Genomic DNA, 230686 nt, shown 5'->3' with positions numbered 1-230686 from the left:
CGATCCGCCCGGAATGTAGTCGGCATCGAACGGGTTGCGTGCCACGCCATAGGGCGAGCGGACGCCCACAAGCCCGGTGGCGAACTGATCCATATTGGTCTTGCCGATCAGGATCGCCCCGGCCGCCAGCAGCCGCGCAACCGCAGGATTATGCCGGGTGGGGACATAGGAATAGCCGGGGCACGCCGATGTCGTAGGAAGCCCGGCGACATCGATGCAGTCCTTCACGCTGAACGGCACACCCCAGAGCGATGCGGCCGCGCGATCGGAGGTCGACTGTCCTTCGAGCTCACGCGCACGGGCGAAAATCGCGTCGCGTCCGATATGCCAGATCCAGACGCCATCATCCCCGCGCGCTGTGATTGTGTCGAGGATCGACTCCACCACTCGCGAAGGTGTGAGTGATCCATCCGCATAGGCGGCCGAAAGCTTCGGCAGATCGAGTTCGATTTCAGATGCAGGGTAGCTCACGTGGGATCCTTCGGTGTTGCGAAAGGCCGCGCGATCTCGAATGCCCGCGCTGCGCGCAGTACCTTCGCATCATCAAATTTCGCACCGATCAGTTGCAGGCCGACCGGCAGACCCGCCGCGGTCAGTCCGGCCGGAATCGATGCCGCTGGCTGCTGCGTCAGATTGAACGGATAGGTGAAGGGCGAGCGAATGGGCCGCGCGGCAAGATCGGCCTGCGATGCATCGATGGCTGAAGCAGGAAATGCCGTGGACGGCGTGATCAACAGATCCCAGGACTGATGGAAGCGACTGAAGTGCCGACCCAGCGCCTCGCGCCGATCGATGGCCTTCACGTAGGACACGACGTCGATCGCGCGGCCCTGTTCGGCTGCGGCCAGCAGGCCGGCCTCGCTGAGATTGCGCCGTTCCGGGGCGAAGCTATCCACCAGTTTCGCGGCACCGGCCTGCCAGAAAGTCAGGAAGATGGGCAGCGGATCCTCGATGCCGGGATCGACGCGCTCGACGATGGCGCCGAGATCGACGAATACCTCGACTGCTTTCTCGACGATGGCTGCGACTTCGGGATCGACCGTCGCGTAGCCGAGGGCGGGGCTATAAGCGATACGCAAACCCTTGACGCCATCCTCGATCCCGCTTTGCCACGATCCATTCTGGGGCGGCAGCGCGTTCCAGTCGCGCAGGTCAGGCCGCGCGATGACGTCGAGCAGCAGCGCGGCATCACGCACCGACCGGGTGAGGGGGGTGACGTGAAACAGCGTGCCGTTCTGCGACGGCGGATAGACAGGTACACGGCCATAGGTCTGCTTGAATCCGAATGCGCCGCTATGCGCGGCGGGAAGCCGCGTCGAGCCACCGCCATCGGTCGCTACGTGCAGCGGGCCGAAGCCGATCGCCGCCGCTGCGCCCGAACCGCCGCTGCTGCCACCCGGCGTATGCGCCGTGTTCCAGGGATTGCGGGTGATGCCGGTCAGCGGGCTGTCACCGAGCCCCTTCCAGCCGAATTCGGAAGTGGTGGTCTTGCCGAGCACGACCGCGCCGTGCTCGCGCAGGCGCGCGGTCGCCGGTGAATCTTCGTTCCATTCCTGGTTCGGATCGACCGCACGGCTGCCGCGCAGCGTTGGCCACCCCTTCGCCAGGATCAGGTCTTTCAGCGCAATTGGAACGCCGTCGATCAGACCTGCGGGTTCACCGCGGTGCCAACGTTGTTCAGATTTTTCAGCGGATGCGAGTGCAGAGGCTGCGTCAAGCAACGCAAATGCATTGATTTTCGGCTCCAGCCGTTGAATGCGATCGAGAATTGCGCGCGTGACTTCGACAGGTGACAGTTTTCGCTGATGGTAAAGCTCAACAAGTTCGACAGCGGAAAGAAATGCGACGTCTGCGCCGCTCGTTGCGTCCGATACATTCGCCTGACCAGCAGTGCTCTGGATTGCCATGCCTCATCCCCTTGTGTGCTTGACAAGACAATGGGTAGGCGTCGCGACATCCCCCTTGCAGCAATTAATTGCCGAATAGAGCTGCGAAGCGATATTCGAACTGCGGCGCCTGTCGTGCGCAGTTTTCGAGAACAAAGATATTGCGAAAGCATTCTCTCAGAGAGCAGATCGACGCCTGCTCGCCAGATCGGCGGCGGTGAGGTGTGGGCGCGGAATGCCGCGGAAGCGGTGCATCCGCTTTATCCGGATGCAGAGTGGCTGTCGTCGCCTTCCTCCGCACGCTTTGACGCGCGCGCTGGTGGCCGTACTTCTTCTGGAATACGCCTGCCGGCGTTCGGTGCCGTCGTGGGCGATCAGCGCAGGCTGTCGGCGACGATCTTGCGCGCCAGCGCATTGTCATGAGGCAGACCGATCGATATCCGCAGCCAGGTCGGCATCGCGGGATAGGGTTGCTTGATCGCGATACCCCGTGCCGCAAGGGCTGCAGTTACATCACCGTGTCGCCGGCCGGCATCGAAGAACACGAAGCTGCCCTGTGCTGCGGAAAAGGAAACGCTGCTCGCGCGAAACAAAGCGTGCCAACTCTCGCGCTCGGCGGCAACCGCGGTGCGCACTGCGGTGATGTGTGCGCGATCGCCTAGACTTGCCTGAGCGGCGACGAGGCCGAGGCGGTTGAGGCCATGAAACGCGCCAATGCCGATCTGCCTGAGCGATCGGGCAAGTTCGGCGGGCGCCAGCACATAGCCGATGGCGAGACCGGCGAGGCCGTGGATCTTGGCGAAGGTCCTGAATACGACGACCTGACGGCCGTCACGCACGAGGCCAGCCACGGTGCGCCGTTCCGGATCGAGCGTGTAGTCGAGATAGGCTTCGTCGACGATCACCAGCGCGCGCTTCGATAGATCGTGGACGAATTTGATGAATTCCGCAGCTGGACTCACTGTGCCGCTCGGATTGTGCGGGTTGACGAGATAGACGGCGCGGGTTCGCTCATTCACTGAGCTGGCGATGGCCGTAAGGTCGTTTTCGAGCCCATCATTCAGCGGCATGGCGACGGCCTTGCAGCCAGCCGGCACAACGGCATCGACCAGCGCCGTATAGCCCGGCTCAGAATAAATGAACTCGCCGCCGGGGCCGCCCTGAGCGGACAGAAACATTCCGAGTACGTCGAGAATTTCGCCGAGTACGATCTGCTCCGGCGCGATACGTTCATGCGTGGCGATGGCGGTGGTGAGCTGGTCCAGCTCGTCGCCGACATAGCGGTCGAGATGGGCAAGGTTCTCCTCGATCGCACGAAGCGCGCGCAGCGAAGGGCCGAACGGGCTCTCATTGTGCGACAGGCGGATTATGGCGCGGAACTCGTCGGTCATGGCGACGGACTATACGCGCTTTGCGGCGATCCGGCATCAACGTGCGTCATGGACGATGTGCCCGTCGACAATTGTGAGCAGGCAGGAGAGATCCTTCAGCTCCGCCGGTGGCAGTGTCGTCGGGTCGTCGGACAGAACCGCGAGATCCGCAGCGAAGCCGGGTTTCAGGCGGCCCTTCCAGCCTTCGTCAAAAGTGAGCGCAGCGCCAGTGGCGGTGAAGAGTTCTAGCGCCGTATGGGCGTCGAGCCGCTGACCAGGCCCTATCACACGGCCGGTGGTGCGCTCCTCGCGGGCGCAGGTGGTCCACAGTGTAAAGAACGGATCGTAGGGAATGTTGTCGGTGGCGATGGCCAGGGGAATCCCGGCATCAAGGATGGCGCGATGCGGCACCACGCTATTTCCGCCATCGGCCTCGTCCAGATATTTGCTGCCGCCCTTCCAGAGATAATAAGTCGAGATCGTCGTCACATACACGCCGAGCTCCTTGAGCGCGCGGATGTCCTCAGGCTGTGTACGGCCGATATGTTCGATGACCCAGCGGCGCTTAGCGATCGGATGTCGCTCGTTCACGGCCCGCAGAACGGGGACGATCTCGTGCAGCTGGTCGCCGACGATTGTGTGCAGGCGCAAGTCGAATTCGGCGGCGAGAAAACAGGCCTCGCGGAAGTCGGATGGCGTCACCGCCTGTTCGACGAAGCCGGACCAGCCGGTGTCGGGCAGATGCGCGCGGGCGCAGCAGGCCACGACGGAATCGCCGCCATAGGCGATATGGATGCCGGAGACGCGCAGCCAACGGTCGCCGAGCCCGCTACCGCGTGCGGTGGCGAGCCAGTCGCGCATGATGCGACGGGCCTCCGTCAGGTCGTTCCAGCTCGGACTCAGCACGAGGCCCGCGCGGACGGTGAGTTCGTTCAGCTCCCAGAGCCGGCGATAGACCGAGATGGTTTCGGCGGCCGAGCCGTGGCCTTCGTAGATGCTGGTGGTGCCCTTGGCATTGTAGAGCCGCTGCGAACGCTTGACGCCTTCGAGGCGATCGGCGAAGCCGAAACGCGGCACCGCGGGCAGGATGTCGAATTCCACCGTGGGGCGGTTGTTGTGCTCGACGATGATGCCAGTCGGTCTGCCCTGCGCATCGCGTTCGATCTCGACGCCGTTGACGCGGGGGCGTGTGTCCGGCCCGATGCCGTTCAGTTCGAGCGCGCGCGTGTTGAGCGCCGAGTGGCCGGGCGGCTTGCCCCAATTGCCGAACACGCCCTGGATATAGACGGGATGATCCGGTGCGGCGACGTCGAGTTCGTGGCGGTTCGGCAGGCGTCGTTCCGCGAGCGAGGAGACACCATCGAAAAAGAAAGGCGGTGTGCCTGCCGGCATGGTGACGATCCATTCGCCCGGCGGTGTGATCGCAGCAGCCTCGCGAATGCGGGCGAGGATGTCGGCGACGGATTTGGCGCCGGCGAGCGAAGGGCGCAGCGTCTTCAGCCCCTCGCGCTCCATATGCGCATGGGTGTCGTTGAAGCCGGGGATGACGCAGGCGCCCTGCAGGTCGATCCGTTCTGCATCCGGAGCGGCAGTGCGCACCGTGTCGCGGTCACCGACCGCCACGATCACATTGCCGTCGATCGCGATAGCCTGCACGGTGGGCCGTTCGCGGTCGAACGTCCAGATCTTCGCATTCTCGAAGATCTGCTGCCGCGGTGCCGGCGCCGTCATGACGCCGCGTACCAGGGGAACAGCCAGCGCGCCAGCGCAACGAAAACGCGGTCGGCGAGAAAGCCGAAGGTGCCGAGCAGCGCGAGGCCGATGAACATGATGTCGACGCGGAACAGCTGGTGGCCCTGCGACATCATATAGGCGACGCCGGCTGATGCGCCGGACAGTTCGGCGGCGACCAGTACGATGAGCGATACCGCGATGGACTGGCGGATACCCGAGAGGATGAAGGGAAGCGCGGCCGGCAACACCACCAGCAGCAGCGTGTCGCGGCGGCTGGCGCCAAGACAGGCCGCAGAGCGCAGATAGATGAGATTGATGTCGCGCACGCCGATGAAAGTGGTGATCCAGATCGGGAAGAATGCGCCCCATGCCACCAGCACCACTTTCGACGGCTCGCCGATGCCGAACCACAGCACGCAGAGCGGCACCAGCGCGATGGTCGGAATGGCGCGAAAGCCGTGTAGCAGCGGCTCGGTGAGATATTGCAGCCAGCGGACGCGCGCGGTGACGAGGCCGAGGCTGATGCCGGCGGCGAGCGCGATGATGAAGCCGAGCCCGGCGCGCTGCAGGCTGATGGCGATATTGCGGCCGATCTCGCCCGAGGTCAGCATCGGGATGAAGGCCTGCAACACGGTGCTTGGCGGCGGGAACAGGACTTCGTTGACCCAATCCGAATAGCGCGGGATCGCCTCCCAGATCGCGATGAACAGTACGAGACCAAGCGCGTTCAGCGCCAGACGCGTGAGCTGGGCCTTCCGCCGCACGCGGTCATTGGCGGCACGGAACTGGGCCTCGAAGGAGGGCGACGCCGGATGCGCATCGTCGGCCAGATCGATATCTGAAATCGTCGTCATGCGGCCCTTCGCGTGCCATTGGTCAGTTCGCCCGAGATCGAGCCGTAGAGTTCGCCGAACGCTGCCGAGCCGCGGTCGCGGGGATAGTCGGCGTCGATGATGCGCTCCGAGACGATCGTGCCGGGATGCGGCGCCATCACGACGACACGCTGCGCGAGGAAGATCGCCTCGTCGATATTGTGGGTGACGAAGACGACCGAGACGCCGGTTTCCTTCCAAAGCCTCAGCAAATCGTCCTGCAGGGTCTGCCGCGTCATCGCATCGACGGCAGCGAACGGCTCGTCCATCAGCAGGACCTTCGGTTCGACCACGAGCGCACGTGCGACGGCAACGCGCTGGCGCATGCCGCCGGAGAGTTCGTGGGGATACTTGTCGGCGGCGGCGAGCAGGCCGACGCGGCCGAGCGCATCGAGAGCCAATTGCCTGCGCGCGCCGCGTGACAGCGGCTTGGCGCGCAGGCCGAATTCGACGTTCTGCCGCGCGGTCATCCAGGCGAACAGTGCATATTCCTGGAACACGACGCCACGGTCGGGGCCGGGGCCTGCGATCGGCTGCTGTTGAAATGTGACGCTGCCGCGGCTCGGCTGCAGGAAGCCAGCGATCAGATGCAGCAGCGTGGTCTTGCCGCAGCCGGACGGCCCGATCAGGCAGACGAATTCGCCATCGCCGATCTGCAGCGAAACGTCGCGCAGCGCCCAGGTGGGGGCGGCGTCGCGTCCGGCATAGACCTGCGAGACGCCGGTGACGTCGATCAGCGGCGCAACGCTGCGGCTCATGTCAGGGTTACGCGGCCCGGCTGCGCTGCCTTGACCGGTCCATCCGCAACGAGGCCGCGCAGCAGCGGACGCAGCTCGCCTTTCGGTGGCTTTGCAAGCCCGGCATCGATCGCCCACTGTGCCTGGCTGACGAGATCATCGACGAAGCGCTCGTCAAAGGTCAGCTTGAAGGTGAAGGTCGAGGTCGCCTCGGCGATGTCGCCGGCCGGTGTCTTGATCCGCTCGGCGATGGTCTGCGGCCAGTTCTTGTCGTTGGCGATGCGTGCTTCGGCTTCGAGAAACACCTTTACCGCGGTGTTGACGAGATCCGGCTTCTCCTTGAGCACGCGTTCCGTGGTGAGCAGCAATTGGTGGCTCTGAAAGTATTTCTCGATACCGTCGAGTGTCATTTCATCGACCTGACCGTTCGACTGCTTCTGCGCTACGCCGACGGTCTGGCTGGTCCAGGCAAAGCCGTCGATGTCGCCGCGCGCCAGCGCCGTCGTCATGTTGTTCGGCGCGAGATCGACGACGGTGACGTCCTGCAGCTTGAGGCCGGCGAGTTCGAGATATTTGGCGAGAAAGAACTGGCCCGACGTGCCGATGCGGGTGGCAATCTTGCGACCTTTCAGACTGGCGGGATTCTTCGGATCGACAGCGCCACCTTTGCGCACTGCAAGCTTCATATCGCGCGAGTAACGGCTGTAGTTGATCACCGCCACGGGCCGCAGCCCGGTCAGCGCGGCGAATACCAGCGGCGTATCCGTAGAGGCTGAGAAATCGGCGGATCCGGACAGCAGCGCCTGCATGGAGTCGCGGCCGGTCTCGAAGGACGACGTCGTGAGGTCGACATTGGCTTTTTCCCACAGGCCGGCTGCTTCGGCGACATAGGGGAGGGCCCAAGTGTAGCCGGTGCTGCCATAGGCGAGCACGGCTTTGCTACGTGCCTGCGCAATGGCCGGGGTGCCGAGGAGACCGGTAGCGGCGATGGCGCCTGCGCCGATTAGAAGATTGCGGCGGTTGAGCGAAGGAAGGCGAACGCCTCGGCGGGAAATTGTCACGTGTCGGATCCTGGGTTGGTTGGCCAATGTCGAAGTTGTAAATATCCGCGCGCGTCTGCGATGCATCCGCACGCACATCGCGAGGCGGCTTTCGCTGCTGTGCTGGAGGATTCGCGGAAACCGTTGCGCCTGCAATAGTGAGCGGGCCGCGTATACCCACGGAAGATACGTTGCGCAGATGGCCAGCGGCAATTTCGGATATCCTGCGCTTCTTGGACGAAGCTTCTGTCCGAACGGGTATCAGGAGAACAACGCGACTGCTCGCAGGGAAGCGCGCCGGTCGCCTTGCACTTCACCGCACGAGTTGGCCGTCCGCCCATTGACGGATCAGCGCCAGCACGCGTTGCTCAGCCTTGAGAGCGAATTGCAGTTGCTGACGATCCGGGCGCTGTGTCCGCAGCGTTCGTCGCAGCCGGACACAGCGGTCCAGCGAGCGCGAGGCCTGCGCGCGCGCCCGCGTCGCCAATGGAATAGCGTCGTAGTCGGCGAATGCCTCCCGCGTGTCCGCTTCGTCGATATCGACGGGATCACGCTCATAGCGTCGCTTGAGCGGGAGATCGCTCATCTCTTTCTCCCGCCCGGTACGACACATACAACCTGAACCGTTGCCTTATGCTTTTGGCGTTCCGTCGGCATGTCGCGGTGTCCAGAATTTTTCGAGCTTGAGACTGGCCAGCGCCTCTTTGATCGGCGCCGCAAGCACCCAGTCCTTCACATCGATATCGCTGCGGATCAGTTTCTCGGACTTGGAGAAGTCGACGACATCCTGGAACTGGGCCAGCAGGAATTCGTCGACGAGCGGATTGAACGCTTCCTTGAGTGACTGGCCGCGGAATTCCTCCTGCAGGGCCTCGTAGGGCGTGCCGGATTTCGACCAGATACGCAACGCCTCGTCGCGATTGGCTTCGTCGCCGATCCACGCGACCGCCTTGAGGAGGCCGGTGACGACGCGGCGGGTGGCGTCGGGATATTTCTCACGGAATTGATCGGTGACGAGAATGCCGCCGAATCCGGTGGCCTTCGGGCCGATGTCCTTCGAGGTGTAGAAGATATCGACGATGCCCTTCTCGCGCAGCGACAGCACCGAGCTCGAACCGATGCTGGCGTCGACGCTACCAGCCGCAAGTGCTGCGAGCTGGTCGGCGGTCTTGAGATCGACGATCGTGAGGTCCTTTGCCGACAGGCCGTTTGCCTGCAGGGCGCGCAGGAACGCCCAGTGCAGGATAGTGCCCTTCTGGAAGGTGACCTTACGTCCCTTGAGATCCTTGATCGAATGGATCGGCAGTCCCTTGCGTGCGGCGCCAAAGATCGTGGTGGGACCGTAATTCAAGAGCACGCGGGTGGGCAGACCGTTGGCGCGGCCGATGACGTTCGGCAGTGCGCCATATTGGGCGAAGTCGATCCGACCGTTGGCGATGCCTTCATTGACCGCAGGGCCTGTGCCCGCGAGATAGGTCCATTCCAGCTTGACCGGCGTGTCCTTGAATTCGTTGGCGATGAAGTCCTTGGCCTGGGCGACGCCGAAGGTGGCGACACCGTAGGGCTGGCCGAAGCCGGCACCGAAGGCGCCGAAGCGGATCGTATCGGGATTTTCGATGGCGGCGCGGGCAGTCGTGCCGGTTGCCAGCAGCGCGGCGGCGCCCGCGGTAAAACTGCGTCGGGTGATCTTGTGCATGATGGTTGCTCCTGGTTTCAATGTCGGAGATCGGCGAGAACGCGCTGCTTTAGCGCGACGAAATCGGGTGCTGCGCGGTCGCGTGCGGCCAGCTCGACAGGGATGATACTGCGGATGCGGCCGGGGCGCGGTTCCATCACCACGATGCGGGTCGAGAGATACACGGCTTCCTCGACGTCGTGGGTCACCATGATCACGGTGGTCCGCTGCGCCTGCCAGATGTCCAGCAGCGCGTCCTGAAGCCGCGTGCGGTTCAGCGAGTCGAGAGCCCCAAGAGGTTCGTCCAGCAACAAGATTGCCGGTCGCCGAACCAGCGCGCGCGCGATCGCCGCACGTTGCGCCATTCCGCCAGATAACTGCGCAGGGCGTGCCCGCTCGAAGCCGGATAGGCCGACCAGCGCAATGGCATCGCGAACGCGTTGTATCTTCTCTTCCACCGGCAGCGGGAATGCATCGAGCGCCAGCGCGACGTTCTCAGTCAGCGTCAGCCACGGAAACAGACGATGATCCTGGAACACGATGCCGCGATCGGCGCCGGGGCCGCTTACCTGCGTGCCGCCGAGCAGGATCTCGCCGCGATAGACGTCATCGAGCCCGACGATGAGACGCAACAACGTGGACTTGCCGCAACCGGAGGCGCCGACGATGCTGACAAATTCGCCGGGTAGTACGGACAGCGACACATCCTGCAGCACGGGCAGGGGCGTCTCGTCGACCACATAGGTCTTGGTGACGTGCCGGATCGCAAGTTCTGTGAATTCTGTCATGCGTTTTCCATCACGTCAGGCCGGAGGCGCGCATCAAGGCCAGCGACGACAGCCGGCGGCACAGGCGTGTCGCGAGATAGCCGGTGGCTGCGAGTGCTGCGACGCCGACGATCACGATGTCCATGCGAAACTGTTCGCGTCCTTCGGAGACGAAGGTGCCGATGCCGCGTCCGTTGCCGATCGCATATTCTGCGCCGACGGTGCCGATCCACGCGCTGATCAGTGCGATCTCGATGCCGATGATGATGACCGGAAGGGCGGCGGGAAGCAGCACGCGGCGGATTTCCTGCCGGCGCGACAGGCCGAGCACGCGCGACACTTCGCGATAGGATATCGGCACGTTGCGAAGGCCGCTGGCGGTGTTCAGCGCGACCGGGAAGAAGGCGGACAGAGCGATATAGACGATCTTGCTGGCCTCGCCGTTGCCGAACCAGGCGGTGAGCAGCGGAATCCATGCGAACAGCGTGATCTGGCGCAACGCATGGAAGGAGCCACCGCTCGCCCGCGCGACGGTGGAGGACAGACCCATCGCAGTGCCAAGTGCGAGACCCAGCACGATACCGATGCCGGTGCCGCCAGCATAACGCAGCACGCTAGCCCCAATGGACCGCCAGATCTCTCGGCCTGCCGCATCGTCGAACGGTGCGAGCAGGATCCGTTCGGGCTGGATGGCGAGCGGGCCCGACAGCCAGCCGGCATGTACCGACCATGCCCAGCCGAATGCAAGGGCGAGCGGCAATACCAGACCGCGCGACCACGGCAATGCACCGCTGCGCGTCGCTCGCAGAGCTTCGGAAGGCGTCGCGCCACTCATGGGCGCGACTCCCAGCGCTGCAATCGCTGCTCGATGCGCGCAAGGCCGGTGTCCATGGCGAGGCCGATCAGACCGATTACCACCATGCCGACGATGACGATGTCGATCTGAAACAGGGTGCGTCCCCATACCATCGTGTAGCCGACACCTTCAGTGGCGGCGAGCATCTCGACCACGATGAGCGCGATCCATGCATGGCTCAAGGCCGTGCGCAGGCCGCCGAAAATGCCGGGAACGGTTGCGGGCAAAACGAGGCGACGCAGATAGGATCGCGCCGGCAGCTGCAACACGCGTGCAACCTCGCGAAACGGAGCAGGGATCTGTTTGACGCTTTCGGACGTCGCGATGACGGTCGGGACAAAACTCGCCTTTGCGATGAGAGCGAATTTGAGCGTCTCATCGAGACCAAAGATCAGCAGCAGGATCGGCAGCCAGCCGAGCGACGGAATTTGCGCGAGCAGCCTGAAGGTCAGTCCGCAATAGGCCTCGACAGTGCGCGACAGGCCGAGCAGCGCACCGAAGACGAGGCCGCTACCGGCGCCGATGGCGAAGCCGATTCCGATCCGCCACAGGCTGATGCGAAGCCCGTCAACGATCTCGCCGCCGCGGATCAGGTCGATGGCGGTGGTCGCCACGAGCATCGGTGGCGGCAGGATCTGCACCGGCAGGAGCCGCAGCGATGCCGCGCATTGCCATGCGATGAGGACGACCAGCGGAATGGCAAGCGGCAGCAGCCGATGGCCGACCGCGCGCGCCTTCCAGATGCGGCGAACGGCGGGCAAGCGATCAACGACACGATCGACGGCCACGGATCTGACGTTCATGCGAAGCTCCGGGACGCGCGATGCGTCCGACACCGTCGGGTATTGTCAGGGGCCGAAGAGCCGATAGCTGCGATCGATGCCGCGTTGGTCCCGCGTTTCCTTGGTCCAGCCGACGGCGCGTCGATAACTGCCGAGTGCGTCGGACTGCTTGAGCTCCGCAGCTGCGAGGCTTACCGGCTCGTCCGCGAAGGGCGAGACGTAGAGCGAGTCTTCCGGACAGTAGAGTTCGCACATGAAGCAGGTCTGGCAGTCGTCCTGCCGGGCGATGACGGGTATACCATCGGTCTTGTCAAATACGTTGGTCGGGCAGACGCGGACGCAGATATTGCAGGAGGTGCAAGTCTCGGAATCGATGACCTCGATCATTCTGCAGCCTCCGCAAGAGATGCTTCGGCGTGCGGACGGGTAGCTGTCCAGACTTCGTCGAGGCCGCCGGTGGTGATGTAGTGGCGCTGCGACGGATCCTGCTCGGGGAAGTCGTCTCGCCGATGCATGCCACGGGTTTCCTTGCGCGCCAGCGCGCTGCGATACATCCAGCGTGCCGTCGCCAGCATCGCGGCGCTTTCGCGCGCACGGACCGCGTCAATGCCCGACACAGCGCCTGCCTTGGTGGCATCGTGCCAGAGTGTGTCGAGGCGCGCGAGCGATGCAGTCAGGCGCCCAGCTTCGCGGAAATAGTTGATCTCATACGGGAAGACCTCGTTCTGCACGGCTGTGGCAAGGGTCGCGCCGTTCAATGTCGAGCGCGTGCTTTCCTGCAGGCCCACGGTGCCGGCGCCCGTTGCATTCCGGCGGATACGACGCGTGCCCTTGACGTAACGTGCCGCGCCCTGGCCCGACCAGTAGCCCGATGACATCGCCCAGGCCGCATTGTGGCTGCCGCCTCCGGTAAAGCCGCCGCAAATGAGCTCGCGCGTCGCGGCATCGCCGGCGGCATAGAGGCCGGGCACGGTGGTGGCGCAGCTGTCATCGACGATCCGCAGGCCGCCGGTGCCGCGGATCGTGCCTTCGAGACGCAGCGTGACCGGAAAGCGCTGGGTGAAAGGATCGACGCCCGTGCGGTCATAAGGCAGGAAGAAGTTCGGCTGCGAGACGCGCATGGCCTCCTGAATGTCGGCATCGGCCTTGTCGAGCTGCGCGTAGACCGGACCTTTCAGCAATGCGCGCGCGATGGCCGAGCGGCCGCCCTTCGACGCAGCACCCGGCACCGGCGTCCCATCCTCATAGGTGAAGGTGCCCCAGCCGAAGAACAGTGTTTTGGTCACCGATCCGAACGCGCTCGATATCGCATAGGGATTGGAGAACTCCATGCTGGTCAGCTCGGCGCCGAGTTCGGCGGCCATCAGATATCCGTCACCGGTGAGAACGTTCGAGCCCAGCGTCTTGCTGAGGAAGGCGCATCCGCCCGTCGCGATGACGACGGCACCAGCGCGCACGCGCCATGGCTTTCCACTCTGGCGCTGCAGTCCTGCGGCGCCAGCGACGGCGCCGGCGTCATCGACCAATAATTCCAGCGCTGGACTATGATCCAGGATCGTGACACCCGCGGCCTTGGTGCGCTTGCGCATCAGCCGCATGTATTCCGGCCCCTGCAGCGAATTGCGCTGAGATCGGCCGCTGTCATCGGTCGGGTAGGGATAGCCCCATTCCGCCAGTCTGTTGCTCTGATCGTAGGTGCGGTCGAGGACGCGGGACATCCAGCGGCGATCCTGCAGATAGCCGCCCATCTTCTCGCGATTGGCCATGGCGGCCTCGCGCTTGTCAGGCGATGAATCGATATACCAAACGCCGGTGCCGGATGGTGCTGTGGCGCCGGAGGTTCCGCAAAAGCCTTTGTCAACGAGCACGACGCGCGTGCCTTCGCCGGCAGCGCTGATTGCCGCCCAGGTGCCGGCCGGGCCGCCGCCCAGCACCAGCACATCTGCATCGAGCTCGACGGCGTCCGCTATGCGTGCATCGACGCGAGGCGCGTTGTCGCTCATTTCATGTCTCCGCTGCAAATCGAGATGCGCCCGCAAGGCGTCAGAAGCTGCCGTGAATGTTTGCCCACAACATTCGCTCTGGCAATTTCAGATATTGCTCCAAGCGGAGGACAAACACGCCGCAATGGCGCGGGGTGAAGAAAGAACTATCGCGTCCTTGAGAGACCGACGTCGCGATCCGCGATTGAGTGCGGTCTTCGTTCAGCAAGAACAAGAATTTCATTTCGGCGAATGAACGTTATCGAAAACGATCGAGATGTTGCCGCCATCATTGAGAGGTTGAAACTAGCTTTGTGTCATTGATGCTCTGGAATGACGCTCTTGCGATCGCCAGCTCTGGGTCGATTGGCGTGCGATCAGCCGACTTTCTGCCGCGCCATCCATTGCGTCGGCGTAAGCCCGAGCTCGGCACGAAATGCTGCCCGCAATGCGTGTGCATCTGGAAATCCGCTGCGAAGGGCGACATCCTCGATGCCATGCACGCCGGATGTCAGCATTTCTTGGGCGCGCGACAGACGCACCTGCTTCAGCCATTGTCCGAGGCTGCCGCCGGTCCGCGAGCGGATATGACGCGACAGGCTTCGGCGGCTCATGCCGGCACGCTCCGCCAGTTCGTCGAGCGACGGTGTCCGGGTTGGATCTGCGCGCAGTCCTTCCAGAATCTCGGTGACACGCCGATCGGAGGACGATCCGAGCGCCGGGCGCTCAAGCACCTGCGGTTGCTGGCCCGAGCGTTGCGGCGCAAGGACGAGGTGACGGGCAACGCGGTTGGCTTCGCCCAGCCCGGACACGCGGGCGAGCAGATGCAGACAGCAGTCCAGCCCGGACGCGATGCCCGCCGAAGTCAATATTTGCCCTTCGTCGATAAAGAGTGCGCCGGCATCGACATCGACCGTGGGATAACGTAGCGCGAACGTCTTCGCTTGAGCCCAGTGCGTCGTCGCACGACGTCCATGGAGCAAGCCGGCTTCGGCGAGACCAAAGGCACCAAGGCAAAGACCGACGACGATCGCCCCGCGTTCGCCTGCCATTTGCACTTCCGCGATGATATCCGACGACAGCGGTTCGTCGACGTTCCGCCAGCCCGGCAGGATCACGACGTCGGCCTCGCGGGCCGCCTTCAACGGATAGCCCGCTTCGATCGTCAACCCGCCTGTCGTCTTTAAACGAGGCTCGTTTGAGCAGACGTCGATCCGATGACCGCTGGCCAGAAACGGTTCGCCGAACACCGCGAGCGGCGTGGACAGCATGAAAGGACTGATGTGATCGTAGGCGAGGACGGCGATTCGCATTGGCCCAATCTACACCAAAAATGTCCATCGGGCCACTGACAGACGCAGGTGCGCGCGGGTAAAGGTCGCTGAAACCTCAGGAGCCCCATTATGACCCGCACGCTTCTCGTGATCGACGTCCAGAACGAATATTTTGCCGGTGGCCTCCTTCCACTATGGAAGCCCGATGAAATCGAGGCCCGCATCGTGTCCGCCATCGCGCGGGCAAGAGCTTCAGGGGACAACGTTGTCCTCGTCCGACACGTGTCGAAGGCTGACGCCGGTCTGTTCGCGGCAGGCGGTTCAGGCAGTGCCATCCGACCAGCGATTCTTGCTGCCGCAGCCGATGCTCCGATCGTCACCAAACAGTTCGCCGACGCTTTCCAGGAGACGGAACTATCGTCTCATTTGGCTCAAACCGACGAGCTGCTGATCTGCGGAATGATGACGCAGAACTGTGTCGTCTTCACTGCCTTGTCGCGCGCGGCCGACGACCTGTCCGTCCGGGTCATCGGTGAACTCTGCAGTGCTCCGACTGAGACAGTTCACAATATCGCGTTAAATGCTCTGGGATCGAAGGGGCTTATCGCCAGCGTAACGGACCTATGGAGTTCCTGAACTATCGACAGATAGTTCTGTCGATCTGGCAGCATCATTTCGTGATCAACGAGAAATGGCAGCAATCACGGTTCAATCGACGTCGAAACGGTCAGTTGGATCCACTGTTCACTCCTGGCGAATGGGGAGCTGCGCATGGATGCGCTGAGCGGGCAGCAAATCGGGATGCGGCCATTGCCATACTGACAAAGAGAATTTCTATAATGATCTCAAGGGAGCAAAAAGCTGGGAAATATCAGAACAGCGCTTGAAAACGCTGCGAAATCCGGAGATTGCCAACCTGAATACACTCCGGCTGTTATCTCAAATGGCCACCAATCAGGCTGCCCTCCGATCGAAAACGGTGCTCCTACGGTAGCGGAGCATCTGACCTACGCCACCAATGCCGAGCGCTCACGCCATCATACTGAGGACAAACAGCGGTTCGTCGTGTCGGTGGTTGCGTGTGATTCCCTCCCTGGGCACCAAAGCTCCCGAGGCCAGCCGATGGTGCTGGCAAAGCCAGCGAGCAATGTAATTCCCGTAATCGCACGGCGCGCTTGCCGAGTTTGACCGTCTAGGCCCCTCTCCCGTCGGGCGGCGAGCGCTTTGATCGTTCTCGCTCAGATCGTCCATTTCGGATATTTGAGAAAAGCGAGTAGTGGGACGTCTGCTCCCCGCGGTACAACGTCTCGCTGTTGTGCTGGGAAATTCCTCATGCGGAAGACTATGGCGCTCGATCGACGAAGTGTTCTTGTGTTTGCTGCGATCTTGGCCCTTCCGCGCCTGGCCGTCGCGCAGGTGGCGCCCGAGCGGCGGCGCGTCTCATTCCTGCTGAGCACCGCCTATGACGAGCCTATGACCGTTGCACGCCTGGCAGCGATGAAGGCCCGACTTGGCGAGCTTGGATGGGTCGATGGGCGTGTGATCGAGTATGAAGCGCTGTCGTGTCTGAACGATCCGGTCCAACGCAAGGCGATGGCCAAGCAGATCGTGGCACGGACACCGGATCTGATCATCACGGGTGGCGTGCTCGATGCGCAGGCCATTCTGAGCGAGACCCAGACCATTCCGCTCGTCTTCTCAACGGCAGCGGATCCGGTCAGCAGCGGATTTGTGCAGAGCCTGGTGCGCCCGGGGGGGAATGCCACGGGCTTCACGACCAGCCATCCATCGATGGGGAGCAAATGGCTGGAAATTCTTCTGGAGCTTGCGCCTCGCGTCAAGCGCGTCGGTGTGATCTTCAATCCGCTCTCCGCGCCGCGCAATGGCGACTACTATCTCGATCCGTTGAGGGAGATGGCGTCATCTTTCGGCGTTGACATCATCCCGCTTCCGATTTCGGACCCAGACAACATATCCGCGCAGATTACCCGACTTGGCGGTGCGCCGGCTGGCGGGCTTGTCGTGACGCCGGATGCGTTCACCGTCCTCAACCGCAAGGCGATCGTATCCGCTGTCGCGGCAAATGCGGTCCCGGCGGTCTATTCCTATCACTTCTTCATGACCGAAGGTGGCCTGGTCTCCTACGGGTTCAAGTATGAATCGGCGGCGTCGGAGCGCTCGGAGCTGGTGGAGGCGATGGTCGAATATATCGACCTGATCTTGCGCGGCGCCAAGCCCGCGGAGCTGCCAGTGCGATCGCCGCGCACCTATCAGCTGATCATCAATCTCAAGACCGCGAGGTCACTGAACCTGACGGTGCCGCCGGTGCTGCTGGCCCGCGCCGACAAGATCATAGAATGAGTGTGATCGGCGCCGATCGCGATGCACGACCGCCGGTGCGCGGCGGTCTGTTCCGCAAGTACCTCGTGTCCTTTCTGGTGGTCGTTTCGGCGGCGCTGATCGCCAATAATGTGATCGACGCGATATTCTCCTATCGCGAGCAGCAGCGCCTGCTGATCGCTGTGCAGCGCGAGCAGGCCAGCGCCGCGGCGGACAAGATCGATCAGTTCCTCAAGGAGATCGAGCGGCAGCTCGTCTGGTTATCCCAGCTCTCGCTGCAGATGCTTCCGCCGGAGGAAATGCGCATAACCGGCATTCGCCTGCTGCGCCTGACGCCGGCGATCTCCGAAATCGCCCAACTCGATCCGCAAGGTCGCGAGCAATTGCGCGTGTCGCGCTATGTGCGTGACATGGTCCGCAGCAATACGGACCTTTCGCAGTCTCCCGCATTCGTCGATGCGAAGGCACGCGGCATCTATTACGGGCCGATCTTCTTCTTCCGCGAGACCGAGCCGTATATCACGGTTGCCGTGAGCGGCGCGGATGGCGGCGTGATCATCGCCGATGTCAATCTGCGCTTCATGTGGGATCTCGTCTCGCAGATCAAGGTCGGCAATGAGGGCAATGCCTTCGTCGTCGATACGAGGGGGCGTCTGATTGCCCATCCCGATCTCCGCCTCGTGCTCAAGAACACCGACCTGTCGGGGCTTTCGCAGGTTGCGTCCGCGCTCGCGGGAAGCGCAGGCAGCGATGCGGATTCCGTCGTCACCGATCTGGCGGGAAAACGCGTTCTTTCGGTTCACACATCCATCGCGCCGGTCGGCTGGAAGGTGCTCGTTGAACTGCCAACTCACGAAGCCTATGCGTCGCTCTACGCGTCGATGCTCAATTCGGCGCTGCTGCTGCTTGTCTCGCTGTTCTGTGCGTTTATCGCGGCGCTGTTGCTCAGCCGTCGTATGGCCGATCCGATCCGTGCGTTGACGGAAGGTGCAGAACGCATCGGAAGCGGCGATCTCGATCAGAAACTCGTCATTCGGACGGGCGATGAACTGCAGACTTTGGGTGAGCAGTTCAACCGGATGGCAGAGCGCCTGCGGGAGTCATATCTGACCCTTGAAGGACGGGTTGTGGCGCGGACGACCGAGCTCGCGCAGGCGCGCGATCAAGCGATCGAGGAACGGGCAGAAGCGCATCACGCGCGACAGGCGGCCGAACTGGCCAATGAAACCAAGTCGCGCTTCCTCGCGGTCGTCAGTCATGAACTGCGGACTCCACTCAACGGCGTGATAGGCGTGCTGCAATTGCTCGATAATAGCCGCCTGGACGAGCGTCAGATCCGCTTGCTCACGGCCGCCAAGGTCTCGGGCGATACCCTGCTCGCACTGATCGAATCGATTCTCGACTATGCCCGCCTCGAAGCAGGCGCCGACAAGCTCGAATTCCGCAGTTTTCGCCTGGATCAACTGATCGAAGCAGATCTGGATCTGTTGAGGGAGGAGGCGGAGGCGAAGGGATTGACGTTGAGCCTGTCGATGCGAGGCGATGTGGCCGCGGATGTCGCCGGCGACCCGATCAAGCTGAATCGATTGGTGCTCAATTTACTCGGCAACGCTGTCAAATTCACCGCGCAAGGTAGCGTCCAGGTCGATCTCGCATTCGATACACTGGATGCTCCCGGCATGCTCCATCTGTCGGTTACGGATACGGGTATCGGAATCGCGCCGGATATTCAGGAGCGCATCTTCGAAGACTTCGTGCAGGCTGACAGCGATATCGAGCGTCGGTTCGGCGGGACGGGGCTTGGCCTCGCCATTTCCCGCCGGTTGGCGCGGCTGATGGCCGGCAATCTCTCGGTCCGCAGCGAACTCGGCAAGGGAAGCACGTTTACTCTGTCCATTCCTCTCGATCGGGCGCAACTGGTGCCGGCCGTTGTCGAGACGAGACCTCCGGCGACGAAGCTGTCCGTGCTGCTCGTCGATGACGATCCGGTCAATCGCGACGTGGGGCATGCCCTCCTTGTTCGTCTCGGTCACGAGCCAGTCGTAGCATCGAGTGGGGCCATGGCTCTGGAGCTCGTTCGCTCAGGTGCCTTCGACGTCGTACTCATGGATGTGCATATGCCGGAGATGGACGGCATTGCCACGGCCAGGCTCATTCGGAAACTGCAGCTTGATCGATCGCCACGGATTATCGCACTGACAGCCGACTTGTCGGATCGCACACAGGGACGGCTCACTGCCAATGGCATCCGCGCGCGCGTCGGCAAGCCGATCACGCTACAGGCGCTGCAATCAGCCTTGCAGGCGGGTGTCGACGATCTGCCAGGCGCCCCGGTTGGTGCGTCCGAGCTAACCGCTGGTTCTCTCATCGATGACGATTTCTTTAACGATCAGGAAGAACTGCTAGGGGTGCCCCGGTTGCGTGGTCTGCGCACCATCTTCCTTGACACCTGCCTTCCGCTGACGCGGAGCATGGTGGAAGCGGCCAGCATGGGGGATCGGCATCACATGCAACGCCTGGCGCATCGGATCGGCAGTGCGGCCAGTGCGCTCGGTCTCGAACGTCTGTTCTTCCAATGCAACGGGATCGAGGCTGATGCGGCGCGATTGCCGGCAGATGCGCTTGAAGCTGTTGCCGTCCAGCTGGAGGCAACCTGCCGTGAATCTATCGCTGCGCTCAATGAACGTTTGCGAGAGTCCGAACAGGCCTAGCGCTTTGATTCGAGCATGAGTTTGTAACCTATGCCCGTCACGGTCGTGATCAGGGGCTGGTTGCTGCCGCTGGCGAGTTTGCGTCGGAGTCTGGCAACGAGGGCGTCGACGGTACGTATATCGACATCGGTCTGCCGATTGCTGACGACTTCGATCAGATACTCCCGGCTGAGCGGCCTGCCGTCGGCGCCGACCAGCGCTGCGAGCAGATCAAATTCGGCGCGCGTGAGATGCACCAGCTCGCCGCCGAGCGTGGACAGTTCGCGTCGCACGAGATCGATGATCCAGCGTCCGAAGACGATCGTGGTGCCGGCGGTCGCGGCGTCACGCTCGATCGCGCGGCGCCTGAGGACCGAGCGAGCGCGCGCGAGCAGGTCGCGCAGGTTAATCGGCTTCGTGACGTAGTGATCGCCAGCCACCTCGAGGCCAAGGATCCGATCAACTTCGGTATCGCGGCGCGTGACGAATATGATGCCGGCCTGGCTTACGCTCTGGATCTCTCTCGCGAGTTCGAACCCATCGCCGTCCGGAAGCTGAACGTCGATGAAAACGAGCTCGGCGCCGTTCTTCCTGATCTTCTGACGGCACTCAGCGCAATTTGCCGCTTCGGCGACGTCAAAGTTGTGATCGGTGAAGTAACCGGCCAGCATGGCCCGCGTCACGGGGTCGTCCTCGACGATCAGGAGCCGGTCGCGGCGCTGCGAATCTCGGTTAAATGAAGGGACCGGCGCCGACATCTTGTGCTCCTGCCGTATCAATGGAATGGCATCTGACCGAAAGCAAGTGATCTGTCCGTTGTTGCCATCTCTGGAGTCTAGTAGCGGATCGAGCCGCCGGCGAACACCATCCAGCCGTCGAGGCTGGAAGCGCTGGCGCGTCGTTCGCTCAGCTCCACGAAGCCGGACAGCGACGGGGCGTCGGGTGCCTGCGGCGCGAGCTGGAAGCGCATACCGCCACCATAGTTGTTCGCGCGAATGACGGGGATTTCCAATACGGTCGGCATTTCATAGCGGCGCTCGCCAGTAGCTGCAAAGACGTAAGCTACGATTGCATGCGGTTCGGCGATGAACGGGAGCTGGGTGCTCCAGCCGAACTCTCCGCGTCCCACCCAGCCTGTATCGCCGGCGAGCGTGCCGGCGGCGAAGCCGGACAGCATGTTGGTGCCAATGATCGGAAACTGCTCGGATGTGAGCATCGGGCGACCGAATGATGTCTGGCCTGCGAGTCCTGCCGAGAGAAACAGATTCTCGGGAAGCGTTTGCATGACGTCGATGCGACCGTCGAGCTTGCTGAATTCGGCGTCTGCGCCTTGCCGCGAAAGTGGGAGCAACGGCGTTGCATCGGCTATGGAGCGGGCCCCAAGCGCATTGATGCCGTGAGAATAGGTTGCCGTGTAGCTGAGGGTGGTTCCGCTTTCGCGTAGTCGCAGGATGCCGTCGAGGCCGACGCGTGGCACGCGCGTACGGTCAAGCGATAGCGGCGTGGCCGGTGTCGTAATCAGCGTGCTGACCTGTTCCTCTGTGAGATCAAATCGCGCATTGAAGCTCAGTTCGGTGTCGCGGCGTTTGACAATATCGTAGGCGAGTTTTGCGCGCCCTTGCCGGAAAACACCCTGTGATGCGAATATCGCATCAACCCGCGGGGTCGTGCGACCATCGGTGACGCCGAGTTCGAACCGCCAGCCGTCGATACCGAGTGGGACGGCGAGGTTTGCACCGAGATAGCGGCGCGTAGGATAGGGCGTCACGAAATCATTGTCGGGCAGTCCGGCGATGGAGATCGAGATCTGTTCGCCAAATCCCGTCAGATTGTTGAGCGAGAAATACGTTGCCGCCTGCCACTCGCCAAAGGATTTGGGCATGCCATTGTCGAGATAGAGGCTCGCCGAGACTGGCCTGTACCGGCCGCTAAGCACCAGAACAGAGCTGCCGACGGCCGAGCCGGAAGCAAAAGTGGCATTGAGAACGAGACCCGGTGTATCGCCCGCAATCAGCAATTGCCGTTCGAGTTCGCTCTGCGTGAGGCGTCGCTTGTTGAGCAACGGCGCCAGCACGGCTGCAACGCGAGCAGCCGATGTTCCGGACAGGGTGCTGGTATCGAATTTCTCGACATAGCCGTCAATGACGCGCAGCTTTACACGTGCGCGCCGATCAAGTTCCTGGGGCAGGATGACGACGCGCACGAGCGGGTAGCCTGCGCGCACATAGGCTTGCTGCAACTTGTCGGCAAGGCCGAACAGATCTGCGACCGTAACGGACCTTCCCAGCAGCGTCGCCGCGGCTTCTTTTCTCGCTATGGCGATCTCATCAAATTCGCCTTCGATGTCGATCCCGGTTAGGATGAAAGTCAGCTTTTTGGCAGCGTCCGGCACGGTTGAGCCGGCGGCGATTTGCGGCAAGGTAATACGCGTCGATGCGGGCGGCGTGGCAATCGTGGGTGGTTGTACGAGGCTTGGTGCGGGAGCGGGGGATTGAGCGAGCGCGCCGCTGCACGGCGATCCCAAGGCGATTGCGATCAACGCCAAGGATTTCTTTGTCGAACGAATAGACATCAAGACAGCCCCAGAACTTCCCACGTGCAGTGCGCATGCATCCGTCGGTCATGCGCAATCCGACGACTGGCATCGTCAGGCTGCAGCGACGCGGCGCATATATGCATGGATAGTTTGGGCATGCATCAACCATAACGGTCGTTGATGGCCGATGTGAACGAGCGTTCACACGGTGTTCGAAACTGATTGCATCCAGCCCCTAATAAGACGCTGGTATCATGGGCATCGGCCGCGTTTGCGCAGCCCGGGGCGGTTCTGCGCTCAACCGATGCAATTGATCGCTTAGGAGTTGAGCAGGTGAGAGATCGTTTCGGCACTTCCATTCGTTGTGATTCCGCTTCGCATGCGCTCAAGCGCGCGATGGCACGGTTGATCCTCGTTGCCGCGATTGTCGCGGGCGTGGTCGATGTTTTGCCGGCCCGGGCGCAGCAGGAAGCACCGAAATATGAAGTCACCGGATTCCGCGATGCCCGTTTCGGCATGACGGAGGCGGAGGTGCGGGCCATCGTGACGAAGGCATTCAATGTCAAGGGGACCGACATCGCGAGCAGCGTGAACAGCATCGAGGGCACGAATGTCCTGACCGTCGCTGTGCCGTCGCTCGATCCTGGTCCGGGCGCTGCACGGGTCGCCTACATCTTCGGCAACAAGTCGAAGAAGCTCATTCAGGTCAATGTCGTCTGGGGCGAGGTCGCCTCCACGCCGCCGGTCGATCCCAATGCGATGATCACTGCCGGCACGCGTCTTGAGCGCTATCTCGCAGGCTTTGTCTGGAAGAAGGACACGCTCCGCTCCGGCATTCCCGTTGGCGACAATACGATTGTGCTGTTCGCCGGCGAGGATGAGAAGAAGGGGGCGGTCCGGCTGATCGCCGATGGCGTCAAATACCAGATGCAGCGCGAAGGCAATCAGACCACGTCGCCGGACCCGAAGGGGCCGCCGAAGCTGATCATCAACTACATCGCTGAACGCGACGATCCCGACATTGCGCGGATCGAGCGCGGCAAATTCTAAACAGGGCAGACAAGACGACCTCGGGAGCGCCGGTCAACGGCGCCCGTGCAGGTGACAGGAGCTGGGCATGACACAGACATATGACGTGACGCCGATCCGCGGCAGCGTGAGGGCGGCTTTCGCACCGCTGGTGTTCGGCTGCGTGGTGTTCAGTGGCAGCATTGCACTGGCGCAGACGCTGCCGGGCGGAGGCACCGTGACCCATGGCACCGCGAGTATCGCCGCGCCGTCGAACGGGACGCTGAACGTCAACCAATCCTCGAACAGCGCCATCATCAACTGGAATTCGTTCTCGATCGGTGCCGGTGGCACCGTCAACTTCAACCAGCCGAGCGCGGCGGCTGCCACCCTCAACCGCGTTACGGGTACCACGCCCTCCAGCATCGCCGGCACGATCAACGCGCCCGGCACCGTGCTGCTGGTTAATCCGAACGGTATCGCGATCACTAATACGGGTGTCGTCAATACTGGCTCTTTCGCGGCCTCAACGCTCGACATCAGGAACGAGGACTTCCTATCGGGCAAATACAAGTTTACCGGTAACGGCTCCTCGGCTGTTGTCACCAATGCCGGCCGCATCAACGTGTCCGACGGCGGCTTCGCAGCGTTGCTCGGTGGCCGCGTCGCCAATGACGGCGTCATTTCGGCGCGGCTCGGCAAGGTCGGTCTCGGCTCCGGCGAGATGATTACGCTCGATCTGTCCGGCGACGGCTTCCTGTCGGTCGCTGTACCGTCCAACCAGCTTGGCAATCTCGTCGATGGCACCGGCAAGGCGCTGGTGACCAATAGCGGAAAGATCCGTGCCGATGGCGGACAGGTGTTCCTCAGCGCCGCCACGGCGAACAACATCCTGCGCGATGCGGTGAACGTCCCGGGCACGATCCGCGCCAATTCGGTCGGCACCCGCGCCGGGCGCATCGTGCTCGGTGGCGGCGAGGGTGGCCGCGTCAACGTGTCCGGCCGTGTGACGGCGACCGGCAAGTCGCGCAATCAGGTGGCTGCCAAAAAGACAGGCGGCCAGATCGACATCAGCGGCGCCGAGATCGCGCTGGCCGGTGCGCGCATCGACGCGTCGGGCGCGGCCGGCGGCGGCGGCGTTCGCATCGGTGGCGATGCCTATGGTCGCGGCGATTTCCAGCATGCCGTCAAGGTCACGGCGGATTCGGCGACGGTGATCCGCGCCGACGCGCTGGACAGCGGCAAGGGCGGCAAGATCGTGCTGTGGTCGGACGGTCTCACCAGCGTGCGCAGTACGTTGTCGGCGCGCGGCGGTGTCAATGGCGGCGACGGCGGCCTCATTGAGACCTCGGGCAAGCAGCTTGATTTCGCCGGCATCCGCGTCGATGCGTCAGCGCCGAAGGGCCGCACCGGCGACTGGCTGCTCGATCCGGTCACACTGACCATCGATTCCGCGGCGGCGGCGACCATCGGCGCTAATCTCGGCGCGGCCAATGTCACGCTGATCACCACGGCATCGTCCGCGAGCGGCCCGGGCAACCAGACGCAGGGCGCCGGCGATATCATCATCAATGCGCCGATCTCCTGGACATCGGCCAATACGCTGTATCTCAATGCCTATCGCGACATCCAGATCAACGGCACGATATCCGGCCGCAACGGGACGCTGTGGCTGACGTCGCCCGGCAGCATCTCGCAGACCGCGCCGATCATGGTGTCTAACCTGGTGCTCCCGATGACGTTCACGTCGGTATCACTGACCAGCGCCGGTAATGTCGTCGGCCGGCTGTCGAGCGATACAGCGAGTGTGGGCTGGGGGAACGAAGACCCGCAGCCGTTTACTCCCGGTTCGGTGGCCTTCACCAACAACGGCAATCTGGTAACCGGCGACCTCATTGGGCGCGATATATCGCTGGTGATCGGCGGCTCGCTCACTTTCGAAGGCAGCATTCGCGCAACAGGGACGGCGGCCTCGACCTCGACATCGATCGTGGCGTCGGGCGACGTCACTGCCGGAAGGATCGGCAGCATTGTCGGCGGCAATATATCGATCACGTCGGGTGGTGCGATCACCACCAACTCGCTGGGCTCGTTCGGCACGATCAATCTGCGGTCGGCCGGAAATATCCAGATCAACGATCACATTTCCAACTTCAACAGTGCGCTGACTTCGGTGACGCTCCGCTCCGACAACGGCCTCGTCAACTTCGCGTCCAATGCGCGGGTGAATACGGCCACGCCCGTCGAAATCTTTTACAATCCCTATGCGGCAACCGGCAGCTACGCCAATACGATCAACTATTCCAGCATCACGCAGAGCGGCTACGGCGCGACCGTGGCAGCGTATATGCTGGTGAATGATGTCTACCAATTGAAGGGAATCGAGATCCAATCTCGGCGGTACCTACGCGCTGGGCCGGGACATCGATGCCAGCGTGACGTCGACCTGGACCTGTCTGAGCGGCATCTGCCGCGGCTTCGATCCGATCGGTGCGTTTGGAGATGGTCGCCCCTATCAGGGCTTCACCGGTACGCTCGATGGCCGCGGCTATGCGATCCTGAACATGTACCAACGCCGCGGCGAAGGGCAGGTCGGCGGTGGCGATGTCGGCGTGTTCTACCAGAACAATGGCACGATCCGGAATGTCGGTATCATCGGCGGTTCGTTCAGTGGCAATGCCAGCTATGTCGGTTCGATCGCCGCAGAGAACAATGGCACGCTGACGAATGTTTATTCGACGGCGAGCGTGACCAACATCGCCAGTTCGCTGGGCGCGGGCGGTCTGGTGGCACGCAATAATGGCATCATCAATGGCGGCTCCTATTCGACCGGTGCCATCCGCGGCTATGTTGTTGGCGGCATCGCCGGCTACAATTACGGTACCATCCAGGACTCCTATTCGGCCGGCTCGGTCACCGGCGCGACGGCAGGTGGCATTGCCGGCATCAATGGCGAAGGCGCCATGGTCCGCTGGACTTATTCGCTTGCCAGCGTGAACGGCACGAGCTGGACCGGCGGTCTTGTTGGCGAAAATCAATGGAGCGTGATGGGCTTCGCGTCGCTTCAAGATTCGTATTTCGCGGGCGTGGTGTCCGGCACCAATGTGGGTGGCATCGTCGGGCGCAACCAGTTCCGCGACTGGGATACGATGGAAAGCTTCAATTCCCAGCACAGCCAGTCAGCACGCATCTGGCATGTTTACTGGGATCAGGCCACGTCCGGCACCAGCCGCGCCTTCGGTCGCTCCTATCACGACATGCCCGGCGGCTGGACGTCGGAGCAGATTCAATATGTTGCTGCGCTGAACACGAATTCCGACAACAGCCCATATTCGCTTAACTCCTACAGCAATTTCAACGACCCGAACTATCTCAATGGATACCAGGAAGGCAACTTTCACTCCCACTGGTACATGGTGGACGGCTATACGCGTCCGTTCCTGAAGGCCGAATATTCGACCAACATCCAGAACCTGCACCAGTTGCAACTGGTGAATATGAACGGTGCTGCCAGTTACAAGCTTGCGCGCGACATCAACGCGTCGGCAGAATTGTCCACCGGGATGTGGAAGGGCAACGCCTTCTCGCCGATCTCGCCGATCAGCTATAGCGGTTACACGACGAAGTACTTCATGCGCCTGCAATTTGGCGAGAATCGACCGTCCGATTCGTATGAGGTCTGGAACAATGGAGTGCGCGAGGTCTACACGACTGTTTATACGCTGGGGGAGACAGGATATTCGCAGTCGGGACAGTACGCCGACTACGCGAAAACGGCAGCCTCGTTCACCGGAACATTGGACGGCCAGGGTCACGCGATCAGAAACCTCTTCGTGAATATGACCGACGGCAATCATGCGGGCGTGTTTGCCTATCTGGCATCCGGCAGCGTGGTGAAGAATCTCGGCGTCGTCGATAGCAGGATCATAGCCGACTGGGGATCTGCCGGCTCGATCGCTGGCGTGAGCGACGGCACGATCTTCCGCTCATGGGCGTCGCGCAGCGATGACGCGAGCGGGGTCTATTCGAACTGGGCCGCCGGCGGCCTGGTCGGCTACAATCGCGGCACGATCGAAGAGTCCTACAGCACAGTCGCGGTCGAGGCTGTTGGCCAGCAGTCTGATTACGTCACCTTTGTCGGCCAAGGGGGCGGCCTCGTCGGCGTCAACGTGAACGAAAACGGCGGACCCGGGCGGATCGTCAATTCCTATGCGACGGGCCTCGTGCGCGGCAATGGCACGATCGGCGGTCTCGTCGGTACCAATGCGACCAATGACGGCACGGGCACCATCATTAATTCCTATACGACCGGGCGGCTCGACCGAGCCTGGAACTATGGGGTGCACTTTGTCGGCTCGGTCGTCGGGCGCAATGTAAGCGACAACGGGCGGACGGGAACGGTCACCAATACGTATTACGATTCCAGCGTCTCGAATCCGTCCTGGCTCAATCCCAATCGTGGCCAGACCTTCGTCGGCACCGGCCTGACCACGGCGCAGATGCAGGATCTCAACACGTTCCGCACCGTCTATACCGGCTGGGATTATCGCAACGTCTGGATCCCGTCGAACAGCGCGGGCCAGTCGGACGGCGTCGCGCGCTATCCGGAATTCTACTGGGCCAATCACGTCGCCGTCGTCGAGACATCGAATGCCACGCGCATGTATGGCGATGCCAATACGACGCTGGCGGCGATGATCTACGGCCTCAAAAACTACGATACGCCGAACAAGATTCCGCTTGCCCTGAGCACCACCGCCAATCAGTCGTCGGGCGTCGGTACCTATGCCGTGACGGCGGGGATGACCGTCCTGCCGCCGCAGGCTGTCGGCGCTGGTGCCCCGAGCCAGGGCGGGTTTGGACCGCAATATCTCGGCATGCGGATCAACAACGGGAACGACATCCTGTGGGATCGGAATTCGACCGCGCAGCAGATCGCGGATCGCATCAATCAGTTCACCTCGCAGAACGGCGTATCCGCCACGGTCAACGGCAATGGTGCGATCGTTCTCACCGGTACGTCGGACTTCTTCCTGGTTCCGATGGGCGTGACTATTGGCGATGGCGTGGCGTGGCTGCGCATGACGCCGTATGTGACCAACCGTCCTACCCAGCTCCAGCCCGTCAGCAATGACGGATCGACCTATCGCATCGTCAATCTGCCGAGCGGGCAACTGACGGTGACGCAGCGTGCGATCACGGTGGCGGCCGATGCCGGTCAGGGCAAGACCTATGGCGACACAGGTTCCGCCCTCACCTGGCAGGTGACCAGTGGATCGTTGGTGAATGGCGACAGTCTCACCGGCACGATCGGCCGCGCCGCGGGCGAGAATGCCGGCAACTATGCCATCAATCAGGGCTCGCTCGCCGCATCCTCGAACTATCGGGTGAGTTTCGTCGGGAACGATTACAGCATCGCCAAGCGCACCGTGACGCTGTCGCTCACCGGCACGGTGGAGAAGCAGTATGACGGCACCAACACCGCCGCGCTCGGCACCAACAATTTCACGCTGAGCAATGTGGTGGTGGGCGATTCCGGCCTGCTGTCGGTGACGAACCTGCCGACCTCGGGCGCCTATGACAATGCCAATGCTGGAAGCGGCAAGACCGTCTCGTTCAATCTCGGTTCCGGCGGCCTCACCGGCAGCGCGGCCGGCAACTACACGCTGGTCGTCAACAATAGCCGCAATATCGGTAACATCACCAAGGCGGCGCTGACCATCACGGCGAACGACCAGTCCAAGACCTATGGCGATACGCTCGCCCTCGGCAGCAGCGGTTACAGCATCGGCGGCACGCTTTATGGCACCGACCGCGTGACCGGCGTGACGCTGGCGAGCCTCGGCGCGGATGCATTGGCGAATGTGACGGGCGCGCCCTACGGGATCACGGCCAGCAATGCGCTCGGCAATGGCCTCGGCAATTACACAATCAGCTATGCCGGCGGTTTGCTGTCGGTCACTGCGGCGGACATCATCGTGTCGGCGAATGGTGGCAGCTCGGTCTATGGCCAGTCGCCGTCCAATCCGGGCCTCTCGGCGAATGGTTTGAAGAACGGTCAGGATGTCGATGCCCTGACCGGCCTGAGCAACTCGTTCGGCATCCTGCCGACGACGGGCGTGGCTGGCGGTCCGTATACGCTCAGCGTGGCGGGAACACTGACCAATGCGAATTATCGCGTGGCGGCGCGCAACGACGCCAGCTGGACCGTCACACCGGCGTCTATCGTGGTCTCGGCCAATGGCGGCACATCGGTCTATGGCAGCTCGCCGCTCAATCCTGGTCTGTCGGCCACCGGCTTGCAGAATAACGAGGGCGTCGACGTTCTTGCGGGCCTTCGCAACTCGTTCGGCATTACCGCGACCAGCGGCGTGGCACATGGGCCATATGCGCTCAGCGTGCTCGGCACGCTGGCCAATCCAAACTATCAGGTCTCCGCGTTCAATCCGGGTAGCTGGACCGTCACGCCAGCCTCCATTGTTGTCACGGCCAATGGCGGCACATCGGTCTATGGCAGTTCGCCGCTCAATCCCGGCCTGTCGGCCATCGGTTTGCAGAACGGTCAGGGGATTGAGGTTTTGACCGGGCTCGTCAATTCGTTCGGCATCACCGGCCGGACCGGCGTCGCGGGCAATCCCTATTTGCTCGACGTAGCCGGAACGCTGACCAATCCGAACTATGCGATCTCGGCCCGCAACAGTGGCGTCTGGATCGTGACGGCCGCGCCGCTGACAGTCACCGCAGATCCCCAGAGCAAGATGTTCGCAGAGCTTGATCCGGCGCTGACCTATCGTCTCACCGGCGGCACGCTGTTCAACGGCGACCGCTTCTCCGGCTCGCTGGAGCGCGCGCTGGGTGATGTGGTGGGCGACTATGCCATTCGGCTAGGCTCGCTCGGCGTTTCGCCGAACTATGCGCTGAGCTATGTCGGGGCGGTTTTCACAATCAAGTCGTTCGACGTCTCGCTCGCGCCAAGCCCCGGTCAGATCGCCGTGGTCAACCCGGCCGCGCCAACGGCCAATACGATGTCGCCGTCTCCTGTCGGCAGTGCGAGGTCCTCCTTCGATAGCCTCTTCCAGGAGCCGCCGAGATCGCCGGCTCCAACCGGAATCGTCGCCGGCAGTGCTGGCGGGAGAACCAACACCAACGGATCGTCCAATGATGACGTGACGAACTCCATCGGTGGTGAGCGACGCGACGAGAGAAAGCGGAGGAACGGTCGGTGAAACGACTCTCGCCGGCAGCTCCGCGTCCTCTGAATTGCTCCCAACTCGACCGGTAGTTGCGACGAGAGACGTCCGCTAAAAGAAGGGATTGGAAATCTTGGCGCCGCGCGATCGCTCTTAGCTCACGCCAAGCCTAAAAGCACTAGAGTTGCCTATGCGTGCGGATTCGACAGCATCGCAACATTCTTTCGCGTGTTCTGAAATGCGACGGCGATGGCGCCGAACGACTGGCATGCGATGCATCGCGAGATCTAACCCGCAGTTGCTCCAAGAACGATCATGCCATGGGATGACCTCTTCTGGCGCGAAGCCGTCATTCGATCCCTCTGCGATTCCATGAGGGAGTGTCGGGGATGCGCATATGACCGGCATTCTGCCGACCTAGTACGCGAGATGACGCCGTGTCTAATAGCACCGCTGCCAATTCGCGTCCTCAGCGGCTGTTGCAAGCCATCCAACGATGCAGCAGTGTGCTTGCGAGAAGCAAGCGCCAGCGGACAGGGTCTGGTCCCTTATGATGCAAAGCGAAGGATGCGCTCGGCCATTCTCACATTGGCGAGATCGAGCATCCGGCCGTCCAGTGTCACGGCGCCATGCCCGTCCCGTTCGGCGGCGCACATCGCTTCGATGACGCGTTTCGCCGAGGCGATGTCGCTGGCTGACGGGACGAATGCCGACCGCGTCGGCTCGATCTGGTCGGGATGGATCACCTGCTTGCCGTCATAGCCCATGCTTGCCGCCTTGACCGCAGAGCCGAGCGTGCCTTGGTTGTCTCGGAATGTGCCAAAAGGCCCGTCGATCGCCCTCAGCTGGAAGGCGCGCGCGGCGATCAGAATTCGCATCATTGGATAGGCGAACAGGTCGAGCGCTGTTTCCCGGTGCTCCTCCGCTGCGGAGGCAACGTGCCTGTAGTCGCGCGGGGACAATCCGATCTCGTCGCTGCGCGCGCCGATCGAGGCGCTGAAATCGCCGACACCGAAATGCAGCGCGGCGACCGTCGCATGCGCAGCGGCGAGGGCATCGACATTGACCACGCCGAGCGCCGTTTCGATCAGGAGCTCGAGCTCCAGCGGATGGTCCCGGCCGCCGCGATGCTGCGATAGCCGCTCGCCGATGCCGATCACATCGACCACGCGTTCCGCTTTCGGTAGCAAGACGGTATCCAGTCTTGCGAGGCCGGACAGTTTTTCGACTTCCTCCGCGATGGACGGGCTGTCGATCGCATTGATGCGAACCGTGACGGTCTTCTGCCCCCAGTCCAGACGGGTGATGGCATTGATCGCCGTCCGCAAGGCGGCGTTCTTTTCGCCGACGGGGACAGCGTCTTCGAGATCGAGAAACACGGCGTCCGCCGTAGATCCCGCGGCGCGCTCGACCATGCGTTCGCGATGCGCCGGTACGGCAAGATAGGTACGCGTCAGTCGAGGGGCGGTCATAAGCGGGCTCGTTCTCGGAGTTCGGACAGGATCGCGTCGGTGTGCTGCCCGACCGCGGGGACCGGACCCATCTGCGGCGTCAGGCCGGGGATCGTGATGGCCGGGAGATAGCTGGTGACAGCGCCATGCGGCGTACCGACATTGACGACGCGATGACGACTATGCAGTTGCGGGTGATCGAGAAATTCCTCAACGCTGTTGAGGCGCGCATTGGCGATCGAGGCCTCCTCTAACTGGGCCAGCAACTGGTCGCTGGTGGTGCCGGCAATGCGGCTTTCGATCAGACGTTCGAGCTCATCGCGGTTGGTCATGCGATCCGGATTGGTCACGAATCGCGGATCGCTGGCGAGATCGGCATCGCCGAGTACATTCGTACAGAGCGACAGCCATTCGCGTTCATTCTGGATTCCGAAGAACACGGTCTTGCCATCGCCGGCGCGAAATGGACCGTAGGGCGCGATCGTGGCGTGGCGCATGCCGGTCCGTTTCAGCGGCTTTCCTGCGCCCGCTGTATAGAGCGAGGGATAGCTCATCCATTCGGTCATCGCATCGAACAGCGACACCTCGAAGGCGGTGCCGCGCCCGGTGCGTTCGCGCGCATAGAGCGCCATCAGAACGCCGTTCAGCACATACATGCCCGTGGCGATATCCGCGATGGCGATGGCGCCCTTGGCGGGATGGTCTTCTGAACCGTTGATCGAGAGCAGGCCGGTCTCGCATTGCACCAGCAGGTCATAGGCCTTTTTGTCACTATACGGTCCGCCCGATCCGTAGCCGGAGATGTCGCAGGCGATCAGGCGCGGAAAGCGCTCAACCAGCGCCTTGGCATCCAGCCCGAGCCGCTGCGCTGCACCTGGTGCCAGGTTTTGCAGAAAGACGTCGGCGCCGGCGAGCAGGCTTTCCAGCGCGTCGCGGTCCTGCGGCTGCTTGATGTCGAGCGCCAGGCTTTCCTTCGACCGGTTGGTCCAGACGAACTGGCTGGACATGCCGTTTAGGACGAAGTCGTAATCCCTGCAGAAATCGCCGCGTCCCGGCCGCTCGATCTTGATAACGCGGGCGCCCCAATCCGCCAGATGTCGGCTGGCCAAGGGCGCAGCAATCGCCTGTTCGAGGGATACCACGGTGACACCCGACAGGGGCAAAGCGCGCTTTTCTTGGTCCATCTGCTGTCCCGACAGTTTTGCTCCGCGCACTCTTAACCGCGTCGGTGCACGCTGGGGGCATACTGGTTTGCCATCGCAGGTATAGGCTGAACCAATGGCGTGTCAGTCAGGGGCCTTGTCCCAGATCGCGGCATGTTCGCGCGCCAGTGTGCGGATGGTCTCTTCCGCAGCCAGTGCGGCCGCGGTCTGCGGAATGCCGGTGGGCAGGCAGAGACCCACGGTGCGATTGATGGCGGGGTTCACCAGCCGTCTCGACAGGATGGGTGTTTCTGCGACCCGGGCGACCCCGGAGGAGTTGATCGTCGCGGCGGTGCCGTTGCGTACGAGTTTCATCATAACCGGCAGGGAGTCGATGTCGGATATCACATTCAGTGGCACACCAGCTTCCGAGAACGCCTGCTCGACGAGAAGGCGCAGCCCGTTGGTTCTGTCCGGAAGAACCATCGGGACATCGGCCAGGGATGCGAGATCGCAGGTCGTCGCTTCGGGATCGCCTATGCCGGGGGCGCCAAATACGGACAATTGCTCAGTAAACAGCGGCCTGACGGTCATGCCCGGCGCGTCGGAGCCGCGAAACAGAATGGCCATGTCGAGGCGGCCATTGGCCAGCAACTCGTTGAGATAGCCGCTGAAGCTCTCGAAGAGCTGGAGCTTCACGCCGGGATGGTCGTGCCGCAGGCGCTCCACCAGCGGCACGGCGAGCACCGAGGCGATGCTGGTGGGAAGGCCGACAGCCACGGGTCCGACTGCGCCGGCGCCCTCGTCAGCAATGTCGGCCGTGAGCTCCTGCATCTGCCGCAATACGATGCGGGCATGACGATACAGTTTGGCACCCGCATCGGTCGGCTTCACGCCCGTCGCGCTACGCAGCAGAAGCGGCACGCCCAGGTCGTGCTCCATCGCGGCGATCTGCTGGCTCAGCGAGGGCTGCGACACTGCGAGCAGCACCGCGGCCTTCGACAGGCTGCCCATGTCGACCACGTTGACGAAGTAGCGAAGCTGTCTCAGTTCCAAGGCATCGATCCAGTGAAGATGCGGGCAAGCTCGTCTGCTTACACCGAACCGCACTTCGCTGGCCATTGCCAGCGGCGGCGGCGATGGGGCCGGTGCCCGATCTTATACCCCTCAGAGCAACAGCCTATGGGACGGAGCCCCGGCGAGTATGCCAGAAGGACAACAAAGGCGCGCGAAGCGTCGCATCGGCAAATATCAAGGGGAGGCTCTACGTGCGCCGTCTGTTCATTGCACTGCTCTGGATCGCAGCTTCGCTTACGTCGGCACGCGCGGACAACTATCCGGACCGCCCGATCACGCTGGTCGTGCCCTATGCGGCCGGCGGCACCACGGACGTGCTGGCTCGCATTCTCGCCAAGGCACTCGGCGCCGAACTCAAACAGACGGTGATCGTCGAGAATGTCGGCGGCGCTGGCGGCACGATCGGCACCCAGCGCGTGGTTCGGGCCAAACCCGATGGCTACACGCTCAATTTCGGCAATATGGGCTCGATGGCGGCGATCGTGCCACTGTACCCGAATCTGGGCTTCGATCCGCGCAAGGACCTGACCGGCATCGGCGTGTTCGCGAATGTCCCGATGATGCTTTCGGTCAGCAAAAAGAGCGGCATCGAGAATCTGAGTCAACTGGTCGAGCGTCTCAAGGTGCCGAACAACCGCATCACTTTCGGGCAATCCGGGGCGGGCTCGACCGCGCAGCTCGCCGCAGCGATGTTGCTCTATCTGACGCAGACCAACGCGATGCTGGTGCCCTATCGTGGCTCGGGGCCTGCCATCCAGGATTTGATCGCTGGCAATATCGAGGCGGTGATCGACCAAACCGTCACGATGATTCCGGCGCATCAGAACGGGCTGGTGCGGGCCATCGGCGTCACCGGGCCGCAGCGATTGGCGCAGGCACCCGACGTGCCGACCTTCGTCGAAAGCAATCTGCCGAAATTCGATCTGCAAGTGTGGAATGCGCTGGCGGCCCCTGCCGGCACGCCGCCCGAAGTGATCGCCAGATTGGAAGCGGCGCTCGCCAAGTCGCTTGAGAATGAAGACGTCAAGGCGCGCTTCGCCGAACTGGCGGCGCAGGCGCCATCTGCGCAAGGTCGCACGGCCCTGCAGCAACTCATCAACTCGGAGGTCGACCGCTGGTCGATCATCGTGAAGGAAGCGAAGCTCGAACCCTGACACGTGTGAGATGACTTTATCTCTTGCGAGATCGCTGCGTGGCTAGGCGGGATCGATGACTATCTCGAGATTAAATGTCTTTGCATGGGCGGGATCTGATTGGCGCCGTTGAGCCCGAATGCGCGCCCGCGAGCAACTTAACGTCACGCGTGGGCACTAAGTTCTTTTGAGTTGGACAGGCGCTTATGGCGCAGAGCGAATATCAAAAGCGTCGAACCGGTGTATTCGCGTTACGCTTCACCAGCAGATTAAGCGAGCTCAGTTAGTCTTGAGGTTGTAGAGCTTGCGCAATCTTTCTTGCGTGCCGTCAATCGCGCGGACTGTATTGAGCTCTGCGGTGAGCCTCAATTGCACGTCGGCTGCTCGGTGAAGTGAGAGAATGCCCCAGTTCGTCTCAAAGCGAGGGTCTGCGATCTCGTCAATGATCACGGCCGTGACGTCTTCGCACCCGTAGCAACTGCGGATTTGCAGCAATGCCGCATGTTCGAGGTCATGTCTGGAGAGTAGCGACTTCGCCATAGTGGGTATCCCTTGCGTCATCGCTTGATTCAATTCGAAGACGAGATTGTGCCTTTGCTTTTCGGAAACGGCAAGTATGGCAGACCACTCTTAAATCATCACCAGCTTGATCTCACCGTCGTTGGCTGCAACCAGTTCCATCTGCTCGCGCGCCAGTTTTTCGATCAGCGGCCTGTTGGCGTGGAAGTACCTTTTGGCCTGATCTTTGGTTGGAAACTTGGTCGTCAGGGTACACGCAATTCGGCGGTTGCCGTGCCTTATGTCGAACGCCACGCGCTGAAAGTCATCAGGCGCCTGAACCTGTGTCGAAATAGCAATCATGTTTGGATCCATAAAGCTCGGCGAAAGCCCGAACTCAACGAACATTACGACGTCTATGTGTTCAATGTATGTGGACGAGGGCGGCAAACAGCCTGAAGGCGATCTCGCTCTCGCTGCGGTTCCCCGTCGGTTAGCGCAGGATAGATTGGTATAGAGCCAAGTAGCGATCTGCCATTCTATCGACGGTAAAGTGCTCAGAAACCGCCGCCCGGCAGGCGCGTCTATCCAGTTCACCAATGCGCTCAACGGCTTGAACGGCTTCGAGGGCGCTATTGACCAGGAAACCTGTCACGCCATCTGTAATCAATTCGGGCATCGATCCGCGGTTACGCGCGATCACCGGTGTTCCACAGGCAAGCGCCTCAACAACTGATAGCCCGAATGGTTCGTCGAAATTGATCAGGTGAAGCAATGCCCGTGCAGATCCCAGAACGCGTGTCCGCTCCAGACCTCCGACCGGACCGAGATAAGTCGCGGACCTTCCCAGTGCTGGCAACACATGACGTCGATGATAGTCCGCATCCTGAACGATACCGGCCATGATGAGGTGGCGGCCTGCCGCTTCGGCAGTTGCTATCGCTTCGGCAGCGCCTTTATCGGGATGAATGCGACCGAAGAATAGAAGATCGTTGCTGCCACTCGGATCGAAGGGAAACTCGTCGATAGGAATGCCGTGATGGATCGTTGCCGCGTAGCGAAGGTCGGGATGGCGATTGGCATCGCTGATTGCGACATAATGGACATGATCCTCATATTCCTTGAAAACCGGAACAATGCGGGCTGATGAAAAGCCGTGAATGGTTGTGACGACTGGCGTGTTCACAAGGCGAGAGAAGCCCAGCGGTACAAAATCTGCCTGATTGTGGATGATGTCGAATTCGCCGGCCCGCTCAAAGACATTCGCAACATGCAGGAGTTCCCACGCCTTGGCATCGAGCGACGGGTCTTCAGAGTACGGCGCCGGGACGACACCGGCGAGATTTCCCGACGTCAAACTGTCCTTCGTGGCAAACAGTGTGACGTCAACTCCCCGCACAAGCAGCGCCTCCGTCAGCAAGCTTGTCACGAGTTCCCACGGGCCGTAGTGCCGGGGAGGAGTTCGCCAGGATATAGGCGCTAACATCGCGACGCGCATCGTGTTTAGCCTCGCAGGATGGATGGCGGATAATCGGCTACGTCAATCCGGGCACGGCGGATATATGGCCGACGGATTGGTGGAGGCCCGCTGTAAATTGGATTGACGCGACGACTCAGGAGCGCATGGTGAATGTCGTCGGTGGCTGGTTCGATGGTGTCATCATCGCTGCAGAATGAGAGGCGCTCCGCCTGTCATCTGTCAAGAGCAAGCGCACTGATCGCTGCAGAAGGGCGCGCGGCGCCTTCAGATAAACAGGCAGGAAGCGACCTTTTGTAAATGCTGTTTCGAAAGTGAGGCTCGATATGGTGGCTATGTATCGCCAACCAAACTTGGAAGTCACAGTCACTCCACATCCTTTGCTTTTCTGGGAATGGCAGGTGCAGGAGGATGGTGATCTGTTCGACAGTGGCTTCAGCAGCACGCGATGGAAGGCTCGGTATGATGGAAACGCAGCGCTTTTCGAGGTCCTGGCAGGCGGATTTTACTCTGAGCCTCTGTTTGACTGATTGTTAAAAGTGCCGCAACGCGGCCTTGCCCGCAAGGCAATCCGATCTTGCTGGGCTAGCGCGGTTCTTCAATAGGTGCCCAGTGCGTGGGATTGATCCGGGTGACGTTGACGCATCCTGCTTCAGCCAGGGTAATAATCCAGTCGCCGTCGTTCCACCATGCGCGGCAGGCGGTTCGCATTTTTTCTGCCTCGGATTCCATGGCATGATCCGAATTGTCATCGTATCCGCCAGCCAGGAATATTGGCGTTCCGTCTTGTGGTGCGGTGTCTATAGGTAGCCAATTCAACGGTTCATGTCCTTGCAGTGGTGGGGGAAATAAAGCTGATGTTGTCCGCGCGATGACTGCGTGCCGCGCACGCGTTTCACGTTGATTTTGCGACAATGTGGGGTGGACGTCGGTGTTTGAAGGTTGAGATGCAGAGGATTCCTTTTTCGGCTTCGTCGGCAAGAAGTATAAGCAGCCGGTACACCTCGGGACTGCTTTGGGCGGCTGCCAAACGTCTGTACCGAGCGGCACGCGTGCCGTTCATGGAAGGCCGTCGTCAGATGCTGGGTGTCTGCCAGCCTGATGGAGGTCATGTGGTCGTCCGAATGACTGGTTGCGAAGCGATAATGGCATCGAGTGCTGCTCTACCGAGTTGCCGCGCTTCATCTTCGTAAAGCGGTGATGGCATGTCGCCCATCGTATCCCAGGTCTTTCTGATTGCCTTCGCAGCGACCTCGACCGCTGCATCATATTCGGACTGCTCGTTACATCTGGCGTGCTGTGGCGTGTGTTGAAGATCATTCACGGAACTGAATTCCAGCTCTGACATTGAGAGCTCCCCTCAAGCTGAGATCGCGCAAGATCTGCTTCCGTTCAATCGAGGATTTGGCGTCACGCAGATTATGACGCGTTCTGACCGGAGGTGATTTAGCCCTGCTGAATAACGACGGCGCCAACAATTAAGAAGAGCCAAGAGAAGGGACAGTAGTACCAGAGGCAGAGGCCGATCCCGGATATTGATCGTCCAACGCTCTGATATGGCCCCCCCCTTGTTGAGGGGGAAACAGTGCTCATAGACGCCGGTAAAAGCCGAGGTTCTTGCGATGATCTTCAGATCTTACGCTTCCAGCTGGAAATTACGAATGGAAGATATTATTTTGGAAGCACGAATTGTGTCGCTGCCAAAGCGCCGATCGCGAGTTAGTAGCTGGATTACTGGATAGGTCTTCACACTTCCGGCTTCTGTAGCCGATGCTTCTTCGCATCTGCGATTAGTTGCAGTTGTCCGGCTTTTCGCATGGCAAGCGTTCGCTCGTCTCCGTGAGGGAGTTGAGCAGCTGCCGCAAGCGCGATCATGGCGGCGTGCTCAGCATCAAGGTGAGAAGCTTTCACCGTCCGGACCTGTATTGTTGCGATTCCAAAGTACATTCGGAGGTAGGCATGGCAGTCCCGAGACATTGGGCGGGAGCGCGACCGAACTCTCTGTCACCGGTGAATGCCTAAGGACGGGCGATGATGCGGTGCAGTAGATTCCCTTTATGTTCGGGAGTCGACCTAATTCGAAGGTTCAGATTTGCCGCCCGGAATCGCTGAGATCAATCCGCCGGACTGCCCGCGCCTTGGATGGCTGGTTCAGGAGAATAGGGGGGATACATACGGCTGCGGTATGATGGGGCTGAAGAAAGCCGGATGTCGTCGTGCGGGTCTGCGTCCGGCTCTAGGCTGAGCGGCGCAGACGATATTTTCTGTCAACGATAGGTGGCGTTGCAACGAGCTTTACAGTCCACTTTGCTGCCGATGCATCCATCACGACAGATCTCACCGATCCCGTGACTGTTTGCCCGTTCAGCTGAAGTGCGCGCGGCAGCCCGTGATATTGAGCCAGACGAGCGCGTCTTGCCTCGACGAGGTCCGTGATTTCGATGACCTGCATCTGCGACTCCAGAGTTGGCGCGGTGCGCTCGACAAGATCCGCGCTACAGGACGGGTAGCATCGTATGGTTAATGAAATGCGTCAGATCGTCTTCAGCAGTTCCGATGCTGAAGGCAAGTCAGCGGGCGGGATTGCCATCCAGACTTTGGGACCCCGTATGAGCGCTCGCGGCCCTTCATTGTCGCAAATGAGCCACTCGGTTTCGTCCCAGATGACGAGGCATGGAAATGCCTGAGGCAGCTTGTCCTTGTTTCCGCGTATCCATGTTCCACCCGCAACGATGATCCTTTCATCGTCCTTCGGTGCGGTGCTGATTGGTTGCCACCCGTCGCCCATTTGATCGCCCTTTGTCTACGCTTCAGTGCGACTCAAATGCGAGACCGCAACGTCCAGTTAAAGCGTGCAGACCTAGGCTGCCACATGAAACTTGCTTCCGATCGGCAGGCAGCTAGGCGGCTACGGAAGGGCTGTGCATCAAGTCGCATGGTGTCGCGACGAATTTGATTGACCGTCACGGGCATAGGCGCATGGTTCCACCATGCCCTTCAATTTCACCTCCGACGTTAAATCCAAGCAAAAAGATTGCTGGCTCATTTTGAACTTCAGCGGAGAGGAGATTTCCCTGTCGTTCGACGATGCAATCGAGCTTAAGATCCAGATCAATCACGTTCTGGAAACGGGAACTCCCAACGAACGGAAGATCGTGAGCGAAGCTGACAGCTGGTCGGCGCTGTGCGTGCCAAATGCGGGCGGTTTCGGGGTTGCCTTTGTCCTGTCGGCGACGTCGACGATAAAACTATGGCTGGATGCCAGGCAGGCTGAGCGCTTTTCTGCAGAGCTTCAGACATTTATCGACCTGGTTGGGAGTCGGAGTTGAAGGGTTTCTGGCATGGCTATGTCGAACTGGTATTGGCCGGCGTGACGTACGAAGCCAGTTACGACATCCTGGATGGCATGGTTCAATTGACCATTGGCCAGTTGATCGTGGTCGCAGAACCGCTGCCGGGTGCGACGTATGAGGAAAGTGCGCTCTACGCTTTGGAACAGTTCGCGACCGGAAAAATCGTCGCGCGGGGCTAGAGCCGCTCCCCGGGGGCTGGGTCAGCTCGCCGCCACTTCGCCCGCTTTTGTCGTCTCATAGGCAATGTCTGTCTTGTTCATGACGAGGGGCGATAGCCACCCGAGATCGACAAGGCGCTGGTATTTGCTGCGGTCGATATTGCCAGCCGTATATTTTGCGCCGCCGTGCAGGACGATCTCACGGATCAGTTCCAGGTCTTCACGTGTCATGATTGCTCCATCTGGCATGATCGCCGATGCGCGTCGGAGCGCCCCGGAAGGGGATTGGACATTTTGATTGAACTTGACGGTTCTCGGTTGCTGCGAACGCAATAGCGCGGTCGAGCACATGGCCATGCGCCGGGTGCCCGTGACCTCAGATGCCGCAGCTATGTTGACGATGCGCTCTGTTCGACTATTTCTTTCGGGGCTTTTCCGCCTCGGGGTGCATTAGGCCCTTCATGGTCGGAGCTGCCGCGATTGTCTTGGCCTTGTCCTTCTTGGGTTTCTTTACTTCACGATTGTTCCGTTGTTCGCCTTTGGCCATGGTTTCGTCCTCCGCCCGCACTGGGCTTCAGTGACATTAGCACGTCGGTTGGGATTCCCGGAGATTATGTTGCCTAAAGCCGCTGTCGCATCGCGGCATCGCGGGCGGACGACCGCCACCCGTCGTCCTGGCAGCGGACAGCCGCATCAATTCAGGAGATGGAAGTTTGCTTGATTGACTCCTCCCTGAATTCAGGGTTGCTATCGTTGAGAGACAACCGGGAGAACTGAAGTGACCACTGGCGTAGTAAAATGGTTCAATGCGACGAAGGGCTTCGGCTTTATCCAGCCGGACGATGGCAGCAAAGACGTCTTTGTTCACATCTCGGCCGTCGAGAAGGCGGGGCTGAGCACTTTGAATGAAGGGGCCAAGGTCAGCTTCGAGGAAGTGGCTAACCGTGGCAAGACGTCGGCAGAAAACCTGCGGGTTGGCTGATCGGGCCTCTTTTGCCCGGCGCCGCAAGTCTGGTGGCGTCCGGCTGTCGCCCAAATGACCACATAACTGGCAGCCCGTCGGACTTGTCCCGGCGGGCGTTTTGCGATGAGTTCAGCGGCTGGTTGGTGTCGCGTCGGCTTTCGCGAATGATGGTCAGGAAGGCTCGTTGGGGCTAAGTAAATTCAGGCGGCAGTGCAGCTATCCATATCGTTGTGCATGATTGTCTGGCTGGGGCGGCTATCCCATTTGACCGTGACGCTGCTCCAGTCCTTGGCGATCACGGTGCCAAAGTCATTCTTATCGTTCTTCCAAAAGACTGTCGTTCCGAGAACGAGCGCTCTTGATTTTTCACCGGTCACTGTGCGTCTCCCAAGAGTTCTATTTGCTGTTTGGTGAAAGGTGCCGACCACGGATGAGCTGGGCGTGCTGAGAAGCCACGTCCGATTGCATCTACGGGAAAACTAAGTCAGCTCTTATTTGTCCATCGCTGCGAGCAGGCTTCTTATATCGATCGTCGCGATGTTCGAGTAACTGTCCGAAATCGCATACGGGAAGATAATTTGATCGCCATGCCGCATTGCGCCGCATGTATAGACGACGTTCGGCACATATCCTTCGCGCTCGGACGGCGCAGGTCGAAGGAGCGGTTCGTCCAGGCGCCCCAGCACCTTCGTCGGGTCATTTTTGTCGAGCAGTGCTGCTCCTATCGAATATTTGCGGACCGGGCCGACACCGTGTGTCAGCAATAGCCAGCCCTCGTCTAATTCGATAGGTGAGCCGCAGTTGCCAATTTGAATGAACTCCCAAGGGGCGGCCGGCTTCAGGATCGGCGTGCCGCCATCCCATGTATAAAGATCATCCGAATAGATCAGGTAGAGGTTTTCATTGTCTTGCCGCGCGATCATCGCGAACCGCCCGTCGATTTTCCGGGGGAAAAGTGCCATGCCCTTGTTATGTGATGCGCTGCCTCTGAGGGCTGAAAAGCGAAACGTGACGAAGTCGGACGTCTCGATGATCTCCGAGCGGATCGCCCTGCCGCTATAGGCCGTGTAAGTCGCGTAATAGACCGTTCGCTCGGAATGCTCGAATTTCACGAAGCGCGCATCCTCGATGCCGTTCGATTGCGACTCCGTAATTGGAAAAATGACCCGCTCGCTGATATCCTCGCTGCTACGAAACGTGACGGCGACATCCTCCCCGCCAGGCCCAGACCCGAGGTGTTGAACTGCCGGATTTGATGCGAGGCGTGCGGTCGGGTCGATGCTGACGGTCCCGTCGGTATCTACAAGGCCTGTGCGAAATGTCAGGGATGACACATGGCCTTCACCGACTGCGCGCAGGCTGAGGATGAAGCGCAGGGCGCCAGCTGTCGTTCCCGACTGATCGGGGTGAGGCACGATGCTCGGATTGAAGAGGGCTGACGCTTCAAACGAGTATTCACTCAGGAAATAGGCGCCGACTAGCTGACGCTGAATCGTCGTGAACCGGCTATGGTCGTGGAACGCATCTTCCATTTCGTCAGCCCGGGCCTCGAATGTCTGAAGCAGATTCCGGTGGCGGCCCAGAAAGTTTTCAAGCACGTCGGCCAACTGATGTTCTGCCTGCTCGGGACTGAGCGCAAGAATCCGGTCGACGATATGATTGGCGCGCGTTTTATCTGTCGGATTGAGATCGCGTGGCTCCGTTGCTGGTTTAAACGGTCGTACGATGACTCGGGATGCATCGGGCCGGAGATAGAGCGCCTGGCGATTCAGTATCGGAGATGAGGGCAAAAGGAATCTCAATTGTCTGCTGAGAGGGGAGCGCGCCGTGATCAGGCTACGCGGGTCGCGGACTTGGATTGATCCTCGGCGATACGTGCCATGTGCCGAATTTCGGATAGTCCGAGCAGGTAGGATACGACTGACTCGCCACCGCGGTTCTCATTCGCACGGTCCGGATGCAATCCGTCACGGCAGCTTCCTGTCTCAAGATCGACGAGCGGGATAGAAAGGTCATTGCTGCCGAGGAACCACGCGAAGACCCGGGCGGCTTCGCTCTTCCATTCGATGTTTTGGTCGGCGCGCCACGCCGCAAGGCTGGCCGCGATGGTGGCAGCAGCCTCGACAGGCTGTTGGTCGAAGCTGCGCGGCTGGCGCCGGATGTCGTGAAATCCCTCCGTCCCCACCGGCCTGAACTGACCGCTGGCCGAGGTCTGCTGTGTCAACAGCCAGCGCAGGCTTCTCAGCCCGGCATTGAGATAGTCCGGCCGTTTCATTGCAGTGCCGGTGAGAATCAAAGCCTGGCAGAGTCTAGCGTTGTCATAGGAAAGTCCGTTTTCGAACCACACCCAATCGCTCGTCTCGACTTTCTCAAGAAGCGAGACGAGCCTGTCGGCCAGAATCGTCCGGATTGCATTGGCACGGCTATTGTCGGTGACGGTCGTGCAATACGCATCGAGTCCCAGCAACACGAACGCCCAGGCACGGGGCGAGAGGAAATCGCCGACCTTTGGTAAAGCCTCGGCAAAGAGTGCTGCGGCCCAGGTCCGCCGAGAGGGGTTTGCATCCGAAAGAGCGCAAACGCCCAGCGCCCAAAGCGTGCGCCCATGACTGTCTTCCGATCCGCTTTCTTCCAGCCAGCTGCGATCGAAAGCCATGAAATTTCGAAACCGGTGCGTCTCAGGATTCCACGCATGCTGGACGAAAGATGCAAAGCGAGAGGTCAGGACCTCCGACAGACGCAGTTCCCCCGGCGTGTTCAATGCGCATGCCAGCAGCAGCGCGCGGGCATTGTCGTCGATGCAATAGCCATGCAAGCGATCCGGAACACAGTGGACCGCATGCTGGAATAGCCCGGTATCGTCGCACATCGACAAGAAGTGACCAATGCGCATCTCGGGAGGTGCGCGACTATCTCGCAGGAGCGTACTCGTATCCGACTTTGCAATGGTCTTGAGCCGGTGGCGCCGAGCCGCGTTCTCGAAAACGGACATGTATCGATCGGCCGTCCGTTCCCAGGTCATGGAGCGGCTGCTGGCATAGGCGCGTTTGCGCATCGCTTGGCGCAGTGGCGCATTGATCAGAAGCTTTTCGATCTCGGTGCCGATCGCATCCGCATCCGCGAATGGGACGATGATGCCGCGGCCATCGGCAAGCAATTCACGGGCATGCCAATAGGGAGTCGATACCACGGCCTTTCCCAAGCCAAAACTATAGGCCAGGGTGCCTGACGTCATCTGAGATTCGTTCAGATAAGGCGTGACATAGACATCGCACATCGAGATGAAATCGAGCAGGGTCTCCTGATCAACGAAACGATCAAGGAAGACAACGTGATCCGCGACGCCAGCTTCGCGGGCCCTTGCAATGAGGGATTCTGCGATAGGTCTCACCTTCGTCATGTACCAGATTTGGATGGGTTGCACCCAATACGACATAGACCGCACCGGGACAGGTGCTCAGGATGGACGGCATCGCATCGATCATGAATTCGATGCCCTTATTGGGCGAAAGCAGGCCGAACGTCAGAATGACAGACCTGCCGGCAAAGCCGAGCCTCGTTTTTGCATCGTCGGGTTCCACAAAAGCGAATTCCGGAATTCCATGTGGAATGATCTCGATCTTCTCTTCGGCGACCTGATAGATGGTCCGAAGCAGTTCCCGACCTTTCTCCGCCATCACCACCACCTTCGACGACATCTCGACAACGCGTGTGAAGACATCTTTTTGTGCGGCGGTGGGCTCTGCAAGAACCGTATGGAGCGTCGTCACGATCGGCATCTTGAGCAGCGAGAGAAGCTGGATGATATCGCTCCCGGCTTCGCCGCCGAAGATACCGAATTCATGTTGAAGCGACACAACGTCGAAATGGCCGTTGTTCAGGAATTCCGCAGCACGTATGTAGTCGTTGATCAGCCCGTCATTGATCTGAATGCCAACGGTGGCTGGATAGTCATAGAAATGACCGTGATCGGTCATCGCCACGATGACGGTTTTGGAGTCTGCGCGGGCGGCTGCTACTGCACTTTGCAGATCGGTAGTGAACGTGGCGATCCCACATCGGCGTGGAAGTGAATTGCCAATGAATGCAATGCGGCTGAACACCGTCAATCTGCTGCCTCGCGATTTCAAAGTTGAAAGGGCAATCGCTCAAAATTGGCAATGCTGCGCCAGCCGCGGCATATCGGACAATTTCGTGACAAAAGCAGCGCGCTCGGCAGGGACCATCAGGGTCATCAAGGCGCGCGAGCGCAGGGTGCGCTCTTTCTTTGCGAATAGCCATCAGTATCTTCGAGGGCTGGGAGTTGGAACAAATCGGTGGGAGGTTGGCGAGAGAGCGGTGATAATAAATCGGTCTTTCAGTGCCAGCCGTGGTAACGCTCGGGCTCACATAGCGGGAGTACGATATGGCCAAGGGAAATCGCGAAACCAAGAAACCGAAGAAGGTGCCGGTCAAGACGATCGCTGCTGCAGAGAGCCTCAAAGGCGGCGGTCCCAAGATCATGCCCGCGCTGGGCGCGGTCAGAAAGAAGTAGTGTAGATTCTGTCGTGCTAGTACCGGACGTTCCAGCAGCTATCGAACTGCACGCCTGTTGACGCAGTGATGATGGATCAGAGTCACGAAATCGCAAGCTCACAGATCGAGGACAACATGTCGATCAAGACGGCTATTCGAGATGCGTACGGTACACCAGCGATGTTCGCCGGCTCCAAGACGGGGCAGGAAGATGCACCGTTTGTTTTCATCAATGTTGGCGGCGAGGAGCGCCGGATGAGATCTGCCGAGTGGGAGGCGCTGCCGCCATGGCTAGGGGAACGCCCGATCTGGGCAGGCAAAGGCTGATATTCGAGGTCCTTCCTCGTCTGCTGGAACGTAAATCCTTACGGCGACTTGTCGGGCGTGAATAACCTCAACCAGAGAATGCGAGGCCCCTGCATCAGCGGGGGCTTTTTATTGGAGAAACCCCATGGCTAAAAAGCCCAAGCTGCTCGCCGACCTTTTCCACGATACCCTCAAGGATGTGTATTTCGCCGAGAAGAAGATCTTCACAACCCTGCCGAAGATGGCGAAGGCCGCTCACGACAAGGGCCTGAAGGCGGCCTTCCTGAAACATCAGAAGGAAACCGCAGGTCAGATCAAGCGCCTAGAGAGCGTGTTCAAGATTGCCGGCAAGAAGCCCGTCGCGAAGACCTGTGCAGCCATCATGGGCATCACGAAGGAGGGTACCGAGATCATGACCGAGTACAAGGGCATGCCCGCGCTCGATGCCGGCCTCCTGGCAGTCGCTCAGGCGGTGGAGCATTACGAGATGTCTCGCTACGGCACGCTCCGTACATGGGCGCAAGAACTGGGCATGTCGGATGCGGCCTCGTTGCTCGACGCGACTCTGAAGGAAGAGAAGGCTACGGACGCTGCGCTGACCAGTCTGGCAAAGTCGGTCGTCAACGTCGAAGCTGAAGCCGAGATGTGACACAGATACCCGGCTGCTTCGGCGGCCGGGATCTGCCGGTGATTGAGAAAGTCTGGAACATTTGGCGCTGGCGAGCTTTACATTGGACAACCGCCGCACCGCGCGTCGGATACAGATGGCCTCTGCCATCATAAAGGCCAGCCATGAACATCCAGGTCGTCGATCGCGCCCTCGACATCTACGGGGCGCTCTCAGGTCATTCCGAGGCGCTCGGAGTTCGGCAAAAGCTTTCCATGCACCTCGACGAGCTGGTGGACAGCGGTGAGAAAGATCACCACCGTTTGACGGTGTACGGTCTGACATTCCTTCGCGAGTACGACCGACAGCGCAACAGCTAGCTTGTCTGAAAAGCTGCGGTGATCATAGCCGCTATCGTCGCGACGATGATCGCGGCGATGAAGCGGAAAGCTCGCGTTCTGCCTATTTCGTGCAGCGCGTTCCGGCCGACATAAAGCATTGGCTTCGCGGTGTCCGTACCTGATCCACTGCAAACTTAGAAATTAGAGACTGCTTCGCAGTATCGTCGGTTGGCTTGCTCGGGTCTTGAGCATCGACGGCTAGCCTAGCATTTGGGTGTCGCCGCAGATCGAAATAGCCTGGCCCGAGATCGTACGTCCGCGTGGGCTGGCCAGGAACAGGATCTGGTCGGCGATCTGCTCCGGAGTGACGTAGTCCTTGATTGACGTATAGGAGAACGCCGTTTTCTCCATCTCCGCAAAGGAAATGCCGCGCTGCTGCGCCTTGGCTTCCAGCACGCGGCGCTGGCGATCGCCGGCGACGAGGCCGGGCAGGATCGCGTTGACGCGGATGTTGTCGGGGCCGAGCTCGATGGAGAGCGATTTCGTGAAGCCGATGACGCCCCATTTTGCTGCGGCATAGGGCGAGCGCATCGCGAAGCCCACGCGGCCAGCTGCCGAGGACAGGTTGACGATGGAGCCATTGCTGCTCTGGCGTAGCAGCGGTACGGCGAGGCGCGTGCAGTTGAACTGGCCGGTCAGGCAGATGTTCAGGCAACGGTCCCAGTCATCGGGATGCATCTCCTCGACCTTGGCGGTCGGGCCTGCGACGCCGGCATTGTTGATGAGGACATCGAGGCCGCCGAGTTTAGCTGTTGCCTCATCGAACAGTCTTTGAACTGACGCACGATCAGCGACGTCGCAATGTGTCTGTGTGATTGCGGGATCACTCGCTGTGAGTGCGGCAAGAGCAGCCTGGTCCACATCGCAGACATGAACCTTGGCGCCTTCACCGGAAAAGGCGCGGGCGATGGCGAGGCCTATGCCATTGGCGCCCGCGGTAACGATGACGCGCAAACCCTTGATGTTGAGATCCATGGTGGCTCCGGGGACTTTGTGAGAACTAGGCGGCGAGGCCGCCGCGTGACAGGATGAAATTGGCCGCGCTGGTGATATCGGCAGCGATCCCGACTTTGGCAGCTTCGGCATCACCGATCTCGATCGCCTTGCGAACGTCCGCATGAAACCGAATGGCTTCACCTTTGGCCAGGCGATCGGGATTGCCGCGCAGATCGAGATTGATGACGGGGCCAGCCTTGAGCCAGAGCGCGCGGATGATCTCGACCAGGATCGGCGATTGCGCGGCCTCGTAAACGGCAAAGTGAAACGTCTTGTTGAGTTCGACGGCGCGCGGCAGGTCGGGTGCCTTCAATTCACTTTCTGCGCGCATGGCCGCTTCTGCGGTAGCGATGGAAGCGAGATTAGTGTCGCCACGTAGTCGCGCTGCCTCTGCTGCGGCATGACCCTCGATAGCGATACGCACCTTCGTCAGATCGCGAAACTGCGTGGCCGACATCACGGGCACGCGCACGGCACGGTTTGCCGCGACTTCCAATGCCTTGTCGGCCACAAGCCGCGACACCGCCTCGCGCACCGGCATTATGGACACGCCAAGCACCTCGGCGGCCGTACGCAATGACAGCTTTTCGCCAGGCGCGAGCCTGCCCGAGATGAGCAGATCCGCCAGTTGCGCATATGCGCGCTCGCCCAGCGTCTGGCGGTCGAGCGGCTCCACAAGGGTCAGTGCAGTCGGCAGGTTCAACGCGGTCTCCGGGTATCGTCGCGAAATTGCAGGGAGGGACTCGACAAAGTCCCCGTCTTTTGCAACTCTAACTGTGATCACAGATCACGGCAAGCGGACAAAGCCCTCTCAACAGAAGAGTGCGGCGCCTGCCGGAGGGGAAACAGCCGCGCCGCGCGGCCGTATCAGGGAGACGAATCTGATGTCGAACACCAATCAATTCACGCGCCGCAGTCTGCTGAAGACCGCAGGCGGTCTCGCACTTGCTTCCGGCCTCTCTGCACCATCGGTCCTGAGCGCGCAGACCTCCGAGGTCATCCGCATCGGCCATCTCACGCCGCGCACGGGCTTTCTCGGCCCGCTCGGCGAATATGGCGTCATGGCCATCGACCTCGCCATCGAAGAGATCAATGCCGCTGGCGGCATGATGGGGCGCAAGGTTGAGCTGCTCAAGGAGGACTCGATCAATCCTCAGACGGCTTCGACCAAGGCGGAGCGCATGATCGAGCGCGACAAGGTTGCCTGTATCATCGGCGAAATTTCTTCGGCATCGTGTCTGACCATCGCGCAGGTCGCCACGCGCAACAAGACGCTGTTCATCAACACCGGTGGAAATTCCGATGCGCTACGCGGCAAGGACTGCCAGCGCTACATGTTCCACGTCGAGTCGCAGAACTCGATGTATGTGAAGACGGTCGGCCGCTCGTTCCTGCGCGACGGTCTGGTGAAGGGCAAGAAGTGGTACTCGCTCACGGCGGACTATGCCTTCGGCCATGACCTGCTCAGCGTGTCGAAGCGCTTCATGCAGGCCAATGGCGGCAATTTCGCCGGCGACGACCTGGTGCCCACCGACGCCACGGACTTTTCTGCCTATCTCCTCAAGATACGCGAGGCCAAGCCTGATCTCGTGGTGATCAATCTTGCCGGCAACCAGATCACCAACTTCCTCAAGCAGTATGCCGAATTCGGTCTGACTTTCCCGGTCGGCGGTTTCGGCTTCGACACGGCTCTGGCCTGGGCTGCAGGCAAGGGCAATTTCGTCGGCACCTGGCCTGTGGTCTGGCATCATCTGCTGGACACGCCTGGCAGCAAGGCCTTCGTCTCGGCCTTCACCAAGAAGTACAACAAGCCGCCGGAGAACCAGGCCTGGGGCGACTACATCGCCACCAAGATCGTGGCACAGAGCATCAACGAGCTGAAATCGGCCGAGTCGCCGAAGATCATCGAGTATTTCGAGAAGGGCGCGAAGTTCGATTTGCTGAAGACACGTCCCGGCTACTTCCGCGCATCGGATCATCAGCTGATGCACGAAATGTATGCGGTGACGGCGCTGCCTGCCGACAAGATCAAGAACCAGTGGGACATCTTCTCATCGAGCCCGGCCGTCCCGGGGCCGGATGAACCGCTCGAAGTTATCGCGTCCACCGCGGAAGAGAACGTCTGCAAATTCCCGAGCTAGCAACAATGTCGGCGTTTCGCTTTCGGGCGAGACGCCGACATTCTGCTCGCGAGTTGCTTCGGTCTCGTCCTTCCGACCCCTGTCAGATGCGCGCCGGCGCGCGACTGCGGAGCCCATATCATGTCCGCCATGTTGCTCACCCAGCAGATCCTCAATGGGCTGCTTGATGGTGTCTATTATCTTCTGATTGCGCTCGGCTTGTCGCTGATCTTCTCGCTCGGCGGCATCGTGAATCTCGCGCATGGCGCGTTCTATGCGATCGGCGCCTATCTTACCCTTGTCATTTCGCCCTATCTCGGCTTCGGTGGCGCATTCGTCGTGGCCCCCGTTGTCGTTGCGCTGCTCGGTGTTGTCATCGAGCGGACGTTGTTCCGGCGCTTCTATCGGTCAGATCCCATTCTCTCGCTGTTGCTGACTTTCGGGCTCGCGATGGTCGCCGAGCAGGCCTTGCGCATGATCTTCGGCGCGCCGCCGTTGTCCTATTCGATCCCGCCAGCGCTGCGAGGTCAGGTCGCGATCGGAAGCTTCATCTATTCGTTTTATCGCGTGGTGTTGCTCGGCATTGCCGTGGCCTGTGTGGTCGGGCTCTGGGTGCTGCTGCAGAAGACCTCATTCGGCCGTGTGGTCCGGGCCGGCGTGCAAAATCCGGACATGGTCGGAGCGCTCGGTATCTCGCTGCAGCCCTATATGTCGGTCGTCGCAGCCCTGGGTATTGGTCTGGCGGGACTCGCGGGCGTGTTGCTGGCGCCGATCTATTCGATCCATCCGGCGATGGGGCAGGAGATCATCACGCCCGCCTTCGTGGTGGTAGTGATCGGCGGCCTCGGCTCGTTCTGGGGCGTGGTGATCGCTGCGCTGCTGGTCGGATTGGTCAAGGGCGTCATGGTCGGCATCGGCTATTCGGCGGCGTCCACGGCGGCGATCTATTTGTTGATGCTTCTGGTGTTGCTGTTCCGGCCGCGCGGCTTGTTCGGCGAACGCATCATGCGGTTCGAGTAAGGCGATGCCAATGTTGAATCGTCTTCCCGTTCCATTGCTGATCGCGGGCATCGGCTTGCTCATCCTGCCGCCGATCTTGCTGGCGCTCGGATTGACCGTGACGTCGGCGACGGAGATCGTCGTCTTTGCACTGGCCTGCATGGCTCTGAATATCCTGGTGGGGCACACCGGTCTCGTCTCGTTCGGTCATGGCGCCTGGTTCGGCCTCGCGGCTTATGCTGCAGCGCTGATCCAGCGCAACTGGATGCCGAATTCATTCGTCGGGCCGACGCTGCTTGCACTTGTCGTGGTGGCCATCACGGCGGCTGCCTTTGGCTACCTGATCCTGCGCCGCCGCGGCGTGTATTTCTCGCTGCTGACGTTGGCGCTCGCGGCCATGCTCTACAGCGTCTCGTTCCGCTGGACCGACGTCACCGGTGGCGAGAACGGTCTTGGCGGCATCACCCGGCCGGCACTGCTTGGCTTCGACCTCGATGCGGGTGCGACCTATTACTGGTTCGTGGCGCTGATCGCGTTTCTCGTGCTGGTCCTGCTGTGGTGCTTCCATAATTCCACGGTCGGTTCGGTGCTGGTGGCGATCCGCGAAAACGAACAGCGTGCACGCTTCCTCGGCTACCCCACCAATCGCTACAAGCTCGCCGCCTTCGTGCTGTCGGCTACCATCACCGGGCTGGCTGGCATTCTGCTGCTCTACAAAAACCGGATGACGTCGGCGGATCCCATTTCGGTGGCGTTCTCCGGCGAGTTGCTGGCCATGGTCGTGATCGGCGGCATGCGCAGTTTCCTCGGGCCGGCGTTGGGCGCGCTCTTCTTCATTCTGTTTCGTGAGTTTCTCGGCATCTATTCTGAGAACTGGTTGTTCTGGTTCGGTCTCGTTTTCGTTGGCTTCATCATCTTCTCGCCTACCGGCCTGATCGGCATGGGCGAGCGGCTGATCGCGCCATTCCGCAAGAAAGTGGAAGAAGACGCGGCGATGTCGGCGCGGCGCATCGAAGTATTGCCGTTGCCGGAATTCCTGAAGCCGAAATCGTCCGTCGATGGCGCTGTGCTTGCCGCCAGCCATATGGTGAAGAGCTTCGGTGGCATCAAGGCGGTGCAGGGCGTCGACATCGCCATCGCCGATCGCACGCTGCATGCGCTGATCGGTCCGAACGGTGCCGGCAAGACCACCGCGTTCAATCTGCTGTCGGGCATGTACAAGCCGGATCAGGGCAGTGTGTCGCTGATGGGCAGGCCTATCGCCGGCCATACGCCGGAAGATATTGCGAGGGCAGGTATTGGGCGTTCGTTCCAAATCACCAACCTGTTTCCCGCGCTCAGCGTTGGCGAAAATATCCGCCTCGCGGTGCAAGCACGGCATCCGCGGCGCTTCGATCCCGTGACCAACGCGCTATCGATTGGCGCAATCAACGCGGAGACCGATGCGGTGATCCGCTATCTCGGCCTCGCAGGAATCGAGAAGGCAGAGGCGGGCATGCTGTCTTACGGCGGTCAACGCCTGCTCGACATGGGCGTCGCGCTGGCCACGGCGCCGCGCGTCCTGTTGCTTGACGAACCGCTTGCAGGCCTCGCTGCTGCCGAACGTGAACGTATCGGTGCGATCATCAAGCGCATCTCGACCGATTTGCCGGTTCTGCTGGTCGAGCATGACATCGATCGGGTGTTCCAGCTGGCCGACCACGTCACCGTCATGAATGAGGGACGCGTATTGCTGGATGGCTCCGTCGAAGAGGCGCGGTCCAGCCCGAAGGTGCAGGAAGTCTATATCGGGTCGGGTACGACGGCTGTGGCTGCGCGCCCCCGTGAGACCGCGGCGGGGGCGAAGCCGCTGCTGTCGGTGAAGAATGTCGATACGTTCTATGGCAAGAGTCATATTCTCAACGACGTCAATTTTACCCTGCACGAGAACGAAATCATCGCATTGCTCGGGCGCAATGGCGCGGGTAAGTCGACCTTGCTCAAGTCGTTGATCGGGATCGCACCGGCTTCGAATGGCTCTATTCAACTGGCGGGCAGCGAGTTGATCGGCCTGTCGTCTGCGGAAGCCGCGCGGCTCGGCATCGGTTACGTACCGCAGGGACGCGCCTTGTTCGCAGGCATGACCGTCGAGCAGAATCTCGAACTTGGTGGTCTGAAGCGGCAGACTGGCAATGGCGTGCATTGGACCCGCGAGCGCATCTACGACTATTTCCCGCGCATTCGTGAGCGTCTCGACAGTCCCGCCGATTATCTGTCAGGCGGCGAGCAGCAGATGGTGGCCGTGGCGCGCGCACTGTCGGGCGACGTCCGCGTCTTGTTGCTTGATGAGCCATTCGAAGGATTGGCGCCCGCGGTCGTGGAGCAGTTGTTTGAAACCTTTGACCGGCTCCGCAAGGAAATTGCCATTATCATCGTCGATCATAATCTCGATCTCGCTTTGGCTTTGTCCGATTCGACGGTGGCGCTGGAACGGGGCAAGGTCATTCATCAGGGGCCGTCGAAGGCCCTGCGTGACGATCTCGATCTGCGCCGCAAGGTGCTGTGGCTGTGAGAACATCAATGACACTGAATAATCGACATGTAGCGATTGTTGGCGTTGGCTTGATTGGGCGGGCCTGGGCAACGATCTTCGCCCGCGCAGGTTGGACCGTGCGATTGACCGATCCGCATCGCCCGACGCTGGATGCTGCGCCCGGGCTTATTCGAGATGAACTGCATGCGCTCGCCCGCCACGGACTTGCCAATGATCCCGACGGCGCCGCCGCGCGCATCTCGATCGCGGAAAGTCTGGCCGATGCGGTGAAGAACGTTTCCTTCGTGCAGGAGAACGGCCCTGAAAATGTCGATCAGAAGATCGCCATCTTTTCCGAGCTGGATCGTCTTGCGCCTCCGGGCGCATTGCTCGCGTCATCCACCTCGGCCATCGTCGCCTCTCGCTTCACGGAAGCGCTTCCGGGGCGCGCGCGATGTCTTGTCGGTCATCCCGTCAACCCGCCGCATCTGGTGCCGTTGGTCGAACTATGCGGCGCATCCTGGACCTCGCAGGAGACCATCGACCGCGCGCGTGAGATCTATCGCGAGATTGGGCAGGTCCCCGTGACCGTCAACCGCGAGATCAACGGTTTTATTCTCAATCGCCTACAGGGCGCTTTGCTCGCCGAGGCGTTTCGTCTTGTCGGCGAAGGTTACGTCTCTGCGGAGGATCTCGATCACACCGTGAAGGACGGCCTGGGTCTGCGCTGGTCGTTCCTCGGGCCGCTGGAGACCATCGAGCTCAATGCGCCCGGCGGCATCCCCGATTACTGCGCGCGCTACACCGGTTTCTACAAAGAGCTGGCCGCTGCATCGGCAGGACCCGAAGTCTATCAAAGCCCGAATGTCGACCGGGTGATAGCAGCCTGGCCGCATCAGCCGTCGCCCGACCGGATTGCCGCGCTGACGCAGCAACGCAACGAACGCCTCGCAGCGCTGGCGGCTCACAAGGCCGCGCAGCGCCCCAAATCCTGAACCGTACGATTTCTCAACAGCAAGACGGAGACTGACATGAGCCGCAAAGTCATTATCACCTGTGCCGTAACGGGGGCGATCCATACGCCCTCGATGTCCAAGGCATTGCCGGTGACGCCGCAGGAAATCGCCGACGCCGCCGTGGATGCGGCGGAAGCGGGTGCCGCCATCGTGCATCTGCATGCGCGCAACCCGAAGACCGGGCAACCCGATCAAAGCCCTGAAGCATTCGCGCCGTTCCTGAAGATCATCAAGCAGCGCACCAATGCGGTGATCAATCTCACCACCGGCGGAGCGCCCACCATGACGGTGGATGAACGCGTACGGCCTGCTGCGGTCTACAAGCCGGAAGTCGCCTCGCTCAATATGGGCTCAATGAATTTCGGATTCTTCGGGATGCTGAACCGCTTCAAGAAGTTCGATCATGACTGGGAATTGAAGCACCTGCAGAACAAGGACATCGTGTTCCGCAACACGTTTCAGGACATTGAGTACGTCCTGAAGACGCTGGCCGAGACGGGCACGCGCTTCGAGTTCGAATGCTACGACACGGCGCATCTCTATAATCTCGCTTACTTCCTCGAACAGGGGCTGGTGAAGCCGCCGCTGTTCATCCAGACGGTGTTCGGTCTGCAGGGCGGTACAGGTGCACATCCCGAAGACGTGCTGCACATGAAGCGCACGGCGGATCGTCTGTTCGGCGACAAGTATGTCTGGTCGGTGCTCGGTGCCGGTCGCAATCAACTGCCGATCGCGGCGATGGCTGCGGCGATGGGCGCCAACATCCGTGTCGGTCTGGAAGATTCGCTGTGGGCGGCGCCAGGTCGCATGGCCTCCTCGAATGCCGAGCAGGTCACTCTCGCGCGCAAGATCGTCGAAGGCCTCGGCCTTGAAATTGCAACCCCGGATGAAGCGCGCGAGATGCTTGATCTGAAGGGTGGGGACAAGCTGGAGGTTTAAGCTATCTCTGGAGGAGGCGGACAGTGCAAGAGATGTCCGCCTCCTCCGCTTTAGGGGAACCCCGTTGGCAGATGCCCGCTTCTGACACAAAGTCGACGTTGTGGGTTACCGCTCTTGGCGGAAGGCGGACATTTGGCGTGCTGGACGTCGCGCAGATCGCATACTTTATCGTTCATGAATTTGGCATTTCTCAACCAAATCTCTCCGTATAGTTCTGTTCACCATCTGCTTTAGGGAAGTAGCGAGCCGCATAAGAGATGCTGTGTCATGCTCGAAGATCAACTTCGACAAGGAGGCGTCAATGGCCCTTATCATTATGCCGTTTTTGGTGACCGCAGCGGCTGTCGGTATGTTTGTCCTGGCGACCGAACGCGCCGATGACAAACAATGCAGTTAGGCGCGCGGCTGGTCAGATTTAGAAATCTCCGGCTGATTGGAGAGCAACTGAACAGCTTGCGAGATCAACAAGGCTACATCGCTTAGATCCAGGCGTTGGGCCCGGCCTCGCATGATGTGCAGATCGTTTTTCAACAGAATAAGTTGAGCGCGGCGAGAAACATCAGACATCTTAGGTTCCCTAGCGTGGGAACCGCCCAGCTTCATCATATGGAATATAAAGTTCGGCCGAATTACTGCAGATGAATGTTCAATACATCCCATATGACGTCAGATCTGTCATGCAACGCGCTCTTGTCTGATCACTCGCTTGTTATCGTTTGGGCGTAGTCGCTTCTGGATTTGGCCGAATTGATAAGGAACGTCGGGGGCGTTTGCCGGTATGCGAGTCCGCCCTTGTTCAAAGCGAAGGGGCGCAAACCAGAATCACGTTTGCTCAATTAATCAGATCCAACGCCGGCTTATCGCGAGATCCTTGGTGGCTGTGTCGAGCGGCGCACGACGAGCAGGGGCGCTGTGACGACATAAGGCGCATCGCCGCGGACGCCTTCGATCAGGTCGAGCAGGAGTTGGCCGGTCTGTTCACCCATCTCGCGGTGGCTGATGCGGATCGTGGATAGCGGCGGATCCACCAGATCCACCAGCGGCATGTCGTTGTGACCGATCACTGACAGATCTTCCGGACATCGCCGGCCCGTTTCGCGCAACGCTTCATAGATGCCGAGCGCGAGGAGATCGTTGGCTGCGACGATGGCGGTGGCCTCAGGCTGTCGTGCGAGCAGTCTGAGTGCGGCAGCGCGTCCTGCCTCGCGCGTGAATGCTTCAGCTTCTTCGATATCATTGTCGGCCGGCGCGAAACCCGCTTCGTGCATCGCCTCCACGAAACCGCGGCGGCGGAGCGATCCGGTCGATAGCATTTGCGGGCCGGCGAGATGGAGGATGTGGCGATGCCCAAGTTCGAGAAGATGCGCAACCGCGAGCCGCATGCCGGCCACATCGTCCGAGACCACCGAAGGCACACGCGCTTCAGCTTCCGCGCGATTGACAAGCACGACAGGGATTTTCCAACTCAGGCAACGCTCGATCGAATTATCCTTGAGCGCGACATTCGCCAGCACGAGGCCATCCACGCGGCGCGCCACGAGCCGTTGAACGATGTCGTCGGCGCCCGTCCGTTGCGGTTGCGGGTCGGCGACGATCAGCGCGTAGCCGCGCGCCGATAGCACGTCTTCGAGACCGCCGATGATGGGCGAGAAGACCGGGTTAGCGATGTCCGGGACGATGATGCCGACCATGTTCGAACGGCCGCTGCGCAGACTCGCGGCCACCGTGTCCGGGCGGTAACCCAGCCGCTCCGCTGCTTCCAGAATCCGGCGCACAACCGGCTCGCCGATCCGTCCGCGGCGGGCAGGGTCGAGCGCGCGCGAGACGGTGGACGGGTGCACCCCCACTTCGCGCGCCACATCTTTGATTGTCGTCATCACTGCCACGATCTCCAAACTATCTGGTGCGGTTGACTTGCGCAATCGATTGCACTATGTGTGCAATCGATTGCGCAGCGTGGATAGCCAAAAAATTGCAATGTGAGGGAGTGGTCGATGATCATTACGCGCCAGGAGGACGTGACCGACGTTGTGCTTGCCGCGATGAGCGCTGCACCCAATGAGCGGCTGCGCACGGTCATGACCTCCTTCGTTCGCCATCTGCACGACTTTGCCCGCGAGGTCCGGCTGACCGAGGCGGAGTTCGAATTCGCCATCGATTTCCTCAACCGGATCGGCCAGACCACCACTGACAGCCATAACGAGGGCGTGTTGTTCAGCGACGCGGTCGGGCTCTCGACATTGGTCTGCCTGTTGAACAACGGCCAGGACGGCGCGAGCGAGACCGCTGCAGCGTTGCTCGGGCCGTTCTGGCGGGCGAACGCTCCGCGCGTGGAGAATGGTGCCTCCATCTTGCGTTCGCCGACACCCGGCGCACCGCTGTTCGTCGATTGCCGCATCACCGACGCGCTGGGAGCGCCGCTCTCGGGTGTCAGCGTTGATGTCTGGCAGGCCTCGCCATCGGGAATGTACGAAAACCAGGACGCCGGTCAGGCTGACATGAATTTGCGCGGTGTGTTTGAGACCGATGCGAACGGCCGCTTCGCGTTCCGCTCGGTCAAGCCTGCAGGCTATCCGGTGCCGACCCATGGTCCGACCGGGGAGATGCTGGCTGCGCAGCGCCGGCATCCGTTCCGGCCGGCGCATCTGCATGTGCTTGCCTTCAAGCCGGGCTTCAAGACGCTGATCACGCAGATCTTCGTCGATGACGACGAGCATCTGGAAAGCGATGTCGTATTCGGCGTGACGCGCGCGCTGATTGGCGATTTCCGCAAGGGCGAAGGCGCGCCGCCAGCGCCGGACGTCGTTGGCGAATGGTTCAGCCTCAACTACACATTCGTCATGGAGCCCGGCGAGGCCGTGCTCCCGCATCCTCCCATCAAGTGAGCTGTCGATGTCGGATATTCTCGCGAACAAGGTAGCCGTGGTGATCGGCGGTTCGGGCGGCATCGGCGCCGCGGCCGCGCAAGCCTTGGCCGCCGAAGGTGCCCGTGTCGTCGTGACCTGGCGTTCCGGCGAGGCAGCCGCCAACGCGTTGCTGGCTGGCCTTCCGGGCGAGGGCCATCTCGCCAGACGCGCGGTAATTGAAGATAGCGCAACGCTGACGGCGCTTGCCGGCGAGGTGGATCGAGCGTTCGGCCGCTGCGATATTCTCGTCAATACCGCGGGCTACACGAAGCCCATTCCGATCGGCGATCTCGACGCGCTGACCGACGATTTCATCGACGACATGTTCAAGGTCAACTGGCGCGGCCAGTTTGCCGCCATCCGCGCTTTCGCGCCGCTGCTCAAGGCCGGAGGCGACGGGCTCGTCGTCAACGTCTCCTCGATCGCGGGGCTGAATGGCGTCGGCTCCAATCTGGCTTACGCGGCGATCAAGGCCGGGATCGACACCATGACCAAGTCGCTCGCGCGGGCATTGGCGCCGGCGGTACGCGTGATGGCAGTGTCGCCGGGCGTCGTGGCCACTGACTTCGTGCCGGGCCGCGATGCGGCCGCACTCGAAAAGGTCGCGGGGACCATTCCGCTCAAGCGTGTTGCGACGGCCGAGGACGTCGGCCGCGCGATCGCGGCCTGCGCCACCCACCTGACCTATTCCACCGGCTCGCTGATCGTCGTTGACGGCGGCCGAGCGTTATAAGGAGAGATTGATGCGCCCGATGCTCGACAAGATCGTCATCACTTGCGCCGTCACTGGCAACCTGACGCGGCCGGACCAGACCCCGCATCTGCCAATCACGCCGGAAGAAATCGCCGACGCCTGCCTCGGTGCCGCTGAAGCCGGCGCGGCAGTCGCGCACATCCATGTGCGAGAGCCCGGCACCGGCGCGCCGTCGATGAAGCTCGACTATTATCAGGACGTCGTGGCGCGCATCCGCGCGCGCAATCGCAACCTGATCCTGAACATCACCACCGGTCCCGGCGGTCGCTTCGTGCCTTCGCAGGACGATCCCAAGGTCGCCGCCGCCGGCACCACGCTGATGAACCCGGAAGAACGCGTCGCCCATATCACGGCGCTGAAGCCCGACATCTGCACGCTCGATCTCAACACCATGAATTCCGGCGGTCAGGTGGTGATCAACACGCCCGGCAATGTGCGCCGCATGGCCAAGGTCATCCGCGAGGCCGGCGTGAAACCCGAGATCGAACTGTTCGATTCCGGCGATATCGCGCTGCTGCACGATCTCCTCGCCGACGGTACACTCAGCGGCCCGGCGCTCACCTCCTTCGTGATGGGAGTGAAATACGGCTTCCAGCCGTCGCCGGAAACGGTGCTGTATGCGCGCGGTCTGCTGCCGCGGGATGCGCATTTCACGGCCATTGGCATCGGCCGCTCCACGTTTCCCATGGTGGCGCAATCGGTGCTCGCCGGCGGTCATGCCCGCACCGGTCTGGAAGATGCGGTGATGCTCGGCCGCGGCGTACTGGCGCCGTCGAACGCCGTGATGGTGGACAAGGCACGCCGCATCATCGAAGAACTCGGCGCGCAGATCGCGACGCCTGCTGAAGCACGCGCACTGTTCGATTTGCCGGGCGCCGCATAACACAGCATTCGAGGACTGAAATGACTGCAGCCGCCAAGACTTCCTCCAGCGTCACCGCAACATGCCTGCGGGTCGCCGCCAAGGCTGATCGCATCGAGAATGTGGCGCTCGGCATCGAGCAATGCACACTCGCCTGCGCCAGGCCAGGCGATGCGCTGGTTGAGATAAAGGCCGCCGCGATCAATCCGTCGGACGCCAAGGCGACGCTCGGTCTGATGCCGCATGCCGTATTTCCGCGTACGCCTGGTCGGGACTTCGCCGGCGTCGTGATCGACGGACCGGCCGACCTGATCGGCAAGGAAGTGTTCGGCTCGTCCGGCCAACTCGGGATCGGTCGCGATGGCACCCATGCGACGCATCTGGTGGTCGAAGCGTCTGCGCTGGTCGAGAAGCCGGCAAACATCAGCCTCGCGGAGGCGGCTGGCATCGGCGTGCCCTTTGTCACCGCGCAGGAAGGCTTTCGTCGCAGCGGCATGCCGAAACCCGGCGAGACGGTGTTGATCCTCGGTCTGAACGGCAAGGTCGGTCAGGCGGCGACGCAGATTGCGTCATGGCAGGGCGCTCGCGTGATCGGCGTCGTCCGCAAGGACGAGCTATATGCCGGCCATGCCCATGGCGAGGTGACCGTCGTCGATTCCAGCCGCAATGACGTCGCGGCGACCGTGCGCGAACTCACCGGCGGCAAGGGCGCGGACATCGTCTATAACACTGTCGGCGAACCCTATTACGAGGCCGGCACGAAATCGCTCGCGCATCTCGGTCGCCAGATCTTCATTGCCTCCACCAAGGCCACCGTGCCGTTCGATATCTTCGCCTTCTATCGCGGCAAGCACACCTTCTTCGGTGTCGACTCGCTGTCGCTGTCATCGCCGGAAGCCGGCGAGATCCTGCACGAATTGGTGCCGGGTTTCGCCAGCGGGGCATTGAAACCGTTTCCGATCAAGCCGGACGCGATCTACCCGCTGGAGCGCGCTGCAGAGGCTTATGTCGCCGTGCTCGGCTCCTCGCGCGATCGTCTTGTTTTTCAGCCGAATGGGTGAAGCCATGCATGTTGTCCGCCTGAACGATGCCCCACGCTACGAAGCCCCTGGCCACAATGACATGCGGATGTTCCGCCTGCAGGGCCGCGACGCCGGGCCCGCTGATGTGATGTGGCTCGGCATGAGCCAGATCCTGCCGGGCGGCAGCATTACGCCCTCGGCTTCGCCGGAAGAGAAGTTCTATGTCGTCCTCGAAGGCGAGGTGACCTTCGAGACGCCGGATGGCATCGTCACCCTCGGCATCTGGGATTCCTGCCGCATCGCGCCCAACGAGACGCGCGCGCTGCGCAACGAGACGAAACGACCGGCGGTGGTGTTGCTTGCAATGCCACTGCCCAACACCGCCAGAGGCTGAAAGCCCGGCACTTGGTTTTTTAAGGGAGATAATGATGGATCGCCGACACTTCATGATCGGCTCCGGCCTCGCCGCGACTGCGGCGCTGATGGGCAGCGGAGCCATTGCACAGACTTATCCGAACCAGCTCGTTCGTATTATCGTGCCGTTTTCCGGCGGCAGCATTACGGACATCCTTGCCCGTTCGGTGGCCGAGAAGCTGACCGCGAAATGGAAGCAGCAGGTCATCGTCGAGAACAGGCCCGGCATCGCTGGCGTCAGCAGCGTCGCCAAGGGAGCGACCGATGGCTCGCAGATCATGCTGACCTCAAACGGCCACAGCGTGGTCGGCGTGGTCAACAAGAACCTCAACTTCGATCCGATCAAGGATTTCGCTGCGATCAGTCGTGTCGGATCGACGCCGTCCATCCTGATCGTCCCGCCGGATGCACCGTTCAAGACGCTGGCCGAACTGATCACCGCGGCGAAGGCCAAGCCGGATTCGCTGAGCTACAGCTCGGCGGGCGTCGGCAGTGCCACTGGCATCGCGGCCGAACTGTTCAGGCATCTCACGCAGACCAAGATGGTACTGATCCCGCATCGCGGACTGCCGGAATCCCAGATCAGCATCATGCGCGGCGATACCTCGGTTGCCTTCACCTATTTCGGTGTCGGCGGTGATCTCATCCAGTCCGGCAAGCTGCGCGCACTGGCGGTCACCGGCAAGAGCCGCATGGCGCAACTGCCTGATGTGCCGACTTTCGCCGAGGCGGGGCTCCCCGAATTCAGCTATGATAGCTGGTTCGGCCTGCTCGCCGCCGCGGCAGTGCCCAAGTCGATCGTCGACCAGATCGCACGCGACGCCGCCGAGGCGCTCAGCGATCCGGCCCTGATCAAGCAATTCACCGGACAGGGCGTCGATCTTGCGAGCTCGACACCGGAAGCGTTCGAGGCCGAGTTGCGCAGCGATGCGGAGCGTTATGGCAAGCTCGTCGCGATGTCGACGGACGGGGCGGTCAAGTAAGAAGGAGGGCCTGCAGCACGCGACGCGACTGCAGGCCCGTTGGCGTTACTTCGTGATGTAGGCGTCGGGCGAGGGGCAGGTGCGATCCTTGTAGGGGACGAGCCACGGCGCGTAGTTCGCCTTGGTAATGATTGCGCCCGGAATCGTGACCTGCTTCGGCGCGCTCTGGCCGCGAATGGCGTTGAGGCCCACCGCGGTGGCGACGCAGCCGATCTTGAAGCCGTCGAATTCGGCGATCGCCAGCAGGTTGCCCGTCTTCACCGCCTCGACGGCCTCCGGTACGCCGTTGATCGACACCACGGCAACGTTCTTGCGGCCGGCGGCATTGAGCGCCTCGATGGCGCCGAGCGCGGACGCGTCGGCAGCGGCGATCACGCCGTCGATGGTGCTGAACTGCTGGATCAGGTTCTCCATCGTCTGCATGCCGAGCAGGCGCTGGAAGTTGGCGGGCTGTGAGGCCAGTATCTTGATGTTCGGATAGTCCTTGGCCGCGGCGTCGAAGCCGCGCTTACGCTCGTCGCCCGTGGTCGAGCCCTTGACGCCTTCGAGCATCACCACATTGCCCTTGCCGCCGAGGTGGTCGAACAGGGTTTTGGCGATGTCGTAGCCGAGCTTGTAATCGTCCTGGCCAACAAAGGAGAGATAAGGCGCGTCGCCGCCGCGGTCGTTGTAGTTGATAATCGGCAGGCCGGACTCGATCAGGCGCTTGATCGTTGGCAATTGCGCCTTGGCGTCGATTGGCATGAACAGCATCAGATTGGGCTTGGTCACGCCGACATCTTCGAGCTGCGACATGCCTTCGGTGATGTTGTTCGGCTTGGTCGGCGTGTAATATTTGACCGTCGCGCGCATCTTCTCGGCCATCTGCGCGACGCCAGCGCGCACACCCTCGAAATGCGGGTCCACCTGGTTCTTCGTGAAGGCTGCAATCACTTCGCCATCGGCGCGCGCTGCCGAATTGAACAGGGTGCCGCAAATGACGGCGGCAAGAACGCATCGGATAGATCTGGTGGTTCGCATGATGGCCCCTCTGGTTGTAATGACGAGACGTGTGGTGAGTTGGTGATGCCGGGTCTATTCGCTCCCTGATCGGCGTCGGCTGATGACGAGATCCGCAATGATGGCGACCAGGACGACGGCGCCGTTGACGAAGGGATGCCAGGTGGCGGCGACGTTGAGCAGATTGAGGCCGTTGACGATGATGGTGAGCAGGATGGCGCCAAGCACGGTGCCGACGATGTTGCCGTTGCCACCGAACAAGGATGTGCCGCCGACCAGAACTGCGGCGATAGCAGGAAGCAGCAACGGCTCGCCGATTCCGGGCTCGGCGGCATTGAGGCGTGCGAGATAGACGAGAGACGCGATGCCTGCCGTCAAGCCGCTGAGCACGTAGAGCAGCAGCCGACGACGCTCGACCGGGACGCCGGACAGCAGCGCGGCGGTCTGGTTGGCGCCCATGAAATACGCCTCGCGGCCGAAGGTCGTGCGGTGCAGGAGGATGCTGCAGGCGAGACAGACCACAAGCGTGATCCAGATCGGCAGCGGAACGCCGAGGAAGAAGCCGGTGCCGAAATAGCGAAACGACATCGGCATGCCGTAGATCGTCTGCCCGGCCATGAACCAGTAGGCGATGCCCTGCGCCACCCACAGCATGCCGAAAGTCGCAAGGAAAGGCGGCAGCTGCAGGCGGTTGATCATCAGCCCGTTAGCGTAGCCGATCAGCGTGCCGGCGCCGATCGCGACCGCGACGCCGTACCACGGGTTGCCGGTGGTCTTGATCGCGGCTGCGGCGAGACAGGCCGACAGCGTCAGATTGGCGCCGACCGACAGATCGAGCCCCCCGCCAATAATGACGAGTGTGAGGCCGGACGCCACGAGAAACAGCAGGCTCGCCTGTCGCAGCATGTTCAGGAGATTGCTCACCGACGCGAATCCCGGATCGACCGCGGTCAATGCGCCGGCAATCAGAGCGATCAGCACGAACCGGCCGAGCAGGGCCGCGGCGTCGGGCGACAGGGACGATGGGCGGATATCGAGCGTTGCCGGGACCGTCATGCCGTACGCCTCACGAATTGTTTGCGCGCCTGGTCGATCAGCAGCGCGAGGATGAGCAGGATGCCGATGCACACAACCTGCAGCGACGAGTCGATGGACAGAATGTTGAGTCCATTGCGCAGTACGGTGATGGCGAGCGCGCCAAGCACGGCGCCGAACAGCCAGCCTTGTCCTTTTTCGAAGGATGTGCCGCCGAGTACCACCGCGGCAATCGCTTCGAACTCCATGCCGATGCCGACGGTCGGATGCGCCGAATTGGTGCGTCCGATCAGCAGCACTGCCGAGAGGCCAATGATCGCGCTGCCGAGCACATAGACGGCGAGGTGGACGAGATTGGCGCGAATGCCGGCGAGACGCAGCGCGTCCTTGTTGCCGCCGATGGCGATCACGTAGTTGCCGAGCCGAGTGCGATAGAGCAGTAGCCACAGCGCGGCATAAAGGGCGGCTGCGATCGCGATCGGTGTCGGAATGAACCAAAGCTGGGAGCGATAGAAGGTTTCGATGGCAGGCGTGAAACCGCCGACCGGATCTCCATTGGTGAGCACCAGCGCAATCCCCTGCATCAGCCCCATGGTGCCGAGGGTGACGACAAAAGCAGGGAGCGACAGATAGGCGATCAGGATACCGTTGAGGGCCCCGAAGGCAATGCTCACCGCTAGCGTCGCCGCACAGGCGGCGAACACGCCCCATCCGGCAAGAAGCGCCTCGGCGACGATGACGCCGCTCAGCCCGAGCAGAGCTCCGGCCGACAGGTCGAGGCCCTCGGTCATAATGATGAGTGTCATCGGCAGGGCGAGCATCAGCAGTAGCGAGGTCTGCAAGCCGACATTGATCAGGTTGGTCTGGGACACGAATCTCGGATTGACGATCGTGAACAGCACCAGCATCAGGATCAGCAGGAGGCCGGCGCCGGGGATTGCGCTGAGGAACTGGCCCATGCCGGACCTGCGCTGCAGCTGGATCATCATGCTCATTGATGCACCGCCAGTTCGAGGATGGCCCGCTCGGTTAACTGGTCGCCGGCGAGATGCCCGACGATGCGATGGTCGCGCATGACATAGGCGCGGTCGCAGAGCTGGACGAGCTCCGGCAGTTCCGAGCTGATGACGACGACACCGGCCCCGCCATCGACCAGTTGATCGATCAGGCGATAGATCTCCGCCTTGGCGCCGACATCGACACCGCGCGTCGGTTCATCCAGCAGGAACAGCCTGGACCCTGCCGCCAGCCATTTGGCCAGCACGACTTTCTGCTGATTGCCGCCGCTGAGGGTGTGGACGCTCTGGCGCGTGCCATGCGCGGCGATGCCGAGCTGTGCGATCAGCCCGCGTGTGTCCTGCTCTGCTTTGGCCGGTGAGAACCAGCCGGAGGCGAAGCTGCGCCACAGCGAGGCGACTGTCGCATTGTCGCGGACATCGAGTGGCAGCGCCAATCCCTCCCGTTTGCGATCTTCCGGGAGCAGGGCCATGCCCGCACGCACCCGTCTGTCCAGTGTGGCCGGCGCGCGCGATCCCAACAGAGAGATCTCGCCGCTTGCGATCGGATCCGCGCCGAACAAGGCCCGGACCACTTCAGTCCGGCCGGACCCGACGAGGCCGGCAAGCCCCACCACCTCGCCGGCGAGAATTTCGATGGAGATGTCCGACAGTTTGGCCGTGTTCACATCCCTTGCGAACAGGACAGGCTCGCCGGGCGGGCGCGGCGTCCGTGCGAGTTGCGATCCCGACGGCCGTCCGATCATCGCGCCGACCATCTCGGCCTGGCTTTTCTGATCGCGTAGCACGCTGGTCACGACGGCGCCGTCGCGCAGGATGGTGATGCGATCACCGAGCATCTGCACCTCCTTCATACGATGGGAGATGTAGACGATGGCGACGCGCTTCTCCGTCAATCGCGCGATGGTTTGAAACAGGCGATCTGATTCACGCTCGGAGATCGCCGCCGTCGGCTCGTCCATCACGAGCACCCGCGCGTTCTGCGACAGCGCCTTGGCGATCTCCACCATCTGCTGCTGGGCCACGCCGAGATCGGCGGCATATGCGTGGGTGTCGTAGTCGAGCCCGAGATCGTCGAGGATGATGCGCGCGGCTGCATGCATGGCCGCGGAATCGACGAGACCGAAGCGACTGAATGCGGCTTCGCGACCGAGAAAGATGTTCTGCGCGATGTCCAGATACGGGATCAGCGAGAATTCCTGGAAGATGACGGCGATACCAAGCGCGCTGGCATCGGCCGGGCGGGCGACGGCGACCCGCCGGCCCTCGATCTCGATATAGCCGCGATCGGCCGCATAGGCGCCGTACAACGTCTTGATCAGCGTCGACTTTCCCGCGCCATTCTGACCGAGGATGACATGGACCTCGCCGGCATAGACGTCGAGCGATACGTTCTTGAGCGCATGCACACCGGGAAAGGATTTGTCGATGCCGACCAGACGCAGCAGCGGTGCATCGGCCTCACTTCCGGGCGCCCGCGGCGCAGACCCCTTTGGGGTGTGCAGCGAGCGGTCCCCTTGCTCATCTTGATTTTCAGTGCCGTGCATCATTGTCGGCCTCGTTCGGCCCGATGACCCGGGGCCGGCGGGAGGTCACATCCGGTCTATTTTTGCACGGGAATGGCGGCGATCATGTCCAGCTCGACACGGGCGCCCTGGGTCGAGAGCTGGTTGATGCAGATGGTGGTGCTGGCCGGCGTCCAGTCGCCGAAATATTCCTTCATCACCTTCACCATACCGTCCTGGTCCCGGATGTCGGTCAGGTACTTCGTCACCTTGACGATGTCGGTCCAGGTCAGCCCTTCGTGATCCAGGATCGACTGGATCGTCTGCATGGCGCGGTGGGTCTGGTCCTCGATCGAATTCGGATGATCGTGCTCCTCCAGAACGTGGGGATGCTTGTGATAGAGCGGCGAGGGCGTTGCTCCGGAAATGAACAACATCCCGCAGGGCACTTCGACACGGATCGCTGGCGCATAAGGCATGTCCGGCTTCCGCTCCGGCATCGTCTGGATTTCCTTGACGTGCGGATTGGTGGGCGAGGTCGCAAAGGCCGGCTTGGCTGTCATGATCATTTCCTCGATGGCGGGCGTTGGTAAACCTCGTGACCTTCTCGCGAGGTGGCATCCGGTCAACCCGTCACGAAGCGTGAGGTCAAACTATCTTTGAGTCAAGATAAAATATCTTGGCGCAAAGATAGATGAATTTGCATATATTCGGTGCCCCGTGCCTATATGCTGATCAGCATGACTACCGATTCGATTGATGAGATCATTGCCGGCTGGAGCCGGCGGCGGCCCGACCTCGACGCCGGTCACCTCGACGTCGTCGGCCGGATTGTCCGGCTGTCCGTGCATATGCGCAGCGCCATCGAGCCCGCACTCGAGGAGCAGGGCTTCAATTGGGAATTGTTCGACCTGCTCCTGACGATCTACCGCCGCGAGGCCGATAGCAGTATCGGTGTTCGACCGACTGACCTCTATGCGGAGTGCCTGCTGTCGTCGGGCGGGCTCACCGCGCGGCTGCGGCGTGCCGAGCAGGACGGCTTCATCGTCAGGCGCCAGGATCCTGAAGATGGCCGTGGTGCGCGGATCACGCTTACGGCCAAGGGGCGAAATTCCGTCGACAAGGCGATTGCCCAGCACTTCAAGTTGTCCCGTTCGGTCGACGAGGTACTGACGGCCAACGAACGTCAAACGCTCACGCGGCTGCTGCGGAAACTTCTGATTTCGGTCGAGAAGCCAGATCTGTAACGGATTGCTTTGAACGCCCCGCTGTCAGCAAATTCGGATCAGTCGCCGACACTTTTCCATGCCACCGCCGCAGCGTGCGTCAGGTTTGGCTTAGCTTTGTCGGTGCCGTATTCTGACTTCTCTTTTGGCGGTGTCAGAAAGATCTGATGAACGTGTCCTGGTCGGCAGCTTGATCGCGGCGACAGAATCGCGCGCAAGCAAAACCGGCTTCAGCACGATCCGATCGTTTTGAACCGGCGTTCCCTTGATCATCGCAATAAGGATGTGAGACGCCTGCGTTCCCAGCTCCGCAGTTGGCGTACTGATGGTCGTCAGTGCCGGTGCTATCGCATCCATGAACAACATGTCGTTCATGCCGACCAGCGAGATGCTGCCGGGACATGAAATGCCCCTGTTTCTCAGGTGCCGAAGGCAGCCTACGGCCAGCATGTCGTTGCCGGCCACAATTGCCGTAATATTGGGATTCTCCGCCAGCAAACGTTCGCAAGCGAACTCACCTTCCTCGACCGTAAAGGCCTCACCGAAGACGGCAGTGGGCGCAACTCCCTCTTGAGCCAGGGCTTTGCAAGCGCGCCGGAAGCCGCGATAGCGGTGGTAACCCGTCGACACGTTTTGCGGGCCGCCGACATGAGCAATCTGCCTGTGCCCGCGTTCGGCGAGATGATGAACCGCCAGTTCCATTGCCTTCGCGTCATCGACCCGGACGCTCGGTATGAATTCGCTTTCAGGATCGCGAAACACTGCGACCACGGGGATGTTGGCCTCGACGCAGGCCGCAATACCAGGATCGTTTCGCTCGAAGGTCGCGACGATCAGCCCCTCGACGCCTTGCTGGATGAAACGATCGATCAGCGCGGCCTGCCTGAGCGGATGGTTGTCGGTATTGCCGACGATGGTGACGTATCCAATCTCGGCGAACCGATCCTCAATCGCCCGCACTATGGGGGGATGGACGGGGTCACCAAGGTTCGAAACAATAACGCCGACGGTGCGAGATCGCTGGGTCCGAAGCGCCGATGCCATGGCGTTGGCCCGATATCCCAGCTTCTTTGCGCAGGCCTCGACGCGCTCGATCATTTCTGGGGAGATCAGGTGGCGCTTCTCGGGATTGAGCCCGCGCGACACCGTTGACCAATGGACACCAGCACACTTCGCGACATCAATGATTGTCTTGCGCGACGACCGCTCCTGAAGTGCGGGTGACGTCTTCTTGGTGTTCTTGGTTTTTTTGGGCATCGCCATCCAGCCTGCTCGTGCGCGTCGTCGTATCCGCTAACGATCACGTGAGAATGCCTCATCTTGCACAAATCGACAAACGTGTGCAGAGTTTCTTGACAAACGTGTGCACGGGAATGATGGTAGCGAAAATCCGCTGCATGCCTTGGTGCAATGCAGCAGAAGCGCCCTAACGGCGTCGACGATCAGGGATGGAATGATGGAGAGCTTCGTCTATCAGGCGGCGCCCATGCGGGTCGTCTTCGGCTCGGGACGGCTGGCAGATCTGGCCGCTGAGCTCGACCGACTCGGCGTTAAGCACGCACTCGTTCTGACGACAGCCCAGCAGAAATCTCACGGCGAGCAGATTGCCGCCCTGATCGGTGACAGAGCGGCGGGCGTCTATGCCGGTGCGGTGATGCATACGCCGGTTGATGTGACCGAACTTGCGATGCAGCAGGTCAAGGCTCTGCAGGCCGACGGCATTGTCGCGGTGGGCGGTGGTTCGACCATCGGGCTAGGCAAGGCGATCGCGCTACGGACCGACCTGCCGCAAATCGTCGTACCGACCAGCTATGCCGGATCCGAAATGACGCCGATCCTGGGTGAGACCCGCGAGGGACTGAAGACCACGCAATCGAGCCCGAAGATACTCCCCGAAACGGTCATCTACGACGTCGACCTGACGCGCACATTGCCGCCTGCGTTTGCCGTGACATCGGGCGTCAATGCAATCGCTCACGCTGTCGAAGCGCTCTATGCGCGCGATGCCAATCCGGTCGTGTCGTTGATGGCGGAAGAGGGCATTCGCCTGTTCGCCAGCGCGCTGCCGAAGCTTGCGGCTGGCGAGGACAACGCGGCGGCACGCGATGATGCCCTGCGCGCTGCCTGGTTGTGCGGCGCCTGTCTCGGCGCCATCGGCATGGGTCTGCATCACAAGCTCTGCCATACGCTGGGCGGCGCGTTCAATTTGCCACATGCCGAAACCCACACGGTGATCCTGCCGCATGCGATGGCCTATAATACTCCGGCTGTACCGGTCGCGGCGGCTCGCGTCGCGCGCGCACTTGGCGCCGGACAGGCAGCGCAGGGACTGTTTGATCTCACACGGGGCCTTGGCGCCAAAGTCGCGCTGCGTGACTTGGGAATGCCGAAGGATGGCATCGAACGTGCTGCCGACCTTGCCGTCAGCAATGCCTACTGGAATCCGCGGCCTCTGGAACGCGATGCTATCCGCGATCTGATCGCGCGGGCCTGGGCAGGCGATCCTCCGTTTATGGCGGAGCCGTTGCAATGACGGCGATGCGCACACTCATCAAATCCGCCACCATCCTGACGATGGACGACACGATCGGCGATCTCACGCAGGCCGACTTGCTGATTGATGGCGATCGCATTGTCGACATCCGGCCGGGACTCGATGCCGGTGATGCAGAGATCGTCGATGGTCGTGGCCGCATCGTCATTCCGGGCCTCGTCAACGCGCATATGCATACGTGGCAGACTGCCCTGCGCGGCTTCTCCGCGAACTGGACGCTTCCTGAATATTTCCGACGCATGCATGCGGGACTGGCCACGGTCTTCCGTCCCGAGGATATCCATATCGGCACGCTGATGGGCGCGCTGAACCAGATCAATTGTGGCACCACCACGCTGGTTGACTGGTGTCACAATAACCCAACGCCTGCGCACAGTGAGCGCGCTGTCGCGGCGCTGAAAGAGAGCGGCATCCGTGCCGCCTTCTTCCACGGCTCGCCGAAACCGGAGGCGGCGCCGGGGCAGCCGCATTTCTCCGAAGTTCCCCATCCGCGCCATGAGGTCGAGCGCTTGCTGGCAGGAGTACTGTCCAACCGCAGCGACCGCGTCACGCTCGGCCTTGCGATACTTGGCCCTCATTATTCCACCATGGATGTTGCCATCCATGATTTCGAACTGGCGCGTGAGTTCGATCTGATTGCCTCGATGCATCAGGGCGGCGGCCCGGCCAAGACGCCTGGTGGCTGGGCGAGGCTGATCGCAGCCGGTCTCGTCGGCCCCGGCGTCAACATCGTGCACGGCAACGATCTTCCCGACGATCTGTTGCGTCAGCTTGTCGATCTCGGCGTGTCGTTCTCGGTCACGCCGGAAAATGAAATGAATCAGGGCCACGGCTACCCGATCACCGGGCGGCTGTTGAAGCTGGGATCGCGGCCTTCGCTTGGGGTCGATCTGGAATCGGTGCTGCCGGGCGACATGTTCAATGTTGGCCGCATCGCACTGTCGATCCAGCGTGCGCTGGACAATGCCGAGAGCCGGCGGGCCACGGGCGCTATCCCGGCCGCCACGACGATCACGACGCGAGAGGCCTTGCGCTGGATCACCATCGAGGGCGCTCGCATGCTCGGGCGTGAAGACACCATCGGCTCGCTCACATCGGGCAAGAAGGCGGATCTGGTCGTCATCAGTGCCACCGACCTTAACCTCTGGCCGGTCCATGATCCGGTTTCTACGGTCCTGATGCAGTCCAGCATCGCCAATGTCGAGGCGGTCATGATCGACGGCATCTGGCGCAAGCGAGGCGGACGCCTGCTGGTGGAGAACCTCGACCACAAAAAGAATGAACTCGAGCGATCAGGCATGCGTATCGTCTCCGAGATCGAACGTCAGGAGAAAGCGGCATGACAACCCCGTCGAGAGATCGAGCACAGGCCGTCGCCTGGATCGGTGTTGGCAAGATGGGCTTGCCGATTGCGGGCCGTATGGTGGAGGCCGGTATTCGTGTCACCGGTTACGACCCGGGCCAGCAGCGCATGGTGTTGGCACAGCAGCTTGGGCTTCAGACCGCCAACTCAGCCGTAAACGCCGCTACAAACCACTCCATCATCTTCACGTCGCTGCCTGACGATGCAGCGCTGCGCTCCTTGGTGCTTGGGTCTGATGGCCTGCTGAACAAGCTGCCACGCGGTACGATCCTGATCGAAACCAGCACAGTAAGCGCCGAAATATCGGCTGAAGTCGGCGTCGCGGCGGAGGCAAGCGGCGTGGCCTATCTGCGCGCGCCGGTGTCCGGTAATGCAGCGATAGCGCATACCGGCGCGCTGACCTGCTTCGTGTCGGGACCGCGCGATGCGTTCGATGCGGTTCGGCCGGTGCTGGCGACGTTCACCCGCGCACAAACCTATCTCGGCGTGGCCGAGGAAGCGCGATTTGCCAAGCTCGCGGTCAATCTGATGATCGCGGTGTCCGCCGGAATGATGGCCGAAAGCCTCGCGCTGGCGCGCAAGGGCGGCATCTCCTGGCCGGATATTCTCAAGGTTCTGGACGACAGCGCGGTCGCCTCGCCGATGGTCAAATACAAAACGCCGCCGCTGGCCACACGCAACTTCGAATCCACTTTCTCGTGCCGGCAGATGGCCAAGGATCTCGACCTCATCATCGGCGCCGGTCATCACGTCGGCGTGCCGCTGCAACTCGCAGCGCAGGTGCGAGAAATCTACGGATCGCTTGTTGCACAGGGAGATGGCGAATCCGACTTCATCGCCACCGTACGCCACGTCGAGCGACTGTCGGGTCTCGGCGAGCCGAAGCTTGGGTGAGGAGAGGCCATGCGGAATTTCAACGAGAACACCATTACCGACGCCGTGCTGGATCGCATCACGGATGCTGGCCAGCCGCGGATCAGGCAGATCAGCGAGGCGCTGGTGCGTCATCTGCATGCCTTCGTCCGGGAGGTTCGGCCAACCCAGAGGGAATGGGAGCAAGGCATCGAATTCCTGACGCGCACCGGTCACATGTGCGACGATAAGCGCCAGGAGTTCATCCTGCTTTCGGATACGCTCGGGGTGTCGATGCTGGTCGATGCTATCAATCATGGTGCCGAGAAAGGCGTGACGGACACGACGGTGCTCGGGCCGTTCTTCGTCCAGGCAGCCCCGGAGAAAAGGCTTGGCGAAGACATCTCCGGAGGCATGGAGGGTGATCCGATGATCGTGACAGGCTCGGTCTCGACGCCGGACGGCAAGCCGATCGCAAATGCCACAATCGACGTCTGGCACTCCGACGACGACGGGTATTATGACGTCCAGCAGCTCGACAAGATCGGCGATCTTGCGATGCGCGCGCGGTTTCATGCCGACGCCGAGGGCCGTTTTCGCTTTTGGTCGATTAAGCCAGCGGCCTATCCGATCCCCCATGACGGGCCGGTCGGCGATATGCTCACGGCTCAGGGGCGTCATCCGTGGCGGCCTGCGCATGTTCACTTCATGATCTCGGCGCCTGGCTTCGAGCAACTGGTGACGCATGTGTTTGTCGCGGGCGACAAGTATCTCGACTCCGACGTCGTCTTCGGCGTCAAGGATACGCTCATTCGCGAATTCGCGCGGAAAGGTGCCGGCGAAGCTCCTGACGGGCGCATGCAGAACACGCCTTACTATCATTTGAATTACGATTTCGGTTTGAAGCCAGACGCCAATAAGGCGCATGCTGTCTAGCTAACAATGCGCATCACAGGCCGCAGAGCCTGAGCGCTGATATGGAAGGGGAGGATGCTATGGGAGCGCCAGTGAGCGCCGAGACGGCCGTGGTCCGTCTGAATGAGATCATTGGGGCGCGCGCGACGATTGCGCGCGGTGTGCTCGATGATCACGGCCGCAGCGAGGCCTATCATGCCAGTCGTTCACCGGATGTCGTGGTGTTTCCGGAGACCACGCAGGAAGTCGCTGAGATCGTGAAGCTCTGCGGCGAACTCGGCATGCCGGTCGTTCCATTCGGCGCGGGCACCTCGCTCGAAGGCAATGCGGCATCGGTGGCGGGCGGCGTCTGTATCGATTTTGCGCGGATGAACCGTGTGCTCCAGGTGCACGACAAGGACCTCGATATCGTCGTGCAGCCCGGCATTACGCGCAAGCAACTCAACGCGCATCTGCGTGATACCGGATTGTTCTTTCCGATCGATCCCGGCGCCGATGCGTCGATCGGCGGCATGACCTCGACGCGTGCGTCCGGAACCATGGCCGTCCGCTACGGCACCATGAAGGACAATGTGCTGGCGCTCGAAGTCGTGTTGCCGGATGGGCGGGTGATCCGCACCAGCCAGCGCGCCCGCAAGTCGTCAGCCGGTTACGATCTCACCCGGCTGTTCGTCGGTTCCGAGGGCACTCTCGGCGTGATCACCGAAATTACCCTGAAGCTGCATCCATGGCCGCAGGCGATCTCGTCCGCGGTCTGCAGTTTCGGGCGGCTCGATCAGGCGATCGATGCCGCGATTGAAGTGATCCAGTCAGGCATCCCGGTCGCGCGGATGGAGCTGCTGGATGAAGTCATGATGCGCGGCATCAACGGCTATTCCAAGCTCGGTTATCGAGAGGCGCCGACGCTGTTCTTCGAATTCCACGGCACCGAAGCGAGCGTCGCAGAGCAGGCCGAACTGGCGGAGGCGATCGCCGCCGAACATGACGGCCAGGGCTTCCAGTGGGCGCGGGCCGCTGAAGAGCGGACGAAGCTGTGGCATGCCCGCGACAACACGCTTTATGCGGGTCTCAGCCTGAAGCCGGGCGCCAAGGCCATGATTACGGATGTCTGCGTGCCGATCTCACGGCTGACGGAATGTCTCACCGAAACCCGCCGCGATATCGATGCCAACGGACTGATCGCGCCCGTGGTGGGCCATGTCGGCGACGGGAATTTCCATCTGCTCATCCTGATCGATCAGGACAATGCCGACGAAGTCGCGCGCGCCAAGGCGCTGCATGCGCGGTTGGTGGCGCGGGCGATCGCGATGGAGGGCACCTGCACCGGCGAGCACGGCATCGGCACCGGCAAGATCGGATTCCTCCAGGACGAGCTCGGCGCCGCCGTCGATCTCATGCGTGGCATCAAAGTCTCGATCGATCCGAAAGGCATGATGAACCCCGGCAAGATCTTCTTGCCCAATGCACCGGTGCTGGCATGACGCAGCTCGCTCAGTCCAAGGCTGCCGTGTCGATCGTTCAAGCGGCGCCGCCGCTGTTCGAACTGTGCGGCATCTCCAAGGAATTCCCTGGAGTGAAGGCACTCGACGATGTGTCGTTCTCGGTCTGGCCAGGCGAGGTGCATATGCTGCTCGGCGAGAACGGAGCAGGCAAATCGAGCCTGATGAAAGTGCTGTGCGGGGCCTATCGCGCCGATAGCGGCTCGTTCCACTACAACGGCGAGACAGTCGAGATCGCGTCGCCAGCCGATGCGCAGAAGCTCGGCATCGCCGTCATCTTCCAGGAATTCTCGCTCGTCCCCTATCTCGACATTGCCCAAAACATTTTTCTCGGGCGTGAGCCTGCTGGCCGTATTCCCGGCACCATCGACCGCAAGAAAATTCTGGCTGATGCCAGACGCGTGCTGGATTCGATTGGATTCGACATAGACCCGGCGATCCGGATCGAGAAGCTGGGCGTTGCCCAGCAGCAGATGGTGGAGATTGCGAAGGCCATCAGCCAGAACGCGCGAATTCTCGTGATGGATGAGCCGACGGCGGCGTTGTCCGATCGCGAGACGGAATTGCTGTTCGCACTGATCGCGCGGCTCAAGGCGGATGGCGTCGCCATCATCTACATTTCGCACCGCATGGCGGAGGTGTTCTCGCTCGGTGACCGCATCACGGTGCTGCGCGATGGGCGTCGTATCGATGAAGTGAAACCCGGTGCCGTGTCATCGGATGATCTGGTCCGGATGATGGTCGGTCGCAGCGTCGATATGAGCTATCCACGGACCTTCGCCCAGGCCCCCGGCAAGGTCATGCTTGAGGTGAAGGGTCTCTACTCGGCCTCAGGCATTGCGGGCATCGACCTGGTGGTGCGGCAAGGCGAGATCGTCGGGCTGTGCGGGCTGGTCGGCTCGGGACGCACTGAAGTGGTGCGGGCCATTTTCGGGGCCGACAGGGCGACCGCGGGACAGATCCTGTTCGACGGCCAGGAAAAATCTGGCGGTCCGGACGAAGCTGCCAGACTGGGGCTCGCGCTGATTCCGGAAAGCCGCAAGGCCGAAGGTCTGGCTCTGATCCGCTCCGTCGGAGACAACCTGATCGTTTCCGCGCTACGCAAGATCTTTCCGCGTGGCTTCTTCGATCAGGGGAAATCCAGGCAGGTTGCCAATGATCTGATCCGGCAGTTGAGGATCGTGACTCCATCGGACAAGCAGGCCGTCGGTCTTCTGTCCGGCGGCAACCAGCAGAAGGTCGTTATCGGCAAATGGCTGGCCGCCGGCGCCAAGCTGTTCATCTTCGACGAACCGACACGCGGCATCGATGTCGGAGCCAAAGCCGAGATCTTCGCGCTCATCGACCGGCTGGTCGCGGATGGTGCCGCTGCGCTGATGATCTCGTCGGAGCAGGCAGAAATCTGCCACGTCTGCGATCGCGCCTACGTCATGTGCGACGGGCGGATCGCGGGTGAACTGGCTCGCCACGAACTGAGTGAGGAAAACATCGTGAAGTTGGGGATGCATCATGCGTGAACAAGCGATGGTATTAAACACCAATCCGCTTCAGCGGATTCCCGGCGTTGCCGTCATGCTGGTGCTGCTATGTGTTGTCTTCAGCCTGATGACGCCCGGCTTCCTGACGGTGCCGAATATTTCCAACGTGCTCGTCCAATCGACGATCCTGCTGATGCTGGCGCTGCCGATGACGCTGATCATCATGACCGAAGGTCTCGACCTGTCGATGGGCGCAGTGTTGACGCTGACCTCGCTGATCGTCGCCATCGTCGCCTTGGCCACTGGCTCGTTGCTGCTTGGCCTGCTTGCGGCTCTGGCCGTCGGAATCGTGTTCGGGACGATCAACGGCTGGCTGGTGGCCGTTGTCGGCATTCCTCCCTTTGTTGCCACGCTGGGCACACTCGGGATGGCACAGGGGCTCTCGCTGATCGTCAGCGATGGCCAGAGCGTCGTCGGCATGCCGGCCGCTGTTCGTGGCGTCTATTCCGGAACGCTCGGCGGCGTTCCGCTTCCGATCGTACTGGGACTGGGAAGCTACCTTGCCTTCCACGGATTGCTCTACCACACGCGTTTCGGGACTTACATTTTCGCGCTCGGCGGCAACCGTGAAGCGCTGAAATTCGCCGGCATCTCGGCCCGACGCTTGCTGATCCTCGTCTACGCGCTCGGCGGCGCCATGGTCGGTCTGGCCGGTCTCCTGATGACCGCGCGGATGAACTCCGGGCATCCGACCGCTGGCCTCGGTCTTGAGTTCGATGCCATTGCAGCGGTTGCCGTCGGCGGCACGTCGTTCGAGCGCGGCAATGGCTGGCTGCTCGGCACCTTGCTCGGCGTGGTCACCGTCGGCGTGTTGCGCAACGGATTGAATCTGTTGGCGCTGCCGTCTTCGATTCAGGTGGCAAGCGTCGGCTTGCTGGTAATTGCAGCCTTGTTCGTCGATGGATTGCGGAGCCGATCATGACCGATATCTCAAAGCCGATCACAGGCGGGCGAATGTTGCTCTCCGACGAGATGATCCAGGTGTTCTATCGCCTGCTTGCCGCGTTTCTGATCTGTGCGGCGCTGACCATCCTGACCAACTCGTTCTTCAGTCTCGGCAACATTCTCAACGTCCTGCGTCAGGCGAGTCTGCTGTTCTTCATTGCGTCGGGCCTGACCCTGGTCGTGCTGACAGGTGGCCTCGACCTTTCGATTGGTGCCAATGTCGCTATTTCTGCCTGCATTGCCGGAACGGTGATCCACCAGACGGGTTCACCGACCTTGGGGGTGCTGACAGGTATCGGCGTCGGTGGCGCGGTGGGGATGCTGAACGGCGTGATGGTGACGGCGCTTCGGATCCCATCCTTCATTGCGACCTACGGGATGCTGTGGGTGCTGCACGGCATCACTTACTGGTACATGGGCGGAGAGACCATGCACGGCTTCCCGGCTGGCTTTCGCCAGATCGGCAGTGGCTATTTTCTCGGTCTTCCGATCCCGGTCTATCTGCTGCTGGTTTTCCTCGCCATCGGAACCATTTTCGCGCAGCGCACCACGTGGGGACAGGAAATCTATGCCATCGGTGCCAACCCGGTTGCCGCGCGGTTGTCAGGCATTCCCGTCGCTCGCCGCCTTCTGCTCGTCTACACAGTGTCGGGTGCAATGGCTGGGCTCGCCTCGATCATCTTTCTTGCGCGACTAAACTCTGCCGAGGCCGACATCGGCGAAAGTCTGACACTCCCGGCGATTGCCGCGGTTCTGATCGGGGGCACCTCGCTGTTCGGTGGTCTCGGAACGGTGTTCGGTACGTTCGTCGGCGCACTCATTTTGACCCTGGTCCTCAATGGCATGAACCTGTTGTCGGTTAACGCGAGTTGGCAGCCACTGGTAACCGGCGTCATCGTCATTCTGGCAGTATGGCTGGATATGAAAACACGGCGCCGTGCGGCGTAAGTGTTCGATCTTAAAAACAAAACGGAGGGAACGACTATGAAGAAAGCCTATGGCGCGCTTGCTGCACTGCTCCTGACGACATCACTCTCATCCCACGCGTTCGCCGACGGCGAGACGATCGCGGTGTTTACGAAAAACCAGACCAATCCGTACTTCCAGACAGTGCGGGTCGGGTCCGACGCAGCCGCCAAGGCGATGAAGGCAAAGACGCTGCATTATATCCCGACAAAGCCGGACAGCATTCCGGAGCAGCTCAGCCAGATTGAGGACGTTGTAGTGAAGAAGCCGTCGGCGATTGTCTTCATCCCGGTCGACTACAAGGCGATGGTCCCAGGCGTCGAGAAGATCAATGACGCGAAGATTCCGGTGGTCAATGTGACGGACCGCTCGGCCGGCGGCAAGTTCGTCGCCTTTGTCGGTGCCGACGATTACAGTCTGGGTCTTGAGACCGGGCGCTATCTGCTGAAGACGCTCGGCGGCAAGGGCAATTTCGTGATTATTGAGGGCGTCAAAGGATCCTTGACGAGCATCGACCGCGTCCGCGGCTTCAACGATGCCTTGAAGGAAAACCCGGGGGCCAAGCTGCTTGCGTCGCAGCCGGGCAACTATCAGCGGCTGCAGGCGCTTCAGGTCATGGAAAATCTCATGCAGTCGAATACTCAGATCGACGGTGTGTTAGCTGCCAATGATGCGATGGCGATCGGTGCGATCGAGGCGCTCGATGGTGCCAATCGCAAAGCCCAGGTCATTGGCGTCAATGGCACCAAGGAGGCGATCGACGCGATCAAGTCCGGGAAGTTGCTGGCGAGCGGCGACTACAATGGCTTCATGCAGGGATGCCTCGGCATGATGATCGCCATTCGTTCGCTGCGCAACGAGCCAGTGATCACCGAGATCGTTCTCAAGCCCACGGTCATCGGCAAGGAGAACTATCAGCCCTACGACGTGCCGCTGGAATCGCGAACCTGTCCGAGCTGGGACGAGGCTGCAAAGCTCGGCACCAAGTAATATCTTCGACACGTCAGGACGGTCGCCGCAGATCGGCGGCCGTCTTTCTGCCTTTCAGGAGCTACGTATGCTGTTTGCCATCCATGCCGTCGATCATGCCGGGTCGCTCGACAAGCGCTTGTCTCACTATGAGGCTCACAAGGCCTTTTTGTCCGACACCTCGGCCTATGACGTGACGATCGTCATGTCCGGTCCGCTGACAGCTGATGACGGCCAGACCATGATTGGCAGTCTGTTCCTCGTTGAGGCCGCTGACCGCGCGGCGGTCGAGAAATTTCATCATGCCGATCCGTTCTTTGCCGCCGGCATCTGGCAGACGGTCACGATCACCGGCTTCCTGCGCCGACAGGGATAAGCGTAAGAGAGGCCGGCGCCTCGCCTGTGGGCGAGGCAGTCGTTCGGCATTTGAGCCCGATAACGAAATCAGCCTGAGATCCGCTAGGACCTCAGGCTGATTTTACGATGAGCTGAACCGTAACGATTAGCCGAACTGGTTCATCGTGTTGTGCGCGCCGCCCGCCTTCAGGGCTGCCTCACCGGCGAAGTATTCCTTATGCTCGTCGCCGATGTCCGAACCAGCCATGTTCTGATGCTTCGCGCAGGCGATGCCTTGACGGATTTCCGCGCGCTGGACGTTCTTGACGTAGCCCAGCATGCCCTGTTCGCCAAAATACTCCTTGGCGAGGTTGTCGGTCGACAGCGCAGCCGTGTGGTAGGTCGGCAGCGTGATCAGGTGATGGAAGATGCCGGCACGCTTGGCTGAATCAGCCTGGAATGTCCGGATAAGCTCGTCGGCTTCGACCGCCAGCGGCGTGCTGTCGTACTCCACCTTCATCAGTTCGGCGCGGTTGTACTTGCTGACATCCTTGCCGGCTTCCTTCATCGCGTCATAGACCTGCCAACGGAAGTTGAGCGTCCAGTTGAACGACGGTGAGTTGTTGTAGGCCAGCTTGGCATTCGGGATCACCTCACGAACGCGATCGACCATCTTGGCGATCTGCTCGATATTCGGCTTCTCGGTTTCGATCCACAACAGGTCGGCGCCGTTCTGTAGCGAGGTGATGCAGTCGAGCACGCAGCGGTCCTGACCCGTGCCTTCGCGGAACTGGTACAGGTTGCTGGCCAGACGCTTCGGGCGCATGAGCTTGCCATTGCGCGTAATGACGACGTCGCCGTTGCCGATCTTCGAGGCGTCGATTTCCTCGCAATCAAGGAAGCTGTTGTACTGGTCGCCAATGTCACCCGGCTTGTGGCTGACAGCGATCTGCTGCGTCAGGCCAGCGCCGAGCGAGTCGGTGCGGGTGACGATGATGCCGTCTTCGACGCCCATTTCGAGGAAGGCGTGGCGACAGGCGCGGATCTTCGCGAGGAAGACCTCGTGCGGCACGGTAACCTTGCCATCCTGATGACCGCACTGCTTCTCGTCCGAGACCTGGTTCTCGATCTGCAGTGCGCAGGCGCCGGCCTCGATCATCTTCTTGGCGAGCAGATAGGTCGCTTCCGCATTGCCGAAGCCGGCATCGATATCGGCGATGACGGGAACGACGTGGGTCTGGAAGTTGTCGATCTTGTTGATCAGTTCTTCTTCCTTTGCCTTGTCGCCAGCCTTGCGGGCCGCGTCGAGGCTGCGGAATATGTCGTTGAGTTCGCGCGAGTCAGCCTGACGCAGGAAAGTGTAGAGCTCCTCGATCAGAGCCGGGACCGAAGTCTTCTCGTGCATTGACTGATCCGGCAGCGGGCCGAATTCCGAGCGCAGCGCCGCGATCATCCAACCCGAGAGGTACAGGTAGGTACGGTCGGTGGTGCCGAAATGCTTCTTCACCGAGATCAGCTTCTGCTGCGCGATAAAGCCATGCCAGCAGCCGAGCGACTGGGTGTACTTGGTGGTGTCCGCATCATAGGCGGCCATGTCGGCACGCATCAGCGATGCCGTGTAGCGTGCAACGTCGAGACCGGTCTTGAAGCGGTTCTGCAGGCGCATGCGTGCGACCGCTTCGGCGGTCACGCCGTTCCAGGTGTCCTTGGTCTTGAGCAGCGCCGACGCCGCCTCGACTTCGCTCCGATAGGAGCCGGTGCCGAGGATAGTCTGGTTGCTGATCCCGCGCGGCTGGAAGTTCATGGTCTTGATCCCTTTGGCTGACGAAAAACCTGTCCTTGGTTGTAAGCGTGGGATTGTCAGCCGCTAGACGGAACGCAGATAATTTGTCATACTTTACAAATTCGGCGTGTAATCCTGTAAGATAATTACAAGGTATTGGAGTGCGCAATGGCCGCCTCGTCAGGTCGATCGGTGTTCATGGGGCCGCGAATCCGGCGGCTTCGGCGCGATTTGGGCCTGACTCAGGCCGATATGGCGGCAGATCTCGAGATTTCCGCGCCTTACGTCGCGCTGCTGGAGCGCAACCAGCGACCGATGACGGCGGACATGCTGCTGCGGCTGGCGCGCACCTACACCATCGACCTGACCGATCTCGCCGGCGACGGCGGCGCCGACAATACGGCGCGGATGCAGTCGATCCTGAAAGAGCCGATGTTCTCGGACATCGATATCCCCGCGCTCGAAATCAGCGATCTCGCGGTGAGCTATCCCGGCATGGCCGAGGCCTTCCTGCGCCTCTACACTGCCTATCGCGAGGAGCAACTCGCGCTGGCGGATCGGCGCGCACCGGCGCTCAGCGGTGGCGCATCGTCTTCGGATAGCGAGGGCTATGACGCCAACGATCCCGTCGCCGAGGTCAGGCGGTTTCTCGCCGCACGCCGCAACAATTTCGCTGTGATCGATGATGCCGCCGAGCGCCTCGCGCAGGCGACGTCAGGCCCGAGCGGATTTATCGAGCGCCTCAAGACCCGGCACAAGTTGCAGGTCCGGTACCTGCCGCCGGATGTCATGCTCGGCTCTGTCAGGCGGCTGGATCTGCATCGCAAGCAGTTGCTGCTTGAAGACTCGCTCGATACCGCAAGCCTCCATTTCCAGTTGGCGCAGCAACTTGCTTATCTCGAAATGGAAAACGAGATCGGCACCGCGCTCGAGGACGGTCAGTTCACTACCAAGAGTGCCGAGCTATTGGCGCGCCGCGCGCTTGCAGGCTACGCCGCCGCGGCATTGATCATGCCCTATGCAGCCTTCGCGCGTGCAGCCGAGACGCGGCGCTATGATCTCGAAGCGCTGGCGCGCCAATTCGGCGCCAGCTTCGAGCAGACCGCGCATCGCATCACGACACTGCAGCGGCCGGGCGCGGAAAAAGTCCCGTTCTTTCTGATCCGCGTCGATCCCGCCGGCAATATTTCCAAGCTGCTCGATGGCGCGGGCTTTCCATTTGCGAAACACGGCGGTGCGTGCCCGCTGTGGTCGGTGCACGATGTCTTCCGAACGCCGCGCCAGATCGTCACGCAGTGGCTGGAGTTACCCGACGGCCAGCGCTTCTTCTCGGTTGCCCGCACCGTCACTGCCGGCGGTGGCGCTTATGGCGCACAACGCGTCGAGCGCGCCATTGCGATCGGTTGCGCCGCCGAATATGCGGGCCAGTTGATCTACACGCGCGATGCGTCGGCACCGCGTGCGGATGCGCCCACGCCGATCGGCGTCGCATGCCGTGTCTGTCACCGTCCGCGCTGCGCCGCGCGTTCGGCGCTTCCGATCGGGCGCGAGTTGTTGCCCGATGATTTCAGGACGCTGAACGTTCCGTTCGGCTTCTCGGCGGACTGAAACGGCTCAGGCCTGCTCGGCCGCAGCTTCCTCGGCATTGGGATCGCCGGGTGCCGTCGCCCAGGCCAGTTCGACGAGCGTCACGATGCGCCGACCGGCGCCATCAAGCTGGCACACGATGAGGCCTTGCTCCTCGATATAGTTCAGCAGGCGCTGTGCGCGGCGTAGCGAATGCGAGCCGTAGGCGCGGGCGATCGCGGCATTGCTCGGGCAGGGCCAGCCTTCCTTGGCGGCGCGGGCGATCATCATGAAAACGCCCTGCATATCCTCCGGCAGAATCGAGGCGCGGACCGAGACGTCTTGCCAGCCGTCATCGTTGGTCATATCGGAGCCGAGCCCGGCGCGGGCGCGTGTCAGCATGCGGCGGAAGTCGTCGAGGTCCGGCACGGCGGCACCGAGACCCTCGATGCGGCAGCGGACCACGAATTCCTGATAGAGCACACCGACCACCCGGAAGCCTGCATCGGGCTCCGCCATCAGGGCCTGCAACACGCGGTCGACGCGCATGCGCCGCTCCGCCAGTTCCTCGGCGCTGATCGGCGTCTCCGCCACGTCCGGCCGAATTTCCAGTGCTGCGGACTTCGCCGCCATGAGCTGGCCAAGCAGATCCGGCGATGACGGTGCGCGGCGCTGCGGCCGGACCGGCTCCGGCGGGGGCGCTGCGAGAATTGTGGCGCGGACGTCGTCGAGTGTCGCTTCCGGCAGCGGCATCAGGCGTGGGGTCGCATTGCGCGGACTTGTTTCGGTGACACCGATGCGCAGGCCCAGCGGACGACGGGAGAGGGCGGGACCCAGCGCCATGAACTGGCCGCGCTCGAGGTCGCGGAAGGATTCGGCCTGCCGTCGCTCCATGCCGAGAAGATCGGCGGCGCGTGCCATATCGATATCGAGGAAGGTGCGACCCATCAGGAAATTCGACGCTTCGGCCGCGACGTTCTTGGCGAGCTTCGCCAGTCGCTGTGTCGCGATGACGCCGGCAAGGCCGCGTTTGCGGCCGCGGCACATCAGGTTGGTCATGGCGCCGAGCGATAGCTTGCGTGCTTCGTCGGACACCTCGCCCGCGACGGCCGGGGCGAACAGCTGTGCCTCGTCCACCACCACGAGCATCGGATACCAATGGTCGCGGGGCGCGTCGAACAGCCCGCCCAGAAAGGCGGCGGCGCGGCGCATTTGATTCTCGGCATCCAGCCCTTCGAGATTGAGCACTGTGGAGACGCGGTGCATGCGCGCGCGCTCGCCGGCGACCTGCAACCCGCGTTCGGTATGCGCCTCGGCATCGATCACCAGATGACCGAATCGCTCCGCCAGCGAGACAAAATCGCCTTCAGGGTCGATGATGGTTTGTTGCACCCATGGGGCGCTCTGTTCGAGCAGCCGGCGCAGCAGATGCGATTTTCCGGAACCCGAATTGCCCTGTACGAGCAGGCGCGTCGCCAGCAGTTCCTCAAGGTCCAGAGCCGCCGGGGCGCCTGACGTCGTATGCCCCATCTCGATCGCAACGGTCATGTCTCGACTCAGGTCTCCTTGTAGAGAGGGCTTACCAACCCGGCCACAGCGCGTCGAGCGGCGCACGGCTATCATCCCGTGTTCCGCGCAACTCTCACCAAGTAAATCGCGACAGCGAATCGGCGATGTTCTGCACACGGCGGTGCCCGGTTTTGCCAATGGCAATCTTCCTTGCATGATCGCATTGTGTTCGACCCGCGGTGATAGAGCGTCAGCAAACAGAAAATTCCGCGTGACGTAACTGTGACGTCCGCAAGGCAGGGACATCGCTGGAATCTTCGGGCGCCGCAGTCACCAAACATTTGATTTGGAATTCTTCCAGTTTCAGGGGAGGGTTGCTGCAACGGCGATATGCGCCACGACCCGGGGAAATGCGATGGCAAGCCTCACGATCAATGGACGAACCTACGAGATCGATGCAGAACCGGACACGCCGTTGCTATGGGCGATCCGCGAAAATGCCGGGCTGACAGGGACAAAATACGGATGTGGCGTCGCCCAATGCGGCGCCTGCACCGTTCATGTCGATGGCCAGCAGGTCCGTTCCTGCAGCATGGCGCTCAGTGAGGCGATCGGAAAGCAGATCACGACGATCGAGGGCCTTGCGTCCGAGGGGGCCGTGCACAAGGTGCAGCAGGCCTGGATCGATCATGATGTGCCGCAATGTGGTTACTGCCAGAGCGGCATGATCATGGCAGTTGCAGCGCTGCTGGAGACAGTGCCGCAGCCGACCGATGAGGATATCGACCTCGCCATCACCAATATCTGCCGTTGCGGCACGTTCCAGCAGGTCCGTGAAGCGATTCACGCCGCTGCAAGCGCTTGAGGAAGATGGTCATGGGTCATGCTCCGCAACTCAATCGCCGTTCGTTTGTCCTGGGAACTGCTGCTATCGGCAGTGGCCTCGCGCTCGGTATTCCCTTTGGCGGGCCGACCGCAGTCTATGCGGCCGATGGTACGCCTGAGGTCAATGCCTGGGTGGTGATCCGGCCTGATGAGACCGTTGTCGTGCGTATCGCGCGGTCCGAGATGGGGCAGGGAACGCTCACGGGTCTGGCGCAATTGGTCGCTGAAGAACTTGAATGCGACTGGTCCAAGGTGACGACGGAATATCCTACGCCCGGGCAAAGTGTCGCACGCAAGCGCGTCTGGGGGGACTTTTCCACCGGCGGCAGCCGCGGCGTTCGCACTTCGCATGATTACGTCCGCAAAGGCGGCGCGGCTGCGCGCCTGATGCTGATCCAGGCGGCAGCCAATGAGTGGGCCGCGCCCGTGTCGGAATGTGCCACCAGCAAGGGCGTCATCACCCATGTCCCGTCGGGGCGCACCATCACTTACGGCAAGGTCGCGGAAGCGGCTGCTAAGCTGCAGCCGCCGGCCGACGTCAAGCTGAAGGATCCCAAGGACTGGACCATCGCCGGCAAACCGCTGAAGCGGCTCGATACGGTCGAGAAAACCAACGGTAAGATGGTCTACGGCGCCGATATTAAGCTGCCGGGAATGCTCAATGCCGCGATCAAGGATTGCCCGGTGTTCGGCGGCACGCTGAAGAGCTTCGACGACAGCAAGATTCTTGGCATGAAAGGCGTCAAGAAGGTCGTGCGCGTCGGCGAGAGTGCCGTGGCTGTGGTCGCCGATACGTGGTGGCACGCCAAGTCGGCGCTGGAGGCGATGCCGGTCGTCTGGGACGATGGCAAGAACGCCAGCGTGTCCAGCGAGTCCATCGGCAAGTGGCTGCAGGAAGGCCTGGACGCTGCGCAGCCCGCTTTTGTCGGCAACAAGGCTGGCGATGTCAAAGCAGCGTTTGCGGGTGCTGCGAAGACGGTGGAAGCGGTCTACGCCTATCCCTATCAGAACCACGCCACCATGGAGCCGATGAACGCGACGGTGCTCTATACGGCGGAGAAGTGCGAGGTCTGGACCGGGACGCAGAACGGCGAAGCCGTGTTTGCGGCCGCAGTCGAAGCGTCAGGCCTGCCGAGCGACAAATGCGAGGTCTACAAGATCATGCCGGGCGGCGGCTTCGGTCGGCGCGGCATGACCGATTACGTCCGTCAGGCGGTGGCCATCGCCAAGCAGATGCCCGGCACGCCGATCAAGCTGATGTGGTCGCGCGAAGAAGACATGCTGCACGGCCGCTATCATCCGATTACGCAGAGCAAGCTGGTCGGCGCCTTCGATGCCGATAACAATTTGATCGGTTTGCACATGCGGATCTCAGGCCAGTCGATCCTGGCCAGTGTGCGTCCCGAGGGAATGCAGAACGGGATGGATCCCGTCACTTTCCAAGGTCTGAATGCCAGCGGTGAGGCAGCGATCGGCTACACTGTTCCGAATTTGCTGATCGACCATTCCATGCGCAATCCGCATGTGCCGCCGGGCTTCTGGCGCGGCGTCAACGTCAACCAGAATGCGATCTATCTCGAAAGCTTCATGGACGAACTCGCGCATTCGGTCGGTCAGGACCCGCTCGAATTCCGTCGCAAGCTGATGACCAAGCATCCGAAGCATCTCGCGGTGCTCAATGCGGTTGCGGAGAGGATCGGCTGGACGACGCCGGCGCCGCAAGGCGTGTTCCGCGGCATCTGCCAGCATATGGGCTTCGGCAGCTATGTTGCAGCCGCGACGGAAATTTCGGTGACGGGCGGCAACAAGATCAAGATCCATCGCATCGTTGCCGCCACAGATCCGGGTTACGCGGTGAATCCCTGGCAGATCGATCGCCAGATCGCTGGCTCGTTCGTCTATGGCCTGTCGGCGCTGTTCTATGGCGAGTGCACAGTGAAGGGTGGTCGCATCGAGCAGGAGAATTTCGACACCTATCAGTCGATGACCATGAAAGAGATGCCGAAGGTCGAGTCGATCCTGATGCCGTCAGGTGGTTTCTGGGGCGGTGTCGGTGAGCCGACGATCTGCGTTGCGGCACCGGCCGTGCTGAATGCCTATTTTGCTGCGACCGGAAAACGCATCCGTTCCGTGCCACTGAAGAACCACGATATCATCTTTGCGTAACCGACGCGTCGCCATGCTTGCTGCCCATCACTGGATTTCACTCATGAAGACGTTGCGTACCTCACTTGCGATCGGGCTGATCGTCGCCTCGGCGGCGCCGGTCCAGGCGGCATCGGCGCCGCCGCCTGGAGCGGCGTCGTGCTCCGGCTGCCACGCGGCGACATCGCAGGCCATCCCCAACATCTATGGGCGCGATGCCGATGCGACGCGCTCTGCATTGCTGGCCTTTCGCAATGGATCGATGCCGGCCACGGTGATGACGCGGATCGCCAAAGGCTTCTCCGAAGACGAAATCGGGTCGATTGCGGCCTGGCTGGCAACGCAGAAATAGCATGACCCAAAAAAATCATACCTCACGACGGGAGTTTCTTCGCGCTGCCGCTGCGGCGACGGCGTCCCTTGCGCTGGCATCGCCAAGCCTCGCGCAATCGCCTGCGCGCGTCGTCGTGATCGGCGGCGGCTTCGGCGGCGCCAGTTCCGCGCGTGCGCTGCGGCAGCTCGATCCGTCGCTGGATGTCACGCTGGTGACAGCCGATCGTCAATATGTCGCGTGCCCGTTCAGCAACGAGGTCATTGCCGGCGACCGCGCCATCGAAGCCCAGCAATTCACCTACGAGAAAATCGCGGCCGGCGGCATCAAACTCGTCGCGCAAATGGCGCAGACAATCGACCCGCAGGCGCGCACGATCGGTCTCGCCGATGGATCGACGTTGCGCTACGACCGGCTGGTTCTGTCGCCCGGAATCGATCTGCGCTTCGACGCGCTGCCGGGTTATGACGAGGCTGCAGCGTCGCGCATGCCGCATGCCTGGAAGGCCGGTGAGCAGACGCTGCTGCTGCGACGCCAGTTGGAGGCGATGGACGATGGCGGCGTGGTTGCGATCGTCGTTCCCGCCACCCCCTTTAGGTGTCCGCCGGGCCCGTACGAGCGCGCGAGCCTGATTGCGCACTACCTCAAGACTCGCAAGCCGCGGTCGAAGCTCATCATTCTCGACTCGAAAGACGCGTTCTCGAAGCAGCGGCTGTTTCAGGCCGCGTGGCAGGAGCTGTATCCGGGACTGATCGAATGGGTCGCGCTGTCGCAGGGCGGCAAGGTCACGTCGGTCGATCCGGCGACCAATACGCTGGTGACCGATTTCGCGACACATCACGTTCAGGTGGCCAATGTCATTCCACCGCAGCGCGCCGGACGCATCGCGGAGATTGCCGGCGTCACCGATAAATCCGGCTGGTGCCCGATCAATCCCGTCAGCCTCGAGTCCACACAGGTGCCGAACATCCATGTGATCGGCGATGCCTGCATTGCCGGCGCCATGCCCAAATCCGCATTCTCGGCGAATGCGCAGGCGAAGACCTGTGCCGGCGCGATCGTGGCGTTGCTGGCGGGGGCGACGCCGACGTCGCCGAAGCTGATCAACACTTGCTACAGTCTGGTCGCGCCCGACTACGGCATTTCCATCGCGGGCGTCTACCAGCCCCGCAATGGCCTGTTTGCGGATATCGAAGGCGCGGGCGGTACGAGTCCGCTGGATGCGCCGCGTGATGTCCGGGCCCGTGAAGCGATCTATGCGCGATCGTGGTTCGAGACGATCGGAGCAGAGGTCTTTGGTTAGTCGTCGCCGCGCATCGACGCTGTTGTCGGCGAGCGTGGCGACGCTGCTGCTGACTGCTCCGGTCCGTGCGAGTGAACTTGTCCCTTATGCGGTGATTGGCGATGCAATTCCGCTGCCCCTGGCGGGCGCGGTCGGCGACGCGTCGGCGGGCAGGGCGATCGTCGTCAACCGCACATATACGTGTCTGCTCTGCCACAGCGGGCCATTTACCGAACAGAGATTCCAGGGCGATCTTGCGCCAAGCCTTGCCGGCACCGGCAGCCGCTGGTCGGAAGGCCAGTTGCGGCTGCGGCTGGTGGATGCCTCACGCCTCAATGCCGCGACCATCATGCCGTCCTATTATCGTGCAGATGGGTTACAGCGTGTCGGGGATGCATGGCTTGGCAAGCCGATCCTGTCGGCGCAACAAATCGAGGACGTAGTGGCCTATCTGACAACGCTGCAGAACCCATCATGACGAAAGCAATCCATGGCTGAGCTCGATCGATCGACTCGCCGCCAGTTTCTGGCGACGGCCGGTGGCGCTGCGCTCGGCGCGGTGTCACTCGTGCATGTCGGCCCGGCCCATGCGACGCCGGACACCATGAAGGCGGCCATCCGCGATATCGTCAACGGCGCCGCGGTGCGCCCCGGCAAGGTGAAGCTCGACGTCCCGCCGCTGGTCGAGAACGGCAACACGGTGCCGCTCACCGTCACGGTAACGAGCCCGATGAGCGATGCGGATCACGTGGTCAGTATCCACATTTTCAACGAGAAGAATCCGCAGCCCAATGTCGGCAACTTCTATATCTCGCCGCGCGCAGGCCGCGCGCAGATATCGACGCGCATCCGGCTCGCCGATACACAGACACTGACGGCTATCGCGAAACTCTCCGATGGTTCGTTCTGGTCGGCGACCGCCGATGTCGTGGTCACGCTCGCCGCATGTACCGAGGAGGCAACCTGATGGCGTCCGCGCTGATCAACGTTCCGTCAACGGCCAAGCGCGGCGACATCATCGAGATCAAGACCCTGATGTCGCACATCATGGAGACCGGCTTTCGCCATACCGTGACCGGCGAGGTTATCCCGCGCAACATCATCACCAATTTCACCTGCCGCTATAATGGCGATGAAGTGTTCCGGGCCGATCTGTTTCCTGCGTTCTCCGCCAATCCCTTCATCTCCTTCTTTACGGTCGCCACCGAGAGCGGAAAATTCGAATTCCAGTGGATTGGCGACAACGGATTTCAGGAAACCGCGTCGGCCAGCATCACGGTCACATGAGACGACTGCGCAATATCAGCCTGTCGTTGCTGGCAACCGTCGCTTTCACGTCGCTCATCGAGGCGGCGGAGATCGCGCCGGGCGAGCGACGCTCCGGTGCCAGTTTCATGTCCGTCGAAACCCAGGCCATGCAGAACGACGCCACGGCCAATCCCGGCATGCTGGGGGTGCTGGATGGCGAGGCGCTATGGACCCGGAAGCCCGTCGCCGGCCGTGCTTGCGCGGATTGCCACGGTGATGCCAGCAGCATGCGCGGCGTCGCCGTGCGCTACCCGGCATTCGACGACAAGCTCAATCGCCCGGTCGATCTCGAACAGCGCGTCAATCTCTGCCGCGTCGATCATCAGCAATTGCCGCCGCTCGCCGATGAAAGCCGCGATCTGCTGGCGCTGACCGCATTGATCGGCCGGCAGTCACAGGGGATGCCGATCGAGACGGGCGCCGATTCACGTCTGCAGGCATTCATCGACAAAGGCCGCGATGCCTTCATGCGGCGTCAGGGGCAGTTGAATCTGGCATGCACGAACTGTCACGACGACAACTGGGACAAACGTCTCGCCGGCTCCGCGATCACGCAGGCCCATCCGACGGGCTATCCCGTCTATCGGCTGGAGTGGCAGGGGCTTGGCTCTCTCAAGCGCCGCCTGCGCAACTGCATGATCGGCGTGCGCGCGCAGCCTTACAGCGCCGACGCGCCTGAGATGGTCGAGCTTGAACTCTACCTGATGTCGCGCGCGCGGGGCATGGCAAGCGAAACTCCCGCTGTCAGGCCGTGACGTGTCGAATTTCCGTGAGAGTGCCCGAGGACTCCAGGTCAGGCCGCGTCCTTCGGAATCTCGAACACCAGACACGTCGTGGTGGCATGGGCGATGAGTCGGCCATTGGAATCCGTGATGCGCGCTTCCGCCGTCGCCGCGCGGCGGCCGACATTCAGCGTCTTGCCTTCGGTGCGCACGGTGCCGCTATCCTTGCTCATGCCGCGGATGAAGCTGATCTTGAATTCCAGCGTGGTGTAGCCGGTGCCGACAGGCAGCATCGAATGCACAGCCAGTCCCATCGCCGAATCCAGCAGGATCGCCGCGTAGCCGCCATGTACCGAGCCGATCGGATTGTAGTGGCGGAAGCCGGGGACGCTGTGAAACACGACAACACCGGGTTCTGCGGTCGAGTCGAACGGCTCGACATTCTCCATGATCGGCGGCTGCGGCAGCTCGCCGGAGAAGATCTTGCGCACAAAATCGAGCCCGGGCATCGAGGCCATCAGGCTGGTGGGGACGACGTCGTAGCGGGGCGTGGGGGCGTCGGTCATGGATCATTCCCGGCAATTGTAATGACGAGCATCATACAAAAGGTGGCGCCGTGTGTCATCTTCTCTGCGTCCAGAACGAAAATGGCCGGGATGATCCCGGCCATGGCGCCTTGATTCCGCAAACTGAAATGAGAGCTACGGCGCCTTGTTCGCCCGCATCAGATCCGCGAACCGCTTGAACAAATAATGCGAGTCGCGTGGACCGGGGGAAGCCTCCGGGTGATACTGCACCGAGAATACCGGCTTGCCGTCGAGCTGGATGCCGCAATTGGATCCGTCGAACAGCGAGATATGGGTCTGCGTCGCGCCCTTCGGCAGCGTCGCTTCATCCACCGCGAAGCCGTGGTTCATCGAGGTGATTTCCACCTTGCCGGTGGTCTCGTCCTTGACCGGATGATTGGCGCCGTGATGGCCCTGATGCATCTTCTTGGTCTTGGCGCCCACCGCAAGGCCCAGCATCTGGTGACCGAGGCAGATGCCGAATGTAGGCACGCCGGAATCGATCACCTGCTTGATGACAGGCACGGCATATTTGCCGGTCTCGGCGGGATCGCCGGGGCCATTCGACAGGAACACACCGTCCGGCTTCAGCGCCATGATCTCTTCTGCCGAAGTCGTGGCCGGAACGACGGTGACCTTGCAGCCTTCGCCGGCCAGCAGACGCAGAATATTGCGCTTGATGCCGTAATCGATAGCGACGACGTTGAATTCAGGATTGGTCTGGCGGCCGAAGCCCTTTTCCCATTCCCAGGGGGTCTCGTCCCAGGTGAAGCGCTGGGCAGATGTCACCATCGGCACCAGGTCCATGCCTTCGAGGCCCGGCCATTCGCGCGCTTCTTCCTTCAGGCCGTGCAGATCGAATTGGCCGTCCTTCGCGTGCACAAGCACTGCATTGGGCATGCCCTTGTTGCGAATCAGCGCGGTCAGGGCGCGGGTGTCGATGCCGGAAATGCCGATGATGCCGCGCGCCTTCAGCCAGGCGTCGAGATGCCGGGAAGAGCGGTAATTCGACGGGTCGGTAATCGCCGAGCGCAGGATCACGCCGCGGGCGCCTGGCGTCGCCGCCATGTTCACCGTCTCGATATCCTCGTCGTTGGTGCCGACATTGCCGATATGCGGGAAGGTGAAGGTAATGAGCTGTCCGGCATAGGATGGGTCGGTGAGGATTTCCTCATAACCGGTCATCGCCGTGTTGAAGCAGACTTCGCCCACGGCCTGGCCTTCCGCACCAAGGCCGAAGCCTTCCAGCACGGTGCCATCGGCGAGCACGAGGAGCGCGGTCGGTTTGTGGTCCGGCCAGGCTGAAGATGTTTCTGAGGGGGTCATGAGGGGACTACATAGTCCGCGCATCCGCTGCCGTCAAAGCCAGAACGGCCGGATTCACACGTCAACCATGGCCTGCAGGGTTAGCAATCGGCGCTTTGGCCGATCAACGGGCCCGGACAGAGCTTAATTAAGGAATAATATCTTATCTGGCAAAATTGTGGTGTTCCGGTTGTCCGGCGAAACCTGCACGCCGATAGCGCGTAATTTGCAGAATGAGATGTAAAATCAACTAATTATAATTACGGATGCTTGCCGGAACTCACTTTCGCCGGTAGCAAGCTACGACTTCCCGTATTTCCGGATATTTCAGTGCAATTGGACTATTTCGCCAAGATGGCCGCGCGCTCGGCCATCGCGCCAGCGCGATGGCGTAGGCCTTTTCTGACCTTCCTCGATGGGATCGAGGCGGGCGGGACGATTCCTGTGCTGATCGTCGGCTTCGCGGGAATCTGGCTGCTGTTTCTGGTGATCGCCTATCAGAGCGGCGATCTGCATGCGGATGCGCTGGAAACCTGGACCCTTGGGCGCGAATTCGCGTGGGGTAATCCCAAACATCCGCCCTTGATGGGCTGGGTCGCGCGGCTGTGGACGCTGGTTTTCCCGCTGACCGACTGGTCGTTCCAGTTGCTGTCGATGACCAATGCCGCGGTGGCGCTCTGGGCCGTCGATCTGATTGCGCGCCGCTTCGTGCGCGGCGATTCGCGAGCCGTCGTGCTGCTGCTGCTGATGCTGCTTCCGGCCTATCAATTCCATGCCCAGCGCTTCAACGCGAACACAGTGCTGCTCGCGGTCTGGCCGCTGGCGACCTATTGCTTCCTGCGCTCCTTTGAAACGCGCGCTATCGGCTGGGCTGCCGCCGCCGGCGTCCTGTCCGCGCTGGCGATGCTCGGCAAATATTATTCGATCTTCCTGATCGCCAGCTTCGCGCTGGCAGCGATCGTGCATCCGCAGCGGGCGGTCTATTTCAGGTCGTGGGCACCGTGGATTTCGGCACTGACCGGACTCATTGCCCTTGGGCCGCACATCCATTGGCTCGTGACGACCGGTGCTACGCCGTTCACCTATGCCATGCAGGTTCACGGCGGCATCGACTTTGGTCAGTCACTCATCGAAGCCAGCATGTTTTTGCTCGGTCTCGCGGCGACGCTGGCGCTGCCGGCTATTGTCTGGGTTTTATCGGCCGAGCTGCGCCTGAAGTACTTTTCGGCCGATTTCCGTGCGATGGGTCCAGGATTGCTGCTGCTGTTCTGGGTGTTCATCGGCACCGTACTGCTGCCGGTTATGACAACCGTCACGCTTGGCACCGACATGCCTTCGCTATGGGCGCTCCAGGGCTTGTTCCTGCCTGCCGTTTTGATCGTCTGCGGCGCCCGCTTCACGCTCGAACGCCTGTATGTGGTCAATATGGTGGTGTTCGTCGCAGGCATCGCCATCATCGCAACCGTTGTGGCGGCTCCGATCCATGCGATTTACCGCAACAGCATCAATCCTAACGAGCGGACTTACTATCGGCTGGCCGCTCAAGAGCTGACCGACCGGTGGCACCAGATGACAGGCCGGCCGCTGCCGCGGATCAGTGGCGACGACGGGCTGGCATTCGCGACGGCCTTTTACAGCCCTGACCATCCCGTCTACAGCCGCCCGTTCCAGTTCCAGTACACTTGGGGCATGCCGCGCGCGACGACGCTGCAGAAGGGGTGGGCTTCGATGTGCTTTGCGACAGATAGCGATTGCCTGATGTGGATGGGCAAGGTCGCGATGCTCGAGCCGCGGCACGTCAGGTTTGATTTCGAGGTTCAGCCCCGGCTATGGGGCCAGGCCGGTATTCCGGCCACCATATCGGCGTTGATGGTTCTGCCATACGTCGCTGGGGCCAATGCGCCCGGGCCGCTGTCCGCAGGCGTGGAGGATTTCAGCTCCAGCCATCGGCAATAGGTTTGGGCAGTAGGTTCAGGCAACAGCTCCGGGCGGCGTCCCCGAGAATTGGCGGGTGCAGTTGTGCATACCCCTTAAAACGCTTAGATCGGGGCCAACCGAGTTCCGGCGCTGCGATTGGCGGCCGCAAGAGGAGACGCAGATGCTGCGCGATGACATCAACAACGCCGTCAAGGACGCCATGCGGGCCAAGGACGAGCGCAAGCTTTCGACGCTTCGCATGGTCAATTCGACTATCAAGAATGCCGATATCGAAGCGCGCGGCCAGAGCAAGCCGCCGCTGTCGGACGCCGATCTGCTGAGCCTGCTGCAGAAGATGATCAAGCAGCGCCAGGAGTCCGTCGAGCTCTATGACAAGGGTGGCCGCGCCGAGCTCGCGACCCAGGAGCGCGAGGAAATCGCGATCATCTCTGCCTATCTGCCGCAGCAGATGTCGGAGGATGAGACCAAGTCAGCCATCGCAGCCGAGATCGCAGCAACCGGTGCTGCCGGCATGAAAGACATGGGCAAGGTGATCGCCGCACTCAAAGCGAAATATGCCGGTCAGATGGATTTCGGCAAGGCCAGCGGCCTGGTAAAGGCCGCGCTCAACGGCTGAGGCTCTCGTCGCCCCACAAATTGGAAACCTCTCCTCGCATGGCGAGGAGAGGTTTTTCTTTTGACTAGGCCGCCGCAGTCGGCAGGCTATACGTCTTGAACTGATCGCGCAGCGCGGTCTTCAGGATCTTGCCCGTCGCGGTGTGCGGGATGGCGTCGACGAACACCACGTCATCCGGCATCCACCACTTGGCGATCTTGCCATCCATGTATTTCAGGATGTCTTCGCGCGTGGCGGTTTGATCCTGCTTGAGCTGTACGATCAGGAGCGGGCGCTCGTCCCATTTCGGATGATAGACGCCGATGACGGCGGCTTCCGCCACCTGCGGATGACCGACGGCAAGGTTCTCCAGATCGATCGACGAGATCCATTCGCCGCCGGACTTGATGACATCCTTGGAGCGGTCAGTGATCCGCATGTAGCCGTGGGCGTCGATGGTCGCGACGTCGCCGGTGTCGAAATAGCCTTCCTCGTCGAGGATCTCGTCCTCGACACGGAAATAGGCGCGCGACACTGACGGGCCGCGCACCTTGAGACGGCCGAAGGTCTTGCCGTCCCAGGGCAGGCTCTTGCCGCTGTCGTCGGTGATTTTCATCTCGACGCCGAATGGCGGATAGCCCTGGGTCTGCAGGATATCCAGCCGCTCGTCGCCTTCGAGCTGGTCGAACGGCGGCTTCAACGCGGCCAGCGTGCCGATCGGGCTCATTTCGGTCATGCCCCAGGCATGGCGCGCGCCGATGCCCATATCGACGAAGGCCTTGATCATCGAGCGCGGCATCGCCGAGCCGCCGCACACCACCATGCGCAGGTCAGGCAGTTTCAGATTGTTCTGCGACATGTAGTTGAGCAGCATCAACCACACTGTCGGCACGCCGGCGGTATGCGTCACCCTTTCGGTCGAGAGCAATTCGTAGATCGAGGCGCCGTCCATCTTGGCGCCCGGCAGTACGAGCTTGGTGCCCATCGACGGTGCGGAAAACGCGATGCCCCAGCTATTGGCATGGAACAGCGGGACCACCGGCAGCATGGTGTCGGCGGCATTGGCGCCGAGCGAGTCACCGGTATTGGCCATCAGCGCATGCATCACGTTGGAGCGGTGCGAGTACAGCACGCCCTTTGGATCGCCTGTTGTTCCCGATGTGTAGCACATCGCCGCTGCGGTGTTCTCGTCGAACTCCTTCCATTTGAAGTTGCCGTCCACCTCAGCGATCCAGTCCTCATAGGCCACGACGTTTTTCAGCGTGGTCTGCGGCATGTGCGCCTTGTCGGTGTAGACGATGTAGCGCTCGACTGATGGCAACTGGTCGGCGAGTTTCTCAAGGATCGGGATGAAGGTGAGGTCGGTCATCACGATACGATCTTGCGCATGGTTGATGATCCACGCGATCTGATCCGGGAATAGACGTGGATTGACGGTGTGGCAGATAGCGCCGATGCCCATGATGCCGTACCACGTTTCTAGGTGCCGCCACGTGTTCCACGCGATGGTGGCGACGCGGTCGCCCATCTTGATGCCTTCGCGGTCGAGACGCTGTGCGACCTTCAGGGCACGGGTACGAATTTCGGCGTAATTGGTGCGGTGGATGGGACCTTCGACTGATCTGGTCACGACCTCGCGTTCGCCGTGGACTTGGGCCGCATGATCGATGATCCGATGACACAGCAAAGGCCAGTCTTGCATCAAGCCACGCATTTGATCGTTCCTCCGTCTTGTGATTGCCGTGCCGGCTCCCCGATCGTTGCCGGGGAACTTCGACCGTCTTCTTGCTTTAGGTCTTGGCATGAAGTTTAGCGCGGGGAAAGCGGCCCGGAAATGGACTTTTGGCCTATCCGGCTGCGACCAAAGGACAATTGGAGCGGTTCTGGCGTTGCTGCTGGTGGCCGCGCCGGCGCAGGCCTATCTGACGACATCGCGTGTGCCGCTGCCAAAGCCCCGCCCGGTAGAAGCGCCGGCGATCGAGCCCGCGCAAAAGCCCGGTGAGGAGCCTGCGAAATCGGAGCAACCAGCCGAGTCTGAGAAGCCTGCTGCCGAAGCGCGTCCGCCGGAGCCGCCGCCGCCTTCAGCCTGCCGCTTGGCGCTCACCGATGCCATCGCCGTGGCGCCGAGTATTCCCGACATCAAGGGGCCGGGCGCCTGCGGCGGCCCCGACATGGTGCGGCTGGAAGCGGTCGTGCTGCCGGACAAGACGCGGGTGCCGCTGAAGCCGGCGGGAACGATGCGCTGCGCCATGGCAACGGCCGTGGCCGAGTGGATCCGCGCCGACATGGCGCCGCTCGCGACCAGCCTCGGCACCAAGCTCCTCGAACTTGATAATTTCGACTCCTTCGATTGCCGCGGTCGCAACCGTGTCGTCGGCGCAAAACTGTCAGAGCATGGCCGCGCCAATGCGCTGGACGTGCGCGGGCTGAAACTCGCCAATGGCCGCTCGATCGCGCTCACCGAGCGCAACACGCCGCGCGAGCAGCGCGAGGCGGTGCTGCATTCGGTTTGTACGCGGTTCACCACCGTGCTGGGGCCGGGTTCCGACGGCTATCACGAGGATCACATCCATCTCGATATCGCCGAGCGGCGCGGCAATTACCGCATCTGCCAGTGGGATGTCTGGGACGAGTGGCCGCGCATCGCACCGCTGATGCCAGCCGTGCGCCCGGACGAAGCACCGCCGCGCGAAGTGGCCGAGGGCAAGCCGGGGGAGGCGAAGCCCGAGACGGCGAAACCCGCTGAGCCTGCAGCCGCTCAGCCTGCGGTTGAAGCCGAGCCGGAGCCCGAAGCAGAAGCCGCGCCTCCACAAGAACAGCCCAAGTCGAAGCCAAAACCCAAGCCGAAGAAGCGCCGCGCTGCGCCGCCATCGCCGTTCAGCTTTTTGCGGTGACGTTCTGATCGCGTATTTGTGGCCACGTCCGGGCGGGTGCTTTCTTTTCCCTCCCCCTTGCGGGGAGGGTGGCCGGCCGTAGGCCGGTCGGGTGGGGGTGCCACAGGCGACGGCGCTTGTGGCACCCCCACCCCGGTCTCCACTTCGTCGATGCTGCGCATCGCCTCGCTCGGCCGACCCTCCCCGCAAGGGGGAGGGAGACCACTAGCGTCTGCGCAAAAACAGGGAAGCAACAGTCATCAGCTTGCTCAAAACAAAAAAGCGCCGGCAAAACCGGCGCTTTTTCTAATCAGATAAAACCCTGTCAGCTCAGTACGGCGTTCCGCCACCGCCCTGCAGGGCCAGCTTCGAATTATACGGCGAGTCGCCGGCCTTCGGCTCGAGCACGACGACCACAGCGCCGGGCTTGACGCGGCTATAGAGGTCGATGACGTCTTCGTTGGTCATGCGGATGCAGCCCGACGAGATCGAGGCACCGATATATTCCGGCTGATTGGTGCCGTGAATGCGGAACAGCGTGTCCTTGTTGCCCTGATAGAGATAGAGGGCGCGGGCACCGAGCGGATTATCGACGCCGCCGGGCACCGAGGCCGGCAGGCCTTCGATGCGGGCGTGAATGTCCTTGGTCGGGGTCCACTTCGGCCACTCGGCCATGTTGCCGACGCGCGCAACGCCCGAGAACGCCAGCGCTTCTTCGCCGACGGTCACGCCATAGCGGATTGCTTTGCCGCCGTCCTGGACGAAGTAGAGATAGTGGTTGTCGGAATCGACCACGATCGAGCCCGGTGCTTCCTTGCGGTGGAAGTCGACGATGGCGCGGCGGAACGGCTCGGCGACGGCAACCTTGGCGTAACGCGCCTTGGCGAGCTGTGCCTTGTCATTCGGCTTGAGGCTGGCTTCCGGAGCGGCCTGGAATTGCGTGGCGGTCTGCATGCAGCCCGACAGCATCAGGCCGGCGGCGACAATCAAACCAAGCTTAATCTTGAGCGGCGACATGTCATTGTTCCAATTGCGTGAGGTCCGAATTCAGACAGGCTGGTGCAAGGAAACGCACCCAAAATAGCCTGCGAACGCCACGATTCCGTTAAAGCTACTATCGCTGAAATCCGCTGCAATTCCAGCGGTTAGATGCGCTGCGCATCATGCAGCGCACAACCTGTGTCATATTTGCCGCAGAATTTTCGACCCTCCGGCCAAATCCTGTGCAGAACCGCAACGCCTCGCGAAGCCGTGATGCGCGCGTGACAATTTTGTCAGATCGAGACCATGGAACGCGCGATCTTGCGGGAAAAATTCCCCGGGTTTGGGCGGGGTTGGCGCGCCGCACAAAGGCTGTCATGACGGCTGCATCCGCATCGGTCATGGTCGGTCGCCCCTGCCGATTCTGTCCGGATCGTCCGTATTGCAGTGTCCCGCCTTTTCAATGTCCCGGAGTTGCCATGCTCGCTGTCTTCACCCCTGCCGATCACGCCTTGAGAAAATCCGAGCCGACCGATCTCGAAGCGTTGCCGGACAATGCGGTGTGGATCGACATGGTGAAGCCGTCGCCGGCCGAAGACAAGGCGGTGGAGAAACTGGCGGGGGTGGAAATTCCGACCCGCGAAGACATGCAGGAGATCGAAATCTCCAGCCGTCTCTATATCGAGAACGGCGCCCGCTACATGACCGCGAGCTTGATGTGCGGCTCCGACACGGAGTCGCCGCGGATTACGGCGGTAACTTTCATCCTCACCCGGCAACGGCTGGTGACGGTGCGCTACGACACACCGCGTCCGTTCGCGTCCGTCGAACTGAAGCTTGGCCGCAACGCGCCGCCCGGCGCCAATGGTGAAACCATTCTGCTCGAACTGCTCGACGCCGTGATCGATCGCTGCGCCGACATTCTCGAACGCGTCGGCGCCGACGTCGATCAGGTCAGCCACGACATCTTCGAGCCGGATGAGTCGCTGCGGACCGGCCATGCCAAGCGTTATTCCGAAATTCTCATCACCATCGGTCGCAAGGGCGACCTGACCTCGAAAGTGCGTGAAAGCCTCGTCTCGATCGGCCGCGTCGTCACCTTCATCACGGCGGAAGCCGAAGGCGTGAAGTGGTCGAAGGACATGCGCGCGCAGCTCAAGACCATGCAGCGCGACGTGGTCTCCCTGACCGATCACGCCTCCTATCTGTCGAACAAGATCACCTTCACGCTCGATGCGATGCTCGGTGTCGTCAATCTCGAACAGAACAACATCATCAAGCTGTTCTCGGTCATGGCCGTCGTGCTGATGCCGCCGACATTGATCGCCTCGGTCTACGGCATGAATTTCAAGGCGATGCCGGAACTGCAATGGGATGTCGGTTACCCCATGGCGCTGATCATGATGCTGTTCGCCGCGGTGCTACCCTACATGTTCTTCAAGTGGAAGAAGTGGCTGTAGGGCGCGTAGGAAGGCACTAACCTCTCATTTGTCATTCCGGGATGCGCCCGGCTGGCGTAGCCGGCTGGGGGTAGGCCCGGAATCCATACGCGCGATCGTGGTTATGGATTCCGTGCTCGCGCAAGAGCGCGCCCCGGAATGACAGTCGAGAGGGTAGAACTTAAACATCTTTTCCTGCTCACTATTGGCAATATACCTAGAAGGATTATCCTCCACATATCCGGTTCACGATGGACGCTTCATGAGGCGTCTTGAAGTGGGACAGGATGTGGCGCCTGCGGGTGTGGGGTGACGTACCCTGCGCACTCGGGAGGCCTTGGGTAGCCGTCCGGGCCCACTACGGGGCTCTGCCGCTTGCGGCTGGACGGGTGCGGGCAAAGGCGGCGAAAGCTGCCGGATCAGCGAGCCGAGGCTCGTGCCCAGTACCCGGAAGCACGGCCCCGGGGACAGAAAAGCCGCGGTGGCGCGCCTGATGGCGTTGCGTGGTTGCAGCTTCGTCGCCGACGGCGAAGCGGATCGCGAAAATTACCACTATTTGCGCCGTCAGGCGCGCCGCCACCCCTCATGTTTCAGGAGGGGACACCACTTCGACAACCTGGAGCGCTGGCTCGCGGGACCATAAATGCGCGGATGTCTGAATCTTTTTCCAACTATCAAAACGCATTCATGATGCGTGTTCGAAAAGCCCAATGATCATAGGCTTCGCGCGATTCCCGCCACAATTTATCCGGTAAAATTCGAGCGTTCCGCTGAACGGTTGCGCTAATGGTTGCTGTCATAACGCTGTCAGAAGCGATGAGGACAGCAATGGTTGACAAAACAGAAACATCGGGACGGAACGTCGTCGATCTCAGGTCCTATCAACAGGCGCGCATGGCCAACGGTCGGGCGCAGGCGATGTCTGCGCGCACCTGTCGGCATTGTGGTGCCGGGTTGATGGATGGCGAATCCGAAGACGATTGTTCCAGCGCGGGGATCAGCGCGGCTGCGCCGATGCCGCGGAAATTTTACGCGGACTAGAAAATCCCGCGCTTTTCGAGGAGCGCCAGAATGGCGCGGTCCTCAGCATGACTATTTCCCACCCGTTACCGCCGATCAGACGTGCTGGCCGCCATTGATGTGGATCTCGGCGCCGTTCACGTATGAACTCGTTTCCGTACACAGCACATAGATGATCTTGGCGACTTCGTCGGGCGTGCCGAGCCGATGCAGCGGGATCTGCTGATCGACGATGGTCTGCGTGCCCGGCGACAGGATCGAGGTGTCGATCTCGCCCGGCGCGATGGCATTGACGCGGATGCCGAGGCGGCCGAAATCCGACGCCATTTCGCGGGTCAGCGACGCCAGCGCCGCTTTCGATGTGGCATAGGCCGCACCGGCAAACGGATGCACGCGCGAGCCGGCGATCGAGGTGACATTCACCACCGAGCCTTTGGCCGCCTTCAACTGTTCGATCAGCCCGCGGGCCATCATGATCGGCGCGAAAAAATTGACGTTGAAGACGTGGCTCCAGGTTGCGACGTCAGTATCGATGGAACCCATCCGCGCGCCGCCTTCGGCCTTGGGTGAGATCGCGGCATTGTTCACCAGCGCATGCAGCGCGCCGCCGTTCAGCCGTTCCTTGATGTCGTCGATGGCGCGGACAGTGTCGTCATGATCGGCGAGATCGACCTGGATGTGATCTTCGGGGCCGGCATCCCATGGGCAGACTTCCGGAAACGGATGCCGCGAACAGGTGAGCACACGCCAGCCGGCACTGGAAAAGCGCATCACGGTGGCATGACCGATGCCGCGGCTTGCGCCGGTCAGCAGCATGGTGCGCTTGGGCGCGTTCGATCCTGGATGGTTCACGTGTCTGGTTCTCGTCTCGTTGTCGGCGTTCACGGATACAGTCTCACCTTGGTCCAGGACGTATCTGCTGCCGAGTTGTCGCGGCGGAATTCAATGCGGTCGTGCAGGCGGAACGGCCGGTCGTGCCAGAACTCAAAACGAACAGGCGTGATGCGCCATCCGCTCCAGCCTGGCGGACGCGGAACGGCGCCGATCAGGTGCTTGGCGCCTTCCTTGGCGATGGCCTGTTCGAACGCAAAGCGGCTTTCCAGCGGCTGTGACTGTTTGCTCGCCCAGGCGCCGATCTGCGCCTGTTTGGGGCGGGTCGCAAAATACTCGTCGGCCTCGGCATCGGTCACGCGGGTGACGGGACCGCGAATGCGGACCTGCCGGCGCAGCGACTTCCAGTGAAACAGCAGCGCGGCCTTGGGATTGGCGGCGAGCTCCTGACCCTTCTGGCTGGCAATGTGGCTGTAGAACACGAAACCGTCGGCGTCATAGTCCTTCATCAGCACCATGCGGACGTCCGGCAGGCCGTCGGCGTCGACGGTGGCCAGCGCCATCGCGTTGGGATCGTTGGGTTCTGAGGCCTTTGCCTCGGTAAACCACTCGGAAAACAGCGCAAATGGTTCCGCAGCGGCCGTAAAATCACCTGACGTTAACGGAGTTGAGTCTTTGATGGGAGAGGTCGTGTCGGTCATGTCCGGAGTTCCGCTTGCGTTGGCCTGTTGTAGAGAGCTTGCTGCTGCACCTGCATAGGCAAGACCTATATAGGATACGGCAACGCATTGGCCTATCGGCCATCTGCCCGCTCGGTGCGGCTTTGACAGCAATTCTTATCGGCAGCACCCTCGGTGGTTGCAGTATGGGCCGAAACGAGTCCGCGCTGGCCAAGATGGAAGGCGGCGATGTCACCGGCTCCATTTCGCCGGCATCGGTCCAGGCCACCAATTACGAGCCCACCGAAGCCGATCTTGTCCTGACGCGCACTGCGGCCTCCGACGTCCTCACCAAGGGCAGCAAGGATTCCAGCCAGCCGTGGGAAAACCCGTCGACCGGGGCGCGCGGATCGGTGACGCCTCTGTCCAGTGCCTATGTCGCGGAAGGTCGCACCTGCAGGGATTTTCTGGCCAGCTATGTCAACGGCACCAGCGAAAGCTGGATGCAAGGTGCGGCCTGTAAGGGTGAACGCGGCAGCTGGGACGTGCATACGCTGAAGCCGTGGAAACGGAGCTAGTTTTCACCGGCCGGCCGCTTGCGGCCGAGTTGCAAAAATGACACGAAGTCACCAGATGAAGAGAGAGACGGGTTTCGGCCTGCAAATTCAACATGCGGGCCGGTGGCCCGCCTTTTAGTTACCTGAAGGAGAGACGACGGATGCGCGACCCCTATGAGGTCTTGGGGGTGCAGCGGGGCGCCAGCGCTGCGGCGATCAAGAGTGCCTATCGCAAGCTCGCCAAGAAGCATCATCCCGACAGCAACAAGGACGATCCGAAAGCCGCCGACCGGTTTTCGGAATTGAATGCGGCCAACGAGATCATCGGCGACGAGGACAAGCGCAAGCAGTTCGACCGCGGCGAGATCGATGCCGAGGGTAAAGCACGCTTCCAGGGATTTCCGGGCGGCGGCCGCGCGGGCGCGTCGCAGCGCGGCTTTGAGCACGCCTTTCGCGGCGGTCCCGGTGCGCAGCAGGGCTTTCCCGGCGGTGCCGGTGGCGGTTTCGAGGATATCCTCAACAGCATGTTCGGTGGCGCCAGCCCGCGCGGCGCGCGTCCCGGCGCGCAGGGCTTTGAATTCGACACCGGCGGCTATGCCGGCGGGATGCCCGATCTGGATCTGAACGTCGCCATGACGGTGACGCTGGAAGAATCCGTGAAGGGCGCCGAGAAGCGCGTACGGCTGCCGTCCGGCAAGGAATTGAACGTCAAGATACCGGCCGGCGTCACGTCGGGCCAGCAGATCCGGCTCCGCGGCCAGGGCGAAAGCGCGCCAGGACATCGTCCCGGCGATCTGATGATCACGGTCACCGTCGCGCCCCACGCCCACTTCAAGGTGGATGGCAATGACCTGCGCGTCGATCTGCCGATCACGCTGTACGAAGCCGTGCTGGGGGCCAAGGTGCGCGCGCCGACACTCACCGGTGCCGTGGAGCTTTCAATTCCGAAGAACACGTCGAGCGGACGGGTGTTTCGCCTGAAGGGCAAGGGCCTGCCGCTGGCCGGAGGCGCCGCGGGCGATCTCTACTTCACCATCAGGATCATGCTGCTGGACGGCAACGATGCCGAGCTGGAAAAGCTGATGGAGAAGTGGCGCGACGGGCACCCGTATCATCCAAGAAGCGATCTGGGGTGAGGCGAGCAGCGATCAGCTCGCTGTCTCATCCCCCCACCTTCTCCGTCTGATCGTAGATCTGGCGCGCGACGTTGTTGAGCCGGTCCTTGTCGGTCGGGCCTGACACGACATAGCCGACGCCTTTGTCGGCCCAGAACATGGCGCCGTCCTTGTCCTGCGCGGCATAGCGCATCTGGGTGGCGTCGGCTTTCGCCGCACGCGAAGTGTAGAGCGTGTAGCGCTCGCCCGATGGGCTCTCATACATGAAGAAGGCCGCAGGCGCTTCGGGGCCGGGCAGCAAGCGTCCGCCGACCAGCTTCAATCCGGCCGCATCGAGTTCGGGCGCCTTGATCTCGTAGCCGACACGCTTCGACAGCCACTGCTGCAGGTGTGCACGTTCATTGGCTGCGACTTCGACCGGATGGCGGACTTCGACCACATAGGTCCGGTGCGCACCGAGCGCATCTACCGTGAAATTCCGGAATGTCGACGGAGCAGCCGCCGCGCCGCGTGCGACCCAGCCCGCGCTGCCACCTGCAACGAAGGCGACAAGCGTTGCCGCGACGGCGCCATAGATCCAGCGCCGCGGCTGCTGGATCAGTCGCTCGATTTCCAGCCGCTGCGGCACGGCCTCGTCGGCAATCGCATCGTAGCGGGCATGCAGCAGCTCGGCCATTGCGTGCCACGATGCGACGCGTTCGGCATCATCTGGATGTGTCGCGAGCCATGCCTCGACATCGGCGCGGCGCTCGGCAGGCAATTCATTGTCGACGAAGGCGTGCAATTCGTCTTCGGTCACGGGAATGTTCGGTCCAGTCATTATCATCTTCCCTTTAAATCATTTGACCGCGCGCAGCGCCGGGCGCTCGCCGTCGAGATAGGCTTTGACATGAGCGCGGGCGCGGGCGAGGCGCGACATCACGGTGCCGATCGGCACGCCCTGGATGTCAGCGACTTCGCGGTAGCTCAGACCCTCGAGCATCACGAGCAGCAGCACCGAGCGCTGCTCTTCGACGAGGGCGGCGAGGGCGCGCGAGATGTCGCGCCCTTCGGCTTCGGTCCCGCTGGCATCTGGATTGTTGTCGAACAGCTCGGTGAAGACTGGTTTGCGTGCCAGCGACCGGCGGCGGTTGCGGTTCAGATTGGTCAGGATCGTATAGAGCCAGCTTCTGAGATCGCCGCCGATGAACAATTTCTCCGAGCGCAGCGCGCGCACCAGCGTGTCCTGCACCAGGTCGTCGGCAATGTCGGTGTCACGCGCCAGCGCTCGCGCATAGCGGCGCAGCGCCGGAATCATGCTCTCAACGCTTTCGCGAAAGGCGCTCATAGGGCTCGTGCCATCCGTTGCAATCCTGACGGTATCTTGGGCGGTCCGCAATTGCGCCGCATCTATCATAACACCTTGGCGGACCGTCTATTCCGGCGTTAAGCCCGGACGGTAAACAGCCGCATAACCGGGCTTTTGGGCTGTACCAGACGCAAGTGCTGGTGTACCCCCAAGGTCAGATCGGCATGGACTGCCAAGGCTGTCAGCCAAGCAAAATAGGATGCGACATGAGCGAAGTTTCAGGCCTGATGAAGGGCAAGCGCGGCGTTATTCTCGGCGTGGCCAATAATCGTTCCATTGCCTGGGGCATCGCCAAGGCGTGTCAGGCGCAGGGCGCGGAGATCGCGCTGACCTATCAGGGCGATGCGCTGAAGAAGCGCGTCGAGCCGCTGGCGGCGGAACTTGGCGCCGAGCTGCTGGGCCATTGCGACGTCACCGACGCAGCCACCATCGATGCGGTGTTCGACCGGGTGAAGGAGAAATGGGGCAAGATCGATTTTGTCGTCCACGCCATCGCCTTCTCGGACAAGGACGAGCTCGAAGGTCGCTATGTCGACACATCGGCCGAGAATTTCAGCAAGAGCATGCTGATCTCCTGCTACTCGCTGACAGCCATCGCACAGCGCGCCGAGAAGCTGATGACTGAGGGCGGCTCCATCGTTACGCTGACTTATTACGGCGCCGAGAAGTGGATGCCGAACTACAATGTGATGGGTGTCGCCAAGGCTGCGCTGGAAGCCAGCGTGCGCTATCTGGCGGCTGACCTGGGCGTGAAGGGCATCCGTGTCAATGCGATCTCTGCCGGCCCGATCAAGACGCTGGCCTTCGCAGGGATCGCCGACTCCCGCTATCTGCTGAAATACAACGAGGTCAACGCGCCGCTGCGCAAGAACGTTTCCATCGACGAAGTTGGCCAGAGCGCGGTATATTTCCTGTCCGATATGTCCACCGGCGTGACCGGTGAAGTGCATCACGTCGATGCCGGCTATCATGTGCTCGGCACCAAGGTGCCGGATGCGCCGGACATCAGCATGGGCGGCAAGGACTGATTGCTGACGTCCATGCCGAAGCCAACCATCTATTATATTCGCCACGGCCAGACCGAATGGAACGCTGCTGGTCGCTTTCAGGGCTCGAAGGACATCCCGCTCAACGATCTTGGCCGGGAGCAGGCGGCGCATGCCGGCACCGTGCTGAAAGACCTGCTGGCACGGGACGGGCGCACCAGCGGCGATGTCGCGTTCGTCTCCAGTCCGCTCGGCCGCGCGCGCAACACCATGGAGCTGGTGCGCGGCAAGCTCGATCTGCCGCATGACGACTACGGCCTCGACGATCGTCTACGTGAGATCGGCTTCGGCCACTGGGAAGGATTCACGCTGGCCGAGCAGGAAGCTGCGCATCCCGACATCTTTGCGGCGCGCCTGCGCGACAAATGGAGCCTGCCGGCGCCGGGTGGTGAGAGCTACGCCGAAGTGCAGCTCCGGATGCGCGAATGGGTTGAAGGCCTCACGGGCGATACCGTCGCGGTGGCGCATGGCGGCACGGCGCGGGCGCTGATGGTGGCGCTGGGCTTTGAGACGCCGGACGGCGTCAGCGAAATGCCGATCCAGCAGGGCGCCGTTTACGTGTTCAACGCCGACGGGATGGACAAGTTTAGTTAAGAGGGTTTCTCCCCTCTCAAGCAAGGGGAGAGGGGAGAAACCCGTGTTTGACGGTCCACAGCCATCGCGTTACGACGTGTTTGTTGACATTCACCAATAACGAGAACTGTCCACTCCATGTCCCACAACACCTTCGGCCACATGTTCCGTGTCACCACCTTTGGCGAGAGCCACGGGGTGGCGATCGGCTGTGTGGTCGATGGCTGTCCGCCGCTGATCCCGCTGGATGTGGCCGAGATCCAGGCCGATCTCGATCGCCGTCGTCCCGGCCAGTCGCGCTTTACTACGCAGCGGCAGGAAGCTGACACGGTCAAGATCCTGTCCGGCGTGATGGCGCATCCGGAAACCGGCGTGCAGGTCACGACGGGGACGCCGATTGCGCTCTTGATCGAGAATACCGACCAGCGCTCGAAGGACTATTCGGACATCAAGGACAAGTTCCGGCCGGGTCACGCCGACTTCACCTATGAAGCCAAATACGGGTTGCGCGATTATCGCGGCGGCGGCCGCTCATCGGCGCGCGAGACGGCGACGCGTGTCGCCGCTGGCGCCATTGCGCGCAAGATCGTGCCAGGCATGACGGTGCGGGCGGCGCTGGTGCAGATGGGACCGCACAAGATCGACCGCGGCAACTGGGACTGGGACGAGGTCGCCCGTAATCCGTTCTTCTGCCCGGACAAGGACAAGGCTGCGTTCTTCGAGGGCTATCTCGACGGTATCCGCAAATCCGGCTCGTCGATCGGTGCGGTGATCGAGGTGATCGCCGATGGCGTACCCGCAGGTTTGGGCGCGCCCATTTACGCCAAGCTCGATGGCGATCTGGCAGCGGCGCTGATGAGCATCAATGCGGTGAAGGGTGTCGAGATCGGCGATGGTTTCGGTGCGGCGGAGTTGTCCGGTGAGGACAATGCCGACGAGATGCGCATGACCAATCACGGCCCGTCATTCCTGTCGAACCATGCGGGCGGCATCCTCGGCGGCATTTCCACTGGCCAGCCGGTCGTGGCGCGTTTCGCGGTGAAGCCGACTTCGTCGATCCTGTCGCCGCGCAAGACCGTCGATCGCAATGGCGCCGATACGGACATCCTGACCAAGGGTCGTCATGATCCGTGCGTCGGCATCCGCGCCGTGCCGGTGGCGGAAGCCATGGCCGCTTGTGTGCTCGCCGATCATTTCATTCGGCATCGCGGACAGGTCGGCTAGAGTAAGTGACTGACCGAAGCCCGCGTTTACGCGAGTTTGAAAGTGCCAGCCGTGTTGCCCGACAAACTCAGAGAGATCATCGACTGGCTCAGTGACGGTGCGCGATCCGCGCCGACGCCATCGCGCATGATGGCGGAATGTTGCGAACGGCTCGTCGCTGCGGGGCTGCCGCTATACCGCGTGGGCATCTTCATCCGCACCCTGCACCCGGAAATCTTCGGCCGCAATTTCATCTGGCGTCCGGAGACCGGGGTGGTCCTCAGCTCGGTTGATTTCGACATTCAGGAGGCGCCGGAATTCCTCAGCAGTCCGCTTGCGCTGGTCTTCCGTGAAGGTGTCGAGGTTCGCAGTCGACTTCATGAGCCATCAACCACACCCTTTCCTTTTTTCGACGATATGCGCGCTGAAGGCGTTACCGACTATATCGCGATCCCGCTCACCTTCGTCGACAACATGCTCCACGCATCAAGCTGGACCACGAAGCAGCCTGGCGGTTTTACGGATGAGCAGCTTGCTGCCTTGAAAACGATACTGCCGACATTGGCGCGGTTGATCGAGGTCATCGGCATACGACGAGTGACGGTGACACTGCTCGATACCTATGTGGGCAATCGCGCTGGCGGACGTATTCTCGGTGGTCAGATCCGACGCGGCCATACCGAGACCATGCGCGCAGCGATCTGGTTGTCGGATCTGCGCGGCTTTACGGCGCTGTCGGACCGATTGCCGCCGGAAAGCGTAGTCGAGATTCTCAACCACTACTTCGATTGTCAGGTGCCTGCGATTCTCAAGCATGGCGGCGAAGTGCTCAAATTCATGGGCGATGGCCTGCTGGCCGTGTTTCCTATTGCCGAGGATGATGCGGATCGTTCGACGGTTTGCGGCCACGCACTGGAGGCTGCGCGTGAAGCCAGCGCTGCCGTTGAAGCGTTGCGCTGGTCGGATGCGGCAGGTGCCGAAGAGCGCTTTCGCTTCGGTCTGGCGCTGCATGTCGGCAAGGTGCTTTACGGCAATATCGGCGGCGGCAATCGACTCGATTTCACCTGTATCGGCCCGGCGGTGAATCTCGCCGCACGTCTGGAGAAGATCGCCGGCAAACTGCACCGGACGGTAGTCGCGTCGACCGCTTTTGCTGATGCGACACGCGCCAACTGGGCCGATCTCGGCGAATTTCCCATCGCCGGCTTCGCCAAGGCCGAGCAGGTCTATGGATTGGGCGATGAAACCGCGGTCGCCGGCTGAGATCAGTCGCCGCGCAGATGGGATTGCTTGAGGGCCGCGGTCAGGATCATCAGGGTCACCCAAAGCCGCAGCATCGCGAAGCCGAAGATAAAGACGAAGAAGATCAGGTTTCGGATGAAGGTGTTCGTCGTCGGCGCCTGCCCGTAGATCGCAATCGCGTTGCGAACGAGACCCTGGACAAAACCGAGGCCGAAATAGGCGGCGGTCAGGACCAGAAGGCCCACGCCGAGCCAGGCGCTTCGCCTGGCGAATTCACGGCAAGCCGCGAAGAAACGAACCCTGTTGTCCTGGCGTTCGACGCTGACGATCATCAGCAGGATCAGCGTGGCGATGGAGGCATTCCAGATCTTGCCGACCGCCGTCGCCTGATCGAACGCCATGCCATCGATGCCGCCCATGAAGTTCAGGTCCAGCGGCGAGATCCCGAGCGATGCAGAGATCATGCTTGCTGCAAGCATCAGCGCGCCGATACGCGCCAGAATGTGCAGCGATAGTCGGAATTCATCCTCGAACGTCATCGCTCCGAGATGGGTCTCTCCGTCAGCAAGTTCGATCGACCGCCGTGCGGTCACCAGAAACGCGAGAAGAACGGCAATCGTGGCGACGAAGATGGCCGGCAACGCGATAACGCCGCCGCTGAACGCGATCACGCGCATTCCCGCTGCCAACACGAGCCAAGGCAGGCATTCGATGAAGCGTAAAGGCCCGAACGACAATTCCGGCCGGGATACATATTGCTTACGGAGTGCAATCGACATCTGGCGATCTTGCCAGATGCCGCCCAACCTCGGATTGAACCGATCGTTAAATTTTTATCGTTTTGGTGGCTAAAGCAGAAGCGCCGCGTCCTATTCTTCAGGCTCGGTCGTGAAGAGAAGCGGATAGCCCTTGGCGCGGCCGGCATCTGTCGCGCGGGTCGCCTTGGTCTCGGCGACGTCACGGGTGAACACGGCGACGACGCAGACGCCGCGTTGATGCGCCGTCATCATCACCTTGGCGGCTTGATCCTCGGACATGCGAAATTCCGCTTTCAGCACCCGCACGACGAATTCGCGCGGCGTGAAGTCATCATTGACGAGGATAACCTTGTACAATTTCGGCCGCTCGACCTTCGGCTTGGTCTTGGTCTGCGGTGCGGTGACACTCTCGGGCATGCACACTCATCCGGACGATCGCGCTCTGTGGCGGCGACGCGACAATGATCAGTCGGCCGGGCAATCCTTGAGGCGTTGCACGGCATCCTGATCGCCGCGCCGCACGGCCATTGGCTTCAGTTTACAGGCTCCGGGGACATCGCGAAACTGCGGGTTCTGCGATAGTTTGAGACCGATCAATGCGGCGAGCGCGTCAGGCTCGCCAAGTTCCGCAGCCTGAATTGCCTCATATAGAACGATGTTGAGCGAAGAGATCTGAACCTGCGGATGGCTGGCCAGCAACCGCAGGGCCTTCAGCCGGGAGTCGTAATCCCAAACCCCGGCAGTGATCAGTAAGTCGATCCCCTTTGGCACGTCGCGTGGCACCAGCTTTCCATCGAGATAAAGCTGGCCGAGCAGGCCACTCGCGCTCGCCTGATGGCGCTGGCTTTGCAAGATCGACAATGCGCGCTTTGGATCGGCCGGGCCGCCTTCGCCATCGAGCAGCATCTGCGCCAGCTCGGTATCGCCTCCCAGATGATCGCGCGCAGCCTCTTCAAATAGTTTGCGGGCGCGCACGGGATCGCTGGGACGCGTGGCTGCAGCCAGCGCCGCCTTGGCGCCAAAGGAGCCGCCTTGGGCGAGACGTTCGAGTAAATCCCGGCCGCGGGTCTGCTCGTCCGGCTGCGGGGATTGCGCGAGAAGCCGGGCAAGCCTGATTTGCTGGTCTGCGCGGGTGACGTTCTCCGGCAGCGGTAACCGAAGCGCGCGCTCGGTCCAGTATCGTTCGGCAGAGGGGTCCCGCTTCACGATGCCGCCACGGCCATAGAGGATTGCGAGCCTGTTTACCGCTGACGAATTGTCCAGTTCGGCTGCCTTGATCAGCGCACGCTGTGCCTCGTCGCGCGCAATCATCTGCGGGCGATCAAGATGATAGTCCCATGAATTGTGCGACTCATAGATTGCGTAATTTGCCTCGCCACCGTTCTGGGCTGCGGCCTCGCGCAACAGTGCGACCGCCTCGGCGCGCCGTTCATACGGCAGCGATTGAGCAAAGGCTACCTTGTTGCGGACGTCGTCCGGAGCTCTAGCGAACGCTTCGCTGCAGGCGGCCTGGCGCGTCCGGTAACGCAGCTTCTCTTGTTGCTCGGGGAGGTATTCGGTGGCGTTCCGCGAAAGACGGCGGCATTCGTCGGCTGCGTTGGCGCCGAACGGCCGAATAGGTTCGTCCTGTTCGGCGGCCACTGTCTTGCGCTGTTTGGCGGGTGCTGAAACGAACAAAGCGATCGCTGCGCCGATACAAGTGAGCAGTACGGCCCACACGATTACGTGCCGCGCTGCGGGCTGGCGGCCACCGTTCATCGGCGCGTTCAAGGCGGCACTCATCTCGGCCCATTCCGGTCGGCAATGGTGGATGTGGCGTTGGCGACATCCTGCGCTAGCTTTGTCGCGCGAGCGTGCAAACTGTTCAAATCCGGGGCAGGCGCCCGTTAGCTCTGCCGCAGCGGCGTCGCCGCCATGACCGGATTGTGAACATGCCCGCAGGTTCCTGCTTTGCGGCTCGTCATTTGCATGTCACCATTCGATTCTCAACGGGAGGGCCGCTATGCGCTGGTGTGTCTCGATTGGAGCGGTACTGGTCGCGGGAGCGATGGCCGGCGGCGATGTCGCGAGCATGGCGGCGACGGGCCCGAAAGCGCAGTTTGCCCAGAGCAAGCAGGACCCCGTGGTTGATGTCGAACTGGTGCTGGCGGTCGACGTCTCCTATTCGATGGATATGGACGAGCTGGCGATCCAGCGCGAAGGCTATGCCCAGGCCATCGTCTCCAAGGAATTTCTTACCGCGCTCAAGAGTGGCCCGACAGGCAAGATTGCGGTCACCTATTTCGAATGGGCGGCATCGTCAGACCAGAAGCTGATCATTCCCTGGCGTGTCATCGATGGTCCTGAATCCGCCGACGCGGTGGCATCCGAAATCATGAAGACGCCGATCCGCCGGGCATCGCGGACCTCGATCTCGGGCGCGATCTACTACGCCATGCCGCTGTTCGATGAAAATGCGCTGCACGGCCTGCGCCGCGTCATCGATATCTCCGGCGATGGGCCGAACAACAATGGAGGACCGGTGACGGTCGCGCGCGACGAGGCAGTCGCGAAAGGTATCGTCATCAACGGCCTGCCGATCATGGCCAAGGAACTGTCCTATTCGACCATGGATATCGAAAATCTCGATCTCTATTACGAGGACTGCGTGATCGGCGGCGCGGGCTCCTTCGTGGTGCCGATCAAGGAGCGCGACAAGTTCAAGGAAGCGATCCGCACCAAACTGGTGTTGGAAGTCGCAGGATTGATGCCCGAGCCGCGCGCGATTCCTGTCGCCAACACGACGAAGGAGCCGCGCGTCAATTGCCTGATCGGCGAGAAGATCTGGCAGGATCGCTGGGGGCGTTAGTGCTTCATTTGTACCGGACGCGCTGCAGCGTGCTACGCTGCTGCTGAGCCGGGACCGCCGTGAACGCCGGAGTTTGATACGGTCTCGGCTCTGCAATGCATAGCGAAGGCGCGCTGCATTGCGTCCGGGACAAGGGTGATTGCTACACCCGCGCAATCGCGTGGAAAAACGTGCCGGTGACATGGCCACGCCGTCCGCCGCGCTCGGCCATCGGTTCGCCTTGCGCGTTGCGGAGATCAACGAACGGCTCATCGCTGCCCGGATCAATCAGTGACGCGTAGTGGAATTCGTGGCCACGGATGAGTGATCCCTTTGGTCCGATAGGGCTGTCGGATAGCAATTGCGCCTCGCGATAGCCGAGATGCAAGCGCCGCTTGTGGAAACTCGTCGTGTGTCCCAGTAGCCCCGTCATTGCATGCCGGTTGCCGTCGGCATCTTCCAGACTTTCGCCGAGCACCATGTAGCCGCCGCACTCGCCATGGACCGAACGTGTCTGTGCGAAGTGCACCAGCCCGTCGCGAAATTTTTGCGCCGCGGCAAGCGTCGCCACGTGAAGTTCGGGATAGCCGCCTGGCAGCCAGCAGCTATCGCAATCGTCCGGCGGTGCTTCATTGGCGAGCGGGGAGAAGCGCACGATCTCCGTGCCCGCATTGCGCCAGCCATCGATCAGGTGCGGATAGATGAAGGTGAAGGCAGCATCAGCGGCCAGTGCAATCCGCTGACCAAACGGCGGCAAGGCCGGCACGGCATTGCGCGTCGGCTGCCGCTCGATGGGCGCAGCCAGCGCGATGATGGTATCGAGATCGAGATGTTTTTCCGCCATGTCGGCGAGAACGCCCATCCGCGTGGCAAGGTCGCCGTGTTCGCCGGCCTGGATCAGGCCGAGATGCCGTTCCGGCAGCGCCAGCGCCGCGTCGCGCGGAATGGCACCGACGACGGGGATGCCGAGTGGCGCGATGGCATCCGTGATGAGGCGGCGGTGGCGATCGCTGCCGACGCGATTCAGGATCACACCGGCGACGTGGACGTCAGGATGATGACTGGCGAAGCCGCGCACCATGGCCGCGGCGGATTGCGACTGCGCGGTGACGTCGAGCACCAGCAGCACCGGCAACTTGAACCGCGCGGCGATACTGGCACTGCTGCCGTCGCGGTCCGCGACGCCGGGTACGCCATCAAACAGACCCATGACGCCTTCGACCACCAGCAGATCGGCGGCCTCGGTGGTGCCAGCCATCAGCGCCTGCAGCAGCGGCGGCGGCATGGTCCAGCTATCGAGATTGATGCAGGGCGCGCCGGTGGCGACCGCATGAAAGGCAGGATCGATATAATCAGGCCCGGCCTTGGCCGCGCGCAGTACCATGCCGCGCCGCGTCAGTGCGGCGAGCAGGCCGAGCGTGACCGTGGTCTTGCCCGCGCCGGACCGGGCTGCCGAGATCAGCAGGCCGGCGGTCATGATGAATGGATGTGCGACATCGCGGCGGATTAGCGCGGCGATTGCGATGCCGCAAGAGCGAGCGCTAGGCCGACGCTTTTTCCTTCTTTGGCCAGTACTTATCGCGCAGGTGCCGCTTCACCAGCTTGCCGGTCGGCGTACGCGGCAGTTCGGGCTCGAAGTCGATGCTCTTCGGGCATTTGATCGGTGACAAATGCTTGCGGCAGAACACCATCAGTTCGGCCTCCAGCGCCTTGCCGGCGCGGCTCATGTCGTGCGGCTGCACGACGGCCTTGACCTCTTCGCCCATCTCCTCGTTCGGCACGCCGAACACCGCGACATCGGCGATGTCCGGATGGGTGATCAGGACGTCCTCGGTCTCCTGCGGGTAGATGTTCACGCCGCCCGAAATGATCATGTAGGACTTGCGGTCGGTGAGGTAGAGGAAGCCTTCGTCGTCGAGATAGCCGACATCGCCGAGCGTCGACCAGCCGCGTGCGTTATAGGCGCGCTTCGTCTTCTCGGGGTCGTTGTGATAGCTGAACTGCGGCGTGTCGGCGAAATACACCGTGCCGATTTCGCCGGTCGGCGCTTCCTGATCTTCTTCATTGACGATCTTGACGCTGCCGACCACGGCCTTGCCGACAGTGCCGCGATGCGACAGCCACTGCTGCGAGTTCGATACGGTGACACCGTTGCCTTCGGAGCCGGCGTAATATTCGATCAGGATCGGTCCCCACCAGTCGATCATGCGCGCCTTGACCTCGACCGGGCAGGGCGCTGCGGCGTGGATTGCACCGTTCAGTGAGGATACGTCGTATTTCAACCGGACCTCATCCGGCAGTTTCAGCATGCGCACGAACATGGTCGGCACCAGCTGTGACTGGGTGACCTTGTACTTCTCGACGAGCTTGAGGAATTCCTCCGCGTCGAAATGCTCCATGATCACCGACGTGCCGCCGAGCGTGATCGCCATCATGTTGAAGCGCAGTGGAGCCGCATGATACAGCGGCGCCGGTGACAGATAGATCGAGTCCGAAGTCATGCCGCACATGTTCGCGCAGAGCAGTTTCAGGAACGGATTGGGCACGGTGATCGGGTTGTTCTCGGAGGCGCGCTTGATGCCCTTGGGGCGCCCGGTGGTGCCGGACGAATACAGCATGTCGTAGCCGGCAACCTCGTCGGCAATCGGTGTAGCGGGCTGCGCGGTGAGGGCACTATTCCAGTCGCGGAAACCGGGGCGCGCACCGTCGACGATATAGAACATCGGCTCGGCCGCGTTGGTGATCAGCGGCGCAACCACATCAGCGCATTTCTCGGAGGTGATGACCACGCGAGCGCCGCAGTCTTTGACGATATAGGCGATCTCGTCTTGCGTGAGGTAACGGCTGATCGCGGTGTAATAGAGCCCGGCGCGCTGGGCAGACCAGCAGATCTCCATGAAGTCGAGCCGGTTCTCCATCAGCAGCGCGATGTGATCGCCGGCCTTCAGACCCAGCGCGCGAAACAGCTGCGCGCCGCGGTTGGAGCGTTCGTCGAGTTCGCGATAGGTGAGCGCCTGACCGGAGCCGGCCATGCGGTAGGCAATCTTGTCGGGATTGGTCTTCGCGTGAATCGACGGATGCGTCATGGGCGTTTCCTCTGAAGGCCGGCGGATTTTCCCGCTCGTGGTGTAGCTTGGCAGGCTCTCTCAGCTGTCATCCCCGCGAAGGCGGGGATCCATAACCTCTGCCGGCAGAGGCGGTGTGCGGTAATCTCCGCGTTCTTATTATCTTGATCGGGAGTATGGGTCCCCGCCCCGCGTGCGCCAAGGGCGCACTAGGCGGGGACGACAACATTCTCTTTTGAGTTCTTACAATCGCTCCACGATCGTCACATTGGCCATGCCGCCGCCTTCGCACATGGTCTGCAATCCGTAACGCTTGTTGTTCTGGTGCAGCGCGTGCATCAGCGTGGTCATCAGCTTGGTGCCGGAGCCGCCGAGCGGATGGCCGAGCGCGATGGCGCCGCCATTGACGTTGAGGCGCTTCGGGTCCGCGCCGGTGGCTTTCAGCCAGGCGGTTGGGATCGAGGCGAAGGCTTCGTTGACTTCGAACAGGTCGATGTCGTCGATCTTCATCCCGGCCCTTTCGAGCGCGCGCTTGGTGGCGGGCAGGGGCGCTTCCAGCATGATCACGGGATCGCCGCCCATTATGGTCATATGGTGGATGCGCGCCAGCGGCTTGATGCCGAGTTGCTTGAGGCCCTTCTCGTTGACAACCATCACGCCCGAAGCGCCATCGCAGATCTGGCTGGCGGATGCTGCGGTGAGCTTGCCGTTCTCGGCGATCAGCTTGACGCCCCTGATGCCGTCGAGCGTGGCGTCGAAGCGGATGCCCTCGTCGATGTGATGGGTGTCCGTGGTGCCATCGGCGCGGGTGATCTGCAGCGGGATGATCTCGTCCTTGAACCGGCCGGCTTCGGTTGCTGCGATGGCGCGCTGGTGGCTCTCGAAGGCGTATGTGTCGAGGTCATCCTTCGACAGTCCGTATTTCTCGGCGACCATCTCGGCGCCGGTGAACTGGCTGAACTGGATGTTGGGATAGCGCGCTTCCATGCCGGGGCTCTTGTAGTGGCCCATACCGGCCTTGGACGCGAGGATGCTGGGCGATCCCATCGGCACGCGGGTCATGCTCTCGACGCCGGCGGCGATCACGATATCCATGGAGCCAGCCATCACGGCCTGGGCGGCGAAATGTAGCGCCTGCTGCGACGAACCGCACTGGCGGTCGATCGAGGTGCCGGGCACGCTTTCCGGCAGCTTGGAGGCCAGCACCGCGTTGCGTGCAACGTTGACGGCCTGCTCGCCACCCTGGCCGACGCAGCCCATGATGACGTCTTCAACCGAGGCGGGATCGGCGCCGGTGCGTTCAACCAGCGTGTTCAAAACCGAGGCTGCGAGGTCGGCCGGGTGCCAGCCGGCTAAGCGGCCGCCTTTGCGGCCACCAGCGGTGCGTGCAGCGGCGACGATATAGGCCTCGGCCATGCGTGATCTCCCTTTTTTGCCTTGTTTGGCGGCGTTTTTCGTGGCGTTGAATGCGCCGGATTTAAGTGTCCGCGGAGAGTTTAGTCAATCGGTCAATTAACTCTTGAGTGCGGCCGATTGTTCGTATTATCTGCGCTCCGAATGGCACCGAATTTGAATCCCAGCACCTCTGTGAAAACCGCCGCTGCCCGTAATCCAACGGCCGACAAGCTGTTGCTCGCAGCGAGCGAACTGATGATTGCCAGCAACTCCATCGAGGTGTCGCTGAGCGAGATTGCGCAGCAGTCGGGGGTCAATGCGGCGCTGGTGAAATATCATTTCGGCAACAAGGACGGGCTGCTGCTGGCGCTGCTTGCGCGCGACGCCGCCACCGAGATGACCAATCTGGAATATCTGCTGGCGCAGCCGATCTCCGCCACCGCGAAGCTGCGGCTGCACATCGCTGGCATCATCAAGGCCTATTACCAGTTTCCCTACATGAACCGGCTGATCCACTATTTGCTGCATGAGAGCAGCAACGAGGCGGCCGACGAAGTATCGAAGTTCTTCGTGGGGCCGCTGCTCGGCTTCCATCGCCGCCTGCTGGCAGAGGGACTCGAATCCGGCGAATTCCGCGCGGTCGATCCCGTGCTGTTCTACACCAGCCTGATCGGCGCCTGCGATAACCTGTTCTTCAGCCGTCATGCCATGTCGCGCGCCATTGGCGTCGGCCCGGTGACGGATGAAGTCTGCCGCGACTATGTCGCCCATATGGAAGCGATGCTGCTCGGCGGAATCCTCACAAACAAGAAGGCCGCCAAGGCCTGACATCACGAGCTCAGAAGAAACGGCCCAAGGAAAACTGCCAAGAAAATTCAAAAACGTCGGGAAACGCCCAAGGAACCAAATTCGAACCAAGAATAAGAAACGCCCAAGGATCAGTTCCAAGAACAACAACCAAGAAAACGCCCAAGGACCACTTCTTCTTTTTCTTCTTCGTCGCGACTCAAAAATTCAAGAAACGATCAGAAACGCCCAAGGAAAGGCTCTATCCATGCAGCTTAAAGACGTAGCCGTATTCATCACCGGCGGTGGCTCGGGACTGGGCGCCGCAACCGCGCGCGCAATGGCTGCCAAGGGCGCCAAGGTTGCCGTGTTCGATCGCGCGCAGGACAATGCCGAGAAGGTCGCCGCCGAAGTGAAGGGCGTTGCCACCGTCGGCGACGTCACCAGCGAGAATGACGTCAAGGCGGCGCTCGCCAAGGCAGCGGCTGCGCATGGTACCGCGCGCGTGCTGGTGAACTGCGCCGGCATTGGCGGTTCGCAGCGCATTGTCGGCAAGCAGGGCGTCTATCCGCTCGAGAAGTTCACCAATGTCATCATGGTCAACCTCGTCGGCACCTTCAACTGCCTGCGTCTGTTTGCCGAACAGCTCGTCACCCAGGACGCCATCGGCGAAGAGCGCGGCGTCATCATCAACACCGCCAGCGTCGCGGCCTATGAAGGCCAGATTGGTCAGATCGCCTATGCCGCATCGAAGGGCGGCGTCGTCGGTCTGACCCTGCCGGCCGCGCGCGATCTGTCGTCGCAGAAGATCCGCGTCAATACGATTGCGCCGGGCCTGTTCCTGACGCCCCTTTTGATGGGCCTCAATGAAGAAGCGCGCGCCAGCCTCGGCGCCCAGGTCCCGCATCCGGCCCGCCTCGGCGACGCCTCGGAATACGGTAACCTCGCGGTCCACATCGTCGAGAACCCGATGCTGAACGGCGAGACCATCCGTCTCGACGGCGCCATCCGCATGGCGCCGCGGTAGCGGTACGCTCATCTTCCCCTCTCCCCTTGCGGGCGAGGGTGGCGCGGACGAAGTCCGCGACGGGAGAGGGGTTCTTCGCGTCGCCCCCTCTCCCAAGTGAGTTTGTCTTTGATGCCTGCGACGCCCTCTCCCGCGAGGGGAGAGGGCACCATCATGAGCGCCGGCAAGGCGACGAAAGGCTGGGCAGGGAGTGGCGTTGTGACGAAGCCTTTGCTGATCGAACACGACGACGGCGTGGACCGGGTGACGCTCAATCGCCCGGAGAGTCTGAACGCGCTTGACCCAACTCTCATCGACGCACTGAACGCCTATTTCGAAAGCCTGCAGCGCAATCGCAAGACGCGCGTCGTCGTCCTCAAGGGCGCCGGCGCCAACTTCTGCGCCGGGCTCGACCTCAAACATGCGATGGCCGCGCGATCCGGACAGAACGCGCCGCGCACCGTCGCCGAGTCCCTGGATTCCCAGCGCCGCATCGCGGATATCGTGATGCTGATGCGCCGCTGCCCGCAGCCGATCGTGGCGCTGGTGCAGGGCGCGGCTGCCGGCGGCGGTTTCGCGCTGGCGCTGGCCGCAGATATCCGTATTGCCGCAAAGTCGGCGCGGATGAACTGCGCCTTCATCAAGCTCGGCCTCGGCGGCTGTGACATCGGCTCCAGTTATTTTCTGCCGCGTCTCGTCGGCGTGTCCGTTGCGTCCGAATTGATCCTCACCGGCCGCTTCATTCACGCCGATCGTGCGCTTGCCGTTGGGCTAGTGTCCGAAGTGGTCGATGACGGCCAGCTCGAGGCCGCCGCCGCGCCCTATGTCGAGGCGATGATGACGGCGTCGCCGGTTGGGCTTCGGCTGTCGAAGGAGTGTATCAACATGTCCGTCGATGCCGGCTCCATCGAAGCCGTTATCGCGATGGAGGATCGCAATCAGGTGCTGTGCAGTCGCTCGGAGGACTTCGAGGAAGGCATCCGCGCATTCATCGAGAAACGAAAGCCGGTTTACGTCACACGTTAAAGCGTGATCTCACGCAACGAATACAAGGTCCGACAAACGAGACCATGGTTCGACAGTAACGGTTTTGGGAGAAACCACATGAACGCCCAGGCTGCCGCGGTGCTGACAAAGCCAGCCTTCCGCAAGATCCACTGGATGGAGCGCGACATCGATGTCGAGCGCCGCACGGATGGCGTCATCGTCATGAAGTCGCGCGTGCCGTTGATGACTTATGAGACCCATCTTCCGGCCTCGCTGGCGAAATGGGCGAAGGAGCGTCCTGATCACACCTGGTTGGCGCAGCGCGCCGGTGCGGACCGTCAGTGGCGCAATCTCAGCTACGCCGAGGCCAAGCGCACGGTGGATTCGCTGACCCAGGCGCTGCTCGACATGGAGCTGGAGGCGGATCGTCCTATCGCAATTCTCTCGGGCAATTCCATCGAACACGCGCTGATGACCCAGGCTGCGATGCAGGCGCGCCATCCGGCAGCACCCGTGTCGCCGGCCTATTCGCTGATGAGCCAGGATCACGCCAAGCTGAAATATCTGTTCGACCTCATCAAGCCCGCCGTGGTGATGGTGCAGGACGGGCCGAGCTTCCAGAAGGCGCTCGATGCGCTGGATCTGACGGATATCAAGATCGTGCATGTCGGGCGCGCGCCCGAAGGCATCGCTAGCACCGCTTATGCCGATATGGCCGCCACCAGGGTGACGCCAGCGGTCGATGCATCCATTGCGCAGATCACGCCGGACACCGTCGGCAAGCTGCTGTTCACCTCCGGCTCGACGGGCATGCCGAAAGCCGTGATCAACACCCAGCGCATGATGACCGCCAATGCCGCGATGATGATGCAGACGCGCCCGCGTGATGCGCACGCGCAGCCGCCGGTCTATCTCGACTGGATGCCGTGGAACCACACCATGGGTGGCAATGCGCTGTTCCACCCGCTGCTGATCGAAGGCGGCACGCTCTATATCGACGACGGCCGGCCGATGCCCGGCATGATCGACGAGACGCTGCGCAATCTGCGCGAGATCTCGCCGACCTATTACGCCAATGTTCCCGCCGGTTATGCTGCCATCGCTAGCGCGATGGAGAAAGACGATGCGCTGGCGCGCTCCTTCTTCAAGAACCTGAATCTGATGGCCTATGGCGGCGCGCGTCTCCCGGACGATCTCTATGACCGTATGCAGGCGCTGGCCGTACGCGCCACCGGCGAGCGCATCGTGTTCTACACCGGCTGGGGCTGCACCGAGACGTCGCCGACCTCGACCGGCACCTATTGGGACACAGAGCGCGTCGGCCTGATCGGTCTGCCATTTCCTGGCGTCGAGCTGAAGATGGTGCCGGTGGATTCGAAATACGAATTGCGGCTGCGCGGCGTCAACGTGATGCCGGGCTACTATCGCCAGCCGGACCTCACCAAGGCGGCCTTCGACGAGGAAGGCTTCTACAAGATCGGCGACGCCGGCATTTTCGTCGACGACAATGACCCCGTGCAGGGCCTGATCTTCTCCGGCCGCGTGGTGGAGGACTTCAAGCTGACTACCGGCACCTTCGTGCACGTCGGCTCGCTGCGCACCGACGTTATCGCCGCGGCGACACCGGTGGTGCAGGATGCGCTGATCACCGGACAGGATCGGCCATATATCGGCGTGCTCGCCTGGCCCAACCTGCCGGCCTGCCGAATCATGATCGGCGAGCCCGAGGCGACATTTGCCGATGTGGTGAAACATCCTGCGGTTCTTGCCTGTCTGAAGAAGGGGCTGCAGGCACATAATGCGTCGTGCGAAGGCGCCAGCAGCCGGCGCATCGCGCGCGCGACGTTCATGGTCGAGCCGGCCTCCATCGACGGCAACGAACTCACCGACAAGGGCTACATCAACCAGCGCGCCGGCCTCGAACGCCGCGCGGCACTGGTCGCCCAGCTTTACGCCGAGCACCCCGGCGAAGACGTCATCATCCTCAACTAGACTTTCATCGACCAGAACAGAGTACACCGCCATGAACTTCGATTTCTCCGACGACCAGAAGCAGCTCCGCGACGAGGCCCGGCGTTTTCTCACCGGGAAGTGCCCGCCGAAAGCCGTGCGCGCCGTGATCGACGGCAAGGCGCCGTATGATCGTGAGCTCTGGAAGGGCTTGGCTGACATGGGCTTCCTCGGCGTCGCCATCCCGGAAGCCTTTGGCGGCTCGGGTGCCGGTCATCTCGAACTCTGCGTGATCGCCGAGGAAATGGGCCGTGCACTAGCGCCGGTGCCGTTCTCGTCCACGGTTTATCTCGCCGCCGAAGCGCTGTTGCTCGCCGGCTCCGATGCGCAGAAGCAGAAGTGGCTGCCAGCGATCGCGCAAGGCAATGCCATCGGCACGCTGGCGCTGTTCGAGGGCTCAGGCAATCCGTCGCCGAAGGCGATCAAACTCACCGCGGCCAATGGCGTGCTCAACGGCACCAAGAAGCCGGTGGCCGATGGCGCTATCGCTGACTTCGCGATTGTTGCGGCACGCACCGGCTCGACTGGCCGCGACACCGACATAGCGCTGTATCTTGTCGATCTCACGAGCGAAGGTGTCGAGGCCAAGGCACTGACATCCATTGATCCCTCGCGCAATCAGGCCGAGATCTCGTTCAAGAACGCCAAGGCCGAGCCGCTCGGCGCTGCGAACGAAGGCTGGAGCATCCTCTCCCAGGTGCTCGACCGCGCCGCCGTGCTGATCGGCTTCGAACAGGTGGGTGGCTCCGATCGCGCGCTGGAAATGGGTCGCGACTACGCGCTCGACCGCATTGCCTTCGGTCGTCAGATCGGTTCATTCCAGGCGGTCAAGCACATGCTCGCCGACATGTATGTCTCTGCCACGCTGGCGCGCTCGAATTGCTATTACGGCGCATGGGCGCTTTCGACCAACGCTTCCGAACTGCCGGAAGCCGCCGCAGCTGCGCGCATCAGCGCCACGCAGGCATTCCAGCATTGTTCGAAGAACAACATCCAGGTCCATGGCGGCATGGGCTTCACCTGGGAGTTCGACTGCCATCTCTATTATCGCCGCTCGAATGCCGTCGCGGTGGGTCTCGGCTCGCTGTCCTATTGGGAAGATCAGTTGATCGAGCGCATGCGCCAGAAGAATGCGGCGTAAGGATCAATCGAGATGAATTTCGACGACACCCCGCAGGAGGCCGCGTTTCGCGCCGAGGCGAAAGCCTGGATCGCGGCCAATGCGCCGAAGCAATACGAAGACGAGCTGAAGAAGGCCGCGCTCGGTCGCATCCAGCTCAAGAGCGCAAATATCCTTGAAGTCGCAAAAGCCTGGCAGAAGAAGAAGGCCGATGCTGGCTGGGCCGTACCGCACTGGCCGAAGGACTATGGCGGCCGCGGCGCCTCGCCGATCGAGCGCGTGATCTGGCAGCAGGAAGAGGGCGTGTTTGGCAAGCTCGGCGCGCTGTTTATTATCGGTCACGGCATGTGCGGCCCGACCATGATGGCCTACGCCGCCGAGGAGCATAAGCGGCAGTATCTGCCGCCGCTGGCGTCCGGCGAGAAGATCTGGTGCCAGTTGTTTTCCGAACCTGCAGGGGGATCCGACGTTGCCGGCCTGCGCACCCGTGCGGAGAAGGACGGCGATGACTGGGTGATCAACGGTCAGAAGATCTGGACCTCCGGTGCGCATTATTCCGACTATGGCATCCTGATCACCCGCACCGATCCCACCGTGCCGAAGCACAAGGGTCTCACCATGTTCTTCCTGGACATGAAGAGCCCGGGCGTCGAGATCAAGCCGATCAAGCAGGCCAACGGGCAGGCTGAGTTCAACGAGGTCTATTTCACCGACGTGCGGATTCCCGATGCGCAGCGGCTCGGTGCCGTCGGTGACGGCTGGAACGTCTCGCTCACCACGCTGATGAACGAGCGCATGGCGATCGGCGCCAATGTCGCGACCGGCTTCCCGGAACTGTTCGAGTTCTGCAACAGCCTGATGCTGGATGATGGTCCGGCGATCGACGACCCCGCCGTGCGCTCCAAGCTTGCCAACTGGGCGGTGCGCGCCTCGGGCCTGCGTTACACGGCATTCCGTTCGATCTCCGCACTGTCGCGCGGCGAACGGCCGGGCCCGGAAAACTCCATCGGCAAGCTCGTTGCCGGCGCCATGTTGCAGGATGTCGCCACCTATGCGCTCGATCTGCAAGGTGCGGCCGGTGTGCTGAACGGGCCGGAGGATGCGGAGGTCGCCGGCAAATTCCAGGCGATGCTGCTGCGCTCGCCTGCGACGCGCGTCGAGGGCGGCACCGACGAGATCCTGCGCAACATCATCGCGGAACGCGTGCTGGGTCTCCCCGGCGACATTCGCGTCGACAAGGACGTGCCATTCAACAAGATCCCGACCAAGGGACGATAAGTCAGCCTGTAGGATGGGTAGAGCGCAGCGAAACCCATCAATGTCCGCGCAAGCCCATCGATGGGTTTCGCAAGGGCTCTACCCATCCTACGCTTTCTTTTCTCATTAAGGACGACGACCATGAATTTCGATGACACGCCGCAGGAAGCCGAATTCCGCGCTATCGCGCGCAAGTGGATCGATGCCAATGCGCCCAAGCATCTGGAAGCCGAGCTGACCAAGCCGTCAGCCAAGCGCGCCAGCGAAAAGCGCGACGCGATGCTCGATGTCGCCAAGGCCTGGCAGAAGAAGAAGGCCGATGCCGGCTGGGCCTGTTTGCATTGGCCGAAGGAATATGGCGGCCGCGGCTCGACGCCGATTGAACGCGTGATCTGGCAGCAGGAAGAGGGCGTCTATGACAAGCTCGCGCGGCCCTTCGCCATCGGGCAGGGCATGTGTGGCCCCACCGTGATGGCCTATGCCTCCGAAGACCAGAAGCGCAAATATTTGCCGCCTCTGGCCTCTGGCGAGAAGGTCTGGTGCCAGTTGTTCTCCGAACCCGCCGGTGGTTCGGACGTCGCAGGTCTGCGTACCGCGCGGAGAAGGATGGTGACGACTGGATCGTCAACGGTCAGAAGATCTGGACCTCCGGCGCGCATTACTCGGACTACGGTATTCTCATTACCCGCACCGACCCGAATGTGCCCAAGCACAAGGGTCTCACCATGTTCTTCCTCGACATGAAGAGCGAAGGCGTCGAGGTGAAGCCGATCAAGCAGGCCAATGGCATGCAGGAATTCAACGAGGTGTTCTTCACCAATGTGCGGATTCCGGATAGCCAGCGACTCGGCGCTGTCGGCGACGGCTGGAACGTCTCGCTGACCACGCTGATGAACGAGCGCATGTCGATCGGCTCGCGCGTCGCGACGGGTTTCCCGGAGCTGTTCGAGTATTGCAGCAATCTGATGCTGGAAGACGGCCTCGCCATCGACGATCCCAATGTGCGTTCGAAGCTGGCGGGTTGGGCGGTGAAGAATTCCGGCCTGAAATACACCAGCTATCGTTCGACCTCGGCGCTGTCGAAGGGTGAGCGTCCGGGCCCGGAGAACTCCATCGGCAAGCTGGTCTCGGGCATGATGATGCAGGATATCGCGATGTTCGCAGCCGACCTGCAGGGCGCCTCCGGAGCCTTGGTCGGCGCCGATGCGGAAGCGGCCGGCGAATTCCAGGCGACGATTCTGGGCTCGCCGTCGATGCGTATCGCCGGCGGTACCGACGAGATCCTGCGTAATATCATCGCCGAGCGTGTGCTGGGTCTGCCCGGCGATATTCGCGTCGACAAGGACGTGCCGTTCAACAAGGTCCCGACCAAGGGACGGTAAGGTTTGCAATGACTGCTCCCATCGATACGCTCGAAACTCTTCTGGCGTCACGTTACTCCTGCCGTGCCTACAAGACCGAGCAGGTGCCGCGCGCCATCATCGACCGCATTCTCAATGCCGCGCAGAAGACCGCGTCCTGGTGCAACAGCCAGCCATGGCAGGTGACGATCACGTCGGGTGAAGCCACCAAGAAGTTTCGCGACGTGCTCTATCCTGTCGCGGCCGCGGGCACGCCGAATTCGGGCGACTTCCCGTTTCCGCGCGAATATCGCGGGGTCTATCTGGACCGCCGCCGCGAAAGCGGCTTCCAGCTCTACAATACGCTAGGCATCGCGCGCGGCGACAAGACGGCCTATGCCGAGCAGGCGCTGCAGAACTTCAACTTCTTCGGCGCGCCGCATGTGGCGATCGTCACGTCGGATGAAGCGCTCGGCGTCTATGGTGCAGTGGACTGCGGCGGCTATGTAAACAATTTCATGCTGGCTGCGCAGGCGCTCGGCCTCGCGACCGTGCCGCAGGCGGCGTTGGCGTTTCACTCGGCCGTGGTGCGCCAGCATTTCGGCATGAGCGACGACCGCCGCGTCGTTTGCGGCATCTCGTTCGGCTATCCGGACCGCGAGCACAAGGTCAATAGCTACCGAACCAACCGCGCGCAGTTGGACGACGTCGCGACGTTTGTGGAGTGATCCCAGGCTGTCATTCCGGGGCGCCGGAATGCGGCGAAGCCGCATGCAGGCGAACCCGGAATCTCGGCATGGCTGAACACTTCGGGATTCCGGGTTCACGCGAGCAAGAGCTCGCGCGCCCCGGAATGACGAGTAAGGCCTAAAACCTCGGTGCCCGTTTCTCCGCGAACGCCTTCGTCCCTTCCTTGATCTCATCGCCCCGCATGCTGTCCCGCGCGCGCTGATCGGCGGCAGCCTCATCCAGTTCACCGCGGGCGAATTCGTTGATCGCCTGCTTCATGCCGCTCATGGCGATCGGGGCGTTGGCGGCCAGAATCATGGCGAGCTTGTCGACTTCCTCGTCCAGCGCCTCGGCCGGCACCATGGCGGTGAGGTAGCCGATCCGCAGCAGTTCGCTGGCTTCCAGCTTCTGCGCGGTGAGAAACAATCGCTTGGCGTTGTCGACCCCGAGCCGGCTCACATAGCGTTTGATACCGCCTTTGTAATAATGAAGGCCGAGCCGGGCGGCCGGCATGAACATCTCGCAGGTGTCGACGCCGACCCGGAAGTCACAGGCCAGTGCCAGGTCGGTCGAACCGCCATAGACGCCGCCGTTCAGCCGGCAGATGGTCGGTACGCCCAAGTCCTCCAGCCGGTTGGCCACGGCCTCAAAGGCCGATCCGGACGAACCTTCGGCCACGGGCTTGGGCACGCTGGCAGCCCGTTCGGAGATCGCATTGAGATCGAAGCCGGCGCTGAAAGCGCGGCCGGTGCCGGTCAGCACCAGCACCCGGACGTTGCGATCGGCTTCTACGCGATCGAACAGCTGCATCAGGGTGTCCAGGTCGAGCTGGGATAGTCGGTTCAGCTTCTGGGGGCGGTTCAGGCGGATGGTGGCGCGGGGGCCGTCGATGGTCAGAACGGGTGGCGAGGACTGATCTGACGCGGTTTCCGTCGTTTCCGACATGTTGTTCTCCTTTGGGGCGGGAGCGACGGTGCCCGCACCGGCGGATCGCGTCAATCTGCGCACGACTCCGTGATTTTTGCGGGTTGCAACACGGGCTATTTTAACCAGATGGGCTATATTGCGGCTGCAAAGGCCCGGTCATTCGCGCTTCATAGTCGCGGAGGACGGTGCGGCCGTTCCTGGAAACCCGGTTTGCTCCCATGGATATGTCCTATCTCCATCACTTTGGCAGCGCCGCAGCCACGATCTTCGTGGTCGCGACCGCCACGATGCGGACGATGATTCCGCTGCGGGTCTTTGGCATCATGGCCAATGTCCTGCTAATCGCGATCTCGATCCCGACCCACAATTATCCGACCATGGCACTGCATGCGGTGCTGCTGCCACTCAACATCTACCGCCTGCGCCAGATGCTGCAATTGGTCCAGGATGTGAAAAAGTCGGTGAATTCGGACCTGTCGATGGAATGGCTGAAGCCGTTCATGACCAAGCGTCCCTGTAAGGCCGGTGAGGTGTTGTTCTACAAGGACGAGAAAGCCGAAGACATGTTCTATATCGTCAGTGGCCGCTACCGTCTCGTCGAATCCGGGATCGAATTGCCGGTCGGCGCCATTGTCGGTGAACTCGGCATGCTGTCGCCCTTGAACGAACGCACCCAGACGCTGGAATGTATCGAGCCCGGCATGGTGCTCAGCGTCAGCTACAGCCAGGTCGAAGAGCTGTACGTGCAGAACCCGGAATTCGGTTTCTTCTTCCTGCGTCTCGCCAGCGCGCGATTGTTCGAGAATATCGACAAGCTGGAAGCGCGTCTGATGAAGCAGGACGCGCCCGCATTGCCCATGGCGCCGCAGCACGCATAAGCATCAGGACGTCCCGTGGCAGGTTTCATCAACGTCATCCGCTCCACGCTCGCCGAGCTGGCGAACAGGAGCGAACCTGCAGCGCCGGTTTTGCCGGTGGGGCTGCCGGCTACGGTGCGTCCTGTGGCGGAAGATGGCGTGGCCCTGTTGATCAACTATCAGAGCGCAGTCTACGCGCAGCTCTACAGCGACCGGCTGCGTCGCTTTGTCGGACGGCGCAACGTCAGCGACGAACTGTTTAGCGAGATTGCGCGGCTGCTCGCGATGCGCATGAGCTATCACGATCCGATCCGCATCGCGCAGCTCAAGCTGCAGGAGCCCGTGATGCCCGGCCGGCCGCCGGTCGTCGACAGGCGGCGTTTTCGCCTCGACGAGTTGGTGTCGGCATTGCCGGAGATCGTCGGCGATCCCCTGATGTGGGCGCTCGAGCGCATCTATTGTGCGCATCGCACGGTGCCGATCCGTTTCAGCAAGGCGAGCATCTGGGGCATCAAGCGCCTTGAGTTCGAATCCTGGCTGCGACGTTGGCGCCTGTTGTCGACGCGTTATGAAACCGAGCGGGTCTGGGTCGAACGCTGGCTGCACATGATTGATCGGGCACTGACCAAGCAGCCGGACGCGGCAATGGCCATCGTGCAGACGGCAACTATGATCGAAGGTTACGGCACGGGCTATCGGCAGGGCATGGCCGCCTGGCATCAGATCATCGACGGACTGGCCAAGCCGGCTTTCGATGGGACGCTGGTTATCAACGATCTGGCGGACGCGATCACGCGTGCCCGTGCGGTGCCGCGCGACCCGAAGGGTGACCAATTACGCAAGGCGATCGGTGAGCTCCGCGCGCATGCCGTCCTGAACTAGCGAGAAAGTGGAACGTGCGCGGTGTTTTCCCGACCAGGCTGGCTCTGCAGGAAGCGGTGGGTTTTCGGTTCCGCGGCGTGCATTCCCGGTTTCGGAGTGTCATAAATAGGGCGAGTGATCGGGCCGGCTGAGGGGCCAGCCTGTCGTGACCGGTGAGAGGGACGTCAGCTTGTTGTTTCCTGCAATGTCGTCGTCGATTGCTCTGGGCGGGCTCGTCGGGTGGATGCTCGTCCTCACCGTCAAGCACGTGATAGCTGATTTCCTGCTGCAAAACGCCTGGATGGCGATAGGCAAGGATCAACGGACCGGATGGGCGCTGCCGCTGCTGGCGCATTGCGCGATCCATGGCGTGCTGACGACGCTGTTCATTGCCGTTGTACAACCCAAGCTCTGGTTCCTGGGACTGGTCGACTTCGCGATCCATATCACCATCGATCGGCTCAAGGGCATCTGCGTCTCGCATTTCGGTGTGACGCAGGGCCATCGCTGGTTCTGGTGGCTGATCGGCATCGATCAGGCACTGCATCACCTGACCGACTTCTTCCTGGCCATCTTCATCGTCGCCAACAGCTGATGCGCGTTTGAACGCATCGAGTTCCAATGTGGCGGTAGCAGGGCACGGCTGCCACATTTCAAACTGTTACTCAAGAGTCGCACGCGGCCATTAAGGCTGTTGGTTAACCCTGCGTTAGGAAATTCAACCGCATCCTCATTAACGAGGAGAAACCCCATGCGGTCCAGCCGTCAAGCTTTTGAGAACGATTTTTGCCCCGTCGAGGAAGATCTGCTCGGTGCAATGTATCGTGCAAATGAAAATGGCCTGCCCCATCTCGTGGCCAGCGTTTCATCCGATGTCCGCGCGATGCTGGCTCTGTTCTGCTATCGCCGCAGTCATCTTCACGCTTTGGCAATCTCGATTGCATCGAGCTGCAGCGAGCGTGAGCTGATCGAATTCGGTGGCCGCGTTGGTTCCACGCTCTACGCGCTGTCACACGACACCGCCGTGGCGCGTCCTTCTGTGTCGGCCTATCACAACCGCAAGGCCATCACGCTGTCGACCAAGCCGCTCTCGACGCTGGCGCCGATGGATGATGATCTCGACGACGAGCTGGATGACAAGGAATTCGCTCACGCCGTCACGGCGTAAGCTGACATCAACTACTCTGCGGCTGCCAGAATTGGCAGCCCGTGCCGGCGCCGCGCCATGGCGCATTCGGGATCGCCAGGCATGCAGGTTCGGCACACGTCCGGCCTCACAGCATAAATCCCGCAGGCTGTTGCCTCTCCAACCTTTCCGGTCAATGCGCTGCAGCGGTCTCCGTCGCAGCGCATTCCCGATTCACGATCGTTGACATATTTGGCCGGGATCAGATCGAGATCGGCGTCGTCCTCGATGGTGAAACGCGGCCAGTTGCTGGAATACGAACAGCACGCGCCACATGCCTGGCACGGGCTGGCTTCGCTGATCGTGGCTGCGTCACTTGTCATGCCGCGGTTTATCGCGATCGGGCGGGTTTCACCAGCGGCGTAGATGCAGGCTCGGCTGTTTCAGGTATCCTGTGGCCGCTCCCAGCTCAGCGTCTTGCGCCATTTGCTGCGCAGCGTTTCACGTCGTTCCGGGTACTTCTCATCGAGGAAATGTGCCTCGATCGCTCGGTCGGTTCGAAAACTGCGGAAATCCTTGCGAAGCTCGCACCACGCCGCCAGCAGCCGCACGGCTTCCAGATAACCCACCGCGATCGGCCAGACGATGCGCTCGCTGTTGCGACCGGCTTCGTCCCGGTAAAGCAGCCGGACCTTCTTGCCCGCATGAATATGCGCGCGCATCTGCACCATATCCATACTGTCGGCGGCGCCGTGGAAATCCGGCCGCGCCCGGCTCGCGGGTTCGAGCACGAAGGGGCGCAGGCGCTCGGGCACGGTGTCCGCGATCTTCGCGATGAGATCCTGTGCCGCCTTGGCCAATGCCGGATCGGCGTGCCCCATCACCCATTGTGCGCCGAGCACGGCGGCTTCGATCTCGTCGGGCGTCAGCATCAGCGGCGGCATGTCGAAGCCGCGTTCGAGGATATAGCCCATGCCGGCTTCGCCGCGGATCGGGACGCGTTGCGCCATCAGTGTCGCGATGTCGCGATAGATCGTGCGCTTGGACGTTTCCAGTTCGGCGGCAATGGCATCCGCCGTCAGCGGCTTCCGCGTGCGCCGGAGTACCTGAATGATCTGAAACAGGCGGTCTGCGCGTCTCATCGTCGTCTCTCTGTCCGTGTTGGTCCGCTATCGATGCTGACAGCATGTTGGCAGCAGGGGGCAGTCATACAGGACCCAGGTTCAAACGAACGAAGGATTCTGCAATGACCGCTTTCGATAGCCTCGAGGCATTTTCGCATAATGACCGGCTCTGGCGCATCCGGGCATGGCTCCTGGAACGCGCCATTCTCGCCCTGTCGGGCGACCTCCGCTGGGCCCTGATCGGGCTCGGCTGGCGCATGGTCTCCACCGCGGCGGTCCAGGCGCGCGCTTGGGTCGCCAGCGTCATCCGGCGTGACGGCTGCTGACACCACGGTGGCAGCAGCAACTGCCTAGTCTCTTGTCCTTGTCACTTGGAGAAACCACATGATCGTCCTTCACGGCGCAGGCGCGGGCTTCGGCCTGCCGGAAATCAGCCCTTTCGTTACCAAGACGGAAGTCCAGCTCAAGATGGCCGGCTTGCCCTATCAGAAGCAACCGGCACGGCCGCAGGATTCGCCGAAAGGGCAGATGCCCTATATCGACGACGGGGCTGAATGCATTGCCGATTCCACATTTATCCGCGCCTACATCGAACGCAAATATGACGTCGATTTCGATAAGGGCCTCGATCTGGCGCAGCGGGCGCAGGCCTGGGCCATCGAGCGGATGATCGAGCATCATCTCTACTGGTCGCTGGTCGGCGTTCGCTGGGTCGATGCCGATAATTTCGCCAAGGGACCGTCGCATTTCTTCGACGGCATTCCCGAAGCGCAACGCGACGAGATCCGTGCATTCGCGCGCAAATCCGTCATTCAGAACCATCTGGCGAACGGTCTCGGCCGGCACCCTGCCGATGAAGCGCTGCAACTCGCGGATCGTTCGCTGATGGCGCTATCGGTGCTGCTGGCCGGAAAGTCTCACCTGATGAGCAACCGCCCGGCCGGTGTCGATGCGACCGCGTTCGGCGTTCTGGCCGGGATCATGTCGCCGTTGTTTCCGTCGCCCCTGCAGCGTCAGTTGCACCGCTACGGCAACCTCATCACCTACGTGGATCGGATGATGGAAGAGTATTATCCCGAACACGTCTGGCAGTGCAGCGTCGCTGCCTGACGCTGCGTGGCCTTCAATGCGGCGACGCTGAGTCCTTCAGCGTCGCCAGCTCGGCTTCAAGCTCCGTAATCCGCGCATCGCGCGCTGCCAAGGCTGCGGCGACATCGGCGGCATCGAATTTCTGCGGGATATGCTGCGGACAATTGGTATCCCATGCAGCGATCGTGAACAGGATGACCTGCTCTGGCTTCGCACGATAACCTTGTGGCATCAGCGATCGCATCAAGGCCGGGTCGTCCTCGACCACCCGCGCGGTGCCCCAGAGCTTGACCCGGCGGCGATGCGCGTAATCCATGATGAAGATGTTGGCCTTTGGATTCTCGGCCAGATTGCCCTGGGTGATGTATTGCCGGTTGCCGTTATAGTCCGCGAAGGCCAGCGTCTGTTTGTCGAGCACCTTCACGAACCCCTTCGGTCCGCCGCGATGTTGCATATAAGGCTGGCCGTCAGCGCTGGCGGTAGCCAGAAAGAAGCTGTTCGCCTCGGCGAGAAACGCTGCGAGATTGTCGTCGACCTCGGTGCGCCAGCCGCCGTTTTCCTCGACATGCGCATAGCCGGAACGCGACCCCTTGCGGGTCTGGATCGCCTTGACGGTCGGCGTGAAGGCAATGTCGCTGGAATAGGTGTGGATGTCTGACATGACTTACTCCCTGATTGGAGCTCGGAACGGGATACGTCCCCGCTAGCCCTAAGTTGGCTCTTTCCTCACATAAGAACAATCATCGGAATTGACACTTCATTGTTGCGGGATATGAAATGGTTCGATGGATCGCATCGAAGCCATGACCGTCTTCGTCGCCGTGGCGGACCTGCAGGGGTTCGCGCCCGCGGCCCGCAAGCTCGGACTCTCCGCGTCGGCGGTCACCCGCATGGTGGCGGCGCTGGAGGAGCGTCTTGGCGCCCGCCTGCTGCAGCGGACCACGCGCTCGGTGATGCTGACCGATGTCGGCGTGCGCTATCTGCAACGAGTGCGCCAGATTCTCGCGGATATCGAGGAGGCCGAAGGCTCCGCGCAGGCCGAACGGGCCCAGCCGAGCGGGCGTCTGGTTGTCTCCGCACCGGTTGGCTTCGGACGCCTGCATGTCACGCCGCTGATCTCGGCCTATCTGCAGCGCTACGCGGACGTATCCGGCGAATTGCGGCTGACCGATCGTATGGTCAGTCTGGTTGAGGACGGGATCGATGTCGCCGTCCGGATCGGTCATCTCCCCGATTCTAGTCTGGTGGCGCGCCAGGTCGGCAGCATGCCGCGCGTCGTTGTGGCGTCGCCGGATTATCTGGCGCGACGCGGCCAGCCAAAGACGCCGGACGACATCGCGAAGCACGATACGATCCAGTTCGGTGCCATCGCATCAGCGCCGGAATGGCGCTTCGTGCAGAATGGCGACGACATCCGCATCACGCATATGCCGCGTTTCACGACCGACGTTGCCGATGCCGCCATCTGGCATGCCGAGCATGGTGGCGGCCTGACCCGCGTACTGGCCTATCAGGCGGCAGACGCGCTGGCGGCCGGGCGCCTCAAACGTGTGCTCACGGAGTTCGAGCCGCCGGCGGTGCCGATCCACATCGTCTATCCGACCTCGCGCTTGCTGTCGGCGAAAGTGCGCGTCTTCATCGATCTTGCCGCCGAAACCTGCCGGTGGGATTTCAGCAAGCGATAGCCATCGCTACGTTTTTGGTGGCGCCACGCTGAATGTGCCGTTGGTCCGGGCGCACGGCTCGCTGTCTGCCGTGATTAGTGCCTGCGCAAAGCAGAGACGCTTGCCGGTCTTGATGACCTCGGTCTCGATCTGCAGCCATTGCCCGATCTGCGCGGAGCCGAGAAAATCAGCAGAGAGATTCACGGTGAGCAGCCGCGCACCGCCGCCCAGTACATGGCCGCAGCTTAGGCCCATCGCATTATCGGCCAGCGCGGTGATCAGCCCACCATGCGCCATGCCCCGCGAATTGGTATGCGCTTCGGCGATGCGAAGACCGAGGATGACATTGGTGTCGGTCACCTTGGAATAGATCGGCTCCCAGGGGGCGGTGAGGGGGCTCTTGCGATAGTGCGGCGTGAAGCCGTCGGGGATAGCGGTGTTGGTCATGGCGCACTCAAACCCGAAATGCAGGCGAAAGACAGACCAACAATGTTTTAAACGGGGGCTGGCAGGATGTTTAAAACAGGCGCGATGGCGGCAATGACTATAACACTGTCATTGCCGGGCTTGACCCGGCAATCCATCTTCTGCACAGGCGCGGGCAAAAATGGATACGCGGGTCAAGCCCGCGTATGACGTCCGAATGTGGGAAGGTTTAGTCAAGCTTCGCCTCAGTAAGGCAATCCGACATAATTTTCCGCCAGCGACGCCGTCGCGACATCCGAATGTACGACATAATCCAGCTCGGCCTGCTGCAGCTTGGTCCCGAAACCGTCATTGTCGGGGAAGCGATGCATCATCGAGGTCATCCACCACGAGAAGCGCACGGCCTTCCAGACCCGCTTCAGCGCGACCGCTGAATAGAAGTCGAGACCGCTCGAGGATTTCTCATCGTAGAATTCGCGCAGCGCCATTGACAGGTAATGGACGTCGGAGGCCGCAAGGTTGAGCCCCTTGGCGCCGGTCGGCGGCACGATGTGGGCGGCGTCGCCGGCCAAAAAGAGCCTGCCGAAGCGCATCGGCTCCGCGACAAAACTACGCAGCGGCGCGATGCTCTTTTCCAGCGATGGGCCGGTGATAAGGCTTTCGGCGGCCTCCGTGTCGAGGCGGCGGCGCAGCTCGTCCCAGAACATGTCGTCGGTCCAGTTCTCGACTTTTTCGTCGAGGGAACACTGGACGTAATAACGGCTGCGCGTCATCGAACGCATCGAGCACAGCGCGAAGCCGCGTTGGTGATTGGTGTAGATCAGCTCATGCGACACTGGCGGCGTATCCGAGAGCAGGCCGAGCCAGCCGAACGGATAGACGCGCTCGAAGGTCTGTACGGCGGAGGCCGGAACGCTCTGGCGCGAGACACCGTGGAACCCATCACAGCCGGCAATGAAGTCGCAGGCGATCTCGTGGCTTACGCCGTCCTTGACGTAGCGGACGCGGGGGCTTGTGCTGTCGAAATCATGCAGGCTGACATTGTCGGCATCATAGACCGTGGTCAGCCCGGCCTTGTCGCGGGCGTCCATCAGGTCGCGGGTGACCTCCGTCTGGCCGTAGACTGTAACGACCTTACCGCCGGATGCCTTCTTTAGGTCGAGGCGGTGGCGAATTCCGCCGAACAGAAGTTCGATCCCGTCATGGACCAGGCCTTCGTGATGCAGGCGCTCGGTAATCCCCAGCTTTTCCAGCAGGCCAACGGTGCCCTGTTCGAGCACGCCGGCGCGGATGCGGGCGAGGACATAGTCCCGATCCTTGCGCTCCAGAATGACGTTATCGATCCCATAGGCATGCAATAGTTGCCCTAGCAACATTCCAGCCGGACCAGCTCCAATGATGGCAACTTTTGTTCGCAACGCTTGCTCCCGCGGTTGATATAGGCTCTGTCGTCCGACTGAGTTGACAAGTCAAGCGGGGTCGCGACACTGGCTCCGCAACGCGTGCGATCGCACCGCTTGCAAGGATGATTATAACATATAACAATATTCGCAAAGGGCCATTCAAGGTCCGGTGAACAAGTTCGATAGAACACGTTCGAGAGAACACGTCCAAACGGACGTAGAGGGAGAGACGATGAGGAAAGCAATTCTCGCATTGCTGGCGGCTGGCTGCATCATGCCAGTACTCACGCCCGCGCAGGCGCAAGACAAAACCGTCAATATGAAGGTATCGCTGTGGGTGCCGCCGGCGCATCCGCTGGTGCCGGCCACGCAGGCCTGGGCCGCCGATATAGAGAAGGCCTCGGGCGGCAGCATCAAGATGTCGGTGTTCCCTTCGGAACAGCTCGGCAAGGCGTTCGACCATTACGACATGGCGCGCGATGGTATCGCCGATATCACTTACGTGAATCCCGGCTATCAGCCCGGCCGTTTCCCCATCGTGGCCGCAGGCCAGCTGCCCTTCGTGTTCTCAGACGGCAAGAAGGGCACCCTCGCGCTCAACGAGTGGTATCAGAAATACGCCAAGACCGAGATGAAGGACACGAAGCTGTGCTTCGCTTTCATCCACGATCCCGGATCGATCCACGGCAAGAAGAAGATCGTCGTGCCGTCCGACCTCAATGGCGTGAAGGTCCGCCCGGCGCAGAGCACCATCGGCGAAATGGTCAAATTGTTCGGCGGCACCAATGTGCAGGCCTCGGCGCCGGAATCGCGCGATGCGATCGAACGCGGCGTGGCGGACGAGATTGCGTTCCCGTGGGGCTCGATCTTCCTGTTCGGCATCGACAAGGTGGTCAAGTATCACATCGACGTGCCGCTCTATTCGACGGTGTTCACCTACAACATCAACCTCGCCAAGTATAATTCCATGTCCGCGGCGCAGAAGAAGATCATCGACGATCACTGCACGCCGGAATGGGCCTCCAAGGTCACCGATCCCTGGGTCGACTTCGAAGCCAATGGCCGCACCAAGATGAAGGCGCTACCGGACCACGAAGTCTACAAGCTCACGCCCGAGCAGCTCGCCGAGTGGAAGAAAGGCGTCGCGCCGCTCAACGCCGCCTGGGCTGCGGCTGTGAAGAAGGCTGGCGGCGATGCCGATGCCATCGATGCAGACCTCAAGGCGATGCTGAAGAAGCACGACGCGGGGCTGTAGCTTTCCGCCGAGTCCGTTGATCGCACGGACCTCTCATCACGTCATGGCCGGGCTTGACCCGGCCATCCACTTTCCTTCGCCACCCAGAAGATGAATGCCCGGGTCATCTAGTGAAGTTCGCTTCGCGCTGCCCGGGCATGACGATCGAGAGGGCGGAGGCTGGCTTCTCCTCTTGAGCATTGTGACATCGACGATGACCGCCACGTCCGAAATCTCCCAATCCAGCGCCCTCGGCATTCCGCCGGATCCGCCCCGCAAGAACGTAATGGATCGCTTCATCGATTCCATCGAGTGGATCGCCGCGTTCTTTGTCGGCATCGTCGCACTGAACACCTTCATCGCGGTGTTCATGCGCAAATTCTTCGCGGTCACAATCCCCGATTACTACAATATCGGCCAGTTCATGCTTGGCGTGCTAATCTTCTGGGGCATCGCCGCGACGTCCTATCGCGGTGCACACATCACCGTCGATCTGGTCTGGGCCAATGCCACGCCGAAATATCAGCGCTGGATCGACGTGTTCGCAACCTTGGTGCTGCTTTTCGTCGTGACCGTGCAGACCTACACGCTGTTCGACAAGGTCGTGGACACTTATTCAAGCCACATCGTCACCATGGATCTGCAACTGCCGGTCTGGCCGTTCTTCCTGTTGTCATGGATCGGCGATGGCGCTGCGGTGCTGTTGATTGCGATCCGCACCTACCGGCTGATCTTCCATCCGGAAGAGATGCATGAACCCGAAATCAAGACGGCAGAGTAAGTCGCATGGATCTCAGTAACGAAGCGGTTGCCGTCATCGGCTTTGTCAGCCTGTTCGTGTTGATGCTGTTGCGCGTGCCGGTGGGCATGGCGATGGGGCTCGTGGGCATCACGGGCTTTGGCTATCTCACTGGTTTTGCGCCAGCGCTCAAGCTGGTCGGCCAGACCACCATGCGCACGGTGACGGACTATTCCTTTGGCGTGATCCCGATGTTCCTCCTGATGGGTGCCTTCGTCTCGGTGTCGGGTATCAGCCGTGAACTGTTTCGCGCCGCCAACACCTTTGTCGGCCACTGGAAGGGCGGCTTGGGCATCGCGACCATCGCAGCCTGCGGCGGCTTTGCCGCGATCTCCGGCTCGTCGGTGGCGACAGCCGCGACATTCTCTGCCGTTGCCTATCCGGAAATGCGGCGCTTCAATTATCCGCAGAGCTTCGCCACCGGCGTCATCGCCGTGGGCGGCACGCTCGGTGCGATGCTGCCGCCGTCCACGGTGCTGGCGGTTTACGGCATCATTACCCAGCAGGACATCGGCAAGCTGTTCATCGCCGGCATCGTGCCGGGCCTGCTCGCTATCGTCATGCACATGATCACCATTGCGATCATCGGCGTGGTCAAGCCGGGCTTCTTGCCGGCTGGCCCGAAGGCGTCATGGCGTGAGCGCGCCGCGGCGATCCGCGATGTCTGGTCGCCGTTGTTGCTGTTCGTCTTCGTGATTGGCGGCCTTTATGGTGGCTTCTTCATCCCGACCGAAGCCGGTGCGGTCGGCGCGGTCGGTGCCTTCATCATCGGCGTGCTGCGCGGCAAGCTGAACAAGGACGGCATCCTGCAATCGCTGTTGCAGGCGACGCGCACCGCAGCGGCTGTCTTCACTGTGCTGATAGGCGCGCTGTGTTTCGGTTATTTCCTCACCATTACGCAGACGCCGCAGCACGTCACTGAATTCCTTACCGGTTTGGGCATCGGCCCCTATGGCGTGCTCGCGCTGATCCTCCTGATGTATCTGGTGCTGGGCTGCCTGATGGATGCCATGGCCATGGTGATCCTCACCGTGCCGATCGTGTTTCCGGTGATCATGGCGCTTGGTTTCGATCCGATCTGGTTCGGCATCGTCATCGTTATGACCGTCGAACTCGGCCTGATTCACCCGCCGGTCGGTATGAACGTCTTCGTCATCAAGAGTGTGATCAAGGACGTCAGCATGTCGACGATATTCAAAGGCGTGCTGCCATTTGTGGTTACCGACCTGATCCGTCTCGTGCTGCTGATCCTGTTCCCGCTAATTGCCACCTGGCTGCCGATGCGGATGATTGGATGACATCATGACGACACCGCAGCTTGCGACGAAACATGTCTTCAGCCTGTCGATCAAGGTCGGCACGCGGATCGTGGCCGGCGATCTCGGACATGGCATCCGCCGGGTCATCCCGGTCCTTGGCGGCACCGTGCAGGGCGAGGGCATCAAAGGTACGATCCATTCGGGCGGCGCCGATTTTCAGATTATCCGCCCGGATGGCTTTACTGAGCTTGAAGCGAAATACACGTTCGAACTCGATGACGGCGCTGTTGTCTATATCGAGAATATCGGCGTCCGCTTTGGCCCGAAGGACGCGCTTGATCGCATCGCTCGGGGCGAGGCCGTCGATCCCGCTCTGATCTATTTCCGCTCGGTGCCGAAATTCGAGACAGGGCATCCCAAGTATCGTTGGTTGATGCAGAACCTGTTCATTGGCGTCGGCGCACGGCATCCCGACCGTGTCGAGCTTGCGGTGCATCAGGTGCTGTGAGGCCTGCGCAGTCGGACCGCGCTTACTTTCTCCAACTTCGTGTTGTTAACTCCGGCTGACCGGCAAAAAGCCGGCGCATATCGGGAGGATACAACATGCTGAAAGCTTGCGTGCTTGGGTGTTCGATTTCCGTGTTAGCGGTCATTTTGCCTGCTTATGCGCAGGACTGGACCAAATCGAAATGGGGGCCGAACGACGAGATCGGCGCCGCGAACTACATGAAGCCCGACCTCGTGAAGTCTGCCGCGCAGCTGGTGAAGACCGGCAAGACCTATGCACTCGGCATTCCGGTAGGCGCGGACACGCCGGCCTATCCGCCCCGCGGTTTCAAGATCACCGTGGTACAGCCCGGTCAGGCCGGCAATCCCGGGCTCGGTCCCAATCACGCGACCTATAACGACGACATGCTCAACGGCTGGGTCGGCGTCGGCAGCCAGATGGACGGGCTTGGCCATCTCGGCGTCAATCACGTCTACTATAACGGCAACAAAATTGCAGACTTCGGTGATCCCACTGGCCTTAAGAAGCTCGGCATCGACAAGGTGCCGCCGCTGGTCACCCGTGGCGTGCTGCTGGACATGGCGGCCTACTACAAGACCGACGTGGTCAAGGAAGGCACTGCTTTCAACGTCAAGGAAATCGAGGAGGTCGCCAAGGCGCAGGGCGTTGAGATCAGGCAAGGCGACGTGGTGCTGTTCCACACCGGTTGGCTCAGCCTCCTTGGCAAAGACGATAAACGCTACAATGCCGGTGAGCCCGGCCTTGGCGCCGAGGGCGCCAAATATCTGACCAGCAAGGGTGTGGTTGCGGTCGGCGCCGATACCTGGGGCGTCGAGGTGCTGCCGTTTGAAACCGCGAATGTGTTCGAGGTCCACCAGATACTTCTCGCGATGAACGGGACCTATATCCTCGAAAACATGGACACGTCCGAACTGGCCAAGGACAAAGGCTACGAGTTCCTGTTCGTGCTCGGTCAGCCCCGCTTCAAGGGGGGTGTACAGAGCATGATCAACCCGGTGGCGATCCGCTAACCATCGTAGGAGAGGCGATCCGGTCTGTTCTGCGGGGCAGGCGAGACCGGATCGCTGTCGCACCGGAATACCTGACCTTATGCAGGACGAGATCAACCTATTGCACCGCAAGATTGACTCATGCGCTATTCGTTATAAGATATAATTATTCTAGCCAGGACCTAATCGCGCTCATGAACCAAGCCGTCGCCGCTACCGCTGCCATGCTCCAGATCGAAACCCAAGGCCGCGTGCTAATCGTGGGCCTGAACCGTCCCGCCAAGCGCAACGCGCTGAACGATGGACTGATCCTGGAGATCGAGCGTTGCTTCGCGTCGCTGCCCGAGGAAATCGGTGCCGTCGTCGTCCACGGCATCGGCGGGCATTTCTCCGCCGGCCTCGATCTTTCCGAACTCACCGAGCGTGACGCGACCGCTGGGCTGATGCATTCGCGGATGTGGCACCGCGTGTTCGACATCATTCAGCATTGCCGCGTGCCGGTGATTGCGGCGCTGCAGGGCGCCGTCATCGGCGGCGGCCTCGAGCTTGCTTGCTCCGCGCATATCCGTGTTGCCGATCCGTCGGCCTATTACGCGCTGCCGGAAGGCAGCCGCGGCATTTTCGTTGGTGGCGGCGGTTCGATGCGCCTGCCGCGCCTGATCGGCGTGCACCGGATGGCCGACATGATGCTTACCGGCCGCGTCTACAAGGCGGAGGAGGGCGTGGCGCTCGGCTTCGCGCAGTATCTGACGGAAGCCGGCGGCGCCTTGCCCAAGGCCATAGAGCTTGCCGAGCGTGTCGCACAGAACGCGCCGTTGACAAACTTCGCCGTGCTGCAAGCCTTGCCGCTGATCGCCGAAGCTAGTCCGCAGACCGGGCTGATGCTGGAAGCACTGATGGCCTCGGTGGCGCAGAGCGATCAGGAGGCGAAGAATCGCATCAGGGATTTTCTGGAGCGCAAGGCCGGCAAGGTGAAGCCCGGCTGACCCGGCAAGACGACAACGAACAAAAATAAAAGCAACAATCGGGACGAATACACAGGGCGGTAACAATGTCTGCAAGTGCCGACAAAATCGATCAGACAAAGCGAGCGATAACCGCGCATCCGCTGCGGCCGATTTCCTATGGCGACCCCGCGGTCACCATCGAGCGTCATGACGACGGCACGATCTATCTACGCCCGACCAACTCCATCGGCGACTATCCGGAGCGCGTCACGGACTATCTGCATCACTGGGCGAAGGAGGCGCCGGATCGCGTCTTCATGGCCGAGCGCGCCGAAGACGGCGGCTGGCGCGAAATCACATACGCGCAGATGCTGGATGCGGCGCGGCACATCGCCTCGGCGCTGCTGTCGCGCGAGCTGTCGGCCGACAAGCCCATCGTCATCCTCTCCGGCAATTCGGTCGATCACGCACTGATCGCTTTTGGTGCGCTCTATGCCGGTATCCCCTATGCGCCGGTGTCGCCGGCCTATTCGCTGGTGTCGAAGGATTACGGCAAGCTCGGCTATCTCATGAAGCTGCTGACGCCGGGGCTGGTCTTTGTCGATGACGCCAATGCGTTCACGAACGCCATTCACTTCAATGTACCGGTCGACACCGAAGTTGTCGTTTCCACCGGCGCTCTGCCGGACCGGTCCGTGACCAAACTCTCCGATCTGCTCGTGACGCCGGAGGCCGCCAATCTTGATGCTGCGAACGCAGCCATCGGTCCGGATACCATCGCGAAGTTCTTGCTGACCTCAGGCTCCACCGGCAATCCGAAGGCTGTGATCAACACCCAGCGCATGATGTGTGCTAACCAGATCATGCTGCGCGATACGCTGGCCTTTCTGAAGGACGAGCCGCCGGTGATCATCGATTGGTTGCCATGGAATCACACCTTTGGCGGCAATCACAATATCGGGCTGACGCTGTTCAATGGCGGTTCGATGTATCTCGACGACGGCAAGCCGACGCCCGCGGGCATCGAACAGACCATCCGCAATCTCCGCGAGATCTCGCCGACGGTCTATTTCAACGTCCCCAAGGGCTATGAATCGCTACTGCCCTATCTGCGCGAAGATGCAGAGCTGCGCGAAAAATTCTTTGCACGACTGCATGCGATGTTCTTTTCGGGGGCAGCGCTGTCCGCCTATGTCTGGGACAGTCTTGACGAACTGTCGGTGCAAACCACGGGCGTGCGAGTGCCCATGCTCACAGGGCTCGGGGCCACGGAAACCTCGCCATTCTTCATGTGCGTCAATCCCGTGACTAGCCGTTCCGGCCATGTCGGCCTTCCGGTGCCGGGCAACGATGCCAAGCTGGTGCCGAACAATGGCAAGATGGAAGTGCGCGCCAAAGGGCCGAACATCACGCCGGGCTATTGGCGCGAGCCGGAACTGACCGCGAAGGCGTTCGACGAGGAAGGCTATTACATCTTCGGCGATGCGCTGAAGGCCGTCGATCCCGATGATCTCTCCGCTGGCTTCGATTTCGACGGTCGCATCTCCGAGGATTTCAAGCTCGGCAGCGGTACCTGGGTCAGTGTTGGCCCGCTGCGCGCGCGCTTCGTCGGCACTTGCGCGCCGCTGGTGCGCGATGTCGTTATCGCCGGCATCAACCGCGACGAACTCGCAGCTCTCATTATTCTCGATCTCGATGGCTGCCGTGTCATCAATCCCGATCTTCCTGCGGGCGACCTCGCTGCGGCAGCCAATGATCCGATCATCCGCGACGCGTTCCGTGAACGCCTCGTGCGTTTCATGGCTGGCGCGACGGGGTCCTCCACGCGGATTGCCAAGGCGGTGCTGCTCGACACACCGCTGTCCATCGATCGCGGTGAAGTCACGGATAAGGGCTCGGTCAATCAGCGCGCGGTGCTGGAGCATCGCGCCAAGTTGATCGACGATATTTATGGGAATCCGGAAGTCGCGAAAGTGATCGCGATCTAGTTGAAAGCCGCCAATGAGCGGCAGAGACATCGAACAGGGGAGGACATCATGCAATTGAAGAACCAGGCCGCTATCGTCACGGGTGGCGCTTCCGGCCTCGGCGCCGCGACCGCCCGCAGGCTTGCCGCGCAGGGCGCGAAAGTCGCGCTCCTCGATCTCAACACCGCCCTCGCCGAAACCGTTGCCAAGGAAATCGGCGGTGTTGCCATTTCCTGCGATGTGTCCGACGCGGCCTCCGCCGAAGCCGCGGTCGCCGCCGCCGCCAAGGCGCACGGCCCGGCGCGTGTGCTGGTGAACTGCGCTGGCATCGGCGTCGCCAAGCGCGTGATCGGCCGCGATGGTCCGATGGCGCTCGGCGATTTCGACAAGGTGATCCGCATCAACCTGATCGGCTCGTTCAATATGATCCGCCTGGCAACGGACCCGATGTCCAAGCTGGAGCCGCTGGAGACCGGCGAGCGCGGCGTTGTGATCTCGACGGCCTCGGTGGCGGCCTATGATGGCCAGATCGGCCAGTCCGCCTATTCGGCCTCCAAAGGTGGCATCGTCGGCATGACACTGCCCATCGCCCGCGAGATGGCCCAGTTCGGCATCCGCGTGCTGACCATCGCGCCGGGCCTGTTCATGACACCGCTTTTGGCCGGCCTGCCGCAGGAGGCGCAGGACAGCCTCGCCGCGGCGATCCCATTTCCGCGCCGGCTCGGCCATGCCGACGAGTTTGCGTCTCTCGCACTGCACATGATCGACAATCCGTATCTCAACGGCGAGGTGGTCCGGCTCGACGCCTCGCTGCGCATGGCGCCGCGTTAAGCCTGCGGCAAAGCATCAGTGCGCCAGCCCTTTACCGGTACGGGCGCACTGACCTAAAGAAGGGGCTGATAAGCCAGCCGAACTTTGATTTAGCTGACGACATAAAAAATGACCCTGAGGGAGAGACCCATGACCAAGCATCACTTGGCGATCGCGGCTGTTGCCGCCTCGCTGGCACTCGCCGCACCGGCTTTTGCCCAAACCTCCGACATCACCATCGGTATCACCACGTCGACCACGGGCCCGGCGGCAGCGCTGGGCATTCCCGAGCGCAATGCACTTGAATTCGTGCCGAAGGAAATCGGCGGTGTGCCGCTCAAGATCATCGTGCTCGACGATGGCGGCGATCCAACCACCGCGACCACCAATGCCCGCCGTTTCATGACCGAATCCAAGGCCGACCTCATCATGGGCTCGGCGGTGACGCCAACCAGCATTGCGGTGTCCAATGTGGCCAACGAAGCCGGTATCCCGCATTTCGCCCTGTCGCCGCTGCCGATCACGCCGGAACGCGCCAAGTGGTCGGTGGCCATGCCCCAGCCCGTGCCGATCGTCGGCAAGGTGATGTATGACCACATGAAGTCGAAGGGGATCAAGACCGTCGGCTATATCGGCTATTCCGACAGCTATGGCGATCTGTGGTTCAACGATCTCAAGACCCAGGCGGTGCCGATGGGCATCAATATCGCGGCCGAAGAGCGCTTTGCGCGACCAGATACGTCGGTCACTGGCCAGGTGCTGAAACTGATCGCTGCCAATCCTGACGCGATCCTGGTTGGCGCCTCCGGCACCGCCGCTGCGCTGCCGCAGACCGAACTGCGCGAGAAGGGCTACAAGGGCCTGATCTATCAGACCCACGGCGCCGCCTCGATGGACTTCATCCGCATCGCCGGCAAGGCCGCCGAAGGTGTGCTGATGGCCTCCGGCCCGGTGATGTATCCGGAAGGCCAGGCCGAAACCGCGCTGACCAAGAAGCCCGGCATGACGCTCAACACCGCCTATGAAGCCAAATATGGCCCGAACAGCCGCAGTCAGTTCGCCGGCCATTCCTACGACGCCTTCGAGGTGCTGAAGCGGGTGATCCCGACGGCGCTGAAGACCGCCAAGCCGGGCACCCCTGAGTTCCGCGAGGCGATCCGGCAGGCGCTGCTCACCGAGCGTGAGATTGCCGCTACCCAGGGCGTTTACAACTTCACCGAAAAGGATCGTTACGGCCTCGATGAGCGCTCGCGCATCCTGCTGACGGTGAAGGACGGTAAATACGTTCTCGCCCAGTAATGCAGATCTGACGGAGGGCAGGGGCGCTAAGCGCCTTTGCTTCGCCGGCATTTTTCGATAACAAGGCCGGCCCTCGCCAGAGGGTCGGCTTTTTTGCTGCGCGCGAGGCTTCGCGCGGTCACAACCAGCGCCACGTCTGCCGGTATCGCTGCCGCTTTCGGCGCTCTCTGCGTCCACACGAGAAAGATACGACATGTCCAAGCTTCACCTGGCGATCGCGGCTGTTGCCGTCTCGCTGGCGATTGCCACGCCCGCCGAAACCCAGACCGCCGAGATCACCGTCGGCATCAGCATCTCCACCACGGGCCCTGCGGCGGCGCTGGGCGTGCCCGAGCGCAACGCGCTGGAATTCGTGCCGAAGGACATCGGCGGCGTGCCGTTGAAGCTGATTGTGCTCGACGACGGCGGCGATCCGTCCATCGCCACCACCAATGCGCGCCGGTTCGTGTCGGAATCCAAGGCCGACATCATGGTCGGCTCGTCGATCGTGCCGTCCTCGGTCGCCATCTCGGCGGTCGCCAACGAAGCCGGTGTGCCGCATTTCAGCCTGTCGCCGATGCCGTTCACGCCCGCGCGCGTGAAGTGGTCGGTGGACATGCCGCAGCCGGTCGAGATCGTCGGCAAGGTCATGTACGACCACATGAAGGCCCATGGCGTGAAGACCATCGGCTATGTCGGCTATTCGGATTCCTATGGCGACCTGTGGTTCAACGACCTCAAGGCGCAGACATCAGCGATGGGCATGGCCATCGTCGATGACGAGCGTTTCGCGCGTCCGGATACGTCGATCACCGGCCAGGCGCTGAAGCTGATCGCCGCCAATCCCGATACGATCCTGATCGGCGCGGCCGGCACTGGCGCCGGCATGCCACAGTCCGAGCTGCGTGACCGCGGCTACAAGGGCCTGATCTACCAGACCCACGGCGCGGCCTCGAGTGACTTCATCCGCATTGCCGGAAAATCCGCCGAAGGTGTGCTGATGGCTGCGGGTCCCGTGATGTATCCGGAAGGCCAGCCGGACTCGGCGCTGACCAAGAAGCCCGGCCTTGAACTCAACGCGGCCTACGAGGCCAAATACGGCGCCAACAGCCGCAGCCAGTTCGCCGGCCACGCCTATGACGTGTTCGAAGTGCTGAAGCGCGTCGTGCCCGTGGCGCTGAAGACCGCCAGGCCCGGCACGCCGGAATTCCGCGAAGCCATCCGCCAGGCGCTGATGAGCGAAAAGGAAATCGCCGCGACACAGGGCGTCTACAACTACACCGAACAGGACCGCAACGGCGTCGACGACCGTTCGCGGATCCTGCTGACGGTCAAGGACGGGAAGTACGTTCCGGCGAAGTAAACCGGATTACAGTTCAAACAAGGGCCGGCTGTTACGAGACAGCCGGCCTTTTCATATGATCGAGATCAGATTGCGCTCGCGCCTTCGTGCTGAAAGCCAAGATAGCTCGCCACCACGCGCTGGTTGCTGGCGATATCGCTGGCGGCGCCATCCAGGATGAACTCGCCGAGCTCCATCACATAAGCGCGGTCGGCGATCTTCAGCGCCGCCTGCGCATTCTGCTCGACCAGTAGCACCGAGACGCCGGCAGCCTTCAGCTCACTGACGATGCGGAAGATGTCGGCGACGATAATCGGGGCGAGGCCGAGGCTTGGTTCGTCGAGCATCAGCAGCTTCGGCGCGCCCATCAGTGCGCGGCCCATGGCCAGCATCTGCTGTTCGCCGCCCGACAATGTGCCGGCGAGCTGCTTGCGGCGCTCCTTCAGGCGCGGGAACAGGGCGTAGACGTGCTCGAAAGATCGCGCGGCAGTCGCCTTGTCGATACGGAAGGCGCCGAGCAGCAGGTTGTCTTCCACATTCATCGTGGCGAACAATTCGCGATGTTCGGGTACGAGGCTGAGGCCGGCAGCGACGCGGTCCTCGATGTCGATCTTGGAGACGTCCTGTCCGGCGAATGTCACGCCGCCTTTCAGCGGAAGGATACCCATCACCGCATTGAGCAGCGTGGTCTTGCCGGCGCCGTTGGCGCCAATGATCGTGACGATCTCGTCGGCGCGAACCTCGAGATTGACCGCACGCACGGCCTCGACCTTGCCATAGGCGACATGCGCATCAGTGACTTGTAGCAACGCGCTCATGCGACCGCTCCCAGATAGGCCTTGATGACGTCGGGATTGGTCTTGATGTCAGCCGGTGTGCCCTCGGCGATCTTGGTCCCGAAATCGAGCACCACGATGCGATTGGCGAGATTCATGACGAAGCCCATGTCGTGTTCGACCAGCAGCACCGACATGCCGCCATCGCGCAGCTGCCGCAGCAGCGATGCCAGTTGCTGCTTCTCCATGTGGCGCAGGCCGGCGGCGGGCTCGTCGAGCAGCAGCAGCATCGGATCGACGCAAAGTGCGCGGGCGATCTCGACGATGCGCTGCTGGCCGAGCGACAAGGATCCTGCGAGCTGGTTTATCTGGTCGCCGAGACCGACACGTTCGATCTGCTTGGCGGCTTCCGCGAGCAGCTTCGCTTCGTCGGCGCGGTCGAGCCGCAGCATGCTGGCGATGGCACCCGAACGTCCGCGCAGATGCGCACCGAGGGCGACGTTTTCCAGCACGGTCATGTCGGGCACCAGCTTCACATGCTGGAAGGTACGGGCAATGCCGAGCTTGACGATCTCCTGCGGCGGCGCGCCGGACGCACTCTTGCCGAGTACCGTGACCTTGCCGGCGGTCGCGGCCAGTACGCCGGTGATGAGGTTGAAGGTCGTGCTCTTGCCGGCGCCGTTGGGGCCGATCAAAGCGACGATCTCGCGCGCCTGCACATTGAACGACACGTCGTTGACGGCGACGACGCCGCCGAACTGTTTGCGTGCCTTGTCGACCTGCAGCAATACGCCGGTGTCCGGACGGTGGTCGTTCCGGGCGGGCAGTGCATCCGCTGGCGTGGGGCGCTTGCGGCTGTCGCCAGACGGCAGCCACGCGGTCAGCCACGGCCACATGCCGGTCGGCGCGAGCTGGAGCAGCGCGACGAGCAGGATGCCGAACACGATGGTTTCGAGCTGGCCGCCGCCGCCGCCGAAGATCAGCGGCAGATAGCTTTGCAGTACTTCCTTGAGGATCACGACCACGGCCGCACCGAGCACACCGCCCCAGACATAGCCGGCGCCGCCAACCACCGCGATGAACAGATATTCGATGCCGAGATGCGGTCCGAACGGCGTCGGATTCGCAGCACGCTGGAAATGCGCATAGAGCCAGCCGGACAGACCGGCGAGAACTGCTGCGTAGATGAAGACCAGGAGCTTCGCGCGCGCCGTCTGCACGCCGAAGGCTTCGGCAGCAATGTGGCCGCGGCGTAGCGCGCGGATGGCGCGGCCGGTCCGCGAGTCCAGCAGGTTCATCGACAGCAGCGCGCAGATGATGACCGCGATCCAGATCGGGAAATAGATCGAGCCGGGATCCAGCATCTTCCACGTGCCGATCGACAGTGGCGGGATGCCCGAAATGCCGTCGTTACGGCCGAGGAATTCCAGCTTGCTGAACAGGTAGAACAGGCTGATGCCCCAGGCGATGGTGCCGAGCGGAAGATAGTGGCCCGACAGACGCATGGTGATGATGCCGAGCAGCACCGCGGCGAGGCCCGAGACGATCAGTGACATCGGCAGCGTCAGCCACGGCGACATGCCATAGGCGGTGGTGAGATAGGCCGTCGTATAGGCGCCGAAACCGCAGAACGCCGCCTGGCCGAATGAGGTCAGGCCGCCGACGCCCGTGAGCAACACGAGGCCCATGGCGACGAGCGCGGCGAGGCCGATATTGTCGAGCAGCACGATCCAGAATGGCGGCACACCCGGCACGAACGGGATCGCGGCCATTACCAGCGCGAAGACGAGAATGGGAAGGAGACGCTGTTGCATGGCGTTTAATCCTTCTCTTCTTCGACTTCAGGTGCGGCGAGCGAGCGCAGCACCAGAACCGGAAGGATCAGCGTGAAGACGATGACCTCTTTGTAGTTGCTCGCATAGAACGACGAGAAGGCCTCGACGCAGCCAACCAGGATCGCGGCGGCGGCCGTCAGTGGATAGCTGACGAGGCCGCCGATGATTGCGGCGACGAAGCCCTTCAGGCCAATCAGGAAGCCGGTGTCGTAATAGAGCGTGGTGATCGGCACGATCAGAATGCCTGAGATGGCGCCGATGACCGAGGCCAGCAGGAATGCGATCTGACCCGACAGTGAGGTGCGGATGCCGGCGAGGCGAGCACCGAGGCGGTTTACCGCCGTGGCGCGGAGCGCCTTGCCATAAAGCGTGTAACCGAAGAACAGCCACAACCCGACGATCAGCGCGATCGTGATCCCATAGACGGCGATGCTTTGGCCGGTGAAGCGCAGCGCGCCGATGGTGATGGCGTCAGACGAGATCGCAGGGCCGCGCTGGCCTTCGGCGCCGAAGAAGACGAGGCCGAAGCCCTGTAGCGCCAGGTGGCAGCCCACGGAGGCGATCAGCAGTACCAGAACCGATGTGTGGGCGATCGGCTGGAACGCGATGCGATAGAGATAAAGGCCGATGGCGGCAACGATCAGCAGCGACAGCGCGATGTTGAGGGCGATATTCCCCGGCCGTCCACCCAGCGCCCACATCACGCCCCAGATCGCCAGCGGGAACACGATATTGACCGCAATCGAGCGCAGTACGCGCTTGGCATGGAGCGCCTTGCGGAAGGTGAAGAGATCGAAGGCAAAGGCCACGACGCCCATGGCGACGGCGAGCTTGATGGTGCCCGGCATCTGGCCGGCCGAGAGGCTGGCATAGGTCAGCGCACCAAAAGTGATGAATTCGCCCTGGGGGATCAGGATGATGCGTGTAACCGCAAAGACCAGCACCAGGGCCAGCCCGAGCAGCGCATAGATCGCGCCATTGGTGATGCCGTCCTGCAAAAGGAACAGCAAAATCGTCGTATTCAAAGCCGCGCGCTCCCCCACACTGTCTGGCGCGCCGGATACCACAGGCGCGGGACGATCAACAATGGCGGTTGAAACCCGCCGTCTATTTGATATACTTCATAACGATTATTGAACATAATCTCAAGGCCTGTCGCACGTCGACCGGGTGTTTCATTCAAGCCGCCGGGTATCGCGGAAAGCGAGCGATGACTGTTTCAAAGATGACGTCTCAGGATCAAGCCAAGCAGGTTGCGCCCGTCGGGTTCGACGAGGAGGGCGGTGCGCTGCAGCTCGGCGAACTGTCCGAACTGCTGGGCTATTCGCTGAAACGCGCGCAGTTGAAGGTGTTTGAAGACTTCCTGCGCTGCATGGCGCCGCTGCAGCTGACGCCGGCGCAATTCTCAGTCCTGCTGCTGCTGGATAAGAACCCGGGTCGTAACCAGACCGAAATCGCCAATACGCTCGGTATTCTCCGTCCGAATTTCGTTTCGCTGCTTGACGCTCTGGAGAGCCGCGACTTGCTGACGCGGATGCGCTCGCCGAGCGACCGCCGCTCGCATGTGCTGATGCTCACCGACAAGGGGCGTGCCACGCTGGCCCGCGCCAAGAAGCTGGTGGCGACGCGGCATGAAGCGCGGCTGATCGAGGTGCTGGGGCCGGCCGAGCACAAAGCGCTGCTGGGGATGATGGCGAAGATTGCTAGAGAGTTTTAGCCAAACACCCGTCATTCCGGGGCGGACCGGCGCCGCAGGCGAGGGACCGAGCCCAGAACCTCGACATGTTCATCACTCCTGGATTCCCCGCCACTCCAAACGGAGTGGCTGAGGTTCGCGAGCGCCAAGTAGCGCCCCGTGCCCCGGAATGACAGTGTGTGGTTAGTCCACTAAAATTACTCTGATATCATTCACATTGGTCAGCGTCGGCCCGGTCTGCAGCAGATCGCCTGTCGCGGTGAAGAACGTCGTCGCGTCGTTATTCGCCAGCGTTGCCTTCGCATCGAGCTTCTGCGCGCGCATGGCCTCGAACGTACGTGCATCGATGATCGCGCCGGCGGGATCGCTGGCGCTGCCGGCGCCGCCATCGGCGCCGTCGGTATCTCCGGCGAGCGCGACAATGCCTGTCGTATCCTTGAAAGCATCCGCTAGCGCCAACGCGTATTCCTGGTTCGGGCCGCCGCGGCCGTTGCCAGTGACGGTCACCGTGAGTTCGCCGCCGGAGAGGATGGCGAGCTTCTTGCCGTCGGCCTTGGCCTTAAGCGCCAGCTTCGCATGCTTGGCGGCAACCTCGCGCGCTTCGCCTTCGAGATCGGCGCCGAGATCGATGATCTCATAGCCTGCATCTTTCGCCACCTTGATCGCGGCATCCAGCGACTCGCGCGGACGTGCGATCAGCTCAAAGCGTGCGCGCGCGAACGCCGCGTCATCCGGCTTCACGCTTTCATTGCCTTCGTCGTTGAGGGCCGCACGCACCGCATCGTCGATGGTGAGATTGAACTTCGCGATGATGGCGCGCGCATCGGCCAGCGTTGTTGTATCCGGCACCGTCGGTCCCGATGCGATCACCGCGGGATCGTCATGCGGCACGTCGGAAATCGCCAGCGCGACGATCTCCGCCTTCTGGCCGGCGCGGGCGAGGCGGCCGCCCTTGATGCGTGAGAGATGCTTGCGCACCGTGTTGATCTCGCCGATCACGGCGCCAGAGCGCAGCAGCGCGCGGTTGAGCTGCTGCTTCTGCTGGAAGGTGATGCCCGCCACTGGCGCGGTCCAGTTGGCGGAGCCGCCGCCGGAGATCAAGACCAGCAGGAGGTCGTCCGCGGTGGCTTCCGCTGCGAGTTTGAGGCTGTCGTCGGCACCCTTGAGGCCCGCTTCATCGGGCACGGGATGGCCGGCCTCAACCACACGGATGCGCCGTGTCGGCACGTCATGGCCATGGCGCGTGGTGGCGATGCCGGTGAGGCGCGCGGGATCGAGTTTCAGCGTGTCGAGATAGTGCTTTTCCGCGGCGGCAGCCATGGCGGCGGCTCCCTTGCCGGCGGCGAGGCAGATGATGCGGCCCTTCGGCGGCGCCGGCAGGTGGGCGCTGAGGATGACATCGGGATGGGCCGCAGCAACTGCGGCATCGAAAATTGCGCGGAGCAGGGGGCGTTTATCGGTCATGCCCGGGGTTATGCCGCTCATTGAGGGAGGCGGCAAGCGCTTCTCCTCGCCCCCGGACGCGGCGCAGCCGCGGCTGGTGGGAGAGGGGGCTTCGCTTAAGAAGCAAGGAGCCCTCTCTCGCCTTCGCTTCACTCAGGCACCCTCTCCCGCGGCGCGCAGCTTCGCTGCGCTGGGGGAGAGGGGAAGTAAGAGCTAACCGCCCTTGCCGCTTTCGCCGAGTTCACCGGTCAACACGTCGCCGAACAGTTTCCAGTTCTCGCCCTCGAAACGCATCAGCTGCATCTGCTCGATGGGCGAGAAGTCGGTTGGCGAGGTATTGACTTTCACGCCCGGGAGCAGCGTCGACTGCTGGACGTCTTGCAGGTTCGCCGCCTGCTTCATCACATTGGCGCGGGTGAGATCGTCGCCGCACTGTTTGAGCAGGATCGCCATGGTCTCGGCGATGTTGTAGCCGGACATCAGCGAACTGTCGGCCGGGTTGCCGTCCGGGACATATTTGGCCAGGAACTCACGGTAGGCCTTGATGCCCGGATCGTCCTTCCACTGCGGGTCGGTGGCGTCCTTGGAGTAATGCGCGGAGAGCAAGCCCTGCGCGTTCTCGAAGCCTGCGGGACGCAGCACCTGACCGATGGAGACGCTGACGCCCGGCACGATCATGGTCGGCTTCCAGCCGAGTTCGGCGACCTTCTTGATGGTCTGCGCGGCAAACTTCGGCGTTGCGAAGATGATGACAACGTCGGGATTAAGCGACTTCATCTTGACGATGTGGGAATCCACAGTCGGCTCGGTCAGCTCATAGCTCTCCTCGATCACAATCGAAGATGCCTTGTCGCCGAGGCCGTCCTTGACGCCCTTCAGATAGTCCTTGCCGAAGTCGTCATTCTGGTAGAGCACGCCGATCTTGGCGCCGGCCTTTTCCTTCAAAAGGTACTTGGCATAGATGCGGCCTTCGCTCTGGTAGCTGGGCAGCCAGCCCATGGTCCAGGGGAAGTTCTTCGGATCGGCCCATTTGGTGGCGCCAGTGGCCAGAAACAGTTGCGGCACCTTCTTGGCGTTGAGATATTTCTGGATCGCCGTATTGGACGGCGTGCCGAGCGCCGAGAACATCAAGAGCACTTCGTCGGACTCGACGAGCTTGCGGGTCTGCTCGACAGCCTTCGGTGGCGAATAGGCGTCATCGTAGGAGATGTAGTTGATCATGCGGCCGTTGATGCCACCCTTGTCGTTGATCATCTTGAAATAGCCGGCCTGTGTCTTGCCGACGGCGCCATAGGCCGAGGCCGGTCCGCTATAGGGCACGATGTTGCCGAGCTTGATTTCGGTGTCGCTGGCGCCGGTGTCGTATTTCTTTTGGGCGAGGACGTGGGTCGAGGAAATGGCGAGTAACATGGTCGCGGCCGAGAGCGACAATAGCCGCGCGGACGTGGCAGACATTTGAGTTCCTTCCCTTGCTTGCAAGGCGAGATTTTCTTGTTCTGCAGGCTCTTTTGCGCCTGCGAGATAGTCATACCGCGATTGCACAATGGCTCAAATGGAAAGCGACCAAAAACGCAATAAGGCCCGCGCTGTTTTTGACGCGGGCCTCACGTATTTTCCGTTATGTGGAATGAGGGCGATCAGCCGCCTACATCAGCGCTAATGACCTCGCCGAACAGCTCCCATTTATCGCCTTTGAAACGCATCAGCTGAAGCTGGCTGATCGGCGCAAAGTCGGTCGCAGATGTGTTGATCTTGATGCCGGGCAGCAGCACCTCGGTTCGGAAGTCCTTCAGGCTGGCCGCCTGCTTCATGACGTTTTCGCGGGTCAGGTTGTCACCGCACTTCTTGAGAACCTCAACCAGCGTCTGGGCGACCCCGTAACCGGTGACGATCAATCCATCGAGCTTGTTGCCTTCCGGAAAATCCTTGTCGAGGAAGGCGAGAAACTCCTTCATGCCGGGGTCGTTATTCCACTGGGTGTCCGCCACGTCCTTCAGATACGCAGCGGAAATAATGTCCTGCGAGTTTTCGAAGCCGGCCGGCTTCATCACGCTGCCGATCGAGTTGGACACGTTGTTGAGGAAGTGCATCGGTTTCCAGCCGATCTCGGCGGCCTTTTTGATAGCCTGCGCCGCAAATTTCGGCGTCGTGATGTTGACGAACACGTCGGCGTTCAACGACTTCAGCTTGACGATGTGATTGTCGATGGTCGGCTCGGAGGTCTCGTAGCTCTCCTCCACCACGATCATCGAAGCGGCCTTTGCGCCAAGGCCGTCCTTCAGACCTTTGAGGTAGTCCTTGCCGTAGTCATCGTTCTGGTAAAGGACGGCAATCTTCGCGCCGGGCTTTTCCTTCAAAAGATATTTCGCATAGATCTGCGTCTCGCTCTGGTAGTTGGGCTGCCAGCCCATGGTCCAGGGGAAGTCCTTCGGGTCGTTCCACTTGGTGGCGCCGGTGGCCACGAACAATTGCGGCACCTTCTTGCTGTTCATGTATTTCTGGATTGCCGAGTTCGGCGGTGTGCCCAGCGAGTTGAACACCAGCAGAACTTCGTCCGATTCCACCAGCTTGCGCGCCTGCTCGACGGTCTTTGGCGGCGAATAGGCGTCGTCATAACTGATGAAGTTGATCTTGCGGCCGTTGATGCCGCCAGCAGCATTGATCTTCTTGAAGTAGGCTTCCTCGGTTTTTCCGATCACGCCATAGGCGGAGGCGGGTCCGCTATAGGGCATGATGTTGCCGATCTTGATTTCGGTATCCGAGGCGCCGGTGTCGTATTTTTTCTGGGCGAGCGCGCCGGTGGCGGACGCGGCGAGCAAAGCCAAGCCAGCCAAATAGGCGGCTGGAAACGTGGCCAAACGCAAGTGCATTGCGGGCATTTCTGATCTCCCTGATCAATTGTGATGTGTCATGTTTCTTGACGTGGAGCTCTGCGGCTCCTGACGACATTCAACACCCGCGCGGGATCGCCAGCAAGAAAAAGCCCCCGCGACGTGGTCGCGAGAGCGGTATAATTCGTGTTCGCTGATGCAGCAGAGCTGCAGGCGCTGCAGAGTTATTGCGTGACGGCGTCGGCGCTGAAGATCTCGCCGAAGCGCTCCCATTTGTCGCCCTTGAAGCGCTGCATCTGCAATTGCGAGATCGGCGCGAAATCGGTGGGCGAGGTATTGATGGTGATGCCCGGCAGCAGCGTGTCGGGGGTAAAGTCCTTCAGGTTGGCGGTCTGCTTCATGACATTCGCCCGGGTCAGGTCGTCGCCGCACATCTGCAGCACCTTGACCAGCGTCTGCGCAGCACCATAGCCATAGACCGTGCTCGAATCCGCTTTGTTGGCGTCCGGCATGTATTTGTCGAGGAACACGTTCCACTTCTTCATGCCGGGATCGTCCTTCCATTGTGAATCGGTGCCGTCCTTGGTGTAGGAGGCCGACAGTACGCCCTGCGCATTGTCGAAGCCGGCGGGCTGCATCACCGCTCCCACGGAGACGCTGACATTGGCGAGGATCTGCAACGGCTTCCAGCCAAGCTCGGCGGTCTTCTTGATAGTCTGTGCCGCGAATTTTGGCGTCGTGAAGATCATCAGTACGTCGGGGTTCGCAGCTTTCAGCTTCACCACATGGGTGTCGATGGTCGGTTCGGCGATCTCGTAGCTATCCTCGATGGTGATCATCGATGCTGCCTTGTCGCCGAGGCCGTCCTTGAAGCCCTTCAGATAGTCCTTGCCGAAATCGTCGTTCTGGTAAAGCACGCCGATTTTCGCGTTCGGCTTCTCCTTCAGAAGATACTTCGCATAGATCTGTGCTTCGCTCTGATAGGAGGGTTGCCAGCCGATCGTCCAGGGGAAGTTCTTTGGATCGTTCCATTTGGTGGCGCCGGTGGCGACGAAGAGCTGCGGCACTTTCTTGCCGTTCAGATATTTCTGGATCGCGGTATTGGACGGCGTGCCGAGTGGATTGAACACCACCAGCACCTCGTCGGATTCGACCAGCCTTCGCACCTGCTCCACGGCTTTCGGCGGCGAATAGGCGTCGTCGTAACTGATGAAGTTGATCTTGCGTCCGTTGATGCCACCTTGTGCGTTGATCATGTTGAAATAGGCGGTCTCGGTCTTGCCGATCGTTCCATAGGCAGACGCGGGGCCGCTATAAGGGATGATGTTGCCGATCTTGATTTCAGTATCGGTGGCGCCGGTGTCGTATTTCTTCTGCGCGAGCGCGCCGGACACACTGGCGGCCAGAAGCGTCATAGCAGCAGGCAGTGCTGCAAGGCGCATGGATCGTGCGAGCATCATGGATCTCCGTGATCATTTCTTCCCAGGTCTTTGGTGGAGTTCTGCGACTCCTGTCCGCATTGAATACCCCTGATGCGCCAGTCACAAGAATAAGCCCCTGCGACCAAATCGCAGGGGCTCCGTTGTTCTAGTGGTGCAGTGCAAAGTGCTGCGGGTACTAGTCCGCCGCAGTCGTGTCGGCATTGATCACGTCGCCGAACAGCTCCCACTTGTCGCCCTTGAAGCGCATCATCCGCAACTGCGCGATCGGTGCATAGTCGGTGGCCGAGGTGGATATGGTGATGCCCGGCAGCAGCGTGTCTGGCGCGAAGTCTTTCAGGCTTGCCGCCTGCTTCATGACATTCTCGCGGGACAGGTTGTCGCCGCACATCTCCAGCACCTTCACCAGCGTCTGCGCGGCGCCATAACCGTAGACGAGGCTGTTGTCGGTGCGGTCGGCACCCGGCATGTATTTGTCGATGAAGGCCGACCATTTCTTCATGCCCGGGTCGTCCTTCCACTGGGAGTCCGCGCCGTCCTTGCGGTAGTCAGCCGACAGCACGCCCTGCGCATTGTCGAAGCCGGCGGGCTGCATCACTGCTCCGACGGAGACGCTGACATTGGTGACGAGCTGCAGCGGCTTCCAGCCGAGTTCACCGATCTTCTTGATGCCCTGGGCTGCGAATTTCGGCGTCACGAAATGGACGACGACATCGGGATTGAGCGACTTCACCTTCACGATGTGGGAATCGATGGTCGGCTCGGAGATCTCATAGCTCTCTTCCGTGACCAGCATCGTGGTAGCCTTGGCACCCAGCGCTTCTTTGAACGCCTTCTGGTAGTCCTTGCCGAAATCGTCGTTCTGATAGATCACCGCGACCTTGGCGTCCGGCTTCTCCTTCATCAGATATTTTGCGTAGATTTGTGCTTCGACCGCGTAACTCGGCTGCCAGCCCATCGTCCACGGGAAGTGCTTCGGATCGTTCCACTTGCTGGCGCCGGTGGCGACGAAAAGTTGTGGTACCTTCTTGGCATTCATGTATTTCTGGAACGCCGTATTCGACGGTGTACCAAGCGAATTGAAGATGAACAGTGCCTCGTCGCTTTCGACCAGCTTACGGGCCTGTTCGACCGCCTTCGGCGGCGAATAGGCGTCGTCATAGCTGATGAAGTTAACCTTGCGGCCGTTGATGCCGCCCTGGTCGTTGATCATCTTGAAATAGGCTGTTTCGGTCTTGCCGATCAGTCCGTAGGACGAGGCAGGGCCGCTATACGGCATAATGTTGCCGATCTTGATTTCGGTGTCAGTGGCGCCGGTGTCGTATTTCTTCTGGGCCAACGCGCTGCTGCTGGCTGCGACGCTGAGGGCCGCGGCAACCGACAAAGTCAGTGCGCGCGATCGGATCCAAGGCATTTCAGAACTCCCTAATTTTTATTCGTCTTGTTTTGCGGGCCTTTGCGGCTCCGGCCGGATTGAACACCGTTCGCGTGTATGCGGCAACAAAAAGCCCCTCGCGATGACACCGCGAAGGGCTGCTTTATTGGGCAATGGATATGCCGTTCCCCGGTATAATTCAGCGGCTGATCTCGCCCGAGATCACAGGGCCAAATAGCTCCCATTTGTCGCCCTTGAAGCGCATCATCTGCAACTGTTCGATCGGGTAGAAATCAGTCGCGGACGTGTTGAGCTTGACGCCCGGCAGCATCGTGTCCGGCGCGAAGTCCTTCAGGCTGGCGGCTTGCTTCATCACATTGGCACGGGTGAGATCGTCGCCGGCCTGCCTCAGCACTTGAACCATGGTCTGCGCCGCGCCATAGCCGTAGACTGCCGAGATGTCGTTGCGGCGGGCGTCCGGAGCGTATTTGGCCAGGAACGCATAGAAGCGCTGCATGCCGGGGTCGTTGTCCCATTGCGGATCCGAGCCGTCCTTGGCGTAATAGGCCGACAGGATGCCCTGCGAGATCTCCTGTCCGGCCGGCTTCAGCACGGAGCTGATCGATGCGCTGGCATAGCCCTGGATGTAGAGCGGCTTCCAGCCGAGTTCGGAGACCTTGCGGATACTCTGGACTGCCGACTTCGGTGTCGTGACGCTGATGAACGTATCGGCGCCGGAGGCTTTCAAATTGATGATGTGGCTATCGATGGTCGGCTCGGTGACCTCATAGCTTTCGGCGGCGATCAGCATGCCCCCAGCTTTGTCGCCGAGACCATCCTTCAGGCCCTTCAGCACGTCCTTGCCGAGGTCGTCGTTCTGATAGAGCACCGCGATCTTCGCGTCGGGCTTTTCGGTCAGCAGATATTTCGCATAGATGCGGCCCTCGCTCTCATAGGGCGGCTGCCATGCCATGGTCCACGGGAAAGCCTTGTAATTGCCAAAATAGGTCGCGCCGGCGGCGACGAACAGTTGCGGCACTTTCTTGATGTTGAGATATTTCTGGATCGCTGCATTGGACGGTGTGCCGAGCGGATTGAACACCACGAGCACCTCGTCGGATTCGACCAGCTTGCGTGCCTGCTCGACGGCCTTGGACGGATTATAGGCATCGTCATAGCTGATGAAATTGATCTTGCGGCCGTTGATGCCGCCCTGATCGTTGATCATACGGAAATAGGCGGCCTCGATGATGCCCGCGATGCCATAGGCCGAAGCCGGCCCGCTATAGGGCATGATGTTGCCGATCTTGATCTCGGTGTCGGATGCGCCGGGATCGTATTGTTTCTGCGCGAGAGCATGACCTGCGCAGGCGATGCTCAGTGCGGCGGCAAGCGAGATTGTTCGTGGTCGAAAGGCAGGCATCCCCGGTTGGTCCTCGTACAGCAGTCGCGAGGCGTTAATGGCATGTGCATCAACAAAAATCCCCGGCGATGTAAGCGCGAGGGGCACTTTCTGTGTGGCGGAAAGATGGTGGCGGTTCCTTCGCCCCGATTGTGGAAGAAGTCGGCGCGCTGCTGATGCAGTCATACCAACTCATACAAAAAAAAGCGGCCACCGAAGTGACCGCTTGTCTTGCCTCAATTGTCGGATCGAACTAACCGCCCGATCCGCCGATCACTGCGCGGACGGTATCGTCCGGGCCGAAGTCTTCTGCGCCATCCACATAGAGCAAGGCGCTGAGCTTCGAGCGCGCGCGATTGACGCGGCTCTTGATGGTGCCGACGGCGCAACCGCAGATCGTGGCCGCGTCCTCATAGGAGAAGCCCGATGCGCCGACGAGAATAAGCGCTTCGCGCTGATCCTGCGGAAGCTTCTCAAGCGCCGCGCGAAACTCCTCAAATTCCAGATGGGCGTTTTGTGCCGGCTGGGTCTTCAGAGTCTTGGCATAGCTGCCATCCGCATCCTCCACCTCACGCCGCCGCTTGCGATAGTCCGACCGGAACAGGTTACGCAGAATGGTGAACAACCACGCAGGCAGATTCGAGCCAACCTGGAAGGAGTCGATATTGGCGAGCGCGCGCAACAGCGTTTCCTGTACGAGGTCATCGGCCCGGTCGCCGTTGCCGGAGAGCGAGATCGCGAAGGCGCGCAGGCTAGGCACCGACGCCAGAATGTCGTCGCGGAGTGAGTCTGTGAGAGGCATTATTCCCCTCCTTCATTTTTGCCAGGATCGCCAGCGATCTGGGCTTGAGCCTCAGCCCCGTCCAGCTTGCGGATCAGCTCCGCAAATCGGTCCGGCACGCCCTGTCGCACGACATCGTCGTACATCGCGCGCAACTGATGCCCGATCCGTGACTGGATTTCGGCGTTTAATCCGCCCTTCGGCTTCACATCTTTCATGACCCGTTCCACATTCCCCAGAAGATACGCCCCCTGGAATTGAGAAATTTTCTTGATTTTTGAAGCCTTTGCGGCGTCTGTTCGCGATCTTAATGCGGAGCGCGGCGGAAAGTTCCGACCTCGTGGAACTTTTGTCCGACTGGGACGTAGACACGCACATCGAAGGAACCGGTCGTATTCCGATACCCCTTTGACTTTGATTTAGAACAGGATGGAGTGGGGATGTCCCGATCACAGCTCGTAGCTGAACACTTGCCGCTATTGCGGCGCTATGCCCGAGCCCTCACGGGCAACCAGGCCTCAGGCGATGCCTATGTAGGCGCCATGCTGGAAGCGTTGCTGCAAGACCAGTCGCTGCTCGACGAACAACACGGCGCCCGCGCCGGCTTGTTTCGTCTGTTCACCCAGATTTGGAACTCTGTCGCCTTGAATGACAATCCGGATGTCGCGCCGCTGCAGGCTGCGTCCGAGAAGCGCATTTCCAACATTACCCCGCTGCCACGACAGGCCTTCCTGTTGCTGTCGCTCGAAGGCTTCTCGGAAGAGGAGGTCGCCTTCGTACTCGACGCTGATGTGGCGGAAGTGCGTTCGCTGGCCGACACGGCCGGCCGCGAAATGGCCGCCGAGATCGCCACCGACGTTCTGATCATCGAGGACGAGACCTTCATCGCGATGGATCTCGAAAGCCTCGTGAAGAATCTCGGTCATAACGTCATCGGCGTTGCCCGCACCCATGCGGATGCGGTGGCGCTCGCGAAGAACAAGAAGCCCGGCCTGATCCTCGCCGATATCCAGCTCGCCGATGGCAGCTCGGGTCTCGACGCGGTGAACGAGTTGCTGCGCATCTTCGAAGTGCCGGTGGTCTTCATCACCGCCTATCCGGAGCGTTTTCTAACCGGCGAACGTCCGGAGCCGGCCTTCCTGATCTCGAAGCCGTTCCAGCCCGCGATGGTCTCGGCCGTCGCCAGCCAGGCGCTGTTCTTTCAGCGCAACTCGAAGAATAAGACCGCTAGGGCGTCCTGATCTCATTTTATCGATGCGATTGCAGCGGCCGGGCCACGCCCGGCCGTTTTTGTTTGGGCGATGCGGCGCGGTAGATAATAACTGCCCAATAAGTCCGCTGTCCTTGCGCAAACTATCAGCGAGCGGCGGGAAGGGGTCGGCACTATTGTGTTGAAGCAGCGATCAATGCCGATATCATCCCCCGATAGGCGGCATATTGCCACGTCCCGCAGGGGTGTGGCCGGCTGCGTGACCCTTCTGGTCGAACCGGTGCGCATGAACTCAACTGCCGACGCTGAACCTCACATTTATCAAGCCAACGTGACACGTACCATCGCGGTCGACGTCAGCAAGGTATCGCTCACCTTCGATACGGCCGACGGCAAGGTCGAAGCGCTATCCAATGTTGATCTGCAAGTCAGTGGTGGGGAGTTTGTCTCCTTCATTGGTCCCTCCGGCTGCGGCAAGACCACGCTGCTGCGTGTGATCGCGGACCTGCAGCAACCAAGCTCTGGCAGCGTCACTGTCAATGGCATGAGCGCCGAGCAGGCGCGGCTCGGGCGCAATTACGGTTATGTATTTCAGGCGCCCGCATTGTTTCCCTGGCGCAGCATCGAGGCCAACCTCAAGCTGCCGCTGGAATTGATGGGCTTCTCGCCGACCGAACAGAAACAGCGCGCAGCGCGTTATCTGGAGCTGGTCAATCTCACCGGCTTCGAGCGGAAATTTCCCTGGCAGCTCTCGGGCGGCATGCAGCAGCGCGTCTCGATCGCGCGCGCGCTGTCGTTCGATCCGGAATTGCTCTTGATGGACGAGCCGTTCGGCGCACTGGACGAGATCGTCAGGGATCATCTCAACGAACAGTTGCTGCAATTGTGGGCCAAGACCCGCAAGACCGTGCTGTTCGTGACGCATTCGATTCCCGAAGCGGTGTTTCTTTCCACCAAGATCGTGGTGATGTCGCCGCGGCCGGGCCGTATCACTGATATTATCGACTGCAATTTCCGGCGCGAGCGCACGCTGGAAATCCGCGAGACACCGGAATTCATGGCCATCGCGCAGCGCGTGCGCACGGGGCTGCGGGCCGGGCACTCCTATGACGAGTAGTACGGTGGATACCATGCCGGTCACGCGTGAGGCATGGCGCACGCATCCGCTGGTAAAGCGTAGCACGCCGCTGGTGGCCATTGTCGCAGTGCTGATCGTCGTCTGGTACATCGGCGCCGTGCTGATGAACCTGTCGCTTGTGCGCGGCGGATTCGAGCGCGAGGAAGCGCCTTACACGACGATGGAATTGCTGGAAGGCACCATGAGCGCGGAGCGGCCGTTGCTGCCGGCGCCGCATCAGGTGGTCGGTGCTTTCATCGACGGCGTGTTCGGCTATGCGCCGACGGCGCCGCGTAGCCTCGTCTATCATTCCATGGTGACGCTGTCGGCGACGCTGCTCGGCTTCGCGCTCGGGGCACTGCTCGGCATCGTGCTGGCGCTCGCCATCGTGCACAGCCGCGTGCTGGAGCGCAGCCTGATGCCGTGGATCATCTGCTCGCAGATGGTGCCCATATTGGCGCTGGCGCCGATCTTCATTGTGGTGCTCGGTGCTATCGGCCTACAGGGCCTGCTGCCGAAATCGATCATTTCGGCCTATTTGAGTTTCTTCCCGATCACGATAGGCATGGTGAAGGGCTTTACCTCACCCGATCCGATGCAGATGGATCTGATGCGGACATGGTCGGCGACATCTAGGCAGGTGCTGTCGAAACTGCGCTGGCCTTCGGCGGTGCCCTATCTCTTTGCCAGCCTCAAGGTTGCCATCACCATTTCGCTCATCGGCGCCATCGTCGCGGAATTGCCGACCGGCGCGGAAGCCGGCATCGGCGCGCGCCTGCTAGCCGGCTCCTATTATGGCCAAACCATCCAGATCTGGTCTGCGCTGGTTGCCGCTGCTGTTTTGGCTTCTGGTTTGATCGCCATCGTCGGCTATGCCGAACGCAAGGTGGCGCAGCGGATGGGGGCGCGGTCATGAACCGTCGCCAGATCCGCCTAGGCTTCATCATGTCGGCGGTGTGCGTGCTGATCACGCTGATGTTGCCGCTGCCGCTGGCCGGCACGCCCGTCGCAGCACTGATGGCGCGGCCGCTGACCTTCCTGCTCACCGGCGTGATCGTGCTGGTCTTCGCTTTCGCTGCCGGCTTTCGCGGCCTTCCGGCCATCGTGATCGGCTTGGTCGGCGCAGGCATCACGGCGGACATGACGTTGACGCTGTTGCGCGATCCCTTGATTGCTGGCGATGCCGCGTCAGGCTTCTGGGTGGTGGTGATCGGCGTCTGGCTGGCGTCATGGATCTCCGTCGTTGCGCTGGCCGGACTGAGGCCGCGCAGCAGTATATTCCGTAAGGCTATCGATCTTGCCATCCCGCTGCTGTTTGGTGCGGCCGTGTTCTATCTCTGGGAGGTCGTGGTGCGCGGCGCCGGCGTGCCGCCGGTGCTGCTGCCGTCGCCGAGCGCTGCCGCTACGAAATTCATGGCGTCGCTGCCGATATTGGGCGCGGATTTCGTGCAGACCTTCATCCGTGGTGTGCTGATCGGCTATGCCATCGGCTGCGGCGCCGGGCTTCTGGTGGCGATCCTCGCGCATCGCTTTGAATTTCTCGGCCGCGGGCTGCTACCCTTGGGTAACTTCTTCTCGGCACTGCCGCTGGTTGGCGTCGCGCCGATCATGGTCATGTGGTTCGGCTTTGACTGGCCATCGAAGGCTGCCGTGGTGGCGCTGGTAACGTTCTTCCCGATGCTGGTGAATGCGTTGGCCGGTCTGCAAGCTGCCGGCGATATCGAGCGTGACCTGATGCGCTCCTATGGCGCAAGCTATGCCCAGACTCTCATCAAGTTGTATCTGCCTGCTGCATTACCTTTCATCTTCAACGCGCTGAAGATCAATGCCACACTGGCCCTGATCGGTGCCATCGTCGCGGAATTCTTCGGCACGCCGACGCAAGGCATCGGCTTTCGAATTTCCACCGAAGCCGGGCGCATGGCGCTCGATATGGTGTGGGCGGAGATCGCGCTCGCCGCGATCGCGGGAATGGCATTTTATGGACTTGTTGCGCTCGCCGAGCGCGTGACGACGTTTTGGCATCCATCGATGCGGACCTAGTTCGGCAGGTTCGCCAATTCTGGAGTTGAGCATGAAGAAGATCATGGCATTCGGCGCAGCGATGGCTCTCTCGCTCGGCTCCGCGCAAGCGGCGGACAAGGTCACCATCCAGCTCAAATGGGTCGCACAGGCCCAGTTCGCCGGCTACTTCGTCGCCAAGGAGAAGGGCTTCTACAAGGACGCCGGGCTCGACGTGACGATCAAGCCGGGCGGTCCCGACGTCGCCCCACCGCAAGTGATCGCGGGCGGCGGTGCCGATGTGGTGGTGGACTGGATGCCCTCGGCGCTGGCTTCGCGCGAGAAGGGCGTGCCGCTGGTCAATATCTCGCAGACCTTCAAGAAGTCCGGGCTCGAACTCACCTGCCGCGCCGAGACCGGCATCAAGAAGCCGACCGATCTGAAGGGCAAAGTCACCGGCGTCTGGTATGGCGGCAACGAATATCCGTTCCTCTCCTGGATGTCGAAGCTGGGCTACAAGACCGATGGTTCGCCGGCCGGCGTCAAGATCATCAAGCAGGGCTTCAATGTCGATCCGCTGCTGCAGAAGCAGGCCGATTGCGTCTCCACCATGGCCTATAACGAATACTGGCAGGTGATCGATGGCGGCTACAAGCCGAGTCAGCTCACCGTGTTCAAATATGAGGACGAGGGCGTCGCCACGCTGGAGGATGGTCTCTGGGTGCTCGACAAGAACCTCAAGGATCCCGCCTTCGTCGCCAAGATGGCGAAGTTCGTGAAGGCGTCGATGAGGGGCTGGGACTATGCCAAGGCCAATCCCGACGAAGCCGTGAAGATCATCCTGGCTGGCGACTCCACGGGCGCCAAGACTGCCAAAGACCAGAAGCGCATGATGACCGAGGTCAGCAAGTTGCTCGGCGATGCCAATGGTAAGCTCGACGTCAAGGACTATGACCGCACGGTCGCGACGTTGATGTCCGGCGGATCGGATCCGGTGATCACCAAGAAGCCGGAAGGCGCCTACAGCTTCGCCGTCTATGACGCGATGAAGTGATAGCGCGTCAGCGGCGCGCGAAGAGTGGCTGCGCGCCGATCGATTTTGCGAGGTGATCGCCAAAGGCTTCGCTGATCGGCGGCAGCGTGCGGCCGGCTTTCTTGATGATGGTGATGGCCCGCGAGAAATCCGCGACGTCGATCTGCCGCGAGCGCAGGTCCGGCTCAGCGCCGATCTCGCGTGCGGAGCCTGGCAGGATGGTGATGCCCAGGCCGGCGCGGACCATGGCGATGGCCGTCATCATATAGGTCGCTTCGCAGGTCGGCTGCGCGATGTGTCCCGCGGTCAGGAAGGCGCTGTCGACGACCGCGCGGACGCTGGTCGCGGGATCCATCAGCACCAGCGGATATTTCATCAGATCGTCGATGGTGACCTTGCGGATTCCGCCGATCGGGTGCTTCGCCGGAAACACCACATGCATGCGGTCGCGCACTTCGAGCAGCACGTCCACATCGTGGCCGGTGATGCTGCCGCCCATGATGCCGAGATCGACCTCTTCTGAGCGGACTAGGTCAAGGACGCGGTTGGCAATCACGTCCTTCAGGACAAAAGACGCGCCTGGCTGCAATTCACGAAACGATTTGATGGCTTCGGGCAGGGCGCCGGCGGCTACGGAGGGAAGCGCCGCGATCCGGACGACGCCCCGGCGCTTGGCCGCGATATCGCGCGTATCCACGACGACGGCATCGAGATCGCGGATCATGCGCTGAAACACCGGCAGCAGTTCGCGGCCGACCCGCGTCAGTTCGACGGAGCGGGTGTTGCGATCGAACAGTTTCACCTCGAGGGTTTCTTCGAGGCGCCTGATCTGAACCGTCAGCGTCGGCTGCGCCAGATGCAGCAACTCCGCGGCGCGGGTGAAGCTGCCGGTTTGGGCGACGACGACGAAAGACCGGATCTGCCGGAGATTCACATCCATAGGGAATTTCTATCAATGGGATAGAATTAATTCAATTGAATAGGAGGAAGCTTCTGGCTTCAATGCCCGAAAGCGACATGCGCATGATCGCCTGCTCAGGCCCGTGACATGTCCTTCAAAAGAGATCGGGAGATAGACATGCAGCGGTCGCGTTTTTCGCGATGTGACTGCAGGCAAGTCTGATCCAGGGAGACTGCTCGTGCGCACCATCAGGATCGGATCCGGTGCCGGCTATTCGGGGGACCGGATCGAACCGGCGATCGAACTCGCCGAAAGCGGCAACCTCGATTATCTCGTCTTCGAGTGCCTTGCAGAACGCACCATTGCGCTTGCCCAGCAGGAACGCCTGAAAGATCCGCAAGGCGGTTTTGACCCTTTGCTTGCCGACCGCATGAAGGCGGTGCTGTCCATCTGCCGAAAGAATGGCGTCAAGATCGTCACCAATATGGGGGCGGCAGATCCCGTCGCGGCGGCGCAGGCAACGCGTGACATCGCCAAGGCGCTTGGTCTGACTGGCCTCAAGGTCGCAGCCGTGACCGGTGACGATGTGCTGGAGCAGGCTCGCGCGTCCGACGTCGCGCTGGACGAAGGCGGTTCCGTCAAAGCTCTCGGTAACCGCGTGATCTCAGCTAATGCCTATACGGGCGCAGCCCCCATCGCCGAAGCACTTGCCGGCGGCGCCGATGTCGTCATCACCGGCCGCGCGGCTGACCCGGCGCTGTTTCTCGGGCCGCTGGTGCATGAATTCGGCTGGGCGATGGATGACTGGGATTTGCTCGGCAAGGGCACCATGGTCGGCCATCTCCTGGAATGTGCCGGCCAGATCACCGGCGGCTATTTCGCCGATCCCGGCGTGAAGGATGTGCAGGGCCTCGCGCGGCTTGGTTTCCCGATCGGCGAGGTGCGCGAGGATGGCGATCTCGTCGTCACTAAGGTCGCGGGCTCGGGCGGCCAGATCACGCGAGCGACGGTGACCGAACAACTGCTCTACGAAATTCATGATCCGACCCGCTATTACCAGCCGGATGTGGTTGCCGATTTCTCGCAGGTGCGTGTCGAGGAGGTTGGTCCGGACCGCATCCATGTCACCGGCGGGAGTGGCACGCCGAAGACTGGCCTGCTGAAGACGTCAGTCGGCTATCTCGACAGCTATATCGGCGAAGGCGAAATCTCCTATGCTGGTGCCAATGCCGTGGCGCGCGGGCGTCTGGCGCTTGAGATTGTACGCGAACGCCTCACGCTCACCGGCGTGAAAATGACGGAGAGCCGGTTCGACCTGATCGGCGTCAATGCGCTGCATGGTGACGCCCTGGCCGAAGGCCGCGATCCCTATGAAGTCCGCATCCGCGTCGCGGGGCGTACCGACTCTCTCGCAGAGGCCGTGAAGATCGGCAATGAGGTCGAGACGCTTTACACCAACGGGCCTGCCGGTGGCGGCGGGGCCTGGAAATCGGCGCGCGAAATCGTCGGCGTCGCTTCGGCCTTGCTGCCCGAAGCTGTCGTGACGTCATCAGTCACATTCATGGAGGCGTGACCATGAAACTCCATGAGATCGCGCATTCACGCAGCGGCGATAAGGGCGACACGTCCAACATTTCCGTCATCGCTTTCGATATGGGTGACTTCGCGTTTCTGGCCGAGCATGTGACTGCCGATTGCGTCGTGGACCATTTCGGCGACACCATCACCGGCACCGTCATGCGCTATGAACTGCCGGCGCTTGGCGCGCTGAACTTCGTGCTGACGGGCGCGCTTGGTGGCGGTGTCGTGCGATCGCTCGCGCTGGATACGCACGGGAAATCATTCAGCTCTGCGCTGCTTGAATTCGAGCTGCCCGACAAAGGATCGTCATTCGGCTCGCCATGATCTTCGTCACAACAGGACGATGATACTTTCATACCAAAAAACCAAAAACGGGAGGACTATTGATGAAGCGACGTACATTCCTGGCTGGCCTCGGTGCAACCGGCGTCAGCGCTGCAGTTTTTTCTCCGGCGATCGTTCGTGCCGCTGCGGATGCTCCACTGAAGTTTGGTGTGCTGTCCGACATGACGGGTCTGTTCGCCGACAATGGCGGGCAGGGCTCGGTAGCTGCGGCGCAGCTCGCGATCGAGGAATGCGGCGGCAAGGTGCTCGGCAAGGCGATAGAGCTGATCCAGGCCGACCATCTCAACAAGCCCGATGTCGGCGGCAATATTGCGCGCCAGTGGTATGATCAGGAAGGCGTCGACGTCATTCTTGACGTGCCGGTGTCCTCTGTTTGCATCGCCGTGCAGACCTTCGCCAAGGACCGCAACAAGATGTTTATCACGTCGGCCGGCGGCTCGGCGGATCTCAGCGGCAAGTTTTGCTCGCCGAACTTCATTCAGTGGACCTACAATACTTACGCGCTGGCCAATGTCGCCGGCAAGGCGATGCTTCAGCGGGGTGGCGACACATGGTTCTTCGTTGTTGCGGATTATGCCTTTGGCCAGGCGCTCGAGCGTGACGTAACGGAAGTTGCCGTGAAGGGCGGCGGCAAGGCGCTTGGCCGTGCGCCGCATCCGATCAACACGGCAGATTTTTCCTCGCAGCTTCTGACGGCCAAGTCGTCAGGCGCCAAGGTCATCGCCATCGCCAATGCCGGCAGTGACACGCAGAATGCCATCAAGCAGGCAGAAGAGTTCGGTTTGATGGGCGGTGATCAGAAGATGATTGCGCTCTTGATCGACGTGAATGACATCCGCAGCGTCGGATTGAAGAGCGCGCAAGGCCTGCTGGTGACATCCGGCTTCTACTGGAACATGGACGACCGCACGCGTGCATTCTCCAAGCGCTACGCTGCAAAGATGGGCAAGCCGCCGAGCATGATGCAGGCCGGTGTCTATTCCTCGACGCTGAACTACATCAAGTCGGTGGAGGCCGCGAATACCAAGGATCCTGCCGCCGTGGTCAAGGATCTGCAGGGGCGTACCTTTGACGATGCCTTCCTGCGTAACGGAAAGCTGCGTCCGGACAATCTGATGGTCCACGACATGTATCTCGCCGAGGTCAAGAAGCCTGCCGAGGTCACCGATAGCTATGACGTGTTCAGGATCCTCGCCACGGTGAAGGGGGAGGATGCATTCTCGCCGCTCTCGGCGAGTGCATGCCCAATGGTGATGAGCAAGAAGTAAGCCGAGCAGATAACTCTATGAACCGAGCGTCGCGGGCAGCAAAATACCTCTGCCCGCGATTCTTTGAAGGGTGAGAGAGCCTTACCTATCCCCCAAAAGAATGCGGGGTGCAGCTGGCATCACCACAGCTACACCCCGCGTCGCCGGTCAATTGGGGCAGGGAACGACCGGCTGCCAGGATGACGCCCGCCGATCAAAACCGTTCCCGGCGCCTCGAAATATTTAACACACGGTTAAGTGATCGCCGTTCTTGAACCTAGAGCCTTGACGCACGTTCCTATTACGGACGCGTCGCAACGACGTCGCGCAGGGCAGGCGAGGCTCACATGTCAAAGGTATCCAGCTTGGTCTTGGGAATGGTCGCCGGAGCGACCATGTTCGGCGCCATCCAGTATGCTTCCGGCAATGATCTGCGGGGCACGTTGACCGATTCAGACAAGGCTGCGTCCAGCGGCGTCAACCGGGCTGCCAAGGGCGACCGGGCATCACTAATTACCACACAGAACGAGCAGAGCCAGACTCTCTCGTTCCGCATTCAGGGTCTGTCGGATACGTCCGTCCTTCTGCGGATGGGCGTCGCGCCCGTGGTGGCTCCAACCAAGAATGAAGCCATCAATATCCGCCCTCTCCCCATGAATGCCAAACCGCAGCGTGCGGCGGTGGGCTGCGAACCGCCGGTGAGTGTGCTCAGCGAGATGGCAAAGATGCTGCAGCCGGGGCGCTGCGTGACCTGATCTTCACGCTGACAATTTAAATCAATCGTCGGCGACCTCATCGGGGTCGCCGGTTTCATTCGTATCATCATCTGCCGCTGCGCTGCTGCGATTGGCCATATAGCCAAGTGCGACGCCGGCCAGGGCTAGCAGCGGAATAACCTTCTTGAGGCCGAGCGTGCGCGCGATCTGGATGCCGGTGGCCACCAGCATCGGATCGATCAGCGGCGCATTCGCAGCAGCTCTGGCCGCTGCGCGCGCTGCGGCTGCTGCGCGCTCGCGAGCCTGCTTCTGCTTGGTCGCATAGACCTGTGCGAAGATCGCCGCGATGACCAAAAAGATGCCGGCGATGGTGAGGCAGGCCTCAATGACGCCGTAGCGCTGCATCACCGCGATAAAAGCCGCAACACACAGGAAGCACAGCGCCACGAAACCAGCAAAGCCCGCCAGTGCCATGAGCGATGTCATGCGCAGGCTGTTGCCTGTGCTGTTCTTCAGATCGTCGATGATACCCTTCAGCATGGAAGCCCCCCGAACCCGAACTCTAAAATACAAAGAAAACTGACGGCACCCTCGGGCACCGCCAGCCATCACATCTCAATTCTGCGCATGTGCTCAGCGGCGCCAGGCCATCCCGATCAGTACGCCGAGGCCGAGCGCCAGTCCGACGGCGGCCAATGGGCGCTGGGTGATGCTGTCCTCCAGCGTTTCCTCCAGTGAATAGGCTGCGTCATGCGCAGCATCATAGGCCGCGCTGCCGCGCTCCCGCATGTCGGACATCATGTCTTCGGCGTCGGCACGGGCTTGCTTGACGCCGCGGCGGGCTTGTTTAGTAGCTTGGCCGGTAAAGGCATTAAGCGCGTCGGTGATCTGTTCAGTCAGGGCTGCAACATCGTTTTTCACGGCGGTGAGATCCTTCTGAAGGCGGCTATAGGTTGCTTTGTCGGTCAGTTTCTTGAGTTCATCCAGGCCATCGATATCCGCCATGCGAAGCTCCCCTGATACTGAAAATCCAATGCAGAAACGCCCGGTTGGACCGTAGGTTCCATCAGTAGAGCTGGATTAATCCGGCGGCAACTGCGGCGAATTGATCGGCATCAAATGCTCTTTCAAGATCAGCCCGACGATCAGGATCGGCGCCGCCAGGAAGCCGCCCATCGGGCCCCAGAGCCAGGTCCAGAACGCCAGCCCGATGAACACCGCCAGCGCGTTGAGTTGCAATTTGCGTCCAATGATCGTGGGCGTGATGAAGTGGCCTTCCATGAAGGTGAGGCCGACGAACAGCAGCGGCGCGATCATGCCTGCGGCGATCGTCTCGGACGAAATGATGCCGACCGCGACCAGGATGACGAACATGGCGACAGGGCCGATGATCGGGAAGAAGTTGAGCGTGGCTGCCAGCGCGCCGAGGCCGGCCGGGTTGGGCATACCGGTGGCCGCGCAGATCACGCCGGTGGCAATGCCGACTCCGAAATTGATCATAGTGACCATCAGCAGATATTCGCCAAGGCTGGTCTCTATGGCATTGAGAATGCGCAGCGTCCGCAGCCGCCATTCGTGATCGGCGAAGTTCATGACCAGCGCGCGGCGCAGATCTTTCCAGCTTGCGATGAACAGCACCAGCGTGGCGAAGAACAGCAGGAATTCGGTGAGGGTTGGCGACAGGAATTCGACGGTTGGCTGCACCCAGTCGATCTTGGGCAATTCGAACTTTGTTGTCGCAAGCGTTTCGGCACTGCCGAACATGCTCTGTATCTGGTGCCAGAGCGCCAGCGGTCGGTCAAAGACATGCAGCTTGTTCTTGAGCAGCGAACCTAATTCGGGGAGCCGCGTCGTCCATTCCATCAGCGGGGATGAAATAAGCCCTACGATGAAGGCAAGCCCGGCGCACACCAATATAACGATCAGGACTGCCGAGACGGATCGCGGAATGCGGCGCTTTTCGAGAAAGCTCGCTGCGGGCGACAGCATGGTGCCAATGATGAAGGCTGTCACGATTGGCAGGAAGAATGCCTTGGCGACATAGAGCACCGTAATCACGGTGATCACCAGCAGCGATACCAGCGTGAAAGCAACCACCTCGGCACGGCGGAACGCCGGCGGCTGCTCGATCTTGCTCTCGGGCACCGGCGTGCCTGCAGGCTTTTCGGGGAGCGCGCGTACTTCACTCATGAGCTGTCCCGACATGCCGCCACTTGTTCGCGCAGACCGCATCCGCGCGTCAGACCGCCGACATGCGATCGGGCTCTACAACACGACCATACCGCAAAAGTTCCATCGCGATTTCGTGATGGTTCCTTGGTTGACAAATCATTCGGTGAACAGCGGCTGGGAGGGAACCGCGAGGCTTCGGCGCAGTTGGTTGCGGTCATCACGACGATGACGCGTCGCCAAACGGGGCAGTCACATGTCACAGGCATCATCTGGAAACCGCACGCTTTCGCTGCGTCTCACAAGGGCGCTCGTTGCTACAGCCGCTCTGATCGTAGCTTCGCCATTCATCTCGAGCGCATCGGCGCAGGTAATGAACTATGGACCGGCTGCGCTAAGCGCGTTTCCACCGGACGACGACGTGATGGCTGCGCCGCGGGTGCGGGAGAACATGGATGTTGCTCTTCCCGAGCGTCTGCGCCGCGCTGAAGTCAGCTATATGACCCGCGAAGCGCCGGGCACGGTGATCATCGATACGGGCAATACCCAGCTCTATTATGTGCTCGGCAACAACCGCGCCATCCGCTATGGCGTCGGTGTTGGCCGCGAAGGATTCACCTGGTCCGGCACACAGACCGTCACACGCAAGGCGGAATGGCCGGATTGGCATCCGCCGCAGGAAATGATTGCGCGCCAGCCCTATCTGCCGCGCTTCATGGCTGGTGGCCCCGGCAACCCGCTCGGTGCCCGTGCGATGTATCTTGGCTCCAGCGCCTATCGCATCCATGGCACCAATGATCCGTCAACCATCGGCAAGTTCGTGTCGTCGGGTTGTATCCGCCTGACCAATGAAGATGTGCAGGACCTTTTCAGCCGCGTCAGCGTTGGGACCAAGGTTGTGGTGCTACCGAAGTCGGTTGCCCCACGCTATGAGGCGCGCGTGGCTCCAGCGCCGCGCAGCGTCACATCGATCTCGGTTCGCCCTGCCGACGCTCAGCAGGCTCCGGGCCGTCAGGCAATGAACCTTTCGGCGTCGTCGCTCTACTGAGAGTCGATCATTCCGCTTTGATACCGCGTTGGAGGCCCCATGGCCCGATTTCCAGGACAACGGATGGCTCTCGGCGCGGTTGCGGCGATTGTCATGCTCGGTGCCGCCCCAGCGCAGGCACAGGATTTCTTCTCGGCATTGTTCGGCGGGATAGCGCGTGGTCGCGGCCCGGATGTCTCGCTGCCTTTTGGCAATGAAGGTCCACCGGTGCAGGAGCAGCGCGCTCGTGCAGCAAGCGGCGGGCGTCAGGCTTTTTGCGTGCGCACGTGCGATGGGCGTTACTTCCCGATATCAGCGACCGACGGTCAGAGCCGCGCGGCGTCGTGCAATAATTTCTGTCCGGCGAGCGATACCAAGGTTGTTTACGGCAGCAGTATCGACACAGCTGCGACTGAGAGCGGTAAACCCTATTCCGAGCTGCCGAATGCATTCAAGTACCGCACCGAACTGGTGGCCGGTTGCACCTGCAACGGTAAGGACCAGATCGGTTTGGCACCGGTGAAGCTCGAGAACGATCCGACCTTGCGCAAGGGCGATATCGTCGCCGGTGCCGACGGATTGATGGTCACGGGCCGCGGCGCTGACAAACGCGGCGCATCGCTGAACATGTCGCCGGTGTCGCCGTCGCTGCAGGCGAAGTATGAGCGCATGCCGGTCGTGGCGCGGGAATAATCCGCGCCACGTGATCGATTGCGCTTAGGCCGCTCGGATCTTGCCGAGGAAGTCCGTCACCTGAATGCCGAGTTGGCGTGTTTGCGTCGCCAGCGTCTCTGATGCCACCTTCACATCCTGAGCGGCTTCACCGGCCGCGTCCGCATCAGCGCTGACGCCGCTGATATTGTCGGACACGTTGCGGGTGCCATCGGCCGCCTGTTGGGTGCTACGGGTGATTTCCTGCGTCGCCGCGCCCTGTTCTTCGACCGCAGCCGCAATCGCGGTGGCGACTTCATTCACTTCGCCGATAATGCCGCCGATCGACTTGATGGCTTCGATGGCCTCATTGGCGACCTTCTGGATATCCGCGATCTGTTCGGAAATATCCTCGGTCGCCTTCGCCGTCTGGCTGGCCAGCGACTTCACTTCGGACGCAACGACCGCAAAGCCCCGGCCGGCTTCGCCCGCGCGCGCTGCTTCGATGGTGGCATTGAGTGCCAGCAGATTGGTCTGAGAGGCGATGTCGTTGATGAGGCCGACGACTTCGCCGATCCGGTTCGCTGTCTGGGCGAGGCCTTGAACGGTATTGTCGGTCTGCTGTGCTTGGCTGACGGCGCGGCTGGCGATGCCGGCTGCGTGTGATGCCTGGCGGCTGATGTCGTTGATCGAGGCACTCAGCTCCTCGGCCGCGGCGGCAACGTTCTGCACATTCACTGAGGCTTCGCCGGAGGCGCGCGCAGCATCCTGCACGCGGGCATTGGTCTGGCTGGATACGGCGGCCATGCCGTCGGATGTCATATTCATTTGGTCCGAGGCGCTGCCAAGGGCGCCCAGCGTGTCGCGCATCTGGATCTCGAACATGCCGATATACTGTTCGACAGCCTGCTGGCGCTGGCTGGCATTGGCATTCCGATGGCGTTCCTGCGCCTCGATCTCGGCTTTTTCCATCGCCTGTTTCTTGAAGGTCCCCAATGCGCCGGCCAAGGCGCCGATTTCGTCCTGGCGGTCGCTATAGCCGGCATCGACGGTGAGATCGCCGCCGGCCACTTTCAGCATCGCGTCGCGGATCGTGAGCAGTGGCGTGGTCACACGGCGCGTGATGGTGACTATGGCGCCCACGGCCAGCAGGATTGCGGTACCCAGCAGCACCAGTTGCAAGATCAGCGAGCGTTGCGCGACGGACCATTGCGCGATGCTGTGGTTCTTGGCCTCGTCAAGCGCGCGTTCGGCGACGACTACGGCCGTGCTCATCCTGTCGACGGTGAGCGGTGTCCAGGCCGTCGCCGGCATTTCGGGTTTCTCGCCGGTTGCGACCGCCTGAATCAGACGGTCGCGCAGCGCCAGATATTGTGGGTCGAAATAGGACGCCTTCGCTGCAGCGAGGGCCGAGACAAGACCCTGCGGCAATTCAGTACCCGACGATGCGATGTCCAGGGCATTCCATCCGGTCTCGATGCCGCCCGTCAGCTTCACATAGCTCCGCTGCAGTTCCGGCGAGATCTTGTTGACCGCGAGTGCGTTGGACACAATGACGGAGGCGTCGCCCGATGTGTTGCGCATCAGCCAAGCCATCTGTTTGATCGACAGCAACTGATCGATCACCGGATCGTTGTGGGTTACGGCGGCGGTGAGAGCGGAGGAGACTTTTTCGAGCATGGCCAGAACGGAATCGACATTGTCCTGGAATTCCTTGGCAAGGCCCGCGCGGCGCGAGGCCTTCGGCTTGCTCATCTGGTCCCAGGATTCGGTCTGCAACGCGATCAATGCCTGCATCAGCCGGTTAAACTCGGGCACCAGCGTCGCCTTGCCGGGGAAGTCGGCGGTGACCAGCAATTCTCCTGCCGTTTTCATTGCCGGCATTTCGGCGCCGCGGATACGGCGCAGATAAGCCTCAGTATCGGGCTGGATCACGACATCGGCGTTCAACGTGCGGAACGTCGTGGACCGGTCAGTGCGCAGATTGTGCATTGCCTTGAACACATGGCCGGATGCCTCGGCGATCGTCGACATGCGCCCCGCGACGTTGAGGCGCCCATATGATTCCCACGCGCTGAGAACGAGGAATGTGACGACACAGACCGCCATGACGGCGATCACGGACTTGAGCAATGCGGAAACGGTCAATCGATGAAGCACAATGAATCCCCCAAAAAATATTTCGGTATTTAAGGCTGCAATTGGTAAATATTCACGTTCATGCTCGTCTTGATGAATGTGTTTATAATAAATCTACTTGAGGTAGAATATTGTCGTGCCCGGCGACGCTTCAACGAAAAAGCCCCGACGATGCTGGGGCTTTTGATACTTGTCAGCGCTTGATGACGTGACTGATGAGGCCCTGCCTAGGCAGCCCGGATCTTGCCGAGGAAATCCGTCACCTGTGTGCCGAGCTGGCGCGTCTGCGTGGCTAGCGTTTCGGAGGCTACCTTCACATCCTGCGCGGCAGCGCCAGCTGCGTCCGCATCGGCGCTAACGCCAGCGATGTTGTCCGACACATTGCGGGTGCCGTCGGCGGCCTGCTGCGTACTTCGGGTGATCTCTTGTGTCGCGGCGCCCTGTTCTTCGACGGCCGCGGCGATGGCAGTTGCTACTTCATTGACTTCGCCGATGATGCCGCCGATCGACTTGATGGCCTCGATGGCCTCATTGGCGACCTTCTGGATATCTGCGATCTGCTCCGAAATATCGTCGGTTGCCTTGGCGGTCTGGCTGGCCAGTGACTTCACTTCCGATGCGACGACCGCAAAGCCGCGTCCGGCCTCGCCAGCGCGCGCGGCTTCGATAGTGGCGTTGAGCGCCAGCAGGTTGGTCTGCGAGGCGATATCGTTGATCAATCCGACCACCTCGCCGATCCGGTTGGCGGTCTTGGCGAGGCCTTGGACGGTGCCGTCGGTTTCCTGCGCCTGATTGACGGCGCGACTGGCGATTCCCGCGGCGTGCGCGGCCTGCCGGCTGATATCGTTGATCGACGAGCTCAGCTGTTCGGCGGCGGAGGCGACATTCTGCACGTTCAGGGAGGCTTCGCCCGAGGCTTTTGCTGCGACCTGCACGCGGGCGTTGGTCTGGCTGGACACGACCGCCATGCCATCCGATGTGGTGTTCATCTGATCGGACGCGTTACCGAGCGCGTTGAGCGCATCGCGCATCTGGACCTCGAAGGTCCCGATGTGCTGTTCGATGGCCTGCTGCCGCTGGGTCGCGTCGGCGTTGCGGTTACGCTCCTGTTGTTCGATCTGTGCTTTCTCCTTGGCCTGTTGCTTGAAGGTCTCCAGAGCGCCGGCGAGCGCGCCGATTTCGTCCTTCCGTTCGGAATAGCCGGCATCGACGACGAGATCGCCTGCGGCGACTTTCAGCATCGCATCGCGGATGGTGTGCAGTGGGGTGATGACGCGGCGGGTGACGGCAACCATGCTGCCGAATGCTACGCCGAGCGCGGCAGCGAGCAGCGCCAGTTGCAGGATCAACGCGTGCTGCGCGGCAGTCCACTGCGTCAAGGTGTGGCTTTTTGCTTCATTCAGCGCTCGTTCAGCGACTGTAACCGCACTGGCCATGCGATCAACGGTGATTGGAGTCCATTCGCTCGCGGTGATTTCGGGCTTTTCGCCGCTCACCAGTGCATTCATGACACGGTCACGAAGGGCCATATATTGCGGGTCGAAATAAGCCACCTTCGCAGCAGCCATGGTTGCAGCCAGGTTGGGCGGCAGCTGCATTCCAGACGCGGACAATTCCAGCGCATTCCAGGCGGCGTCGATGCCGCCAACAAACTTGGTGTAGGCGAGCTTGTTCTCAGGTGTGGCGCGCCCGACAGCAAGGCCGTTCGCGACGAGGAGGGATCCTTCACCGGCGGTGTTGCGCAACAGCCAGGCCGCCTGTTTGATCGACAGTAATTGATCGATCATGGGATCGTTGTGATTCACCGCGGCGGCGAGCTGGGCCGACACTTTCTCCAGTGTTTCAAGCAGCGCCTGTGTGGTCTCCATATACTCCTTGCCGAGGGCTGCACGGCGCGACGCCTTCAGCTTGCTCATCGCGTCCCAGGATTCGGTTTGCAGAGCGGTCAGCTTATCGACCAGCTGGACCAGCGTCGGGTGCAGCGTCTTTTGATCGGCGAATTCGATGGTGGCAATAAGGTCAGCCGCTGCTCGCATCGCCGGCATCTCGGAATCGCGAATGGAGCGGAGATATTTTTCTCCGTCCGGCTGAATGACTGTCTCGTTGTTCAGGTTCCGGTTCGTCGATGCGCGGTCGGTGCGCAGATTATGCATCGCCTTGAAGGCATTCGCAGAGGCGTCCGCAATTACCGAGATGCGGCTGGCTGAACGTAGCCGCCCGTAGGAGTCCCAGGCTGTCGTTGCCAGGACGGCGACCACACAGAGCGCCATGACCACGATGACAGATTGAAGCAATGCGGAAACGGTCAATCGATTGAACATCATGAATCCCCCAAATATTTGATTTAGTAAGGCTTCAAATGGTAAATATTTCCGATTGCACCCGTATTGTGAGCCAAGCTTGAAGCGCGACTACTTTAGGTAGTCGGTGCGTAAGCGTTCTTACAACACGGCAAAGGACGAAGCCCGGCGATTGATCGGTTCTGCTGCTCCGCGCGGGTTCGGCACTCCGCTGGCGGCGCGGATTTTACGTGACCGTCGGTGACCTGAGAGCCAGCTTGCGTGCCTAGTTTGGCGAGGTTCTTTTGTTCCGGTCCGGGAACTCAACGCTCTCGCCCGCGTTGGATCACTGTTGAGCAGCTGTGGCGATGGCCGGGGCTGCTATTCATTTCCATTGAGTCTGGGGGGATACGCACATGCTCGTCGGCGTCTTGATCACTTTTCTCGTCGTTGTTCTCATTCTGTACTTGATCAATCTGTTGCCGATCGACGGCCGCGCGAAGCAGATTTGCCGCGTCGTCGTGATCATTCTCGGTGTGATCTCGCTGCTGAAATACATCGCGGTTTTCTAGCGAGATGAACTAACAAAAAAGCCCCGGCGGTTTGCCGGGGCTTTTTTCTTGCAGCCGATGCGATCGACATTCTCTCATTCGTCATGCCGGGCTTCTCCCGGCCATGACGACAGAGACAAAGAGTGTATCAAGCCAGCGCCTTCGCCTCGCGGCGGCGCGCCGTGAGGATGTATTCAGTATAGCCGTTCGGCTGCGTGCGTCCCTCGAAGATCAGGTCGCAGGCAGCCTTGAAGGCGACGCCGTCGAACGAGGGCGCCATGTTCTGATACAGCGCGTCGCCCTTGTTTTGCTCGTCCACCACCACAGCCATGCGCTTCAGCGATTCCATCACCTGATCCTTGGTGATGACGCCCTGATGCAGCCAGTTGGCGAGGTGCTGCGCGGAGATGCGCAAGGTCGCGCGGTCTTCCATCAGGCCGACGCCATGAATGTCCGGCACCTTGGAACAGCCGACGCCCTGGTCGATCCAGCGTACGACATAGCCGAGGATGCCCTGGCAGTTGTTGTCGATCTCCTGCTTAACGTCATCGGGCGCCCAGTTCGATTGCGACACCGGAATAGTAAGGATGTCGGTGAGCTTGCCGCGGGGGCCGCCCTTGGCGAGATCCTTCTGGCGCGTCGCGACATCGATCTGATGATAGTGCAACGCGTGCAGCGTCGCGGCCGTCGGCGAGGGCACCCATGCGGTGGTGGCGCCAGCTTGGGGATGGCCGAGCTTCTGCACCAGCATGTCCGCCATCTTGTCGGGCGCGGCCCACATGCCCTTGCCGATCTGGGCATGGCCCGGCAGGCCATCGATCAGGCCGACATCCACGTTCCATTCTTCATAGGCCTTGATCCACGGCGTCGCCTTCATGTCGTTCTTGCGGATCATCGGACCCGCTTCCATCGACGTGTGGATCTCGTCGCCGGTGCGGTCGAGGAAGCCGGTGTTGATGAACATGATGCGCTTGGATGCATTCTGGATGCAGGCCTTGAGGTTCACCGTGGTGCGGCGTTCCTCATCCATGATGCCGACCTTCATGGTGTTCTCGGGCAGCGACAGCAGCTTCTCGACGTGCGCAAAGATTTCGCAGGTCAGCGCCACTTCATCGGGGCCGTGCATCTTCGGCTTGACGATATAGATCGAGCCGGTGCGGCTGTTGCGGATCGGACCCTTGCTCTTGAGGTCGTGGATTGCGATCAGGCCAGCAACGGCGGCATCGAGCAGGCCTTCCGGAATTTCCTCGCCGGCGCTGTCGAGCACCGCATCCGTAAACATGTGATGGCCGACATTGCGCATCAGCATCAGGCTGCGGCCATGCAGGGTCAGGTTCTTGCCGTCGATCGTCTTGTAGACACGGTCTTCATTGAGTGCGCGCTTCAGCGTCTTGCCGCCCTTTTCGAAATCGGCCGAGAGCGTGCCGTTCATCAGGCCCAGCGTGTTGCGATAGACCAGCACCTTGTCGTCGGCGTCCACAGTGGCGACACTGTCTTCCATGTCGAGAATGGTCGAGACGGCCGACTCCATGATCATGTCGGCAACACCGGCGGAGTCGTCCTTGCCAATGGTGTTGGTTCGATCGATCTTCACTTCGATATGCAGGCCGTTATTGACCAGCAGGATCGAGGTCGGGGTGGCGAGCTCGCCGAGATAGCCAGCGAGCTGGGATTCGTTCTTCAGCGCGGTGAGGTTGCCGCTCTTGAGCTTGGCCGAGAGCTGGCCCGCAATGATGCTGTAGGCCGTGACATCGGTGTGGCTGCCGGTCGCGAGCGGTGCAGCCTGATCGAGGAAGGCTTTTGCCTTGGCGATGACTTTGTCGCCGCGTGCCTTGTTGTAGCCTTTGCCACCTTCAGACGGATCATGCGGGATTGCATCGGTGCCGTAGAAGGCATCGTAGAGACTGCCCCAGCGCGCATTTGCGGCATTCAGCGCGTAGCGCGCATTGGTGAGCGGCACCACGAGCTGCGGGCCGCAGATCTGGCCGATCTCGATATCGACATTGGCAGTCTCGACCGGCTTGGTCGCAGGCTCCGGGAGGAGGTAGCCGATTTCCTTGAGGAACGCCGTATAGGCGTTCATGTCGAAGGCGCCCTTGTTGGCCAGATGCCAGGCATCAATCTTGGCCTGCAACGTATCGCGCACCTTGAGCAGTTCGCGGTTCTTTGGGCCCAGGTCCTTGATGAGAGCGGCGACGCCGGCCCAGAACGCATCCGGCTGGATGCCGGTCCCGGGGGCGGCTTCCTTGGCGATGAAGTCGAACAGGACGGGGGCGATCTGCAGTCCGTGGGCGTCGATGCGTTTCATGGTGTCTTTCTCGCGAGAAGCGGCAATTCTGCTCTAATTTCAGGGAGTATATGCATAAACGGCGCCAAACCGCGGCGCCCATGGGACCTTTTAGCGCCAAACGCTACCCGGTGAGAAGTCCCCTAAAGGGATCAGTGACCCGGTGGCCGGGCCGCGGCCTGCGCATGATCAGGCGAGAGGCGCTCCAGCACCACCTTGATCACGATGGTGAGCAGCGCCACCGCAGTCAGCACCGTCGCCGCGGCGAAGGCGCCTGCGACATTGTAGTCCTGATACAGAAGTTCAATTTGCAGCGGCAGCGTTGTGGTCTGGCCGCGGATGTTGCCGGAGACGACGGAGACGGCGCCAAATTCGCCCATCACGCGTGCATTGCACAGGATCGCGCCATAGAGCACCGCCCAGCGAACGTTGGGCAGCGTTACGCGCAGGAAGGTCGCAAAGCCGGAAGCGCCGAGTGTGACGGCGGCCTCTTCCTCATCCGTGCCCTGCACCTGCATGAGCGGGATCAACTCACGCGCCACGAAGGGCGCGGTGACGAACATGCTGGCGAGCACGATCGCCGGCAGTGCGAACATCACCTTGATGCCCATGGCTTCGATCAGCGGGCCGAACAGGCCTTGCGAGCCGTAGACGAAGATATAGGCGACGCCGGCGACGATCGGCGAGATGGAATAGGGCAGTTCGATCAGCGAAATGAGGAGCGTGCGGCCTGGGAAGACGAACTTGGTCACCGTCCACGCCGCGGCGAGACCGAATACGATATTGATCGGCACGGCGATCAGCGCGGTGACGACAGTCAGGAAGATCGCATGCTGCGTGCCGGGCTCGGTGAGGCTGTTGAAAAACGTGCCGATGCCTTGCGACAGCGCTGAACTGAAGATCAAAGCCAGCGGTGCGATCAGGAACAGCAATGTGAGGATCGCGACGATGCCAAGTACCACGCGGCGCGTCACCGGGCCGGCACCAACGGGCGTCACCATCCATTCGGTATGGGCGCGTTCACTCGTCGGATGCGACATCACGCATCTCCCCGGCCGAGATAGCGCAGGTTCCAGGCCTGCACGGCATTGGTGACGATCAGCATCGCAAACGCCATCGCCAGCATCACCACGGCAATCGCGGCGGCAGCTTGGTAGTTGTATTCCTCGAGCCGAATATAGGTCAGCAGGGCAACGATCTCGGTCTTCATCGGCTGGTTGCCGGCGATGAAAATCACCGCGCCGAATTCGCCGAGGCTGCGTGCGAAGGACAGCGAGCAGCCGGCGAGGAACGCCGGAAAGATCGCGGGGAAGATCACGCGCCAGAGAATTTGCAGATCGTTGGCGCCGAGCGAGCGGCCCGCTTCCTCGACATCGGAGCCGAGATCCTCGATCACCGGCTGCACTGTGCGCACCACAAAGGGAATGCTGGTAAAAGCCATCGCGATGGCGATGCCGAGCGGTGCGTAGGCGACCTGGATGCCAAGTGCATCGAGCGGTGCGCCGAACCAGCCTTTCTTGGAAAACAGCGCCGTCAGCGCGAGGCCGGCCACGGCGGTCGGCAGCGCGAAGGGCACGTCGACCAGCGCGTCGAGAATGCGCTTGCCGGGAAATTGATAGCGTGCCAGCACCCAGGCGAGCAGCAGGCCGTAGATGGCATTGAATGCGGTGGCCGCCAGCGCCATCGTCACGGTGACGCGGATGGCCGACAACGTGCGCGGTGACGACAGTATGTCCCACAATTGCGCAAGCCCGACGTCCGAGGCTTTCAGGATCAGCGCGCAGAGCGGCAACAGCACGATTGCTCCGAGATAAAAGAGCGTAATGCCGAGCGAGAGCCCGAAACCTGGAATGACGCTACGTCTCAAGGGAAGGTCCGTGTGTGAAGCTGTGGGCTTCTCTTAGACGATTTGCGCGGAAAGGGAATGCGGGGAGGTCGTCTAATGCAGGCGCCCGTCCTCTCCCATGTCATGGACGGGCTTGTCCCGGCCATCCACGTCTTTAGTTCATTTGCAGCCAAGACGTGGATGCCCGGGTCAAGCCCGGGCATGACGGAGTTTGTGGTTCACTTCCCGCCGAACAGCGTGTCCAGCTTTGCGCCGGGATTGAGGTGTTCGGCATTCAGCTTGTCCCAGCCGCCGAATTCGTCCTCGACGCGGTACAGCTTCACTTCCGGGAATTTGTCCTTGTATTTTGCCATCACGGTCTTGTCGGTGACGCGGTTATAGCCCTTGGCTTCGATGTCCTGGCCTTCCGGCGAATACAGGAATTCGAGATAGGCGGTCGCGAGTGCCTTCGTGCCGTGCTTGTCGGCATATTTGTCAACGACGGTCACCGGGAATTCGGCGAGCACGCTGGTCGGTGGCACCACCACTTCATACTTGTCCTTGCCGGCGAGGTCGCGGATGGACGAGGTCTCGGCCTCGAAGGTGATCAGCACATCGCCGGTGCCGCGCTCGACGAAGGTCGTGGTGGCGGCGCGGCCACCGGTGTCAAACACCGGGACATTGGCAAACAGCTTCTTGATGAAGTCATCGGCCTTGTCGGCGCCATACTTGTTCTTCGCGAAGGCATAGGCGGCCAGATAGGTGTAGCGCGCATTGCCCGAGGTCTTCGGGTTCGGGAAGATCACCTGCACGCCCGGCTTCACCAGATCGTCCCAATCCTTGATCCCCTTTGGATTTCCGGCGCGCACCAGGAAGGCCGGCAGCGAGTAATAAGGCGAGGAATTGTTCGGCAGCCGCTTGGCCCAGTCGGCCGGGATGAGTTTGCCGCGGTCATACAGCACCTGCACGTCGGTGACCTGATTGAAGGTGACGACGTCCGCTTCCAGGCCCTCAAGGATCGAACGCGCCTGGCGCGACGAGCCATTATGCGACTGGTTAATGGTGACGTCCTGGCCGGTCTTGGCCTTCCACTGCTTGGCGAACGCTACGTTGATCTCGGCATAGAGCTCGCGCGAGATGTCGTAGGAGACATTGAGCAGCGTGTTCGGCGTTTGTGCCTGCGCGGGTGCAGTCGCGAGAATGCCGAGCCCGGCGGCGAGAGCGATAATGAAACGGTTCACGTGAAGTCCCTTGTGAGTGAGAGCGATCGGATGGCCGGGAGCGGCGGCTGCGGCGTTTTGCCCGGCAAACGGTCCGGAATTTGCTGCGCAACGGGGGCGGGCACCGGTGCGATTTCGCGCAACTCCTGCATCGGCCGACCGTTATTGAGGAGAAGCATCTACGACGCTTGGTGTTTGAGGACAAAAATTCTATAGTTAGAACGCCTCGAAGAAGATAAAATCTTCTCTTTGCGCCTCGTTATCGAGAGATATATAGAATATAATTCCAGTCAACCCCCGAATTTCGGGGCAGCGGAGTATGTATGCGGTTTCTGCCTGTCTTCCTCGATTTGCAGACCGGGCCGATCATTCTTGTCGGCCAGGGCGAACTCGTGCGCGCCAAGCTGAGGCTGCTGCTGGCGGCCGGTGCGCGGATTCGCTGGTACGCAACGGACGGCAATCGTGACACGTCCGGGCTCGATGCCGATGGCGTGGCGCGCATTGAACATGTCGAGGGCGATCCGGTGACCGCCGATCTTTCGGGGACCATCGCTGTGCTCTGCGCCGGCGCCGGCGAACTCGGCCATGCGGTGGCTGCGCGCGCCAAAGCGAGCGGCGTGCCCGTCAATGTGATGGATGAGCTCGCGCACTCCACTTTCATCTTTCCGGCCATCGTCGATCGCGGCGATGTGGTCGTCGCCGTCGGAACCGGCGGTGCGTCGCCGGTGGTGGCGCGGCGTGTGCGCGAAAAGATCGAGGCGATGCTGCCGGCGCGGATCGGCGATCTCGCGGGCTTCATCGGGCGCTGGCGCAGACCGATTAACGACAAGATCGCCGAGGCGCCGTTACGTCGCAGGTTCTGGGAGCGCATCGTCGACGGTCCGATCGGCGCGCTGGTGCTGGCGGGGCGAGGTACCGAGGCCGAGAAGGCGCTGACGGAAATCGCCGATCTCTCGATCTATGCAGGTGCAGCGCAGGCCGGCGTTGTCGAAGGTCACGTCACGCTGGTGGGAGCTGGGCCGGGCGATCCGGATCTCCTGACCATCAAGGCGTTGCGCGCGCTGCAGGACGCCGACGTTGTATTTTACGACGAACTGGTGTCACCCGAAGTGCTCGACCGCATCCGCCGGGATGCATCGCGTATTCCGGTGGGTCGCCGGGTCGGCAAGCCTGGCATCGGTCAGGATGCGATCCACAAATTGCTGATCGAAGCTGCGAAAGTTGGGCAACGCGCCGTGCGCTTGAAGGGCGGTGATCCCTTCATTTTCGGGCGCGGTGGCGAGGAGATCGAAGCGCTGCGCGAAGCGGGTGTTGCTTACTCCGTTATTCCCGGCATCACCGCAGGTCTTGGCGCTGCGGCTATGTTCGAGGCGCCGCTGACCTATCGCCGCGAAGCGCTGCGCATCACCTTCCTGACGGCGCACAAGGAAAAGGACGCCGACAAGGTCGACTGGTCGACGCTCACCGACGAGAAGATGACAGTCGTTGTTTATATGGGTATGACCGCTGCCCCCACGATCCGCGCTGGATTGCTCGCTGCCGGGCGCTCGCCACAAACGCCGGTTGGCGTGTTTGCGCGCGTGACGCGTCCGGACGCCCAAGCGGCGGTGGGTATGCTCGACGATCTCCCGGCGCTGGTCGACCAGATCGATGGCGGTCCGGCGGTTCTCATCATCGGCGATGTCGTGGCGCATTCCGCGCCGTGGCGCGCCGCTCAGATCAACAAGCTCGTTTCAGATTTATTGGTGGCTGCCGAATGACCTCTCCGCTGCAACAGAAAATCAAGATCACCGGCCCGTCGGTGGTGACCGCCAATCGCACATGGGACGGCGTGGTGATTTATCGCGATGCCCATAAAGGCTGGACCACCGACCTCGCGCAGGCTGCCATCGTGCGCACTGCCGATGATGCGCGTGCGCTGCTTGCTGAATCCACAGCCGATGATGTTGGCGCCATCGGTCCCTATATCGCGCCGGTCGCCGTGAACGACAACGGCACCGTCGAGCCGGGCAACCTCCGTGAACAGATTCGCCGCAAGGGCGTCACCATTGACCTTCCGGCTTCGGCTTAAGGCACCTGAATTATGTATGCTTATGATGAAATCGATCGCACGCTGATCAACGAGCGTGTCTCGGAATTCCGCGATCAGGTGAAGCGCCGTCTCGCAGGTGAACTCACCGAAGATGAGTTCAAGATGCTGCGGTTGATGAACGGCGTCTATCTTCAGCTTCACGCCTATATGTTCCGCGTCGCCATTCCCTATGGCACGCTGTCATCGCCGCAACTGCGCAAGATGGCGCATGTGGCGCGACGCTATGACCGCGGCTATGGCCACTTCACCACACGGCAGAACATCCAGTTCAATTGGATCAAGCTCGCCGATCTGCCGGATGCGCTGGCAGATCTCGCTTCGGTCGGCATCCACGCGATGCAGACATCGGGCAATTGCACACGCAATGTCACCACCGATCAATGGGCAGGTGTCGCGCCGGGCGAGGTCGAGGATCCGCGCATCTGGGCGGAATTGCTGCGGCAGTATTCGACCATGCATCCGGAATTCTCGTTCCTGCCACGCAAGTTCAAGATTGCAATCACTGCGTCGGCCCATGATCGCGCGGCGATCAAGGTGCATGACATCGGTTTGCGAATTCACAAGAACGAGGCCGGCGAGACTGGCTTCGAAGTGTTGGTCGGCGGTGGCCTCGGTCGCACGCCATTCATCGGCAAGGTGATCAAGCCGTTCGTGCACGGCCGCGACATTCTGAGCTACGTCGAGTCCATCCTGCGCGTCTACAACCAGTATGGCCGCCGCGACAATATCTACAAGGCGCGCATCAAGATTCTGGTTCATGAGCTGGGCATCGAGAAATTCGCCGCCGAAGTTGAGGATGAGTGGCTGGCGACGCGCGAGAGTGCGCTGACGCTGGACAACGAGGTTGTCGAGGATATCCGCTCGCGCTTTAGCTATCCGCACTATCAGAAGCTCTCCGACACGCCGGACGAGTTAACGGCCGCGTCGGCCGATCCGCATTTTGCGCGCTGGCTCAAGAACTCGGTCGCGCCGCATCAGCAGACCGGCTACGCCATCGTGACATTGTCGTTGAAGCCGGTGGGTGGCCCGCCCGGCGATGCCACGGCCGACCAGATGGATGCGGTCGCCGATCTTGCCGACAAATACTCGTTCGGCGAAATCCGCGTGGGCCATGAGCAGAACCTCGCGCTGCCGAATGTCGCCAAACGCGACCTGCCGGCGCTGTGGCGGCAACTCGACAAGCTCGGTCTTGCGACGCCGAACGTCAATCTGGTCACCGACATCATCGCATGCCCTGGCCTGGACTACTGCTCGCTGGCCAATACGCGATCGATCCCGATCGCGCAGGAACTGACGCGGCGTTTCGCCAATCACGATCTCGCGGAGCTGATCGGTCGGCTGCATATCAACATCTCCGGCTGCATCAATGCCTGCGGCCATCACCATGTCGGCCATATCGGTATTCTCGGCGTCGAGAAGAACGGCGAGGAATTCTTCCAGATCACAATCGGTGGCCGTGCCGACGAGCATGCCGTGGTCGGCACCCTGATCGGACCGGCGGTGCCTTTTGCCGAGGTCGCCGACGTCATTGAGGATATCGTCGAAGCCTATTTGGCACTGCGTGCCCGGCCGGACGAATTGTTTGTCCAGACTGTCGAACGCCTCGGCGTCGAGCCGTTCAAGGAGCGCGTTTATGCCACTCGTTAAGCAAGGCAAGATCGTTGCCGACGGTTATATTCAAGTGGCCGACGATGCGGAGATTCCGGTCGACGGGGCGGCGTTGATTCCGGCCGCGCGTTTTCTTGCCGATCTAGAGGCGCTGCTGAAGCGCAACGGCCCGACCGGCGTGATCTGGCCGAACAACCGCGATCCGGAAGAGCTGGTGCCTTATCTCGACAAACTCGCGGTGGTCGCGCTGGTCTTCCCGACGTTCCGTGACGGCCGTGCCTACAGCCAGGCGCGCCTGTTGCGTGAACGTTACAAGTTCAAGGGTGAATTGCGGGCAACCGGCCAGGTGTTGCGCGACCAGTTCGTCATCATGCTGCGCGCCGGTTTCGATTCATTCGAGGTGAAGAAGGATGCCGATGCGGAAGCCTTCGCCGCCACGGTGAAGCGCTACACGGTGTTCTATCAGCCCACCGGCGATGGCCGCATCACGGCGCTGCATCAGCGCATGCAGTTACGCCATGCCGAGAACGCGCGCTAATTCGCCGCATGCTGACGGCTTTCGCGACGCTGGTTGATGACAAATGACCAGCGCGCGATACGGTATCCGTGCGAAGGCATATTCATAGCACATTGCTGCCGTCATGCCGCCAACATTGGAATCTGGTTTCGTTGACTTGGCGGTGCTTCTTCAAGATTTTGCCCCCACCTCATGACGATCGTGTCGTGAGGTTGGATGGAGATCAAAATGGTCCGTCGTATTCTTCCCGTCATCGTAGGTCTCTTAATTGCAACATCGGCGCATGCGGCAGACATTTCGCTGCTCAACGTGTCATATGACCCGACGCGCGAGCTGTATGTCGATTTCAACAAATCGTTCGCTGCTGCGTATCAGAAAGAAACCGGAAAAAGCGTCGAGATCAAGCAGTCGCATGGTGGATCGGGGGCGCAGGCGCGCTCTGTGATCGATGGTCTGCAAGCCGATGTGGTCACCCTCGCGCTCGCTTACGATATCGACGCAATCGCCAATAAGGGCCTGCTGGCCAAGGACTGGCAGAAGCGCCTGGCGCAGAATTCGTCGCCCTATACGTCGACCATCGTGTTCCTGGTGCGCAAGGGTAACCCCAAGGCCATCAAGGACTGGGATGATCTGATCAAGAGCGGCGTCAGCGTCATTACACCGAATCCGAAGACTTCTGGCGGTGCGCGCTGGAACTACCTCGGTGCCTGGGGTTATGCTCTGAAGAAATATGGATCGCAGGACAAGGCAAGGGAATTCGTCGGTAACATCTTCAAGAACGTTCCGGTTCTCGACACCGGCGCGCGTGGCTCGACCATCACCTTCGTTCAGCGTGGCGTCGGCGATGTCTTGCTGGCCTGGGAAAACGAGGCGTATCTGGCAATCCAGGAATTCGGCAAGGACAAGTTCGAGATCGTAGCGCCGTCGCTTTCAATTCTAGCCGAACCGCCGGTTGCCGTCGTTGATACCGTCACTGATAAAAAGGGTACCAAAGCTGCTGCCGAGGCCTATCTGAAATACTGGTACACCAAGGAAGGTCAGGAGATCGCCGCGCGCAATTTCTACCGTCCGCGTGACGCCGATATTGCCAAGAAGTACGAGGCTTCCTTTGCCAAGGTGGATCTGTTTACGATCGACGATGTGTTCGGAGGCTGGACCAAGGCGCAGAGCGAGCACTTTACCGACGGCGGCGTGTTCGACAAGATCTACAAGAACTGATCGTTCGCAACGAAACACCCAGACCGGTACGCCAGTCTGGGGCTTTTACCAAAGCAAGGGGACATTGTGAGCGCGGCACCTAAACGAAGTGCGTTGCCGGGGTTCGGTCTGAGCATGGGCCTGACCCTGACATGGCTGTCGCTTTTGATTCTGATCCCGTTGGCCGGGTTGTTCGTCAAGACAGCGGATCTCAGTCTCTCGCAGTTCATCGATACCGTTACCAGCAACCGCACACTGCATGCGCTCAGGATTTCGTTCGGATTGGCCTTCGCGGCTGCCCTGGTCAATCTGGTCGCTGGCCTGATTATCGTTTGGGCGCTGGTGCGCTACCGGTTCCCCGGTCGCCGGCTGTTCGATGCCATTGTCGATATTCCGTTCGCCCTGCCCACTGCAGTGGCAGGCATCGCGCTGACGACGTTGTTCGCGCAGAACGGATGGCTGGGCGCGCCGCTGGCGTCGCTCGGCATCAAGGTAGCGTTTACGCCGCTCGGAATTTTCCTGGCGATGGTCTTCATTGGCATTCCGTTCGTGGTGCGGACCGTGCAACCGGTGCTGATCGATCTCGATGTCGAGATCGAAGAGGCCGCAGCCTGTCTCGGTGCCTCCCGTTGGCAAACCATCACCCGCGTCATCATTCCCAGCCTCACGCCGGCCATTCTCACCGGCTTCGCGCTGGCGTTCGCCCGCGCCGTTGGCGAATATGGCTCCGTGATCTTCATCGCCGGCAACCTTCCAAATGTGTCGGAGATTGCGCCGCTCTTGATCGTCATCCGGCTGTCGGAATTCCGCTATGCCGATGCGACGGCGATCGCGGTGGTCATGTTGGTCTTTTCATTCCTGATCATCTTCGTGCTCAATCGGCTGCAGCGCTGGGCGCAGACGCGCGCGCTGGCCGTGAGTTGACCTGACATGACCATTACAATTATCAATTCGCCAGTCACCGTGGAGCGCGCCCAGTCCGTGGCACGACAGGACCTGCATACCGAGCCATGGCTCGTGCGCGGCATCATTATCGGTGTCGCAGTGATGTTCCTGACAGTGTTCGTGGTCCTGCCGTTGATTTTGGTATTCTCGGAGGCATTGTCCAAGGGCGTTGGGTTCTATCTGTCGGCCTTGGCAGATTCCGAGGCGCTCTCGGCCATCTGGCTGACGCTGATCACAGCAGTGATCTCGGTCAGCCTCAATCTGGTATTCGGCGTTGCCGCCGCTTGGGCGGTGGCCAAATTCGAATTCAGGGGCAAGACCTTGCTGGTCACCCTGATCGATCTGCCGTTCTCGGTCAGCCCCGTTATCTCCGGTCTGGTATTCGTGCTGCTGTTTGGTGCGCAGGGTTTCTTTGGGCCATGGCTGATGTCGCATGGCATCAACATTCTGTTTGCCGTGCCGGCGATCGTGCTGGCGACCACCTTCGTCACCTTCCCGTTCGTCGCCCGGGAATTGATCCCGCTGATGCAGGAGCAGGGGTCGCAGGAGGAAGAGGCGGCGATCTCGCTGGGGGCGAGTGGTTGGCGTACCTTCATTGTGGTGACGCTCCCCAACATCAAATGGGGCCTGCTCTACGGCGTACTGTTGTGTAATGCGCGCGCCATGGGTGAGTTTGGCGCAGTTTCGGTGGTGTCGGGCCACATTCGTGGCGAGACCAACACCATGCCGCTGCTGGTGGAAATCCTGTATAATGAATATCAACTGGTGGCTTCGTTCGCGATCGCGTCACTGCTGGCTCTGCTGGCGCTCTTGACGCTGATCGCAAAGACCATCCTCGAAGGCCAGATCGAAGAAGGACAGCTGCCCCGTGACGATTGAAGTTCGGAATATCGTAAAGCAGTACGGTGCCTTCAAGGCGCTGGATAATGTCGACCTCAGGGTTGCTGATGGTGAGTTGCTCGCGCTGCTCGGGCCGTCCGGCTCCGGCAAGACTTCACTACTGCGAATCATCGCAGGGCTCGACTGGCCGGATTCCGGAGAAGTCTCGTTCGATGGCGAGAACGCATTGGCACGGGGCGCAGGCGAGCGCCACGTCGGTTTCGTGTTCCAGCACTATGCGTTGTTCCGCCATATGAGCGTGTTCGAGAATGTGGCCTTCGGCCTGCGCGTGCAGCCGCGCGCCGTGCGCAAGAGCGAAGCGCAGATCCGCGCGCGGGTGAAGGAACTTCTCGATCTCGTGCAGCTCGACTGGCTCGCCAATCGCTATCCCAGCCAGCTCTCCGGCGGCCAGCGGCAGCGTATCGCGCTGGCGCGCGCGCTCGCCATCGAGCCGCGCATTCTGCTGCTCGACGAGCCGTTCGGTGCGCTCGATGCCAAGGTCCGCAAGGAGTTGCGGCAGTGGCTGCGCACGTTGCACGAGGAAATCCACGTCACCTCGATCTTCGTCACGCATGACCAGGAGGAGGCGCTCGAAGTCGCCAACCGCGTCGTGGTGATGGACAAGGGCAAGATCGAACAGATCGGCACGCCTGGCGACGTTTACGATAACCCGGCGACGGCTTTCGTGCACTCATTCATAGGCGAGTCGATCGTGCTCCCGGTCGATGTAAGCGACGGCCAGGTGAAGCTCGGCCATCGCCCGCTCAACATCGATGCGGGCAGTGCAAGCGGCCCGTCGAAATTGTTTATTCGTCGTCACGACATGCAGATCGGTCCGCTCGGCGAGGGAGCCCTCGAAGGCACCGTGCGCCGCGTCCGCACCTTCGGCCCGATCCAGCGCGCCGACATCGCGTTGTCCGGCGATGATACGCTGGTGGAGATCGATGCCCCGCGCGACCGTCCGCTCACCACGGGCGATGCGATCAGCCTGCAGCCGCGGCGCTACCGGATCTTTGCCGGGCAGGAGTGACTGGCGCTTTCTAAAATCCCGTCCGTTCACCTTTCAGCCACGGTTGGTGTGCAACAACGGCCCCTTGATTTGGGGGGATTGCCGATGAAGCGGGTGGCTCTGGCCAGTCTGGGATTTCTGTTGCTGGCAGGGTGCGCGGGGACCGTCGATACGGTGCCGGACCAGCCCACCATGTATCTCAGCATGGCCAATGGCGGCGCCAAGCTCGATCCGGTGGCCGCAGCCTCGATGATCTCGCTGTATCGGCAGAACAATGGCCTCGGTCCGGTAGTGGTCGATCCCGCATTGATGGCGCTGGCGGAAGACCAGTCCACCGCCATGGCGAAACGAAACAAGCTCGATCACGACGTCAAGGCGCCGCTGGCTAAGCGTCTGAATGCCGGCGGTTATCCGGCGACCCTGGCGGTCGAGAACGTCTCGGCCGGCTATCACACCATGGCTGAAGCTTTCTCTGGCTGGCGGGACTCGCCGCCGCACCGAGCCAATATGCTGAAGTCCGGTGTCACAAAACTGGGCATCGCGGCGATCTATGCTCCCAACACCAAATACAAGGTGTTCTGGACCATGATCCTGGCGTCGACGGATTCCAAATAAGCCTTCCCAGATAGCCGAAGCGTGATGGTGCTCTGCACCATCCATGATTGACGCCGCCGCAAGGGGGCGCCACGGTATGGTTCCCGTCGCCGACAGGATCGAGTGGTCTCATGGATATGTCCGATCAGCCTCAATCCAGCGCTGCCAGCAAACCCGCCGAAGCCAAGCGCGTCCTGGTGCTGCAAGGGGGCGGCGCGCTTGGCTCCTATCAGGCCGGCGCCTATGAGGCGCTATGTCATCATGATTTCGAGCCGGAATGGGTGGCTGGCATCTCCATCGGTGCCATCAACGCGGCGATCATCGCCGGCAATGAGCGCGACAAGCGGATCGGCAAGCTCAAGGAATTCTGGGAGATGGCGGCATCGCCGGTCCCTTGGAGCCCGATGCTGACAGATGACCGCGCACGCTCTTATTTCTACGAGGCAGGCGCCGCTGTCATTGCTACATTCGGCGTGCCAGGTTTTTTCGTGCCGCGGATTCCGCCCGCACCGCTGTGGCCGCCCGGCAGTCCGCAGTCGCAGAGCTATTACGACACCGCGCCGCTGAAGGCGACGTTGGAGCGGCTGGTCGACTTTGACCGTCTCAACGATTGCAAGACCCGGCTAAGCGTTGGCGCCGTGAGCGTGACCACCGGCAATTTCACTTATTTCGACAACATGCTCTTCAAGAAAGATCGCAAAAGGATCGAGCCCGAGCACATCATGGCCTCCGGCGCGTTGCCGCCGGGGTTTCCCTCGATCGTCATCGATGGCGAGCATTTCTGGGATGGCGGCATCGCCTCAAACACACCGCTGGATTTCGTGCTGGATGACGTCACCAGCGATCTGCTGATCTTCCAGGTAGATCTGTTCAGCGCGCGCGGGCCATTGCCGCAATCGATCCTGGAAGCGCAGGAACGCGAAAAGGACATTCGCTATTCCAGCCGTACCCGCATGAATACGGACAAGAACAAGAAGATCCACAACATCCGCAAGGCGCTGCGTGATCTGATTGGTAAATTGCCGGCAGAACTGAAGCAGGATCCCGGAGTGGCCCTGCTGTCGGAAGCCGCGAAGGAAAATACCGTCACGGTGGTGCATCTGATCTATACGAGCAAGAATTACGAGTCGTCGTCGAAGGACTACAATTTCTCGCGCATCGGGATGGTGGAGCACTGGGGCGCCGGCGAGCGCGATGTGTTCCTCTCGATGCGCCACAAGGACTGGTTCGAGCGGCCGCAATCCGACGAATCGATGGTGACGCATGCGCTCACCGCCGACGACTACAATGACCTCCCGCAGCATTTGACGTCCAACAGGAGCAAGTAATGGCTAATCTCACAGGCAAGACCGCCGTCGTCACCGGATCGACCAGCGGCATCGGCCTCGCTTATGCGCGCGCTTTCGCAAGCGCTGGCGCCAATATCGTCATCAACGGCATGGGCGCCCCTGCTGACATCGAGAAGGAACGCGCGGCGATCGAGAGCGATTTCAAGGTGAAGGCGATCCATTCCCCAGCCGACATGACCAAGCCGGCTGAAATTGCCGAAATGATCGCGCTCGGCGAGAAGACCTATGGATCGGTCGATATTCTCGTCAACAATGCGGGCATCCAGTTTGTGTCTCCGATCGAGGAATTCCCGATTGAGAAGTGGGATGCAATCATCGCTATCAATCTCTCGTCGGCCTTTCATGGCATCCGCGCCGCCGTGCCCGGCATGAAAAAGCGCGGCTGGGGCCGCATCATCAACACCGCCTCGGCGCATTCACTGGTCGCCTCGCCGTTCAAGTCGGCTTATGTCTCTGCCAAGCACGGCATTGCCGGCCTGACCAAGACCGTTGCGCTGGAAGTCGCGACCCACAAGATCACCTGCAACTGTATCTCACCCGGCTATGTCTGGACGCCGCTGGTTGAGAAACAGATCCCCGACACCATGAAGGCGCGCGGACTGACCAAAGAGCAGGTCATCAACGACGTCCTGCTCGAAGCCCAGCCGACCAAGGAATTTGTGACCTCCGAACAGGTTGCGGCATTGGCCCTGTTCCTGTGCGGTGATGATGCCGCGCAGATCACTGGAACAAACCTGTCGATCGATGGTGGCTGGACGGCAGAGTAAATTTGCTTCCTGACCTCCTCCTGCCTTGCAGGGGGAGGTTGTCAGGCGGCGCGCTTCCCGAAGGCGAGCACGTGCAGCCCGAGGCGCTGCCGCACAATCCAGAACAACAAGATCGTCTCGAATGTCAGCGCGATCGAGGTTGCTGCTGCCGCACCGTGGCCACCGAATTTCGGCACGAGCACGAGGCACAGCACCAGATTCATGACGAAGGCCGACGCGTAGGCGACGGCGCAAATGTGCTGGTGGCCGAGCATGTTGAGCAGCCGCTCGACCGGACCGATTGCGGCCCGCACCACGAGGCCGATGGCTGCGATGAACATGATGTCGTAACCGCCCATGAATTGCGGACCGAACAGCCAGAGCAGCGGCTTGCCCAAAGCGAGCAGGATCAGCGTCGCCGCGAGCGACGGCCAGAACGTCCACTTGATGGCATGCGTTACATAGGCGGCGAGGCGGTCTTTATCGCCAGCGGCGTGATATTCAGTGAAGCGATGCGCCGTCGTGGCTGACATTGCATAGTGAATGAACGACACCAGCGCCAGGGTCTTCACGACAGCGAAATACACACCGACTTCGTCAGATGAGACGAACTGCTGCAGCACCAGCACATCGGTGTAGGACAGCAGCAGATAGAAGCTCTCAACCAGCAGGATCGGCAACGACACTGCGAGCCAGCCGCGATAGTCATAGGCTTTCGGGCCGGGTTCGATATGCGCCGCAAGCCGGCGATTGAGCACGATCATCTGGCCGACCATCGCGACCCAGACGGCCGCGACGCTGGCCAGCATCGCGATGGTCGCACCAAGCTTAAAGCCCAGCGCGAAGGCGCCGGCGGTGAAGCCGATGATGAGCGCCTGGCGGATGATGAATTGCGGCATCAGGCCGAGGCGCATCCAGTCATGCGAGCGCGCGATGCCATCCTGCGTGTTGGCAACGACAAAGGCCGGTAGTGTCAGGCAGCCGAGATAGAGCGGCACCACGGTCTCGGCGTCGATCCAGGGCGAGATGAGTTTGACGAGGCCGGCGAGCAGCAGCGAGACGATCACCGAGACGATGCCGGTCATCCAGCGGCTGCCGGATAGAAAGCCGCGCAGCCGTGCGTGGTCGCCGCTGGCGCGATATTCCGGAATGATCTTCTGGGCTGAAGCGGCGATACCGAAATCCATCATCGAGCCGAGCAACAGTACCCAGGTCCAGACATAGACATAGATGCCGTAATCCGACGTGCCCATCCAGCGCGCCAGCAGGATCTGCGCGAAATAAGCGAGACCGGCGGAAATCACACGAATGAGGAAGATGGTGCCAGCTAGGCGGCGTGTCAGCGAGGCTTCGCCTGAGCCGGTGAACAGCGCGCGCAGCCTGGCCTTGAGGCCGGTGGGCGCGGTTGCGGGTGCGGAGTTTGCGTCCATCACGGCCACGACAAGGTCCTCAGCCGCAGGCGCGCGGCGGTGGTCTGGCGTAGCAAGCAGTCGTTAACATCCGGTTGGACGGAGATGTGCGGTTGCGCGCAACAGGCTAAACGCGAGTGGTATCAGGGCAGGTTGACGTTGAACTCATACGCCCGGTCGCTGCCGACCAGCGTCAGTTTCAGCGCGGCGCCGTCGGTCGTGGCACCGGGCGGCACGCCATCGAGTTCGAAGCTGAAGCGCTTCACGCCCGGCGGGTTCTTGGCCTCGAGTTTGGGGATGGGCAGCGCCCATTCCGGCGTCGGGCCCTCGACGAACAGGTTGGGTTCGCTGCCCTCTGGCGCAACGACGTCGACGAACACATTCTTGCCCTCGCGCTTGAGGTCGCGCACCGTCAGCGGACCGGCGTCGCCCATGGTCGCCGGCTTCGGCACGGTATCGAGCGCCGCGGTGAGCGCGCCGTCTTCAGTGCTGGCCACGCTGGTAAAAGCGAGTTCGGCATTGGCGTCGACCGGAATGCATAGCTTGTCGCAGACCGCGTAATTGATTGCCGCACGGAGAATCACTGGCTTGCCGGGGTCCTTGGCGATCACCCGCATCGGCAGCACCACCTGTTTCACATAGCCCAGCGACAGGCCGCCGGCGCCATCCTCGAATTTTTTCGGCGCGGGCCACAGGATGGTGACGGTATCCAGGTTCTCCGATTTGGAGAAATCGAAGCGGGGCGGCACCCCGGAATCACCGGGGTTCCGCCAATAGGTATGCCAGCCGGGCTGCAGCTGGATCGCGATACCCCCCAGCATCACCGGCCCGCTACGCGAGCCTGCCACAAGCCTGATCTGCGAATGACTGTCTATCTGCCAAGGTGAGGTGTCCTCTGCCTGCGCGCTGCAGGTGAGGAGCAGGCCCGCGGCGCAGACAGCGACAATGTGATGTGGAACAGATGCGGTCATCGGGCGTCCTTACAGGGTGGGCCTGTCATAAAGCCAAACCTGTCTTAAGCTATTGAACTGCTTGTGATCCGGTTTTCGTATGCGTTGCGGAAGGCTGATTGACAGAACCCAGACCCAATATCAGGATAGGCAACGAAATGAGAGCGGTTTGCTGATGGAACCCACTCGCAAGCGCCCGCGGAAAAGCCGCGCGAAATCCAGCGCCGGCGACACAGGCAACTACCTCGACGGGCAGTTGCTGATCGCCATGCCTGTGATGGAAGACGAGCGCTTTGCCCGTTCGGTGATTTACGTCTGCGCGCATTCGTCGGAAGGTGCCATGGGCATCATCGTCAATCGGCCTGCAGGGAGCATCGATTTTCCCGAATTGCTGGTTCAACTGGACATCATTGAAAAGTCCGACAGCATCAAGCTCCCGGAAAGCGCCGAAAGCATGAAAGTGCTGAAGGGTGGCCCGGTCGAGACGGGCCGCGGTTTCGTGCTGCATTCCAGCGATTTCTTCATTAAGGATGCGACGCTGCCGATCGACGATGGCGTCTGCCTCACGGCGACCGTGGATATCCTGCGCGCCATCGCCAATGGCGGTGGACCCAAGCACGCGATTCTCGCGCTGGGCTATGCCGGCTGGGCGCCGGGCCAGCTGGAAGACGAAATCCAGGGCAACGGCTGGCTGCATTGCGCGGCTGATGAGGATCTCATCTTCGGCGGTGATGTCGAGGAGAAGTATCTTCGCGCGCTGCAGAAGATCGGGATCGCCCCGGGGATGTTGTCGGCCGAGGCCGGGCACGCCTGACGTCAGGAGCCGGTGGAGCGCAACGGACACGCCACGTTGGTGGAGCCCAGTTGGGCACCTTCGATCTCCACGCAGGGCTGCGTCGCATCGATCATCAGGTCATAGGCAGCCAGTGCTTCTGCGCGGAACGGCCGACCTTTGATGTGCATCTCCCACATGCCGCCGGGCAATGGCTCCTTCAAACCCGCTCGGATGCGATTGTCGTATTTGCCGGCAGGCAGGATCGGCAAAGCGAGATCGGCAATCGTGTAGAAGCGGGATCCAGCAGGCAGGAGTGGTGCAACGAAAGCCAGCGGCTTGTCGAGTAACAGATAGGTCGCGGGTTGCGAAAGCCGCGAGGAAATCATTGGCGCGTAGGGATTTGACCATGGTCGTCGCCACCAGTCGGTTGGCTGCGACCATGCAGCGGTGATCGCTGCAATGATGAAGATCGAGCGGCTTGCGTGTTGGTTGACAGGATGCGTGGGGATGGTCGAGCGAAATGCCGTGACAATGCGTACCAGCAACAACACGATTAGTGGCCCGGTCAGCAATTCCAGTGCGACGGCATAGCGCTGGATCGAGAACAAGATCAGCCAGACCGCATAAGACGTGACAAAGAAGATCAGGAGTTGCAAGTCACGCCGCGAAAAAATAGCGCGCGCATACTTTATTTGAGCAATGAAGGCGATCGGAAGCAACACGCATAGCATCGCAAAGCGTGCGTCGCGAAACGGTAGCTCTGAGCTGCGGAAATTTCCGACGAGCCAATGAAATGGATAGGCTAGGCCATCCAGAATTCCCTTCGGAATGAATTGGCGATCGAGCAGCGTAATTTCTCGCATCTCCGGCGAGGGAAACAGACTATTCAACAGCGGGAAGAACGGATTGCCGAATTCACGCCACAGCATCAGGCTCCAGACGCCGCCCGTCATGATCGTGCCGATCGCGCCGCCGATGGCGAGGCAGGTTACGGCCATCAGAGGGCGTGCCGCGGCAAGTGCGGCGCCTGCCAGACCAATTGCGAAGACGATGTTGGTGAGTTTGAAGCCGAGCGCGAGGCCGACCAGAAGTCCTGCGACGATGTAACGTATCGGTCGTGGCTCATCGGCAGCCAGCATCAGCGCTAGCCCGGCGATAATCGGGATCGCAGTGAGAATGTCGGAAAAACTGGTGCCGACTTCTGACAGCGTCATCGGCCCCAGCGCAGCCAGCAACAATGCAGCGACAACCGTCATCGTATTGGCTGCGTGCCCGAGCACGATCCGTGACAGCCAGTAGACCAGCGCGAGATTGAGCCCATGCACCGCGCCCATGGTCATCCCGGCAATAACCGGCGGCAGCGCGTGACGGAGATAGTACCAGGGGAAGTAGATGATCGGGTTGAAGTGGGTCTGGAAGCCCGGTGGGATTACATCGTGATCGTAACGGCCATTGAGCAATGCCCAGACGTTGTATTCGTGATAATTCTGCCAATCCCAATTGGCGTCCTCGCCGGCCCATCCGGCATAGACCGCGCCGATCGCCATCGCGCCCGCCACGACCAAAAACAGCCGAAGCCGGTCATGGGGACGTGGGGCCGCAACCGCGGCGTCCGCCAGAAATGGCAGTTCATGGGTGGAAATTGACGTCACGATGAGCGATGCAACCACAAATGAATATGGTGTTTGCCTACCACGTGAATCTTGCCGAATTGCTAAATGCGAATCGCGCAATCTCTCCTTGCAGAGGGCAAGAGGTCGCAGCTGCGCAGGTATGGTTTACGAGTGGTATCCGGCTCGAGTCAGCTCGCCGCTTCCAATCGCTCTTCCGTCAGCATGCGCATCGCCGCATCCGCATCCATCGGCTCGCCAAAGGCAAAGCCTGGGCGTATTCGCAGCCGAGCTGATACATCTCCACCGCATCCGAATCTGTCTCGACGCCTTCGGCGACGACGTCCATGCCGAGATCGTGGGCCATCGCGATGATGGATTTGAGGATCACCGGGCGGGTGCCGCGCGCGGTGGTGCGGACGAAGGACTGGTCGATCTTCAGCGTGTCGAACGGGAAGCGCTGCAGATAGGATAGCGATGAGTGGCCGGTACCGAAATCGTCGAGCGAAAGACCCGTACCGAGTTCGCGGATCCGGTGCAGCATCTGCGCTGCATGTTCCGGATTTTCCATCACCAGCGATTCCGTGAGCTCGAGCTTCAGCGTGCCACGAGCGACTGAAGAGCGTGACAGCACGGTGCGGATGTCATGCAGGAGGTCGTGGCGCAGCAGCTGCCGCGAGGAGACGTTGACGCTGGCGAAGATCGGCTCGCGCGAGCGCATCGCGCGCTGCCAGATCGCGAGCTGGCGTGCGGTCTGATCCATCACGAACATGCCGAGATCGATGATCAGGCCGATCTCTTCGGCGATGGCGATGAATTCCGACGGCGACATGCGGCCGAGCTTCGGGTGATCCCAACGCGCCAGCGCTTCGAAGCCGGCGATGGAGCGATCTTCCAGCCGAACGATGGGCTGGTACAGGATGGTGATTTCCTGGCGCTCAATGGCGCGCCGCAGTTCGGATTCGAGCGTCAGGCGATCTGTTTTGCGGGCGCGCATGGCCGGTTTGTAGACGTCGATGCGGTCGCCGCCGATGCGCTTGGAGTGATACATCGCAAGCTCGGCGTCCTTGATGAGCTCGTCGGTGAGGGGCACCGCGGGGTCAGAAAGCGCCAAGCCGATCGATGCGGTCAGGAAGATCTCGCGGTCGTTGAAGGCAATCGGTGCGCGGATGGTCTTGCGGATGGTTTCGGCGAAGGCGGTGATCTTGGCGGCGTCCTGCTCGGACATCAGGATCAGGCCGAACTGGTCGCCGGCGAGGCGGGCCAGCGTGTCTTGCGGCTTCAGGATGCGGGTGAGGCGACGGGCCAGCGTCAGAAGGATCGAGTCGCCGACGGCGATGCCGACGGAATCGTTGACCTGTTTGAAGCGATCGAGGTCGATCACCATGATGGTCGGCCGCATCGTGGGCACGGTCTTGGAGAAATTCGCCACGGCGTTGAGGCGGTCGATGAACAGCTTGCGGTTCGGCAGGCCGGTGAGATTGTCGTGCACCGAGTCGTGCAGCATGCGTTCTTCGGCGTTCTTGATCTCGGTGACGTCGGTGAGGGTGCCGACCACGCGTGACACTTCGCCGTCGGAGCCAACTACCGGGCGTGCTTTCAGCGCGAACCACATGAAGTGACCGTCGGGCGTGCGCAGGCGGAAGTCCTGCACGAGGCGGCCGCGACGCTGGTCGAGCACGCTGTCCAGCGCCGCCCGGAAGCGGTCCTGATCGAGCGGGTGGAGCACTTCGAGCCAGCTTGCGGCAGGGCCTTCCAGCGTGCCGCGTTTGAGGCCGAGGAGCGCTTCGGTCTCAGGGCTGGTGAACACCTTGTCGGCCGAGACGTCCCAGTCCCAGATCAGATCGCCGGAGCCGGTCAGCGCCAGCGCGCGGCGCTCGACGTCCGACACGATGCCATTGGTGGCGCCGCCACCTGCGAAAGCATGCTGCATGACCGTGAAGCCGATCAGCATCACGATCAGCACGAGCCCGCCGAGCAGCGCGGGCCCGACGATGTCATTAGTGACGCTGCCGGCGACGGTCATGCCAGCGGCAACGACCCAGACCACAAGCAGGAACCAGGTCGGAATCAGCAACACCGCGCGGTCGAAGCCATGGGTGGAGAGATAGACGATCAGCGCAAAGCCGGCGAAGGCGATGAGCACCAGCGAGATGCGCGCGATGCCCGAGGCGACCGCAGGATCGAACAGCGCCAGACCTACGAGAGAGCCAAGGAAAGCCAGCCAGCCCAGCGTGATGTGCGAGTAGCGGACATGCCATCGACTGAGATTGAGATAAGCAAACAGGAACACCAGCAGCGTCGCCGCCAGGATCGCTTCCCCCGAGGCGCGCCAGACGCGCTCGGCGCCTTGGGACATGTCGAGCACCTTGCCCCAGAAGCCGAAGTCGACACCGATATAGACCAGCACAGCCCAGGCCAGTGCCGCGGCGGCCGGGAACATGATGCTGCCCTTCACGACGAACAGGATCGTCAGCACCAGCGCCAGCAGGCCGGAGATGCCGATGACGATGCCTTGGTACAGTGTGAAGGAGTTGACCTTGTCCTTGTAGGCTTCCGGCTCCCACAGATAGAGCTGCGGCAGCTTGTTGGTGCGCAGTTCGGCGACGAAGGTGATGACGGCGCCGGGGTCGAGGGTGACGCGGAAGATATCGGCGGTGGCCGAGTCCTGACGTTCCGGACGGTCGCCGGTCGACGGTGTGATGGTCGCAATGCGCGACAGGCCAAGATCGGGCCACAAGAGGCCCGACGACACGATGCGATAATGCGGTGCGACGATCAGACGATCGAGCTGGTCGTCGGTGTTGTTGGCGAGCGCGAACACCACCCAGTTCTGACCGGCTTCGCGGCCACGCACCTCGATGCGGCGAACGATGCCGTCGGTGCCGGGTGCGGTGGAGACCTGGATGCGATCGGTGTCGCTATGTTGATATTCGAGGATGCCGGTGAGATCGATCGCGGGCGCGTCACCGCGGACGCTGACAGCGTCAACAGCCTGTGCCGGTGCTGCGGCAACAACAGTCATCAGGCCGAGCGCGAGCGGCGCGAGCCACCTGATCAAACGCAATGTCATTCTCCGCGATCAACAAAACATCGACCCTGCGTCACGCAGAAGCAGGGCCATTTCCCGACGCGCGATAAATGACATGAAAGCGAGATAAATCAAAGGGTTTCCGGCTGTTCTCCAGCCCTAAACGACCAACACAATTTTGCCAATATGTGCGCTGGTTTCCATGCGTTTGTGCGCGTCTGCAGCCTTTTCCAGCGGGAAAGTGCTGTCCATCAGGGGCTTAACCTTGCCGGCCTTGAGCAGCGGCAGGACATTGGCCTCGATCGCCCTGACCATGGCGGCCTTGTCGGCATTGGTGCGGGGCCGCAGAGTCGAGCCGGTATAGTGCAGCCGCTTCACCATGATCTTGGCAGCGTTGATGGTGGCTTTCGGGCCGTTCAGCACCGCAATCTGCACGATGCGCCCATCGACGGCGGCGGCATCGAAGTTTTTCTCCACATAATCCGCGCCCACCATATCGAGGATCAGCTCGACGCCGGTCTTGGTGATTTCCTTGACGCGTTCGACGAAGTCCTCGGTCTTGTAGTTGATGGCGTGATCGGCGCCGAGCTTGAGGCAGGCATCGACCTTGTCCTGCGAGCCGACGGTGACGATCACCTTGGAACCTAGCGCCTTGGCGAGCTGGATCGCCATGGTGCCGATGCCCGAGGAGCCGCCATGGATCAGCACGGTCTCGCCGGGCTGCAAGCCGCCACGTTCGAACACGTTGTGCCAGACGGTCATCAGGGTTTCGGCGGTGGCGCCGGCCTCGGTCATCGAGAAGCCTTCGGGGACCGTCATCGCCTGCGCATCCTGGGCGATGCAATATTGCGCGTAGCCGCCGCCGGCGACCAGCGACATCACCTTGTCACCGAGCTTGTGTTTGGTGGCGCCTTCGCCGAGGGCGACGACTTCACCGGAGATTTCGAGGCCGGGCAGATCGCTGGCGCCGGGCGGCGGCGGATAGGCGCCAGAGCGCTGTGCGACGTCCGGACGATTGACGCCGGCGGCTGCGACCTTCACCAGGATTTCGCCGGGACCCGGCTTCGGAACGAGGCGCGTTTCGGGAATCAGCACCTCGGGGCCGCCCGGTTTGCTGATACCAACGACGGTCATTTGCGTGGGCAGCTTTTCCATGATTTGTCCTTGCGGCGTGCGGGATGTCGGCTGGCCATCTGATTAAACAGCCGGATCAATGCTGGCAACATCCGGTGCATATTCGAATTTGAGACGGGGAGGTCCCCAAATGGCGATCGACGACGACGACAAACCGAAAAAGAAGCTCAGCCACGAGATCGGGCAGGACCTCTCGCTGCTATCAGTGGAAGAACTCGCCGATCGGATCGCGCTGCTCAATGGTGAGATCACGCGGCTGCAATCGAGCATGACCTTGAAGCGCGCGACGCGCGATGCGGCGGATCGCTTTTTCAAGTCGTGACGGGCTATTGAACGGCGCTTTCCGGCTTCTGCCGTCATTGAGAGGTCAAGGAAAGCTGCCCTGCAGCTTTCCTTTTAGCGAACCGACGTGGCAATCCGGAAGCCATACGCGAAGAAAGACCGGATTGTTTCGCTCCGCTCGCAATGACGGACGAGAGGCCTGCAAAATACCGCCGACGCTTCCTTCAATCACGATCCCGACATTGTCTCATTCCGAGACATATTGCGACGCTTAGCATGGCAAACGGATCGTGAAGAAAGCCCGCGCATTTACGCGCAATTAAGCTTTCTCGCATATTACTTAAATTGTCCTTGTTTGGACACCGAGTGGCTCCTGTCCACTCTGTTTGACGCCTCCCTGTTATCAACTTTAAAGCCGCCGGAAACGGCGGCTCTTTTTTTGGTACTCATGTCTTCTTTTGGGGCGTCCGCGATCGTTCAATCGCGTTGGAAACCATAAATACTTCTTTAATTTTACGCCGCTGGACTCTCACGCACGCACGCGTAATGATTTGTTCATCATAAGCCCGCCGTTCAGAGCTGGCTGCGAAACCATTTGCGTGAGGCGTTAACTATGTCGGATCGTTTGCACAGCGAACCCGCTCTCGTTCAGTTCAGCGAGCGGCTGACCAATTCTGCTGCCTTCGGCGCCTTGTTTCGCGAGGGGATGGATCTGGTCGAAGAGACCGCAGCCTATCTCGACGGCGTCGGCCGTAGCGAGGCCAAGGCACTGGATCGCTCCGTCAGCCTGACTTACGCCACCGAAAGCATGCGCCTCACCACCCGCCTCATGCAGCTTGCCTCATGGCTGCTGCTGCACCGTGCGGTGAAGGAAGGCGAGATGACGCTGACCCAGGCCAATCGTGAAAAGACCAAGGTCAAGCTCAGCGCCGCCGATCCGAGTCCGGAAGAAATGCTGCTCAAGCTGCCGGAGCAGCTGCAGATACTGATCGCGCGTTCGATGGTGCTGCAGACCAAGGTTCGTCGGCTCGACGTTTCGATCCACGCCGCGACCACCACGCACGCCCCGATCGGCAATCCGCTGGTGCCGCAGCTCAATCGCCTGAAGGCCGCATTCGAGCGCTGATCGCGCGTCCCTCGCATTCCCTGAACGCTGTTCCTCGCTCGCGGCTCATGCGCTAAACATGAGGCGGTTGAAGCGGGGGCATTGGCGATGGCAGACGATATCAGGGCATTGACCGGCGTGCGCGGCGTCGCCGCCGCTGTCATCGTCGTGTATCATTTCGGTGACGTGCAGCTCGCAACCGGCGGCACCGGCTCGTTCTTCCGCATTCCCTACGGCTATCTGCTGGTCGACCTGTTCTTCATGCTGTCAGGCTACGTGATGGCGCTGACCTATCGCGACGCGTTCCTGCATCTGACCGGAAAGGCGTTCGCAACCTTCATGCTGAAACGGGTCGCGCGGCTGTACCCAGCCTATTTCATCATCGGGCTGTTCTATGTCGCCAAGATCGCAGCCGGTCTGTCCGGCGAGAAGCTGGAGATGTATTCGGCCTGGGACTGGACCGGCAACCTGCTGATGATGACCGGCTGGGGTCTCTACATTTTCCCGATCATCGGCGTGGCCTGGGCGGCGAGCGCCGAAATGGGCTCCTATCTGCTGCTGCCGATCCTGATGCCCTTAACTCAGCGCGGCAGCAAGTGGATCGCGGGTCTCGCGGTGATCGTGGCGTTGCTCGGCATCTATGCCGTCAGCATCAGCGGCCGCGGTTCGGGTGGGCCGCTCGATGTCGTCAACGGCAATTCGCTCTATCCGCTGCTGCGCGCGGTGGGAGGCTTCACGCTGGGCCTCGCGATCTTTCGCTTTGGGGATGTGGTCGATCGACTGTCGGCGGGCGTGCAGGACATTTTGGTGGTCGCGCTGCCGCTCGTCATCATCGCGGTCGGTCTCGCCGATGCCAGCGATCGCTTGATGTATCTGCTGTACATCCCGCTGGTCGCGGTGCTCTCGCGTGATGGCCGGATGGCGCAACTGCTGTTCGGCAACGCGCTGGTCTACCGGCTTGGCATCATCTCGTATTCGATCTATCTGATCCATCCGCTGTTCGTCAGTTTCGCTATCAGGACCTGGCGGCATTTAGGCCAGACCGAGGCTGTCTATATCGCCGCGTCGCTGGTCTGTTTCGCCATCATCTGGGCGCTCGCGGAAGTCAGCTATCGCTTCATTGAGATGCCCGGGCGCAACTGGATCACGCAGCGGTTCATCCCGCGGAGAGGCGACGTCCCAGCGAAGGCATAAGCCCGCCGGAGATGCTGCGAACGGTGCGGCGCGATGCCGCAGACGGCGACGATCCGTTCGTTCAGATATCACTGTCATGCTGCTCCGAAATGTGAGCGATGCCACTGCCCGAATGGCTTCATCTTCCGCAAAGTACTGCTGCCATAGGGTTTCCCGACAGGAAGCCAGAGCGTTGGCCCGAGAGCAATGCGAGTTTTGAAGACAGGTCGCGCCGGCTATCTTCGCATTGCTGCGGTGACTCCATGTCGCACGAGGCAATCGCAGCGGTGTGGCATTGAAGCGCGGCCACACGAAAATCCGCGCCGATCCAAGTAGGAATCTGATGTCTTTGTCTCCTCGTCTGTTCGGTATCATCGGTGTATTGGCGTTTCCGGCGGCTGCGGCCGCGGCTGATCCGGGGGTGATGCTGCCATCGGTGCCCTTCGTGCCGTCGGCCTCCGGTGGCTGGACCGTGACCGTCGGGATCGGCGGCGAGATGCAGCCATCCTATGAAGGCGCGGGAAGCTCCGAACTTGCGCCAAAGCCGATCATCTCGATCCGACGGGCGGGGACGCCGGCGCGCTTCAAGAGCATGCGCGACAATGCGAGCTTCGCTCTGATCGATGTCGGTGGCTTTCGCGCCGGTCCGGTCGGCAACTATAAAGCAGCGCGCAAGGCCGCCGATCACAGTGAGCTGCGCGGTCTGAGGGACGTTGATTTCGCGGTCGAACTCGGTGGTTTCGCCGAATATTACGCCTTCGACTGGCTGCGCCTACGCTCCGAACTGCGCCGCGGTCTCGGTGGCCACGAAGGCATCGTCGCGGATTTCTCGGCCGACGTGATTGTGCCGCTCAACGAGCGGATGACCTTTGCTGCTGGCCCGCGCTACCGGGTGACGGATGCGAAATATGCGGAGACTTACTTCAGCGTCAACAATATCGAGGCGCTTGCGTCAGGTTTGCCAGTCTACGACGCCAAGGGCGGCTCGAGTTCGGTCGGCGCGGGCGCGCAATTGCGCTACAAGCTCGATCCGCAATGGGAAGTGCGCGGCTATGTCGAATATGACAAGCTGCTCGGCAGCATCGCCGACAGTCCGTTGGTGAAATTCCGCGGGTCGACCAATCAGGTCACCTATGGCCTTGGCGTCGCTTATTCGTTCGATGTCGGCGTGCGATAGCTCGTACGATAGCACAGCGTGCCAATACGGCGCACGCTAGCTCGTGTTTCTAGCGCTCGCCGATCAGATAGTATGACAGCATCGTATCCAGCTCCTGTTCCAGCTCCCCATTGGCGAAGGCGTCTGGACGGAATGCGATCGCCGCATCGAGCGCCGAGCCGACCATTCTCGGAATGAAGAAACTTCCGGCTTCGCGATTGAAGTCAGGGCGTAATTCATCGGCATGGCTGTCGAACATGCCGCGCAAAAGCCCTTGCCGCTGCGGGAAGCGGTCGAATGGCCATTGAACAGGGGGGCGGCCGGAGGCGGTTTCCATCAAGACCTTCAGCAGCGGCAGCACGCGGGCATGCTGGCCGATCGCGGTGTTCAGACCGGAACGGACGAACCCACGCAGATCCAGCCCTTCGAATCCTGAAATGGTCTGCCAGATATTTTCGGACATTTGGGCTTCCGTCCGGCCATGGAGGGCCCCGAACAGCGCGTCCCGGTTTGGAAAATACTGATAGAGCGATCCGATGCTGACCCCGGCGCGCTCCGCAATCCGGTTCGTGGTGGCCCGGTCGTATCCTTCATCCACAAGCACGAGGGCAGCGGCGTCCAGAATGATTCCCACGGTCGCAACGGAGCGCGCCTGGCGCGGCTTCTTGCGGTGGTGCCCGGTCTTGGTCGGCATGGTCTCGTTGCGCCCCCGCGCAAGGTGATGTGGCGCACCTTATTGGGAGGGCAACGGAGGCGGTTTTAAGGTACCGCCGTGGCAATGTCGGCCAGCAACGAAAAACGCCCCTGCTGGCTGCAGAGGCGTTTTGAAAGGCAATCGGATGAGCCTGAAAGGCCGATCTTCCTTGTGAAGATCAATCTTCCTTCTTGAGGAAGCCCGAGAACTTCTTCTGGAAGCGCGACACGCGGCCTCCGCGGTCAAGAAGCTGGGTGGTGCCACCGGTCCAGGCTGGGTGCGACCTCGGATCGATGTCGAGGTTCAGCTTGTCGCCTTCCTTGCCCCACGTGGAACGGGTCTGATACTCCGTACCATCGGTCATAACGACCGTAATGTTATGATAATCCGGGTGAATTTCGGCTTTCATGACGGTTCCTTCGGCGCGCCGGCGCCTGAATCTCTGGGATTTCGATGGCGGATTTGGCCGCTCTATATCGCAGGAACGTGCGGGAGACAAGGACTCCCGTCGTGGATCATTGCCCAGGCAATTGACCTAGGTCATTTGCCTCGGGGCCCGCTCCGGCCTATCTCAGGGCAACGACAAGAACGGTTATAAATCATGAGTGCAGTCGAACGGCTTGAGATCCCCCGCGCGGCCAAGCCGACGCTTCCGCAGCCCGACCCGGTGCTTCCGGAGCCGTCGCTGGCGGATACCGTTGTGGAGCCTCAGGTACAACCCAGCCGAGCCAAATTGCGGCCGCTCCTGGCGTTGGCGCCCTATGTGGCGCGGTATCGCGGCCGGGCCCTGCTGGCGCTGGTGTCATTGACCATCGCGGCTTTGACCACGCTCGTCGTGCCTGTGGCGGCACGGCGGATGATCGACTTCGGCTTCAGCCCCGAAGGCATCGCGATGATCAACAACTATTTCAGCGTCATGATCGCTGTGGTGGTCGTGCTCGCGCTGGCCAGCGCGGCCCGTTACTACCTCGTCATGACCATCGGCGAGCGCATCGTCGCCGATCTGCGCCGCGATGTGTTCCAGCATCTCACCGCGCTGTCGCCGTCGTTCTTCGATACGTCGCGCTCCGGCGAACTGGTGTCGCGGCTCACGGCCGATACTACGCAGATCAAGTCAGCGGTCGGCGCGTCCGTATCCATCGCGTTGCGCAACCTCGTGCTGTTTCTCGGCGCCGCCGCCATGATGGTCGTTTCTAGCCCGAAGCTCTCCGGCTTCGTGCTCGCGGCGATCCCGCTGATCGTGATCCCGCTGGTAGCCTTCGGGCGCTGGGTGCGGCGTCTGTCGCGCAACGCGCAGGATACGCTGGCGGAAGCCTCGGCCTATGCCGGCGAACTCGTGGGTTCGATCCGTACCGTGCAGGCCTATACCAACGAGCAGTTGGCGAATGCGCGCTTCGGCAAGGAGGTCGAGCAGGCCTATGACGCCGCACGTGGCTCGACCCGTGCGCGCGCTGTGCTGACCGCGGTTATCATCTTTATCGTGTTCTCCAGTGTCGTGGGCATTCTCTGGGTCGGCTCGCATGATGTGTTGACGGGCGCACTGACACCGGGACGGCTCGGCCAGTTCGTGCTCTATGCGGCCTTTGCCGCGTCCAGCCTCGGCCAGCTCAGCGAAGTCTGGGGCGAAATCTCGGCGGCGTCGGGCGCGGCCGAGCGCCTGTTCGAAATTCTGAACGTCAAATCCGCCGTGGTGGCCCCGGCATCGCCGCAGGCATTGCCGCAGCCCGCGCGCGGCGACGTCGTGTTCGACAACGTCTCCTTTGCCTATCCGACCCGGCCGGACATCCTGTCGGCGGCTGGCGTATCGCTGTCGGTGAAGGCTGGCGAAAAGGTCGCCATCGTCGGCCCGTCCGGCGCCGGCAAGAGCACGCTCTTTCATCTGCTGCTGCGCTTTTACGATCCCAAGGGCGGCGCCATTTCGGTCGATGGCGTGCCGATCCGCGACGCCGATCCGCGCGAACTGCGCAAGCGCATCGCATTGGTGCCGCAAGACTCTGTCGTGTTTGCAACAACCGCCCGCGAGAACATCCGCTTCGGTCGTCCCGATGCGACGGACGCTGAAGTCGAGCACGCGGCATCACTGGCGCATGCCACCGAATTCATCCGCCGCCTGCCTGATGGATTCGAGGCGCAACTCGGCGAACGGGGCGTCACGCTCTCGGGCGGCCAGCGTCAGCGCATTGCGATTGCACGCGCCATCCTGCGCGACGCACCTTTGCTGCTGCTCGATGAAGCAACGTCTGCACTCGATGCCGAATCCGAGACGCTGGTGCAGACCGCACTGGAAGAGCTGATGAAGCACCGCACCACGCTGGTGATCGCCCATCGGCTCGCCACCGTCCTGTCCTGCGATCGCATCCTCGTCATGGATCATGGCCGCATCGTCGAGCAGGGCACCCACGCGTCGCTGGTTGCCGCGAACGGGCTTTATGCAAGGCTGGCAAGGTTGCAGTTCGGGGTGTGAGCCAGAGCAACGGCTCCGATCAAGGCTTCCATTCCATCAGGTCGACGGAACGGCCTGACGTATTCACTTCATCGCCCGTTTTGACGAAGCCGTTGCGTATATAGAATTTGATTGCGCGGATATTGTCGGCATTGACCTTCAGCGTCACGCCGGTGGGTGATAGTCGTTTGGTTTCATCGACCAGCGCGCGGCTGACATCGGATCCCCATTGAGCGGGGCTGACCACCAACTGATCGAGATAACCCGTGCCGTCGATGGTGACGAAGCCGACCAGCGCGCCCTCCCACTCTGCAACCACGATCTGCGCTATGGGTACCAGTTCGGTGCGCCATCGGTTGCGCCACCAGTCTACGCGGGCGTCGAAATTAATCGACGGATAGGCCCGCCGCCATGTCTCTAGCCACAAAGTGATGGACGCGTCTTCATCGCTCTCGCGATAGGGGCGCAACTCGAATGGCTCGGGCATGTCCTCAGCGCTCGGTGAGCTTGAGTTCGATGCGGCGGTTGCGCTTGTACGCTTCTTCGGTCTGTGCCGTATCCAGCGGCTGGTTTTCGGCGAAGCCGGCGGCGACGAGGCGCTGCGCGGGCACGCCGAGCGAGATCAGATATTGCACGACCGAAATCGCACGCGCCGATGACAGTTCCCAGTTCGACTTGAACAGGGGGCTGTTGAGGATCGGCCGCGAGTCGGTATGCCCGTCGACACGCATCACCCAGGCGATCTCGGATGGAATCTGCTTGTCCAGCTCGATCAGCGCGCTAGCGACCTTGTCGAGTTCGGCGCGGCCTTCCGGCAACAATAATGCCTGACCAGCGTCGAAGAACACTTCCGACTGAAACACGAAACGGTCGCCCGCCACCCGAATGTCCGGCCGGTTGCCGAGAATGGCGCGCAGGCGTCCGAAGAATTCGGAGCGATAGCGCGACAGCTCCTGAACGCGCTGCGCGAGTGCGACGTTGAGGCGCTGGCCAAGATCGACGATGCGGCCCTGCGATTCCTTGTCTCGTTTCTCGGACGCTTCCAGCGCTTCTTCGAGTGCCGCGAGCTGGCGGCGCAGCGCGGAGATCTGCTGGTTCAGCACCTCGACCTGCGCCAGCGCACGGGCGGAGAGCTGCTTCTCGGAATCCAGCGCCTTGTTGAGTTCAGTGTTGCGGCCTGCCGCATCGGAGCCGGCACCGGCGAGGCCGTCATACAGGCCCTTGATCCGGTCGCGCTCCGATTCCGCGGCGGACAGCCCGGCGCGCATCTGCGATAGCTGTTCGTCGAGATTGAGCTTGCCGAGCTTCTCCAGCGACAGCAGATCGTTCAGCTGAGCCAGCTTGGCGGTGAGCTGCTCCAGCGCCTTGTCCTTGCCGGTGACTTCCTGTGACAGATAGAATTGCACGACGAGGAAGATCGACAGCAGGAAGACGATCGCGAGCACCAGCGTCGACAGCGCATCGACGAAGCCCGGCCAGTAGTTGAATTCGGAAGAGCCGCGGCGATTGCGTGCCAATGCCATCGATCAGTTCTTCTCAGGTTGGCGAGCGATGTGTTCCAGCAGCTTCTTGATCTCGCGGCTCTGCTCGCCCTGACCATCGGCCCATTCGCGGATCATCTCCTGCTCGCTGCGCATATGCGCGACGAGACTCTGGATTGCATCGGCGAGATTGGCCATGGCGGTCGTGGTGCTGCGGTTGTTGTTGCCGTCCTCGATCGAGCGGCGCAGTCGCTCGATGGCATCCTGCAACTCGGCCGGGGTGCCGGATGAGGTAACGGGGGCTGTCTCGCCGGAATATTCCTTTACGGTGGAAGCGAGCCAGTCTTCCAGATCTGTATAGAACCGGTTTTGCGCCTGGCTGGATTGCAGGTCGAGGAAGCCGAGGATCAGCGAGCCGGCGAGGCCGAACAGCGATGACGAGAACGAGATGCCCATGCCGGCGAGCGGCGCGGCGAGGCCTTCCTTCAGCGTGTCGAACAGCGAGCCGGCATCGCCGCCGACCTTGAGGCCTTCGATCACCTTGCCGACGGAGCCAACGGTCTCGATCAGGCCCCAGAAGGTGCCGAGCAGCCCGAGAAAGACGAGGAGGCCGGTCATATAGCGCGAGATGTCGCGGGATTCGTCGAGGCGCGTCGCGATCGAGATCGAGCAGATGCCGCATGGTCTGCTGCGAGATGGTCATACGGCCGGTACGCTCGCCGCCAAGGATCGCAGCCATCGGCGCCAGCAGGGTCGGGCGTCGGTCGAGCGCTAGGCCAGGATCGGAAATCCGAAAGCTGTTGACCCACGAGACTTCCGGATAGAGCCGAATGACCTGCCGGAACGACAGGATAATGCCGATCGCCAATACCGCGCCGATCAGCGCGTTGAGCCCGGGATTGGCGAAGAAAGCGAGAACGATCTGCTTGTAGAGCACGGTCATGATCAGACCGCAGAGCACCAGAAACACCAGCATTCGGACCAGGAAGATCCGGGGCGATGAGAGCTTGGTCAGTTCGATTTCCATCGCGGAGCGGGAGGAGGAGCCAGGCGCCATGTGCTGATCATCTGCATGCGAGGAAAGGTTCGACGCGCAATATGGCACAGCCCCGCGACAAAAAAAGATCGGATACCGCCGGAATCAGCGATGTCACCGGGAACTTCCAGTTGAAACCCGGCTCGATCTGCCGCGTATTTAGAAAAAACCTTTTTGTTGAGCCGTTTACGGGCTCTGCATGGCGCTTCTATACTTGCAAGCGCTGGTGACAATTGCGGTCTCGCTCTCGGTTCTGATGTCACGTGCCTGGGTGGCGCAGCAGCGCTCCGGCAACTCCGGCTTGGCCGATACGATCTGGACCTTCTCGCTCGGCGTTGTCGGCGCATGCAGTGTGCTATGGCCGGTTTCGGGGGCAGCGCTGAAATCTGGCAATGGCTCTTCCCGACACTGATCGAGATGTTCGAGCATATGATGAACCGGCGCGAGTTGATGGCACGCGTGCGGTTATGGCTGGCGCCGCACGGCCGCTTCTTCGTGCAGGTCTTCACCGGCGACGTGATGCCCAGCCATCATCTCATCCGGCAATATGCAAATATCTTCTCTGTGGAGAAGGAGTGCCGCTGGAGCGGCACGCACTACGCACGTATAGCGAATGACTGGCCCGACAACTTCGATCGCCATCGCGACGAGATCGAACGCATCCTGCGTCCGGTCCATGGACGCAACACCGCATATGGATGCGGCCCTGGCGCTGGTTCTTTCTGCGACCGCAGGCTTGTTTGTCTATGCGGATGAAAGCGAATGGGGGCGTGAGCCACTATCGAATGGCTGCCGTTAACTAAATGTGTGCCGGTTCCATCCGATTCACGTTCGCGTGAGCCTCGAAAGCCTTTGTGAGTTCAATACGATAGACCGTGTGGCAATGCGCCGCCTCGATATGTATTGCGCCGCAGCACCGCGGTTTTTATTCTAAGCTATCAAAGAAGTTCGATAAATCCGGCTACGCGCATGAAGACCACAGAGGTCCGGCGTATCCGTTGATGCATGTTCGAATTCGCAACTTGGGATATCAAAGTAAATGACGATGTTGAACGCACGCTCTGCAGGCTTCGCGCTTCTGCTGGCGGGACTCGCGCCCGTGCTCGCAGGATGCAACGAACCCAAGGACGCGGTGGCGTCAGCGCCGCCGCAGGTGAGCGAGCCTGAAGTCAGCATTATTTCAGTCACGCAACAGCGACGTGCGCTGGTTCGCGAATTGCCCGGACGTATCGCGCCGACGCGCGTTGCCGATGTGCGCTCGCGTGTGTCGGGCATTATCATCGAGCGCGCGTTTCATCAGGGCACCGAGGTGAAGGCGGGTGACACGCTGTATCGCATCGATCCGAAGCCGTTCGAGGTGGAACTGCAGTCCGCAAAGGCGTCGCTTCACAAGGCGGAAGCTGCCTATGACCTCGCGTCGATGCAGGCCAAGCGCGTGTCGGGTCTTGCACTGCAGAAAGCAGTCTCCGAAGCGGAAGCCGAGAAGGCAGTCGGTGCGCAGCGTCAGGCTGAAGCCGAGATTGCATCCAAGAAAGCCGACGTCGCGCGTGCGCGCCTCAATCTGGACTATGCAACCATCCGCGCGCCGATCGACGGCATTGTCGGAGCCGCTCTGGTGACCGAAGGTGCGCTGCTTGCGCAGAACGACAATACGAATCTCGCCACCATTCAGCAGCTCGATCCGATCTATGCCGATTTCACGCAGTCGGTGTCCGAACTGAATAACTTGCGCCGCTCTTTCGAGACCGGCGATCTCGAACGGATCGCGCCTGGCGCGGCCAAGGTGAGATTGATGCTTGACGACGGCACGCTCTATTCGCTGCCGGGCAAGCTGCTGTTCTCCGAAGCCAAGGTCGACACCTTCACGGGTCAGGTAACGCTGCGCGGCGAATTTCCGAACCCGAAGCGTGAGCTGTTACCGGGCATGTATGTCCGTGTGCAGATCGAGCAGGGCATCGACACCGACGCCATCGCGGTTCCGCAGCAGGCCGTTCAGCGCAATGGTGGCGGGGGCGCCGAAGTGTTCGTCGTCAAGGATGACGGTCATGTTGCGGTCCAGATGGTACGAACGGGTGCCGTGCAGGACGGTCAGTGGTTCGTGACTGAAGGCCTGAAGGGCGGCGAGCGCGTCGTGGTCGAGGGCTTCCAGAAATTCGCTGCAGGCGACAAGGTCAAGGCGACCGCCTGGACTGATGCGAATGCCACTGCGGGCGTTCCGCCCGAGGGGCAGAAAACCACTCAAGCGCGTCCCTGAGTAAATCGACATGGCTAGTTTTTTCATCGACAGGCCGATTTTTGCCTGGGTCGTCGCGCTTTTCATTTGTCTTTTCGGCGCCATCGCGATTCCGCAGCTGCCGATTGCGCAGTATCCGATCATCGCGCCGCCATCGATTTCGATCTCGACCAGTTATCCCGGTGCGTCGCCGGAGAATCTCTACAACAGCGTGACGCGGCTGATTGAAGAGGAGCTCAACGGCGCTGCGGGCATCCTGAACTTCGAATCGACCAGCGACTCGCTGGGTGCCGTCGAAATCATCGCGAACTTCCAGCCCGGCACCGATACTAGCCAGGCGTCAGTCGAAGTGCAGAACCGCCTGAAGCGCGTGGAAGCGCGTCTGCCGCGTGCCGTGATTCAGCAGGGCATCCTGGTCGAGGAAGCCTCTGCCGCGGTGCTGAACATCATCACGTTGCGCTCCACCGATAACAGCCTGGATGAAGTCGGCCTCGGCGACTTCATGATCCGCAACATCCTTGGCGAAATTCGTCGTATCCCCGGCGTCGGCCGTGCCTCGTTGTATTCCACCGAGCGCTCGCTGCGCGTCTGGGTCGATCCCGCCAAACTCGTTGGCTACAATCTGACCTCCGACGACGTGAACAAGGCCATCACCGCACAGAACGCCCAGGTTGCCTCGGGCAGCGTCGGCGCCGAGCCGTCGACAGCTACCACCAAGACGTCGTCGCTTGTGCTCGTGAAGGGCCAGCTCTCAACGCCGGAAGAATTCGGCGCCATCGTGCTACGCGCCAATTCCGACGGCTCGACCGTGCGGCTGCGCGACGTCGCCCGTATCGAGATCGGCGGCCTCAGCTACCAGTTCACCACACGCCTGAACGGCCAGCCGACGGCCGGCCTGTCGGTGTTGATGTCCCCGAAGGGCAACGCGCTGGCGACGGCGTCCGCCATCGAAACCAAGATGAAGGAGCTGTCGAACTTCTTCCCTGCTAACATCGCTTACGACATTCCGTACAACGTCACGCCGGTGGTCAAAGCATCGATCATGAAGGTGGTGATGACGCTGATCGAGGCGGTTGTTCTCGTCTTCATCGTGATGTTCATCTTCCTGCAGAATTTCCGCTACACGCTGATCCCGACCATCGTCGTGCCCATCGCGCTGCTCGGTACCTGCACGATGCTGTTGTTGGCCGGCTATTCGATCAACATGCTGACCATGTTCGGCATGGTGCTGGCCGTCGGCATCCTCGTCGACGATGCCATCGTCGTGGTCGAGAACGTCGAGCGTATCATGAGCGAGGAAGGGCTTCCGCCGAAGGAAGCCACCAAGAAGGCGATGGGCCAGATCTCCGGCGCCATCATCGGCGTCACGCTGGTGATGATCGGCGTGTTCGTGCCGATGGCGTTCTTCCCCGGCTCGGTGGGCATCATCTACCGCCAGTTCTCGGTCACCATGGTCGCTTCGATCGCGTTCTCCGCACTGCTGGCGCTGTCGCTGACGCCGGCGCTTTGCGCAACCTTCCTGAAGCCGATCAAGGAAGGACACGGCCATGCCAAGAAGGGCGTGTTCGGCTGGTTCAATCGCAAGCTCGACGCCACCCGCGACGGCTATTCAAGGACAGTGGGGTGGTCGATCCAGCGCACCGGACGCTTGCTGATAGTCTATGTCGCGCTGCTGGTGGGACTGACCTGGGGCTTCATGCGGATGCCCGGCGGCTTTCTGCCGATCGACGATCAGGGCTTCATCACCACTGACGTGCAGACGCCGTCGGACTCGTCGTTCGCCCGCACTGAAAGTGCCATCGAAAAGGTCGAGGAATATCTGAAGAAGCGTTCCGGCATCGAGAGCGTCGTGTTCCTCACCGGCTTCAGCTTCCTCGGGCAGGGCATGAACACCGCGCAGGCCTTTATCACCCTGAAGGACTGGGCTGAACGCCTGCCCGGCGATTCCGCCGCGGCGCTTGTCAACGATATCAATCGGGAATTGTCGTCGATCCGCGACGCCAAGATCTCCGCTTTGCAGCCGCCGCCGATCGATAACCTCGGCAACTCATCAGGCTTCAGCTTCCGCCTGCAGGATCGTGGCCAGAAGGGTTTTGTTGCCCTTAATGCCGCGTCCGACAAGCTGATTGCGGACGCCAATGCCAGCCCGGTGCTGCAGAAGGTGTTCGTCGAAGGTCTGCCACCGGCGCCATTGGTCAATCTGATGATCGACCGTGAAAAGGCCGGCGCCTTCGGCGTCACCTTCGAGGACATCAACAGCACGATCTCGACCAATCTCGGCTCGAACTACATCAACGACTTCCCGAACCGCGGCCGTATGCAGCGCGTCGTGGTGCAGTCCGAGGCCGCCAACCGGATGAACGCGGCTGACATCCTGAACTACAATGTCAAGAATAGTCGAGGACAACTGGTGCCATTCTCGTCCTTTGCCACGGTGGAATGGGCAAAGGGTCCGACCCAGATCGCCGGCTTCAACTTCTATCCAGCGGTGCGAATTTCCGGCGAAGCACGGCCCGGCTTCACGTCCGGCGACGCCATCAAGGAGATGGAGCGTCTGTCGGGCCTGTTGCCGCGCGGTTTCGGCTTCGAGTGGACCGGCCAGTCGCTGCAGGAGAAGCTATCGGGCTCGCAGGCGCCGTTCCTGCTCGCGCTGTCGGCGCTGGTGGTGTTCCTGGTGCTCGCAGCGCTTTATGAGAGCTGGACGATCCCGGTGGCCGTGCTGATGACCGTGCCGCTCGGCATCGTTGGCGCCGTGCTGGCGGCGAATTTGCGCGGCCTGCCGAACGACGTGTATTTCACGGTGGGTCTGATTACGATCATCGGTCTGGCGGCCAAGAACGCGATTCTGATTATCGAATTCGCCAAGGACCTGCGCGCTCAGGGCAAGTCGCTGGTGGATGCCACGATGGAAGCCTGCTTCCTGCGCTTCCGCCCGATTGTGATGACCGGTCTCGCTTTTATCTGCGGCGTGTTGCCAATGGTCGTTGCATCGGGCGCCGGCGGTGCCAGCCAGCAGGCGCTTGGTACGTCGGTGACCGGCGGCATGATCGCGGTGGTGATCCTGGCGCTGCTGATGGTGCCGGTGTTCTTCGTGTCGGTGCAGCGGCTGTTCTCGCCGGACAAGGCGCCGAAGACGGAAGAAGCAAAGCAGGACGAGCCGACCGCATCGCCGTCCGTGTCGCACAGCTAAGGCAATCAAACAAAAAGCCCGGATGGCGCAACGCCATCCGGGCTTTTTCTATTCGAGCGATCAATCTTACTTCGTCAGCGGCCGCAGGATCTTCGTCAGAGCGCCGTGGACGAACTCGTTGCCGGCAACGACGTTGCCGGTCGTCAGCACATCACCGCCATTGATATCGCCAACAGTACCGCCGGCTTCCTTGATTAGGATCAGGCCGGCAGCGATATCCCAAGGCTGCAAGTTGCGCTCCCAATAGCCATCGAGGCGACCGGCTGCGACGAAGGCCAGATCGAGCGAGGCCGCGCCGAAGCGGCGCAGGCCGGCGACCTTCGGCTGCAACGCGGCCATTTCGTTGCGTGACAATTCGAAGTCGCCGCGGCCGATATGCGGCAGGCCGCAGGCGATGACGCATTCGTTGAGCTGCTTGCGGCCGGCGACGCGCAGGCGGGTGTCGTTGAGGAACGCGCCCGAGCCCTTCTCGGCCATATAGAGTTCGTCATTGGCCGGATTGTAGATCAGGCCGGCAATCACCTGACCTTCGCGCGCCAGACCGATCGAGACTGCGAATTGCGGGATGCCGTGCAGGAAGTTGGTGGTGCCATCGAGCGGATCGACGATCCAGGTATGGCTCTTGTCAGTACCCTCGCGGTTGCCGCCTTCTTCGCCGAGGAAGCCATAGCCCGGGCGGGCCTTGTTGAGGTCCGTATAGAGCATCTCCTCGGCCCGCTTGTCGGCGAGGCTGACGAAATTGGCAGGGCCCTTCATCGAGACTTGCAGGTTCTCGATCTCGCCGAGGTCGCGTTTCAGGCTGCGGCCGGCGCGGCGCGCGGCTTTCACCATCACGTTCATAAGGGCTGAATTGATCATGCGTTCGTTTCACGACGACCTGACGGCAGGTCTGATTGGGGGTTGCTGAGGCGATGGGTGCCCTGCGGGCGGCATCTCGTCAAGGCAAGATCGCTAGAGGGGTCATTTCTGGGTCGTGCCCAGCCACTTCTTGGCGGCTTCCTGGGCCTTGGTCTTTTCCTCGGGGGTGGCCTGGGCCAGAAGCTCGTCGAGCATCAGGTCGCCCTTTCCGGCGGTTTTGGCGACGATGTGCCATTTCAGACCTTCCAGCCGGTCGTCTGTATTGGTGCGGAGCGCCAGCACCCGGGCGAGGCGATTCTGGGCGATCGGGCTGTTCTGTTTGGAGGCTTTGCGGAGCAGGGCGATGGCCGCAGCCTCGTTCTTGGGGGTTCCCGTGCCGTTATAGAGCGCAATGGCATATTCGACCTCGGCGTCGACATTGTCGGCCAGCGACGCTGCCTGGAGCAGGCGGACCGCCTTGTCGATGCTTTTCTCGACGCCGGTGCCTTCCTTGTAGAACGTCGCCAGCGCGTATTGCGCTTCGGGGTTACCGGCATCGGCGGCAACGCGGAGCAGTTCGGCCGAGCGCTTGACGTCCTGCGGCAGCGTCTGCCCGTCGAGATAGAGCAACGCCAGATTATAGGCGGCCTTCGGATTGCCGAGTTTGGCGGAGGACGCCAGTAGCTTCACGGCCTCATCGCGTTTGCCGACATTGCCGCGATCCGACAGTCGCAGCATCGCCAGTGCGAACATGGCCTCGCGGTCGCCGCGCTCCGACGCGCGCTGATACCATTCAGCAGCTTTCGCATAGTCGCGTTTGACGCCCAATGCATTGGCATAGAGTTCGCCGAGCATGGTCATCGCCTTCGGGTCGTTGTTCTCCTGCGCGCGCTTGCTGGCGAGGTCGAAAGCGGTTTTGTACTGACCGCGTTGGTAGGCGCCATAGACCAGATCGGCATTGGGGTCGGTTGGTGCAGCTTCTGCAGGCTGCGCGGGCTTTTCAGCAGACGGCGTAGGAGCTTTCTTCGCTGCTGTCGGCGCTTTCGCTGGTGCCGGCGCCTTTTTTGGCGCTGCCTTGCTTGCAGCCGGTGGCGGCGTCTGCACCCCCGGCGGTGTCAGCGAAATCTGCGCGGTCGCGCTGGCTGCCCAGGTCAGGCAGCCGGCAAGTACAGTGAGGGAACGCAGAATTTTCATTCCGGCGTTATTCCTGTTCGACCTTGGACTGCCCTGAGACGAGCGTCGCGTATCCCTGCTGGATTGCCTTCTCTGCGTCCATCAAGGCTGGAGCAGCACCGCGCGTGTCGTTCCAGATGATGTCGCCGACCAGCACGAAGTCAGCGCCGGCAGCTGCGAATTCCCTGGCCTCATCGAGCGTAGCGGCGAAGCCCACGCAAGGCGGTTCGAACAATTCGGCCCACCACTGCAGGCGTTCAGTGATCGCTTCGGTCGATGGGCGCTGGCCCTTGGGGTCGGGTTCGCCGAACAACACGTAGTCGGCACCGGCTTCGCCTGCAGCCATCGCGTTATGGCGTGTCGACAGTCCGCCGCAGCCTGCAATGCGATCGGGCTTCAGTGAGGGCAGTGCATCCTGCAACGGAGCAAGACCGGGCAGATGCGCGCCATCGGCGCCGCCGCGTGCGACGAGCTCGACATTGCCTTCGACCAGCATCGCGGCGCCGCTGGTCTGGATGACAGGCGCCAGCGCCTTGATACGCGTGATCATGGTGCGCTGGTCGGTCGTCGCCAGTCGCACCAGGACGGCAGCGACATCTGCTCTCTCAAGAAGAGCAGGCAGGTTCGCCGCCAGCACTGACGGATCCTCGACGATGGGCGTCGCGAGATAGAGGCGCGGCATCGGCGGTGGCGGGACGGGTTTGGAAGCCAAGATTATAGCGCCTTCTGTTCTTGATCAGTCGTCCACTCGCCCTTGCTGGCGAGTGAATTCATGTGTGCACGATGGGTGAAGGCCTGCTGACCTGCGGGCACATTGTTGGCTTTGCCGGACCACGCCTTTTGCGGCGCTGCCTGAAGCGCGCGGCCATAGGAGAATGTCAGTGGCCAGGGCAGGCCATCGATCCTGTTCATGGCATCGAGATGCGCAGTTGCATCTTCGTCGGATTGGCCGCCGGAGAGGAATGCGATGCCGGGCACGGATGCGGGCACGCAGTTCTTCAGCATGCGCACGGTCTTCTCGGCCACTTCAGCCACAACAGCCTGCGTCTTCGACTTCTTGCCCGAGACGGCCATGTTCGGCTTCAGGATCATGCCTTCCAGCGCGACCCGCTGGACCCGCAATTCCTGGAACGTCTTGTTGAGTACGCGCTGCGTGACTTCGACACAGCGGTCGATGTCGTGATCGCCATCCATCAGCACTTCGGGCTCGACGATTGGGACGATCTGTGCGGCCTGGCATAGCGCGGCATAGCGGGCGAGCGCATGCGCGTTGACGGAGATTGCGGTCATCGAGGGAATGCCGGCACCGATATCGATCACCGCGCGCCACTTCGCGAAGCGCGCGCCGCGTGCGTAATATTTGGCAAGACGCTCGGCGAGCTTGTCGAGGCCTGCTGTGACCAGCTCACCGGGACAGTTCGGCAGTGCCTGCGTGCCCTCATCGACCTTGATGCCGGGAATGGCGCCGGCTTCCTCGATCAGCCGCACCAGCGGCGTGCCATCCTTGGCGTTTTGCCAGATGGTCTCGTCGTAGAGGATCACGCCGGAAATGTAGCTGCTCATCGCCTCGCGCGAGCGAAACAGCATTTCACGATAATCGCGGCGGTTGTCCTCGGTCGACTCGACGCTGATCGCATCGAAGCGCTTCTTGATCGTGCCTGACGATTCATCTGCGGCAAGCAAGCCCTTGCCCGGCGCGGTCATGGCGCGGGCGATTTTGTTCAGTTCGGCGAGATTCATGGGCATGTCCTGAGCGGGCTAGTCCTGCAGGTCAATCTAGACCGTTCTCGGGCAAAATCCGAGCATCTGGCCGGCCAATGAGCCCGTCCGCATCCGATTCCGGCAAAAATTCAGCCTGCCATAGGCTGTATGGCAGGCTGAATGGCAGTCAATTGGCAGTTTGGGCTCAGGCGATCTTCGCGTTCAGCTCGCCCGATGCGTAACGCTTGGCCATTTCGGCCGTGGTCAGCACCTTTTTGATCTTGCTGGCTTGGCCGGCGGTATTGAATTCCTGCAGGCGCTGCTTGCAGAGCTTCACCATCGCTTCCATCGCCGGCTTCAGATATTTGCGCGGATCGAATTCGCTGGGGTTTTCGCTCAGCACCTTGCGGATCTGGCCGGTCATGGCCATGCGGTTGTCGGTGTCGATGTTGATCTTGCGGACGCCGTGCTTGATGCCGCGCTGGATTTCCGACACCGGGACGCCCCAGGTGGGCTTCATCTGGCCGCCGAATTTGTTGATGATGTCCTGTAGGTCCTGCGGGACCGAGGACGAGCCGTGCATCACCAGATGTGTGTTCGGCAGCTTGCGGTGGATTTCCTCGATCACGTTCATGGCGAGGATATCGCCGTCCGGCTTGCGGGTGAACTTGTAGGCGCCGTGCGAAGTGCCCATGGCGATCGCCAGTGCGTCGACCTGCGTCTCCTTCACGAACTTCACGGCCTCATCGGGATTGGTCAGCAACTGGTCATGTGACAGCTGGCCCTCGGCGCCGTGGCCGTCTTCGGCTTCGCCCATGCCGCTCTCCAGCGAGCCGAGCACGCCGAGCTCGCCTTCCACCGAGATGCCGCCGAGATGCGCCATGTCCGTTACTGTCTTGGTCACGCCGACATTGTAGTCCCAGTCCGCCGCCGTCTTGCCGTCTGCCTTCAGCGAACCATCCATCATCACCGAGGTGAATCCGGCCTGGATTGCGGTCATGCAGGTTGCAGCTTCGTTGCCGTGGTCGAGATGCACGCAAACGGGAATATGCGGATAGATTTCGGTGACTGCGTCCATCATGTGCTTGAGCATGATGTCGTTGGCGTAGGAGCGGGCGCCGCGGGAGGCCTGGATGATCACCGGCGCATCGACACCGGATGCAGCCTCCATGATCGCCAGCGCCTGTTCCATATTGTTGATGTTGAAGGCCGGCACTCCGTAATCGTGTTCTGCCGCGTGATCGAGCAGTTGACGCAACGTAATACGGGCCATGCAGGAAGCTCCTTGTAAATTGGGACAGGCGCAAACGCCGCGCCGAGGGATGTATGGCTCTTAGCGCGAGGAGACGGCGAATCCAAGACGCCATCGGTCGCGCATACAGCCAACGTTAATCGCCACGATGGCCCAGCGTTCCAGCTAATGGAATTCCTGAAACGTTAGTGCTCCCGCGCGTCGAGCAACGCAATTTGCTGCTCGACGGCTGCGAGCCGCTCCTCAAAATCACCGGCCGCCGAACGCATCATGACCAGCATCGCAGCGCCGTCGCTTGCGAACCAAGGTCTCAATGCGTTCAAAGTGAGTTTCGGTATCCAGCTTAAACTGACCGATGTCGGTCCTAACCAAAGTGATATCGCCCTGAATTTTCTTCAGGATCTCGAACATTGCTGTTTGCACGTTCTCGCTCATGGAAAGAACATACCATAAACATTGCGGCGCCTACAAGTCTTGCGGGCAAAAATTTACCGCTACTACTTCTTCAGCACTTCCACACCCGGCAGCGGCTTGCCTTCCATCCATTCGAGGAAGGCGCCACCGGCCGTCGAGATGTAGGAGAAGTCATCGGCGACGCCGGCGTGATTGAGCGCGGCCACCGTGTCGCCGCCGCCGGCTACTGAAATCAGCTTCTTCGCCTTGGTGCGCGTCGCTGCGTGTTTGGCGCCGGCAACCGTGCCGCGGTCGAACGGAGTCATTTCAAACGCTCCGACCGGGCCATTCCAGACCAGCGTGGCGGCATCGTCGATCGCTGCGTTGATGCGTTCGATCGACTGCGGACCGACATCGAGGATCATGCCCTCATCTGGGATCGCATCGAGGCCGTAGGCGTGAGACGGTGTGTTGGCGGCGAAGTGGAATGCGACGATGGCGTCCACTGGCAGGATGATGGCGCAACCGGAAGCTTCGGCCTTGTCGATGATCCGCAGGGCAGTGGCCGCCAGATCCTTTTCGCACAGCGACTTGCCGACCTTGACACCCTGCGCATGCAGGAAGGTGTTGGCCATGCCGCCACCGATCACGAGTGCATCGACCTTGGTGACGAGATTTTCGAGGAGATCGATCTTCGACGACACCTTGGCGCCGCCGACGATGGCGATCACCGGCTTGGTCGGCGCGTCCAGCGCCTTGCCGAGGGCGTCCAACTCGGCCTGCATGGTGCGGCCGGCATAGGCGGGTAACTTGTGGCCGAGGCCTTCGGTGGAGGCGTGGGCGCGATGTGCAGCCGAGAATGCATCGTTGACCCAGATATCGCCAAGCTTGGCGAGTTCGGCGACGAAAGCCGGATCGTTCTTCTCCTCAGCGGAATGGAAGCGCGTGTTCTCAAGGCAGAGAATGTCGCCGTCCTTCATGGCGCCAACGGCCTTGGCTGCGACGTCGCCAACGCAGTCGTCCGCAAAGGCGACCGGCTTCTTGATCACATCGGCAAGTGCCGCAGCCACGGGCTTCAATGAGTTCTTGTCGTCGCGGCCCTTGGGGCGGCCAAAATGCGCGAGCAGGATGACCTTGCCGCCCTTGTCGGAAATTTCGGTGATGGTCGTCGCGATACGTTCGAGACGCGTTGCGTCGGTAACCTTGCCACCATCCATGGGCACGTTGAGATCGACGCGCACGAGAACGCGTTTGCCCTTCACATCGACGTCGTCGAGGGTGCGGAAAGAATTGGTCATGATGTTGTGTCCCCAAACGCAGGTCAGCGCACAGCGGCGCGCCGCGAAGCGGGGACCGCTACATTCGTTGGCTCCCGGACGCGGCGTCTTGTGCTGCGCCCGGGATAACGCTCTTGCCTTAGAGCAGCTTGCCCATCGCGACGGCGGTATCGGCCATGCGGTTGGAGAAACCCCACTCGTTGTCGTACCAGGAGAGCACGCGCACCAGCGTGCCATTCTGCACCTTGGTCTGGTCGAAGGCGAAGGTCGACGAATGCGGATCGTGATTGAAGTCGATCGACACGTTCGGGTGCGAAGTGGTGCCGAGCACGCCCTTCAGCTCGCCGGCCGCAGCCTTCTTGATCGCTTCGTTGATCTCTTCCTTGGTGGTGCTCCTCTTGGCGATGATCTTGAGATCGACCACGGAGACGTTCGGGGTCGGCACGCGGATCGAAACGCCGTCGAGCTTGCCGGCCAGTTCGGGCATCACGAGGCCGATGGCCTTCGCGGCGCCGGTCGAGGTCGGAATCATCGACATCGCAGCGGCGCGGCCGCGATAGAGATCGCTGTGCAGCGTGTCCAGCGTCGGCTGGTCGCCGGTGTAAGCGTGGATCGTGGTCATGAAGCCGGTTTCGATACCGACGGTCTCGTTCAGCACCTTGGCGACAGGCGCCAGGCAGTTGGTGGTGCACGAACCGTTGGAAACGACCAGATGCTCCTTGGTCAGGGTCTTGTGGTTGACGCCGTAGACGATCGTGGCATCAGCACCATCGGACGGAGCCGAAACCAGCACGCGCTTGGCGCCTGCGGTCAGATGCGACGTCGCCTTCGCCTTGGCGCTGAAGATGCCGGTGCATTCGAGCGCGATATCGATGCCGAGATCCTTCCACGGCAGCGTGTTCGGATCGCGCACCGCAGTGACCTTGATCTTGTTGCCGTTGCCAAGCTGGATGCTGTCGCCATCGACGGTGACGTCGCCGGGGAAGCGGCCATGCACGCTGTCGAAGCGCAACAGGTGGGCGTTGGTTTCAACCGGACCCAGATCGTTGATGGCGACGACTTCGATGTCGGTGCGCTTGGACTCGTAGATCGCCCGCAGGACGTTGCGGCCGATGCGGCCAAAACCGTTGATCGAAACCCGGACTGCCATTCAACTTCTCCCTTTTATTAGGCTCAAACCTCGCGTGAGGGCCTTCATATAGTGACGTGTGACGGGCGTTTCATGCCCTGAATGGAACGCTGGTGCAATGTGTCAAATTTACCAGCGTTCCGATAGAGTTAAGCCGCGTTGTGCTTGCTGGTTGCAGCCTCGACCACGGCCTCGGCCGTGATGCCGAACAGCTTGTAGAGCTCCTTGGCTGGCGCGCTCGAGCCGAAACCCTTCATGCCGATGAAGGTGCCATCGTGTCCGATCACGGCATCCCAGCCGAACCGGACCGCGGCTTCGACGGCGATCTTGATCGGCGCGTCGCCGATGATGGCCTTCTGGCGCTCTTCAGGCTGCTCCAGCAGTAGTTCGAGCGAGGGGACCGATACGACCCGCGTCGCGATGCCCTTGTCGGCCAGTTGCTTCTGCGCAGCGACTGCGATCTCGACTTCCGAACCCGAGGCGAAGATCGACACGGCGGGTTTGCCCTTGGCCGCGATCAGCTCATAGCCGCCGGTGGCGCAGAGATTGTTGTCATGATGCGTGGTGCGTACCGGCGTCAAGTTCTGGCGCGACAGGGCCAGCATGGTCGGGCC

212 protein-coding genes and 5 pseudogenes (2 of these 217 only partly in view) are annotated in these 230686 nt (G+C 61.5%); 114 read left to right on the top strand and 103 right to left on the bottom strand.

Going from position 1 to position 230686, the window contains the following annotated elements; all coding sequences use genetic code 11:
* From atzF to RSO67_RS10395, 15 genes are all read right to left on the bottom strand, one after another.
* Positions 1-471 carry the 5' portion of an allophanate hydrolase gene (gene atzF / locus RSO67_RS10465; RefSeq protein WP_315843424.1) on the bottom strand. It extends 957 nt beyond the left edge of the window, so the window shows 471 of its 1428 coding nt (coding positions 1-471); its start codon is at positions 469-471; its stop codon lies off the left edge, out of view.
* Positions 468-1907, bottom strand: a complete 1440-nt coding sequence (locus tag RSO67_RS10460) for an amidase (RefSeq protein WP_315843423.1) — start codon at positions 1905-1907, stop codon at positions 468-470. The genes atzF and RSO67_RS10460 overlap by 4 nt, the downstream gene beginning before the upstream one ends.
* 353 nt (positions 1908-2260) lie before the next feature.
* Complete coding sequence (locus tag RSO67_RS10455) at positions 2261-3277, bottom strand: histidinol-phosphate transaminase (RefSeq protein WP_315843422.1); 1017 nt, start codon at positions 3275-3277, stop codon at positions 2261-2263.
* 36 nt (positions 3278-3313) lie between these two features.
* The gene (locus RSO67_RS10450) at positions 3314-4987 is read right to left on the bottom strand and encodes an amidohydrolase (RefSeq protein ID WP_315843421.1); all 1674 of its coding nucleotides are present in this window, start codon (positions 4985-4987) and stop codon (positions 3314-3316) included.
* Positions 4984-5844 carry an ABC transporter permease gene (locus RSO67_RS10445; RefSeq protein WP_315843420.1) on the bottom strand — a complete coding sequence of 287 codons (861 nt, stop codon included), beginning with the start codon at positions 5842-5844 and terminating at the stop codon, positions 4984-4986. The genes RSO67_RS10450 and RSO67_RS10445 overlap by 4 nt, the downstream gene beginning before the upstream one ends.
* Positions 5841-6620, bottom strand: a complete 780-nt coding sequence (locus tag RSO67_RS10440; protein WP_315843419.1) for an ABC transporter ATP-binding protein — start codon at positions 6618-6620, stop codon at positions 5841-5843. Before RSO67_RS10440 ends, RSO67_RS10445 begins: the two co-directional genes overlap by 4 nt.
* Entirely contained in the window at positions 6617-7660 is a 1044-nt protein-coding gene (locus RSO67_RS10435; RefSeq protein WP_315843418.1) for an NrtA/SsuA/CpmA family ABC transporter substrate-binding protein, read from the bottom strand. Before RSO67_RS10435 ends, RSO67_RS10440 begins: the two co-directional genes overlap by 4 nt.
* A 292-nt stretch (positions 7661-7952) precedes the next feature.
* Positions 7953-8225 carry a hypothetical protein gene (locus RSO67_RS10430; protein ID WP_315843417.1) on the bottom strand — a complete coding sequence of 91 codons (273 nt, stop codon included), beginning with the start codon at positions 8223-8225 and terminating at the stop codon, positions 7953-7955.
* 45 nt (positions 8226-8270) lie between these two features.
* On the bottom strand, positions 8271-9335 hold the full coding sequence (locus RSO67_RS10425) for an ABC transporter substrate-binding protein (protein WP_315843416.1): 1065 nt from the start codon (positions 9333-9335) through the stop codon (positions 8271-8273).
* 17 nt (positions 9336-9352) lie between these two features.
* Positions 9353-10102, bottom strand: a complete 750-nt coding sequence (locus tag RSO67_RS10420) for an ABC transporter ATP-binding protein (protein ID WP_315843415.1) — start codon at positions 10100-10102, stop codon at positions 9353-9355.
* A 10-nt stretch (positions 10103-10112) separates the two neighbouring features.
* Positions 10113-10916 (bottom strand): ABC transporter permease, encoded by an 804-nt coding sequence (locus tag RSO67_RS10415; protein WP_315843414.1) that lies wholly within the window; start codon positions 10914-10916, stop codon positions 10113-10115.
* Positions 10913-11740, bottom strand: coding sequence for an ABC transporter permease (locus tag RSO67_RS10410; RefSeq protein WP_315843413.1), 828 nt, complete (start codon positions 11738-11740; stop codon positions 10913-10915). The genes RSO67_RS10415 and RSO67_RS10410 overlap by 4 nt, the downstream gene beginning before the upstream one ends.
* A gap of 45 nt (positions 11741-11785) precedes the next feature.
* Positions 11786-12106 carry a ferredoxin family protein gene (locus RSO67_RS10405; RefSeq protein WP_315843412.1) on the bottom strand — a complete coding sequence of 107 codons (321 nt, stop codon included), beginning with the start codon at positions 12104-12106 and terminating at the stop codon, positions 11786-11788.
* A complete protein-coding gene (locus tag RSO67_RS10400; protein ID WP_315843411.1) occupies positions 12103-13722 on the bottom strand; it encodes an FAD-binding protein in 1620 nt (539 codons plus the stop codon). The genes RSO67_RS10405 and RSO67_RS10400 overlap by 4 nt, the downstream gene beginning before the upstream one ends.
* A 356-nt stretch (positions 13723-14078) precedes the next feature.
* Complete coding sequence (locus RSO67_RS10395) at positions 14079-15014, bottom strand: GlxA family transcriptional regulator (protein ID WP_315843410.1); 936 nt, start codon at positions 15012-15014, stop codon at positions 14079-14081.
* A gap of 90 nt (positions 15015-15104) precedes the next feature.
* Here RSO67_RS10395 and RSO67_RS10390 point away from each other — a divergent pair, with 90 nt between their 5' ends.
* The 3 genes from RSO67_RS10390 to RSO67_RS10380 all read left to right on the top strand — a co-directional run bounded on the left by RSO67_RS10390 (position 15105) and on the right by RSO67_RS10380 (position 20026).
* Complete coding sequence (locus RSO67_RS10390; protein WP_315843409.1) at positions 15105-15611, top strand: cysteine hydrolase family protein; 507 nt, start codon at positions 15105-15107, stop codon at positions 15609-15611.
* Positions 15612-16307: 696 nt separating this feature from the next.
* The gene (locus RSO67_RS10385; protein ID WP_315843408.1) at positions 16308-17336 is read left to right on the top strand and encodes an ABC transporter substrate-binding protein; all 1029 of its coding nucleotides are present in this window, start codon (positions 16308-16310) and stop codon (positions 17334-17336) included.
* Positions 17333-20026, top strand: a complete 2694-nt coding sequence (locus tag RSO67_RS10380) for a hybrid sensor histidine kinase/response regulator (protein ID WP_315843407.1) — start codon at positions 17333-17335, stop codon at positions 20024-20026. The genes RSO67_RS10385 and RSO67_RS10380 overlap by 4 nt, the downstream gene beginning before the upstream one ends.
* Here the strand turns inward: RSO67_RS10380 and RSO67_RS10375 are convergent.
* Together RSO67_RS10375 and RSO67_RS10370 are read right to left on the bottom strand one after the other, a co-directional pair.
* Positions 20023-20763: a response regulator transcription factor gene (locus RSO67_RS10375; RefSeq protein ID WP_093756926.1), complete on the bottom strand. Its 741-nt coding sequence runs from the start codon at positions 20761-20763 to the stop codon at positions 20023-20025. The two genes, RSO67_RS10380 and RSO67_RS10375, sit on opposite strands and share 4 nt — an antisense overlap.
* 77 nt (positions 20764-20840) lie before the next feature.
* Positions 20841-22550, bottom strand: coding sequence for a ShlB/FhaC/HecB family hemolysin secretion/activation protein (locus RSO67_RS10370; RefSeq protein ID WP_315843406.1), 1710 nt, complete (start codon positions 22548-22550; stop codon positions 20841-20843).
* Between the two features lie 387 nt (positions 22551-22937).
* Between RSO67_RS10370 and RSO67_RS10365 the strand changes: the two genes are divergently transcribed.
* From RSO67_RS10365 to RSO67_RS10355, 3 genes are all read left to right on the top strand, one after another.
* On the top strand, positions 22938-23591 hold the full coding sequence (locus RSO67_RS10365; RefSeq protein WP_120293213.1) for a hypothetical protein: 654 nt from the start codon (positions 22938-22940) through the stop codon (positions 23589-23591).
* Between the two features lie 67 nt (positions 23592-23658).
* Positions 23659-26349 (top strand): filamentous hemagglutinin N-terminal domain-containing protein, encoded by a 2691-nt coding sequence (locus RSO67_RS10360; protein ID WP_315843405.1) that lies wholly within the window; start codon positions 23659-23661, stop codon positions 26347-26349.
* 163 nt (positions 26350-26512) lie between these two features.
* The gene (locus tag RSO67_RS10355) at positions 26513-30775 is read left to right on the top strand and encodes a beta strand repeat-containing protein (protein ID WP_315844216.1); all 4263 of its coding nucleotides are present in this window, start codon (positions 26513-26515) and stop codon (positions 30773-30775) included.
* A 512-nt stretch (positions 30776-31287) separates the two neighbouring features.
* Here RSO67_RS10355 and RSO67_RS10350 read toward each other — a convergent pair.
* The 3 genes from RSO67_RS10350 to RSO67_RS10340 form a co-directional block, all read right to left on the bottom strand.
* Entirely contained in the window at positions 31288-32211 is a 924-nt protein-coding gene (locus RSO67_RS10350) for a CoA ester lyase (protein WP_315843404.1), read from the bottom strand.
* Positions 32208-33374, bottom strand: coding sequence for a CaiB/BaiF CoA-transferase family protein (locus RSO67_RS10345; RefSeq protein ID WP_315843403.1), 1167 nt, complete (start codon positions 33372-33374; stop codon positions 32208-32210). The genes RSO67_RS10350 and RSO67_RS10345 overlap by 4 nt, the downstream gene beginning before the upstream one ends.
* 102 nt (positions 33375-33476) lie before the next feature.
* Positions 33477-34454 (bottom strand): LysR substrate-binding domain-containing protein, encoded by a 978-nt coding sequence (locus tag RSO67_RS10340; protein ID WP_315843402.1) that lies wholly within the window; start codon positions 34452-34454, stop codon positions 33477-33479.
* Between the two features lie 146 nt (positions 34455-34600).
* Between RSO67_RS10340 and RSO67_RS10335 the strand changes: the two genes are divergently transcribed.
* Entirely contained in the window at positions 34601-35563 is a 963-nt protein-coding gene (locus RSO67_RS10335) for a tripartite tricarboxylate transporter substrate binding protein (protein ID WP_315843401.1), read from the top strand.
* A gap of 258 nt (positions 35564-35821) precedes the next feature.
* Here RSO67_RS10335 and RSO67_RS10330 read toward each other — a convergent pair whose 3' ends face one another.
* The 6 genes from RSO67_RS10330 to RSO67_RS10305 all read right to left on the bottom strand — a co-directional run bounded on the left by RSO67_RS10330 (position 35822) and on the right by RSO67_RS10305 (position 39969).
* Positions 35822-36082 carry a hypothetical protein gene (locus RSO67_RS10330; protein WP_089266051.1) on the bottom strand — a complete coding sequence of 87 codons (261 nt, stop codon included), beginning with the start codon at positions 36080-36082 and terminating at the stop codon, positions 35822-35824.
* 90 nt (positions 36083-36172) lie between these two features.
* Positions 36173-36448, bottom strand: a complete 276-nt coding sequence (locus RSO67_RS10325; protein WP_315843400.1) for a hypothetical protein — start codon at positions 36446-36448, stop codon at positions 36173-36175.
* 85 nt (positions 36449-36533) lie between these two features.
* Entirely contained in the window at positions 36534-37469 is a 936-nt protein-coding gene (locus RSO67_RS10320; RefSeq protein ID WP_315843399.1) for a glycosyltransferase family 4 protein, read from the bottom strand.
* Between the two features lie 633 nt (positions 37470-38102).
* A complete protein-coding gene (locus RSO67_RS10315) occupies positions 38103-38249 on the bottom strand; it encodes a hypothetical protein (RefSeq protein ID WP_315843398.1) in 147 nt (48 codons plus the stop codon).
* Positions 38250-38625: 376 nt separating this feature from the next.
* Positions 38626-38865 carry a hypothetical protein gene (locus RSO67_RS10310; RefSeq protein WP_315843397.1) on the bottom strand — a complete coding sequence of 80 codons (240 nt, stop codon included), beginning with the start codon at positions 38863-38865 and terminating at the stop codon, positions 38626-38628.
* Between the two features lie 888 nt (positions 38866-39753).
* Complete coding sequence (locus RSO67_RS10305) at positions 39754-39969, bottom strand: hypothetical protein (protein ID WP_315843396.1); 216 nt, start codon at positions 39967-39969, stop codon at positions 39754-39756.
* 538 nt (positions 39970-40507) lie between these two features.
* Between RSO67_RS10305 and RSO67_RS10300 the strand changes: the two genes are divergently transcribed.
* Positions 40508-40846: a hypothetical protein gene (locus RSO67_RS10300; RefSeq protein WP_315843395.1), complete on the top strand. Its 339-nt coding sequence runs from the start codon at positions 40508-40510 to the stop codon at positions 40844-40846.
* Entirely contained in the window at positions 40843-41049 is a 207-nt protein-coding gene (locus tag RSO67_RS10295; protein ID WP_089266057.1) for a hypothetical protein, read from the top strand. Before RSO67_RS10300 ends, RSO67_RS10295 begins: the two co-directional genes overlap by 4 nt.
* Positions 41050-41070: 21 nt before the next feature.
* Here the strand turns inward: RSO67_RS10295 and RSO67_RS10290 are convergent, their stop codons facing one another.
* Both RSO67_RS10290 and RSO67_RS10285 read right to left on the bottom strand, forming a co-directional pair.
* Positions 41071-41259 carry a TenA/THI-4 family protein gene (locus RSO67_RS10290; RefSeq protein WP_315843394.1) on the bottom strand — a complete coding sequence of 63 codons (189 nt, stop codon included), beginning with the start codon at positions 41257-41259 and terminating at the stop codon, positions 41071-41073.
* Positions 41260-41443: 184 nt separating this feature from the next.
* Entirely contained in the window at positions 41444-41575 is a 132-nt protein-coding gene (locus RSO67_RS10285; protein ID WP_256461247.1) for a hypothetical protein, read from the bottom strand.
* A 231-nt stretch (positions 41576-41806) separates the two neighbouring features.
* On the opposite strand from RSO67_RS10285, the gene RSO67_RS10280 reads away from it, so the two are divergent.
* Positions 41807-42010: a cold-shock protein gene (locus tag RSO67_RS10280; protein WP_068734860.1), complete on the top strand. Its 204-nt coding sequence runs from the start codon at positions 41807-41809 to the stop codon at positions 42008-42010.
* 182 nt (positions 42011-42192) lie between these two features.
* Here RSO67_RS10280 and RSO67_RS10275 read toward each other — a convergent pair whose 3' ends face one another.
* The 3 genes and pseudogenes from RSO67_RS10275 to RSO67_RS10265 all read right to left on the bottom strand — a co-directional run bounded on the left by RSO67_RS10275 (position 42193) and on the right by RSO67_RS10265 (position 46101).
* A complete protein-coding gene (locus RSO67_RS10275) occupies positions 42193-42369 on the bottom strand; it encodes a hypothetical protein (RefSeq protein WP_315843393.1) in 177 nt (58 codons plus the stop codon).
* A gap of 114 nt (positions 42370-42483) precedes the next feature.
* Positions 42484-43782, bottom strand: coding sequence for a glycoside hydrolase family 130 protein (locus RSO67_RS10270; protein WP_315843392.1), 1299 nt, complete (start codon positions 43780-43782; stop codon positions 42484-42486).
* Positions 43783-43823: 41 nt separating this feature from the next.
* Positions 43824-46101 (bottom strand): annotated as a pseudogene (locus tag RSO67_RS10265) (glycosyltransferase family 4 protein).
* Positions 46102-46397: 296 nt separating this feature from the next.
* Between RSO67_RS10265 and RSO67_RS10260 the strand changes: the two are divergent.
* The 4 genes from RSO67_RS10260 (at position 46398) to RSO67_RS10245 (ending at position 47800) form a co-directional block, all read left to right on the top strand.
* On the top strand, positions 46398-46526 hold the full coding sequence (locus RSO67_RS10260; RefSeq protein WP_256461248.1) for a hypothetical protein: 129 nt from the start codon (positions 46398-46400) through the stop codon (positions 46524-46526).
* Between the two features lie 68 nt (positions 46527-46594).
* Positions 46595-46834 carry a hypothetical protein gene (locus tag RSO67_RS10255; RefSeq protein WP_315843391.1) on the top strand — a complete coding sequence of 80 codons (240 nt, stop codon included), beginning with the start codon at positions 46595-46597 and terminating at the stop codon, positions 46832-46834.
* Positions 46835-46958: 124 nt separating this feature from the next.
* Positions 46959-47462: a ferritin-like domain-containing protein gene (locus RSO67_RS10250; RefSeq protein WP_315843390.1), complete on the top strand. Its 504-nt coding sequence runs from the start codon at positions 46959-46961 to the stop codon at positions 47460-47462.
* Positions 47463-47605: 143 nt separating this feature from the next.
* Positions 47606-47800, top strand: a complete 195-nt coding sequence (locus RSO67_RS10245) for a hypothetical protein (RefSeq protein WP_315843389.1) — start codon at positions 47606-47608, stop codon at positions 47798-47800.
* A gap of 219 nt (positions 47801-48019) precedes the next feature.
* Here RSO67_RS10245 and RSO67_RS10240 read toward each other — a convergent pair whose 3' ends face one another.
* Both RSO67_RS10240 and RSO67_RS10235 read right to left on the bottom strand, forming a co-directional pair.
* The gene (locus tag RSO67_RS10240; protein WP_315843388.1) at positions 48020-48796 is read right to left on the bottom strand and encodes an SDR family oxidoreductase; all 777 of its coding nucleotides are present in this window, start codon (positions 48794-48796) and stop codon (positions 48020-48022) included.
* A gap of 25 nt (positions 48797-48821) precedes the next feature.
* Complete coding sequence (locus RSO67_RS10235) at positions 48822-49520, bottom strand: GntR family transcriptional regulator (protein ID WP_315843387.1); 699 nt, start codon at positions 49518-49520, stop codon at positions 48822-48824.
* A 181-nt stretch (positions 49521-49701) separates the two neighbouring features.
* Between RSO67_RS10235 and RSO67_RS10230 the strand changes: the two genes are divergently transcribed.
* From RSO67_RS10230 to RSO67_RS10210, 5 genes are all read left to right on the top strand, one after another.
* Positions 49702-50958: an ABC transporter substrate-binding protein gene (locus RSO67_RS10230; RefSeq protein WP_315843386.1), complete on the top strand. Its 1257-nt coding sequence runs from the start codon at positions 49702-49704 to the stop codon at positions 50956-50958.
* Between the two features lie 120 nt (positions 50959-51078).
* Positions 51079-51957, top strand: coding sequence for a branched-chain amino acid ABC transporter permease (locus RSO67_RS10225; protein ID WP_068734877.1), 879 nt, complete (start codon positions 51079-51081; stop codon positions 51955-51957).
* Between the two features lie 10 nt (positions 51958-51967).
* Positions 51968-54487, top strand: a complete 2520-nt coding sequence (locus tag RSO67_RS10220; RefSeq protein ID WP_315843385.1) for a branched-chain amino acid ABC transporter ATP-binding protein/permease — start codon at positions 51968-51970, stop codon at positions 54485-54487.
* A gap of 8 nt (positions 54488-54495) precedes the next feature.
* Positions 54496-55443, top strand: coding sequence for a 3-hydroxyacyl-CoA dehydrogenase (locus RSO67_RS10215; protein WP_315843384.1), 948 nt, complete (start codon positions 54496-54498; stop codon positions 55441-55443).
* Between the two features lie 36 nt (positions 55444-55479).
* A complete protein-coding gene (locus tag RSO67_RS10210) occupies positions 55480-56403 on the top strand; it encodes a 3-keto-5-aminohexanoate cleavage protein (protein ID WP_315843383.1) in 924 nt (307 codons plus the stop codon).
* 393 nt (positions 56404-56796) lie between these two features.
* Here RSO67_RS10210 and RSO67_RS10205 read toward each other — a convergent pair whose 3' ends face one another.
* Together RSO67_RS10205 and RSO67_RS10200 are read right to left on the bottom strand one after the other, a co-directional pair.
* The gene (locus RSO67_RS10205) at positions 56797-56970 is read right to left on the bottom strand and encodes a hypothetical protein (RefSeq protein ID WP_315843382.1); all 174 of its coding nucleotides are present in this window, start codon (positions 56968-56970) and stop codon (positions 56797-56799) included.
* A 290-nt stretch (positions 56971-57260) separates the two neighbouring features.
* Positions 57261-58280 (bottom strand): LacI family DNA-binding transcriptional regulator, encoded by a 1020-nt coding sequence (locus RSO67_RS10200; RefSeq protein ID WP_315843381.1) that lies wholly within the window; start codon positions 58278-58280, stop codon positions 57261-57263.
* Positions 58281-58397: 117 nt separating this feature from the next.
* Between RSO67_RS10200 and RSO67_RS10195 the strand changes: the two genes are divergently transcribed.
* From RSO67_RS10195 to RSO67_RS10170, 6 genes are read left to right on the top strand one after another with little or no spacing between them, the layout of a single operon-like run.
* A complete protein-coding gene (locus tag RSO67_RS10195; RefSeq protein ID WP_315843380.1) occupies positions 58398-59288 on the top strand; it encodes a dioxygenase in 891 nt (296 codons plus the stop codon).
* Positions 59289-59295: 7 nt separating this feature from the next.
* On the top strand, positions 59296-60042 hold the full coding sequence (locus tag RSO67_RS10190) for an SDR family oxidoreductase (RefSeq protein ID WP_315843379.1): 747 nt from the start codon (positions 59296-59298) through the stop codon (positions 60040-60042).
* Between the two features lie 19 nt (positions 60043-60061).
* Positions 60062-60946: a 3-keto-5-aminohexanoate cleavage protein gene (locus RSO67_RS10185; RefSeq protein WP_315844215.1), complete on the top strand. Its 885-nt coding sequence runs from the start codon at positions 60062-60064 to the stop codon at positions 60944-60946.
* Between the two features lie 20 nt (positions 60947-60966).
* Positions 60967-61986: a zinc-binding alcohol dehydrogenase family protein gene (locus RSO67_RS10180; protein ID WP_315843378.1), complete on the top strand. Its 1020-nt coding sequence runs from the start codon at positions 60967-60969 to the stop codon at positions 61984-61986.
* A gap of 4 nt (positions 61987-61990) precedes the next feature.
* Positions 61991-62341 (top strand): cupin domain-containing protein, encoded by a 351-nt coding sequence (locus RSO67_RS10175; RefSeq protein ID WP_315843377.1) that lies wholly within the window; start codon positions 61991-61993, stop codon positions 62339-62341.
* 34 nt (positions 62342-62375) lie between these two features.
* Positions 62376-63344, top strand: coding sequence for a Bug family tripartite tricarboxylate transporter substrate binding protein (locus RSO67_RS10170; protein ID WP_315843376.1), 969 nt, complete (start codon positions 62376-62378; stop codon positions 63342-63344).
* Between the two features lie 45 nt (positions 63345-63389).
* On the opposite strand, the gene RSO67_RS10165 is transcribed toward RSO67_RS10170, so the two are convergent.
* From RSO67_RS10165 to RSO67_RS10145, 5 genes are read right to left on the bottom strand one after another with little or no spacing between them, the layout of a single operon-like run.
* Positions 63390-64364, bottom strand: coding sequence for a sugar ABC transporter substrate-binding protein (locus RSO67_RS10165; protein WP_315843375.1), 975 nt, complete (start codon positions 64362-64364; stop codon positions 63390-63392).
* 54 nt (positions 64365-64418) lie between these two features.
* Complete coding sequence (locus RSO67_RS10160) at positions 64419-65399, bottom strand: ABC transporter permease (RefSeq protein ID WP_315843374.1); 981 nt, start codon at positions 65397-65399, stop codon at positions 64419-64421.
* Complete coding sequence (locus tag RSO67_RS10155; RefSeq protein WP_315843373.1) at positions 65396-66373, bottom strand: ABC transporter permease; 978 nt, start codon at positions 66371-66373, stop codon at positions 65396-65398. The genes RSO67_RS10160 and RSO67_RS10155 overlap by 4 nt, the downstream gene beginning before the upstream one ends.
* Positions 66370-67941, bottom strand: a complete 1572-nt coding sequence (locus RSO67_RS10150; RefSeq protein ID WP_410001880.1) for a sugar ABC transporter ATP-binding protein — start codon at positions 67939-67941, stop codon at positions 66370-66372. Before RSO67_RS10150 ends, RSO67_RS10155 begins: the two co-directional genes overlap by 4 nt.
* Before the next feature lie 56 nt (positions 67942-67997).
* A complete protein-coding gene (locus RSO67_RS10145; protein ID WP_158550404.1) occupies positions 67998-68462 on the bottom strand; it encodes a RidA family protein in 465 nt (154 codons plus the stop codon).
* Positions 68463-68639: 177 nt separating this feature from the next.
* Here RSO67_RS10145 and RSO67_RS10140 point away from each other — a divergent pair, with 177 nt between their 5' ends.
* On the top strand, positions 68640-69146 hold the full coding sequence (locus RSO67_RS10140; RefSeq protein WP_315843371.1) for a MarR family winged helix-turn-helix transcriptional regulator: 507 nt from the start codon (positions 68640-68642) through the stop codon (positions 69144-69146).
* Between the two features lie 90 nt (positions 69147-69236).
* Here the strand turns inward: RSO67_RS10140 and RSO67_RS10135 are convergent, their stop codons facing one another.
* Positions 69237-70388, bottom strand: a complete 1152-nt coding sequence (locus tag RSO67_RS10135) for a LacI family DNA-binding transcriptional regulator (protein ID WP_315843370.1) — start codon at positions 70386-70388, stop codon at positions 69237-69239.
* A 190-nt stretch (positions 70389-70578) separates the two neighbouring features.
* On the opposite strand from RSO67_RS10135, the gene RSO67_RS10130 reads away from it, so the two are divergent.
* From RSO67_RS10130 to RSO67_RS10085, 10 genes are all read left to right on the top strand, one after another.
* Complete coding sequence (locus RSO67_RS10130; protein WP_315843369.1) at positions 70579-71658, top strand: maleylacetate reductase; 1080 nt, start codon at positions 70579-70581, stop codon at positions 71656-71658.
* The gene (locus RSO67_RS10125; RefSeq protein ID WP_315843368.1) at positions 71655-73022 is read left to right on the top strand and encodes an amidohydrolase family protein; all 1368 of its coding nucleotides are present in this window, start codon (positions 71655-71657) and stop codon (positions 73020-73022) included. The genes RSO67_RS10130 and RSO67_RS10125 overlap by 4 nt, the downstream gene beginning before the upstream one ends.
* Positions 73019-73936 carry an NAD(P)-dependent oxidoreductase gene (locus RSO67_RS10120; RefSeq protein WP_315843367.1) on the top strand — a complete coding sequence of 306 codons (918 nt, stop codon included), beginning with the start codon at positions 73019-73021 and terminating at the stop codon, positions 73934-73936. The genes RSO67_RS10125 and RSO67_RS10120 overlap by 4 nt, the downstream gene beginning before the upstream one ends.
* A 9-nt stretch (positions 73937-73945) precedes the next feature.
* On the top strand, positions 73946-74830 hold the full coding sequence (locus tag RSO67_RS10115) for an intradiol ring-cleavage dioxygenase (RefSeq protein WP_315843366.1): 885 nt from the start codon (positions 73946-73948) through the stop codon (positions 74828-74830).
* A gap of 59 nt (positions 74831-74889) precedes the next feature.
* Positions 74890-76290: an FAD-linked oxidase C-terminal domain-containing protein gene (locus tag RSO67_RS10110; protein WP_315843365.1), complete on the top strand. Its 1401-nt coding sequence runs from the start codon at positions 74890-74892 to the stop codon at positions 76288-76290.
* Positions 76287-77825: a sugar ABC transporter ATP-binding protein gene (locus RSO67_RS10105; protein ID WP_315843364.1), complete on the top strand. Its 1539-nt coding sequence runs from the start codon at positions 76287-76289 to the stop codon at positions 77823-77825. Before RSO67_RS10110 ends, RSO67_RS10105 begins: the two co-directional genes overlap by 4 nt.
* Positions 77818-78768, top strand: coding sequence for an ABC transporter permease (locus RSO67_RS10100; protein WP_115030321.1), 951 nt, complete (start codon positions 77818-77820; stop codon positions 78766-78768). Before RSO67_RS10105 ends, RSO67_RS10100 begins: the two co-directional genes overlap by 8 nt.
* Complete coding sequence (locus tag RSO67_RS10095) at positions 78765-79739, top strand: ABC transporter permease (protein WP_089265507.1); 975 nt, start codon at positions 78765-78767, stop codon at positions 79737-79739. The genes RSO67_RS10100 and RSO67_RS10095 overlap by 4 nt, the downstream gene beginning before the upstream one ends.
* A 36-nt stretch (positions 79740-79775) precedes the next feature.
* The gene (locus RSO67_RS10090; protein WP_120293316.1) at positions 79776-80747 is read left to right on the top strand and encodes a sugar ABC transporter substrate-binding protein; all 972 of its coding nucleotides are present in this window, start codon (positions 79776-79778) and stop codon (positions 80745-80747) included.
* A 67-nt stretch (positions 80748-80814) separates the two neighbouring features.
* Positions 80815-81102: a YciI family protein gene (locus RSO67_RS10085; RefSeq protein WP_315843363.1), complete on the top strand. Its 288-nt coding sequence runs from the start codon at positions 80815-80817 to the stop codon at positions 81100-81102.
* 126 nt (positions 81103-81228) lie between these two features.
* On the opposite strand, the gene RSO67_RS10080 is transcribed toward RSO67_RS10085, so the two are convergent.
* Positions 81229-82866, bottom strand: coding sequence for an isocitrate lyase (locus RSO67_RS10080; protein WP_120293265.1), 1638 nt, complete (start codon positions 82864-82866; stop codon positions 81229-81231).
* A 147-nt stretch (positions 82867-83013) separates the two neighbouring features.
* On the opposite strand from RSO67_RS10080, the gene RSO67_RS10075 reads away from it, so the two are divergent.
* Positions 83014-84453: a short-chain fatty acyl-CoA regulator family protein gene (locus RSO67_RS10075; RefSeq protein ID WP_315843362.1), complete on the top strand. Its 1440-nt coding sequence runs from the start codon at positions 83014-83016 to the stop codon at positions 84451-84453.
* A gap of 6 nt (positions 84454-84459) precedes the next feature.
* On the opposite strand, the gene RSO67_RS10070 is transcribed toward RSO67_RS10075, so the two are convergent.
* Positions 84460-85959, bottom strand: a complete 1500-nt coding sequence (locus tag RSO67_RS10070; protein ID WP_315843361.1) for an ATP-binding protein — start codon at positions 85957-85959, stop codon at positions 84460-84462.
* Positions 85960-86335: 376 nt separating this feature from the next.
* Here RSO67_RS10070 and RSO67_RS10065 point away from each other — a divergent pair, with 376 nt between their 5' ends.
* From RSO67_RS10065 to soxA, 8 genes are read left to right on the top strand one after another with little or no spacing between them, the layout of a single operon-like run.
* Positions 86336-86785 carry a (2Fe-2S)-binding protein gene (locus RSO67_RS10065; RefSeq protein ID WP_093756882.1) on the top strand — a complete coding sequence of 150 codons (450 nt, stop codon included), beginning with the start codon at positions 86336-86338 and terminating at the stop codon, positions 86783-86785.
* An 11-nt stretch (positions 86786-86796) separates the two neighbouring features.
* Complete coding sequence (locus tag RSO67_RS10060; RefSeq protein ID WP_315843360.1) at positions 86797-88971, top strand: xanthine dehydrogenase family protein molybdopterin-binding subunit; 2175 nt, start codon at positions 86797-86799, stop codon at positions 88969-88971.
* A gap of 43 nt (positions 88972-89014) precedes the next feature.
* Entirely contained in the window at positions 89015-89302 is a 288-nt protein-coding gene (locus RSO67_RS10055) for a cytochrome C (protein WP_315843359.1), read from the top strand.
* A 1-nt stretch (position 89303) separates the two neighbouring features.
* Entirely contained in the window at positions 89304-90584 is a 1281-nt protein-coding gene (locus RSO67_RS10050; RefSeq protein ID WP_315843358.1) for an NAD(P)/FAD-dependent oxidoreductase, read from the top strand.
* A gap of 34 nt (positions 90585-90618) precedes the next feature.
* On the top strand, positions 90619-91041 hold the full coding sequence (gene soxX / locus RSO67_RS10045; protein ID WP_244528001.1) for a sulfur oxidation c-type cytochrome SoxX: 423 nt from the start codon (positions 90619-90621) through the stop codon (positions 91039-91041).
* A 12-nt stretch (positions 91042-91053) separates the two neighbouring features.
* On the top strand, positions 91054-91530 hold the full coding sequence (locus tag RSO67_RS10040; protein WP_315843357.1) for a SoxY-related AACIE arm protein: 477 nt from the start codon (positions 91054-91056) through the stop codon (positions 91528-91530).
* The gene (soxZ, locus tag RSO67_RS10035; protein WP_315843356.1) at positions 91530-91850 is read left to right on the top strand and encodes a thiosulfate oxidation carrier complex protein SoxZ; all 321 of its coding nucleotides are present in this window, start codon (positions 91530-91532) and stop codon (positions 91848-91850) included. Before RSO67_RS10040 ends, soxZ begins: the two co-directional genes overlap by 1 nt.
* Positions 91847-92626, top strand: a complete 780-nt coding sequence (gene soxA, locus RSO67_RS10030) for a sulfur oxidation c-type cytochrome SoxA (RefSeq protein WP_093756876.1) — start codon at positions 91847-91849, stop codon at positions 92624-92626. Before soxZ ends, soxA begins: the two co-directional genes overlap by 4 nt.
* A 38-nt stretch (positions 92627-92664) precedes the next feature.
* On the opposite strand, the gene RSO67_RS10025 is transcribed toward soxA, so the two are convergent.
* Together RSO67_RS10025 and carA are read right to left on the bottom strand one after the other, a co-directional pair.
* Positions 92665-93159, bottom strand: coding sequence for a PaaI family thioesterase (locus tag RSO67_RS10025; RefSeq protein ID WP_315843355.1), 495 nt, complete (start codon positions 93157-93159; stop codon positions 92665-92667).
* A 135-nt stretch (positions 93160-93294) separates the two neighbouring features.
* On the bottom strand, positions 93295-94485 hold the full coding sequence (carA, locus tag RSO67_RS10020; protein WP_315843354.1) for a glutamine-hydrolyzing carbamoyl-phosphate synthase small subunit: 1191 nt from the start codon (positions 94483-94485) through the stop codon (positions 93295-93297).
* 309 nt (positions 94486-94794) lie between these two features.
* Between carA and RSO67_RS10015 the strand changes: the two genes are divergently transcribed.
* Positions 94795-96420 carry a glycosyltransferase family 39 protein gene (locus RSO67_RS10015; RefSeq protein ID WP_315843353.1) on the top strand — a complete coding sequence of 542 codons (1626 nt, stop codon included), beginning with the start codon at positions 94795-94797 and terminating at the stop codon, positions 96418-96420.
* 142 nt (positions 96421-96562) lie between these two features.
* Positions 96563-97018, top strand: a complete 456-nt coding sequence (locus tag RSO67_RS10010) for a GatB/YqeY domain-containing protein (protein ID WP_089265497.1) — start codon at positions 96563-96565, stop codon at positions 97016-97018.
* Positions 97019-97082: 64 nt separating this feature from the next.
* Here the strand turns inward: RSO67_RS10010 and RSO67_RS10005 are convergent, their stop codons facing one another.
* A complete protein-coding gene (locus RSO67_RS10005) occupies positions 97083-98711 on the bottom strand; it encodes a fatty-acid--CoA ligase (RefSeq protein WP_315843352.1) in 1629 nt (542 codons plus the stop codon).
* A gap of 88 nt (positions 98712-98799) precedes the next feature.
* On the opposite strand from RSO67_RS10005, the gene RSO67_RS10000 reads away from it, so the two are divergent.
* Entirely contained in the window at positions 98800-99891 is a 1092-nt protein-coding gene (locus RSO67_RS10000) for an extensin family protein (protein ID WP_410001828.1), read from the top strand.
* Between the two features lie 309 nt (positions 99892-100200).
* Here the strand turns inward: RSO67_RS10000 and RSO67_RS09995 are convergent, their stop codons facing one another.
* Positions 100201-100887: a L,D-transpeptidase gene (locus RSO67_RS09995; RefSeq protein WP_315843350.1), complete on the bottom strand. Its 687-nt coding sequence runs from the start codon at positions 100885-100887 to the stop codon at positions 100201-100203.
* A 443-nt stretch (positions 100888-101330) separates the two neighbouring features.
* Here RSO67_RS09995 and RSO67_RS09990 point away from each other — a divergent pair, with 443 nt between their 5' ends.
* Complete coding sequence (locus RSO67_RS09990; protein WP_089265493.1) at positions 101331-102311, top strand: magnesium transporter CorA family protein; 981 nt, start codon at positions 101331-101333, stop codon at positions 102309-102311.
* 1095 nt (positions 102312-103406) lie between these two features.
* Here the strand turns inward: RSO67_RS09990 and RSO67_RS09985 are convergent.
* Together RSO67_RS09985 and pdxH are read right to left on the bottom strand one after the other, a co-directional pair.
* Positions 103407-104126: an SDR family NAD(P)-dependent oxidoreductase gene (locus RSO67_RS09985; protein ID WP_089265492.1), complete on the bottom strand. Its 720-nt coding sequence runs from the start codon at positions 104124-104126 to the stop codon at positions 103407-103409.
* Between the two features lie 65 nt (positions 104127-104191).
* Complete coding sequence (gene pdxH, locus RSO67_RS09980) at positions 104192-104842, bottom strand: pyridoxamine 5'-phosphate oxidase (RefSeq protein WP_315843349.1); 651 nt, start codon at positions 104840-104842, stop codon at positions 104192-104194.
* Between the two features lie 122 nt (positions 104843-104964).
* Between pdxH and RSO67_RS09975 the strand changes: the two genes are divergently transcribed.
* Positions 104965-105378: an RT0821/Lpp0805 family surface protein gene (locus RSO67_RS09975; RefSeq protein ID WP_315843348.1), complete on the top strand. Its 414-nt coding sequence runs from the start codon at positions 104965-104967 to the stop codon at positions 105376-105378.
* Between the two features lie 140 nt (positions 105379-105518).
* The gene (locus tag RSO67_RS09970; RefSeq protein WP_315843347.1) at positions 105519-106493 is read left to right on the top strand and encodes a DnaJ C-terminal domain-containing protein; all 975 of its coding nucleotides are present in this window, start codon (positions 105519-105521) and stop codon (positions 106491-106493) included.
* 25 nt (positions 106494-106518) lie between these two features.
* On the opposite strand, the gene RSO67_RS09965 is transcribed toward RSO67_RS09970, so the two are convergent.
* On the bottom strand, positions 106519-107292 hold the full coding sequence (locus tag RSO67_RS09965; RefSeq protein WP_315843346.1) for an anti-sigma factor: 774 nt from the start codon (positions 107290-107292) through the stop codon (positions 106519-106521).
* A gap of 18 nt (positions 107293-107310) precedes the next feature.
* The gene (locus RSO67_RS09960; protein ID WP_089265487.1) at positions 107311-107799 is read right to left on the bottom strand and encodes an RNA polymerase sigma factor; all 489 of its coding nucleotides are present in this window, start codon (positions 107797-107799) and stop codon (positions 107311-107313) included.
* 227 nt (positions 107800-108026) lie between these two features.
* Here RSO67_RS09960 and fabI point away from each other — a divergent pair, with 227 nt between their 5' ends.
* The 4 genes from fabI (at position 108027) to RSO67_RS09940 (ending at position 111905) form a co-directional block, all read left to right on the top strand.
* The gene (gene fabI, locus RSO67_RS09955; protein WP_315843345.1) at positions 108027-108848 is read left to right on the top strand and encodes an enoyl-ACP reductase FabI; all 822 of its coding nucleotides are present in this window, start codon (positions 108027-108029) and stop codon (positions 108846-108848) included.
* A 12-nt stretch (positions 108849-108860) separates the two neighbouring features.
* Complete coding sequence (locus RSO67_RS09950; protein ID WP_315843344.1) at positions 108861-109460, top strand: histidine phosphatase family protein; 600 nt, start codon at positions 108861-108863, stop codon at positions 109458-109460.
* A gap of 117 nt (positions 109461-109577) precedes the next feature.
* Positions 109578-110663, top strand: coding sequence for a chorismate synthase (aroC, locus tag RSO67_RS09945; protein ID WP_315843343.1), 1086 nt, complete (start codon positions 109578-109580; stop codon positions 110661-110663).
* 51 nt (positions 110664-110714) lie between these two features.
* Entirely contained in the window at positions 110715-111905 is a 1191-nt protein-coding gene (locus RSO67_RS09940; protein ID WP_315844214.1) for an adenylate/guanylate cyclase domain-containing protein, read from the top strand.
* A 2-nt stretch (positions 111906-111907) separates the two neighbouring features.
* Here the strand turns inward: RSO67_RS09940 and RSO67_RS09935 are convergent, their stop codons facing one another.
* From RSO67_RS09935 to RSO67_RS09925, 3 genes are all read right to left on the bottom strand, one after another.
* Positions 111908-112663 carry a hypothetical protein gene (locus tag RSO67_RS09935; protein ID WP_315843342.1) on the bottom strand — a complete coding sequence of 252 codons (756 nt, stop codon included), beginning with the start codon at positions 112661-112663 and terminating at the stop codon, positions 111908-111910.
* Positions 112664-112753: 90 nt separating this feature from the next.
* Positions 112754-113059, bottom strand: coding sequence for an ATP-dependent Clp protease adapter ClpS (gene clpS, locus RSO67_RS09930; protein WP_089265483.1), 306 nt, complete (start codon positions 113057-113059; stop codon positions 112754-112756).
* Between the two features lie 48 nt (positions 113060-113107).
* Positions 113108-114424 carry a hypothetical protein gene (locus tag RSO67_RS09925; protein ID WP_315843341.1) on the bottom strand — a complete coding sequence of 439 codons (1317 nt, stop codon included), beginning with the start codon at positions 114422-114424 and terminating at the stop codon, positions 113108-113110.
* A gap of 220 nt (positions 114425-114644) precedes the next feature.
* Between RSO67_RS09925 and RSO67_RS09920 the strand changes: the two genes are divergently transcribed.
* Entirely contained in the window at positions 114645-115490 is an 846-nt protein-coding gene (locus RSO67_RS09920; protein ID WP_092145074.1) for a DUF1194 domain-containing protein, read from the top strand.
* Positions 115491-115632: 142 nt separating this feature from the next.
* Here the strand turns inward: RSO67_RS09920 and RSO67_RS09915 are convergent, their stop codons facing one another.
* The 3 genes from RSO67_RS09915 to RSO67_RS09905 form a co-directional block, all read right to left on the bottom strand.
* Entirely contained in the window at positions 115633-116946 is a 1314-nt protein-coding gene (locus RSO67_RS09915) for a cobyrinate a,c-diamide synthase (RefSeq protein WP_315843340.1), read from the bottom strand.
* A gap of 64 nt (positions 116947-117010) precedes the next feature.
* Complete coding sequence (locus tag RSO67_RS09910) at positions 117011-118555, bottom strand: acyl-CoA synthetase (RefSeq protein WP_315843339.1); 1545 nt, start codon at positions 118553-118555, stop codon at positions 117011-117013.
* Between the two features lie 222 nt (positions 118556-118777).
* Entirely contained in the window at positions 118778-119950 is a 1173-nt protein-coding gene (locus RSO67_RS09905) for an acetyl-CoA C-acetyltransferase (RefSeq protein WP_315843338.1), read from the bottom strand.
* Positions 119951-120091: 141 nt separating this feature from the next.
* Here RSO67_RS09905 and RSO67_RS09900 point away from each other — a divergent pair, with 141 nt between their 5' ends.
* The 8 genes and pseudogenes from RSO67_RS09900 to RSO67_RS09865 all read left to right on the top strand — a co-directional run bounded on the left by RSO67_RS09900 (position 120092) and on the right by RSO67_RS09865 (position 129163).
* Positions 120092-120757: a TetR family transcriptional regulator gene (locus tag RSO67_RS09900; protein ID WP_315843337.1), complete on the top strand. Its 666-nt coding sequence runs from the start codon at positions 120092-120094 to the stop codon at positions 120755-120757.
* A gap of 226 nt (positions 120758-120983) precedes the next feature.
* Positions 120984-121742, top strand: coding sequence for an SDR family NAD(P)-dependent oxidoreductase (locus RSO67_RS09895; protein ID WP_315843336.1), 759 nt, complete (start codon positions 120984-120986; stop codon positions 121740-121742).
* 198 nt (positions 121743-121940) lie between these two features.
* The gene (locus RSO67_RS09890) at positions 121941-122747 is read left to right on the top strand and encodes an enoyl-CoA hydratase/isomerase family protein (protein ID WP_315844213.1); all 807 of its coding nucleotides are present in this window, start codon (positions 121941-121943) and stop codon (positions 122745-122747) included.
* A gap of 78 nt (positions 122748-122825) precedes the next feature.
* Positions 122826-124700, top strand: a complete 1875-nt coding sequence (locus tag RSO67_RS09885; RefSeq protein ID WP_315843335.1) for an AMP-binding protein — start codon at positions 122826-122828, stop codon at positions 124698-124700.
* Between the two features lie 31 nt (positions 124701-124731).
* Entirely contained in the window at positions 124732-125859 is a 1128-nt protein-coding gene (locus RSO67_RS09880; RefSeq protein WP_315843334.1) for an acyl-CoA dehydrogenase family protein, read from the top strand.
* Between the two features lie 12 nt (positions 125860-125871).
* Positions 125872-127116: an acyl-CoA dehydrogenase gene (locus RSO67_RS09875; protein WP_315843333.1), complete on the top strand. Its 1245-nt coding sequence runs from the start codon at positions 125872-125874 to the stop codon at positions 127114-127116.
* 120 nt (positions 127117-127236) lie between these two features.
* Positions 127237-128477: pseudogene (locus RSO67_RS09870) on the top strand (acyl-CoA dehydrogenase).
* Positions 128478-128485: 8 nt separating this feature from the next.
* Positions 128486-129163 carry a nitroreductase gene (locus tag RSO67_RS09865; protein WP_315843332.1) on the top strand — a complete coding sequence of 226 codons (678 nt, stop codon included), beginning with the start codon at positions 128486-128488 and terminating at the stop codon, positions 129161-129163.
* 139 nt (positions 129164-129302) lie between these two features.
* Here RSO67_RS09865 and RSO67_RS09860 read toward each other — a convergent pair whose 3' ends face one another.
* Complete coding sequence (locus RSO67_RS09860) at positions 129303-130109, bottom strand: enoyl-CoA hydratase/isomerase family protein (RefSeq protein ID WP_315843331.1); 807 nt, start codon at positions 130107-130109, stop codon at positions 129303-129305.
* 200 nt (positions 130110-130309) lie between these two features.
* On the opposite strand from RSO67_RS09860, the gene RSO67_RS09855 reads away from it, so the two are divergent.
* From RSO67_RS09855 to RSO67_RS09840, 4 genes are all read left to right on the top strand, one after another.
* Positions 130310-130969, top strand: coding sequence for a Crp/Fnr family transcriptional regulator (locus RSO67_RS09855; protein WP_089265467.1), 660 nt, complete (start codon positions 130310-130312; stop codon positions 130967-130969).
* A gap of 15 nt (positions 130970-130984) precedes the next feature.
* Entirely contained in the window at positions 130985-131830 is an 846-nt protein-coding gene (locus RSO67_RS09850) for a DUF6537 domain-containing protein (protein WP_315843330.1), read from the top strand.
* 169 nt (positions 131831-131999) lie between these two features.
* Positions 132000-132404 (top strand): DUF3307 domain-containing protein, encoded by a 405-nt coding sequence (locus RSO67_RS09845; RefSeq protein ID WP_068735395.1) that lies wholly within the window; start codon positions 132000-132002, stop codon positions 132402-132404.
* Positions 132405-132560: 156 nt separating this feature from the next.
* Positions 132561-132977 carry a hypothetical protein gene (locus tag RSO67_RS09840; RefSeq protein WP_068735003.1) on the top strand — a complete coding sequence of 139 codons (417 nt, stop codon included), beginning with the start codon at positions 132561-132563 and terminating at the stop codon, positions 132975-132977.
* 11 nt (positions 132978-132988) lie between these two features.
* On the opposite strand, the gene RSO67_RS09835 is transcribed toward RSO67_RS09840, so the two are convergent.
* Both RSO67_RS09835 and RSO67_RS09830 read right to left on the bottom strand, forming a co-directional pair.
* Positions 132989-133318: a YkgJ family cysteine cluster protein gene (locus RSO67_RS09835; protein ID WP_315843329.1), complete on the bottom strand. Its 330-nt coding sequence runs from the start codon at positions 133316-133318 to the stop codon at positions 132989-132991.
* Between the two features lie 60 nt (positions 133319-133378).
* Complete coding sequence (locus RSO67_RS09830; protein ID WP_068735007.1) at positions 133379-134077, bottom strand: helix-turn-helix transcriptional regulator; 699 nt, start codon at positions 134075-134077, stop codon at positions 133379-133381.
* A 104-nt stretch (positions 134078-134181) separates the two neighbouring features.
* On the opposite strand from RSO67_RS09830, the gene RSO67_RS09825 reads away from it, so the two are divergent.
* Together RSO67_RS09825 and RSO67_RS09820 are read left to right on the top strand one after the other, a co-directional pair.
* Positions 134182-134385 (top strand): hypothetical protein, encoded by a 204-nt coding sequence (locus tag RSO67_RS09825; protein ID WP_315843328.1) that lies wholly within the window; start codon positions 134182-134184, stop codon positions 134383-134385.
* A gap of 58 nt (positions 134386-134443) precedes the next feature.
* Complete coding sequence (locus RSO67_RS09820) at positions 134444-135169, top strand: glutathione S-transferase family protein (protein ID WP_315843327.1); 726 nt, start codon at positions 134444-134446, stop codon at positions 135167-135169.
* Positions 135170-135182: 13 nt separating this feature from the next.
* On the opposite strand, the gene RSO67_RS09815 is transcribed toward RSO67_RS09820, so the two are convergent.
* A complete protein-coding gene (locus RSO67_RS09815) occupies positions 135183-135809 on the bottom strand; it encodes a pyridoxamine 5'-phosphate oxidase family protein (RefSeq protein WP_315843326.1) in 627 nt (208 codons plus the stop codon).
* Between the two features lie 124 nt (positions 135810-135933).
* On the opposite strand from RSO67_RS09815, the gene RSO67_RS09810 reads away from it, so the two are divergent.
* Positions 135934-136833, top strand: a complete 900-nt coding sequence (locus RSO67_RS09810) for a LysR family transcriptional regulator (RefSeq protein WP_315843325.1) — start codon at positions 135934-135936, stop codon at positions 136831-136833.
* A 6-nt stretch (positions 136834-136839) separates the two neighbouring features.
* Here RSO67_RS09810 and RSO67_RS09805 read toward each other — a convergent pair whose 3' ends face one another.
* Positions 136840-137259, bottom strand: a complete 420-nt coding sequence (locus RSO67_RS09805; protein ID WP_315843324.1) for a PaaI family thioesterase — start codon at positions 137257-137259, stop codon at positions 136840-136842.
* A 224-nt stretch (positions 137260-137483) separates the two neighbouring features.
* Positions 137484-138656, bottom strand: a complete 1173-nt coding sequence (gene pobA, locus RSO67_RS09800; RefSeq protein ID WP_315843323.1) for a 4-hydroxybenzoate 3-monooxygenase — start codon at positions 138654-138656, stop codon at positions 137484-137486.
* 217 nt (positions 138657-138873) lie between these two features.
* Here pobA and RSO67_RS09795 point away from each other — a divergent pair, with 217 nt between their 5' ends.
* The 10 genes from RSO67_RS09795 (at position 138874) to RSO67_RS09750 (ending at position 149816) form a co-directional block, all read left to right on the top strand.
* On the top strand, positions 138874-139896 hold the full coding sequence (locus RSO67_RS09795) for a TRAP transporter substrate-binding protein (protein WP_315843322.1): 1023 nt from the start codon (positions 138874-138876) through the stop codon (positions 139894-139896).
* Positions 139897-140161: 265 nt separating this feature from the next.
* A complete protein-coding gene (locus tag RSO67_RS09790) occupies positions 140162-140656 on the top strand; it encodes a TRAP transporter small permease (RefSeq protein WP_315844212.1) in 495 nt (164 codons plus the stop codon).
* Between the two features lie 5 nt (positions 140657-140661).
* Entirely contained in the window at positions 140662-141972 is a 1311-nt protein-coding gene (locus RSO67_RS09785) for a TRAP transporter large permease (protein WP_089265454.1), read from the top strand.
* Between the two features lie 4 nt (positions 141973-141976).
* Complete coding sequence (locus RSO67_RS09780; protein WP_315843321.1) at positions 141977-142441, top strand: DUF3237 domain-containing protein; 465 nt, start codon at positions 141977-141979, stop codon at positions 142439-142441.
* 95 nt (positions 142442-142536) lie between these two features.
* Positions 142537-143472, top strand: coding sequence for a cyclase family protein (locus RSO67_RS09775; RefSeq protein WP_315843320.1), 936 nt, complete (start codon positions 142537-142539; stop codon positions 143470-143472).
* Positions 143473-143645: 173 nt separating this feature from the next.
* Positions 143646-144437: a crotonase/enoyl-CoA hydratase family protein gene (locus RSO67_RS09770; protein WP_315843319.1), complete on the top strand. Its 792-nt coding sequence runs from the start codon at positions 143646-143648 to the stop codon at positions 144435-144437.
* A 65-nt stretch (positions 144438-144502) separates the two neighbouring features.
* Positions 144503-146386 (top strand): feruloyl-CoA synthase, encoded by a 1884-nt coding sequence (locus RSO67_RS09765; protein WP_315843318.1) that lies wholly within the window; start codon positions 144503-144505, stop codon positions 146384-146386.
* 48 nt (positions 146387-146434) lie between these two features.
* Positions 146435-147196 carry an SDR family NAD(P)-dependent oxidoreductase gene (locus tag RSO67_RS09760; RefSeq protein ID WP_315843317.1) on the top strand — a complete coding sequence of 254 codons (762 nt, stop codon included), beginning with the start codon at positions 146435-146437 and terminating at the stop codon, positions 147194-147196.
* A gap of 129 nt (positions 147197-147325) precedes the next feature.
* Positions 147326-148474, top strand: coding sequence for an ABC transporter substrate-binding protein (locus RSO67_RS09755; RefSeq protein ID WP_315843316.1), 1149 nt, complete (start codon positions 147326-147328; stop codon positions 148472-148474).
* 193 nt (positions 148475-148667) lie between these two features.
* On the top strand, positions 148668-149816 hold the full coding sequence (locus RSO67_RS09750; RefSeq protein WP_315843315.1) for an ABC transporter substrate-binding protein: 1149 nt from the start codon (positions 148668-148670) through the stop codon (positions 149814-149816).
* Between the two features lie 65 nt (positions 149817-149881).
* Here the strand turns inward: RSO67_RS09750 and RSO67_RS09745 are convergent, their stop codons facing one another.
* The 3 genes from RSO67_RS09745 to RSO67_RS09735 are packed head-to-tail and all read right to left on the bottom strand — an operon-like array spanning position 149882 to position 153431.
* Positions 149882-150613, bottom strand: a complete 732-nt coding sequence (locus tag RSO67_RS09745; protein WP_315843314.1) for an ABC transporter ATP-binding protein — start codon at positions 150611-150613, stop codon at positions 149882-149884.
* A complete protein-coding gene (locus RSO67_RS09740) occupies positions 150610-152385 on the bottom strand; it encodes a branched-chain amino acid ABC transporter ATP-binding protein/permease (RefSeq protein WP_315843313.1) in 1776 nt (591 codons plus the stop codon). Before RSO67_RS09740 ends, RSO67_RS09745 begins: the two co-directional genes overlap by 4 nt.
* Before the next feature lie 5 nt (positions 152386-152390).
* Entirely contained in the window at positions 152391-153431 is a 1041-nt protein-coding gene (locus RSO67_RS09735) for a branched-chain amino acid ABC transporter permease (RefSeq protein ID WP_184511522.1), read from the bottom strand.
* 185 nt (positions 153432-153616) lie between these two features.
* Between RSO67_RS09735 and RSO67_RS09730 the strand changes: the two genes are divergently transcribed.
* Positions 153617-154123: a MarR family winged helix-turn-helix transcriptional regulator gene (locus tag RSO67_RS09730; RefSeq protein WP_081421958.1), complete on the top strand. Its 507-nt coding sequence runs from the start codon at positions 153617-153619 to the stop codon at positions 154121-154123.
* 162 nt (positions 154124-154285) lie between these two features.
* On the opposite strand, the gene RSO67_RS09725 is transcribed toward RSO67_RS09730, so the two are convergent.
* The 8 genes from RSO67_RS09725 to RSO67_RS09690 form a co-directional block, all read right to left on the bottom strand.
* Positions 154286-155566: a glycerate kinase gene (locus RSO67_RS09725; protein ID WP_315843312.1), complete on the bottom strand. Its 1281-nt coding sequence runs from the start codon at positions 155564-155566 to the stop codon at positions 154286-154288.
* A gap of 192 nt (positions 155567-155758) precedes the next feature.
* Positions 155759-157000 carry an ABC transporter substrate-binding protein gene (locus RSO67_RS09720; protein WP_315843311.1) on the bottom strand — a complete coding sequence of 414 codons (1242 nt, stop codon included), beginning with the start codon at positions 156998-157000 and terminating at the stop codon, positions 155759-155761.
* Between the two features lie 182 nt (positions 157001-157182).
* Positions 157183-158424 carry an ABC transporter substrate-binding protein gene (locus RSO67_RS09715; protein WP_315843310.1) on the bottom strand — a complete coding sequence of 414 codons (1242 nt, stop codon included), beginning with the start codon at positions 158422-158424 and terminating at the stop codon, positions 157183-157185.
* 176 nt (positions 158425-158600) lie between these two features.
* The gene (locus RSO67_RS09710; RefSeq protein ID WP_315843309.1) at positions 158601-159836 is read right to left on the bottom strand and encodes an ABC transporter substrate-binding protein; all 1236 of its coding nucleotides are present in this window, start codon (positions 159834-159836) and stop codon (positions 158601-158603) included.
* Between the two features lie 157 nt (positions 159837-159993).
* On the bottom strand, positions 159994-161229 hold the full coding sequence (locus tag RSO67_RS09705) for an ABC transporter substrate-binding protein (protein ID WP_315843308.1): 1236 nt from the start codon (positions 161227-161229) through the stop codon (positions 159994-159996).
* Positions 161230-161389: 160 nt separating this feature from the next.
* Positions 161390-162613 (bottom strand): ABC transporter substrate-binding protein, encoded by a 1224-nt coding sequence (locus tag RSO67_RS09700; protein WP_315843307.1) that lies wholly within the window; start codon positions 162611-162613, stop codon positions 161390-161392.
* Between the two features lie 232 nt (positions 162614-162845).
* On the bottom strand, positions 162846-163394 hold the full coding sequence (locus RSO67_RS09695) for a sigma-70 family RNA polymerase sigma factor (protein ID WP_068735058.1): 549 nt from the start codon (positions 163392-163394) through the stop codon (positions 162846-162848).
* Positions 163394-163591 carry a NepR family anti-sigma factor gene (locus RSO67_RS09690; protein WP_068735402.1) on the bottom strand — a complete coding sequence of 66 codons (198 nt, stop codon included), beginning with the start codon at positions 163589-163591 and terminating at the stop codon, positions 163394-163396. Before RSO67_RS09690 ends, RSO67_RS09695 begins: the two co-directional genes overlap by 1 nt.
* A 222-nt stretch (positions 163592-163813) precedes the next feature.
* Between RSO67_RS09690 and RSO67_RS09685 the strand changes: the two genes are divergently transcribed.
* From RSO67_RS09685 to RSO67_RS09665, 5 genes are all read left to right on the top strand, one after another.
* Complete coding sequence (locus tag RSO67_RS09685; protein WP_315843306.1) at positions 163814-164614, top strand: response regulator; 801 nt, start codon at positions 163814-163816, stop codon at positions 164612-164614.
* 300 nt (positions 164615-164914) lie between these two features.
* Positions 164915-165700, top strand: a complete 786-nt coding sequence (locus tag RSO67_RS09680; protein ID WP_315843305.1) for an ABC transporter ATP-binding protein — start codon at positions 164915-164917, stop codon at positions 165698-165700.
* A gap of 13 nt (positions 165701-165713) precedes the next feature.
* A complete protein-coding gene (locus RSO67_RS09675; RefSeq protein ID WP_315844211.1) occupies positions 165714-166616 on the top strand; it encodes an ABC transporter permease in 903 nt (300 codons plus the stop codon).
* A complete protein-coding gene (locus RSO67_RS09670; RefSeq protein WP_410001827.1) occupies positions 166613-167743 on the top strand; it encodes an ABC transporter permease in 1131 nt (376 codons plus the stop codon). The genes RSO67_RS09675 and RSO67_RS09670 overlap by 4 nt, the downstream gene beginning before the upstream one ends.
* A 31-nt stretch (positions 167744-167774) precedes the next feature.
* Entirely contained in the window at positions 167775-168755 is a 981-nt protein-coding gene (locus tag RSO67_RS09665; RefSeq protein WP_315843304.1) for an ABC transporter substrate-binding protein, read from the top strand.
* A gap of 7 nt (positions 168756-168762) precedes the next feature.
* Here RSO67_RS09665 and RSO67_RS09660 read toward each other — a convergent pair whose 3' ends face one another.
* On the bottom strand, positions 168763-169674 hold the full coding sequence (locus RSO67_RS09660) for a LysR family transcriptional regulator (RefSeq protein WP_315843303.1): 912 nt from the start codon (positions 169672-169674) through the stop codon (positions 168763-168765).
* A 199-nt stretch (positions 169675-169873) separates the two neighbouring features.
* Here RSO67_RS09660 and RSO67_RS09655 point away from each other — a divergent pair, with 199 nt between their 5' ends.
* The 4 genes from RSO67_RS09655 to RSO67_RS09640 all read left to right on the top strand — a co-directional run bounded on the left by RSO67_RS09655 (position 169874) and on the right by RSO67_RS09640 (position 173563).
* On the top strand, positions 169874-171208 hold the full coding sequence (locus RSO67_RS09655; protein WP_315843302.1) for an acyclic terpene utilization AtuA family protein: 1335 nt from the start codon (positions 169874-169876) through the stop codon (positions 171206-171208).
* 2 nt (positions 171209-171210) lie between these two features.
* Positions 171211-171540, top strand: coding sequence for a hypothetical protein (locus RSO67_RS09650; RefSeq protein WP_315843301.1), 330 nt, complete (start codon positions 171211-171213; stop codon positions 171538-171540).
* A gap of 62 nt (positions 171541-171602) precedes the next feature.
* On the top strand, positions 171603-172829 hold the full coding sequence (locus RSO67_RS09645; protein ID WP_315843300.1) for an ABC transporter substrate-binding protein: 1227 nt from the start codon (positions 171603-171605) through the stop codon (positions 172827-172829).
* 374 nt (positions 172830-173203) lie between these two features.
* Positions 173204-173563, top strand: a complete 360-nt coding sequence (locus tag RSO67_RS09640; protein ID WP_315843299.1) for a hypothetical protein — start codon at positions 173204-173206, stop codon at positions 173561-173563.
* A gap of 21 nt (positions 173564-173584) precedes the next feature.
* Here the strand turns inward: RSO67_RS09640 and RSO67_RS09635 are convergent, their stop codons facing one another.
* The 3 genes from RSO67_RS09635 to RSO67_RS09625 all read right to left on the bottom strand — a co-directional run bounded on the left by RSO67_RS09635 (position 173585) and on the right by RSO67_RS09625 (position 175714).
* Positions 173585-174064, bottom strand: coding sequence for a hypothetical protein (locus RSO67_RS09635; RefSeq protein WP_315843298.1), 480 nt, complete (start codon positions 174062-174064; stop codon positions 173585-173587).
* Between the two features lie 93 nt (positions 174065-174157).
* Positions 174158-174529, bottom strand: a complete 372-nt coding sequence (locus tag RSO67_RS09630; protein WP_175368300.1) for a YqjD family protein — start codon at positions 174527-174529, stop codon at positions 174158-174160.
* A 75-nt stretch (positions 174530-174604) separates the two neighbouring features.
* A complete protein-coding gene (locus RSO67_RS09625) occupies positions 174605-175714 on the bottom strand; it encodes an AI-2E family transporter (protein ID WP_315843297.1) in 1110 nt (369 codons plus the stop codon).
* A 235-nt stretch (positions 175715-175949) separates the two neighbouring features.
* Between RSO67_RS09625 and RSO67_RS09620 the strand changes: the two genes are divergently transcribed.
* A complete protein-coding gene (locus RSO67_RS09620; protein ID WP_315843296.1) occupies positions 175950-176741 on the top strand; it encodes a L,D-transpeptidase in 792 nt (263 codons plus the stop codon).
* A 39-nt stretch (positions 176742-176780) separates the two neighbouring features.
* Positions 176781-177413 (top strand): DUF2865 domain-containing protein, encoded by a 633-nt coding sequence (locus RSO67_RS09615; RefSeq protein ID WP_315843295.1) that lies wholly within the window; start codon positions 176781-176783, stop codon positions 177411-177413.
* Between the two features lie 24 nt (positions 177414-177437).
* Here RSO67_RS09615 and RSO67_RS09610 read toward each other — a convergent pair whose 3' ends face one another.
* Positions 177438-179531, bottom strand: a complete 2094-nt coding sequence (locus tag RSO67_RS09610) for a methyl-accepting chemotaxis protein (protein ID WP_315843294.1) — start codon at positions 179529-179531, stop codon at positions 177438-177440.
* 206 nt (positions 179532-179737) lie between these two features.
* Complete coding sequence (locus RSO67_RS09605) at positions 179738-181831, bottom strand: HAMP domain-containing methyl-accepting chemotaxis protein (RefSeq protein ID WP_315843293.1); 2094 nt, start codon at positions 181829-181831, stop codon at positions 179738-179740.
* Positions 181832-182205: 374 nt separating this feature from the next.
* Here RSO67_RS09605 and RSO67_RS09600 point away from each other — a divergent pair, with 374 nt between their 5' ends.
* Positions 182206-182361, top strand: a complete 156-nt coding sequence (locus RSO67_RS09600; protein WP_315843292.1) for a Thivi_2564 family membrane protein — start codon at positions 182206-182208, stop codon at positions 182359-182361.
* Between the two features lie 127 nt (positions 182362-182488).
* Here the strand turns inward: RSO67_RS09600 and RSO67_RS09595 are convergent, their stop codons facing one another.
* The 4 genes from RSO67_RS09595 to cysP form a co-directional block, all read right to left on the bottom strand.
* Complete coding sequence (locus RSO67_RS09595; protein WP_315843291.1) at positions 182489-184648, bottom strand: malate synthase G; 2160 nt, start codon at positions 184646-184648, stop codon at positions 182489-182491.
* A gap of 131 nt (positions 184649-184779) precedes the next feature.
* Entirely contained in the window at positions 184780-185667 is an 888-nt protein-coding gene (gene cysW / locus RSO67_RS09590) for a sulfate ABC transporter permease subunit CysW (RefSeq protein WP_315843290.1), read from the bottom strand.
* The gene (cysT, locus tag RSO67_RS09585; protein ID WP_315843289.1) at positions 185667-186494 is read right to left on the bottom strand and encodes a sulfate ABC transporter permease subunit CysT; all 828 of its coding nucleotides are present in this window, start codon (positions 186492-186494) and stop codon (positions 185667-185669) included. The genes cysW (RSO67_RS09590) and cysT (RSO67_RS09585) overlap by 1 nt, the downstream gene beginning before the upstream one ends.
* Before the next feature lie 197 nt (positions 186495-186691).
* Entirely contained in the window at positions 186692-187693 is a 1002-nt protein-coding gene (gene cysP / locus RSO67_RS09580; protein ID WP_068735095.1) for a thiosulfate ABC transporter substrate-binding protein CysP, read from the bottom strand.
* A gap of 302 nt (positions 187694-187995) precedes the next feature.
* On the opposite strand from cysP, the gene cysG reads away from it, so the two are divergent.
* The 11 genes from cysG to RSO67_RS09525 all read left to right on the top strand — a co-directional run bounded on the left by cysG (position 187996) and on the right by RSO67_RS09525 (position 198629).
* Complete coding sequence (gene cysG / locus RSO67_RS09575) at positions 187996-189432, top strand: siroheme synthase CysG (protein WP_315843288.1); 1437 nt, start codon at positions 187996-187998, stop codon at positions 189430-189432.
* Positions 189429-189743 carry a DUF2849 domain-containing protein gene (locus RSO67_RS09570; protein WP_068735099.1) on the top strand — a complete coding sequence of 105 codons (315 nt, stop codon included), beginning with the start codon at positions 189429-189431 and terminating at the stop codon, positions 189741-189743. Before cysG ends, RSO67_RS09570 begins: the two co-directional genes overlap by 4 nt.
* Positions 189744-189755: 12 nt before the next feature.
* A complete protein-coding gene (locus RSO67_RS09565; RefSeq protein WP_315843287.1) occupies positions 189756-191411 on the top strand; it encodes a nitrite/sulfite reductase in 1656 nt (551 codons plus the stop codon).
* Positions 191398-191910: a DUF934 domain-containing protein gene (locus RSO67_RS09560; protein WP_315843286.1), complete on the top strand. Its 513-nt coding sequence runs from the start codon at positions 191398-191400 to the stop codon at positions 191908-191910. Before RSO67_RS09565 ends, RSO67_RS09560 begins: the two co-directional genes overlap by 14 nt.
* Before the next feature lie 207 nt (positions 191911-192117).
* Positions 192118-193107 (top strand): sulfate ABC transporter substrate-binding protein, encoded by a 990-nt coding sequence (locus tag RSO67_RS09555; RefSeq protein WP_315843285.1) that lies wholly within the window; start codon positions 192118-192120, stop codon positions 193105-193107.
* A gap of 114 nt (positions 193108-193221) precedes the next feature.
* Positions 193222-194010 carry a sulfate ABC transporter permease subunit CysT gene (gene cysT, locus RSO67_RS09550; RefSeq protein WP_410001879.1) on the top strand — a complete coding sequence of 263 codons (789 nt, stop codon included), beginning with the start codon at positions 193222-193224 and terminating at the stop codon, positions 194008-194010.
* A 6-nt stretch (positions 194011-194016) separates the two neighbouring features.
* Entirely contained in the window at positions 194017-194910 is an 894-nt protein-coding gene (gene cysW, locus RSO67_RS09545; RefSeq protein ID WP_089265417.1) for a sulfate ABC transporter permease subunit CysW, read from the top strand.
* Positions 194900-195940: a sulfate/molybdate ABC transporter ATP-binding protein gene (locus tag RSO67_RS09540; protein WP_116662616.1), complete on the top strand. Its 1041-nt coding sequence runs from the start codon at positions 194900-194902 to the stop codon at positions 195938-195940. The genes cysW (RSO67_RS09545) and RSO67_RS09540 overlap by 11 nt, the downstream gene beginning before the upstream one ends.
* A gap of 84 nt (positions 195941-196024) precedes the next feature.
* A complete protein-coding gene (locus RSO67_RS09535) occupies positions 196025-196534 on the top strand; it encodes a CAP domain-containing protein (RefSeq protein ID WP_231079717.1) in 510 nt (169 codons plus the stop codon).
* A 110-nt stretch (positions 196535-196644) separates the two neighbouring features.
* Positions 196645-197841: a DUF3734 domain-containing protein gene (locus RSO67_RS09530; protein WP_315843284.1), complete on the top strand. Its 1197-nt coding sequence runs from the start codon at positions 196645-196647 to the stop codon at positions 197839-197841.
* Complete coding sequence (locus tag RSO67_RS09525; RefSeq protein WP_089265413.1) at positions 197841-198629, top strand: 3-hydroxybutyrate dehydrogenase; 789 nt, start codon at positions 197841-197843, stop codon at positions 198627-198629. Before RSO67_RS09530 ends, RSO67_RS09525 begins: the two co-directional genes overlap by 1 nt.
* A 41-nt stretch (positions 198630-198670) precedes the next feature.
* On the opposite strand, the gene RSO67_RS09520 is transcribed toward RSO67_RS09525, so the two are convergent.
* Both RSO67_RS09520 and RSO67_RS09515 read right to left on the bottom strand, forming a co-directional pair.
* On the bottom strand, positions 198671-200047 hold the full coding sequence (locus tag RSO67_RS09520; RefSeq protein ID WP_315843283.1) for a flippase: 1377 nt from the start codon (positions 200045-200047) through the stop codon (positions 198671-198673).
* Positions 200048-200160: 113 nt separating this feature from the next.
* Entirely contained in the window at positions 200161-200988 is an 828-nt protein-coding gene (locus RSO67_RS09515) for a protein-disulfide reductase DsbD domain-containing protein (protein WP_315843282.1), read from the bottom strand.
* Between the two features lie 154 nt (positions 200989-201142).
* On the opposite strand from RSO67_RS09515, the gene RSO67_RS09510 reads away from it, so the two are divergent.
* Complete coding sequence (locus tag RSO67_RS09510) at positions 201143-201781, top strand: YqgE/AlgH family protein (protein ID WP_068735119.1); 639 nt, start codon at positions 201143-201145, stop codon at positions 201779-201781.
* A gap of 2 nt (positions 201782-201783) precedes the next feature.
* Here RSO67_RS09510 and RSO67_RS09505 read toward each other — a convergent pair whose 3' ends face one another.
* The 3 genes and pseudogenes from RSO67_RS09505 to RSO67_RS09495 all read right to left on the bottom strand — a co-directional run bounded on the left by RSO67_RS09505 (position 201784) and on the right by RSO67_RS09495 (position 207538).
* Positions 201784-203394: a glycosyltransferase 87 family protein gene (locus RSO67_RS09505; protein WP_315843281.1), complete on the bottom strand. Its 1611-nt coding sequence runs from the start codon at positions 203392-203394 to the stop codon at positions 201784-201786.
* Between the two features lie 149 nt (positions 203395-203543).
* A pseudogene (locus RSO67_RS09500) lies at positions 203544-206419 on the bottom strand (EAL domain-containing protein).
* Between the two features lie 123 nt (positions 206420-206542).
* Positions 206543-207538, bottom strand: coding sequence for an NAD(P)H-quinone oxidoreductase (locus tag RSO67_RS09495; protein WP_315843280.1), 996 nt, complete (start codon positions 207536-207538; stop codon positions 206543-206545).
* Between the two features lie 109 nt (positions 207539-207647).
* Here RSO67_RS09495 and RSO67_RS09490 point away from each other — a divergent pair, with 109 nt between their 5' ends.
* From RSO67_RS09490 to RSO67_RS09475, 4 genes are all read left to right on the top strand, one after another.
* The gene (locus RSO67_RS09490) at positions 207648-207839 is read left to right on the top strand and encodes a DUF1192 domain-containing protein (protein ID WP_315843279.1); all 192 of its coding nucleotides are present in this window, start codon (positions 207648-207650) and stop codon (positions 207837-207839) included.
* A 573-nt stretch (positions 207840-208412) separates the two neighbouring features.
* Complete coding sequence (locus tag RSO67_RS09485; RefSeq protein ID WP_068735127.1) at positions 208413-208925, top strand: DUF1465 family protein; 513 nt, start codon at positions 208413-208415, stop codon at positions 208923-208925.
* A gap of 87 nt (positions 208926-209012) precedes the next feature.
* Positions 209013-210098 (top strand): acyltransferase, encoded by a 1086-nt coding sequence (locus RSO67_RS09480; RefSeq protein WP_315843278.1) that lies wholly within the window; start codon positions 209013-209015, stop codon positions 210096-210098.
* Positions 210099-210420: 322 nt separating this feature from the next.
* A complete protein-coding gene (locus tag RSO67_RS09475) occupies positions 210421-211254 on the top strand; it encodes a MipA/OmpV family protein (protein ID WP_315843277.1) in 834 nt (277 codons plus the stop codon).
* A 49-nt stretch (positions 211255-211303) separates the two neighbouring features.
* Here RSO67_RS09475 and RSO67_RS09470 read toward each other — a convergent pair whose 3' ends face one another.
* Together RSO67_RS09470 and rpmE are read right to left on the bottom strand one after the other, a co-directional pair.
* Positions 211304-211927 (bottom strand): helix-turn-helix domain-containing protein, encoded by a 624-nt coding sequence (locus tag RSO67_RS09470; RefSeq protein ID WP_315843276.1) that lies wholly within the window; start codon positions 211925-211927, stop codon positions 211304-211306.
* Between the two features lie 178 nt (positions 211928-212105).
* Positions 212106-212336 carry a 50S ribosomal protein L31 gene (rpmE, locus tag RSO67_RS09465; protein ID WP_089265403.1) on the bottom strand — a complete coding sequence of 77 codons (231 nt, stop codon included), beginning with the start codon at positions 212334-212336 and terminating at the stop codon, positions 212106-212108.
* A gap of 192 nt (positions 212337-212528) precedes the next feature.
* Here rpmE and RSO67_RS09460 point away from each other — a divergent pair, with 192 nt between their 5' ends.
* Positions 212529-214391: an ABC transporter ATP-binding protein/permease gene (locus RSO67_RS09460; RefSeq protein ID WP_315843275.1), complete on the top strand. Its 1863-nt coding sequence runs from the start codon at positions 212529-212531 to the stop codon at positions 214389-214391.
* Between the two features lie 19 nt (positions 214392-214410).
* On the opposite strand, the gene RSO67_RS09455 is transcribed toward RSO67_RS09460, so the two are convergent.
* The 3 genes and pseudogenes from RSO67_RS09455 to RSO67_RS09445 form a co-directional block, all read right to left on the bottom strand.
* Complete coding sequence (locus RSO67_RS09455) at positions 214411-214857, bottom strand: GNAT family N-acetyltransferase (RefSeq protein ID WP_315843274.1); 447 nt, start codon at positions 214855-214857, stop codon at positions 214411-214413.
* A 4-nt stretch (positions 214858-214861) separates the two neighbouring features.
* On the bottom strand, positions 214862-215893 hold the full coding sequence (locus RSO67_RS09450) for a peptidoglycan -binding protein (RefSeq protein ID WP_315843273.1): 1032 nt from the start codon (positions 215891-215893) through the stop codon (positions 214862-214864).
* Between the two features lie 3 nt (positions 215894-215896).
* Positions 215897-216908 (bottom strand): annotated as a pseudogene (locus RSO67_RS09445) (flagellar motor protein MotA).
* 483 nt (positions 216909-217391) lie between these two features.
* Between RSO67_RS09445 and RSO67_RS30440 the strand changes: the two are divergent.
* From RSO67_RS30440 to RSO67_RS09430, 3 genes and pseudogenes are all read left to right on the top strand, one after another.
* Positions 217392-217690 (top strand): annotated as a pseudogene (locus RSO67_RS30440) (class I SAM-dependent methyltransferase); the annotation flags it as partial.
* Between the two features lie 236 nt (positions 217691-217926).
* Positions 217927-219141: an efflux RND transporter periplasmic adaptor subunit gene (locus RSO67_RS09435; RefSeq protein WP_315843271.1), complete on the top strand. Its 1215-nt coding sequence runs from the start codon at positions 217927-217929 to the stop codon at positions 219139-219141.
* Between the two features lie 10 nt (positions 219142-219151).
* The gene (locus RSO67_RS09430) at positions 219152-222310 is read left to right on the top strand and encodes a multidrug efflux RND transporter permease subunit (RefSeq protein WP_315843270.1); all 3159 of its coding nucleotides are present in this window, start codon (positions 219152-219154) and stop codon (positions 222308-222310) included.
* Between the two features lie 66 nt (positions 222311-222376).
* Here RSO67_RS09430 and RSO67_RS09425 read toward each other — a convergent pair whose 3' ends face one another.
* From RSO67_RS09425 to tkt, 9 genes are all read right to left on the bottom strand, one after another.
* A complete protein-coding gene (locus tag RSO67_RS09425; protein ID WP_089265396.1) occupies positions 222377-223168 on the bottom strand; it encodes an inositol monophosphatase family protein in 792 nt (263 codons plus the stop codon).
* Positions 223169-223270: 102 nt separating this feature from the next.
* Entirely contained in the window at positions 223271-224341 is a 1071-nt protein-coding gene (locus tag RSO67_RS09420) for a tetratricopeptide repeat protein (protein WP_315843269.1), read from the bottom strand.
* A gap of 7 nt (positions 224342-224348) precedes the next feature.
* On the bottom strand, positions 224349-225032 hold the full coding sequence (locus tag RSO67_RS09415; RefSeq protein WP_315843268.1) for a thiamine phosphate synthase: 684 nt from the start codon (positions 225030-225032) through the stop codon (positions 224349-224351).
* A gap of 2 nt (positions 225033-225034) precedes the next feature.
* Positions 225035-226060, bottom strand: a complete 1026-nt coding sequence (locus RSO67_RS09410) for a class I fructose-bisphosphate aldolase (protein ID WP_315843267.1) — start codon at positions 226058-226060, stop codon at positions 225035-225037.
* A 166-nt stretch (positions 226061-226226) separates the two neighbouring features.
* Complete coding sequence (gene fba / locus RSO67_RS09405; RefSeq protein ID WP_315843266.1) at positions 226227-227294, bottom strand: class II fructose-bisphosphate aldolase; 1068 nt, start codon at positions 227292-227294, stop codon at positions 226227-226229.
* Positions 227295-227522: 228 nt separating this feature from the next.
* Positions 227523-227708 carry a hypothetical protein gene (locus RSO67_RS09400; protein ID WP_315843265.1) on the bottom strand — a complete coding sequence of 62 codons (186 nt, stop codon included), beginning with the start codon at positions 227706-227708 and terminating at the stop codon, positions 227523-227525.
* A gap of 62 nt (positions 227709-227770) precedes the next feature.
* Positions 227771-228964: a phosphoglycerate kinase gene (locus tag RSO67_RS09395; RefSeq protein ID WP_315843264.1), complete on the bottom strand. Its 1194-nt coding sequence runs from the start codon at positions 228962-228964 to the stop codon at positions 227771-227773.
* 118 nt (positions 228965-229082) lie between these two features.
* Complete coding sequence (gap, locus tag RSO67_RS09390; protein WP_092144873.1) at positions 229083-230093, bottom strand: type I glyceraldehyde-3-phosphate dehydrogenase; 1011 nt, start codon at positions 230091-230093, stop codon at positions 229083-229085.
* Positions 230094-230221: 128 nt separating this feature from the next.
* Positions 230222-230686 carry the 3' end of a transketolase gene (gene tkt / locus RSO67_RS09385; RefSeq protein WP_315843263.1) on the bottom strand. The gene runs 1521 nt beyond the window's last position, so only the last 465 of its 1986 coding nucleotides appear in the window; its start codon lies off the right edge, out of view — the gene reads right to left on this strand; the stop codon is at positions 230222-230224.

This window comes from Tardiphaga sp. 709, assembly GCF_032401055.1.
GTDB lineage: Bacteria > Pseudomonadota > Alphaproteobacteria > Rhizobiales > Xanthobacteraceae > Tardiphaga.
The sequence above is the reverse complement of the archived record's forward strand: the minus strand, read 5'-3'. Positions and strand labels throughout refer to the sequence as shown.

Excerpts from the sequence above, each read along its gene's own strand:
- RSO67_RS10230 (WP_315843386.1), top strand. The coding sequence starts at position 49,702 with ATGTCGAACACCAATCAATTCACGCGCCGCAGTCTGCTGAAGACCGCA.
- RSO67_RS09765 (WP_315843318.1), top strand. The coding sequence starts at position 144,503 with ATGTCTGCAAGTGCCGACAAAATCGATCAGACAAAGCGAGCGATAACC.
- RSO67_RS09675 (WP_315844211.1), top strand. The coding sequence starts at position 165,714 with ATGCCGGTCACGCGTGAGGCATGGCGCACGCATCCGCTGGTAAAGCGT.
- RSO67_RS09555 (WP_315843285.1), top strand. The coding sequence starts at position 192,118 with ATGGTCCGTCGTATTCTTCCCGTCATCGTAGGTCTCTTAATTGCAACA.
- RSO67_RS09745 (WP_315843314.1), bottom strand. The coding sequence starts at position 150,613 with ATGAGCGCGTTGCTACAAGTCACTGATGCGCATGTCGCCTATGGCAAG.
- RSO67_RS09470 (WP_315843276.1), bottom strand. The coding sequence starts at position 211,927 with ATGCCGACCAAGACCGGGCACCACCGCAAGAAGCCGCGCCAGGCGCGC.
- RSO67_RS09825 (WP_315843328.1), top strand. The coding sequence starts at position 134,182 with ATGACCGCTTTCGATAGCCTCGAGGCATTTTCGCATAATGACCGGCTC.
- RSO67_RS09490 (WP_315843279.1), top strand. The coding sequence starts at position 207,648 with ATGGCGATCGACGACGACGACAAACCGAAAAAGAAGCTCAGCCACGAG.
- RSO67_RS10000 (WP_410001828.1), top strand. The coding sequence starts at position 98,800 with ATGAAGTTTAGCGCGGGGAAAGCGGCCCGGAAATGGACTTTTGGCCTA.
- RSO67_RS10355 (WP_315844216.1), top strand. The coding sequence starts at position 26,513 with ATGGTCCGCTGGACTTATTCGCTTGCCAGCGTGAACGGCACGAGCTGG.
- RSO67_RS09570 (WP_068735099.1), top strand. The coding sequence starts at position 189,429 with ATGACCTCTCCGCTGCAACAGAAAATCAAGATCACCGGCCCGTCGGTG.
- RSO67_RS10410 (WP_315843413.1), bottom strand. The coding sequence starts at position 11,740 with ATGAACGTCAGATCCGTGGCCGTCGATCGTGTCGTTGATCGCTTGCCC.
- RSO67_RS09725 (WP_315843312.1), bottom strand. The coding sequence starts at position 155,566 with ATGACCGATAAACGCCCCCTGCTCCGCGCAATTTTCGATGCCGCAGTT.
- RSO67_RS10285 (WP_256461247.1), bottom strand. The coding sequence starts at position 41,575 with ATGGCCAAAGGCGAACAACGGAACAATCGTGAAGTAAAGAAACCCAAG.
- RSO67_RS10225 (WP_068734877.1), top strand. The coding sequence starts at position 51,079 with ATGTCCGCCATGTTGCTCACCCAGCAGATCCTCAATGGGCTGCTTGAT.
- RSO67_RS10360 (WP_315843405.1), top strand. The coding sequence starts at position 23,659 with ATGACACAGACATATGACGTGACGCCGATCCGCGGCAGCGTGAGGGCG.
- RSO67_RS10215 (WP_315843384.1), top strand. The coding sequence starts at position 54,496 with ATGACACTGAATAATCGACATGTAGCGATTGTTGGCGTTGGCTTGATT.
- RSO67_RS10140 (WP_315843371.1), top strand. The coding sequence starts at position 68,640 with ATGACTACCGATTCGATTGATGAGATCATTGCCGGCTGGAGCCGGCGG.
- RSO67_RS10075 (WP_315843362.1), top strand. The coding sequence starts at position 83,014 with ATGGCCGCCTCGTCAGGTCGATCGGTGTTCATGGGGCCGCGAATCCGG.
- cysT (WP_410001879.1), top strand. The coding sequence starts at position 193,222 with ATGGGCCTGACCCTGACATGGCTGTCGCTTTTGATTCTGATCCCGTTG.
- RSO67_RS10450 (WP_315843421.1), bottom strand. The coding sequence starts at position 4,987 with ATGACGGCGCCGGCACCGCGGCAGCAGATCTTCGAGAATGCGAAGATC.
- RSO67_RS10060 (WP_315843360.1), top strand. The coding sequence starts at position 86,797 with ATGGGTCATGCTCCGCAACTCAATCGCCGTTCGTTTGTCCTGGGAACT.
- soxZ (WP_315843356.1), top strand. The coding sequence starts at position 91,530 with ATGGCGTCCGCGCTGATCAACGTTCCGTCAACGGCCAAGCGCGGCGAC.
- RSO67_RS10460 (WP_315843423.1), bottom strand. The coding sequence starts at position 1,907 with ATGGCAATCCAGAGCACTGCTGGTCAGGCGAATGTATCGGACGCAACG.
- RSO67_RS09835 (WP_315843329.1), bottom strand. The coding sequence starts at position 133,318 with ATGACAAGTGACGCAGCCACGATCAGCGAAGCCAGCCCGTGCCAGGCA.
- RSO67_RS09660 (WP_315843303.1), bottom strand. The coding sequence starts at position 169,674 with ATGGATGTGAATCTCCGGCAGATCCGGTCTTTCGTCGTCGTCGCCCAA.
- RSO67_RS10130 (WP_315843369.1), top strand. The coding sequence starts at position 70,579 with ATGATGGAGAGCTTCGTCTATCAGGCGGCGCCCATGCGGGTCGTCTTC.
- RSO67_RS09915 (WP_315843340.1), bottom strand. The coding sequence starts at position 116,946 with ATGACCGCCGGCCTGCTGATCTCGGCAGCCCGGTCCGGCGCGGGCAAG.
- RSO67_RS10375 (WP_093756926.1), bottom strand. The coding sequence starts at position 20,763 with ATGTCGGCGCCGGTCCCTTCATTTAACCGAGATTCGCAGCGCCGCGAC.
- RSO67_RS09455 (WP_315843274.1), bottom strand. The coding sequence starts at position 214,857 with ATGCCCGAGCCATTCGAGTTGCGCCCCTATCGCGAGAGCGATGAAGAC.
- RSO67_RS10070 (WP_315843361.1), bottom strand. The coding sequence starts at position 85,959 with ATGACCGTTGCGATCGAGATGGGGCATACGACGTCAGGCGCCCCGGCG.
- RSO67_RS10100 (WP_115030321.1), top strand. The coding sequence starts at position 77,818 with ATGCGTGAACAAGCGATGGTATTAAACACCAATCCGCTTCAGCGGATT.
- fba (WP_315843266.1), bottom strand. The coding sequence starts at position 227,294 with ATGGCCCGTATTACGTTGCGTCAACTGCTCGATCACGCGGCAGAACAC.
- RSO67_RS09770 (WP_315843319.1), top strand. The coding sequence starts at position 143,646 with ATGAACCAAGCCGTCGCCGCTACCGCTGCCATGCTCCAGATCGAAACC.
- cysW (WP_315843290.1), bottom strand. The coding sequence starts at position 185,667 with ATGTCGCATCCGACGAGTGAACGCGCCCATACCGAATGGATGGTGACG.
- RSO67_RS10200 (WP_315843381.1), bottom strand. The coding sequence starts at position 58,280 with ATGACGACAATCAAAGATGTGGCGCGCGAAGTGGGGGTGCACCCGTCC.
- RSO67_RS10305 (WP_315843396.1), bottom strand. The coding sequence starts at position 39,969 with ATGCAGGTCATCGAAATCACGGACCTCGTCGAGGCAAGACGCGCTCGT.
- RSO67_RS10340 (WP_315843402.1), bottom strand. The coding sequence starts at position 34,454 with ATGGCCAGCGAAGTGCGGTTCGGTGTAAGCAGACGAGCTTGCCCGCAT.
- RSO67_RS09840 (WP_068735003.1), top strand. The coding sequence starts at position 132,561 with ATGCGGTCCAGCCGTCAAGCTTTTGAGAACGATTTTTGCCCCGTCGAG.
- RSO67_RS10400 (WP_315843411.1), bottom strand. The coding sequence starts at position 13,722 with ATGAGCGACAACGCGCCTCGCGTCGATGCACGCATAGCGGACGCCGTC.
- RSO67_RS09910 (WP_315843339.1), bottom strand. The coding sequence starts at position 118,555 with ATGACGCATCCGTCGATTCACGCGAAGACCAATCCCGACAAGATTGCC.
- RSO67_RS09515 (WP_315843282.1), bottom strand. The coding sequence starts at position 200,988 with ATGACCGCATCTGTTCCACATCACATTGTCGCTGTCTGCGCCGCGGGC.
- RSO67_RS09395 (WP_315843264.1), bottom strand. The coding sequence starts at position 228,964 with ATGACCAATTCTTTCCGCACCCTCGACGACGTCGATGTGAAGGGCAAA.
- RSO67_RS10325 (WP_315843400.1), bottom strand. The coding sequence starts at position 36,448 with ATGTTCGTTGAGTTCGGGCTTTCGCCGAGCTTTATGGATCCAAACATG.
- RSO67_RS09640 (WP_315843299.1), top strand. The coding sequence starts at position 173,204 with ATGTTCGGCGCCATCCAGTATGCTTCCGGCAATGATCTGCGGGGCACG.
- RSO67_RS09755 (WP_315843316.1), top strand. The coding sequence starts at position 147,326 with ATGACCAAGCATCACTTGGCGATCGCGGCTGTTGCCGCCTCGCTGGCA.
- RSO67_RS09690 (WP_068735402.1), bottom strand. The coding sequence starts at position 163,591 with ATGAAAGATGTGAAGCCGAAGGGCGGATTAAACGCCGAAATCCAGTCA.
- RSO67_RS09450 (WP_315843273.1), bottom strand. The coding sequence starts at position 215,893 with ATGGCATTGGCACGCAATCGCCGCGGCTCTTCCGAATTCAACTACTGG.
- RSO67_RS10160 (WP_315843374.1), bottom strand. The coding sequence starts at position 65,399 with ATGACGGTCCCGGCAACGCTCGATATCCGCCCATCGTCCCTGTCGCCC.
- RSO67_RS09865 (WP_315843332.1), top strand. The coding sequence starts at position 128,486 with ATGACTGCTCCCATCGATACGCTCGAAACTCTTCTGGCGTCACGTTAC.
- RSO67_RS09645 (WP_315843300.1), top strand. The coding sequence starts at position 171,603 with ATGAAGCGACGTACATTCCTGGCTGGCCTCGGTGCAACCGGCGTCAGC.
- RSO67_RS10290 (WP_315843394.1), bottom strand. The coding sequence starts at position 41,259 with ATGACACGTGAAGACCTGGAACTGATCCGTGAGATCGTCCTGCACGGC.
- cysW (WP_089265417.1), top strand. The coding sequence starts at position 194,017 with ATGACCATTACAATTATCAATTCGCCAGTCACCGTGGAGCGCGCCCAG.
- RSO67_RS10115 (WP_315843366.1), top strand. The coding sequence starts at position 73,946 with ATGCGGAATTTCAACGAGAACACCATTACCGACGCCGTGCTGGATCGC.
- RSO67_RS09420 (WP_315843269.1), bottom strand. The coding sequence starts at position 224,341 with ATGAAAATTCTGCGTTCCCTCACTGTACTTGCCGGCTGCCTGACCTGG.
- RSO67_RS09795 (WP_315843322.1), top strand. The coding sequence starts at position 138,874 with ATGAGGAAAGCAATTCTCGCATTGCTGGCGGCTGGCTGCATCATGCCA.
- RSO67_RS10440 (WP_315843419.1), bottom strand. The coding sequence starts at position 6,620 with ATGAGCCGCAGCGTTGCGCCGCTGATCGACGTCACCGGCGTCTCGCAG.
- RSO67_RS10205 (WP_315843382.1), bottom strand. The coding sequence starts at position 56,970 with ATGTCTGATGTTTCTCGCCGCGCTCAACTTATTCTGTTGAAAAACGAT.
- RSO67_RS10240 (WP_315843388.1), bottom strand. The coding sequence starts at position 48,796 with ATGGATCTCAACATCAAGGGTTTGCGCGTCATCGTTACCGCGGGCGCC.
- RSO67_RS09905 (WP_315843338.1), bottom strand. The coding sequence starts at position 119,950 with ATGGCCGAGGCCTATATCGTCGCCGCTGCACGCACCGCTGGTGGCCGC.
- RSO67_RS10300 (WP_315843395.1), top strand. The coding sequence starts at position 40,508 with ATGCCCTTCAATTTCACCTCCGACGTTAAATCCAAGCAAAAAGATTGC.
- RSO67_RS09710 (WP_315843309.1), bottom strand. The coding sequence starts at position 159,836 with ATGATGCTCGCACGATCCATGCGCCTTGCAGCACTGCCTGCTGCTATG.
- RSO67_RS09935 (WP_315843342.1), bottom strand. The coding sequence starts at position 112,663 with ATGTCGATTGCACTCCGTAAGCAATATGTATCCCGGCCGGAATTGTCG.
- rpmE (WP_089265403.1), bottom strand. The coding sequence starts at position 212,336 with ATGAAAGCCGAAATTCACCCGGATTATCATAACATTACGGTCGTTATG.
- RSO67_RS09670 (WP_410001827.1), top strand. The coding sequence starts at position 166,613 with ATGAACCGTCGCCAGATCCGCCTAGGCTTCATCATGTCGGCGGTGTGC.
- RSO67_RS09790 (WP_315844212.1), top strand. The coding sequence starts at position 140,162 with ATGGATCGCTTCATCGATTCCATCGAGTGGATCGCCGCGTTCTTTGTC.
- RSO67_RS10220 (WP_315843385.1), top strand. The coding sequence starts at position 51,968 with ATGTTGAATCGTCTTCCCGTTCCATTGCTGATCGCGGGCATCGGCTTG.
- RSO67_RS10250 (WP_315843390.1), top strand. The coding sequence starts at position 46,959 with ATGGCTAAAAAGCCCAAGCTGCTCGCCGACCTTTTCCACGATACCCTC.
- RSO67_RS09990 (WP_089265493.1), top strand. The coding sequence starts at position 101,331 with ATGCTCGCTGTCTTCACCCCTGCCGATCACGCCTTGAGAAAATCCGAG.
- RSO67_RS10390 (WP_315843409.1), top strand. The coding sequence starts at position 15,105 with ATGACCCGCACGCTTCTCGTGATCGACGTCCAGAACGAATATTTTGCC.
- RSO67_RS10245 (WP_315843389.1), top strand. The coding sequence starts at position 47,606 with ATGAACATCCAGGTCGTCGATCGCGCCCTCGACATCTACGGGGCGCTC.
- RSO67_RS10095 (WP_089265507.1), top strand. The coding sequence starts at position 78,765 with ATGACCGATATCTCAAAGCCGATCACAGGCGGGCGAATGTTGCTCTCC.
- RSO67_RS09815 (WP_315843326.1), bottom strand. The coding sequence starts at position 135,809 with ATGTCAGACATCCACACCTATTCCAGCGACATTGCCTTCACGCCGACC.
- RSO67_RS10350 (WP_315843404.1), bottom strand. The coding sequence starts at position 32,211 with ATGACCGCCCCTCGACTGACGCGTACCTATCTTGCCGTACCGGCGCAT.
- RSO67_RS09525 (WP_089265413.1), top strand. The coding sequence starts at position 197,841 with ATGGCTAATCTCACAGGCAAGACCGCCGTCGTCACCGGATCGACCAGC.
- cysG (WP_315843288.1), top strand. The coding sequence starts at position 187,996 with ATGCGGTTTCTGCCTGTCTTCCTCGATTTGCAGACCGGGCCGATCATT.
- RSO67_RS09750 (WP_315843315.1), top strand. The coding sequence starts at position 148,668 with ATGTCCAAGCTTCACCTGGCGATCGCGGCTGTTGCCGTCTCGCTGGCG.
- RSO67_RS09925 (WP_315843341.1), bottom strand. The coding sequence starts at position 114,424 with ATGAGTGCCGCCTTGAACGCGCCGATGAACGGTGGCCGCCAGCCCGCA.
- RSO67_RS10150 (WP_410001880.1), bottom strand. The coding sequence starts at position 67,941 with ATGCACGGCACTGAAAATCAAGATGAGCAAGGGGACCGCTCGCTGCAC.
- RSO67_RS10010 (WP_089265497.1), top strand. The coding sequence starts at position 96,563 with ATGCTGCGCGATGACATCAACAACGCCGTCAAGGACGCCATGCGGGCC.
- RSO67_RS09665 (WP_315843304.1), top strand. The coding sequence starts at position 167,775 with ATGAAGAAGATCATGGCATTCGGCGCAGCGATGGCTCTCTCGCTCGGC.
- RSO67_RS10155 (WP_315843373.1), bottom strand. The coding sequence starts at position 66,373 with ATGAGCATGATGATCCAGCTGCAGCGCAGGTCCGGCATGGGCCAGTTC.
- RSO67_RS09605 (WP_315843293.1), bottom strand. The coding sequence starts at position 181,831 with ATGTTCAATCGATTGACCGTTTCCGCATTGCTTCAATCTGTCATCGTG.
- RSO67_RS10195 (WP_315843380.1), top strand. The coding sequence starts at position 58,398 with ATGATCATTACGCGCCAGGAGGACGTGACCGACGTTGTGCTTGCCGCG.
- RSO67_RS09920 (WP_092145074.1), top strand. The coding sequence starts at position 114,645 with ATGCGCTGGTGTGTCTCGATTGGAGCGGTACTGGTCGCGGGAGCGATG.
- RSO67_RS10110 (WP_315843365.1), top strand. The coding sequence starts at position 74,890 with ATGGGAGCGCCAGTGAGCGCCGAGACGGCCGTGGTCCGTCTGAATGAG.
- RSO67_RS10175 (WP_315843377.1), top strand. The coding sequence starts at position 61,991 with ATGCATGTTGTCCGCCTGAACGATGCCCCACGCTACGAAGCCCCTGGC.
- RSO67_RS09705 (WP_315843308.1), bottom strand. The coding sequence starts at position 161,229 with ATGCCTTGGATCCGATCGCGCGCACTGACTTTGTCGGTTGCCGCGGCC.
- RSO67_RS09430 (WP_315843270.1), top strand. The coding sequence starts at position 219,152 with ATGGCTAGTTTTTTCATCGACAGGCCGATTTTTGCCTGGGTCGTCGCG.
- RSO67_RS09595 (WP_315843291.1), bottom strand. The coding sequence starts at position 184,648 with ATGAAACGCATCGACGCCCACGGACTGCAGATCGCCCCCGTCCTGTTC.
- RSO67_RS09860 (WP_315843331.1), bottom strand. The coding sequence starts at position 130,109 with ATGTCGGAAACGACGGAAACCGCGTCAGATCAGTCCTCGCCACCCGTT.
- RSO67_RS09685 (WP_315843306.1), top strand. The coding sequence starts at position 163,814 with ATGTCCCGATCACAGCTCGTAGCTGAACACTTGCCGCTATTGCGGCGC.
- RSO67_RS09995 (WP_315843350.1), bottom strand. The coding sequence starts at position 100,887 with ATGTCGCCGCTCAAGATTAAGCTTGGTTTGATTGTCGCCGCCGGCCTG.
- RSO67_RS10255 (WP_315843391.1), top strand. The coding sequence starts at position 46,595 with ATGATGGATCAGAGTCACGAAATCGCAAGCTCACAGATCGAGGACAAC.
- RSO67_RS10260 (WP_256461248.1), top strand. The coding sequence starts at position 46,398 with ATGGCCAAGGGAAATCGCGAAACCAAGAAACCGAAGAAGGTGCCGGTC.
- RSO67_RS09785 (WP_089265454.1), top strand. The coding sequence starts at position 140,662 with ATGGATCTCAGTAACGAAGCGGTTGCCGTCATCGGCTTTGTCAGCCTG.
- RSO67_RS10135 (WP_315843370.1), bottom strand. The coding sequence starts at position 70,388 with ATGGCGATGCCCAAAAAAACCAAGAACACCAAGAAGACGTCACCCGCA.
- RSO67_RS09565 (WP_315843287.1), top strand. The coding sequence starts at position 189,756 with ATGTATGCTTATGATGAAATCGATCGCACGCTGATCAACGAGCGTGTC.
- RSO67_RS09895 (WP_315843336.1), top strand. The coding sequence starts at position 120,984 with ATGCAGCTTAAAGACGTAGCCGTATTCATCACCGGCGGTGGCTCGGGA.
- RSO67_RS10180 (WP_315843378.1), top strand. The coding sequence starts at position 60,967 with ATGACTGCAGCCGCCAAGACTTCCTCCAGCGTCACCGCAACATGCCTG.
- RSO67_RS10415 (WP_315843414.1), bottom strand. The coding sequence starts at position 10,916 with ATGAGTGGCGCGACGCCTTCCGAAGCTCTGCGAGCGACGCGCAGCGGT.
- clpS (WP_089265483.1), bottom strand. The coding sequence starts at position 113,059 with ATGCCCGAGAGTGTCACCGCACCGCAGACCAAGACCAAGCCGAAGGTC.
- RSO67_RS09530 (WP_315843284.1), top strand. The coding sequence starts at position 196,645 with ATGGATATGTCCGATCAGCCTCAATCCAGCGCTGCCAGCAAACCCGCC.
- RSO67_RS10080 (WP_120293265.1), bottom strand. The coding sequence starts at position 82,866 with ATGAACTTCCAGCCGCGCGGGATCAGCAACCAGACTATCCTCGGCACC.
- RSO67_RS09560 (WP_315843286.1), top strand. The coding sequence starts at position 191,398 with ATGCCACTCGTTAAGCAAGGCAAGATCGTTGCCGACGGTTATATTCAA.
- RSO67_RS09600 (WP_315843292.1), top strand. The coding sequence starts at position 182,206 with ATGCTCGTCGGCGTCTTGATCACTTTTCTCGTCGTTGTTCTCATTCTG.
- RSO67_RS09620 (WP_315843296.1), top strand. The coding sequence starts at position 175,950 with ATGTCACAGGCATCATCTGGAAACCGCACGCTTTCGCTGCGTCTCACA.
- RSO67_RS09805 (WP_315843324.1), bottom strand. The coding sequence starts at position 137,259 with ATGACCAACACCGCTATCCCCGACGGCTTCACGCCGCACTATCGCAAG.
- RSO67_RS09780 (WP_315843321.1), top strand. The coding sequence starts at position 141,977 with ATGACGACACCGCAGCTTGCGACGAAACATGTCTTCAGCCTGTCGATC.
- RSO67_RS09810 (WP_315843325.1), top strand. The coding sequence starts at position 135,934 with ATGGATCGCATCGAAGCCATGACCGTCTTCGTCGCCGTGGCGGACCTG.
- RSO67_RS10420 (WP_315843415.1), bottom strand. The coding sequence starts at position 10,102 with ATGACAGAATTCACAGAACTTGCGATCCGGCACGTCACCAAGACCTAT.
- RSO67_RS09625 (WP_315843297.1), bottom strand. The coding sequence starts at position 175,714 with ATGAGTGAAGTACGCGCGCTCCCCGAAAAGCCTGCAGGCACGCCGGTG.
- RSO67_RS09400 (WP_315843265.1), bottom strand. The coding sequence starts at position 227,708 with ATGAGCGAGAACGTGCAAACAGCAATGTTCGAGATCCTGAAGAAAATT.
- RSO67_RS09695 (WP_068735058.1), bottom strand. The coding sequence starts at position 163,394 with ATGCCTCTCACAGACTCACTCCGCGACGACATTCTGGCGTCGGTGCCT.
- RSO67_RS09880 (WP_315843334.1), top strand. The coding sequence starts at position 124,732 with ATGAACTTCGATTTCTCCGACGACCAGAAGCAGCTCCGCGACGAGGCC.
- RSO67_RS10145 (WP_158550404.1), bottom strand. The coding sequence starts at position 68,462 with ATGACAGCCAAGCCGGCCTTTGCGACCTCGCCCACCAATCCGCACGTC.
- soxA (WP_093756876.1), top strand. The coding sequence starts at position 91,847 with ATGAGACGACTGCGCAATATCAGCCTGTCGTTGCTGGCAACCGTCGCT.
- RSO67_RS09460 (WP_315843275.1), top strand. The coding sequence starts at position 212,529 with ATGAGTGCAGTCGAACGGCTTGAGATCCCCCGCGCGGCCAAGCCGACG.
- RSO67_RS09715 (WP_315843310.1), bottom strand. The coding sequence starts at position 158,424 with ATGCCCGCAATGCACTTGCGTTTGGCCACGTTTCCAGCCGCCTATTTG.
- RSO67_RS10405 (WP_315843412.1), bottom strand. The coding sequence starts at position 12,106 with ATGATCGAGGTCATCGATTCCGAGACTTGCACCTCCTGCAATATCTGC.
- RSO67_RS09485 (WP_068735127.1), top strand. The coding sequence starts at position 208,413 with ATGTCGGATCGTTTGCACAGCGAACCCGCTCTCGTTCAGTTCAGCGAG.
- gap (WP_092144873.1), bottom strand. The coding sequence starts at position 230,093 with ATGGCAGTCCGGGTTTCGATCAACGGTTTTGGCCGCATCGGCCGCAAC.
- RSO67_RS09830 (WP_068735007.1), bottom strand. The coding sequence starts at position 134,077 with ATGAGACGCGCAGACCGCCTGTTTCAGATCATTCAGGTACTCCGGCGC.
- RSO67_RS09535 (WP_231079717.1), top strand. The coding sequence starts at position 196,025 with ATGAAGCGGGTGGCTCTGGCCAGTCTGGGATTTCTGTTGCTGGCAGGG.
- fabI (WP_315843345.1), top strand. The coding sequence starts at position 108,027 with ATGAGCGAAGTTTCAGGCCTGATGAAGGGCAAGCGCGGCGTTATTCTC.
- RSO67_RS09950 (WP_315843344.1), top strand. The coding sequence starts at position 108,861 with ATGCCGAAGCCAACCATCTATTATATTCGCCACGGCCAGACCGAATGG.
- RSO67_RS09510 (WP_068735119.1), top strand. The coding sequence starts at position 201,143 with ATGGAACCCACTCGCAAGCGCCCGCGGAAAAGCCGCGCGAAATCCAGC.
- RSO67_RS10315 (WP_315843398.1), bottom strand. The coding sequence starts at position 38,249 with ATGGAATCCGAGGCAGAAAAAATGCGAACCGCCTGCCGCGCATGGTGG.
- RSO67_RS09760 (WP_315843317.1), top strand. The coding sequence starts at position 146,435 with ATGCAATTGAAGAACCAGGCCGCTATCGTCACGGGTGGCGCTTCCGGC.
- RSO67_RS09960 (WP_089265487.1), bottom strand. The coding sequence starts at position 107,799 with ATGAGCGCCTTTCGCGAAAGCGTTGAGAGCATGATTCCGGCGCTGCGC.
- RSO67_RS10105 (WP_315843364.1), top strand. The coding sequence starts at position 76,287 with ATGACGCAGCTCGCTCAGTCCAAGGCTGCCGTGTCGATCGTTCAAGCG.
- pdxH (WP_315843349.1), bottom strand. The coding sequence starts at position 104,842 with ATGACCGACACGACCTCTCCCATCAAAGACTCAACTCCGTTAACGTCA.
- RSO67_RS10385 (WP_315843408.1), top strand. The coding sequence starts at position 16,308 with ATGCGGAAGACTATGGCGCTCGATCGACGAAGTGTTCTTGTGTTTGCT.
- RSO67_RS10125 (WP_315843368.1), top strand. The coding sequence starts at position 71,655 with ATGACGGCGATGCGCACACTCATCAAATCCGCCACCATCCTGACGATG.
- RSO67_RS10050 (WP_315843358.1), top strand. The coding sequence starts at position 89,304 with ATGACCCAAAAAAATCATACCTCACGACGGGAGTTTCTTCGCGCTGCC.
- RSO67_RS09425 (WP_089265396.1), bottom strand. The coding sequence starts at position 223,168 with ATGATCAATTCAGCCCTTATGAACGTGATGGTGAAAGCCGCGCGCCGC.
- RSO67_RS09650 (WP_315843301.1), top strand. The coding sequence starts at position 171,211 with ATGAAACTCCATGAGATCGCGCATTCACGCAGCGGCGATAAGGGCGAC.
- RSO67_RS09965 (WP_315843346.1), bottom strand. The coding sequence starts at position 107,292 with ATGACTGGACCGAACATTCCCGTGACCGAAGACGAATTGCACGCCTTC.
- aroC (WP_315843343.1), top strand. The coding sequence starts at position 109,578 with ATGTCCCACAACACCTTCGGCCACATGTTCCGTGTCACCACCTTTGGC.
- RSO67_RS09480 (WP_315843278.1), top strand. The coding sequence starts at position 209,013 with ATGGCAGACGATATCAGGGCATTGACCGGCGTGCGCGGCGTCGCCGCC.
- RSO67_RS10055 (WP_315843359.1), top strand. The coding sequence starts at position 89,015 with ATGAAGACGTTGCGTACCTCACTTGCGATCGGGCTGATCGTCGCCTCG.
- RSO67_RS09985 (WP_089265492.1), bottom strand. The coding sequence starts at position 104,126 with ATGCTGCTGACCGGCGCAAGCCGCGGCATCGGTCATGCCACCGTGATG.
- RSO67_RS10190 (WP_315843379.1), top strand. The coding sequence starts at position 59,296 with ATGTCGGATATTCTCGCGAACAAGGTAGCCGTGGTGATCGGCGGTTCG.
- RSO67_RS09900 (WP_315843337.1), top strand. The coding sequence starts at position 120,092 with ATGGCACCGAATTTGAATCCCAGCACCTCTGTGAAAACCGCCGCTGCC.
- RSO67_RS09855 (WP_089265467.1), top strand. The coding sequence starts at position 130,310 with ATGGATATGTCCTATCTCCATCACTTTGGCAGCGCCGCAGCCACGATC.
- RSO67_RS10165 (WP_315843375.1), bottom strand. The coding sequence starts at position 64,364 with ATGCGAACCACCAGATCTATCCGATGCGTTCTTGCCGCCGTCATTTGC.
- RSO67_RS10380 (WP_315843407.1), top strand. The coding sequence starts at position 17,333 with ATGAGTGTGATCGGCGCCGATCGCGATGCACGACCGCCGGTGCGCGGC.
- RSO67_RS10120 (WP_315843367.1), top strand. The coding sequence starts at position 73,019 with ATGACAACCCCGTCGAGAGATCGAGCACAGGCCGTCGCCTGGATCGGT.
- RSO67_RS10185 (WP_315844215.1), top strand. The coding sequence starts at position 60,062 with ATGCTCGACAAGATCGTCATCACTTGCGCCGTCACTGGCAACCTGACG.
- RSO67_RS09720 (WP_315843311.1), bottom strand. The coding sequence starts at position 157,000 with ATGTCTGCCACGTCCGCGCGGCTATTGTCGCTCTCGGCCGCGACCATG.
- RSO67_RS10310 (WP_315843397.1), bottom strand. The coding sequence starts at position 38,865 with ATGTCAGAGCTGGAATTCAGTTCCGTGAATGATCTTCAACACACGCCA.
- RSO67_RS09885 (WP_315843335.1), top strand. The coding sequence starts at position 122,826 with ATGAACGCCCAGGCTGCCGCGGTGCTGACAAAGCCAGCCTTCCGCAAG.
- RSO67_RS10040 (WP_315843357.1), top strand. The coding sequence starts at position 91,054 with ATGGCTGAGCTCGATCGATCGACTCGCCGCCAGTTTCTGGCGACGGCC.
- RSO67_RS10170 (WP_315843376.1), top strand. The coding sequence starts at position 62,376 with ATGGATCGCCGACACTTCATGATCGGCTCCGGCCTCGCCGCGACTGCG.
- RSO67_RS10425 (WP_315843416.1), bottom strand. The coding sequence starts at position 9,335 with ATGCACAAGATCACCCGACGCAGTTTTACCGCGGGCGCCGCCGCGCTG.
- RSO67_RS10005 (WP_315843352.1), bottom strand. The coding sequence starts at position 98,711 with ATGCGTGGCTTGATGCAAGACTGGCCTTTGCTGTGTCATCGGATCATC.
- RSO67_RS10365 (WP_120293213.1), top strand. The coding sequence starts at position 22,938 with ATGGCACGGTTGATCCTCGTTGCCGCGATTGTCGCGGGCGTGGTCGAT.
- RSO67_RS10330 (WP_089266051.1), bottom strand. The coding sequence starts at position 36,082 with ATGGCGAAGTCGCTACTCTCCAGACATGACCTCGAACATGCGGCATTG.
- RSO67_RS10085 (WP_315843363.1), top strand. The coding sequence starts at position 80,815 with ATGCTGTTTGCCATCCATGCCGTCGATCATGCCGGGTCGCTCGACAAG.
- RSO67_RS10210 (WP_315843383.1), top strand. The coding sequence starts at position 55,480 with ATGAGCCGCAAAGTCATTATCACCTGTGCCGTAACGGGGGCGATCCAT.
- RSO67_RS10445 (WP_315843420.1), bottom strand. The coding sequence starts at position 5,844 with ATGACGACGATTTCAGATATCGATCTGGCCGACGATGCGCATCCGGCG.
- RSO67_RS09740 (WP_315843313.1), bottom strand. The coding sequence starts at position 152,385 with ATGCAACAGCGTCTCCTTCCCATTCTCGTCTTCGCGCTGGTAATGGCC.
- RSO67_RS10345 (WP_315843403.1), bottom strand. The coding sequence starts at position 33,374 with ATGGACCAAGAAAAGCGCGCTTTGCCCCTGTCGGGTGTCACCGTGGTA.
- RSO67_RS09615 (WP_315843295.1), top strand. The coding sequence starts at position 176,781 with ATGGCCCGATTTCCAGGACAACGGATGGCTCTCGGCGCGGTTGCGGCG.
- RSO67_RS09875 (WP_315843333.1), top strand. The coding sequence starts at position 125,872 with ATGAATTTCGACGACACCCCGCAGGAGGCCGCGTTTCGCGCCGAGGCG.
- RSO67_RS10065 (WP_093756882.1), top strand. The coding sequence starts at position 86,336 with ATGGCAAGCCTCACGATCAATGGACGAACCTACGAGATCGATGCAGAA.
- RSO67_RS10395 (WP_315843410.1), bottom strand. The coding sequence starts at position 15,014 with ATGCGAATCGCCGTCCTCGCCTACGATCACATCAGTCCTTTCATGCTG.
- RSO67_RS10430 (WP_315843417.1), bottom strand. The coding sequence starts at position 8,225 with ATGAGCGATCTCCCGCTCAAGCGACGCTATGAGCGTGATCCCGTCGAT.
- RSO67_RS09495 (WP_315843280.1), bottom strand. The coding sequence starts at position 207,538 with ATGGAAAAGCTGCCCACGCAAATGACCGTCGTTGGTATCAGCAAACCG.
- RSO67_RS09775 (WP_315843320.1), top strand. The coding sequence starts at position 142,537 with ATGCTGAAAGCTTGCGTGCTTGGGTGTTCGATTTCCGTGTTAGCGGTC.
- RSO67_RS09475 (WP_315843277.1), top strand. The coding sequence starts at position 210,421 with ATGTCTTTGTCTCCTCGTCTGTTCGGTATCATCGGTGTATTGGCGTTT.
- RSO67_RS09970 (WP_315843347.1), top strand. The coding sequence starts at position 105,519 with ATGCGCGACCCCTATGAGGTCTTGGGGGTGCAGCGGGGCGCCAGCGCT.
- RSO67_RS10025 (WP_315843355.1), bottom strand. The coding sequence starts at position 93,159 with ATGACCGACGCCCCCACGCCCCGCTACGACGTCGTCCCCACCAGCCTG.
- RSO67_RS09820 (WP_315843327.1), top strand. The coding sequence starts at position 134,444 with ATGATCGTCCTTCACGGCGCAGGCGCGGGCTTCGGCCTGCCGGAAATC.
- RSO67_RS09630 (WP_175368300.1), bottom strand. The coding sequence starts at position 174,529 with ATGGCGGATATCGATGGCCTGGATGAACTCAAGAAACTGACCGACAAA.
- RSO67_RS09435 (WP_315843271.1), top strand. The coding sequence starts at position 217,927 with ATGACGATGTTGAACGCACGCTCTGCAGGCTTCGCGCTTCTGCTGGCG.
- RSO67_RS10455 (WP_315843422.1), bottom strand. The coding sequence starts at position 3,277 with ATGACCGACGAGTTCCGCGCCATAATCCGCCTGTCGCACAATGAGAGC.
- RSO67_RS09730 (WP_081421958.1), top strand. The coding sequence starts at position 153,617 with ATGACTGTTTCAAAGATGACGTCTCAGGATCAAGCCAAGCAGGTTGCG.
- RSO67_RS09700 (WP_315843307.1), bottom strand. The coding sequence starts at position 162,613 with ATGCCTGCCTTTCGACCACGAACAATCTCGCTTGCCGCCGCACTGAGC.
- RSO67_RS10090 (WP_120293316.1), top strand. The coding sequence starts at position 79,776 with ATGAAGAAAGCCTATGGCGCGCTTGCTGCACTGCTCCTGACGACATCA.
- RSO67_RS09410 (WP_315843267.1), bottom strand. The coding sequence starts at position 226,060 with ATGAATCTCGCCGAACTGAACAAAATCGCCCGCGCCATGACCGCGCCG.
- carA (WP_315843354.1), bottom strand. The coding sequence starts at position 94,485 with ATGACCCCCTCAGAAACATCTTCAGCCTGGCCGGACCACAAACCGACC.
- RSO67_RS09635 (WP_315843298.1), bottom strand. The coding sequence starts at position 174,064 with ATGCTGAAGGGTATCATCGACGATCTGAAGAACAGCACAGGCAACAGC.